183 protein-coding genes and 4 pseudogenes (1 of these 187 cut by a window edge) are annotated in these 230,686 nt (G+C 72.8%); 119 read left to right on the top strand and 68 right to left on the bottom strand.

The window, feature by feature from the left end; all coding sequences use genetic code 11:
* On the top strand, positions 1-527 hold the 3' portion of the coding sequence (locus BL253_RS07765; RefSeq protein WP_076814874.1) for an MBL fold metallo-hydrolase. It extends 139 nt beyond the left edge of the window; only the last 527 of its 666 coding nucleotides appear in the window; its start codon lies beyond the left edge, outside the window; it ends in the stop codon at positions 525-527.
* Positions 528-688: 161 nt separating this feature from the next.
* Positions 689-1,264 carry a helix-turn-helix transcriptional regulator gene (locus tag BL253_RS07760; RefSeq protein ID WP_241834604.1) on the top strand — a complete coding sequence of 192 codons (576 nt, stop codon included), beginning with the start codon at positions 689-691 and terminating at the stop codon, positions 1,262-1,264.
* Here the strand turns inward: BL253_RS07760 and BL253_RS07755 are convergent.
* Positions 1,261-2,616, bottom strand: a complete 1,356-nt coding sequence (locus BL253_RS07755) for a zinc metalloprotease (RefSeq protein ID WP_076814870.1) — start codon at positions 2,614-2,616, stop codon at positions 1,261-1,263. The genes BL253_RS07760 and BL253_RS07755 overlap by 4 nt on opposite strands.
* Positions 2,617-2,815: 199 nt before the next feature.
* Between BL253_RS07755 and uvrB the strand changes: the two genes are divergently transcribed.
* Positions 2,816-4,945: an excinuclease ABC subunit UvrB gene (uvrB, locus tag BL253_RS07750; protein WP_076814867.1), complete on the top strand. Its 2,130-nt coding sequence runs from the start codon at positions 2,816-2,818 to the stop codon at positions 4,943-4,945.
* Here uvrB and BL253_RS07745 read toward each other — a convergent pair.
* Positions 4,942-5,496 carry an NUDIX hydrolase gene (locus BL253_RS07745; RefSeq protein WP_076814865.1) on the bottom strand — a complete coding sequence of 185 codons (555 nt, stop codon included), beginning with the start codon at positions 5,494-5,496 and terminating at the stop codon, positions 4,942-4,944. The genes uvrB and BL253_RS07745 overlap by 4 nt on opposite strands.
* Positions 5,497-5,509: 13 nt before the next feature.
* Positions 5,510-5,923, bottom strand: a complete 414-nt coding sequence (locus BL253_RS07740; protein WP_076814863.1) for an SsgA family sporulation/cell division regulator — start codon at positions 5,921-5,923, stop codon at positions 5,510-5,512.
* An 874-nt stretch (positions 5,924-6,797) separates the two neighbouring features.
* Between BL253_RS07740 and uvrC the strand changes: the two genes are divergently transcribed.
* The 16 genes from uvrC to BL253_RS07660 all read left to right on the top strand — a co-directional run bounded on the left by uvrC (position 6,798) and on the right by BL253_RS07660 (position 27,925).
* Positions 6,798-9,128 (top strand): excinuclease ABC subunit UvrC, encoded by a 2,331-nt coding sequence (gene uvrC, locus BL253_RS07735; protein ID WP_241834603.1) that lies wholly within the window; start codon positions 6,798-6,800, stop codon positions 9,126-9,128.
* A complete protein-coding gene (gene rapZ, locus BL253_RS07730) occupies positions 9,125-10,006 on the top strand; it encodes an RNase adapter RapZ (protein ID WP_076814861.1) in 882 nt (293 codons plus the stop codon). The genes uvrC and rapZ overlap by 4 nt, the downstream gene beginning before the upstream one ends.
* Positions 10,007-10,046: 40 nt before the next feature.
* Positions 10,047-11,303 (top strand): gluconeogenesis factor YvcK family protein, encoded by a 1,257-nt coding sequence (locus BL253_RS07725; RefSeq protein ID WP_076814859.1) that lies wholly within the window; start codon positions 10,047-10,049, stop codon positions 11,301-11,303.
* A gap of 5 nt (positions 11,304-11,308) precedes the next feature.
* A complete protein-coding gene (gene whiA, locus BL253_RS07720) occupies positions 11,309-12,295 on the top strand; it encodes a DNA-binding protein WhiA (RefSeq protein WP_076814858.1) in 987 nt (328 codons plus the stop codon).
* A gap of 294 nt (positions 12,296-12,589) precedes the next feature.
* Positions 12,590-13,600 (top strand): type I glyceraldehyde-3-phosphate dehydrogenase, encoded by a 1,011-nt coding sequence (gap, locus tag BL253_RS07715; protein WP_076814856.1) that lies wholly within the window; start codon positions 12,590-12,592, stop codon positions 13,598-13,600.
* Between the two features lie 114 nt (positions 13,601-13,714).
* Entirely contained in the window at positions 13,715-14,920 is a 1,206-nt protein-coding gene (locus tag BL253_RS07710) for a phosphoglycerate kinase (protein WP_076814854.1), read from the top strand.
* Between the two features lie 5 nt (positions 14,921-14,925).
* Positions 14,926-15,777 carry a triose-phosphate isomerase gene (tpiA, locus tag BL253_RS07705; protein WP_076814851.1) on the top strand — a complete coding sequence of 284 codons (852 nt, stop codon included), beginning with the start codon at positions 14,926-14,928 and terminating at the stop codon, positions 15,775-15,777.
* A gap of 383 nt (positions 15,778-16,160) precedes the next feature.
* Positions 16,161-17,147, top strand: a complete 987-nt coding sequence (locus tag BL253_RS07700; RefSeq protein WP_076814849.1) for an ABC transporter permease — start codon at positions 16,161-16,163, stop codon at positions 17,145-17,147.
* Positions 17,148-17,325: 178 nt separating this feature from the next.
* Positions 17,326-19,095, top strand: coding sequence for an ABC transporter substrate-binding protein (locus BL253_RS07695; protein WP_076814846.1), 1,770 nt, complete (start codon positions 17,326-17,328; stop codon positions 19,093-19,095).
* 199 nt (positions 19,096-19,294) lie between these two features.
* Positions 19,295-20,296: an ABC transporter permease gene (locus tag BL253_RS07690; RefSeq protein ID WP_076814843.1), complete on the top strand. Its 1,002-nt coding sequence runs from the start codon at positions 19,295-19,297 to the stop codon at positions 20,294-20,296.
* Positions 20,297-20,837: 541 nt separating this feature from the next.
* Complete coding sequence (locus BL253_RS07685; protein ID WP_076814841.1) at positions 20,838-21,902, top strand: ABC transporter ATP-binding protein; 1,065 nt, start codon at positions 20,838-20,840, stop codon at positions 21,900-21,902.
* Entirely contained in the window at positions 21,899-23,026 is a 1,128-nt protein-coding gene (locus BL253_RS07680) for an ABC transporter ATP-binding protein (protein WP_081438083.1), read from the top strand. Before BL253_RS07685 ends, BL253_RS07680 begins: the two co-directional genes overlap by 4 nt.
* Positions 23,027-23,257 carry a preprotein translocase subunit SecG gene (secG, locus tag BL253_RS07675; RefSeq protein ID WP_076814839.1) on the top strand — a complete coding sequence of 77 codons (231 nt, stop codon included), beginning with the start codon at positions 23,027-23,029 and terminating at the stop codon, positions 23,255-23,257.
* Positions 23,254-25,059: an ABC transporter substrate-binding protein gene (locus tag BL253_RS07670; protein WP_338013693.1), complete on the top strand. Its 1,806-nt coding sequence runs from the start codon at positions 23,254-23,256 to the stop codon at positions 25,057-25,059. Before secG ends, BL253_RS07670 begins: the two co-directional genes overlap by 4 nt.
* A 222-nt stretch (positions 25,060-25,281) precedes the next feature.
* Entirely contained in the window at positions 25,282-25,626 is a 345-nt protein-coding gene (locus BL253_RS07665; protein ID WP_076814837.1) for an RNA polymerase-binding protein RbpA, read from the top strand.
* Positions 25,627-25,948: 322 nt separating this feature from the next.
* Positions 25,949-27,925, top strand: a complete 1,977-nt coding sequence (locus BL253_RS07660) for a serine/threonine-protein kinase (protein WP_338013692.1) — start codon at positions 25,949-25,951, stop codon at positions 27,923-27,925.
* A 25-nt stretch (positions 27,926-27,950) separates the two neighbouring features.
* Here BL253_RS07660 and BL253_RS07655 read toward each other — a convergent pair whose 3' ends face one another.
* The 9 genes and pseudogenes from BL253_RS07655 to BL253_RS39200 form a co-directional block, all read right to left on the bottom strand.
* Positions 27,951-29,234 carry an amidohydrolase family protein gene (locus BL253_RS07655; protein WP_081438082.1) on the bottom strand — a complete coding sequence of 428 codons (1,284 nt, stop codon included), beginning with the start codon at positions 29,232-29,234 and terminating at the stop codon, positions 27,951-27,953.
* Positions 29,235-29,438: 204 nt separating this feature from the next.
* Entirely contained in the window at positions 29,439-30,209 is a 771-nt protein-coding gene (gene pgl, locus BL253_RS07650) for a 6-phosphogluconolactonase (RefSeq protein ID WP_076814833.1), read from the bottom strand.
* A complete protein-coding gene (locus BL253_RS07645) occupies positions 30,209-31,246 on the bottom strand; it encodes a glucose-6-phosphate dehydrogenase assembly protein OpcA (RefSeq protein ID WP_076814831.1) in 1,038 nt (345 codons plus the stop codon). Before BL253_RS07645 ends, pgl begins: the two co-directional genes overlap by 1 nt.
* Before the next feature lie 52 nt (positions 31,247-31,298).
* Positions 31,299-32,834 (bottom strand): glucose-6-phosphate dehydrogenase, encoded by a 1,536-nt coding sequence (gene zwf, locus BL253_RS07640; protein ID WP_076814829.1) that lies wholly within the window; start codon positions 32,832-32,834, stop codon positions 31,299-31,301.
* Positions 32,835-33,032: 198 nt separating this feature from the next.
* Positions 33,033-34,136: a transaldolase gene (gene tal / locus BL253_RS07635; RefSeq protein WP_076814826.1), complete on the bottom strand. Its 1,104-nt coding sequence runs from the start codon at positions 34,134-34,136 to the stop codon at positions 33,033-33,035.
* 397 nt (positions 34,137-34,533) lie between these two features.
* A complete protein-coding gene (locus tag BL253_RS42220) occupies positions 34,534-34,698 on the bottom strand; it encodes a hypothetical protein (RefSeq protein WP_158230337.1) in 165 nt (54 codons plus the stop codon).
* Positions 34,699-35,720: 1,022 nt separating this feature from the next.
* Complete coding sequence (locus BL253_RS07625; RefSeq protein ID WP_076814821.1) at positions 35,721-35,966, bottom strand: hypothetical protein; 246 nt, start codon at positions 35,964-35,966, stop codon at positions 35,721-35,723.
* An 81-nt stretch (positions 35,967-36,047) separates the two neighbouring features.
* Positions 36,048-36,269 carry a hypothetical protein gene (locus BL253_RS41775; RefSeq protein ID WP_131831456.1) on the bottom strand — a complete coding sequence of 74 codons (222 nt, stop codon included), beginning with the start codon at positions 36,267-36,269 and terminating at the stop codon, positions 36,048-36,050.
* Between the two features lie 1,085 nt (positions 36,270-37,354).
* Positions 37,355-38,738 (bottom strand): annotated as a pseudogene (locus tag BL253_RS39200) (IS1380 family transposase); the annotation flags it as partial.
* A gap of 559 nt (positions 38,739-39,297) precedes the next feature.
* Here BL253_RS39200 and BL253_RS07610 point away from each other — a divergent pair.
* The 3 genes and pseudogenes from BL253_RS07610 to BL253_RS45105 form a co-directional block, all read left to right on the top strand.
* The gene (locus BL253_RS07610) at positions 39,298-40,290 is read left to right on the top strand and encodes a heme o synthase (RefSeq protein ID WP_076815005.1); all 993 of its coding nucleotides are present in this window, start codon (positions 39,298-39,300) and stop codon (positions 40,288-40,290) included.
* 54 nt (positions 40,291-40,344) lie between these two features.
* Positions 40,345-40,626, top strand: coding sequence for a type II toxin-antitoxin system Phd/YefM family antitoxin (locus BL253_RS07605; RefSeq protein WP_198946201.1), 282 nt, complete (start codon positions 40,345-40,347; stop codon positions 40,624-40,626).
* Positions 40,623-40,841, top strand: a pseudogene (locus BL253_RS45105) (type II toxin-antitoxin system RelE family toxin); the annotation flags it as partial. The gene BL253_RS07605 and the pseudogene BL253_RS45105, both read left to right, overlap by 4 nt.
* Here the strand turns inward: BL253_RS45105 and BL253_RS07595 are convergent.
* The 6 genes from BL253_RS07595 to BL253_RS07570 all read right to left on the bottom strand — a co-directional run bounded on the left by BL253_RS07595 (position 40,779) and on the right by BL253_RS07570 (position 46,905).
* A complete protein-coding gene (locus BL253_RS07595; protein ID WP_338013691.1) occupies positions 40,779-41,867 on the bottom strand; it encodes a COX15/CtaA family protein in 1,089 nt (362 codons plus the stop codon). The pseudogene BL253_RS45105 and the gene BL253_RS07595 sit on opposite strands and share 63 nt — an antisense overlap.
* Positions 41,868-41,915: 48 nt before the next feature.
* Positions 41,916-42,758 carry an ABC transporter permease gene (locus BL253_RS07590; protein ID WP_420801629.1) on the bottom strand — a complete coding sequence of 281 codons (843 nt, stop codon included), beginning with the start codon at positions 42,756-42,758 and terminating at the stop codon, positions 41,916-41,918.
* Positions 42,755-43,678 carry an ABC transporter ATP-binding protein gene (locus BL253_RS07585; protein WP_076814815.1) on the bottom strand — a complete coding sequence of 308 codons (924 nt, stop codon included), beginning with the start codon at positions 43,676-43,678 and terminating at the stop codon, positions 42,755-42,757. The genes BL253_RS07590 and BL253_RS07585 overlap by 4 nt, the downstream gene beginning before the upstream one ends.
* Positions 43,679-43,755: 77 nt before the next feature.
* The gene (locus BL253_RS07580) at positions 43,756-44,334 is read right to left on the bottom strand and encodes a helix-turn-helix domain-containing protein (protein ID WP_076814813.1); all 579 of its coding nucleotides are present in this window, start codon (positions 44,332-44,334) and stop codon (positions 43,756-43,758) included.
* Positions 44,335-44,620: 286 nt separating this feature from the next.
* Positions 44,621-46,126, bottom strand: a complete 1,506-nt coding sequence (gene glpK / locus BL253_RS07575) for a glycerol kinase GlpK (protein ID WP_076814811.1) — start codon at positions 46,124-46,126, stop codon at positions 44,621-44,623.
* Positions 46,127-46,191: 65 nt separating this feature from the next.
* The gene (locus tag BL253_RS07570) at positions 46,192-46,905 is read right to left on the bottom strand and encodes a hypothetical protein (protein WP_076814999.1); all 714 of its coding nucleotides are present in this window, start codon (positions 46,903-46,905) and stop codon (positions 46,192-46,194) included.
* Between the two features lie 160 nt (positions 46,906-47,065).
* Between BL253_RS07570 and BL253_RS07565 the strand changes: the two genes are divergently transcribed.
* Genes BL253_RS07565 through BL253_RS07530 form a run of 8 tightly spaced genes read left to right on the top strand, consistent with a single transcriptional unit; the run spans position 47,066 to position 53,763 of the window.
* On the top strand, positions 47,066-47,830 hold the full coding sequence (locus BL253_RS07565) for a helix-turn-helix transcriptional regulator (protein ID WP_076814809.1): 765 nt from the start codon (positions 47,066-47,068) through the stop codon (positions 47,828-47,830).
* The gene (gene sufB / locus BL253_RS07560) at positions 47,827-49,239 is read left to right on the top strand and encodes a Fe-S cluster assembly protein SufB (protein WP_076814807.1); all 1,413 of its coding nucleotides are present in this window, start codon (positions 47,827-47,829) and stop codon (positions 49,237-49,239) included. Before BL253_RS07565 ends, sufB begins: the two co-directional genes overlap by 4 nt.
* Positions 49,239-50,381, top strand: coding sequence for a Fe-S cluster assembly protein SufD (gene sufD / locus BL253_RS07555; protein WP_076814805.1), 1,143 nt, complete (start codon positions 49,239-49,241; stop codon positions 50,379-50,381). The genes sufB and sufD overlap by 1 nt, the downstream gene beginning before the upstream one ends.
* Positions 50,378-50,716 (top strand): non-heme iron oxygenase ferredoxin subunit, encoded by a 339-nt coding sequence (locus BL253_RS07550; RefSeq protein WP_076814802.1) that lies wholly within the window; start codon positions 50,378-50,380, stop codon positions 50,714-50,716. The genes sufD and BL253_RS07550 overlap by 4 nt, the downstream gene beginning before the upstream one ends.
* A gap of 11 nt (positions 50,717-50,727) precedes the next feature.
* The gene (gene sufC / locus BL253_RS07545) at positions 50,728-51,495 is read left to right on the top strand and encodes a Fe-S cluster assembly ATPase SufC (RefSeq protein WP_076814800.1); all 768 of its coding nucleotides are present in this window, start codon (positions 50,728-50,730) and stop codon (positions 51,493-51,495) included.
* A 5-nt stretch (positions 51,496-51,500) separates the two neighbouring features.
* On the top strand, positions 51,501-52,802 hold the full coding sequence (locus tag BL253_RS07540; RefSeq protein ID WP_076814997.1) for a cysteine desulfurase: 1,302 nt from the start codon (positions 51,501-51,503) through the stop codon (positions 52,800-52,802).
* On the top strand, positions 52,799-53,311 hold the full coding sequence (gene sufU, locus BL253_RS07535; RefSeq protein ID WP_076814799.1) for a Fe-S cluster assembly sulfur transfer protein SufU: 513 nt from the start codon (positions 52,799-52,801) through the stop codon (positions 53,309-53,311). Before BL253_RS07540 ends, sufU begins: the two co-directional genes overlap by 4 nt.
* Complete coding sequence (locus BL253_RS07530; RefSeq protein WP_076814797.1) at positions 53,308-53,763, top strand: metal-sulfur cluster assembly factor; 456 nt, start codon at positions 53,308-53,310, stop codon at positions 53,761-53,763. Before sufU ends, BL253_RS07530 begins: the two co-directional genes overlap by 4 nt.
* A 184-nt stretch (positions 53,764-53,947) precedes the next feature.
* On the opposite strand, the gene BL253_RS07525 is transcribed toward BL253_RS07530, so the two are convergent.
* From BL253_RS07525 to rfbB, 4 genes are all read right to left on the bottom strand, one after another.
* Positions 53,948-55,318, bottom strand: coding sequence for an NYN domain-containing protein (locus tag BL253_RS07525; protein WP_131831455.1), 1,371 nt, complete (start codon positions 55,316-55,318; stop codon positions 53,948-53,950).
* A 527-nt stretch (positions 55,319-55,845) separates the two neighbouring features.
* The gene (glgA, locus tag BL253_RS07520) at positions 55,846-57,045 is read right to left on the bottom strand and encodes a glycogen synthase (RefSeq protein ID WP_076814793.1); all 1,200 of its coding nucleotides are present in this window, start codon (positions 57,043-57,045) and stop codon (positions 55,846-55,848) included.
* 58 nt (positions 57,046-57,103) lie between these two features.
* Positions 57,104-58,345 carry a glucose-1-phosphate adenylyltransferase gene (gene glgC / locus BL253_RS07515; protein ID WP_076814790.1) on the bottom strand — a complete coding sequence of 414 codons (1,242 nt, stop codon included), beginning with the start codon at positions 58,343-58,345 and terminating at the stop codon, positions 57,104-57,106.
* 157 nt (positions 58,346-58,502) lie between these two features.
* Positions 58,503-59,534 carry a dTDP-glucose 4,6-dehydratase gene (rfbB, locus tag BL253_RS07510; protein WP_076814788.1) on the bottom strand — a complete coding sequence of 344 codons (1,032 nt, stop codon included), beginning with the start codon at positions 59,532-59,534 and terminating at the stop codon, positions 58,503-58,505.
* Between the two features lie 426 nt (positions 59,535-59,960).
* Here rfbB and BL253_RS07505 point away from each other — a divergent pair, with 426 nt between their 5' ends.
* The 6 genes from BL253_RS07505 to BL253_RS07480 all read left to right on the top strand — a co-directional run bounded on the left by BL253_RS07505 (position 59,961) and on the right by BL253_RS07480 (position 73,351).
* Positions 59,961-61,550 (top strand): circularly permuted type 2 ATP-grasp protein, encoded by a 1,590-nt coding sequence (locus tag BL253_RS07505; RefSeq protein ID WP_076814786.1) that lies wholly within the window; start codon positions 59,961-59,963, stop codon positions 61,548-61,550.
* Positions 61,544-62,488: an alpha-E domain-containing protein gene (locus tag BL253_RS07500; protein WP_076814784.1), complete on the top strand. Its 945-nt coding sequence runs from the start codon at positions 61,544-61,546 to the stop codon at positions 62,486-62,488. The genes BL253_RS07505 and BL253_RS07500 overlap by 7 nt, the downstream gene beginning before the upstream one ends.
* Before the next feature lie 22 nt (positions 62,489-62,510).
* Positions 62,511-63,356 carry a transglutaminase family protein gene (locus tag BL253_RS07495; protein ID WP_076814782.1) on the top strand — a complete coding sequence of 282 codons (846 nt, stop codon included), beginning with the start codon at positions 62,511-62,513 and terminating at the stop codon, positions 63,354-63,356.
* A 376-nt stretch (positions 63,357-63,732) separates the two neighbouring features.
* The gene (locus BL253_RS07490) at positions 63,733-65,346 is read left to right on the top strand and encodes an ABC-F family ATP-binding cassette domain-containing protein (protein WP_076814780.1); all 1,614 of its coding nucleotides are present in this window, start codon (positions 63,733-63,735) and stop codon (positions 65,344-65,346) included.
* Positions 65,347-65,522: 176 nt separating this feature from the next.
* Positions 65,523-66,455, top strand: a complete 933-nt coding sequence (locus BL253_RS07485) for a cation diffusion facilitator family transporter (protein ID WP_076814778.1) — start codon at positions 65,523-65,525, stop codon at positions 66,453-66,455.
* 728 nt (positions 66,456-67,183) lie between these two features.
* Positions 67,184-73,351 (top strand): DNRLRE domain-containing protein, encoded by a 6,168-nt coding sequence (locus tag BL253_RS07480; protein ID WP_081438080.1) that lies wholly within the window; start codon positions 67,184-67,186, stop codon positions 73,349-73,351.
* Between the two features lie 1,316 nt (positions 73,352-74,667).
* Here BL253_RS07480 and BL253_RS07475 read toward each other — a convergent pair.
* Positions 74,668-76,134 (bottom strand): hypothetical protein, encoded by a 1,467-nt coding sequence (locus tag BL253_RS07475; RefSeq protein WP_076814776.1) that lies wholly within the window; start codon positions 76,132-76,134, stop codon positions 74,668-74,670.
* Positions 76,135-76,669: 535 nt separating this feature from the next.
* On the opposite strand from BL253_RS07475, the gene BL253_RS07470 reads away from it, so the two are divergent.
* The 6 genes from BL253_RS07470 to BL253_RS07445 all read left to right on the top strand — a co-directional run bounded on the left by BL253_RS07470 (position 76,670) and on the right by BL253_RS07445 (position 86,508).
* Positions 76,670-76,888, top strand: coding sequence for a helix-turn-helix domain-containing protein (locus BL253_RS07470; RefSeq protein ID WP_076814995.1), 219 nt, complete (start codon positions 76,670-76,672; stop codon positions 76,886-76,888).
* A gap of 8 nt (positions 76,889-76,896) precedes the next feature.
* Positions 76,897-77,757: an enoyl-CoA hydratase/isomerase family protein gene (locus tag BL253_RS07465; RefSeq protein WP_081438079.1), complete on the top strand. Its 861-nt coding sequence runs from the start codon at positions 76,897-76,899 to the stop codon at positions 77,755-77,757.
* 386 nt (positions 77,758-78,143) lie between these two features.
* Positions 78,144-80,093, top strand: coding sequence for an ABC transporter ATP-binding protein (locus tag BL253_RS07460; protein WP_241834601.1), 1,950 nt, complete (start codon positions 78,144-78,146; stop codon positions 80,091-80,093).
* A gap of 828 nt (positions 80,094-80,921) precedes the next feature.
* Positions 80,922-82,337 (top strand): pyruvate kinase, encoded by a 1,416-nt coding sequence (pyk, locus tag BL253_RS07455; RefSeq protein WP_076814772.1) that lies wholly within the window; start codon positions 80,922-80,924, stop codon positions 82,335-82,337.
* A gap of 2,059 nt (positions 82,338-84,396) precedes the next feature.
* A complete protein-coding gene (locus BL253_RS07450) occupies positions 84,397-85,167 on the top strand; it encodes a hypothetical protein (protein WP_076814771.1) in 771 nt (256 codons plus the stop codon).
* 249 nt (positions 85,168-85,416) lie between these two features.
* Positions 85,417-86,508: a hypothetical protein gene (locus BL253_RS07445; RefSeq protein WP_076814769.1), complete on the top strand. Its 1,092-nt coding sequence runs from the start codon at positions 85,417-85,419 to the stop codon at positions 86,506-86,508.
* A 307-nt stretch (positions 86,509-86,815) separates the two neighbouring features.
* Here BL253_RS07445 and BL253_RS07440 read toward each other — a convergent pair whose 3' ends face one another.
* A complete protein-coding gene (locus tag BL253_RS07440) occupies positions 86,816-87,484 on the bottom strand; it encodes a response regulator transcription factor (RefSeq protein WP_076814767.1) in 669 nt (222 codons plus the stop codon).
* Between the two features lie 206 nt (positions 87,485-87,690).
* On the bottom strand, positions 87,691-89,079 hold the full coding sequence (locus tag BL253_RS44710) for a DUF5685 family protein (RefSeq protein ID WP_076814765.1): 1,389 nt from the start codon (positions 89,077-89,079) through the stop codon (positions 87,691-87,693).
* 126 nt (positions 89,080-89,205) lie between these two features.
* Here BL253_RS44710 and BL253_RS07430 point away from each other — a divergent pair, with 126 nt between their 5' ends.
* A complete protein-coding gene (locus BL253_RS07430) occupies positions 89,206-89,919 on the top strand; it encodes an MBL fold metallo-hydrolase (RefSeq protein WP_076814763.1) in 714 nt (237 codons plus the stop codon).
* A 39-nt stretch (positions 89,920-89,958) separates the two neighbouring features.
* Here BL253_RS07430 and BL253_RS07425 read toward each other — a convergent pair whose 3' ends face one another.
* Together BL253_RS07425 and BL253_RS07420 are read right to left on the bottom strand one after the other, a co-directional pair.
* Positions 89,959-91,536, bottom strand: a complete 1,578-nt coding sequence (locus tag BL253_RS07425; protein ID WP_076814761.1) for a M28 family peptidase — start codon at positions 91,534-91,536, stop codon at positions 89,959-89,961.
* Positions 91,537-91,621: 85 nt separating this feature from the next.
* Positions 91,622-92,947, bottom strand: coding sequence for an aminotransferase class V-fold PLP-dependent enzyme (locus tag BL253_RS07420; protein WP_241834600.1), 1,326 nt, complete (start codon positions 92,945-92,947; stop codon positions 91,622-91,624).
* Positions 92,948-93,178: 231 nt separating this feature from the next.
* On the opposite strand from BL253_RS07420, the gene BL253_RS07415 reads away from it, so the two are divergent.
* Positions 93,179-94,171, top strand: a complete 993-nt coding sequence (locus tag BL253_RS07415) for a quinone oxidoreductase family protein (protein WP_076814759.1) — start codon at positions 93,179-93,181, stop codon at positions 94,169-94,171.
* Between the two features lie 169 nt (positions 94,172-94,340).
* The gene (locus BL253_RS07410) at positions 94,341-95,411 is read left to right on the top strand and encodes a 2-dehydropantoate 2-reductase (RefSeq protein ID WP_241834599.1); all 1,071 of its coding nucleotides are present in this window, start codon (positions 94,341-94,343) and stop codon (positions 95,409-95,411) included.
* Between the two features lie 97 nt (positions 95,412-95,508).
* On the opposite strand, the gene BL253_RS07405 is transcribed toward BL253_RS07410, so the two are convergent.
* The gene (locus BL253_RS07405; protein ID WP_076814757.1) at positions 95,509-96,816 is read right to left on the bottom strand and encodes an L-2-hydroxyglutarate oxidase; all 1,308 of its coding nucleotides are present in this window, start codon (positions 96,814-96,816) and stop codon (positions 95,509-95,511) included.
* Between the two features lie 198 nt (positions 96,817-97,014).
* On the opposite strand from BL253_RS07405, the gene BL253_RS07400 reads away from it, so the two are divergent.
* Positions 97,015-97,821 carry a sterol carrier protein domain-containing protein gene (locus BL253_RS07400; protein ID WP_241834598.1) on the top strand — a complete coding sequence of 269 codons (807 nt, stop codon included), beginning with the start codon at positions 97,015-97,017 and terminating at the stop codon, positions 97,819-97,821.
* A 52-nt stretch (positions 97,822-97,873) separates the two neighbouring features.
* Here the strand turns inward: BL253_RS07400 and fabI are convergent, their stop codons facing one another.
* From fabI to BL253_RS07385, 3 genes are all read right to left on the bottom strand, one after another.
* The gene (gene fabI, locus BL253_RS07395) at positions 97,874-98,647 is read right to left on the bottom strand and encodes an enoyl-ACP reductase FabI (protein ID WP_076814754.1); all 774 of its coding nucleotides are present in this window, start codon (positions 98,645-98,647) and stop codon (positions 97,874-97,876) included.
* A gap of 87 nt (positions 98,648-98,734) precedes the next feature.
* On the bottom strand, positions 98,735-99,955 hold the full coding sequence (locus BL253_RS07390; RefSeq protein ID WP_076814752.1) for a cation:proton antiporter: 1,221 nt from the start codon (positions 99,953-99,955) through the stop codon (positions 98,735-98,737).
* A gap of 15 nt (positions 99,956-99,970) precedes the next feature.
* Positions 99,971-100,453 carry a cation:proton antiporter regulatory subunit gene (locus BL253_RS07385; protein ID WP_076814750.1) on the bottom strand — a complete coding sequence of 161 codons (483 nt, stop codon included), beginning with the start codon at positions 100,451-100,453 and terminating at the stop codon, positions 99,971-99,973.
* Positions 100,454-100,953: 500 nt separating this feature from the next.
* Here BL253_RS07385 and BL253_RS07380 point away from each other — a divergent pair, with 500 nt between their 5' ends.
* Complete coding sequence (locus tag BL253_RS07380; protein ID WP_076814748.1) at positions 100,954-101,475, top strand: PGPGW domain-containing protein; 522 nt, start codon at positions 100,954-100,956, stop codon at positions 101,473-101,475.
* 16 nt (positions 101,476-101,491) lie between these two features.
* Here BL253_RS07380 and BL253_RS07375 read toward each other — a convergent pair whose 3' ends face one another.
* Positions 101,492-101,863 (bottom strand): hypothetical protein, encoded by a 372-nt coding sequence (locus BL253_RS07375; protein WP_081438076.1) that lies wholly within the window; start codon positions 101,861-101,863, stop codon positions 101,492-101,494.
* 516 nt (positions 101,864-102,379) lie between these two features.
* Here BL253_RS07375 and BL253_RS07370 point away from each other — a divergent pair.
* Together BL253_RS07370 and BL253_RS07365 are read left to right on the top strand one after the other, a co-directional pair.
* Positions 102,380-104,212, top strand: a complete 1,833-nt coding sequence (locus BL253_RS07370) for a glycoside hydrolase family 15 protein (RefSeq protein WP_076814746.1) — start codon at positions 102,380-102,382, stop codon at positions 104,210-104,212.
* A gap of 185 nt (positions 104,213-104,397) precedes the next feature.
* Entirely contained in the window at positions 104,398-105,564 is a 1,167-nt protein-coding gene (locus BL253_RS07365) for a tetratricopeptide repeat protein (RefSeq protein WP_076814744.1), read from the top strand.
* Between the two features lie 26 nt (positions 105,565-105,590).
* On the opposite strand, the gene BL253_RS40175 is transcribed toward BL253_RS07365, so the two are convergent.
* Complete coding sequence (locus tag BL253_RS40175; protein ID WP_131831454.1) at positions 105,591-108,512, bottom strand: pyruvate dehydrogenase; 2,922 nt, start codon at positions 108,510-108,512, stop codon at positions 105,591-105,593.
* 819 nt (positions 108,513-109,331) lie between these two features.
* Positions 109,332-109,631 carry a DUF167 domain-containing protein gene (locus tag BL253_RS07355; protein ID WP_076814739.1) on the bottom strand — a complete coding sequence of 100 codons (300 nt, stop codon included), beginning with the start codon at positions 109,629-109,631 and terminating at the stop codon, positions 109,332-109,334.
* 116 nt (positions 109,632-109,747) lie between these two features.
* Here BL253_RS07355 and fabG point away from each other — a divergent pair, with 116 nt between their 5' ends.
* The 3 genes from fabG (at position 109,748) to BL253_RS07340 (ending at position 112,795) form a co-directional block, all read left to right on the top strand.
* Positions 109,748-110,470 (top strand): 3-oxoacyl-ACP reductase FabG, encoded by a 723-nt coding sequence (gene fabG, locus BL253_RS07350; protein WP_076814738.1) that lies wholly within the window; start codon positions 109,748-109,750, stop codon positions 110,468-110,470.
* 165 nt (positions 110,471-110,635) lie between these two features.
* Positions 110,636-112,168 carry a ferrochelatase gene (locus BL253_RS07345; RefSeq protein ID WP_241834597.1) on the top strand — a complete coding sequence of 511 codons (1,533 nt, stop codon included), beginning with the start codon at positions 110,636-110,638 and terminating at the stop codon, positions 112,166-112,168.
* Positions 112,169-112,279: 111 nt separating this feature from the next.
* Entirely contained in the window at positions 112,280-112,795 is a 516-nt protein-coding gene (locus BL253_RS07340) for a DUF3090 family protein (RefSeq protein WP_076814735.1), read from the top strand.
* 683 nt (positions 112,796-113,478) lie between these two features.
* Here the strand turns inward: BL253_RS07340 and BL253_RS07335 are convergent.
* On the bottom strand, positions 113,479-113,904 hold the full coding sequence (locus BL253_RS07335) for a hypothetical protein (protein WP_076814733.1): 426 nt from the start codon (positions 113,902-113,904) through the stop codon (positions 113,479-113,481).
* On the opposite strand from BL253_RS07335, the gene BL253_RS07330 reads away from it, so the two are divergent.
* A complete protein-coding gene (locus BL253_RS07330) occupies positions 113,894-114,727 on the top strand; it encodes a hypothetical protein (protein WP_076814731.1) in 834 nt (277 codons plus the stop codon). The genes BL253_RS07335 and BL253_RS07330 overlap by 11 nt on opposite strands.
* A 153-nt stretch (positions 114,728-114,880) precedes the next feature.
* Here the strand turns inward: BL253_RS07330 and BL253_RS07325 are convergent, their stop codons facing one another.
* The 4 genes from BL253_RS07325 to BL253_RS07310 all read right to left on the bottom strand — a co-directional run bounded on the left by BL253_RS07325 (position 114,881) and on the right by BL253_RS07310 (position 119,072).
* Positions 114,881-115,660, bottom strand: coding sequence for a hypothetical protein (locus BL253_RS07325; RefSeq protein ID WP_198946200.1), 780 nt, complete (start codon positions 115,658-115,660; stop codon positions 114,881-114,883).
* 137 nt (positions 115,661-115,797) lie between these two features.
* A complete protein-coding gene (locus tag BL253_RS07320) occupies positions 115,798-117,015 on the bottom strand; it encodes a glycosyltransferase (protein ID WP_076814979.1) in 1,218 nt (405 codons plus the stop codon).
* Positions 117,016-117,206: 191 nt separating this feature from the next.
* On the bottom strand, positions 117,207-118,361 hold the full coding sequence (locus BL253_RS07315) for a glycosyltransferase family 4 protein (RefSeq protein WP_198946199.1): 1,155 nt from the start codon (positions 118,359-118,361) through the stop codon (positions 117,207-117,209).
* A 156-nt stretch (positions 118,362-118,517) separates the two neighbouring features.
* Positions 118,518-119,072 (bottom strand): DUF3099 domain-containing protein, encoded by a 555-nt coding sequence (locus BL253_RS07310; protein ID WP_076814977.1) that lies wholly within the window; start codon positions 119,070-119,072, stop codon positions 118,518-118,520.
* A 448-nt stretch (positions 119,073-119,520) separates the two neighbouring features.
* Here BL253_RS07310 and BL253_RS07305 point away from each other — a divergent pair, with 448 nt between their 5' ends.
* A complete protein-coding gene (locus BL253_RS07305) occupies positions 119,521-120,684 on the top strand; it encodes a CaiB/BaiF CoA transferase family protein (protein WP_241834596.1) in 1,164 nt (387 codons plus the stop codon).
* A gap of 234 nt (positions 120,685-120,918) precedes the next feature.
* A complete protein-coding gene (locus BL253_RS07300) occupies positions 120,919-121,776 on the top strand; it encodes an SAM hydrolase/SAM-dependent halogenase family protein (RefSeq protein WP_076814975.1) in 858 nt (285 codons plus the stop codon).
* A 95-nt stretch (positions 121,777-121,871) separates the two neighbouring features.
* On the opposite strand, the gene pucL is transcribed toward BL253_RS07300, so the two are convergent.
* Positions 121,872-122,762 (bottom strand): factor-independent urate hydroxylase, encoded by an 891-nt coding sequence (pucL, locus tag BL253_RS07295; protein WP_076814725.1) that lies wholly within the window; start codon positions 122,760-122,762, stop codon positions 121,872-121,874.
* Positions 122,763-123,797: 1,035 nt separating this feature from the next.
* Here pucL and BL253_RS07290 point away from each other — a divergent pair.
* The 14 genes from BL253_RS07290 to BL253_RS07225 all read left to right on the top strand — a co-directional run bounded on the left by BL253_RS07290 (position 123,798) and on the right by BL253_RS07225 (position 141,373).
* Complete coding sequence (locus BL253_RS07290) at positions 123,798-125,126, top strand: L,D-transpeptidase (RefSeq protein WP_076814973.1); 1,329 nt, start codon at positions 123,798-123,800, stop codon at positions 125,124-125,126.
* A gap of 185 nt (positions 125,127-125,311) precedes the next feature.
* Entirely contained in the window at positions 125,312-126,481 is a 1,170-nt protein-coding gene (locus BL253_RS07285) for a phosphatase PAP2 family protein (protein ID WP_076814723.1), read from the top strand.
* Between the two features lie 266 nt (positions 126,482-126,747).
* The gene (locus BL253_RS07280; RefSeq protein WP_076814720.1) at positions 126,748-127,497 is read left to right on the top strand and encodes an OmpA family protein; all 750 of its coding nucleotides are present in this window, start codon (positions 126,748-126,750) and stop codon (positions 127,495-127,497) included.
* 132 nt (positions 127,498-127,629) lie between these two features.
* Positions 127,630-128,040, top strand: a complete 411-nt coding sequence (locus BL253_RS07275; RefSeq protein ID WP_076814718.1) for an encapsulin-associated ferritin-like protein — start codon at positions 127,630-127,632, stop codon at positions 128,038-128,040.
* Positions 128,037-128,843 carry a family 1 encapsulin nanocompartment shell protein gene (locus BL253_RS07270; RefSeq protein ID WP_076814716.1) on the top strand — a complete coding sequence of 269 codons (807 nt, stop codon included), beginning with the start codon at positions 128,037-128,039 and terminating at the stop codon, positions 128,841-128,843. Before BL253_RS07275 ends, BL253_RS07270 begins: the two co-directional genes overlap by 4 nt.
* A gap of 333 nt (positions 128,844-129,176) precedes the next feature.
* On the top strand, positions 129,177-129,374 hold the full coding sequence (locus tag BL253_RS07265; protein ID WP_071052071.1) for a (2Fe-2S)-binding protein: 198 nt from the start codon (positions 129,177-129,179) through the stop codon (positions 129,372-129,374).
* Between the two features lie 98 nt (positions 129,375-129,472).
* Entirely contained in the window at positions 129,473-129,958 is a 486-nt protein-coding gene (gene bfr / locus BL253_RS07260; RefSeq protein WP_076814713.1) for a bacterioferritin, read from the top strand.
* 336 nt (positions 129,959-130,294) lie between these two features.
* Positions 130,295-134,464, top strand: a complete 4,170-nt coding sequence (locus BL253_RS07255; RefSeq protein ID WP_241834595.1) for an EAL domain-containing protein — start codon at positions 130,295-130,297, stop codon at positions 134,462-134,464.
* A gap of 444 nt (positions 134,465-134,908) precedes the next feature.
* Positions 134,909-136,102, top strand: coding sequence for an urea ABC transporter substrate-binding protein (urtA, locus tag BL253_RS07250; RefSeq protein ID WP_274535194.1), 1,194 nt, complete (start codon positions 134,909-134,911; stop codon positions 136,100-136,102).
* Between the two features lie 32 nt (positions 136,103-136,134).
* The gene (gene urtB, locus BL253_RS07245; RefSeq protein WP_076814706.1) at positions 136,135-137,013 is read left to right on the top strand and encodes an urea ABC transporter permease subunit UrtB; all 879 of its coding nucleotides are present in this window, start codon (positions 136,135-136,137) and stop codon (positions 137,011-137,013) included.
* A gap of 56 nt (positions 137,014-137,069) precedes the next feature.
* Positions 137,070-138,311: an urea ABC transporter permease subunit UrtC gene (urtC, locus tag BL253_RS07240; RefSeq protein WP_076814971.1), complete on the top strand. Its 1,242-nt coding sequence runs from the start codon at positions 137,070-137,072 to the stop codon at positions 138,309-138,311.
* Positions 138,311-139,168 carry an urea ABC transporter ATP-binding protein UrtD gene (gene urtD / locus BL253_RS07235; RefSeq protein WP_096335939.1) on the top strand — a complete coding sequence of 286 codons (858 nt, stop codon included), beginning with the start codon at positions 138,311-138,313 and terminating at the stop codon, positions 139,166-139,168. Before urtC ends, urtD begins: the two co-directional genes overlap by 1 nt.
* Positions 139,165-139,872 (top strand): urea ABC transporter ATP-binding subunit UrtE, encoded by a 708-nt coding sequence (gene urtE / locus BL253_RS07230; RefSeq protein ID WP_081438072.1) that lies wholly within the window; start codon positions 139,165-139,167, stop codon positions 139,870-139,872. The genes urtD and urtE overlap by 4 nt, the downstream gene beginning before the upstream one ends.
* A 277-nt stretch (positions 139,873-140,149) precedes the next feature.
* The gene (locus tag BL253_RS07225; RefSeq protein WP_241834593.1) at positions 140,150-141,373 is read left to right on the top strand and encodes an alpha/beta hydrolase family protein; all 1,224 of its coding nucleotides are present in this window, start codon (positions 140,150-140,152) and stop codon (positions 141,371-141,373) included.
* Between the two features lie 43 nt (positions 141,374-141,416).
* Here BL253_RS07225 and BL253_RS07220 read toward each other — a convergent pair whose 3' ends face one another.
* The 5 genes and pseudogenes from BL253_RS07220 to BL253_RS40170 form a co-directional block, all read right to left on the bottom strand.
* A complete protein-coding gene (locus BL253_RS07220; protein WP_076814702.1) occupies positions 141,417-141,962 on the bottom strand; it encodes a hypothetical protein in 546 nt (181 codons plus the stop codon).
* A 297-nt stretch (positions 141,963-142,259) separates the two neighbouring features.
* Positions 142,260-142,844: a hypothetical protein gene (locus BL253_RS07215; protein WP_338013695.1), complete on the bottom strand. Its 585-nt coding sequence runs from the start codon at positions 142,842-142,844 to the stop codon at positions 142,260-142,262.
* A gap of 388 nt (positions 142,845-143,232) precedes the next feature.
* A complete protein-coding gene (locus tag BL253_RS07210) occupies positions 143,233-144,210 on the bottom strand; it encodes a FadR/GntR family transcriptional regulator (protein WP_076814698.1) in 978 nt (325 codons plus the stop codon).
* Positions 144,211-144,457: 247 nt separating this feature from the next.
* The gene (locus BL253_RS07205) at positions 144,458-146,071 is read right to left on the bottom strand and encodes a hotdog domain-containing protein (RefSeq protein ID WP_241834592.1); all 1,614 of its coding nucleotides are present in this window, start codon (positions 146,069-146,071) and stop codon (positions 144,458-144,460) included.
* Positions 146,072-146,347: 276 nt separating this feature from the next.
* Positions 146,348-146,563 (bottom strand): annotated as a pseudogene (locus tag BL253_RS40170) (carboxymuconolactone decarboxylase family protein); the annotation flags it as partial.
* Positions 146,564-146,693: 130 nt separating this feature from the next.
* Here BL253_RS40170 and BL253_RS07195 point away from each other — a divergent pair.
* Positions 146,694-147,641: a LysR substrate-binding domain-containing protein gene (locus tag BL253_RS07195; RefSeq protein WP_076814695.1), complete on the top strand. Its 948-nt coding sequence runs from the start codon at positions 146,694-146,696 to the stop codon at positions 147,639-147,641.
* Here the strand turns inward: BL253_RS07195 and BL253_RS07190 are convergent.
* Positions 147,615-148,847 (bottom strand): cation diffusion facilitator family transporter, encoded by a 1,233-nt coding sequence (locus BL253_RS07190; RefSeq protein WP_081438070.1) that lies wholly within the window; start codon positions 148,845-148,847, stop codon positions 147,615-147,617. The genes BL253_RS07195 and BL253_RS07190 overlap by 27 nt on opposite strands.
* A gap of 418 nt (positions 148,848-149,265) precedes the next feature.
* Here BL253_RS07190 and BL253_RS07185 point away from each other — a divergent pair, with 418 nt between their 5' ends.
* The 3 genes from BL253_RS07185 (at position 149,266) to BL253_RS07175 (ending at position 154,589) form a co-directional block, all read left to right on the top strand.
* Positions 149,266-152,046, top strand: coding sequence for a carboxylate--amine ligase/circularly permuted type 2 ATP-grasp protein (locus BL253_RS07185; protein WP_076814693.1), 2,781 nt, complete (start codon positions 149,266-149,268; stop codon positions 152,044-152,046).
* 178 nt (positions 152,047-152,224) lie between these two features.
* Positions 152,225-154,006 (top strand): N-acetylglutaminylglutamine amidotransferase, encoded by a 1,782-nt coding sequence (locus BL253_RS07180; RefSeq protein ID WP_076814963.1) that lies wholly within the window; start codon positions 152,225-152,227, stop codon positions 154,004-154,006.
* Between the two features lie 157 nt (positions 154,007-154,163).
* Positions 154,164-154,589, top strand: coding sequence for a GNAT family N-acetyltransferase (locus BL253_RS07175; RefSeq protein ID WP_076814690.1), 426 nt, complete (start codon positions 154,164-154,166; stop codon positions 154,587-154,589).
* A gap of 28 nt (positions 154,590-154,617) precedes the next feature.
* Here the strand turns inward: BL253_RS07175 and BL253_RS07170 are convergent, their stop codons facing one another.
* The 3 genes from BL253_RS07170 to BL253_RS07160 form a co-directional block, all read right to left on the bottom strand.
* Positions 154,618-155,802: an amidohydrolase family protein gene (locus BL253_RS07170; RefSeq protein ID WP_076814688.1), complete on the bottom strand. Its 1,185-nt coding sequence runs from the start codon at positions 155,800-155,802 to the stop codon at positions 154,618-154,620.
* A gap of 172 nt (positions 155,803-155,974) precedes the next feature.
* Positions 155,975-156,487, bottom strand: coding sequence for a hypothetical protein (locus tag BL253_RS07165; RefSeq protein WP_076814686.1), 513 nt, complete (start codon positions 156,485-156,487; stop codon positions 155,975-155,977).
* A 73-nt stretch (positions 156,488-156,560) separates the two neighbouring features.
* Complete coding sequence (locus BL253_RS07160; protein WP_076814684.1) at positions 156,561-157,400, bottom strand: crotonase/enoyl-CoA hydratase family protein; 840 nt, start codon at positions 157,398-157,400, stop codon at positions 156,561-156,563.
* Positions 157,401-157,657: 257 nt separating this feature from the next.
* Between BL253_RS07160 and BL253_RS07155 the strand changes: the two genes are divergently transcribed.
* Positions 157,658-158,668 (top strand): aldo/keto reductase, encoded by a 1,011-nt coding sequence (locus BL253_RS07155; protein ID WP_076814681.1) that lies wholly within the window; start codon positions 157,658-157,660, stop codon positions 158,666-158,668.
* A gap of 77 nt (positions 158,669-158,745) precedes the next feature.
* Here BL253_RS07155 and BL253_RS07150 read toward each other — a convergent pair whose 3' ends face one another.
* Positions 158,746-159,300 (bottom strand): Ntn hydrolase family protein, encoded by a 555-nt coding sequence (locus BL253_RS07150; RefSeq protein ID WP_076814679.1) that lies wholly within the window; start codon positions 159,298-159,300, stop codon positions 158,746-158,748.
* Between the two features lie 11 nt (positions 159,301-159,311).
* A complete protein-coding gene (fdhD, locus tag BL253_RS07145) occupies positions 159,312-160,295 on the bottom strand; it encodes a formate dehydrogenase accessory sulfurtransferase FdhD (RefSeq protein ID WP_081438069.1) in 984 nt (327 codons plus the stop codon).
* Positions 160,296-160,523: 228 nt separating this feature from the next.
* Here fdhD and BL253_RS07140 point away from each other — a divergent pair, with 228 nt between their 5' ends.
* Positions 160,524-162,131 carry a hypothetical protein gene (locus tag BL253_RS07140; RefSeq protein ID WP_076814961.1) on the top strand — a complete coding sequence of 536 codons (1,608 nt, stop codon included), beginning with the start codon at positions 160,524-160,526 and terminating at the stop codon, positions 162,129-162,131.
* Positions 162,132-162,251: 120 nt separating this feature from the next.
* Complete coding sequence (locus BL253_RS07135) at positions 162,252-163,031, top strand: sporulation protein (RefSeq protein WP_076814677.1); 780 nt, start codon at positions 162,252-162,254, stop codon at positions 163,029-163,031.
* A 16-nt stretch (positions 163,032-163,047) separates the two neighbouring features.
* Here the strand turns inward: BL253_RS07135 and BL253_RS07130 are convergent, their stop codons facing one another.
* The 3 genes from BL253_RS07130 to BL253_RS07120 all read right to left on the bottom strand — a co-directional run bounded on the left by BL253_RS07130 (position 163,048) and on the right by BL253_RS07120 (position 166,494).
* Positions 163,048-163,680: a hypothetical protein gene (locus BL253_RS07130; RefSeq protein WP_076814674.1), complete on the bottom strand. Its 633-nt coding sequence runs from the start codon at positions 163,678-163,680 to the stop codon at positions 163,048-163,050.
* 394 nt (positions 163,681-164,074) lie between these two features.
* Complete coding sequence (locus BL253_RS07125) at positions 164,075-165,166, bottom strand: DUF4097 family beta strand repeat-containing protein (protein ID WP_241834591.1); 1,092 nt, start codon at positions 165,164-165,166, stop codon at positions 164,075-164,077.
* The gene (locus BL253_RS07120) at positions 165,154-166,494 is read right to left on the bottom strand and encodes a sensor histidine kinase (RefSeq protein ID WP_076814958.1); all 1,341 of its coding nucleotides are present in this window, start codon (positions 166,492-166,494) and stop codon (positions 165,154-165,156) included. Before BL253_RS07120 ends, BL253_RS07125 begins: the two co-directional genes overlap by 13 nt.
* A gap of 675 nt (positions 166,495-167,169) precedes the next feature.
* Between BL253_RS07120 and BL253_RS43515 the strand changes: the two genes are divergently transcribed.
* Both BL253_RS43515 and BL253_RS07110 read left to right on the top strand, forming a co-directional pair.
* Complete coding sequence (locus BL253_RS43515) at positions 167,170-167,412, top strand: phosphatase domain-containing protein (RefSeq protein WP_241834590.1); 243 nt, start codon at positions 167,170-167,172, stop codon at positions 167,410-167,412.
* A 160-nt stretch (positions 167,413-167,572) separates the two neighbouring features.
* Complete coding sequence (locus BL253_RS07110; protein WP_076814669.1) at positions 167,573-170,176, top strand: CoA transferase; 2,604 nt, start codon at positions 167,573-167,575, stop codon at positions 170,174-170,176.
* Between the two features lie 9 nt (positions 170,177-170,185).
* Here the strand turns inward: BL253_RS07110 and BL253_RS07105 are convergent, their stop codons facing one another.
* Positions 170,186-170,602 (bottom strand): VOC family protein, encoded by a 417-nt coding sequence (locus BL253_RS07105; protein ID WP_076814668.1) that lies wholly within the window; start codon positions 170,600-170,602, stop codon positions 170,186-170,188.
* 212 nt (positions 170,603-170,814) lie between these two features.
* On the opposite strand from BL253_RS07105, the gene BL253_RS07100 reads away from it, so the two are divergent.
* Positions 170,815-171,861 (top strand): isopenicillin N synthase family dioxygenase, encoded by a 1,047-nt coding sequence (locus tag BL253_RS07100; protein WP_076814666.1) that lies wholly within the window; start codon positions 170,815-170,817, stop codon positions 171,859-171,861.
* 278 nt (positions 171,862-172,139) lie between these two features.
* Positions 172,140-172,442: a hypothetical protein gene (locus BL253_RS07095; RefSeq protein WP_198946197.1), complete on the top strand. Its 303-nt coding sequence runs from the start codon at positions 172,140-172,142 to the stop codon at positions 172,440-172,442.
* A gap of 18 nt (positions 172,443-172,460) precedes the next feature.
* Here BL253_RS07095 and BL253_RS07090 read toward each other — a convergent pair whose 3' ends face one another.
* From BL253_RS07090 to BL253_RS07065, 5 genes are all read right to left on the bottom strand, one after another.
* Complete coding sequence (locus tag BL253_RS07090) at positions 172,461-173,270, bottom strand: SDR family NAD(P)-dependent oxidoreductase (protein WP_076814664.1); 810 nt, start codon at positions 173,268-173,270, stop codon at positions 172,461-172,463.
* Positions 173,271-173,382: 112 nt separating this feature from the next.
* On the bottom strand, positions 173,383-174,363 hold the full coding sequence (locus BL253_RS42845; RefSeq protein ID WP_096335934.1) for a MarR family transcriptional regulator: 981 nt from the start codon (positions 174,361-174,363) through the stop codon (positions 173,383-173,385).
* Between the two features lie 83 nt (positions 174,364-174,446).
* A complete protein-coding gene (locus BL253_RS42840) occupies positions 174,447-176,384 on the bottom strand; it encodes a methyltransferase domain-containing protein (RefSeq protein WP_096335933.1) in 1,938 nt (645 codons plus the stop codon).
* 131 nt (positions 176,385-176,515) lie between these two features.
* Entirely contained in the window at positions 176,516-178,201 is a 1,686-nt protein-coding gene (locus tag BL253_RS07070) for a FadD3 family acyl-CoA ligase (protein WP_274535192.1), read from the bottom strand.
* Positions 178,202-178,610: 409 nt separating this feature from the next.
* Entirely contained in the window at positions 178,611-179,588 is a 978-nt protein-coding gene (locus BL253_RS07065) for a TetR/AcrR family transcriptional regulator (protein WP_076814656.1), read from the bottom strand.
* Positions 179,589-180,539: 951 nt separating this feature from the next.
* Between BL253_RS07065 and BL253_RS07060 the strand changes: the two genes are divergently transcribed.
* The 16 genes from BL253_RS07060 (at position 180,540) to BL253_RS06985 (ending at position 196,174) form a co-directional block, all read left to right on the top strand.
* Positions 180,540-183,515, top strand: coding sequence for a sensor histidine kinase (locus BL253_RS07060; RefSeq protein ID WP_076814654.1), 2,976 nt, complete (start codon positions 180,540-180,542; stop codon positions 183,513-183,515).
* Entirely contained in the window at positions 183,515-183,934 is a 420-nt protein-coding gene (locus BL253_RS07055; RefSeq protein ID WP_076814652.1) for a roadblock/LC7 domain-containing protein, read from the top strand. Before BL253_RS07060 ends, BL253_RS07055 begins: the two co-directional genes overlap by 1 nt.
* A gap of 131 nt (positions 183,935-184,065) precedes the next feature.
* A complete protein-coding gene (locus tag BL253_RS07050) occupies positions 184,066-184,437 on the top strand; it encodes a DUF742 domain-containing protein (protein ID WP_076814650.1) in 372 nt (123 codons plus the stop codon).
* Positions 184,418-185,044 (top strand): GTP-binding protein, encoded by a 627-nt coding sequence (locus BL253_RS07045; RefSeq protein WP_076814647.1) that lies wholly within the window; start codon positions 184,418-184,420, stop codon positions 185,042-185,044. The genes BL253_RS07050 and BL253_RS07045 overlap by 20 nt, the downstream gene beginning before the upstream one ends.
* A 171-nt stretch (positions 185,045-185,215) precedes the next feature.
* Entirely contained in the window at positions 185,216-186,475 is a 1,260-nt protein-coding gene (locus BL253_RS42835; protein ID WP_241834589.1) for a LuxR C-terminal-related transcriptional regulator, read from the top strand.
* 413 nt (positions 186,476-186,888) lie between these two features.
* Positions 186,889-187,224, top strand: coding sequence for a TcmI family type II polyketide cyclase (locus BL253_RS07035; RefSeq protein ID WP_096335937.1), 336 nt, complete (start codon positions 186,889-186,891; stop codon positions 187,222-187,224).
* A gap of 641 nt (positions 187,225-187,865) precedes the next feature.
* Entirely contained in the window at positions 187,866-188,114 is a 249-nt protein-coding gene (locus tag BL253_RS07030; protein WP_076814640.1) for an acyl carrier protein, read from the top strand.
* 132 nt (positions 188,115-188,246) lie between these two features.
* The gene (locus BL253_RS07025) at positions 188,247-188,744 is read left to right on the top strand and encodes an SRPBCC family protein (protein ID WP_076814638.1); all 498 of its coding nucleotides are present in this window, start codon (positions 188,247-188,249) and stop codon (positions 188,742-188,744) included.
* Entirely contained in the window at positions 188,741-189,184 is a 444-nt protein-coding gene (locus BL253_RS07020) for a cupin domain-containing protein (RefSeq protein ID WP_076814636.1), read from the top strand. Before BL253_RS07025 ends, BL253_RS07020 begins: the two co-directional genes overlap by 4 nt.
* Entirely contained in the window at positions 189,181-190,473 is a 1,293-nt protein-coding gene (locus BL253_RS07015; RefSeq protein ID WP_076814634.1) for a beta-ketoacyl-[acyl-carrier-protein] synthase family protein, read from the top strand. The genes BL253_RS07020 and BL253_RS07015 overlap by 4 nt, the downstream gene beginning before the upstream one ends.
* Positions 190,470-191,756, top strand: a complete 1,287-nt coding sequence (locus BL253_RS07010) for a beta-ketoacyl synthase N-terminal-like domain-containing protein (protein WP_076814632.1) — start codon at positions 190,470-190,472, stop codon at positions 191,754-191,756. The genes BL253_RS07015 and BL253_RS07010 overlap by 4 nt, the downstream gene beginning before the upstream one ends.
* Before the next feature lie 113 nt (positions 191,757-191,869).
* Complete coding sequence (locus tag BL253_RS07005) at positions 191,870-192,604, top strand: SDR family NAD(P)-dependent oxidoreductase (RefSeq protein ID WP_076814630.1); 735 nt, start codon at positions 191,870-191,872, stop codon at positions 192,602-192,604.
* Entirely contained in the window at positions 192,604-193,059 is a 456-nt protein-coding gene (locus BL253_RS07000; RefSeq protein ID WP_076814628.1) for an antibiotic biosynthesis monooxygenase family protein, read from the top strand. Before BL253_RS07005 ends, BL253_RS07000 begins: the two co-directional genes overlap by 1 nt.
* Before the next feature lie 11 nt (positions 193,060-193,070).
* Positions 193,071-193,406: an antibiotic biosynthesis monooxygenase family protein gene (locus tag BL253_RS06995; RefSeq protein ID WP_241834588.1), complete on the top strand. Its 336-nt coding sequence runs from the start codon at positions 193,071-193,073 to the stop codon at positions 193,404-193,406.
* A gap of 316 nt (positions 193,407-193,722) precedes the next feature.
* Positions 193,723-194,871, top strand: a complete 1,149-nt coding sequence (locus BL253_RS06990) for a nucleotide disphospho-sugar-binding domain-containing protein (RefSeq protein WP_076814623.1) — start codon at positions 193,723-193,725, stop codon at positions 194,869-194,871.
* A 280-nt stretch (positions 194,872-195,151) separates the two neighbouring features.
* Positions 195,152-196,174, top strand: coding sequence for an SDR family NAD(P)-dependent oxidoreductase (locus tag BL253_RS06985; protein WP_076814953.1), 1,023 nt, complete (start codon positions 195,152-195,154; stop codon positions 196,172-196,174).
* 62 nt (positions 196,175-196,236) lie between these two features.
* Here BL253_RS06985 and BL253_RS06980 read toward each other — a convergent pair whose 3' ends face one another.
* On the bottom strand, positions 196,237-196,842 hold the full coding sequence (locus tag BL253_RS06980) for a TetR family transcriptional regulator (protein WP_076814622.1): 606 nt from the start codon (positions 196,840-196,842) through the stop codon (positions 196,237-196,239).
* Positions 196,843-197,029: 187 nt separating this feature from the next.
* Positions 197,030-198,004, bottom strand: a complete 975-nt coding sequence (locus BL253_RS06975) for an aldo/keto reductase (RefSeq protein ID WP_076814620.1) — start codon at positions 198,002-198,004, stop codon at positions 197,030-197,032.
* 95 nt (positions 198,005-198,099) lie between these two features.
* Between BL253_RS06975 and BL253_RS06970 the strand changes: the two genes are divergently transcribed.
* The 4 genes from BL253_RS06970 (at position 198,100) to BL253_RS06955 (ending at position 201,839) form a co-directional block, all read left to right on the top strand.
* The gene (locus tag BL253_RS06970; RefSeq protein ID WP_241834587.1) at positions 198,100-198,993 is read left to right on the top strand and encodes a DedA family protein; all 894 of its coding nucleotides are present in this window, start codon (positions 198,100-198,102) and stop codon (positions 198,991-198,993) included.
* Positions 198,994-199,290: 297 nt separating this feature from the next.
* Positions 199,291-199,767 carry a nuclear transport factor 2 family protein gene (locus BL253_RS06965; protein WP_081438067.1) on the top strand — a complete coding sequence of 159 codons (477 nt, stop codon included), beginning with the start codon at positions 199,291-199,293 and terminating at the stop codon, positions 199,765-199,767.
* 67 nt (positions 199,768-199,834) lie between these two features.
* Positions 199,835-201,055: a cytochrome P450 gene (locus BL253_RS06960; RefSeq protein ID WP_076814618.1), complete on the top strand. Its 1,221-nt coding sequence runs from the start codon at positions 199,835-199,837 to the stop codon at positions 201,053-201,055.
* Between the two features lie 316 nt (positions 201,056-201,371).
* Entirely contained in the window at positions 201,372-201,839 is a 468-nt protein-coding gene (locus BL253_RS06955) for a nuclear transport factor 2 family protein (RefSeq protein ID WP_076814615.1), read from the top strand.
* Between the two features lie 169 nt (positions 201,840-202,008).
* On the opposite strand, the gene BL253_RS06950 is transcribed toward BL253_RS06955, so the two are convergent.
* Entirely contained in the window at positions 202,009-202,275 is a 267-nt protein-coding gene (locus BL253_RS06950) for a GlsB/YeaQ/YmgE family stress response membrane protein (RefSeq protein WP_076814613.1), read from the bottom strand.
* 624 nt (positions 202,276-202,899) lie between these two features.
* Here BL253_RS06950 and BL253_RS06945 point away from each other — a divergent pair.
* From BL253_RS06945 to pabB, 4 genes are all read left to right on the top strand, one after another.
* The gene (locus BL253_RS06945) at positions 202,900-203,280 is read left to right on the top strand and encodes a nuclear transport factor 2 family protein (RefSeq protein ID WP_076814611.1); all 381 of its coding nucleotides are present in this window, start codon (positions 202,900-202,902) and stop codon (positions 203,278-203,280) included.
* Between the two features lie 26 nt (positions 203,281-203,306).
* A complete protein-coding gene (locus BL253_RS44705; RefSeq protein ID WP_274535191.1) occupies positions 203,307-203,438 on the top strand; it encodes a hypothetical protein in 132 nt (43 codons plus the stop codon).
* A 261-nt stretch (positions 203,439-203,699) separates the two neighbouring features.
* Positions 203,700-205,850, top strand: coding sequence for a hypothetical protein (locus tag BL253_RS40160; protein ID WP_076814606.1), 2,151 nt, complete (start codon positions 203,700-203,702; stop codon positions 205,848-205,850).
* Positions 205,851-206,057: 207 nt separating this feature from the next.
* A complete protein-coding gene (gene pabB, locus BL253_RS06930) occupies positions 206,058-207,260 on the top strand; it encodes an aminodeoxychorismate synthase component I (RefSeq protein ID WP_076814604.1) in 1,203 nt (400 codons plus the stop codon).
* On the opposite strand, the gene BL253_RS06925 is transcribed toward pabB, so the two are convergent.
* On the bottom strand, positions 207,257-207,955 hold the full coding sequence (locus tag BL253_RS06925) for a GntR family transcriptional regulator (protein WP_081438063.1): 699 nt from the start codon (positions 207,953-207,955) through the stop codon (positions 207,257-207,259). The two genes, pabB and BL253_RS06925, sit on opposite strands and share 4 nt — an antisense overlap.
* Positions 207,956-208,202: 247 nt before the next feature.
* Here BL253_RS06925 and BL253_RS06920 point away from each other — a divergent pair, with 247 nt between their 5' ends.
* The 10 genes from BL253_RS06920 (at position 208,203) to BL253_RS06870 (ending at position 221,785) form a co-directional block, all read left to right on the top strand.
* On the top strand, positions 208,203-208,925 hold the full coding sequence (locus BL253_RS06920) for an aspartate/glutamate racemase family protein (RefSeq protein ID WP_241834586.1): 723 nt from the start codon (positions 208,203-208,205) through the stop codon (positions 208,923-208,925).
* Positions 208,922-210,511 carry an amidohydrolase family protein gene (locus tag BL253_RS06915; RefSeq protein ID WP_241834585.1) on the top strand — a complete coding sequence of 530 codons (1,590 nt, stop codon included), beginning with the start codon at positions 208,922-208,924 and terminating at the stop codon, positions 210,509-210,511. Before BL253_RS06920 ends, BL253_RS06915 begins: the two co-directional genes overlap by 4 nt.
* An 86-nt stretch (positions 210,512-210,597) precedes the next feature.
* Positions 210,598-211,512, top strand: a complete 915-nt coding sequence (locus BL253_RS06910) for a polysaccharide deacetylase family protein (RefSeq protein WP_076814940.1) — start codon at positions 210,598-210,600, stop codon at positions 211,510-211,512.
* Positions 211,505-213,388 (top strand): oligopeptide/dipeptide ABC transporter ATP-binding protein, encoded by a 1,884-nt coding sequence (locus BL253_RS06905; protein WP_076814935.1) that lies wholly within the window; start codon positions 211,505-211,507, stop codon positions 213,386-213,388. Before BL253_RS06910 ends, BL253_RS06905 begins: the two co-directional genes overlap by 8 nt.
* Positions 213,385-214,272 (top strand): ABC transporter permease, encoded by an 888-nt coding sequence (locus BL253_RS06900; protein WP_096335932.1) that lies wholly within the window; start codon positions 213,385-213,387, stop codon positions 214,270-214,272. The genes BL253_RS06905 and BL253_RS06900 overlap by 4 nt, the downstream gene beginning before the upstream one ends.
* Positions 214,269-215,255, top strand: coding sequence for an ABC transporter permease (locus BL253_RS06895; protein WP_076814602.1), 987 nt, complete (start codon positions 214,269-214,271; stop codon positions 215,253-215,255). Before BL253_RS06900 ends, BL253_RS06895 begins: the two co-directional genes overlap by 4 nt.
* A gap of 132 nt (positions 215,256-215,387) precedes the next feature.
* Positions 215,388-216,992 carry an ABC transporter substrate-binding protein gene (locus BL253_RS06890; RefSeq protein WP_076814600.1) on the top strand — a complete coding sequence of 535 codons (1,605 nt, stop codon included), beginning with the start codon at positions 215,388-215,390 and terminating at the stop codon, positions 216,990-216,992.
* Positions 216,993-217,149: 157 nt separating this feature from the next.
* Positions 217,150-218,214, top strand: a complete 1,065-nt coding sequence (locus BL253_RS06885; protein ID WP_076814598.1) for an isopenicillin N synthase family dioxygenase — start codon at positions 217,150-217,152, stop codon at positions 218,212-218,214.
* A 420-nt stretch (positions 218,215-218,634) separates the two neighbouring features.
* Complete coding sequence (locus tag BL253_RS06880) at positions 218,635-219,684, top strand: isopenicillin N synthase family dioxygenase (RefSeq protein WP_076814596.1); 1,050 nt, start codon at positions 218,635-218,637, stop codon at positions 219,682-219,684.
* Between the two features lie 742 nt (positions 219,685-220,426).
* Complete coding sequence (locus BL253_RS06870) at positions 220,427-221,785, top strand: acyltransferase family protein (protein ID WP_241834608.1); 1,359 nt, start codon at positions 220,427-220,429, stop codon at positions 221,783-221,785.
* A 237-nt stretch (positions 221,786-222,022) separates the two neighbouring features.
* On the opposite strand, the gene BL253_RS06865 is transcribed toward BL253_RS06870, so the two are convergent.
* Together BL253_RS06865 and BL253_RS06860 are read right to left on the bottom strand one after the other, a co-directional pair.
* Positions 222,023-223,225 (bottom strand): alpha-hydroxy-acid oxidizing protein, encoded by a 1,203-nt coding sequence (locus BL253_RS06865; RefSeq protein WP_198946196.1) that lies wholly within the window; start codon positions 223,223-223,225, stop codon positions 222,023-222,025.
* Between the two features lie 102 nt (positions 223,226-223,327).
* Positions 223,328-223,525, bottom strand: coding sequence for a hypothetical protein (locus tag BL253_RS06860; protein WP_076814592.1), 198 nt, complete (start codon positions 223,523-223,525; stop codon positions 223,328-223,330).
* 498 nt (positions 223,526-224,023) lie between these two features.
* Here BL253_RS06860 and BL253_RS44700 point away from each other — a divergent pair, with 498 nt between their 5' ends.
* Positions 224,024-224,152 carry a hypothetical protein gene (locus tag BL253_RS44700; protein ID WP_274535190.1) on the top strand — a complete coding sequence of 43 codons (129 nt, stop codon included), beginning with the start codon at positions 224,024-224,026 and terminating at the stop codon, positions 224,150-224,152.
* Positions 224,149-225,030, top strand: coding sequence for a bifunctional 5,10-methylenetetrahydrofolate dehydrogenase/5,10-methenyltetrahydrofolate cyclohydrolase (locus tag BL253_RS06850; protein ID WP_076814588.1), 882 nt, complete (start codon positions 224,149-224,151; stop codon positions 225,028-225,030). The genes BL253_RS44700 and BL253_RS06850 overlap by 4 nt, the downstream gene beginning before the upstream one ends.
* Before the next feature lie 101 nt (positions 225,031-225,131).
* On the opposite strand, the gene BL253_RS06845 is transcribed toward BL253_RS06850, so the two are convergent.
* Entirely contained in the window at positions 225,132-225,998 is an 867-nt protein-coding gene (locus BL253_RS06845; RefSeq protein ID WP_081438062.1) for an SDR family NAD(P)-dependent oxidoreductase, read from the bottom strand.
* A 264-nt stretch (positions 225,999-226,262) separates the two neighbouring features.
* Between BL253_RS06845 and BL253_RS06840 the strand changes: the two genes are divergently transcribed.
* Positions 226,263-227,018: an SDR family NAD(P)-dependent oxidoreductase gene (locus BL253_RS06840; protein ID WP_076814586.1), complete on the top strand. Its 756-nt coding sequence runs from the start codon at positions 226,263-226,265 to the stop codon at positions 227,016-227,018.
* 481 nt (positions 227,019-227,499) lie between these two features.
* On the opposite strand, the gene BL253_RS06835 is transcribed toward BL253_RS06840, so the two are convergent.
* Positions 227,500-229,368: a glycoside hydrolase family 3 protein gene (locus tag BL253_RS06835; protein WP_241834584.1), complete on the bottom strand. Its 1,869-nt coding sequence runs from the start codon at positions 229,366-229,368 to the stop codon at positions 227,500-227,502.
* 471 nt (positions 229,369-229,839) lie between these two features.
* Here BL253_RS06835 and BL253_RS06830 point away from each other — a divergent pair, with 471 nt between their 5' ends.
* A complete protein-coding gene (locus BL253_RS06830) occupies positions 229,840-230,385 on the top strand; it encodes an MFS transporter (protein ID WP_241834583.1) in 546 nt (181 codons plus the stop codon).
* A gap of 19 nt (positions 230,386-230,404) precedes the next feature.
* Positions 230,405-230,686 (top strand): annotated as a pseudogene (locus BL253_RS06825) (IS66-like element ISFsp11 family transposase); the annotation flags it as partial.

Raw genomic sequence — 230,686 nt, 5'->3', positions numbered from 1 at the left:
GCGAGCAGCTGCTCATCGACGCGGCCAACGAGCCGGACACCCTGCTGCGTGTGATCGGCGACCAGGGCCTGGCCACCGTGGTGACCACGCACCGCCACGCCGACCACGTCCAGGCGCTCTCCGACATCGTCGCGGCCACCGGCGCGACCACCGTCGCCCACCCGGACGACGCACCAGCGATCCCGGTGCCCACCGCGGCGCTGCTGCGCGACGGCGAGGAGGTCCGGGTCGGCGAGGTCACCCTGCGGGCGATCCACCTGGTCGGCCACACCCCCGGCTCGATCGCCCTGCTCCACGACGCCGACCCGGCCGCCCCGCACCTCTTCACAGGTGACTGCCTCTTCCCGGGGGGGCCGGGGAACACGCGCGCCGACGCGGCCGCCTTCACCTCCCTGATGGACGGCCTGGAGACGAAGGTCTTCGGCCCGCTGCCGGACACCACCTGGATCTACCCGGGCCATGGCAAGGACTCGACCCTGGGACGGGAGCGCCCCCACCTCGCGGAGTGGCGCGCCCGGGGTTGGTAGGGCGCGGCCCAGGCAGTCGAAACCGGGCCGGTTCTGCCCCTCGGACCCCGGTGGGCTGGCTCGCGGACGGTGTGACCCGCGGTCGGCGGGGCGGGTGGGCGGGTCAGGTGAAGTCGGGAGCCCTGGCCTTGCGACTCGCGCGAGCGTGGCAGGCTGACGGGGTGAGCAAGGAGAAGCCGAAGGAGCGACGGACGCCTGTGCCCGCGCCGTCGGCGGCTGGCACCGGGCCGCTCGCGGTGGCACTCACCGAGGACGAGGCCGCCGCCGTCGCCGTGGCGCTGGTCGCGCTGCCACAGGGCCCGGCGAGCGACGCCGCCCAGGAGGCCCTGCACAAGGTGCTCACCGCGCTCGGCCCCGCGGGCCACGACAAGGTCACGGAACTCGCCTCCCGGACGTGGAACCGGCCCGACGGACTGCCCCGCACGCCGGCCACCCCGGTCATCGAGGACGCCATGCGCGACGGGGTCGCCGTCAGCATCGACTACGTCGACGCGGCCGGGAGGCCGAGCCACCGGCGGATCGAGCCGCACGCCTTCGCCTATGCCCGCGGCAACTGGTACCTGATGACGTGGTGCCTGGACAAGAACGCGCCGCGCTGGTTCCGCTGGGACCGTATCGAGCGCGCCGAGCTCACCACCACGCCGATCCAGCCCCGCGTGGCCTTCTCCGTCTACCCCGCCCCCAGCCCCGGGCCTGACCGCTCACGCCGCCCCGAGGCCGATCGCTCACGGCCCTAACGGCCCGGGTGGTGGTTGGGACGGCTGAAGCTGGAGGGGATCACGGCGCGGCCGCGTAGCGGGGACGTCTCGATCGCGCGGCGGATCTCCGCCGGCCCGACCAGCCCGACCACCCGGGGACGACCCCGCTCATCGGGCCGCTCCTCGTCGAGGACCAGGACGTAGCCGGCGGCGGGCCGGCTGGCGAGCCGGGGGGCGACGATCGTCAGCGGTTCGTCGGGACGCGCAGTGGGGACCGCGGACAGGGGGATCGTCACCCGGCTCACCCTCGCGAGGCCGCGGTCGTCGAGCGGCACGGCGGCCAGGGCGCGTGCCAGCGCGACTCCGGCCAGCGACTCGTCGAAGTCATGCACGGTGAAAACACCGGATACCGTGCTCCCCGGCGCCGCGACGGAGCGCAGCGCCTCGTCCACTGTCTGCCAGGACGGCAGCCGGGGCGGCGGCGGGAGCATGACATCGCGGACGAACACGCCCTCGAGCGCGCTGCCGGCGCGCTGGCGTGCCTGCGCCAGCCGGGAGGTGCCCAGCGCCATCCAGCCCAGCAGCACCGCCCACAGCCCGATCAGCCCGACGAGGAAGCAGGCGGCGACGCCCGCGGCGATCATCGCCCACCCGATGACGACGCCGGTCCGCGCGACCACCGCCTCGGCCCGGCGGGGGTCGCCAGTGCGGCGCAGCACGGACGCGGCCAGGATCCGCCCGCCCGGGGTGCGGGGCGACGGCAGCAGATCGACCAGGGTGATGAGCAGGGTGAAGGTCCCCACCCACAGCGCGACCTGCGCGGCGAGGGCGAGCGTTCCCCCGGGCGCGAGCGCGCCGAGCGTCACGAGGACCGCGCCGAGCAGGCCCGTCGTCAGCAGGCCAGCGCGGGCGATGGCCGCGTCCGCCCTCGGGTCGAGCCCGCCCGACCAGGGCTGGCTCCCGCCGGCCGCCTCGCGAGGCTCGGTCGGTGTACCCGGCCACTGCGCGCCGTTCGTGGGCTCCGCTGGGTATGGCTCCGCGGGGACTCCCCAGACGATCTCGTCACCGGGCCGCTGCCAGCCGCCCGGCGCCGTCGGCCGGCCGAGCACGAGCCGGCTGCCGAAAGCGCCCAGCACGATCGCGTGGACGTCGAGCCCGGCCCGCCGGGCCGCGACGGACCGCAGCAGGTCAGCGGCGACCAGGATCGCCAGCAGCAGGAGGGCGCCCAGCAGGCCGGCGCTGAAGTACGAGGATCCCGTCCGGTTCGGGACGGTGACCGGCAGCGTCAGCCAGCCGAGCAGCGCGGTGACGACCGCGACCGAGACGGCCAGCCCCGGACGCACGGTGATCCGGGGCAGCCGCCCGCCCCGGCCCGTGTCATGGGTGGTCATTGCGCCTGCGGCTCCTCTCGAGGTTGYCCGCGCAGATTTGCCCTGCGCTGTTGCCCTACGCTCCCTCAACGTCTGTCGTGCCCCTCGCTCTCCCGCCCGAACCGGCGATCTCGCTTCCAGTGCCGGGATCATGTGGTCCTACAACGGTTCCGGCCGGTGGTTCGGAAACTTGTCGGAGCCTTGTGGTGTTCTGAAGGACATGAGCACGACGTTCGAACGCCCGACCCTGAGCGTGGAGCGCTCCAGCGCGCCCTTCACGGTCGTMTCCGACTACCAGCCGTCCGGCGACCAGCCGGCGGCGATCAAGGAGCTGGCGCGGCGCATCAGAGCCGACGAGAAGAACGTCGTCCTGCTCGGCGCGACCGGCACGGGCAAGTCCGCGACGACGGCGTGGCTCATCGAGGAGMTGCAGCGCCCGACATTGGTGATGGCGCCGAACAAGACGCTCGCGGCCCAGCTGGCCAACGAGTTCCGCGAGCTGCTGCCCAACAACGCGGTCGAGTACTTCGTCTCGTACTACGACTACTACCAGCCTGAGGCGTACATCGCCCAGACCGACACCTACATCGAGAAGGACTCCTCGATCAACGAGGAGGTCGAGCGGCTGCGCCACTCGGCGACGATGAGCCTGCTCACCCGCCGCGACACGATCGTCGTCGCCTCCGTGAGCTGCATCTACGGCCTTGGCACCCCGCAGGAGTACATCGATCGGATGGTCCGGCTCTCCGTCGGTGAGGAGATCGACCGCGACATCCTGCTGCGCCGGCTGGTCGACGTCCAGTACGCCCGCAACGACCTGGCGTTCACCCGGGGCACGTTCCGGGTCCGCGGTGACACGGTCGAGGTGTTCCCCGTGTACGAGGAACTGGCGGTCCGCATCGAACTGTTCGGCGACGAGATCGAACGGCTCTCCTACCTGCACCCGCTGACCGGCGAGATCGTCCGGGAGGTGCAGCAGCTGCACGTCTTCCCGGCGACCCACTACGTCGCGGGTCCCGAGCGGATGGAACGGGCGATCGCCGGCATCGAGGAGGAGCTGGCCGCCCGGCTGGAGACGCTGGAGGGGCAGGGCAAGCTGCTGGAGGCGCAGCGGCTGCGCATGCGGACCACCTACGACATCGAGATGATGCGCCAGGTCGGGTTCTGCTCCGGCATCGAGAACTACTCGCGCCACATCGACGGGCGCGCCGCCGGCACCGCGCCGCACACGCTGCTCGACTACTTCCCCGACGACTTCCTGCTGGTCATCGACGAGTCGCACAACACGGTGCCGCAGATCGGCGGCATGTACGAGGGCGACATGTCCCGGAAGCGCAACCTGGTCGACCACGGTTTCCGGCTGCCGTCGGCGATGGACAACCGGCCGCTGCGCTGGGAGGAGTTCCTGCAGCGCATCGGCCAGACCGTCTACCTGTCGGCGACACCCGGCCCGTACGAGCTGGGATGCGCGGACGGCGTCGTCGAGCAGATCATCCGGCCGACCGGGCTGATCGACCCGGAGATCGTCCTCAAGCCGACGAAGGGCCAGATCGACGACCTCGTCCACGAGATCCGGCAGCGGGCGGAGCGTGACGAGCGGATCCTCGTCACCACGCTCACCAAGAAGATGTCCGAGGACCTCACCGACTACCTGCTGGAGCTCGGCATCCGGGTGCGTTACCTGCACAGCGAGGTGGACACGCTGCGCCGGGTCGAGCTGCTGACCGAGCTGCGCCGCGGCGAGTACGACGTGCTGGTCGGCATCAACCTGCTGCGCGAGGGCCTCGACCTGCCCGAGGTGTCGCTGGTGTCGATCCTGGACGCCGACAAGGAGGGCTTCCTGYGCTCTGAGCGGTCACTGATCCAGACGATCGGCCGCGCGGCCCGCAACGTCGCCGGCCAGGTGCACATGTACGCCGACAAGATCACCCCCTCGATGCGGACCGCGATCGAGGAGACGAACCGCCGCCGCGCCCTGCAGACCGCCTACAACGAGAAGAACGGCATCGACCCGCAGCCGCTGCGGAAGAAGGTCATGGACATCCTCGACGACATGGTCCGGGAGAACGCCGACGGGGAGCTGTACGGCGGCGGCCGGGCGCAGTCTCGAGGCAAGGCGCCGGTGCCCGGGATGAAGTCCCGCGGCGGCAAGCAGGACGCCGTCGGCAAGTACGCCGCCGAGCTCGCCGGCATGCCGCGCCATGACCTTGCGAACCTCATCCGCCAGCTCGACGACCAGATGCACGAGGCCGCCAAGGAGCTCCAGTTCGAGCTCGCCGCCCGGCTGCGCGACGAGATCTCCGAGCTCAAGAAGGAGCTCCGCGGCATGACCGCCGCCGGCGTCGACTAGCCCGGCTCCGATGCCCCCTCAGGGGCCCGCTGACCGGCGGTCAGCGCGGTGAGGGCGGAGGAGACGAGGTGGCGCATCAGGCCGGGGCGCGTGCCGCGGTAGGCGGCCAGGAACTCGGTGGGCGACAGGATGACCCGGCCCGCTGACTCGTGGCCGTCCGCCCAGGGGAGCAGACGGCGGATCCGGGCGACGTAGATGATCATATAGGTCAGGTCGTCCGGGCCGAAGTGGTCCGACTCGATGACCTCGACCGGCGTCAGGCTGCCCAGTTCGGCCCTGATCTCCTCGAGGGTCTCGCGGCGGGCTGTCTCCTCAGGCGACGTGTCGCGCCACTGGACGTGGCCACCGGGCAGGTCGAGCCCGCGCGCGAGGTCCGCGAGCACCAGCCGTCCGTCATCGGCCACCGCGACCACCGAGGCGCTCGTCACCGCGTCGAACGCCGGCTGAGCCGTCGGCCCGAGGCAGGTCAGCCGTGACGGGCCGCGGCTCGACCGCGACCGTGAGGTGGGGCGCCGGTCCTCGTCCGCCGCCGGGCCGTCCGTGGTCGTCACTGACGATGGCCGGTCAGGCGCGGAGAAGCTCTTCGAGGACGGCGTCGAGCTCGCGCTCGGGGTGCTCCTGCCCGGCGGGGACGACCCGCTCGGTGCGCTCCAGGAAGTCGCGCAGCGGTTCGGCGCCGAGGACGACGGTCGAGTGCGAGGCGCCGTCGGTGAGCTCCAGCTGTACCTCGGCGCGGTGCGTGTCGGGGGTGAAGCGCACGTCGCCGTCACCGGTGGGCTTCTCCAGCCCGGTGCGCAGCGCGTCCCGTGGGGCTACCCAGTTGCCCTGTGGCAGCGCCGGGTGGTCAGGTCGGGAGACCAGAGCGATGCCGACGGCCAGCGGGTCGCAGGCACGCCAGGTGACCACGAGGACAGTGACCCGCCCGCTCGTCGACGCGTCGTCGACGACGAACTCGGTGCTGACGTCCAGACCCTGCACGGGTGGGTCCCTCCCTTGAGGCGCCTGCCAGGCCCACGGCGACGCTTTCTCCCAGCAGCCAGGTTTCCCGGTTGCTGATTTGAGGGTCGCAGCGTCGCGTCCCAGGTGCCAGCCGAGTGCGGACGGCTTGCCGACAGGCAGCCGCGCCCCGCGGCGTCATCGCCGCTGTGCTGTCTTCCTGGTGGCGCTCTCGCGGGAGGTCCCCGACAGCGGATGCGCCCCTACAGCCGTGCACCCTTGCGGTGATGCGGCCTTGCCGTCGTGCGCGGTATGGCGATACCGCCGCGTGCCTTCCGGCCCCACTGCCATAAACCTCGCGGCGACAGCGCCATCCGCCCGGCGACAACGCCGGTCATGCTTCGCGCCACCACCCCCCAGCGGCGGCGCGCACTCGTGCAAGCACGCTACGTCCACGATACGTGGTGGGCCTCGCTCGCGCCTGGACAGGTGGGGAAAGGGCGGTAAAGAAACAGGGCCGTGCGGGTGGCCCTGCCGGGCGGGACGACGGCGCCGACTAGTGCGATCGGCAGCCACATGCCTGTAGCTGTTTGCCGGCACTGGCGCGCCGTTCGCCGTGCTGACCTGGCTCTCGCGGGTCGTGGCCGCTCGTCCGGGCGCGCGCCGCGCCGTCCGCCGCGCCAGGAAACGGCGGCGCGGCGGACGGGCGTCGCGACGCACGTGAGCCTCAGGAACTCGGCGCGCGAGGGACTTCACAGGGCTGTGAGGGGTCGGACCGCCGTGCGCGAGACACGGTAAGGCCACGGAACGGTCGGGTTGGTGGGGCACCCCTAGGCGGGTATCAACGCTCTGCGTGATGAAATAGTTACGTGGAGGCGCTGTCTGACCGTGACCCGGGTCGCCGTAGGCTCGACCTATGGCTGATCCGGCGTCCTACCGACCCGCGCCGGGCTCGATCCCCGAGACCCCGGGCGTGTACCGCTTCCGGGATCCTCATGGCCGCGTCCTCTACGTCGGCAAGGCCAAGAACCTGCGCGCCCGGCTCGCCAACTACTTCACCGACGTCTATGCGCTGCATCCCCGCACCCGCACGATGGTCACCACCGCGAGCGCCGTCGAGTGGACCATCGTGTCCACCGAGGTCGAGGCGCTCGCGCTGGAGTACACCTGGATCAAGGAGTACGACCCGCGGTTCAACGTCCGCTACCGCGACGACAAGAGCTACCCGAGTCTCGCTGTGACGCTGCAGGAGGAGTTCCCGCGACTCCAGGTCATGCGCGGGCCGAAGCGCAAGGGTGTCCGCTACTTCGGCCCCTACGCGCACGCCTGGGCCATCAGGGAGACGCTGGACCTGCTGCTGCGGGTGTTCCCCGCGCGCACCTGCTCCGCCGGCGTCTTCAAGCGTGCCGGGCAGGTCGGCCGGCCATGCCTGCTCGGCTATATCGACCGCTGCAGCGCGCCCTGCGTCGGCCGGGTCACCGCGGACGAGCACCGCCAGATCGTCGAGGACTTCTGCGACTTCATGGGCGGCCAGACCGGCAGGTTCCTGCGCCGGCTGGAGAAGGAGATGCGGGACGCCGCCGACGCGCAGGACTACGAGCGGGCCGCGCGGCTGCGCGACGACGCCGGCGCGCTGCGCCGCGCGATGGAGAAGCAGGCCGTCGTGCTGCCCGACGGAACCGACGCCGACGTCGTCGCGTTCGCCGACGACGAGCTGGAGGCGGCGGTCCAGGTCTTCTACGTGCGCGACGGCAGGGTCCGCGGCCAGCGCGGCTGGGTCGTCGACAAGCTGGCGGACGTCGGCACCCCCGACCTCGTCGAGCAGTTCCTCACCCAGGAGTACCTGGGGGACAAGGACGTCGGCGACGCCGCCCCGGTGGGTGGCGGCGAGGGGCGGGCCGACATCCCGCGGGAGGTCCTCGTCCCGGAGCTGCCGACCGACGCCGAGGCGGTGGCCGAGCTGCTCGGCCGGTACCGCGGCGGACGGGTCGAGGTGCGCGTCCCGCGCCGCGGCGACAAGCGGACGCTGTTCGAGACCGTGGAGCGCAACGCCAGACAGGCGCTCATGCTGCACCGCACCCGGCGCGCGAGCGACCTGACGGCGCGTAGCCGCGCCCTCGCCGAGCTGCAGGAGGCGCTCGGCCTCGCCGACGCGCCGCTGCGGATCGAGTGCTTCGACATCTCGAACACCCAGGGCACCAACGTCGTGGCGAGCATGGTCGTCTTCGAGGACGGGCTGCCCCGTAAGTCCGAGTACCGGCGTTTCTCCATTCGGGGAGTCGCCGGTCAGGACGACGTCGCGAGCATGTACGAGACGGTCGGCCGACGGTTCAGCCGGTACCTGGCGGAAAGGTCGCGTACTGGCGAGCTGCCCGGCGCGGAGGAGGACGCCCGAGGCGAGGCCGAGCCGGCCGGGTCAGCCGAGCCTGGCGGCCTGGCGGTCGAGGACGGCGGGGGAGCGCTGACCTCCCGGATCGGCGGAGCCGATACGGCAGGAACCCTGGGCACGGGCGAGCCGCCCGCCGGGGAGTCGCTGGTGGTGGACGGACGGCCCCGCAGGTTCGCCTACCCGCCGAACCTGGTCGTCGTCGACGGTGGGCCGCCGCAGGTGGCGGCGGCGGCGCGGGCGCTGGCGGACCTGGGGATCGAGTCGGGGCCCGGCGGGGTCGCCCTGTGTGGGCTCGCCAAGCGCCTGGAGGAGGTCTGGCTGCCGGACGACCCGGACCCGGTCATCCTGCCGCGCACCAGCGAGGGGCTCTACCTGCTGCAGCGGGTGCGGGACGAGGCCCACCGGTTCGCGATCACCTACCACCGGCAGAAGCGGTCCACGTCGATGACGGCGTCGCTGCTGGACGGCGTGCCGGGACTCGGCGAGACCAGGCGCAAGGCGCTGCTGCGCACGTTCGGCTCGGTCGCGAAGCTGCGCGCGGCGAGCGTCGAGGAGATCGCCGGCGTGCCCGGGATCGGCCCGCGCACCGCCGCGGCCGTCGTCGCGGCGCTCGCGCGCAGCGCCCCCGGGGCGCCCGCCGCGCCCGCGCCGGCGGTCGACCCGCTCACGGGCGAGGTCCTGACGGAGAACCCGACGACGGAGAACCCGACGACGGAGAACTCGACGACGGAGAACTCGACGACGGAGAACTCGACGACGGAGAACTCGACGACGGAGAACGCAACGACAGAGGGCCTGACCACAGAGAGCTTGACGACAGAGGGAGAGCACGCCGTGACAAGGGGGACCACGCCGTGACCACCGCCGCACCCAGCGGGCCGCTGGATCTCGCGATCATCACCGGGCTGTCCGGCGCCGGCCGCAGCACCGCGGCCAAGTGCCTGGAGGACCTGGGCTGGTTCGTCGTCGACAACCTGCCACCGGCGCTGCTGTCGACGATGGCCGAGCTGGGCCGGCGCTCCGGCGGCGGCGTGAGCCGGATCGCGGTCGTCGTCGACGTGCGCGGGCGCGCGTTCTTCGCCGACCTGCGGGCGGCACTGGACGCGCTCGACGCCGCCGGCACCCGGCCGCGGGTGCTGTTCCTGGAGGCCAGCGACGACGCGCTGATCCGCCGGTTCGACCACGTCCGCCGCCCGCACCCGTTGCAGGGCGACGGCCGGGTCGTCGACGGCATCAGCCGGGAGCGGGCGCTGCTCGCCGAGCTGCGCGGCGAGGCCGACCTGGTGCTCGACACCACCGACCTCAACGTCCACGAGCTGCGCTCGAAGATCGACGCGGCGTTCGGGCAGCCGGGTGGCAACCGGCTCAACGCCACGGTCATCTCGTTCGGCTACCGCTATGGGCTGCCGCTGGACGCGGACCTGGTCGCCGACTGCCGCTTCCTGGCCAACCCGCACTGGGTGGAGGCGCTGCGGCCGTTCACCGGCCGCGACCCCCAGGTGCGCGACTATGTCCTCGACCAGCCGGGCGCCAAGGAGTTCGTCGACCGGTACGCCGAGCTGCTGCGCCTCGTCGGCGAGGGGTACCTGCGCGAGGGCAAGCGGTACCTGACCCTCGCCGTCGGCTGCACCGGCGGGCGGCACCGCAGCGTCGCCGTCGCCGAGGAGCTCGCCGCGCGGCTCGCCGCGACCGGCGTCGGCGTCCAGATCGTGCACCGCGACCTGGGCCGGGAGTGACGCCCGTGCTCCATCACTCCCACGACGTGCCGGAGATCCCATGACGCAGGTTCGGGCGGCCCAGCTCCCGGCGCCCGGCGCGCCGGCCGTCGTCGCGTTCGGTGGCGGCCACGGCCTCGCCGCGTCGCTGTCGGCGCTGCGCCGCATCACCGATCGGGTGACGGCCGTCGTCACGGTCGGTGACGATGGCGGGTCGTCCGGTCGGCTGCGCCATGAGCTCGGCGCGCTCCCGCCCGGCGACCTGCGGATGGCGCTGGCGGCGCTCGCCGGCTCGGACGAGTGGTCACGGACCTGGACCGGCGTGTTCCAGCGCCGGTTCGCCGGCGGTGGGCCGCTGGCCGGGCACGCGCTGGGCAACCTGGTGCTGGCCGCGCTCACCGAGCATGTCGGCTCGCCGGTGGCGGCGCTCGAGCTGGCCGCCGAACTGCTCGGGGCATGCGGCCGGGTGCTGCCGTTGTCCGAGGACGGGATCGACATCGTCGCAGAGGTCGCGGGCCTCGACCCGGACGACCCGGYGGCGACCCACCAGGTGCGCGGCCAGGTGGCCGTGGCGACCACCCGGGGCTCGGTCCGGGAGGTCTGGGTGGAGCCGGCGGAGCCGCGGGTCTGCGCACCGGCCTGTGCCGCCGTGGCGGAGGCGGACTGGCTGGTCCTGGGGCCCGGCTCGCTCTACACCAGCATGCTGCCGCACCTGCTGGTGCCCGAGATGCACAAGGTGATCACCGGTGCGGCGGCGCGCCGGCTGGTCGTGCTGAACCTGGTCGCGCAGGCGGGGGAGACCGAGGGCTTCACCCCCGAGGCGCATCTGCGCGTGCTCGCCCAGCACGCCCCGGGGCTCACCGTGGACGTGGTGCTCGCCGATCCGGCGGCCGTCGCCGACCCCTCGGCGCTGGCGGCGGCGGCGGCCGACCTCGGCGCCGGGCTGCACCTCGCGCCGGTCCGCTCGGCCGACGCCGCGGGGGTCCACGATCCCCTGCTGCTCGCGGCCGCCTTCAACGCCGTCTTCGCGGCGTCCGGCCCCGTGGCCGGCGACATCCCCGGCCCGCCGGCCGGGGCGGAAGCACGGACGGCACGCGCGACCCTGACAGCGGAGTCACCAGTGGCCCACCGCGGGCCGGGCCTGGCCGGTGAGCAGACCTCCTGGGGCGACGACCTCCCGGATCGACGACGGGCCGGATCGGCGAGGCCGATCCAGCAAGGGCCCCGTCGCCGATCCGGCGGGAGTCCCGTCGCCGACCCGGTGGTAACCCCTGGCCCTCCCGACCCGCGGGCAACGGCCCGCGACCTCAAGGAGTGATCGGTGTGGCGGCGATGACGGCCACCGTGAAGGACGAGCTCAGCCGGCTGCGAGTAGCGAAGCCCTGCTGCCGGCGCGCCGAGATGGCGGCGTTGCTGCGTTTCGGCGGCGGCCTGCACATCGTCGGGGGCCGCATCGTCGTCGAGGCGGAGCTCGACACCGGGGCGACCGCGCGCCGGCTGCGCCGGGAGATCGCCGAGGTGTTCAGCTTCCCGTCGACGATCGCGGTGCTCGCGGCCGGCGGCCTGCGCCGCTCGGTCCGCTACATCGTGCGGGTCGAGCGCGACGGCGAGCAGCTCGCCCGGTCGACCGGCCTGCTCGACCAGCGCGGCCGCCCCGTCCGCGGGCTGCCTCCACAGGTCGTCACCGGCTCGGCCTGTGACGCGGCGGCGGCCTGGCGGGGCGCGTTCCTCGCGCACGGCTCGCTCACCGAGCCGGGACGGTCCTGCTCGCTGGAGGTGACCTCGCCCGGCCCGGAGGCGGCGCTGGCGCTTGTCGGCGCGGCCCGCCGGCTCGGGGTGCAGGCCAAGAGCCGGGACGTGCGCGGCGTCGACCGCGTGGTGATCCGCGACGGCGACGCGATCAGCGCGCTGCTGACCAGGATCGGCGCGCACGACAGCCTGCTGGCCTGGGAGGAGCGGCGGATGCGCCGCGAGGTCCGCGCGACCGCCAACCGGCTGGCGAACTTCGACGACGCGAACCTGCGCCGTTCGGCCCGGGCGGCCGTGGCCGCTGGCGCGCGGGTGCAGGCCGCGATGCRCATCCTCGGCGACGACGCTCCTGAGCACCTGCTGGCGGCCGGCCGGCTGCGGCTGCAGCACGCCCAGGCGTCACTGGAGGAGCTCGGCGCGCTCGCCGACCCGCCGCTGACGAAGGACGCCGTCGCTGGCAGGATCCGCCGCCTCCTCGCCCTCGCCGACAAGCGCGCGAGCGTCCTCGGCATCCCCAACACGGAGGCCAGCGTCTCGCCGGAGCTTCTCGAGAACGCCTAGCCCCATCGGGCGTCGAGCCCGGCCCGGCCTCCGGTGGGCAGCGGCCTGGCAGGGGCCCGCCGATTCGCTCCCTGGCCCGAGGCACGGCCGAACGTGCTGACTCGCGGTGATTGGGCGAATCGGCGGGGGAGCCCGTGTCGCCGGAGTTGCTCGAGAATGCGTGATGTGGGTGGTTGCCTGGGGGTGATCCGCCCCCCGATGGGCCTCGGATACCGAACCCGGCGGCGCAAAGTCGTTAGGCTCTGGAGCGGTAACGGAACATGACGTCGGTACGACGGTTGGGAGTCCGCGGACGTGGCTACGCGAGTAGGGGTCAATGGTTTCGGTCGGATCGGCCGGAACTTCTGGCGGGCGCTGGCGGCGAGCAAGCAGGCGGGGCTTGAGGTTGTCGCCGTCAACGACCTCACCGACAGCAAGACCCTTGCGCACCTGCTGAAGTACGACACCACCCTGGGCACGCTGGCCGAGACGGTCAGCGTCGTCGACGGCGGTATCCAGGTCGGTGACCACACGATCAAGGTGCTCGCGGAGCGGGACCCGGCGGCGCTGCCCTGGGGCGAGCTGGGTGTCGACATCGTCATCGAGTCGACCGGCCGGTTCACCGACCGCGAGCCGGCCGCCAAGCACCTCCAGGCGGGCGCGAAGAAGGTCATCATCTCCGCCCCGGCCAAGGGCGAGGACCTGACCGTCGTCATGGGCGTGAACGACGACGCCTACGACCCGGCCAGTCACCACGTGCTGTCGAACGCGAGCTGCACGACGAACTGCGTGGCGCCGCTGGCGAAGGTCCTCGACGAGGCGTTCGGCATCGAGAACGGCCTGATGACCACGATCCACGCCTACACGAACGACCAGGTGATCCTGGACTTCCCGCACAAGGACCTGCGCCGGGCCCGCGCCGCCGCGCAGAACATCATCCCGACCACCACCGGCGCGGCCAAGGCGACGGCGCTGGCGCTGCCGAAGCTCAAGGGCAAGCTGGACGGCATCTCGATGCGGGTGCCGGTGCTCGACGGCTCGGTCACCGACCTGGTGGTCAACCTGGCGAGGCCCGCGAGCAAGGACGAGATCAACGCGGCCTACCAGGCGGCGGCCGACGGCCCGCTGAAGGGCTACCTCGTCTACACCGAGGACCCGATCGTGTCGTCGGACATCGTCGGCACGCCGGCGTCGTGCACCTTCGACTCGCTGCTGACCATGTCGACCGGCACCTTCGTGAAGGTCGTCGGCTGGTACGACAACGAGTGGGGCTACTCGAACCGCCTCGTCGACCTGACGGCCCTGGTCGCGGCCCGCCTCGGCTAGTCGACGTAGAAGATCCGCTGTGACGTGCCGCCCGGTGCCCCTGGCACCGGGCGGTGTCGTCTGTGCCGCCAACTCTTCCCCTTTCTTCCTTCCTCATCCCTGGAGACCTGAAGCGTGAGGACGATCGACGACCTGCAGGTCGCCGGGCACCGGGTGCTGGTCCGCAGCGACCTGAACGTGCCGCTTGACCGGTCCGGCGACACCCCGCGGATCACCGACGACGGCCGGGTGCTCGCCAGCGTGCCCACCATCAGGACGCTCGCCGAGCGCGGCGCCCGTGTGGTGGTCTGCTCCCACCTGGGCCGGCCCAAGGGTGAGTACGACGAGAAGTACTCGCTCGCCCCGGTCGCGGCCCGGCTCGCCGAGGCGCTCGGCCGGCCGGTCGCCTTCACCGGAGACGGCACCGCCGACATCGCGGGCTCGGCGGCCGCGGAGGTCGTCGCCGGGCTCGGGGACGGCGAGGTGGCCCTGCTGGACAACCTGCGCTTCAACCCGGGGGAGACCAGCAAGGACGCCGCCACGCGCGCCGCGTTCGCCGACGAGCTGGCCGCGCTCGCCGAGTTCTACGTCGGCGACGCCTTCGGCGCCGTGCACCGGGCCCACGCGAGTGTCGCCGACGTGCCGAAGCGGCTGCCGCACGCGGCCGGCGGGCTGGTGCTCGCCGAGTTGTCCGTACTGCGGGGGCTGACGGGCGGCGACGCCGGGCGGCCGTACCTGGTGGTGCTGGGCGGGTCGAAGGTGTCCGACAAGCTGGACGTGATCCGGGCGCTGCTGCCGAAGGTCGACGCCCTGCTCATCGGCGGCGGCATGTGCTTCACGTTCCTGGCGGCCCAGGGCCACGGCGTCGGTGCGTCGCTGCTCGAGACCGAGATGATCGACACCTGCAAGAACCTGCTCGCCGAGGGCGGCGAGCGGATCGTGCTGCCGCGGGACGTCGTCATCGCCGACCGGTTCGCCGCGGACGCCGCCACCGAGGTGGTGCCGGTGACCGGCATCCGCGACGGCTGGCTGGGGCTCGACATCGGCCCCGAGTCGACGGAGCTGTTCGCCGGCAGGCTCTCGGGCGCACAGACGATCTTCTGGAACGGGCCGATGGGCGTCTTCGAGCTGGCGCCGTTCGCCGCCGGCACGAAGGGCGTCGCCGAGGCCATCGCCGCGCGGGACGGCTTCACGGTCGTCGGCGGCGGCGACTCCGCCGCCGCCGTGCGCACGCTGGGCATCCCCGAGGCGTCGTTCAGCCACATCTCGACCGGTGGCGGCGCGAGCCTGGAGTTCCTGGAGGGCAAGTCCTTGCCCGGCCTCGCGGCGCTGGAGGTCTGAGCCCCATGACTCCTCCTCCGCTGGGACGCTCGGCCGGCAAGCCGGGTGGCCGGCCGGCCGGTGGCCCGAAACCGAAGGGCACCGGCCGGCGCACGCTCGTCGCGGGCAACTGGAAGATGAACCTGAACCACCTCGAGGCGATCGCGCTCGTCCAGAAGGTCGCCTACGACCTCAAGCCCGACGAGCTGGAACGGGTCGAGACGGTCCTCTTCCCGCCGTTCATCGACATGCGCAGCGTGCAGACCACGATCGACGGGGACAAGCTGGCGCTCGGCTACGGCGCCCAGGACCTCTCGCCGTTCGATTCCGGCGCGCACACCGGCGACGTCGGCGGGCCGATGCTTGCCAGGCTCGGCTGCACGTACGTGATCGTCGGGCATTCGGAGCGGCGCACCGACCACCACGAGACGGACGCGGTGGTCGCCGCGAAGGCCGCCGCCGCCTACCGGAACGGACTGACACCGATCGTGTGCATCGGTGAGCACGAGGATGTCCGGGTGGCCGGCACCCACGTCGAGCACTGCCTGGCGCAGCTGGACGGGTCGCTCGCTGGCGTGACCCCGAAGCAGGCGGAGACGATCGTCATCGCCTACGAGCCGGTCTGGGCGATCGGCACCGGCCGCACGGCCTCGGCGCAGGACGCGCAGGACATGTGCGCGGCCGTGCGCGGGCGGCTGGCCACGTTGTTCACCCCGGAGATCGCCGCCGGGATCCGGGTGCTCTACGGCGGCTCGGTCAAGGCGGCGAACGCCGCCGAGCTGTTCACCATGCCGGACGTGGACGGCGGTCTGGTCGGCGGCGCGAGCCTGGTCGCCGAGGAGTTCACCGCCATCGTGCGCAGCGGCCCACCGGCCTAGACCAGGGCCGCCGACCAGGCGGACCACCAGCACCGACGCCACCGGGCCCGGGCCGCGACCAGCGGCCGGGCCCGGTGTCTTTGTAAGGCCGTTTGCTCGCCGTGGCGGGCTGGTGGCCGCGGAGGGGTGCCGTGCGTGCGCTCCGTCGCGTAGGCCCGTGTTACGGCCGAGGTGACCGGTGGGTTGCGCCGGTTCGTCCGCCGCCTCGGGTGTTCTCTCCCACGTAACGTCCCTGTTACATAACGGTCATCGTGTGGCAAACAGGCAACGTTTCCTCAGCACTTCATAACATCCGCTATCCAGTGCTCTCGGACAACGCTACCGTGCGTTGACTTTCGCGCTTTGGGCAGAACGTTTGTTTTCGTGTGCTTTGGAGGTGGTCCGTGGCGGTGCCGGTGCAGGTGGAACCCACCGACTTGACACCCGGCCCGCCGGTCGTCAAGCCGGTCGCCGGTCGCTCGCTCTGGCGGATCGCCTGGTCGCGGCTGCGCAGGGACAAGGTCGCGCTGGCCAGCGCGGCCTTCGTCGTCCTCGTCGTGCTCATCGCGATCTTCGCGCCTGTGCTGACGTCGATCGTCGGAGTGAACCCGGACGAGCCGAACTACGGCCTGCTCGACCCGAACACGGCTCTTCCCGCTGGTTCGTTCGGCGGCATGAGCTCCCATCACCCCTTCGGCGTCGAGCCGCTCAGCGGACGCGACGTCTTCGCCCGCGTCATCTACGGCGCTCGCATCTCGCTGCTGGTCGCGTCGCTGGCGACGCTGCTGTCCGTCGTCCTCGGCACCGTAATGGGGCTGATCTCCGGCTACGTGGGCGGCTGGGTCGGCGGCCTGATCGCCCGGCTGATGGACCTGCTGCTCGCATTCCCCCTGCTCCTGTTCGCGATCGCGATCGTCGCGGTGATCCCGGACAGCGCCTTCGGCCTGAACGGCAACACGCTGCGCCTGTTCATCCTGGTGTTCATCATCGGGTTCTTCAGCTGGCCGTACATCGGCCGGATCGTCCGGGGCCAGGTGCTTTCGCTCAAGGAGAAGGACTTCGTCGCGGCAGCGCGCGGCACCGGTGCCGGGTCGGTCCGGATCATGGCGCAGGAGCTGTTGCCGAACCTGGTCGCGCCGATCCTCGTCTACACCACCCTGCTGATCCCCACGAACATCCTCTTCGAGGCCGCGCTGTCCTACCTGGGCGTGGGCGTGAAGCCACCGACCTCGTCCTGGGGCGACATGCTCTCGACCGCCGCGGGCGGGCTGTTCAGGGTCGATCCGACGTTCATGGTCGTGCCGGGCGTGGCGATCTTCCTGACCGTGCTGGCCTTCAACCTGCTCGGCGACGCGCTGCGGGACGCCTTCGACCCCAGAGGCGGCGGCTGACCGCCGGCACGCGGCCACCATCGCTCCATCTCGGACCTAACACCCTGGCGCGGCGGCGAGACCCGCCGTACCGCGTCGCTCGGCCGGATCCTCCCGCAACGGCGCGGGTCGGGGTCCGCACGTACGGACAATCCTCGGCCCATCCCGGGGCAGCACCGCACAAGAAGAGGGGAACCGGATGAGGAAACACTCGGTCTGGATCAGGACCGGCGTGCTCGTCGCGGCCGGTGGCCTGATCCTCGCCGCCTGTGGCGGCGGCGACGACGGCGGCGGCGGCACGGGAGCGGCCACCACCGGCACGGCCGCCGGCCTCCCGACGACGACGGACCAGCTGTTCTATCCGTCGGACAAGAAGGGCGGCACCCTCAAGGCGCTGGCCAGCAGCGACTGCGACTCGTGGGACCCGGCGCGGACCTACTACGCCTTCTGCTGGGATGTGCAGCGCTGGATCACCCGCTCGCTGCTGACCTACGAGCCCAAGCCGAACTCGRCCGAGCTTGTACCGGACCTCGCGACGGAGGTCCCGAAGTCCCCCGACGGCGGGAAGACCTGGACGTACAAGCTCAAGAGCGGCGTCAAGTTCGAGGACGGGTCCGTCATCACGTCCAAGGACATCAAGTACGRCATCGAGCGGTTCTTCGCCCAGGACGTCATCAACGGTGGTCCGACGTTCGTCATCGACAGCCTCCAGACCGACCCCGAGTACCCGGGCCCCTACAAGGACCCCAGCCCCGACAAGCTCGGCCTCACGTCCGTGGAGACGCCGGACGACAGCACGCTGGTCTTCCACCTCAACAAGGCGTTCCCGGACTGGAACTACATCATGGCCCAGCCCGGTGCCTCGCCCGTGCCGCAGGCGAAGGACACCGGCGACAAGTACACGTCGCACCCGGTGGCGTCCGGCCCGTACAAGTTCGACAAGTACGTGCCGAACCAGTCAGTCACCCTGGTCCGCAACGACCAGTGGGACCAGTCGACCGACGACGTCAACAAGGCGTTGCCGGACAAGATCGAGATCACCATGGGCCTCGAGGCCCCGGAGATCGACAACCGGCTGATGTCCGGTGATGCCGACGTGTTCCTCGACCAGACCGGCACGGATACCGCGGCGCGTACCCAGCTGATCGCCGACCCGGCGCTGCGCAAGGCCCGTACCACGGTCGACCTGACCGGCTTCCTGCGCTACCTGAGCATCGCCACCACGGTGAAGCCGTTCGACAACGTGCACTGCCGGCTCGCGGTCGCCTACGCGGTCAACAAGCAGGGCCAGGTGTCGGCGCGCGGTGGTCCCACGGCCGGCCAGCCCGCGACGACCATGCTCCCGCCGACCGTCGCCTACTACAAGGCGTTCGACCTCTTCCCGACGCCGAACAACGCGGGCGACCTCACCAAGGCCAAGGACGAGCTGAAGGCCTGTGGCCAGCCGAACGGGTTCTCCACCAAGATCACCGTTCGTAGCAACCGGCCCCTCGAGGTCAACCAGGCGACCGCGCTCCAGGCGGACCTGAAGAAGATCGGCATCACCGCCTCGGTGGAGAAGTTCGACTCCTCGCAGTACTTCTCCGCCGTGATCGGCATCCCGAAGAACGTCCAGACGAAGGGTTATGGCCTGCACATCACCGGGTGGGGCCCGGACTGGCCCTCGGCGTACGGCTTCTTCAGCTCCATCGTCGACGGTCGGAAGATCCTCCCCCAGGGCAACAGCAACTACGCCGAGCTCAACGACCCGACCGTGAACTCGGGCATCGACGAGGGCCTCGCCGCCACCGACGACGGCGCCGCGCAGGCCGCCTGGACCAAGGTCGACAAGGGCGTGGTCCAGTCCGGTGCGTACGTCCCGCTGATCGACGACAAGGCGATGAACCTGTACAGCGACCGGATCACGAACGTCCAGTTCTCGCCCGGTTACAACATGGCCAACTTCGCCGCGATGGGCGTCGTGCGGTGACCAGGTCCGGCGGACGCCGGTCCGACTGACACACCTACCAGGGCCCGGGGCGCGCGACGCGACGTGATCGCGCGCCCCTCGGCCCGGCTACCGCCGTGAGTCCGGCCGCCGGGTGGACGCCTCCGCGCGCACCCGGCGGCCGGACCACGCGGCGGCGCAAGAACCCCCGAGACGCTGACAGAAGCGGAGACCACCAGACATGGCTGGATTCGTAATCCGCCGGGTGCTCGGCGGGATCGTGATCCTCTGGCTCATCAGCGTCATCACGTTCCTGCTTTTCTTCCTGGTACCGAGGGTGCTGGGCTCGAACCCCGCGGTCCTGTTCGCCGGCCGGGCCCCGAGCGAGGCGGCCATCGCCGGCGTGACGAAGAAACTGGGCCTCGACCAGCCGATCCTCGTGCAGTACTGGCACTTCCTCGTGGGAATCTTCGCCGGCCGGCACTTCGACTCCGGGCCGGACAAGACCTGGTGCCCACCGCCCTGCTTCGGGTACTCGTTCAAGAACAGCGAGCCGGTCTGGACCGAGATCACCAGAGCTCTGCCGATCACCATCTCGCTGGCACTCGGCGCCGCGGTGCTGTTCCTGGTCATCGGCGTCGGCATCGGCATCCTCTCGGCGCTGCGCCGCGGCTCGGTCCTCGACCGCGCGGCGATGACCGTGGCGCTCGGCGCCGTCTCCCTGCCGGTCTACTTCACCGGCCTCGTCCTGCTGCTTCTCGTCAGCTACCAGTGGCGGCTGTTCCCGAACATCCACTACGTGCCGCTGCTGGACAACCCGCTGCTATGGGCCCGAAATCTCCTGCCCGCCTGGATCGTGCTCGCCTTCCTGTACTCGGCGRTGTACGCCCGGCTGACCAGGGCGAGCATGCTGGACGTGCTCGGCGAGGACTACATCCGCACCGCCCGCGCCAAGGGCCTGCCAGAACGCACGGTCGTCGGCAAGCACGCGCTGCGCGCCGCGCTGACCCCCGTGGTCACCATCTTCGGCCTCGACCTCGGCTCGCTGCTCGGCGGCGCGGTGCTGACGGAGACCACGTTCGGCTTCCGAGGCCTCGGAAAGACGTCCATCGAGRCCATCTCGACCGGAGACCTGCCGACCATTCTCGGGGTCACCATCTTCGCGGCGGGCTTCGTGGTCCTGGCCAACATCCTCGTCGACGTGTTCTACGCGGTCGTCGACCCCCGAGTACGCCCGACATGAGGGTGTTCATTGGTTCGCTCCGTCCGGGCTGTGTTTCTGGTTCGCTCCGTCCGGGCGCGGCGCTGCGCGGCCGTCCTCGCCTGGCGGCTCGGACGACCACTCCGCGCCGCGTCCTCCTCCGCTCACGTGCCCTCCGGCGACCTCGCTGCGGCCCGGTCCACGTCGCTGCGCTCGTGGGCCGGGCCTCCGCGAGGCGCGCCTCCGGGCCAGCCCGGTTGCGTGGCGCTGGAACGTCACCAGTCGGGGTCAGGCCGCCGTCCGCACGTGAACCCGCCCGCACGAGCGCAGCGAAGTGCCCCCGCGGCATCAGCTCGAAGCCGGGTTTCGTGACGCTCCAGCGCAAGGTGACCGCGCTGGGCGCGGAGGCGCGCCTCGCGGAGGCCCGGCCCCGGAGCGAAGCGATCGGGGTTGGGCCGCAGCGAGGTCGCCGGAGCGCCCGTGAGCGCAGGAGGACGGCGCGCGGAGGTCCCTTGGGAGCGAAGCGAGTAAGGGGCCGGAGCGCGCCGCCCGGACGGAGCGAACCAGAGACAAGGAGAGTGAGATGACCGCGCAGCCGGAGCCGTCGGACTCCGCCGTCGTCCAGGCGGACCGGCCCTACCTCGACGTACGGGACCTGAAGGTGACGTTCGGCACGGACGACGGCGACGTGCGCGCCGTCAACGGGCTGTCGTTCAGCCTGCAGCGGGGCAGGACCCTCGGCATCGTCGGCGAGTCCGGCTCGGGCAAGAGCGCGGCGAGCCTGGCCATCATGGGCCTGCAGCGCGGCCGGCGTACCACCGTGTCCGGCGAGATCTGGCTCGACGGGGAGAACCTCGTGTCCGACTCGGCCGAGCGGGTCCGCTCGCTGCGCGGCCGAGAGATGGCGATGATCTTCCAGGATCCGCTGTCGGCGATGCATCCGTACTTCAGGATCGGTGACCAGATCATCGAGGCCTATCGGGTGCACCACGACGTCTCCAAGAAGGCGGCGAAGACGCGGGCCGTCGAGCTGCTGGACCGGGTCGGCATCCCGGACGCGCGCCGCCGGGTCGACAGCTACCCGCACGAGTTCTCCGGCGGCATGCGCCAGCGCGCCATGATCGCGATGGCGCTGTCCTGCGACCCGTCGCTGCTCATCGCGGACGAGCCGACGACCGCGCTCGACGTCACCGTCCAGGCTCAGATCCTCGACCTGCTGAACGACCTGCAGAAGGAGTTCAACTCGGCGATCGTCATGATCACCCACGACCTGGGGGTGGTCGCTGAGATCAGCGACGAGGTCCTCGTCATGTACGCCGGCAACGCCGTCGAGCACGGGACCGTGCAGGAGATCTTCAGCGCACCGCAGCACCCCTACACCTGGGGACTGCTCTCGTCGATCACCCGTCTCGACCGGACCCGTGCCGACCGGCTGAGGGCCGTGCCGGGCAACCCGCCGAGCCTCATCGCCGTGCCAGCCGGCTGCCCGTTCCACCCTCGCTGCCAGTACGCAAACCTCGCCGGCCCGGCGACGCGTACCGAGCGGCCTACGCTGGAGACGGTGGCGCCCGGCCACCGGGTGGCCTGTCACCTGCCGGTCGAAGCCCGTGTCCGGATCTTCCGTGAGGAGGTGGCACCGAGCCTGTGAGCAACCATGAGGTGACGAAGTCCGGCGCCGCGGGAGCGGCCGAGACCGCGGCGGCCGAGCCGCCCACGTCGAAGCCGGAGCCCGGCCAGCCCGCCGTGCTGACCAAGCCCGAGCGGCCGGCCGAGGCGCCCGGGGCGGAAGCGCTGCTGCGGGTGACCGATCTCCAGGTCCACTTCCCGGTGACGAGGGGCGCGCTGGTCGCGCGCAAGATCGGCGCGGTGCGCGCCGTCGACGGGCTGAACTTCACGATCCGCCGCGGCGAGACACTGGGGCTGGTGGGGGAGAGCGGCAGCGGCAAGAGCACCACCGGCCGGGCGATCGCCCGGCTGCTGGAGCCGACCGGCGGCACGGTCGAGTTCGACGGGCGGGACATCACCCACCTGTCCGCCCGGGCGATGCGGCCGCYCCGCCGCGACATCCAGATGATCTTCCAGGACCCGTACACGTCGCTGAACCCGCGGCACACGGTCGGGTCGATCGTCTCGGCGCCGCTGAAGATCGTCGGTGACCTGTCCGGGGACGCGCTGAAGGCCCGGGTCCGGGAGCTGCTGGAGCTCGTCGGGCTGTCACCCGAGCACCTCAACCGCTACCCACACGAGTTCTCCGGCGGACAACGGCAGCGCATCGGCATCGCGCGGGCGCTCGCCACCCATCCCAAGCTCGTGATCGCCGACGAGCCGGTCTCCGCGCTCGACGTCTCGGTGCGTGCCCAGGTCGTCAACCTGCTGGGCGACCTGCAGTCCGAGCTCGGCCTGACCTACATGTTCATCGCCCACGACCTCTCGGTGGTGCGCCACATCAGTGACCGGGTCGCCGTGATGTACCTTGGCACGATCGTCGAGATGGCCGATCGGGCCGGTATGTACGAGCATCCACTGCACCCGTACACCCATGCCCTCCTGTCGGCCGTCCCGGTGCCGGACCCGGCGAAGCAACACCGGCGGGAGCGGATCCTGCTGCGGGGTGACCCACCGACCCCGCTCAACCCGCCCGCCGCGTGCCGGTTCAACCCACGTTGCTGGAAGGCCGAGGAGGTGTGCAGGACCGTGGAGCCACCTCTGGTGGAGATCCAGCCGGGCCACCAGGTCGCCTGCCACTTCCCGGAGGAGCGGGAGCTGGTCTAGATGGAGATCGGGCTGTCCATCGTCGTGATCATCACGAGCGTGATACTCGTGATGCTGGTGCTGCTGCACCGGGCGAAGGGCGGCGGCCTTTCGACGCTGTTCGGCGGTGGTGTCTCGTCGTCGCTCGGCGGCTCGTCCGTGGTCGAGAAGAACCTCGACCGGCTGACGATCGCCGTCGGGTCGGTGTGGATCATCGCGATCATCGGGCTCGGCCTGCTGCTGAAGAGTTGAGCCCCCGCCGCGCACCCGGCCACGCGCCGCGTCGGCCGGGTTTTCGTCCTGTCCCCGGGCTGGCCGCCGCGCTCGCCGTCGTCACCGTGCTCGCGGGGTGCGCCGGCTCGTCCGGCGGGCCGGTCCCCGCGGCCTCGACAAGCCCGTCCACCGTCGCCCAGGCGACCGGCAAACCCGGCGGCACCCTGGACCTGGTGACGTCCGTCATACCCAGCGGGGACCCGGGCTGGGCCACGACGACCGCCGACCAGGTGCTCGCCCGGCTGGTGAGCCGCACGCTGTACGCCTATCCCTCCGACGCGGACGTCGACAACGCCGTCATCCCGCGCCCGGACCTCGCCGCGGGCAAACCACAGGTCAGCGACAACGGCAAGGTGATCCGGGTCCGGCTGAGCTCGGGCGCTCGCTGGGACACCCCGGTGCCGCGCCGGGTCATCGCGTCCGACGTGGCCCGCGGGATCAAGCGGCTGTGCGCCCCGCCGAACCCGTCACCGCTGCGCGGCTACTTCGCGGCGACCATCGTCGGGTTCACCGACTACTRCACGGCGCTGTTCACCAGGCCGATCGACCAGGTGAAGGACTTCATCGAGAGCGGTTCCCCGGCCGGCATCCAGGTGATCAACGACACGGACATCGCGTTCCACCTGATCGAGCCCGTCAACGACTTCGTCGAGGTGCTCGCRCTGCCGGCGGCGGCGCCCGTGCCCTACGAGGCGCTCAACTACCTGCCGAACTCGCCCGACTACCTGGCCAACCTGGTGTCCGACGGCCCGTACCGGATCACCGACAACACCGGCGGGACGTACGTACTCTCGCGCAACGAGGAGTGGAACTCCCACACCGACTTCATCCGCCGGGCGGCGGACGGGCCGGACTACATAAAGATCCACACCGGAGTGGACGCGGCCACCGCGCAGGCGCGGATCGAGGCCGGCGACGCGGACATGACGCTGGATTCCGCCGTCCCGCTGGACCGGGCCGCGGCCCTGCTCCAGGCGGGCGACCCTCGGTTGTCGGTCCCGACGACCGGGTCGACGATGCTCCTGGCCGTCGCCCGGCACGGGCCGGCGGCCGCCGCCCTCGACGACCTGACCGTCCGGGAGACACTCGCGACGTGCGTCGACCGGATCTCGGTCGTCAAGGCGCTCGGCGGCCCGCCGTTCGCCACGGCCGCGACGCAGCTGCTGCAGCCGACGATGACCGGCTACAGCCCGCTGGACCCGTTCCCGACCCCGTCCGGCGCCGGCGACGCCGCCCGGTGCGGGCAGGGGCTCGCCAACGCGGCGGGTGCGCCGGTGAGCACGCTGACACTGCTCACCTCCGACAGCCCGCGTGACGCGGCCGTCGCCTCCGCCCTGGCCGAGACGTTCGCCAAGGTGGGCGTGAAGCTGGACGTCCAGGCGCGCGCCGCGGCGGACTTCGCGACGGCCGCCGTCAGCCCGCTGGCCCAGAGCTGGGACCTGGCGCTGACGACCATCACCCCGTTGTGGTTCGGCAACGCCGGGCGGACCGTTCTCCAGCCGTTGCTCGACCCGAACTGGGTCGGCCAGCGCCCCGTCGACGGCGGCTACGACACCAGGAACATCCTCGCGACCATGGGTGTGGCCCTGCGGGCCGTCCCCGAGACCCTGCGCGCCGGGGCGTGGGCCGACCTGGAGGCGACGGTGCTGCGTGACGTCGCCTTCATCCCACTGGCCACGGTGGCCGAGCCGCGGCTCCACAGCTCCTCTGTGCTGTCGTTCACCCTTGTCCCGTCGATCGGCACTGGCGACCCCACAGGCGTCTCCCTGGGGCCCGCATAAGTCGGTCTCTTGGTCGTCCGTGGGGCGTGGAATCCCCCGGTGCGTCATGTGGTGGCCCCCGCGTCCTACACTCGCCCCAGAGCGAACCGGGTTATACCTGGTCCGACGTCTAACGTGGCTGGTGCCGGTTCGCCGGACCGGCGCCGGGACCGGCCCGGCTGGTACTGACCACCTTGGCTGGCGCTGACGTGACTGGCACTGAACAGAAGGAGTACGCGGGCCGTGGCAGGTGGCAACGCCATCCGGGGGAGCCGGGTCGGGGCGGGACCGATGGGAGAGGCCGAGCGGGGCGAGACGGCTGCGCGGCAGCGGGTGTCGTTCTGGTGCGCGAACCAGCACGAGACGCGCCCGTCGTTCGCCGTGGACGCCGCGGTCCCTGAAACGTGGGACTGCCCAAGCTGTGGCTATCCGGCGGGCCAGGACCGGGAGAACACCCCCGCACCACCCAAGATCGAACCGTACAAGACCCACCTCGCCTACGTCCGGGAACGGCGTAACGAGAAGGACGGCGAGGCGATCCTCGCGGAGGCCCTCGCCAAGCTCCGGGGGTCCTCGACCGCGTCCTGACCGCTCCCGCGGGCGGTGCCGGCGCCGGCTGCGGGCGCCGGCCGTGGGCGCCGGCCGTGGGCGGCGCCAGGATTCGGCATTGTCCAAGAACCGGCCGGTCTGAGCCGCTACGCTTCGCTCAACCTGGGCCACGGCCCGTGCGTTGCGTGCGAGCGGATCGACGGGCGGAGGGATGGCGAGCGAGGCCAGTGCCGGGCACATCCAGCCTGCCGGCCCGCCGGAGGGCGCCGGACCGGTGGGAGCTGGTTCGGCGGGAGCCAGTCCGCAAGGCGCTGGTCCGGCGGGAGCCGCCGGACGGCTGATCGCCGGTCGGTACCGGCTGGTGGAGCTCATCGGCGTCGGCGCGATGGGGGCCGTGTGGCTCGCCCGCGACGCGCTGCTCGACGTGGACGTCGCGGTCAAGGAGATCCGGCCGCCGTTCGCGTTCGCCGATCCCGACAGTGCCGGCGACGGCGGGGGCGCCGGCGCTGACGGCGCTGGTGGCGAGAGCGGCGACGGCGCGAGCGCGGACGGCTGGGAGGCCTCGACCGGTGCCTGGGTGGCGCAGGCGTTGCGCGAGGCCCGCAGTGCCGCGCAGCTGCGGGCGAACCCGCACGTGGTCACCGTCCACGACGCCGTCGTCGACGGCGGCGCGCCGTGGATCGTCATGGAGGCCGTCGCGGCCAGCTCCCTTCAGGAGGCGGTCGCGCGCGATGGGCCGCGCCCACTCGCCCAGGTCGCCCGGATCGGGCTCGCCGTGCTGGACGCGCTGGTCGCCGGGCAGCGGCTCGGCGTGGTCCACCGCGACGTCAAGCCGTCCAACATCCTGCTCGCGCGTGACGGCCGGGTGCTGCTCACCGACTTCGGGATCGCGGCCTCGGCCGCCGACTCGACCCTGACCCACCAGCCGGGCGAGGGCGGCCTGCCCAGCGGCACGCCCGCCTACATGGCCCCCGAGCGGCTGCGCGGCGGCCCGGCGACGCTCACCGCCGACCTGTTCGCCCTCGGCGCGACCCTGTTCTACGCGGCGGACGGCGCCGCGCCGTTCTACCGGGACTCCCTGCTCGCCTCGTTGCACGCCGTCCTGTACGACCTGCCGGAGCCGACCCGCGACGTCGGCCCGCTCGCCCCGGTGATCGCGGGCCTGCTCACCAAGGACCCCGCCGCCCGCCTGCGCGCCGACGGCGCCGCGGCCCTGCTCACCCGCGCCCTGCGCCTCCTCGCGGGCGACGCCGCCCCGCTGGCGTCGGTCCCACCGCCGGCTGGCGAATCCGGGTCCGTCTCGCTCCCGGCCGGCGCGCTGGATCCCCCGGCGCCGTCGTCCGCCACGACCGGACGGGCCGCCGCCGGCGAGCGGTCGCCGGGCGCGTCGGGCCGGCTCTCACCGCCCGAGCGGCCACGGCCCCCCGACCGGCCGCCCGCGGCGCCTGCCTCCCACGGGCCGGCGCCCGGGCATGCCGGGCCCGCGTCGCCGATGTCATCGCCGGTACGGACGCCGCCGCCCGGGCCGGGAAGCGCCGCGCCGCCCGCCCCGCCGGGTCCGGCTGCGCGCTCCGCGCCCGCCCCGGGCACCCGGCTGGCTGAGGGGCCGGGCGTCGCGCCGGTCCTCCTGGGCGCGCTGGACATGGCGCCCGCCGGCCTCACCGGCACCGGTAAGGACGGGGATGACGGGGAGAGCAGCCGCGCCGCGCTTCGCCGGCCGTCTCCGCTGCCCGTGCCGCTCGGGCTGACGGCGGTCGTCGCGGTCCTGCTGCTCGTGGGCCTGGCCGCCTGGGGGATCGGGGCGCTGCGCGGTGGGGCGGACGACGCGCGGCCCCGGTCCACGCCGACCGGGACGGCGGCGACCGGCGGCACGGCGGCCAGTGCCGTCCCGAGCACGGAAGGCACCGCCGCGACTGGCGGTGCGGCCGCTACGGGCGGTGCCGGCGCGACCGGCGGTGCCGGCGCCGTGCCGGTGGGCATGCTCGGCCACTGGCACGGCACCGTCACTCAGGGCGTGGAAATCCACGGCGTGGATCTGAACGGTGCGCCGTTCACCCTGCCCCCGATCCAGTTCGAGGTCACGGTGGAGATCCGCGGTGGCGAGCTCGACGGCACCGTCGGCGTCTCCAGCTCATCGGAGGGCTGTGAGGCCGACCTTCTCCTGCGAGAGATCGGCATCCGGCAGATCCAGGTCCAGGAGTTGATAACCAAGAGCAACGAGATGTGTAACGGGTCCTACCGGATCCGGCTCACCCTCAACGACGACGGCACCCTCGGCTACTTCTACGACGCCACCTACATCACCGACGCGGGCCTCGCCACCCTGACCAGGTCCTAGGCGGACGCGCCCCACCGGCCGCGGATCAGGCCTGCCCGACCAGCCCCGGAAGGCCGCCGTGCGGGTGCCGCTGTCGGTAGAGCTCGGCCCATGCGCTGCGCGGGCGGATCGTGGTGTCGACGTCCGCGGCGAGGGCGCGCAACGCCCCGACGGCCGCCCGCTCCTTCGGCAGCTCGGTGAACGGGTCCCAGCGGTAGAAGCGGCAGGCGTTCTGCCAGGTGATCTTGTCGATCTCCTCGTCGGTGCAGCCGGCGGCGGTGAACTCCTTCTCCAGCCATTCGGGCGCGTCCGGCCAGATGGAGTCGGAGTGCGGGTAGTCGCACTCCCAGGCGATGATGTCCATGCCGACCTCGTGGCGGGCGTTGACCGCGTGCGGGTCGGTGACGAAGCACGCGAGCGACTGCTCCAGGAAGACCTGGCTGGGCAGCCTGCCGCCGAAGTCGCGGCGCAGCCACTTCTGGTTCGTGTAGTGGCGGTCGCACCGGTCGAGGTAGAACGGCACCCAGCCGATGCCGCCCTCGGCGTAGGAGAACCTGAGGTCGGGGTAGTTGCGGTAGGCCGGACCCCAGAGCAGGTCCTGGGCGGCGAGCGCGGTGATCTGGCAGGCCAGGATCATCGTGTGGTCGCGCGGGGCGCCGGGGGCCATCGTGAGCGAGCGCAGGCCCATGCCGATGTGCAGGACCATGACCAGGCCGGTCTCGGCCATGGCCGTCCAGATCGGCTTCCAGTAGTCCTCGTCGTGGTAGCTCGGGAGACTGTCAAGGTGCGGCATCTCGGGCATCGCGATGCCGCGGGCGCCCTTCGCGGCGACCCGCCGGATCTCCGCCGCGGCCGCCGGTGGGTCGTAGATCGGGGCGATCGCGAGCGGGATGAACCGGCCGGGGTAGGTGGCGCACCACTCGTCGATGTGCCAGTCGTTGTAGGCCTGGATCACCGCGGTGGTCGTCTCGTCCCGGAACTGGATGAGGTGGCCCCCGCTGAACCCGGCGAACGTCGGGAAGCACATCGAGGCCAGCACACCGTTGCGGTCCATGTCGCGCACGCGGGAGTGGATGTCGTAGGCGCCCGGCCGCATCTCGGCGAACCCAGACGGCTCGCTGTTCCACTCCAGCGGCGGCCACCCGACCACGGCGTTCAGGCCGACGAGCCCGGCCGGCTTGCCCCGGTAGATCCACTGGTTGGCCGTGCCCTGGGTGACGACGCGCGGCGCCGCGTCCGCCCACTTCTTCGGCAGGTGGCGCTCGAACATGTCGGGTGGCTCGATCACGTGGTCGTCGACGCTGACCAGGATCATCCTGTCCTTGTCCACAAGGCACCCCTCCGGCCAAATTTGTACGGAGGGCAAATTTTACGCCTGTGTCCGCAGCTCGGGAGCCAGATGCCCCTCAGGCACGGCTTCGCCGGGCTGGCGCCGGCCGCCGCCGCGCCGCGATCTCCGCAGCGCGATTTCGCCGCCGCGCCGGCACGGCACCGCCGCCGCGGCGCCGTCGCCGCGGCGACGAAAAAACCGGCCTTAGCCTCCCTGGCCGGCGCGGGAGGCGGCGGCGCGGTCGACGAGCCAGAGGGTGCGCTCCAGGCCATGCGCGCCGGCCGCGGGCAGGCCCCACGCGTCGGCACCGGCGACGGCGGTCGCCACGGCGTCCGCCTTCTCCTCGCCCGCGGCGATCACCCATACCTGCCTCGCGGCCTGGATCGTCGGGAAGGTGAACGAGATCCGGTTGGGCGGCGGCTTGGGGGACTCACGGATGGCGACGACCGGCTCCGCCGCGGCCGCCGCGGGAGAGTGCGGGAAGATCGACGCGACGTGGCCCTCGGGGCCGATGCCGAGCAGCAGCACGTCGAACGCCGGCACGGCCGCGCCCGCCGGCGCGCGCGCGGCGAGCGCGGCCGCGTAGTCGGCCGCGGCCTGCTCCGGCTCGGCGTAGCCGCCCGCGTCGTGCTGGGACCCGCCAGCCGCGGCGAGGGCACCCGCCTCGAACACCCGCTTCTCGTCTACTGGCACGTGGTCGAGCAGCGCCTCGCGGGCCTGGTGGGAGTTGCGGTCCGGGGAGTCGGCGGGGACGAACCGCTCGTCACCCCACCAGACGTCCACCTTCGACCAGTTGACCGCGTCCAGGGCCGGGCTCGTGCGCAGGGCTCGCAGCAGTGCGATGCCGATGCCGCCGCCGGTCAGGACCAGAGACGCCTCACCGCGCTGAGCCTGCGCGTCGACCAACGCGGTGATGAGCCGGGCGGCGGCGGCCTTCGCGAGCAGGCCGGCGTCCGCGTGCACGATCAGCTCCATCAGCTGCCGCCTTCCGCCACCGGCCCGCTCGTGGCTGTGGCTGACGCCGCCGCCGGCACCGCGGCCGCAGCGGGCGCCTGCGCCATGGGGTCCTGCCAGATGTGTTCGCGGTGCCCCGAGCGACCCGCCAGGTCCGGGATGCCGCTCCAGGCGGACAGCGCCTCCGCGTAGATGACGTCATGGTCGAGGCGGCGTAGTTCCTCGGCCAACAGGTCGCCCACGTCGAGCTGGCGCAGCGGCAGCCGGCGGTCCGGCACTCCCGGCCTGGTGATGGTGCCCGAGCGGGCGTCGGCGCGGGACACCGCGACCTCACCGTCGTCCACGGCCACGCGGACGGCCTGGATCCCGCGCTTCCCGGTGCCGGCCACGTCGACCGGCACGCCGAGCTTCGCCCGCAGCCACCCGGCGAACAGCTGGGCGCTCGGGTCGGACGGGTCGGCGTCGATGTGGGCCGAGCGCGGCCGGTCGGAACGGCCGTCGAAGGCGGCGGCGAGCAGCGTGCGCCAGCCGGAGATCCTGGTCCAGGAGAGATCGGTGTCGCCCGGCTCGAAGTCGGCGGCGCGCAGCCGCAGGGCCGCCAGCGGGTCGGGCGCCCGGTCGCAGTCCGTCACCCGCCGGTCGGCGAACACCCCCAGCGGGTCGAACGCGATCCGGGTCGGCGGCTCGTCCTGCCACCAGGTGACCACCGGCGCGTCCGAGGCCAGCAGCGGCAGCACCACCGACTCGGCGTGCAGCGCCAGCCGGCCGTACATCCGCATCACGATCGCCTCGCCGGGGCCGAGCCGCCCGCCGATCGAGACCTCGGCGTCCAGCCGCGGGTGCGGCGCGTCGATCTGGCGGCGCACCACGATCAGCAGCCGGCACGGATGCGCGGCCGCGGCGGCGGTGGCCGCGCTCTCGGCGGCGGCGACGTTCTTCTCGTCGACGACCACGACAAGCGTCAGCGCGAGCCCGAACGCGAGCGCGCCCGCCGCCCGCCGCTCCGCCGACAGCGCCTTCACGACCGCCGAGCCAGTCGTGTCCCAGAGCGTGGTCACAGCAGGCTCCTCGTCAGGTCGGTTGGCTGGGGGATCGCGAACTGTGAGTGGCTCACGGGCGTCGCCAGCGCCGGCCGTCGCGGGCGAGCATCTCGTCGGCCGCCGCGGGGCCCCAGCTGCCGGAGCGGTACGGGAACGGCTTGGTCCCGGCCCAGAACTCCTCGAGCGGGTCGATGATCCGCCACGACTCCTCGACCTCGGCGTTGTCCGGGAACAGCATCGCGTCGCCGAGCAGGACGTCGAGGATCAGCCGCTCGTAGGCCTCCGGGAGCGCCTCGGTGAACGCCTCGCCGAACAGGAACTCCATCGCGACGTCGCGGACCTCCATCGCGGTCCCGGGCACCTTGGAGCCGTACTTCAGCGTCACGCCCTCGTCCGGCTGCACCCGCACGACCAGCTGGTTGTGGCCGAGCTCGGTGGTGTCGGTCGCGTCGAAGGGCAGGTGCGGCGCCTGCTTGAAGCTGATCGCGATCTCGGTGACCCGGCGCGGCAGCCGCTTGCCGGTGCGCAGGTAGAACGGGACGCCGGCCCAGCGGCGGGTCTCGATGCCCAGCTTCACCGCGGCGTAGGTCTCGGTCGTCGAGGTGGGCGGGATGTTCTCCTCTTCGAGGTAGCCGCGCCCCCGCTCGCCGGCGAGCCAGCCCTGCTCGTACTGGCCACGGATCGCGTAGTGGGCCAGGTCGGTCGGCAGCGACACCGCGCGCAGGGTCTTGATCTTCTCGGTGCGGATCGTCTCCGCGCCGAAGCTGACCGGCTCCTCCATCGCGGTGAGCGCGAGCAGCTGGAGCAGGTGGTTCTGCAGCACGTCCCGGGCGGCGCCGGTCTCGTCGTAGAAGCCGGCKCGGGTGCCGATGCCGACGTCCTCGGCCATCGTGATCTGCACCGAGTCGACGAACTGGGAGTTCCAGATCGGCTCGAACAGCGTGTTCGCGAACCGCAGCGCGAACAGGTTCTGGACGGTCTCCTTGCCCAGGTAGTGGTCGATCCGGAACACGTCCGCCGGGCCGAACACCTCGTCGACGAGCGAGTTCAGCTCGCGGGCGGACCTCAGGTCGTGCCCGAACGGCTTCTCCACGACGACGCGCCGCCAGCCACCGGCCTTCGCCTCGTCGGCCAGGCCGGTGCGCTCCATCTGCTTGAGCACCACCGGGAACGCCGACGGCGGGATCGACAGGTAGAACGCGGCGTTGCCGTAGATGCCGTGGCTGCTCTCGAGGCTCGCCAGCTCCTCGGCGAGCCGGTCGAAGCCGGCGTCGTCGTCGAACGAGCCGCGCACGAACCTGATCGACGACGCCAGCCGGTCCCAGGTCTCCTCCCGGAACGGCGTACGGGCRCCCTTCTCCGCGCACTCCCTGGCGAACTCGATGAAGGGCTCGTGGCCCTCCCAGTCGCGGCGGGCGAAGCCGAGCAGTACGAACCCGGGCGGCAGGAGGCCGCGGTTGGCCAGGTCGTACACCGCCGGGATGAGTTTCTTGCGCGATAGGTCCCCGGTGACGCCGAACACCACCAGGGCGCTGGCGTCGGGGAGCCGGGGCAGCCGGCGGTCTCGCGGATCGCGCAGCGGGTTGCCACCTGCCGTGGGCGCCACCTGCGATTCCCCCTGTCTCCTAGCTTGCCTTGCGCTCGAATCTATTCGTTCCAGCGCACTTGATTTTCCTGCGTTCCACATTGCGTATTCTCTACGTTCCGCCATATTTCGCTTTTGCCTGGCGGCCGGCGGTCCGTGGCTCAACCGGCCGGTCTGGCCGGGCCGGCTTGTCGCGCTCGCCAGCCCGGCGGCGGCCGGTCAGTGCGCCTCGAGCTGTCCGCGGACCGCGTCGAGCAGCTGGTTCCAGGAGTCCTCGAACTTGGAGACGCCCTCCCGCTCGAGGACCTCGACGACGCCGTCCACGTCGACCCCGGCGGCGGCGAGGGCCGCCATGGTCGCGTGCGCGTCGGCGTAGAACGGCCGGATCGTCTCGCCGGGCACGTCGCCGTGGTCGCCGAACGCCAGCAGCGTCGCCTCCGGCATCGTGTTCACGGTTCCCGGCGCGATCAGCTCGCGCACGTAGAGGGTGTCCGGCAGCGCCGGGTCCTTCGTCGACGTCGACGCCCACAGCGGCCGCTGCGGGCTCGCGCCGGCGGCGGCCAGGGCCGCCCAGCGCTCGGTGCCGAACGCCTTCTCGTAGCGCTCGTAGGCCAGCCGGGCGTTGGCGATGGCCGCCTTCGCGCGCAGCGCCTTCGCCTCCGGGGTGCCGATCTTCTCCAGCCGCTTGTCGACCTCCGAGTCGACGCGGCTGACGAAGAACGAGGCGACCGACTGCAGCCTCGAGACGTCAACGCCGTTCTCGATCGCCTGCTCGAGGCCGGTCATGAAGGCCTCCATGACCGCGTCGTAACGGTCCAGTCCGAAGATCAACGTGACGTTGACGCTGATACCGGCCGCGAGGGTCGCCGTGATCGCCGGCAGGCCCTCCATCGAGGCCGGGATCTTGATGAACAGGTTCGGCCGATCGACCATCCACCACAGCGAACGGGCCTCGGCCACGGTCCGTTCGGTCTCGTGCGCCAGGCGCGGGTCGACCTCGATGGAGACCCGCCCGTCGACGCCGTCGCTGGCGTCGTAGGCCGGGCGCAGGACGTCGCAGGCGGTCCGCACGTCGGCTGTGGTGATCAGCCGGATGGCCTCGCCCACGTCGACACCGCGGACGGCGAGGTCACGCAGCTGCTCGGCGTACGCCTCGCTGGACGTGATCGCCTTCTGGAAGATGCTCGGGTTCGTGGTGACGCCGACGACACTGTGGGTCCTGGTCAGGTCGGCGAGGTTGCCGCTGCGGAGCCGGTCGCGGCTGATGTCGTCCAGCCAGACCGCCACTCCGGCGGCGGAGAGGTCGGAGAGCGGGTTGGTCATGGTCGGTAGATCCTCTCCGCGGGGAAGACGCCAGGCACAGCGGCTCCCTACCCGGTGATGCATAGCTCATCCACGCAACCGCCGCMGGGTTGGACGGCCACCGCCACGGCCGGCCCGTGGCGCCTGCCACGCTCTCCAGCCGTTCCGGCCCGGATGCGCGGACCTCCTGTGGCCTAGTGTGCCCGCCCAGCTCACGCTCGTGAACAGGGTGCCCACATGAACAGTTGGACACCTCACCATCCGGGCAACGGTTGCTCTCCCGTAGCAACACCGCCCGGCGGCCAGCCATGCCTGCGGATCGTGGGCGACGCAGCGTGCCGCTGATGGCGCGCGGCCTCTGACAGATCTCCGAGCCGCCGGAGGCAGGCAGCTGGGGCGAACGTCCACCGAGACGGCGCTACCTCGGCGCGGCCCGATGTCCCCAGGGCCGACGGGCGGCCCAGCAGCCGACGAGCAGGACCGTCCCGGCGACGATCAGCGCGACCCGTGCCGTGTCATGCGCGGCGACGCCGTTGATCACGGCCAGGAGCCCGAGGAGCTGCAGCGCGTACGTGACGTACATGAACAAGGCCACCCACGAACGCCCACGGAGATCCGCCGGCGCTGTCGGCGGCCCGCCTGACCCACCCTCGGCCCGGTCGGCGGTCAGGCGCGGCCCGCGACAGCCGGAGAGGAACTGCGAGGTCGCGGTGTCTCCCCGACCCGCCACCGCCATGGTCGCGGTCTCCCCATCGGCGACGCCCACGATCACCGGGTGACTCGGTATCCACGAGGTCCAGGCTCGTACCCTGTGCGAGCCCGGYGGCACCGCGATCCGGGTCTCCTCACCTCTGGAGATCAGCGCCACCAGCCGCCCGTCGACCTCCACGAAATATTTCCCGTACGTATGGGGAAAAGTTTGGCTGGATCTTCGGACCAGCAACGTCGATGACATTCCCGCCGCCTCGCGATCGAATGTGGGTGGTCACCTGCCGCTGCGTTCCGCCCGCATGCCGTCCACGACCATGTACACCGTGTAAGCCAGTCCGAAAGGACACCAGATGAGGAACGCTATAAGGGTCGTGTCGTCCTGCCTGCCGAATGGCAGCCCCACCAGCAGGCCAATAAACATTGTCGCGAAGAGAGATGCCAGAATCATTACATAGCGACGCCACAACACCGGGTCGTGGCCTTCCGACGGCCAGCGTACCAAGGCACCCTCCGGGTGGGGATACATGAAAGGGGTGATCGGCGGCTGGTCCTGTCCGTGCGGAGGCGCACCCGGCACGAGTCGGGCCGCGACGGCGCTGAGATCGTTGTTCAGCCCTTCAGAGGCGCTGGAAGATCGCCCCTATCACCGCGACACCGAACCCTCCGAAGATCATGGATCCCGCATCGACGAACGCGCCCTTTAAAGGTTTTCACTGGTTTTCCGGCATGCTGTTCCCTTCGGTGCCGCCAGCCTGTTCTGATGCCGGCTCCGAACAGCCACACCGCGATGACATACAGGATGACGGTGATCACTTCGTGGATCTTGCCCTCCGCTCATCGCTCGCCGGTGGACCGCTGCCCGCGTCTGGTTCACCGTGCCGGCCGCCCTGCTCGTCAGTCGCCCTGCCCGCGCCGCGTGTACCTCCTGAGGCCGGCGCCGTCATCAGTGAGGAACTGATACGTCACATAGCGGACTGCGCAGGCGGCCCAGGTGATCCCCCCGAGCCCGGCGGCCAGCACGGCGTGGTCGATGACGAGGCCGACGAGCAGGCCGATCACGAAAAACGCTGGAAGGGTCGCCCACAGGCGCAGGAGCTTCCGGTCGTAGGCCGCCTTGTCGTAGTCGGGAAACCCGCGCATCGTCTCTCTCCGATTCAGCTCCTCCAGCCGACGGCGCACCGCATGGCGGTGCCGGTAGGCCGACGCCGTGGCGCCTCGGGACTACCCGCGACCTTTGCCCGAGGTCGCGGGCTCGCCGGCGGTCGGGGAGCTCGCGTCGTCGGCGGGCCGGGCCACGTCATGTACTTCCAGGACCGACTGTGGCGCGACGTTCGGGAAGTTGGGGCTGTAGAAAGCGCCGCGGAGTTTCGACAGGGCATTGGTGTCCACTGGCCCCAGAATTCGGTCGAGCCAGTCGAAGAAAGCGTTCAATATTCTGCGCACGTCGTTCTCTTTCCCACTCGTCGTTCGCCCGGGAGACCGTCATGCCCTGTGCAAACAATCCCGTCCGTTCCGCCGCAGGTGAAACGGGGAGGCGACCATCGTGCCGAGCAGCACCGCGCCGGTGCGACGTCCGCCGCCGCCCGGCTGGTGGCCGTGAGTTCGATGCTCGTGCTCATCGCTCCGGCGACGTCCGTGCGCCCGTCCACGAACGTCGCGCCGTCGGGCTGACTGCGCGTCACCGGTCACGCGGGACATCTACTCACTTGTCGGAGATGCATGCGCCAGGGACGCTGCCGCGGAGTCGTGCCCCGCTGGCGAGCCGGCGCCACGGTCATACCCCAGGACCACATGCGACTCCGGCGGGCGTCGGGGCTCGCGTCGATGGACGGGGGAGGTCGGGCCGTCGGCGGCCCGGACCGCGTCTTCCAGCAGGGACCGCGGCGTCTCGTCCGGGAGATTAAGGGAGCGGGAGGACTCTCCACAACCCAAACACGGCGTTCCCGACCGTTCGGAGACGCCCGGAGAATTCCTCCGGTTCAGTGATTATCGAGGGTCTGAGTGGCAGAAATCCGCGACGCCTTGTTGTCGCGACGGATGATCCAGAACCCCAATGCGAATCCAACTGGAACTAGAAAGAGAAGAGGGTAGAGGAAGGCTGTGTTGTGACGTGCGAGTATTCCTAGGGTAAATGCGGTCGCCAGATACGAAAGCCATAGAATCTAGTCGGTTCGACTTCCTTTTGCGTGTCCGCCCGTCACCTTCTGCCTGCGCGTTCTCACGATGTCTCCCTCTTCCGCTGCTGCTGGAGGTGGCGCAGCTTTTATGACGTTGATGCCGACCTGTGGCGGGGGCGGGTGACGACGCGCCTCCTCCCGGACGCGGCGTCACCAGCCCGGGAATCGTGGTGCCTAGCCTCGATCTTTCGCCGGGTGGCTGGGTCGGGTTGTCGGTCGTCTCGCCCCGTTTTTGATGTTGATTTGTCGGGTCGGGGTGTGACGGGTTGACGCGCTGTCGCGTGGGCTGGTGCGCCGGTCCACGGCCGGGGGTGGTGCGGGTTGTCGGGGCAGGGCGGGCCTGGGTGGCTGTCCGGGGTCGGGTAGCGCGCGCAGGATGGTCAGGGCCTGGACGGCCAGCGCTGCCCAGGGGTGGTGGGCGGCCAGGTGCAGCACGGTCTGTCGTGCGTGGTGGGCGACGCGTCCGGCGATGGTGAACAGCCTGTGCCGTAGGCGTTTCGGTTCCCAGCGGCGGGCGGGGTGGCGGGTCAGGGCGAGGGTCTGGGTCCAGGCGAGCAGGTCCAGGGCCAGCGCCACGACGGCGCATCAGAGCTGGTTCTGGGCGAAGTCGTGCAGGGGCAGGTTGGTCAGGCCGGTGTCCTTGGCGGCGCGGATGCGGTCCTCGCAGCGGGCCCGGCGGTGGTGACGCAGTTCCAGGTCGGCGAGCTGTCCGCGGCGGGTGTTGGTCGCGAACGCGGTGCAGCGGTTGCCGTCGGGGTCGGTGATCCGTAGCTGGGCGCCGGGGTGCGGGCGTTCCTTGCGGACGAGAACCCGCATGCCCTCCGGCCAGCCGGACAGGTCCATCAGCCCGGTCAGTTCGGCGACCCACGCGCCGTCGCGGGGCTGCCCGTCACTGTTGTGGGCGGGTGTCCAGGCCCCCGCGGGGATCTTGGCGATCGCCTCGGTGGCGCTCTCGGGCAGGGTGAACCCGACCGAGTAGGCCAGCCGCCGCTGGTGCGCCCATGCCACGAACGCGTGCGTGCCGCCGCCGCTGTCGGTCCGGATCAGTACCGACCGGCCCCGGCGCAGCCGCCGGGGTAGCTGCGCCAGCGCGGCGGTGGCCACGGTGACGTGGTCGGCGGCGGTGTTGGCCCCGGCGTTACCGGGCCGCAGCAGCACCGCCAGCGGCTCACCCGACCCGTCGCTGCCGTGGTTCGGCGAACGCCCACAGTGGGTGGAACCCGGACCCCTTCTTCCAGGTCCGGTCGGCTTTCTCCTTCTCCGAGTGGGCGGTGACCAGGGTGGCGTCCAGATCGACGACCAGCGGGTTCTCGGCGCACACCTCGGCATGCGGAGCGTGCCTGCCAGCCAGCTCCCACACCCGCGCCCGGGCGAGGGCCCGGGCGGCGTCGACCGCTTTCAGCGCCTTCTCGACGTCAACGGCGAGGCGGTCGACCGTGCGGGACACGGTCGGGTCTGACGCGACCCGTCCGAACACGGCCGGTTCCGCGCGCAGGAGCGACACGTTCGCGAGGCAGTCCCCACCCAACGCCAGCGACAGCGCCAGATCGCACAGCACCTTGCCCGGGTCGTGCACCGCCCGGCCCGGTCGCCATGGCGCCAACGCCGCCGACAGCGCCTGCCCGAGCCCGCTGGCCCGGACCGTCTCGGTCATCATGAGCCCGCCCGCGTGCGACACGATTCCACGCCCGGCGGCGTCCACGCGGACAGACGGATACAGAGCGGTAATCTTCACCGCGAAGGTGCTCCTTGGTTCGGATCGATCAGGCCCTCAGCAAGCCCGATCCTCCCAGCTCGGGAGCACTTTCCTATTCCCGGAACCCCAACAGACGATCACCCCGGTGAAAGCCCGAGGCTAAGGGACGAAGCGGCGGCCTGGTTGGCGGGCCGGCCGCCGGAAGCCGGGTGCGCGGGGCTTCAGGGTGTGGTCCTCGGCCCTGGCCGCCAGGCGGTACGCCTCCCGCGCGCCGAGTCCGCGCGGCGATCTCCGCGCGCCCGGAGCGGCCGGGCCGCCCGGGCGGCGCGCCCGCGCGGCCCGCGGGCAGTTAGACTCCGACACGACGTAGAACCCAACCCGCCCAGGCGGGCGCGAACGGTGCCGCCCCGCCTCGCGGGGAGAACGTGAGGTCGCTCTGTCCACCCTGGCAGTCCTGCGCCGCAGGCAGGCCGCGCCGCGCCCGCACGCGGCCGGATCCGGCGCTGGTCGGGCGACTGTCACGGGTGGCCGGGCGGGCACCGTGACCACCGCTTCCACCCAGACGCCGGCGACCGCGGGCGCCGTCGAGGTAGCCGATATGTCGACCGTTTCGGAGCCCGTTGCCGTCACGCCGCCGCCACCGGCCGTGACGACCCCGGCCACCCTCGCCACCCCCGCCACCCTCGCTCCCGCAGGCACGGACGGCGGCCGCCTTGGGTTCGCGCTCGCCAAGGCGCGGGCGTACATCGCGCTCACCAAGCCGCGCATCATCGAGCTGCTGCTCATCACCACGATCCCGGTGATGATCCTCGCCGACCGCGGCCTGCCGTCGCTCTGGCTGATCGTGGTGACGCTCGTCGCCGGCACGCTCTCCGCCGGCAGCGCGAACACCATCAACTGCTACGTCGACCGTGACATCGACGAGATCATGGCGCGCACCAAGCGCCGCCCGCTGGTCAAGGCGACTGTCTCCCCGGTCGAGGCGCTGTGGTTCGGCATCGCGCTCGGCATCGTGTCCACGCTGCTGTTCGGGCTGCTGGTCAACTGGCCGTCGGCGCTGCTCGCCGACGGCGCGATCCTCTTCTACGTGTTCGTCTACACGCTGGGGCTGAAGCGGCGGACCCCGTCGAACATCGTCATCGGCGGTGCCGCCGGCTGCTTCCCGGTGCTCATCGGCTGGTCGGCGGTGACCGGCACGGTCGGGTGGGGCGCGGTCGTGCTGTTCGGCGTCGTGTTCTTCTGGACCCCGCCGCACTTCTGGGCACTCGCCATCAAGTTCAAGGACGACTACGCGGCGGCCGGCGTGCCGATGCTGCCGGTCGTGGCGCCGCTGCGCGAGGTCGCCCGCAAGATCCTGATCTACTCGTACGTGATGGTCGCGACGTCGGTCGTGCTCTACCCGGTCGCCGACGCGGGGCTGGTCTATCTGGCAGTCGCGGTCGTCGTCGGCGCCTGGTTCCTGCTGGAGGCCCACCGGCTCAGCCGCCGCGTCGCCCGCGGCGAGCCCGCCCGCCCGATGCGCCTCTTCCACTACAGCATCACGTACCTGACCATCCTGTTCCTCGCGGTGGCGGTCAGCCCACTGCTCTGAGGCACGATCACGGGATCATCGCCGCGACCCGTGACTATAATTCTGGTCATGACTGTGATACCGCTGGCGGATGCCAAAGCGCGGCTGTCCGCCGTCGTGGACGAGGTCCGCGACACACATGACAGGGTCGTGATCACACGCAACGGACGGCCAGAGGTGGTCATGCTCGCGGTGTCCGACCTCGAGGCCCTCGAGGAGACGCTGGATCTGCTGTCCACACCTGGTGCGTTGGAACAGATCCGTCAAGCTGAGGCTGACATCGACGCCGGGAAAGGAATTGACGCGGACCAGCTGCGTCGAGAGTTCGCTGCTCGCCTGGAGCGCGAGCAACAGTGACAGACGATGCCTACCGGTTGACCCTTGCTCCCGCTGCCCGTAGGGCTCTCACGGAACCGCCACCGGCCGGCCTGCCRGCGGCGGCCGCGGCCGCGGTCGTCGAGTTCATTACCGGGCCGTTGCTGGACAGGCCGCGCGTCGTGGGCAAGCCGCTAGTCCGTGAGCTGAGCGGTCACCACTCGGCTCGGCGCGGCGCTTACCGGGTGGTCTACCGCATCGACGACCGTGCTCGCACTGTCCGCGTCGTGCGTATCGATCACCGCTCCGACGTCTACCACAGCTGAGGCCAAGGCCGGGGTGATCAACGACGGGCGGTCGGGGAGGGCTAGCCAGAGGCGCAGGGCGGCTATCCACATCAGGGTGGCGCCGGTGACGTGGAGGGCGACCAGGCCGGCGGGGATGCCGAGGAAGTACTGGGTGAAGCCGACCGCGGCCTGGGCGACGATCGTCACCACGAGGACGTCGGCCCAGCGGCGGGCCTCCTGGGAGGCCTTCGCGATCCGGACGGCGAAGGCCATCGCGACGGCGAGGCCGGTGACCAGCATCGCGCTGTCGGCGTGCAGCTGCGCGACGTTGACGATGTCGAAGCCGAACCGCTTGGCCTTCTCGTCGTCGCCGCTGTGCGGCCCGGTGCCGGTGACGACGGTCCCGAGGACGAGGACCCCGGCGGCGACGACGACCAGGACCCGGGCGAGCCAGAGCAGCTCGCGGCGGACGGAGACGGTGACGGGCCCCGCGCCCTGCCGCGCCCGGCGGTAGAGCACCACGCCGTCGACGAGCAGCAGCATCGAGAGCAGGAAGTGCGCGGCGACGGTGGCCGGGTGCAGGTCGGTGAGCACGGTGATCCCGCCGAGCACGGCCTGGCTGACGAAGCCGGCCCACAGCCCGAACGACAGCCACACCAGGTCGCGCCGCGCGCGCCGGTCGGCCAACCGCAGCGCCGCCAGCGGCGTGACCAGCATGAACACGCCCATCAGGATGCTGACCATGCGGTTGCCGAACTCGACCGCCCCGTGCAGCGCGTACTCGCTGTGCGGCGTGAAGGAGCCGTCGCCGCACTGCGGCCAGGTCGGGCAGCCGAGCCCGGAGCCGGTCAGCCGGACCGCGCCGCCGGTGACCACGATCAGCCCGAGGAACACCAGGCTGATGAGCGTGAGGACCCGGAACACCCGCGGGCTCACCGTCGGCAGCCGGTCCCAGAGCGCCGCCACCGGATTGCTTCGACGAGCTGTAGAAGACATCGCGGCCATCGTACGTCTCGGTCTCCTGACGCCCGGACCCCGCCGGGCCTACTCCCAGCGAAAGGTACGCGCGGCCAGGACGATGGAGGCCACCGCCCAGCACGCCAGGACGATCAGCGGCCCGGCGCCCGGGGACGCGGCGTCGGCGAGCACGGCCCGCACGCCCTCGGACAGGGCCGCCGTCGGCAGGCCCTCGGCCAGGACGCGCAGCCAGCCGGGCAGCTCGGAGAGCGGGAACACCACCCCGCCCACGAGCAGCAGCAGCAGGTAGACGCCGTTGGCCGCGGCCAGGGTCGCCTCGGCGCGCAGCGTGCCCGCCATGAGCAGGCCGAGCCCGCTGAACGCGGTCGTGCCGAGGACCAGGAGGACCGCGAGCCAGCCGATGCCGGCGGCGGTCCCGGGGAGCCGCGGCTCCCAGCCGAGTGCCAGGCCGACGGCGACCAGCAGCACCACCTGCAGGACCTCGATGGCGAGCACCGCCAGCGTCTTGCCGGCGAGCAGCACCCAGCGGGGCAGCGGGGTCGCGCCGAGCCGCTTGAGCACCCCGTAGCGGCGTTCGAACCCGGTGGAGATCGCCTGCCCGGTGAACGCGGCCGACATCACCGCGAGCGCGAGCACCCCGGGCACCAGGAAGTCGACCGAGTCGCGGCCGTCGGACGGCAGGACGTCGACGGCCGAGAAGAACAGCAGCAGCCCGATCGGGATGATCAAAGTCAGCAGCACGGACTCGCCGTGGCGCAGGTTGAGGGTCAGCTCCATCCGGGTCTGCGCGCCGAGCATCCGCGGCCATCGGGCGGYGCCGGGCGCGGGCCGCAGGTCCAGCGGAGCGCGGGTGGGCGCCTCGGCCGGAGCCAGGGCTCCAGCGGTTCCCGCCGGGTCGGTGACGCTCACGGGGTCAGCTCCGAGCCGGTCAGGTCCACGAAGACGTCCTCCAGGCTGCGCTGCTCGACCCGTACGTCGGTCGCCGGGACGCCGTTGTTGGCGCACCAGGCCATCACCGCGGCGACGAACGCCGCGTCGACGGTGCCGCTCACGATGTAGTGCCCGCCGGCGCGCTCGACGGCCCGCGAGCCGACCGGCAACGCGGTGAGGAGCTGGCCGAGGTCGAGCCGGCCCGGCGCGCGGAACCGGAGCTCGCCGTCCGCGCCGCCGCCCTTCAGCTCGATCGGGGCGCCGGCGGCGACCACCCGGCCCCGATTGATGATCACGACCTGGTCGGCGAGCTTCTCCGCCTCGTCCATCGCGTGCGTGGTGAGGACCACCGTCACGCCGGCGGAGCGCAGCTGTTCGACCAGGTCCCAGGTGTCATGGCGCGCGCGCACGTCGAGGCCGGCCGTCGGCTCGTCGAGGAACACCAGCTCCGGGCGCCCGACCACGGCCATCGCCAGCGAGAGCAGCTGCTTCTGGCCGCCGGACAGCCGCCGGAACGGCGTGCGGGCCGGGGCGCCGACGAGGCCCACCCTGGCGAGCAGCGCGTCGGGGTCGAGCGGGTGGGCGTGGTGCGCGGCGACGAGCCGTAGCATCTCGTCGGCCTTGGCGCCCGGGTACATCCCGCCGGACTGGAGCATCACCCCGACCCGGGGGCGCAGCCGCGGGTCCCTGGGGTCGGCGCCGAGGACCCGGGCGGTGCCGGCGTCGGCCCGCCGGAACCCCTCGCAGATCTCGACGGTCGTCGTCTTGCCCGCGCCGTTCGGCCCGAGCAGGGCGGTGACCTTCCCGGCCGGCACCTCGAACGACAGCCCGTCCACCGCGCGGGCCCGTCCATATGTCTTGACGAGGTCGACGACCTCGACCGCCAGGATCTCGCCCACGCGCCGATCCTACGGCGCCCCGGCGCCGGCCCCTTCCGCGCGATCCCTGGGCGGGAAGGCGAAGCGAGGCGCGGCGTTCAGCGGCGTGGCCCCTGACGCGGCAGCGTGGACGGCACGGCGGCGCGCGGCCGGTCCGCGGCCGCGCCCGGCCGGCGGCGGGTGCCCGTGCCCGGGGATGGCTCGGCGGGGTCGACGAGGGCGCCCCAGGCGATGAGCCGCTCGTAGAGCAGCTCGGGGGTCGTCGAGTAGAGGCGCGACAGCGACGTCAGGTCGGAGCGGCGCAGCCGGAGCACGTCGCGGGCGTTCTCCGAGCGCAGCACCTGCACGATCGCGATCCAGCGCCGCAGCGGGCCGGTGCGGGTCGGCGGGAGCTTGCGTAGCCGGCGCAGGTCGATCACCAGCGGCGGCAGGCCGTCGGTGTCCCGGTGATCGTGGGTCGGGGGGACGAGCAGGGTCGCGGGCACGTCGTACAGCTCGGCGAGCTCGACGAGCCGGTGCACGCGCATGACCCGGCTGCCGCGCTCATAGGCACCGAGGGTGCCGGCGGTCCATCGGCCGGCGGTGATCTCCTGCACGTCGAGCAGCGACATGCCACGCCGGTTGCGGACCGCGCGCAGGCGCCGGCCGAGCTCGACGGCGTACTCCGAGTCGGTCACGGTCTCCGTCCGGGGGGCAGGGGCGAAACGGGAGCGCCAACCGCCCCCCGTGACAGACTGTCATGGTTCGGTTCCGCAGACAGTAGATTCGCTGAGATTTGCCAGCTCGATCGTGTGGTCCGTTCGTTGCCTCGCGCACCGAAAATTCTTTTTGTCGTAAAAGTCGCCTCGATCGACGTGAAACGGTGATGGCCCGTCCGGGCGGCCGCCGGGCAGGCGGCGCCTCGGCGGGCGTCGTGGGCGGCGCACGCGGGCCCGTCTCAGTCGCTGGGCCCAGTCGCGGGACTCAGTCGCGGGACCAACCCCGAGAGCGGTCGAGGGCCCGCAGCCAGTCGGCGTACAGGCGGTCGCGTTCGGCGGTGGGCATCCGTGGCTCGTAGCGGGTGGCGGTGCGGCGCAGCGCGGCGAGGGCGGCGCGGTCGGGGAAGAAGCCGGTCGCGAGCCCGGCGAGGTAGCCGGAGCCGAGCGCGGTGGTCTCCAGGTTGTCCGGCACGTCGACCGGGACGCCGAGGATGTCGGCCTGGAACTGCATGAGCCATGGGTTGGCGGCCGCGCCGCCGTCGGCGCGCAGCTCCGTGACGGGCGTGCCCGTGGCGCTCATCGCCACGGCGATGTCCCGGGTGCGGTAGGCGATCGACTCCAGCACCGCGCGGGCGAGGTGCGCCCGGCCGGTGCCACGGGTGAGCCCGACGAGGGTGCCGCGCGCCCGCGCGTCCCAGTGCGGCGCGCCGAGGCCGGCCAGCGCCGGGACGAAGTAGACGCCGTCGTTACCGTCCAGGGAGGCGGCGAGCCCGGCCGTCTCGGCCGCCGAGCCGATCACGCCCAGCCCGTCGCGCAGCCACTGCACGGCGGCGCCGGTCGCGAGGACCGCCCCCTCAAGCGCGTAGTGCGCCGGCTCGCCGGCCAGCTGGAACGCGACGGTGCGCAGCAGCGCGCCCTCCCGGCTCGGGGGCGGCGGCGTCGGACCGGTGTTGAGCAGGACGAACGAGCCGGTCCCGTAGGTGTTCTTGGCCTGCCCCGCCTCGACGCAGGCCTGCGCGAACAGCGCCGCCTGCTGGTCGCCGACGGCCGCCGCGACCGGCACCGCGACCCCGAGGAACGCGGCCGGGTCGGTCTCGGCGTACACCTCGGAGCTGGGGCGCACCTCGGCGAGCAGCTCCGCCGGGACGTCGAGCAGCTCGGCCATCGGGGCCGACCAGGTGGCCGTCGCGAGGTCGAGCAACATCGTGCGGGAGGCGTTGGTGACGTCGGTGACGTGCCTGCGCCCGCCGGTGAGCCGCCAGACGAGCCAGCTGTCGACGGTGCCGAACGCCAGCTCGCCGCGCCCGGCGCGGCGGCGCAGCTCGGGGTCCGCGTCCAGGATCCAGGCGATCTTGGTGCCGGAGAAGTAGGGGTCGAGCACCAGGCCGGTGCGCTCGGCGACGGCCGGGCCGTGCCCGGCCGCGGCGAGCTTCTCGCAGGCGGCGGCGGTCCGCCGGTCCTGCCAGACGATCGCCGGGTGGACGGGCTCGCCGGTGCGCCGGTCCCACAGGACCGTGGTCTCGCGCTGGTTGGTGATGCCGACCGCGCCGATGTCGGTGGCGCGGCGCCCGCCCGCCGCGAGCGCCGCCGCGACGGTGTCGACGACGCCGCGCCAGAGCCGCTCCGGGTCCTGCTCGACCCAGCCGGGGCGCGGGTAGGACGCGGCGACGTCGGCATGCGCCCGGCCGACGACCCGGGCATCCCGGTCGAGGACGCAGACCGTCGTCCCGGTCGTCCCCTGGTCGACGGCCACCACTACGGGCTCGGGCACCGCCGCATGCTACCGCCGATCACCCGGCGGGAAGGGGCCCAGGTTGGCCGGGACCGGCTTGCGCCCTAGCCGAAGCTGGCCAGGTCGACGGCGTCGTTGGGGACCGCGGCGGTGGTGGCCGAGCCGTATTCGCTGAACTCGATGCGGCTGTTGGTGCCGCCGACGACGTCGATCCGCAGCGGGACCGGGTCGCCGGTCGTGGCGGCGTAGAGGGTGACGCCGGAGGTGCCCTTCACCAGGACGGCGTCGCGGCTGGCGAACGTCGTGGTGGTGACAGGGCCGGAGAGGCTGCTGAGGTACTCGGTGAGGGAGAGGGCGAGGCCCTCGACGGTGAGGAAGCGGTACTTGTCCGCCTGGGCCGGCGTGAGCCGCACCCACCGGCCGGCGAGCAGGGAGGCGGCGTCGACCTCGCCGATCTCCTTGTAGTAGCCCTCGTCGCCGCGGATGAAGGTGTCCGCGCCGGACTTGACGACGTCGATCTTGTGGCTTCCGCTGGTGAACGTGCCGCTGGTGGTCGTCCCCGCCATCCGCAGGTCCCAGGTGGAGCCGCCGGTCTCGGTGCTGCCACTGGCGAGCCGGCCGACCACCCGGACGTTGTCGGCGTGGCGGAACGCGTCGAGTGTCCGGTCGCCGACCTGGTCCGCCGAGGCCTTCTCCAGCCCGTTGCTCTTCGGCCCGTCACCGCCGCAGCCGGCCATGACGCCGGCCAGCAGCAGCGCTCCCACCAGCGCGGCTACCCGTCGCGCCGCTTTGCTCGGAAGGCCCGAACGTGTCGGCATGACCCGTTGCATCCGCATCGTGCCAGTGTGCACTTCGCGTCCGAGCCGGCCGCAGGGTGGTCTGGCCGACGGGGGCGTGCCTGGCCGGGGGAGAGACTGACGGATCACAGTGTGGGGCCGCCGGTTCGACGGGTGCCGGTAAATAGGGCACACTGGTGTTGTGAAATCCCAGCAGGACCTCGGCCCGGACCCGGGTGCCGCGGCCTCGCCGGMCTCGCCGGCGGGTGCCGATGGGCGCACCCGGGATCGTGTCGTGCGCATCCTGCTGGAGGCGGGGCCTTCGACCGCCGCGGACCTCGCCCGCCGGCTCGACCTCTCGCCGGCGGCGGTGCGCCGTCACCTCGACGTGATGGTCGCCGACGGCATCCTCACGCCCACCACGGTGCACGCCCGCGGCCCGCGGGGCCGGGGGCGCCCGGCCCGACATTACGCACTGACCGACGCGGGGCACGAGGAAGCCGGACCGACGGCGTACTCCGACCTCGCGGCCGGTGCGCTGCGGTTTCTCGACGAGATGGCGGGCAGCGGCGCGGTCGCCGCGTTCGCCGAGCGGCGCGGCCGGGAGCTGGAGACCCTGCTCGCCGCGGCGGTCGAGGGCGTGTCGGAGGAGGACCGCCCCGCGGCGCTCGCGGCGGCGATGACGGACGCCGGTTACACGGCCAGCGTCTCCGAGGTGCCCAGCGGTACCCAGATCTGCCAGCACCACTGCCCGGTCCAGCACGTCGCCGAGCGTTTCCCCGCGCTGTGTGACGCGGAGACGGCGGCGCTGTCCCGGTTACTGGACAGCCATGTCCAACGACTTGCCACCATCGCCCACGGCGACGGTGTCTGCACGACGCACGTCCCCGGCAAGACCGCTACCGGCACCGGGTCCTCGGTGCCGACGAGGAACTCTCCCGTGCCCGTGAGGATCATAACGACATGACTACCTCTGCCGAGACCGCCCTTGAGGGGATTGGCTCGTACAAGTTCGGCTGGGCCGACGCCGACGCCTATGCCGACGACGTCGAGCGCGGCCTGTCCGAGACGGTGGTCCGCGGTATCTCGGCGAAGAAGTCCGAGCCGTCGTGGATGACCGACCTTCGGCTCAAGGGCCTGAAGCTCTTCGAGCGCAAGCCGATGCCGACGTGGGGCGCGGACCTTTCCGGCATCGACTTCGACAACATCAAGTACTTCGTCCGCTCCACCGAGAAGCAGGCGGAGAGCTGGGACGACCTGCCCGCGGACATCAAGGACACCTACGACAAGCTCGGCATCCCGGAGGCGGAGAAGCAGCGCCTGATCTCCGGCGTCGCCGCCCAGTACGAGTCCGAGGTCGTCTACCACAAGATCCGTGAGGACCTCGAGGAGCAGGGCGTCATCTTCCTCGACACCGACAGCGGCCTGCGGGAGCACCCGGAGCTCTTCAAGGAGTACTTCGGGTCGGTGATCCCGGTCGGGGACAACAAGTTCGCCGCRCTGAACACCTCCGTCTGGTCCGGTGGCTCGTTCATCTACGTCCCGCCGGGTGTGBACGTCGACATCCCGCTGCAGGCCTACTTCCGGATCAACACCGAGAACATRGGCCAGTTCGAGCGGACGCTGATCATCGTCGACGAGGGTGCCTACGTGCACTACGTCGAGGGCTGCACCGCGCCGGTCTACTCGTCGGACTCGCTGCACTCCGCGGTCGTCGAGATCGTCGTCAAGAAGAACGCGCGCTGCCGGTACACGACCATCCAGAACTGGTCGAACAACGTCTACAACCTGGTGACCAAGCGGGCCGCCTGCCAGGAGGGCGGCACGATGGAGTGGATCGACGGCAACATCGGCTCCAAGGTGACGATGAAGTACCCGGCGGTGTGGCTGCTCGGCGAGCGGGCCCGCGGCGAGGTGCTCTCGATCGCGTTCGCCGGCGCGGGCCAGCACCAGGACGCGGGCGCCAAGATGGTGCACGCCGCGCCGCGCACGTCGTCGCAGATCATCTCCAAGTCGGTGGCCCGCGGCGGCGGCCGGACCTCGTACCGCGGTCTCGTGCAGATCCACGAGGGCGCGACGCAGTCGCGCTCGACCGTGAAGTGCGACGCGCTGCTCGTCGACACCGTCAGCCGGTCCGACACCTACCCGTACGTCGACGTCCGCGAGGACGACGCGTCGATCGGCCACGAGGCCAGCGTCTCCAAGGTCGGYGAGGACCAGCTCTTCTACCTGATGAGCCGGGGCCTGGCCGAGGACGAGGCGATGGCGATGATCGTGCGTGGCTTCGTCGAGCCGATCGCCCGTGAGCTGCCGATGGAGTACGCCCTCGAGCTCAACCGGCTGATCGAGCTGCAGATGGAAGGCTCGGTCGGCTGATGGCGGTCATCGACGCGACCGGGCGCCCACCGGCCGCGGCGGCTCCCGCTGCCCCGGTCCAGTCCCGTGATCCCGAGGCCCACCCCGTCCCAGCCGGGCGGGAGGAGGCCTGGCGGTTCACCCCGCTGCGCCCGCTGAAGGCCCTGATCGCCGGCCAGGAGCCGGACGGGAAGATCGACATCTCGGTCGGGGCGCCCGAGGGCGTCGAGGTCGAGCACGTCGACGCGGCCGACCCGCGGGTCGGCCGCGTGCTCACCCCGGTCGACCGGGTGGCCGCGTTCGCGACCGTGCGGGCCGGTGGCGCGGTGGCCGTCACCGTCCCGGCCGAGGCGGAGCCGACCGAGCCGATCATTGTCAGGCTCCGGGGCGAGGGCGGGGTCTGCTACAGCCACCTCGCCGTCGAGGTCGGGCCGTTCGCCACGGCGACGGTCGTGCTCGACCACACCGGCACGGCGAKGTACGCCGGCAACGTCGAGGTGTACGTCGGCCACGGCGCGTCCGTCACGTTCGTCTCGCTGCAGGACTGGGACGACGACGCGGTGCACGCCGGGGCGCACGCGTTCTCGCTCGGCCGGGACGCGAAGCTGCGCGCCACCCACATCACGCTGGGCGGCCAGCTGGTACGGCTGTGCCCGACGGTCGACTACCGCGGTCCCGGCGGGGACGCGGAGCTCGCCGGGCTGTTCTTCACCGACGCCGGCCAGCACCAGGAGCACCGCCTGCTGATCACCCACCAGGAACGCAACTGCCGCAGCAGGGTGACCTACAAGGGCGCGCTGCAGGGCGCCGACGCGCACTCGGTGTGGATCGGCGACGTGCTCATCGGCGCGGACGCGGTCGGCACCGACACCTACGAGATCAACCGCAACCTGGTGCTGACCGACGGGGCCCGCGCCGACTCGGTGCCGAACCTGGAGATCCTCACCGGTGAGGTCACCGGCGCGGGCCACGCCAGCGCCACCGGCCGGTTCGACGACGAGGCCCTGTTCTACCTGATGGCCCGGGGCATCCCGGCCGACGAGGCACGCAGGCTGGTCGTGCGCGGCTTCTTCGGCGAGGTGCTCGACCGGATCGGCGTCGAGGCGCTGCGCGAGCGGGTCAGCCAGGTCGTGGAGGCGGAGCTGTCGGCGGTGGGCGGGTGAAGCTACGGGTATGTGCCCTCGACGACATCGCCGAAGAGGCGGCTTTGGGTGTCGAGCTGGACGTCGAGGGCGAGGACGAGCCGACGCCGGTGTGCGTGGTGCGCTCCGGCGGACGGGTGTTCGCGATCCGGGACGAGTGCTCGCACCAGGACGTCCGCCTGTCGGACGGCGACGTCGAGGACGGGAGGATCGAGTGYTGGCTGCACGGCTCCCAGTTCGACCTGGAGAGCGGCAAGCCGACCTGCCTCCCGGCCACCGACCCGGTGCCGACCTACCCCGTGACCATTGAGAGCGGCGACGTCTACGTCGATGTAGCCGCCGCTGAGCTGAAGTGAGGGCGTAACCGGTGTCGACCTTGGAGATCAAGAACCTGCACGTCACGGTGGAGACGGACGGCGAGGGCCCGCGCGAGATCCTGAAGGGCGTCAACCTGACGGTCCGCAAGGGGGAGACTCACGCGATCATGGGGCCGAACGGCTCCGGCAAGTCGACGCTGTCCTACTCGATCGCCGGCCACCCGAAGTACACGGTGACCGAGGGCTCGATCACGCTGGACGGCGAGGACGTGCTCGCGATGGGCGTCGACGCCCGCGCCCGCGCCGGCATCTTCCTGGCCATGCAGTACCCGGTCGAGGTGCCCGGCGTCTCCGTCTCGAACTTCCTGCGCACCTCCGCCACGGCCGTCCGGGGCGAGGCCCCGAAGCTGCGGCTGTGGATCAAGGAGGTCAAGGAGGCGATGAAGGACCTGGAGGTGGACCCGGCGTTCGCCGAGCGCGGCGTGAACGAGGGTTTCTCCGGCGGTGAGAAGAAGCGCCACGAGATCCTGCAGATGGCGCTGCTCAAGCCGAAGATCGCGATCCTCGACGAGACGGACTCCGGCCTCGACGTCGACGCGCTGCGGGTCGTCTCGACCGGCATCAACAAGGTCCGCGAGGCCGGCGAGACCGGCACGCTGCTGATCACGCACTACACCCGGATCCTGCGCTACGTGCGGCCCGACTTCGTGCACGTGATGACCGGCGGGAGGATCGTCGACGAGGGCGGCCCGGAGCTCGCGGCGACGCTGGAGGAGTCGGGCTACGACAAGTACGTCAAGGTCGGCGCGGGAGCGTGAGCGCGATGGCTGGTCTTCCTGAGCTTGACGTCGAGCTCGTCCGCAAGGACTTCCCGATCCTGGACCGGATCGTGCACGGCGACAGGCCGCTGGTCTACCTCGACAGCGCGGCGACGTCGCAGAAGCCGCGCGCGGTGCTCGACGCCGAGCGTGAGTACTACGAGCTGCACAACGCCAACGTGCACCGCGGCATCCACGTGCTCGCCGAGGAGGCGACCGCCCTCTACGAGGCCGCCCGCGACAAGGTCGCCGCGTTCATCGGCGCGCCCGACCGGCACGAGGTCGTCTTCACCAAGAACTCGACCGAGGCACTCAACCTCGTCGCCTACGCGTTCAGCAACGCCGCCGCCTTCGGCGCGGAGGCCGGGCGCTTCCGGCTCGCCCCGGGCGACGAGGTCGTCATCACCGAGATGGAGCACCACTCCAACCTGGTGCCCTGGCAGATGCTCTGCCAGCGCACCGGCGCGACGCTGCGCTGGCTCGGCCTGACCGACGACGGCCGGCTCGACCTGTCCAACCTCGACGAGGTGGTCAACCCCCGGACGAAGGTCGTCTCGTTCGTCCACCAGTCGAACATCCTCGGCACGCTCAACCCGGTGGAGACGATCGCCGCCCGCGCCCGCGAGGTCGGTGCGCTGACCGTGGTCGACGGCTCGCAGTCGGCCCCGCACCTGCCGGTCGACGTGGCGGGGCTCGGTGTCGACTTCTTCGCCTTCACCGGGCACAAGATGTGCGGCCCGACCGGCATCGGCGTGCTGTGGGGGCGCCGGGAGCTGCTCGAGGTCATGCCGCCGTTCCTCGGCGGTGGCGAGATGATCGAGCTGGTGACGCTGGAGGGGAGCACCTACGCCCCGCCGCCGCACCGGTTCGAGGCCGGCACCCCGATGATCGCCCAGGCGGTCGGGCTCGGTGCCGCCGTCGACTACCTGACGGGACTCGCGGGCGGGGCCGGGATGGCCGCCGTAGCCGCGCACGAGCACGCGCTCACCGCCTACGCGCTGGAGCGGCTCGTCGAGGTCCCGGGGCTGCGGATCATCGGCCCGGCCGAGCCCGTCGACCGGGGCGGCGCGATCTCGTTCCTGCTCGCGGGCAAGGACGGGCGGGCGATCCACCCGCACGACGTCGGCCAGGTCCTCGACGAGCAGGGGATCGCCGTTCGCGTCGGCCACCACTGTGCCCGGCCGGTGTGCCTGCGCTACGGCGTTCCCGCGACGACCCGGGCTTCATTTCACCTGTACACCACCACCGGCGAGATTGACGCGTTGGTGGAAGGTCTGGCCGGGGTGCGGAGGTTCTTCGGAGCGTGAAGCTGGACTCGATGTACCAGGAGATCATCCTGGACCACTATCGCAACCCGCACCACCGCGGGCTGCGTGAGCCGTTCGACGCCGAGGTGCACCACGTCAACCCGACCTGCGGCGACGAGGTCACGGTACGGGTGAAGATCGTCGACGACACCGTCGCGGACGTCTCCTACGAGGGCGAGGGCTGCTCGATCAGCCAGGCGTCCGCGAGCGTGATGACCGACCTGGTCATCGGCCGCAGTGTCGAGGACGCGATGACGCTGGAACGCGAGTTCCTGGCGCTCATGCAGTCCCGCGGCACCGTCGAGCCGGACGAGGACGTCCTCGAGGACGCGGTCGCGTTCGCCGGCGTGTCGAAGTACCCGGCCCGCGTCAAGTGCGCACTGCTGGGCTGGATGGCCTGGAAGGACGCCACTGCCCAGGCCGCCAGCGGGTCGTCGCCCACTGACGCCGGCGCGGCGTCCGTACCTCTAGAGGCCGGGTCCGTTCCCGAGCAGGAGAAGCAGGCATGACTGACAGCACCGCTCCTTCCGATACCGCTCTCGCCGAGGACGCCCCGCTGCCGGAGGCCGTGACCGCGGGCGTCACGACGCCCGACGCGGCCGCGGCCAGCCAGCCCCGGCTCAGCGCCACGTCCGTCGACAAGTCGACGATCGAGGACATCGAGGAGGCGATGCGCGACGTCGTCGACCCCGAGCTCGGCATCAACGTCGTCGACCTCGGCCTCGTCTACGGGATCACCGTGTCCGACGACAACGCCGTCACCCTGGACATGACGCTGACGTCGGCGGCCTGCCCGCTCACCGACGTGATCGAGGACCAGGCCCGCTCCGCGCTCGTGGATGGCCCGGACTCCCTGGCCACCGACATCACGATCAACTGGGTCTGGATGCCCCCGTGGGGCCCCGACAAGATCACCGAAGACGGCCGCGAACAGCTCCGCGCCCTCGGGTTCAACGTCTGACGTGTCGCCGCCGTCCACGGGACCGGGGCCGTCGCGCTGGCCGTCCGGCCATTCGCCGGCGTGTTGGACTTCTGGGACCTGTGGGGTAGGGTGAAGATGCGTGCGACTAGCTCGTGCGCTCGTACCGTGTCGGACATATGGGCCGACGGTCGCCGGAAGTCCTAGGACTTCCGGCGATGTTTTTTTAGAGGATCGCTCGGGGCAGCCGTGACCCCAGTTGCATGACCAGCGGCCGAACGTCAGGGCTGTCGTCTCGGTTCTCAACGATCACGGTGGGCAGCCGATCTCCAGACAGCAGCCCTGGCTCCTCGTGCGCGACGAGTGCTGGTTGACCGCTCTGTTCCAGCAGGCCGGTCGCGTAGACCATCTGGCGTCCGATCGCCGCACGGACTCTCCGGTAGTCGTGTGCGCTGAGCCGCCGCCGCGCATCGGTGATCCTGGCGATGAGTACCCGCGACTGGTGCTGGGACGTGCGTTCGGGTCCGTCCTCGGCTGGGCCGATGTAGCGCATACGCCCGTCGGTCGTGGCCAGAATCAGGACCCGGTCGCCGGGCGGTGCCGAGCCYGCGGGGACATGCAACAGGTACGTCGCGCCGCACGACCTGACCTGGCGCCTGGTCTGGTCGAGCCAGCACTCCACCGTGCCCACGGCGATCTCGGGAGCCCTGCGCGGGTGTCGGTCCATCGACAGCACTGGGAAGGCGCCCTGGTCCTTGACGAACGCACCGACCGGAAAAAGATCGACTAGCTTGCCCGGTCGGGCCGGGTGGGGCACCGCGGTCGTAGGCGCGGCGGCTGGCAGACCTCCCACCTGGCTGAACAGGCCTAGCTGCCGGTTGGCCGGGTCCGCATTGGAGATCACCATGCGACGGGCCGTGACGTCTTTCAGAGCAAGGTCTGGCCGCGGCAGCCAGCTCGCGACCTGCGCCCGCCGGTCGAGGACCGAGCGGTCGCGGAAGCCGGCGATGGTCGCGAGAGCGACGTCATCGAGTAGGAGCCATCCGTGGTCGTCGCGGCGGCGGTGGACCGTCTCCCGAGCCGCGGCCCAGATGGGCACGCCGAGTTCATGGGCGAACTGGTATGCCGGGATCAGGTCCATGTCTCGGCTGAGGACGACGATCCCACCTGCGTTCGCGTCGCCTCGCCGGATCTGGGTGGCCAGGCGACAGATCTGGACGGCGCAGAGAACATCGACCAGCTTCTCCTCCAGGTCCGTGCCCGAGTCCGACATCCTTAGCCGGCCGGGTAGCACAGTGGCTCCGGGAGTTCGCTCCCACCGCCGCGCGAACTCGCTGTTGTCGGCGAGCGCCTTCTCGAGCCTGCTGCCGGGTTTGACCGATGGTGGGCCGTCCGCGGGGTCGATTCCGAGCGCGAGGTCGGCGGAGACCACCTGAAGCCCGTAGACCCGTAGACCGCCGACAAGTCCCGGGTACGTGACGTGCCTGGCCTGGCCGAAGGCGCGGCTGATCTGGCTCCGCACGTTCCAGCCGTCGACCACGACAGCGACCGGGAAGCGACCGGAGCCGACGGCGGGAGGTTGAGGTCGTTCGCGCATGGCCATGGTCGTTTCCTCCGCAAAGCCCACAACAGGTGCCGGCACGCCGCGTCGACCAGTCGATCCAGGTGCGACGCCGAGAGTCCGTGGGCGACACGGTGGTGGTCATATGGTAGCTCGTGCATATGTCGCGTGCATATGCACGTGCATTAGACCGAGAGTGCCGTCCCCGGCTAGTTTGCGAAGCCTTGTCGACAGGCGGGTGAGCTGCCGTGGCGCGCCCTCGCGCAGGTCCCGCGATGTGCCCCGTGTCGGGTCTGAGCGGCGCGCGTCGGTAGAGGTGCTGTGGCGCGGGTCAAAGAATCTTGTAACTGTGTGTTTGTGGGTCGGCACTGGAGGTATCTAGATGGTGCCGCCGAGGACGAGTCCGAAGCCAAGTGGGTAAGAACTATGAGGCGACGGGTAATCGCCCCCGGCGGTCAAGAGAGCCCAGGTCCAAGAGGACCTGGGCTCTCTTGACCGCTGCTCCTGCTACCGCCGCGGCGGCCGCTGTCCCGCCGCCAGCCAGCGGTGCTGGCCGGTGGGTGCTAGCCGGCGGCGAGGGACTCGTAGAGGCGGGCGGTCTCGCGGGCCACGGCGGGCCAGCCGAACTCGGTGACGGCGCGGTCCCGGCCCGCCTGGCCCATGGCCCGGGCGCGAGCGGTATCCGCCAGCAGCTCGTTCATGGCGGCGGCCAGCGCCGGCGGGTCGTTCGGGGGGACGAGGAGGCCGGTGACCCCGTCGTCGACGACCTCGGGGATGCCGCCGACTCGGGAGGCGACGACCGCCGCCCCGCAGGCCATGGCCTCCAGGTTGACGATGCCCAGCGGCTCGTAGACCGACGGGCAGGCGAACAGCGAGGCGTGCGAGAGCAGCTGGATGACCTCGGGCTTCTGGAGCATTCCGGAGATCCAGATGACGCCGTCGCGGCGGGCATGGAGGGCGTCGACCAGCTCGGTCACCTCCGCGAGCAGCTCGGGGGTGTCGGGGGCGCCGGCGCACAGGACCAGCTGGGCGCGCGGGTCCAGCTCCGCCGCGGCGCGCAGCAGCACGGGCACGCCCTTCTGCCGGGTGATCCGCCCGACGAAGACCACCGACGGGCGGTCCGGGTCGACGCCGTGGCGCTCCAGCACGTCGGTGCCCAGGTCGGGGGAGTACTCGTCGGTGTCGATCCCGTTGCGGATGATGTGGACCTTCGCTGGGTCGACTCCTGGGTAGGCGCCGAGGATGTCCGTCTTCATACCGGCGCTTACGGCGACGACGGCGGACGCGGCCTCGATGGCGGTCTTCTCGGCCCATGACGACAGCCGGTAGCCGCCGCCGAGCTGCTCGGCCTTCCACGGCCGGCGCGGCTCCAGCGAGTGTGACGTCATCACATGCGGCACCCCGGCGAGCATCGCCGCCAGATGGCCGCCCAGGTTCGCGTACCAGGTGTGCGAGTGGACGAGGTCCACACTGCCGCCGCCGATGGCGGCCTCTCCGGTCAGGGTGGTCGCGGCGGCCATGGCGAGGTCCATGGAGAAGACACGCAGGGCGTCGTTCGCGTCGCTCAGGTCGGCCCAGGGCCGGTGCCGTACCACCGGCGGGGCCACGCCCCCGATGTCGGTGTCCTCGTCCTTGGGATCGCCCTCGCAATGGACGGTCAGGTCGACCAGGCGGGCGAGCTCGCGCGCCAGGTACTCGACGTGCACGCCGGCGCCGCCGTAGACGTTCGGCGGGTACTCCCTGGTCAGCAGCGCGACGCGCATCCCACGTGGTCCTTTTGCTGAGAGTTGGTGGCGGGCGAGGCGAGGCGAGACGGCCGGCCTACTCGACGGTGACGCCCTTGCCGACGACGGTGATGCCGCCCTCGCTGACCGTGTAACCGCGCGCCCGGTCGTGTTCCTTGTCGACGCCCACCTGGGCTCCGGGCGGGACGACGACGTTCTTGTCGAGGATCGCGTCCCGCACGACCGCCCGCCGGCCGACCACGGTGTTGTTCATGACCACCGCGTTCTCGACCTGGGCCCAGGAGTTCACCCGCACGCCGGGGGACAGGACCGAGCGGCGCAGCAGGCCGCCGGAGACGATCACCCCGTTGCTCACGATGCTGTCCACCGCCATGCCGGTGCGGCCGGGGGCGTCCCGGACGAACTTCGCCGGCGGCAGCGACGGCACGCTGGTCAGGATCGGCCAGTGCGGGTTGTACAGGTTGAACACCGGTTCGAGGGTGCACAGGTCCATGTGGGCGTCGAAGTAGGCGTCGATCGTGCCCACGTCCCGCCAGTAGCCCCGGTCGCGCTCCTTGGCGCCCGGCACCTCGTTCTCGCTGAAGTCATAGACACCGGCGAGGCCCTGGTCGACGAGCATCGGGATGATGTCGCCGCCCATGTCGTGCACGCTGTCCGGGTCGGTCGAGTCGGCGTGCAGGGCGTCCAGGAGCACCTTCGTCGAGAAGACGTAGTTGCCCATCGACGCGAACGTCTCGTCGGGGGAGTCGGCGAGTCCCGGCGGGTCCGTCGGCTTCTCGAGGAACTCGTCGATCGTGCGGCCGTCGGGCGCCGCCCGGATGACGCCGAATCCCTGCGCCTCCGCCCGCGGCACCCGCAGCGCCGCGACCGTCACCCCGGCGCCGGTCTCGATGTGCTGGGCGACCATCTGGCGCGGGTCCATCCGGTAGACGTGGTCCGCGCCGAACACGACCACGATGTCCGGGGAATCGTCATGGACCAGGTTGAGCGACTGGTGAATGGCGTCCGCGCTGCCGKCGAACCACTGCGGGCCGAGGCGCTGCTGCGCCRGCACCGGGGTGATGTAGTTGCCCAGCAGGGTGCTCATACGCCAGGTGGTGGTGATGTGCCGGTCCAGGCTGTGGCTTTTGTACTGGGTGAGGACCGCGATCCGCAGGTAGCCGGCGTTGACCAGGTTGGACAGCGCGAAGTCGATCAGCCGGTACAGCCCGCCGAACGGTACCGCGGGCTTCGCCCGGTCGGCGGTGAGCGGCGCGAGCCGCGACCCCTTGCCACCAGCGAGCACCAGACCGAGCACCCGCGGCCCCGGCCCTCTCATATCGACCGCCCAGGCGAATCCGGCACATCTCGCAGCCTAGTGCTCGGGCCGCTCCCGCACACGCCCTTGCCGACGTCCGTGAGCTGGCATTTCGGTGACCGCGCCGGGACCGACCGGCGAATGGACCCGCGGGTCGGCCCCGCGCGCGAGACGTCGATCAGTTGCCCGTCCAGGCGGTCTCCTGGACGGGGGAGCGGCCGATGAGGGGGCTCCACCAGGACTCGTTGTCGCGGTACCAGGCGATCGTCGAGCGCATGCCGTCGGCGAAGTCGATCTGCGGAGCCCAGCCCAACTCCGCGCGCAGCCTGCCGGAGTCGAGCAGGTAGCGGCGGTCGTGCGACGGGCGGTCCGGGACGATCGTCTTGAGCGTGTCGGGCAGGCCGAGCCCGGCGAGGATCGTGTCGGCGATGGTCTCGATGTCGGCCTCGACGCCGCTGCCGACGTGGTAGGTCTCGCCGACCCGGCCGCGCTCGAGCACCGCGTCGATCGCCCGGCAGTGGTCGGCGACGTGCAGCCACTCGCGCCGGTTCCTCGTGGACGCGTACAGCGGCAGCGGCTCGCCCCGCAGCGCCCGGGTGATGAACAGCGGGATGACCTTCTCCGGGAACTGGTACGGCCCGTAGTTGTTCGAGCAGTTCGTGATGGTGATCGGCAGGTTGTAGGTGTAGCCGTAGGAGCGCACGGCGTGGTCGCTGCCGGCCTTGGCCGCGTTGTAGGGGGTGCGCGGCAGGTAGGGCGAGTCCTCGGTGAAGGCCCCCGGGTCGTCGAGGTCCAGGTCGCCGTAGACCTCGCAGGTGGAGATCTGGTGGAACCGGCCGACACCCACCGTGCGGGCCGCCTCCAGCAGGGTCTGGGTGCCCATCACGTTGGTGGAGAAGAAGTCGCCGGGCCGCAGGATCGCCAGGCTGTTGTGCGACTCGGCGGCGAAGTTGACCACCGTGTCGACCTTGTGCTCACGCAGCAGCCCCTCGATGAGCTCCCGGTCCCGGATGTCRCCGTGGACGAACGTCGCCGCGCCCTCGCCGGCCCCAGCCGGGGCGTCGAGCACGTCGGCGAGGTTCTCGCGCAGGCCGGCGTAGGTGAGCGCGTCGAGCGCGATGATCTGGTCGGTCGGGTGYCAGGTGCGCCAGTAGCGCACGAAGTTCGAACCGATGAACCCAGCGGCACCGGTCACCAACAGCGTCGTCATGGTGTAAGCGGGCCTTTCCGATCGAGATCAGGGCCAGGGCGGCTGGGAACGGTGGTCGGCGGAGGGCCGAGCCCGGTGAGTCGGGCGACATCGGCCACGCGAGGCCGCGGCGYCCAGCCCGGGCACAGCACCCAACGGCGACGCCGGGCCGTCCCCCGCCGACACCTGGACGTCGCGGCGCCCAGCCTCTCACGCGCCGGCCCCACCTGGGAGCCCGGGTAGGGCCGGCGCGCCCGACAGGTGGTTCCGGGCCGGTCCGCCGGGCCGGGGCCGATCTTCCTTCGGGCTGGGGGCGGATGCGCGGACGTAAMCAGTTCGCGGTGTTCCCGGGGTGGATATCCCGTGTGCTGATGGAGTGGGAGTGGTCACCGGCGGGATCGATCGGTTGGTTATGTCGTGGAAACATCCGCGCCCTACGCTGCGGCCGTGGCGGACCTGTTCGAGGGATATCCGGCGGAGGTGCAGGCCACCGCCGCTTGGGACGAGGTGTTCGAGGCCGCTGACACGCCTCGAGAGGTGTATGCGGCGCTGTACGACGCGTTGCGGCCACTGAGCAGTGGTGACCTGGCGGCCCGCAAGGCTGCGCTCGACCGGGCGTTCCGGGACGCGGGCATCACGTTCATCCTGTTCGGGGAGGAGCGCCCCTTCCCGCTGGACCTTGTTCCCCGGCTGCTGTCAGGCTCGGAGTGGGACACCATCGAGCGGGGCGTGGTCCAGCGGGTGCGCGCGCTGGAGGCGTTCCTGGCCGACGTCTACGGCCGCGCCGAGGTCCTCGAGGAGGGCATCCTGCCGCGCCGGCTGGTGATGTCCAGCTCGCACTTCCACCGGGCCGCGCACGGCATCGACCCGCCCAACGGGGTGYGCTGCCACGTCTCCGGCATCGACCTGATCCGCGACGAGCAGGGCCAGTTCCGGGTGCTCGAGGACAACGTCCGGGTCCCGAGCGGGGTCAGCTACGTCATCGAGAACCGCCGGGCGATGACCAGGGTGTTCCCGGAGCTGTTCGCCACCCACCGGGTCCGCCCGGTCGCCGACTACGCCTCCCATCTGCTGCACGCGCTGCGGGCCGCGGCACCACCCGAGGTGGCCGACCCGACGGTCGTCGTGCTCACCCCCGGCATCTACAACGCCGCCTACTTCGAGCACGCGCTGCTCGCCCGGCAGATGGGCGTCGAGCTGGTCGAGGGGCGCGACCTGCTGGTCCGCAACAACCGGGTGACGATGCGCACCACCGAGGGCGAGCAGCCGGTGCACGTCATCTACCGCCGGGTCGACGACGACTGGCTCGACCCGCTGCAGTTCCGGCCCGAGTCGGTCGTCGGCTGCGCGGGGCTCGTCAACGCCGCGCGCGCGGGACGGGTCACGATCGCCAACGGCGTCGGCAACGGCGTCGCCGACGACAAGCTCATGTACACCTACGTCCCCGAGCTGATCCGGTACTACCTCGGCGAGGAGCCGGTGCTGCCCAACGTCGACACGTTCCGGGTCGAGGACCCGGACCAGCGCGCCCACGTGCTCGACCACCTCGACGAGCTCGTCATCAAGCCGGTCGACGGTTCGGGCGGCAAGGGCATCGTCATCGGGCCGCAGGCCACCGACGAGGAGCTCGCGACGCTGCGCGCGCAGGTGATCGCCGACCCGCGCGGCTGGATCGCGCAGCGCGTGGTGCGGCTGTCGACCTCGCCGACGCTGTCCAGTGACCGCCTCGGCCCACGCCACATCGATCTGCGGCCGTTCGCCGTCAACGACGGCAACCGGATCTGGGTGCTGCCGGGCGGGCTCACCCGGGTCGCGCTGCCCAGGGGCAGCCTGGTGGTCAACTCCAGCCAGGGCGGCGGCTCGAAGGACACCTGGGTGCTCGCGCCGGAGCTCGCCGAGGGCGAACGCCCCGGCGCCTACGGCCGCCCGATCGTCGGCGACGTCGAGACCGCCCAGGGCCCGGACCTGGGCCCCGACACGAACGGCGACCAACAGCAACAACAACAACAGAACCAGCAGCGGGAGACCCAATGCTGAGCCGGATCGCGGAGTCGCTGTTCTGGATCGGCCGCTACGCCGAGCGGGCGGAGAGCACGTCGCGGATCCTCGACGTGCATGTCCACCGTGTCCTGGAGGACCCGTGGCTGGACGAGTCGTCCGCCGGCCGCGAGCTGCTCGCCGTGATGGGAACCCCGCCCGTCGCCGGATCCGTCGACTCGCACCTGGTCGTCGAGCTGCTCGGCTATGACCGGAACAACTCGTCGAGCATCGTCGGCGCGATCTCGGCGGCGCGGGAGAACGCGCGCAGCGCCCGGGTGGTCGTGTCCAGCGAGGCCTGGGAATGCCTGAACGTGACCTGGAACGAGCTCGACCACACCGAGCAGCTCGCCCGGCGTCTCGGCCCGCACATCTTCTTCCGCTATATCCGTGAGCGCACCGCGATGCTGGCCGGTCTGGTGGACGCCACCCTCGCCCGTGACGACGGCTGGCGGTTCCTGGCGCTCGGGCGCAGCCTGGAACGGGTCGACATGACCGCCCGGCTGCTGTCGTCGAGCATCGGCGACGACCCGAACTCGCAGAGCTGGGTGAGCCTGCTGCGTTCCTGCGGCGCGCACGAGTCCTACCTGCGTACGTACCGGCGCGCGGTCGACGCCTCCCGGGTCGCCGAGTTCCTGCTGCTCGACCGGCTGTTCCCGCGCTCGGTCTACTGGTCGCTCGCGCTCGCCGAGCAGATTCTCGCCGAGCTCGACAGCGGCCGCCGGGGCGGGCGGACGACGGTGCACGACGCGGCCCGGCGCGGGGTCGGCCTCGCCCGTACCGAGCTGGAGTTCCGCGGCGTCGACGACCTCGTCGAGGACATGCCGGATCTGCTGCGCGGCATGCAGCGGACCTGCTCGGAGGTCAGCGCCGCCATCACGGACCGCTACTTCGCCCGGGAGTCGCCGCGCGCCTGGGCCACCAAGGTCCCGGTCTGACCGCGCCCCCGAAAGGACCGACATGAGCTGGCAGATCCGTGTAGAGCATTCGACGGGTTATCGGTACTCGAGCTCCGTCCTGTCCTCGTACAACGAGGCGCGGATCGTTCCGCAGACCGGCAGCGGGCAGCTGACGCTCGAGGCGACGGTGCGTACCGAGCCGGCGGTCACCACCTACCGCTACTGGGACTACTGGGGAACCCAGGTCACCGCGTTCGACATCCACACCCCGCACACGGAGCTGGTGGTCACCGGGCGCTCGCTGGTGCGCACCGCGCCCGAGCAGGGGCTGCCCGCCGACGCCGCGAGCTGGTCGGCGCTGCGCGCCGACGAGACCGCCGACCAGTACGTCGAGTTCCTCCGCCCGGCCCGCTACACCCCCGACCACCCCGAGCTCGTCGAGGCGGGCCGGGAGCTGGCCGCCGCGCACGACCCGGCGGACTTCGTCCTCGCCGTCGGCGACTGGGTGCGCGACCGGCTGACGTACCGCCCGGGCACGACCGGTGTCCACAGCTCCGCCGTCGATGCCTGGCAGCAGTGCGAGGGTGTCTGCCAGGACTTCGCGCACCTCGCGCTGGTGCTGATGCGTGCCGCCGGCATGCCGGGCCGTTATGTGTCCGGCTACCTGCACCCGCTCGTGGACGCCGAGCCGGGCGAGACAGTCGAGGGCCAGAGCCACGCCTGGGTGGAGGGCTGGTTCGGGGACTGGTGGGGCTTCGACCCGACGAACGCGGTGCGCGCGGGCGAGCGGCACGTCGTCGTCGCCCGCGGCCGCGACTACGACGACGTCCCGCCCATGCGCGGCGTCTACTCGGGTGGCACCTCCTCGTCGCTCGGCGTCACGGTGAACGTCACCCGCCTGGGCTAGCCCCGCCGTGTGACGCCGGTTTAACACCCTCGGCGCGGATCTCGCCGCCTCGGCGCACGTACGCTGGATGCGATGCCTCCGCCGTGACGCTGGACCGCGCGCCCAGCGGCCGCGCGGAGGCGGCATGGTCCGTTCGCCGTTCCCGGCGGGCAGGCCTCGCCGACGTACGTGCCCGTTGCCCCGGGGCCGAGCCCCGGACCGATCGGAAGCGGTCTCAGGAGCCGATGGAGCGCCTCGTCCAGCTGGAGTGAGTGAGCGAGCCGGCTCAGCCCGCGGGCTGAGCACCGGCCTCCTTTTCCTACCTGCCCTGACGAGCGGTCGCCGCGCGCGGCCGTGGCTGTACTCCCACGTTCACGTCCGAGAGGCCACACACTTCATGATCATCGCGACCGACCTGGAGCTGCGGGCCGGAGCCAGGATCCTCGTCGAGCCGGTGTCGTTCCGGGTGCAGCCGGGGGACCGGATCGGTCTCGTCGGGCGCAACGGCGCCGGCAAGACGACCCTGCTCAAAACGCTGGCGCGGGAGACCCTCCCGTTCGCCGGCAAGATCGACGTGCGTGGCGACGTCGGCTACCTGCCGCAGGACCCGCGCAGCGGCGACCTGACCGAGTCCGCCCGTGACCGGGTGCTGTCCGCGCGCGGGCTCGACGAGATCCTGCGCGAGATGGACAAGCTCCAGGTCGAGATGGGCGAGCTCGCCGACGACGCCGCCCGCGACCGGGCCGTGCGCCGCTACGGCCGGCTCGAGGAGCGCTTCAGCGTGCTCGGCGGCTACGCGGCCGAGTCCGAGGCCGCGCGCATCTGCTCGTCGCTCGGCCTGCCCGACCGGGTGCTCGCCCAGGCGATCGGCACGCTCTCCGGCGGCCAGCGGCGCCGGGTCGAGCTCGCCCGCATCCTGTTCGCCGGCGCCGGCAACGCCGACGCGACGCTGCTGCTCGACGAGCCGACCAACCACCTCGACGCCGACTCGATCGTCTGGCTGCGGGACTTCCTGCGCGCCCACACCGGCGGCCTGATCGTCATCAGCCACGACGTCGACCTGCTCGAACGGTCCGTCAACAAGGTCTTCCACCTGGACGCCAACCGGACCGCGCTCGACGCCTACAACGTCGGCTGGAAGACCTACCTGGCCCAGCGCGACCAGGACGAGAAACGGCGCAAGCGCGAGCGGGCGAACGCCGAGAAGAAGATCGACACGTTGAAGGCCCAGGCCGACAAGATGCGCGCCAAGGCGACCAAGGCGCGGGCCGCCCACCAGATGGACCGCCGCGCCGACCGGCTCGCCGCCGGCCTCGCCGAGACCCGGGTCGCGGACAAGGTCGCGAAGCTGCGCTTCCCGACCCCGGCGCCGTGTGGCCGCACTCCGCTGACCGCCGCCGGGCTGTCGAAGTCATACGGGTCGCTGGAGGTCTTCACCGACGTAGACCTGGCGATCGACCGAGGAACCCGGGTCGTCATCCTCGGCCTCAACGGCGCGGGCAAGACGACGCTGCTGCGGATCCTCGCCGGGGTCGAGACGGCCGACACCGGCCAGGTCAACCCGGGCCACGGGCTGCGGATGGGCTACTACGCGCAGGAGCACGAGACGCTCGATCACGACCGCTCGCTGCTGGACAACATGCGCTCCGCCGCCCCGGACACCTCTGAGGTGGAGCTGCGCCGCATCCTCGGCGCGTTCCTGTTCAGCGGCGAGACGGTCGACCAGCTCGCCGGGACGCTGTCCGGCGGCGAGAAGACGCGGCTCGCGCTGGCGGGGCTGGTCTGCTCGGCGGCGAACGTGCTGCTGCTCGACGAGCCGACGAACAACCTCGACCCGGCGTCGCGCGCGGAGATCCTCTCGGCACTGGCGACCTTCCAGGGCTCCGTCGTCCTCGTCACCCACGACCCGGGTGCCGTCGAGGCGCTCAACCCCGACAAGGTGCTCATGCTGCCCGACGGCGTCGAGGACAACTGGTCTCCGGACCTCCTGGAACTCATCGCTCTGGCCTAGCGGGATCCCCCGGCTGGGCGGCGGGAGAGGAGCGCCTCGCCCTCGGGTGTTCGCATCACCAGCTGCCACTTGCCTGTAAATGCACCCAGCGGCGTGCCTCTCTGGGGGAGTTGGCAGACTTGCCGGCAGGTCGCGGGCCGGAAGGTCCGGGTTTCTGGTGAGGGAGAGGGTTTCGGGTGAGCGCGGGCGGCGGTACGAAGGCGGTTCTGGCGGCACTGGCCGCCAACCTGGGGATCGCGGTGGCGAAGTTCGTCGCGTTCCTGTTCACCGGATCGTCGTCGATGCTGGCCGAGTCGATCCACTCGGTCGCCGACTCCGGCAACCAGGGGCTGCTGCTGCTCGGCCAGCGCCAGTCGGTCCGGCCGGCCGATGAGGACCACCCGTTCGGGTTCGGCCGCGCCCGCTACATCGCCGGCTTCCTGGTMGGGATCGTGCTGTTCAGCGTCGGTGGGCTGTTCTCCGTCTACGAGGGCGTCGAGAAGCTGCGCCACCCGCACCACCTGGAGTCCGGCCTCGTCGCCGTCATCGTCCTGCTGGTCGCGATCGTGCTGGAAGGGTTCTCCTTCCGAACCGCGATCCGGGAGTCACGCCACCACAAAGGCGAGGAGTCCTGGTGGCGGTTCATCCGGGACGCGCGGGCGCCGGAGCTGCCGGTGGTGCTGCTGGAGGACTTCGCGGCGCTCATCGGCCTCATGTTCGCGCTCGCCGGCGTCGGGCTCACGCTGCTGACCGACGACCCGATCTGGGACGGGGCCGGCACGTTGGCCATCGGCGTGCTGCTGCTGATCGTGGCCGTCGTGGTGGCCATCGAGAGCTACGGCATGCTCGTCGGCGAGGCCGCGACGCCCGCGGTGGTCGCCGCGATCCGGGCGGCCCTGGTGTCCGCGCCGTCGGTCACGGCCGTGATCCACATGCGGACCCTGCACCTCGGCCCGGACGAACTGCTCGTCGCCGCGAAGATCGGCGTTGACGACGGGCTGACCGTCGCCGAGGTCGCCGCGGCGATCGACGAGGCCGAGCGCCGCCTGCGCGCGGCCACTCCCACGACCTGCCGCGTCTACCTCGAACCTGACATCCCGCGCGCCCCCGTCGAGCTGAACGCGAGCTGACTCGGGCTCGGGCCCGGCCCTCTGCTCGGATCGCGATCCCATCCATGCCCGGCGCGCATAGGTACATGCGCGAGGTGTCCCGGCCGTCGTAGGCGGCCCGCGAGGCTCGTGACCTCTACAGGCGAGTGGATTTATTTCGGGTGCTGTGACGGTGCTCCAGCCGCGCGCGGCTGACGCGCTCGGCTGGCATCGATGACTACCGTCTGAAATGTCGGCGGGGTTATATCGAACTTCGAGTCACGGTTTCTCGGCGCGCTAATGAACCGCCGGTGGGCAGAAAGTCATCATGGCAGTTCGGCGCGGTTCTGTACACGGATTACTCGGAGCTACGTTCACGTAGGTGGAAGGTTCCCGGCCGCGACCCCGGCGGGGATCGCTCTCGCGGTGGACGCGGGGGCTCGGCATTCGTGAGCGTCCCTGCGCGTGCCATTGAAGGCCACTACTTGACAGCGGTGCCAACGGTGCGTCACGCGCGCGGGTCTTCCGTTGAGGTGGCCGACGGTTCTGTCCGGGCGCTGATGTTCTTTCGGCCGGATCTATCTTTTTGCTTGACGGTCTGTTGATCCATGCGCCACGATGGCGCTCCCGATTAACCTCGTCTGCGCCAGTGTGGTGTGCCGTCGTCCAGTGGCGGTGACCTGCTGGTTTTCGTGCGCGCGCACGGTGCGGTGCCCGCGGCTTTCTCTGCCTTTTCTCCGTGGTTTTCGCCTGCTAGAGGAGTCGGTGTGATGGTGGCCRCGTTCGTGCGTCGATTCCGTGTGCCGCGTCTTCTGTGCGTGCTGCTCGTGACGGTGCTGGTGATGACGGTGATGGAGTCCGTGCCAGCGCTGCGGGCGCCAGCGCGGGCCGCCTCGCCCGCCGTGCCGGCCGCGGACCCGGCCGACGCCTCGGGGCCGGCGGAGCGGCCGGATCTGGTGTCGGCGCAGTTGGCGGCGCGGGCGGAGAAGCGGCGGATCGAGATTACGGGGCTGCGGTCGGAGTCGACGTCGACGTTCGTGAATCCGGACGGGTCGTTGACGCTCGATGCCTACTCGGGGATTCGCCGAGTCCGCCAGGGCGATGACTGGGTTGACGTCGACACGACGCTCGTGCTCGATGGCGATCGGGTGGTGCCGAAGGTGGCCAAGGCGGGGATCGTGTTGTCGGCGGGTGGGAAGACCACGGGCGATGTGGCCACGTTGATCGACGGTGACCGGCAGGTGGCGTTCGGCTGGCCGTCGGCGTTGCCGGTGCCGGTGTTGAAGGACAACACGGCGACGTACAAGGACGTGGCGGCCGGTACGAATCTGGTCGTGAAGGTGACCCCGACCGGCTATGACGTGCGGATCGTGGCTTACACGCCGGCGGCGGCGCAGGTGGCGTTGCGGTTGCCGATGCGGCTGCGTGGGGTGACCGCGTCGCGTACGGCGGGTGGTGAGCTGCGGCTGTCGGCGGGTGGAAAGGTGACGGCACGGTCGCCGGCGCCGTTGATGTGGGATGCGCATGTGGATCCGGCGAACAAACTGCCGGACCGGACGCGGCCGGTGGACGCGGCGTTGGACACGGCGAAGGCGGATGCGCCCACGCTGACGTTGCGGCCGGACAAGGGCTGGCTGTCGGACGGCGCGCGGCAGTATCCGGTGACGATCGACCCGGCCGCGACGCTGGCGGACAACCTTGACACGGATGTGAACAACGCGAACCCGACGACGAACTACGACACCTACGAGTTCCTGCGGGTGGGGAACTATCTGGGTGCGGCGGTGAACCGGTCGTTCCTGCGGTTCGACGACTCGCAGATCAAGGGGACACATGTCACGTCGGCGGTGCTGAACCTGTGGCAGGCCGGGTCGGCGACCTGCACAGCCCAGCCGATGGTCGTGCAGGGTGCCGGGGGGATGAGCGCGGGGACGACGTGGAACACGCAGCCGGCCGCGGACGGGATCACCTGGGGCTCCGGCAGCTTCAACAACGGCGGGTCGTGCACCGGCTCGGGTGGGACGAACATCGACATCACCGGACTGGTGGACGCATGGGCGCACAACGGGTTCGYCTCGCCGGAGGCGTTGACGTTGCGGGCGCCGAACGAGTCGGACGGGAACCAGTTCAAGTACTTCTATTCGGGTGACACCTTCCTTGGGCCGCATATCTCGGTGACGTTCAACTCGTATCCGGGGACGGTGGCTGGTCGGTTCACGTCGCCGTGTTCGGCGCAGTGCGGCGGCAGCCCGGCGACGGTGTTGACGAACACGCCGACGCCGACGCTGCGCGGCGGTTCCTACGACCCCGAGGGCTCGGCGGTGCGGCTGGACTTCGAGGTGTGGAACGCGTCGGGTTCGACGATGATCACCTCGGGGTCAGTGTCGAACGTGTCAGCGAACGCGACGGGATCATGGACGGTGCCGTCGGGGCTGCTGGCGAATGGTGGGTCGTACCAGTGGCGGGCGCGTGGGTTTGACGGGCTGGACTATTCGCAGAACTGGTCGGGGTGGATCCCGTTCACGGTCGACACGACCGCGCCCGCCACGCCGTCGGCGGTGACGTCGGTCGCGTGGCCGTCGGGTGGCTGGGGTCCGACGACGGGGACGTTCTCGTGGACGTCCCCGGGTGGGGACACACAGTCGTTCCTGTATGGGCTGGATCAGCCGTCGCCGTCGACCGAGGTGGTGGGCACCGCGACGGCGCCGTTCACGCCCGCGGCCGGGTTGCACACGTTCTATGTGCGGACGAAAGACAAGGCGGGCAACCTGTCGGCGGTGGTGTCGTACGCCTTCGGCGTCGGCGCGGGAGCGTTGGCACAGCCGGCGGAGGGGGAGCGGATCCAGCGGTATACGACGTTGGAAGGGCAGGCCCCGTCGTCGCAGGTGGGTGTGACGTTCCAGTATCGGCTCGGCACGAACCCGGCGACCTCGTTCGCGAACATCCCGACGGCCAACGTCGTGGTCGCGGGCACCTCGACCCATCCGACCTGGCCGATGGCCCGTAACGGTTCCGGGCTGTTCGACAAGCTGACATGGGACTTCTCGGCGACGATGGCGGCCTGGTCGGCCGGAGACGGCGCGGCGCAGGTGYAGGCGTGTTTCCGGGACGCAGGCGGGACGACGTCGTGTGTGTCGATACACACGGTGCAGTACGCCCGGCGCGCCTTTGCGGACGCGGATGCCACCCAGCAGGTAGGACCGGGGACGGCGGCGTTGTTGACCGGGGACTACTCGGTGTCGGCGACGGACGTGTCCATGCCGACATACACCGGCAGCCTGACGGTAGGGCGGACGTTGACGACGCTGGCGGTGGGTACCGGGACGGTGGGGGTGTTCGGCCCGGGCTGGACCGCGTCGATGCCGGGGCCGGACGCCGGCCGGGCAGACGAGACTCTGACGGACTTCACCGACGCTCAGGGCTATGTCACCCTGACCGACGAAGCCGGAGTCCAGGACATCTACACCCGCACCGGTTCGGGCAGCTACCCCTACAGCTATTCCGGGGTCGGGGACAGCGGGGTAGATGGGTCGAAGCTGGTAAAGAACTCGGTGACCCAGTTCGTGGTCACCGACGACGACGGCACCCAGACCTTCTACGCCGCGAAAACCGTCGGCAGCGCCACCGTGTGGGTGGTCGACAGGGTCGTCGAGCCGGGGTCGAACACCAGGTCGACGTTCACCACCGAYGCCTCCGGGCGGGTCACCCGGATCCTGGCGCCAATGCCGACCGGGGACGCGTGCACGACGATGGTGGCCGGCTGCCGAGCGTTGACGTTCACCTACGCGTCCTCGACGACCGCCACCGGTAGCGGGACGGACCCGGCGACGTGGGGGGACTACACCGGCCGGCTGACCTCGATCGCGATGGCGCTGGGCAGCGCCGCTCCGATCACCGTCGCCCGCTACGCCTACGACACGAACGGCCGGCTTCGCTCGGCGAAGGACCCCCGTACCAACCTGGCCACCGTCTACAGCTACGACGGCTCCGGCCGGATCGCCACCGTCACCCCGCCCGGCCAGGCCACCTGGACGCTGGCCTACGACGGCACAGGCCGTATCGGCACCGTCTCCCGTGTCACGCCGGGCGGGCAGACCGCGACCCAGACGATCGCCTACGACATCCCGGTCACCGGCACCGGCGCCCCGATCGACCTGTCAGCCGGCCAGGTCGCCGCCTGGGCGCAGACCGACCTGCCGCTCTACGGCGCGGGGGTGTTCCCCGCCAGCCACGTCCCGTCCTCGCCGCCGGCGGCCGCGGACTGGCCGTACGCCGACCTGACGTATCTCGACACCGGCGGCCGGGCGGTGAACGCGGYGAGCTATGGCAACGGCGCCTGGCAGATCACGACCGCTGAGCATGACGCCAAGGGCAACGTGGTTCGCACCCTGTCCGCGGAGAACCGAAACCAGGCCCTCAGCCCGACCGCCGACACCGACCAGACCGTGGCCGCGCTGACGTCGCCGGCGGCCCGATCCCAGCTCCTCGACGAGCAGACCGTCTACACCGCCGACGGGGTGTCCGTGGTGGACACCTACGGCCCGACCCATCAGATCGTCGACAGCGCCGGGGCCCGCTACGCGGCCCGCGAGCACGTCCACACCGACTACGACCAGGGCGCACCCTCAGCGCCCGACCCGTACCGGCTCGCCACCGCGGTCACCACCACGATCCGGCTGCCCAACGGCTCCGACATCGAACCCCGCAAGACGATCAACGGCTACGAGGCCAAGACCGGCGCCGACCCCGCCACTTCCGGGTGGAACCTGCGCAAACCCACGGTCGTGACCACCTGGATGGGCGGCGGCAGCACTCCAGACCTCGTCCGCACCACCTACTACAACGCCGCCGGCAACGTGGTCGAAAGTCGCCAGCCCAAGGCCAACAGCGCCGGTACCGACGCCTACACCACCCTCACGACCTACTACACCGCCACCGGAACCGGTGGCTGCGTCAACGCCGCCTGGTCCGGCCTCGCCTGCACCACGGGCCCGGCCGCCCAGCCCTCCACCGGCAACCCGCTACCGGTCACCAGCTACACCTACAACGATCTCGCCCAGGTCCTCACGTCCACCGACACCGTCAGCTCAACCACCCGGACCACGACCTACACCTACGACGCCGCCAACCGCAGGACCTCGGAGGCCGTCGCGGCCAGCCCCGCCGCGAACGGCGGAACGGCCCTGCCGGCCGCCACCTATGGCTACGACAGCGCCACCGGCCTGGCTACGACCACCACCGCGAACGGCGTCACGCTGACGACCGGCTACGACTCCTGGGGCCGAGTCACGTCCCAGACCGACGCCGACGGCAATACCGGCTCGACTGGCTACGACCTCGACGGGCACACCTCGACGGTCGGTGACGGCAAGGGCACCTACACCTACACCTACGACGGAATCGTCGGTGAACACCGCGGCCTGCTCACCAGCCTCGCCGTCGGCGCCGGCGCCGCTCCCTCCACCTTCGCCGCCACCTACAACGGCGACGGGAAACCCATCTCCCAGACCTACCCCAACGGGCTGGTCGCGACCACTCGCTACGACAACACCGGCGACGCCACCACCCTGACCTACGCCAAGGGCGGCACTCCCTGGCTGACCTTCGCCCAGGCCAACTCGATCTACGGCCAGGTCCGCCTCGACACCACCGCGCAGGGCGGCAGGACTCTCGGCTACGACAACGCCAGCCGGCTCACGTCCGTCGCCGACACGGTCAGCTTCGGCGGAGCGGCGCTTTGCACCACCCGGACCTACGCCTATGACGCCGAGTCCAACCGCACGTTGCTGTCCAGCTACCCCGACGCCGGCGGCAGCCCCACCGGAAACTGCTCGACCACCACCACACCCAGCGGCTTCGGCTTCGGCTATGACCAGRCCGACCGGCTCACCAATACCGGCTACGCCTACGACCTGTTCGGCCGCACCACCACCGACCCCTACCCACCCGCCGGCACCTCGGCCACCATCGGCTACTACGTCAACGACATGGTCGCCTCCGAAACCGTTGGCTCCGCTACCCGCGGCTACGCCCTCGACCCGGCGATGCGGCTCCGGTCGTGGACGGACGGCGGGACGACCTCCACCAACCACTACACGTCGGCCTCCGACGACAGCCCCGCCTGGATCGGCAGTGGCACCACCTGGACCCGCAACATCGTCGGCATCGACGGCGGCCTCGCCGCCATCCAGGACAACGCCGGGAACGTCACCCTCCAGCTCGCCAACCTGCACGGCGACATCGTCGCCACCGTCGCCGACACCACCAGCGCCACCTCACCGGCCAGCTACGCCGACAACACCGAGTTCGGCCTCCCCTACTTCAGCTCCGCCGCCTATCCCACCTACGGCTGGCTCGGCGCCAAACAACGCTCCCGCAACACTGCCAGCGGCCTTACTCTCATGGGTGTCCGCCTCTACGACCCCAACCTCGGCCGGTTCCTGCAGACCGACCCCGTCCCCGGCGGCTCCGCCAACCCCTACGACTACGCGGACCAGGACCCCTACAATGCCTTCGACCTTAATGGCCAGTTCTCGTGTCATTGGTGCAAGAAGGCCGCCAGGAGGGTTCAGTCGGCAGGCAGGTGGGTTGCGAACAACAAATGGATATCGCGGTGCACGAACTTTGCGCCCGGCTATTTGGGAATGGTGTGTGGAGGTGCGCAGACTCTCGGCTATGCCGTCAATGGCCAGTGGCGGGCGGCCGTTGGCACGGCGGCTGGCATGGCCGTCTCCTACGCCGGCGGAAAATTCGTCGGAAAACGGATTGGTAAATACATCGAGAAGTATGACGCGACCAGGAAGCCCAATCTGCGTGGCATATCGCGCGCGGACAGGAGGATCGCGGGAGCCTGGTCGTATGCGCATACCACGGCCGCGGCGGACGTCACCTCGTATTACGTCGGCGGCGGATACAAATCGCACGCCTCTTGGTGGTAGGTCGTGATGGAGATTCTTTCCGCGCTCGGGTCGGTGGTGGTGGCCTCGRCATTCCTCCCTTCGCTCCTGCGACTCCGGCGACGTTTGATCATTGTCCTAGTGGGGCTGGTCGCCGTGACCTGTGCGTGTTTCGCGTCGCACAATCCGGTGGCACCGCTCRGAACCGCTGCTGGTGTGGCGCTGCTCGCATTTGGATGGGTGACCTGGAGCTGGCATATTCGGGTGGTGTTCGATATTGGGCACAGAAGGGGCCGCGGCGTGCCGCTGCTGGTAGGGACGAAGCGAGAGGACTCCATTCCGTATAATCCCTTCTTTGACGCCAGATATGTGCGGCGTATGTTGAAAGATGATCAGTCGGTAGGCTGGCTGCGTACCGAGTCGACGGACGGGGACGAAGTTTGGAACCGCGTGATAAGCACTGCAAGAAAGGGCTTTCGAATAGGTCGGAGAAGTTCCTGAGAAACGACAACCGGGTCGAGCTCGACGGACGCTGGTGCGCTTTTGGAAAGAACCGTAACGGAAGCTGCCGGGGGTCGAGGCAGGTGCGCGCGGTGACCAGGCACTGGAGGGGGCGGCTCAGTTCGGCATCTACGCCGCGGCGGCCGTGGTGGGCGCGGTATGCATCGCGGGCAGCGGTGGGCTCTGCGCCGGCGCGGCCGGATATCTGGTCGCCGGGGCGATTGGCGCGGCCGCGGGAGTCGGCGCATACGGGGTGGGCGGAGGCCGCCATACGCGAGGTGGATATATCTCGGCCGGGGCCGTCGGGGCGGTAAGCAACGTCGGGCCGTTCTACGTCGGCAAGGTGGCTTTCAGAGCCAGCGCTGGTCTCAAGTTCAGGGGCTCTGCCTGGCAGGTGGCGAGGCGTATGTTTACGCGCAAGAGATACTCGAGGCTGTAGCGGAGATGACACCGGCCCGCGTTCTCGTCCGTCTCCTGCGATCTCCGGCATTCATGATCTATATCGTGCTCTCGGCTCTCGCGGTTGTCCTCGTCGTCAACATAACTCCCTGGCTGCTGCTCATCCTGTTTCCAGCCTATGGCTTCGGGCTGGCTCTGGTGCTGCAGAGAATATTCAGGATCTAGTATTCCAGGCGCAGCGGTCGTCGTGTGGCCGCTGTCTTGAGGAGCGGAGCGGCGTGGCGTGGGGTGTGGGCGGCCACCGTATGGTTCTCCGCATTTGTGAGAATCACCGAGGAAGCGGCGGTGGCCGCGGTGGGCGGCGTAACACTCCCTGCTGGCCGGGAGCGTCCTGCCGCACGCCCTGGCCGTGGCCGCGTATCCGCTCATCCCTCGCCGGCGAGGGACCAGACAATGGACTACCCGGGCATGAGCAGCGCGGCCAGCGCGGTGGCTACTAGGGCGCCCGCGCCGACCAGGCCGTAGGGGAGCCTGCCGGCGCTGCTGGTGTCCCCGGGGAGCGCAGGGCGTGGGCGGGGGGCGAGTGCGGGCACCACCAGCCAGGGGAACAGCGGCAGCCAGCTCGCCTGCACACCGCCGGCCGCCAGGCCCATCAGCAGGGCGAACAGCGCCGCCGCGGCGGAGCCGACGAGGAACGGCCAGCCCGGCGTCATCGAGATCCGCCGCGCGGCCCGCACCAGCGCCGGGCCACAGCACACGGATACAGCCAGCAGGTCGGGCACCAGCCAGGTCGGCGCGGCGTGGTCGAACAGGTCGGCGCCGGCCCGCGCCAGGCCCTCCGGCCAGGAGTACCCGGCCAGCCGCAGGGCGAACAACGGGGCGAGCGCCCCGGCGCCGGTGATCACGTTGAGCATGGGGCGGCGGCGCACGAAGTAGGCCGCGGCCACCGCCACCCCCAGCCAGATCGCCGGATAGGCGAAGAGCCCGGACACGCCGAGCAGCAGCCCGGCGCCGAGCGCCCACCAGGCGCGCCGCCCCGGCTCGGAGCCGACGACGCCGGCGGCGACCGCCGCCGCCGCCACCGCCGCGGTGACGGCATCCGGCCCGGCGACGGCGAACGGCGCCCAGGGCGCGAACACGAGCACCGGCAGCAGCCGGCGGGCCGCCGGCGTGTGGCACAGCGAGCGCACGGCCAGCCCCACCAGCGGCACGACCAGTGCCCCGATCAGGGTGAACGCCACCCCGACCGCCGTCGCGCCGCGAATCCCCAGCTGGCCGAGCCCCCAGACCAGCAGTTCCGGCCCCGGCGGCCGGCCACTCGCCGCGTCCAGCAGGTCGGATGGGTGCTGGTCGGCCACGGCCAGGAGGCCCGCCGGAGCTCCCAGCCCCCGCCGGGAGGCCATTCCCAGCGCGAGCCACCAGCCGGCGCTCGCCACATACGACAGGCCGAGCAACGGGCCGAACGGGGGCGCGGGCCGGCCTCCGCGGCGCCGGGCGACCAGCGCCACCGCGCCGAGCGCCACGGCGGCCGCCATGGGCGGGAGCAGCGTCGAGCCCTCCAGCCGCGGCGGCCAGGCGAGCGGCAGCGTGCCCCAGGCGATCCCCCTGCCCGCGGCCAGCCCGCTGGCCGAGTACGTCACGCCGGACGCGGCCAGCAGAGCGGTCACGCCGGCCAGCACCGCCGTGACCAGGACCCACCACGCGGTCTCTCCGGCCTGACCGCCCAGCCAGGCGCGCGGGTTGGCCCCGGTCCGGCGGGGGGGCTCCTCGGCCGGACCGGCCCGGGCGGCCGCCGACGAGGGTGAGCCCGCGTCCGCGTCGCCGGCCTCGCCGGCGGAGGTGTCGGCGACCGAGGTGTCGGTGTCGGGGGCGTGTGGTGGGTCGGCGCCCGACTCGGGCCTGGACGCGGTATCGGCGGCGTTCATGCCCTGAGGTCCGGCACCGCGATCACACCATGACGGTAACCATCGCGGGCGCGATCCGCCCGGCCGGCTCCCCGGCATCACCCGTTCCCGGCGATCGTCCGTGGCACCGGGCGTGTTCGCTGGACAGCGCGGGGGAGGCGCCCGCCAGCCTCGCGCCCCGCGGGCGGTGTGCCGGCGGTGGCGGCTGGCGGCGCCAGGCGGCGTGTGGGGGCCTGTGATGGCCCGTGTGGGCTCGTGTGGGCTCGTGTCACCCGCGACGCGCCGCGTTCCCTGTTAGGAACGGCGGCGGTGATTGGGGAGACTGACGCCGTGACGTTGATCCGATCCCGGCGCGCAGGTCACCGGCCCGTCGCCGGAACCGTTCGGGCGTCGGGACTTGCGCCCGCGTGCGGGCGGAGCAGGAGCAACGTCGGGTTCCGCGGGCGCGGCAGGGGGCCACTGATCGCGTGTGATGGATCACATGTGCTTCGAGTGGCGCGTTTCCCGAAGCTGAGTGAAGATCGGTTCGCAGATCATCTACACGGAGGGGGCCACATTGGCCGAGCTTAGGAAAGGGACCCGGATCACCGGCGCCGAGCGTGACAAGCTGGCCGCCGAACTTCGCAAGAAGTACGAGTCCGGGCAGAGCATCCGACTCCTCGMCGAGTCGTCGGGCCGGTCGTACGGCTTCGTGCACCGGATCCTGTCCGAATCCGGAACGACCCTGCGGGGCCGTGGTGGGGCGACCCGGGGCAGCAAGAAGAAGAGCGCCTGATCGTTCCCATGCCGGCCGCCGCCACGATGGCGGCGGCCGGTCTTGGACTGGCCGTCGCGGGTTCGTGCGCGACGGTCACGTTCAGCTCACCGGCCGGGAGGCGACCGGCCGGTGACCGGGCGGCCGCCGGCCTGCCGGTGACGCCCGACCTGATCACGCCCGACCTGATCGCGGACAGTCCGATCACGGACGACCCGGACGCGGCGGTCCAGCTGCCCTCGGTGGCGGCGGCGCTCGCGGCCGTGGGCCGGACCCTGCCCGGCGACATCCGGGTGGTCGTCCTGCGCGGCGACATCTGGTCCGCGCTGCACATCCCCGACCGCGCCACCCTGAAGGACGCGGACCTGACGCCGGACGCCATGGAGCGTCGCGTCGCCGAGTGGCAGGCCGGGTTCACCTGGCTGTCCGCCAGGGCCGACCTGGTCAGCGTCGCGGTGGCCGATGGCCCGGTGAGCGGCGCCGGCCTGCAGCTGGCCCTCTCCTGCGACCTGCGCGTCCTGTCCGAGGACGCGGTCCTCTCGCTGCCCGAGGCCTCGCTGGGGCTGGTGCCCGGCCTCGGCGTCATCGCCACGCTCGTCACACTCGTCGGCTACCCGACCGCGCTCGACCTGTGCCTGACCGGGCGCCGGCTCACCGCGCTCGAGGCGCGGGACGTTGGTCTCGCGCAGCGGGTCGTGCCCAGGGCCGGGCTCGACGCCGCCGCCGACGACCTCGTCGCGGCTCTCCTCGCGGCCCCGCGTGAGGCCGCCGCCGAGGCGAAGGCGCTGCTGCGCGCCGCGGCCACCGGCCGCGGCCGTGGTCGCGATGACACGCTGGCCGCTGAGCGCGCCGCCCTCGCCCGCTGCCTCGCGGGCGATCCCGCCGGCTGACCATCGGCCCCGTCCACCGGCTCGGCATCACGCGGTTCCCCGGCTGGTCTGGCGGTCTCCGCCTGTCCCTGTCGGTCCGCGTGCCAACGGGCGCTGGGACGGCGGCCCGAACGCGGGCCCGTGGCGGGCCGCCCCTTGACCTCAACCTCGGTTGAGGTCTTAGCGTCATCACTCGGAGCCGGAACATCACCCGCAGGGGGGCCGCGCCCTCGCCAGGGCACGGTGGGAATGGCGGCTGTAGTGCCGGTTCTTGCATCTGGGTAACGGTGCCGGTTCGCGCGGTCGCGCGGTGAAACCAGCCAGCTCGGCGACGGGTCGGGCGGTATGGCCAGAACATGGCCGGAGAGGTGACGAGACGGCAGATGGCGGGACCGGCAGGGGGACAGATGGGCGCGTGGACGACCATGCGCGGCTTTCAGCAGGACAGGTCGATCACCCGGCAGAAGCTGAGGCCGGGGACGACGCGGCGGATCGCCGCCTTCGCCCGGCCCTACCGGCGGCTGCTGATCGGGTTCCTGGTGGTCGTGGTCCTCGACGCGGGCCTGGGCACCGCCCTCCCGCTGATCTTCAAGGCGATCATCGATGACGGGATCACCCCGGGCCGGGTCGGCCTCGTCGAGGCGCTCGCCGGCGTCGTGGCCGCGCTCGCCCTCGTCGACGCGGGGCTGTCGCTGCTGCAGCGCTGGCTGTCGGTGCGCGTCGGCGAGGGCCTGATCTTCGACATGCGCGCCCAGGTGTTCGACCACGTGCAGCGCCAGCCGTTGGCGTTCTTCAGCCGTACCCAGACCGGCGCGCTGATCACCCGGCTCAACAACGACGTGCTCGGCGCCCAGTCGGCGTTCACCAACACCCTGTCCGCGGTGTTCTCCAACATGCTGACCGTCAGCTTCACGCTGGCCGCGATGTTCACGCTGTCCTGGCAGGTCACGCTGATCGCGCTGGTCCTGTTGCCGGTGTTCGTCCTCCCGGCGCGGGCGCTCGCGCCCCGGCTGGCGGCGCTCACCCGGGAGAGCTACGGCCTGAACGCCGAGATGAACACGACGATGACGGAGCGGTTCAACGTCGCCGGCGCGCTGCTGGCCAAGCTCTACGGCGACCCGGCGCGCGAGGTCGGCGTGTTTCGCCGCCAGGCCGGGCGGGTCCGCGACATCGGCGTCACCCAGGCGATGTACGGGCGCGTCTTCTTCGCGTCGCTGACGTTGGTCGCCTCGCTCGCGACGGCCGTCGTCTACGGCCTCGGCGGGCGCTACGCCGCGCAGGGCCACATCGCGGTCGGCACGATCGTCGCGCTGACCGCCTACCTCGGCCGGCTGTACATGCCGATCACCCAGCTGTCGAACGTGCAGGTCGACGTGATGACCGCCCTGGTGTCCTTCGAGCGGGTCTTCGAGGTTCTCGACCTCGAACCGGCCATCGCCGACAGGCCGGGAGCGGTGCCGTTGGCGGCGCGCGCCGGCGGCGCCAGCGTCGAGTTCGATGACGTGTCGTTCCGCTACCCGGCGGCGAGCGAGGTGTCCCTGGCCTCGCTGGAGTCGGTCGCCGTGCTCGACCCGCGCGTCCCGGCCCAGGTGCTGCACGGCGTGACGTTCCGGGCCGAGCCGGGAGAGCTGGTCGCGCTGGTGGGCCCGTCGGGCGCCGGCAAGACGACGATCAGCCAGCTGGTGCCGAGGATCTACGACGCGGTCGAGGGCAGCGTCCGGGTCGGCGGCGTCGACGTCCGGGACGTCACGCTCGCCTCGCTGCGCGCCGCCGTCGGCGTCGTCACCCAGGACGCCCACATGTTCCACGACTCGATCCGGGCCAACCTGGCCTACGCGCGCCCCGAGGTCACCGACGACCAGATGTGGGCGGCGCTGGACGCGGCGCAGATCGGCACCCTGGTGCGGTCGCTGCCCGACGGGCTGGACACCGTCGTGGGGGACCGCGGCTACCGGCTCTCCGGCGGCGAGAAGCAGCGGCTGGCGATCGCCCGGCTGTTGGTGAAGGAGCCGAGCGTCGTCGTGCTGGACGAGGCCACCGCGCACCTGGACAGCGAGTCCGAGGCGGCGGTGCAGCGGGCGCTGGGGGCGGCGTTGACCGGGCGGACGGCGCTGGTGATCGCGCACCGGCTGTCGACGATCCGGGACGCCGACCGCATCCTGGTGATCTCCGAGGGCCGGGTGGCGGAGGAGGGCCGGCATGCCGACCTGCTGGCACGCGACGGCCTGTACGCCGAGCTCTACCGCACCCAGTTCGCCACCGACATTCCGGACCCGGGTCGCGCGGAGGGAACCTCGGGCCGCTCCCAGGCCGGCGACCTGGGCGGCCCCCCGGTCGGGCGGCTCACACCGGCCTGAGGCGGACCTCGGGGTGCCCGCGGACGGGGTGCTGGCCGTTGATATGTTCCGCGCGGCGGCTACCCGGTTGGGGTCTCAGGGCCTTACACCGAGATACCCGCCGTATACGGCCATACCCGACCGCGGCGACATTTCAGGACGGGGGCGTCTCGTTATTCCCCTGTCGTTGGTGACACGGTAAATCCACCGTCACCCGAGGTGTTGTTGGAACCGCGAGCCGGCGCGTCGCGGGACGGCTCCGGCTCGTCGACCGGAAGGGCGATGTCCACATCGCCCGACGGCCTGCGGTGAATGGCCGGATTGACACTCATGCCCACGCTCCGGAAGTCCTTGAGCCGCTGTATCATCGCTACCTCCGCACACGTCCGTGAGCACATCAGGAGGGTCGTCGGCCTCCCCGGCATTTCGGGGCGTCCGGAGGTCATCCCGGGCGGGCCGGCGATCGTCGGGCCCGCCGTGCCAGCGGCCACACCAGCGTCACTACCTCTTTGCCCTCTTTCCCATGGCCATGCCTCTGATGGCTACGGGACATCCAGGCGCGGGCACGCGGACGCTGTCGCCGAACCGGCGGCGGTGCGGGTGTACCCCGGCYGGAGGTCGCGCGACGATGCGTTACCTTGAACGGCCGTGGGCGCCGAGATGCACAGTGAAGCGCCGGCGGATGCCGGTGACTTGACGGTACGCCGTCGCGCGCCACGCTGCACTGGTTACGGCATGTACGGTTACTGCGGGACTGTCCGCCGAAGGTGGCGGGTGAAGCACGACGCGCCGGCACAACATGGTGGGCCGGCGTCCACATCAATGACGATCATTTCTAGGCTGGAACTCGTGCCACGAAGAGCCAAGATTGTCTGTACGTTGGGACCGGCCACCAACTCCCCAGAGCGGGTGCGCGCCCTCGTCGATGCCGGAATGGACATCGCGAGGCTTAACTTCTCCCACGGCAGCCACGCGCAACACGCGGCTGTCTACGCGCGGGTCCGTGAGGCCAGCGACGCGGCCGGGCGCGCCGTCGGCATCCTCGCCGACCTGCAGGGCCCGAAGATCCGGCTGGGGAAGTTCGCCGCCGGCGGCGTCACCCTGGTCCCCGGCGAGCAGTTCACGATCACCGTCCGCGACGTCGAGGGTGACCAGCACCAGGTCGGCACGACGTACTCGGGCCTGCCCGGCGACGTCAAGGCGGGCGACCGCATCCTGGTCGACGACGGCCGACTGGCACTGGCGATCGACGGCGTCACCGACACCGACGTCCACACCACCGTCGTCATCGGCGGTCCGGTCAGCAACAACAAGGGGATGAACATCCCGAGCGCGGCGCTCACCGTCCCCGCGCTGACCGAGAAGGACGAGGAGGACCTGCGCTTCGCCCTCGAGCTGGGCGCCGACATGATCGCGCTGTCGTTCGTCCGCTCGGCGGCGGACGCCAGCAAGGTCCGCGCGATCATGGACGAGGTCGGGATTCGGGTCCCGGTCATCGCCAAGATCGAGAAGCCGCAGGCCGTCGCCGAGCTGGACGGCATCGTCGAGGCGTTCGACGCCCTGATGGTCGCCCGCGGCGACCTGGGCGTCGAGCTTCCGCTCGAGGACGTGCCGCTGGTCCAGAAGCGGGTGGTCAGCGCCGCCCGCGAGCGGGCCAAGCCGGTGATCGTGGCGACCCAGGTGCTCGAGTCGATGATCAGCGCGCCCAGGCCGACCAGGGCCGAGGCCAGCGACTGCGCGAACGCCGTGCTGGACGGCGCCGACGCGATCATGCTGTCGGCCGAGACCAGCGTGGGCACATACCCGATCGAGTCGGTCGCGACGATGGCCCGCATCATCGAGACCGCCGAGAGCGACCTGTCCCGGATCCCGGCGCTGCGGACCGCGCCGCGCACCATCGGCGGCTCGATCGCCCAGGCGGCAGCCGAGGTCGGGGCCGCGGTCGGGGCGCGTTACCTGGTCGCGCACACGCTGTCCGGGGACACCGCCCGTCGCCTCGCCCGCTACCGGTCGCACGTCCCGGTGCTCGGCTTCACGCCGATCCCGGCGGTGCGTAGCCAGATGGCGCTGCTGTGGGGAGTGGAGACGTTCGTCGTCCCGTTCGCCAACAGCACGGACGAGATGGTCCGCCAGGTCGACGAGGCGCTGCTCAAGATCGGCCGGTGCAGCCCGGGGGAGCTTGTCGTCGTCGTCGCGGGCACTCCGCCGGGCGTCGCCGGCATGACCAACACGATGCGCGTCCACCGGATCGGCGAGGCGATCTGAGCCACCCGGACTTTCCAGGTCTCCCGAACCGCGGCCGTGGAGGAAGGGCTGGTCGCGGGGCCGCGGCGACGGCACACATAGGCGTCGCGGCGATCGCTCGGTAAGGTCCCCGCCTGTCAGCGTTTTCGTGGCCCTGGGGTGGGCCACCGCGGGCGCGAGCTGTGAGGTCGACGCGGTCGCGGCGGTCGAGCGAGGGCTCCGGACCGCGGACGGCGTGGAACCAGGCGGCGGGAGCGGGTGGATGGTCGAGAAGGGCAACGAGGAGGGGCCGGACGGAGCCGGGCCGCCAGGCTCCGGATCCGCCGCGCCGCCGGGTAACCGGCCCGGCGCGGTGCCCGGCCAGAGCGGTGCCCCCGGCACGCCCGCCAAATCCGGCACACCCGGCGTAGCGAGTACGCCCGGCGCGGCGGGCACGCCGGGCAAGCCCGGCCGGCCCGAGTCCGGAGGAGCTCCTCGGGCCTCGGCCGGTGCCGCCGGGAGCCGGCCGGCCGCGTCACCCGGCGCGTCCCGGCCGGGCGCCGCGCCCGGGTCCTCCCGCCCGGCGGGTTTCCCGCCCGCCGGCCCGTCCTCCGGGAACGCGCCCAAGCCGTCCACCGGTGCCTCGTCCACTGGTTCCTCGCCGGCGGCCGGTGCCGGGGGCGCCGGGCGCTCCCAGTCCGCGGCTCCGGGCCAGCAGCGGTCCCCGGCCGCGCCGCCCGCACCCGGGCGAGGCCCCACGTCGCTCACCCGCGCGGGCGGGCCGGCACCGTCGGCGTCGCCGACCTCGGCGTCGCCGACCCGGTCGGGAGCGGCCGGGCCGTCCGCGCCGGGGCCAGGAGGAGCGCCCTCCGCCAGCCAGCCGGCCTCCGCCTCTCGGCCGCCGCAGGCAGGGTCCTCAGGGTCCTCCCCGTCCCCGGCGGCCTCGTCCCCGCCGGCCACCGGCCGGCCGCCAGCCAACAACGCCGCGGCCGGGCGCTCCGCGCAGGCGCCGGTGCCGGCCACGCGCCCGGCCTCCTCGTCCTCCGGGGCGCCCGCCCGCCCCGGGGCGTCGACGCCCAGCGCGGCTCCGTCCGGCTCCTCGGCCCGCCAGGGACCGTCGTCGGCGCCATCGGGGTCGGCGGCACCGCCGAGAGCGCCGGGCGGGGGTGCCGGCATCGGCGGTACCGCCGCGGCCGGGTCGGCGACGGCCGGTTCCGCGACGGGCGGTTCCGCGGCCGCGCGGCGGCCGCCGGTGGCCAGGCAGGAGCCGTCCGCGCGCTCGTCGGCCTCCTCGAAGCCGGGGCCGGGGTCAGCCGGGGCGCCGAACACGCCGAGTGCCCCAGCGCCGCCGGCGGGTCGTGGGCCCGCGAGCGCCGGGCCGGCGACGTCTCCGGCCGATGCCAACCGGAGCTGGTTCGGGCGAACCGGCAAGGACGACGACGCGGCTGCCGGCGGGCATGGGCGGCCGGCCACGCCGGCCACGCCGGCCGCACGGGCCGTGTCGGGAACCGCGCCCGCGGCGGCGCCGCCGGCCACGACGGCGAAACCCCCGCCCGCGTCACGCGACTCCTCGGCACCGCCGCCGGCTCGCGCCGACGGTCGGGAGGCGGCCGCCAAGCCCAGGGCCGCCGCCGGGCCGAGGACGCCGCCGGCCGAGGCGTCGACGGTATGGGTGTCGCTGCGGCGAGCCTCACCCCGGCCAGCGCGGCGGTCCGGCGCCACCGAGGTGGCACGGGCCCAGACTCCGAGGACCGAGCCCGAGGCGCCCAGGACGGTACCGAGACGGGCGCAGGCCGCGCCGTCCGAGCCCGCCCGGCCGGAGCCGGCCGGGCGGGGCGGCGAGGCCCGGCCGCCCGACGCCCGCCGCTCCGGGAGCCAGCACCAGGCAGACACCGAGGGTCCGAACCCGGAGAGCACCGCGGCCCTGCCGCGCGCCGGGTCCCGAGCCGGGGGGCGGCCGGCGGACACCAGGACCGCTGAGGCGGGACCGGCATTCCAGGCGTCCCCGCCGGCCTCCAGGCAGGCGCCCCATCCCGGCCACTCCGATCGGGGAGGTTCGTCGGGGGGAACCCCGGAGTGCCGCCCCGAGTCCCGGCGGGAGGTGGCGCCGGCCGGGCGCGCAACCGCGTCAGGCGACGACGCGGACGAGGTCCCGGCCGAGGGTTCCCGCGGTTTCGACGAAGACGGATACGAGGACGGAACCGACGACCGAGTCGCGGCCGAGGGCGACGGCGACTGGGGCGCGCTGGGCGCGGGTCATGCCGCCGGGGGTCTGGAGCGCGGTTGGGCGTCGGATCCGACCAGCACGTCGCCATCCCGGCCGCCTCGCGGGCGGACTGCCTCCCTGCTGCTGGTCGTCGCCGGGCTGGCGGCGGCGGGCGCGGCGCTCGCGCCCTGGAGCACGCTCGCGACCAGCGACGAGGAGCGCACGTTCACCGGGCTGACCGTGGGGGACGGGCGGTTCACGGTGGTGCTGGGGCTCGCGCTGACCGTGCTCGGCGGGGCGGGGCTCGCCCGGCGACGGTTGTCAGGCGACGGGGCTCTCGGCCCGCTGCTCGCTGCCCTGCTCGTCGTCATAGCCGGCAGCGACCTGCTGATCGGCCCGCCCACGCTGGCGACCTTCCGCGGGATCTCCGCCGACCAGATCGTCGTGGACCCGGAAGCCGGGCTCTACGTGTCGCTCGCGGCCGGCGTGCTCGCCCTCATGGCGGCGCTGGTGCCCCGCCGCGGCGCCCGGGGGGACGGTGCTCGGGCGGACGGATCCGCGGACGTTCCGGCGCCACCGCTGGCCCGCCGGGCCGACGCCCGCCACCGCCCCGAGGCACCGGCGTTCCGGCAGTCCGGCGACCATCGCGCGAACCGCGCACGTTAGCCAGACCCGGGCATGAGGCCGTCGGACGGCGGCGTGACAGCATCTGTGACGGACCGGGACCGCTGGGCGCCCGGCCCCGCTGGCGTTGGCCTCGCCACCCGGTGACCCGGACGGGGCGGGGCGGCGCCCGGCCGATCGTCGGGCCCGGTTCGGGCGCGGTGGTCGGCACCAGGGGCGGTTTGGGTGTCGGTGTTCGTTGCTCACGGTGGTCGACGAGCGTCGGATGGTTACGCGTGATACCACCGACGCGTGGCCGAGCAACTGGTTCCGTCGCGCGCGGACGTGCCCGACTTCCAGGCCGATCCCGACACGCACGCTGTTCCTGGCGCGCCTGACGTCGCCGGGTCGCGGGGCGTCGCCGGTCCGCGGCGGACGGAGCCCCGGCGGACGGGGCCCGCGCGCGGCGGGACAGGTCCGGGAACGCCGCGCGGCGGCGACGCCGAGGGCGGCCGGCAGGGAGAGGAACGGGACCCCGACCGTCGCGTTCAGGCGGCCAGGGCGGCCTGGCGTGCGTCGGTGGCCGCCACCGCCGACCCCCGGTGGGCCCGACCGGGCACCGCGGCGGCCTGGCCCGGCTGGGACGCCGTCTACCCGGAGCCGGGGGCATACGGCGAGGCCGCGGCGAGCGGCTCGGCGGGCGCGGACACCGGGCCGCGTCAGCGGAGCACGCCGCCCGGCGAGCCAGCCGGCGCGCCTGGCGGCCGAGGGACCACCGCGGTACCCAGGGCCGCCGGGGCCGCGACGGGCTGGTTGGCCGCCACCGCGCCGACGCGGTCGGGCTGGTGGTCATGGGGCCGGGTGGCGCTGGTCCTGCCGGCCGCGCTCGCGGCCGCCGGGGCGCTGCTCACGGTGGTCTCGTCGACGATGACCTGGGCGACGGTGCGCGCGTTCGGGCTGGTGGAGTACTCGGTCGCCGGGCTCGACGCGGACCAGCATGGCCGGCTCACCCTGGCCCTGGGGATCATCACGGGCCTCGCGGCGGCGGGCCTCGCCGTCCGGCCGCGCGGGCACGCCGGCCGGCTGATCGCGGGCCTCTCAGGCGTCATGGGCCTTACGACGACGCTCGTCGCGCTGATCGACATCGGCTACCTGCGCGGCGGCGGGCTGCTGGCCGGGTCGGGCGTCCAGGCCACCACCGTGATCGGGCCCGGCCTGTGGCTGGTGCTTGTAGGCGGCCTGCTGGCCATCGCAGCCGCGCTGCTCGCGCGGCCAGGCACCGGATGGGATGGCGTCGAGCGGGGGGACGGGGGCAACGGCGGCCGCGCCAGCCGTGGCAGCGGCCGTCGCCACGGCTGGCGCGGCCGCTCCTGGCGGTGGTGGCCCCCAGGCCGATCCGGGTGACCCCCTGTTAGGGGACGGAAGAGCAGGACTATTGGGGTCGTGACCGAACTGTCCGGTTCCGGCAGACTCGGTATCGCACCAGCCGGTTCGGGGGATCGGGACTGCCTTGGGGGAGGACGTCCACGATCGCCGGCTGGCGGGCGCCGGGCCGTACGCGGGGTACGGTCAGGCGCCGCCATGGCGGGTGCCGGCAGCCCGCGAGCCTGCCGGCACCCGCTCGGGCGACACCTCATGGTGCGGCCGGCGCGGCTTCGCCGCGGTTCGCGGCGGGTGACGTCGCGGCGGGGGCGATCGGGGCCCGGGGGCGTCAGGCTGGCGGGCCCAGGCCGGTGGTACCGGGTGGGTCGAGGTAGCCATCCTCCACGGCGCGGTGCAGCAGGTCGATCTTGGTGGTGGCCTCGCGACCGGTCTCGCGGTACTTCCTGCGGACCCGGTCGATGTACTGCTTGGCCGTCTCCACCGCGATGCCCATCCGGCTCGCGACCTTCTTCATCGACATGCCGGCCGCATAGAGCTGCAGCGCCTGTCTCTCCTGCGCGGACAGCCGGGGCCGGTCGGGGGCGTCGTCGGTGAGCAGCAGGAACGCCAGCGACGGCGAGATCCAGCCGGAACCGTCCGCGGTGGCGTGGACCGCCTTGGCYAGGTCCTCCAGCTGGTCCGTCTTCGCCACGAACGCGGCGGCGCCCGCGYGGATCGCCAGGCGCACCGTCGCCGGGTCGGCGGTGGCGCTGTAGACGGCGACACCCATACCGCGCTCAATCAGCTGGCGGATGGTGTCCGGCGGGTTCGACCCGTCGCCGAGGCTGAGGTCCAGCAGCACCACGTCGGCGTGACGACCGTCGCCGGACATCAGCTCCTCGGCCGACCTGGCCGTGGCGATCAGCTCGATCCCGGGTAGCTGGCGTAACGCCATGCTCAGGCCCTGCAGCACTATTGGGTGATCGTCCACCGCCGCGACGGTTATGGGCGACCACATGCCATCGTCGGGCCGGCGCGGACCGGCATCGCCGACGCCGTCGTCATCATCGTCGTCACGGGCGGGGGGCGGGATTTCCGAAGGATCGTCCGGGGGGCGGGCGTCGGGGGGGAGCGGGGGGGCAGGGGGAGGCACGGCACCATTTCAGCAGACGGTGACGGGACCTAACGTCTCGGCATAGGTGCGCAGGAAACGATCCGGCCGCGTCAACAGCCGCAGTCGCAGCCGTCACAGCCGTCGCAGCAGTTACAGCAGTCGCTACAGCCGTCACAGCAGTCGGCGCAGTCGCCACAGTCGCAGCAGTTGCCCGAACAGATGCCCTGCTTCTGCTGGCCGTCGAAGGGCGACGTGTACTGGCCGCAGCACATCTGGCAGGTGCAGAACATCCCGGCCGCGGCGAGGCAGGTCGGGAAGGTCAGGCCGCTGCCAGGGCGCCCGGGGCCAGGTCCACCGGGCCCTCCTGGCCCCCCTGGCCCGCCGGGGCCTGGACGGGGTGGCATGCCCGGCCCGGGCCGGCCGGGCCCCGGCTGGGCGCCACGGAACGCGTTGTCGACCGCGAGCTCCAGCTCGTGGACGAGCAGCAGGTGCGCGAGGCGGCCATGCCGGTTACGCGGCCGCGGCCCGCCGCTGGACGACCGGGCGGACACCCCGCGCCTGGTCGAGCAGACGGCGCCGTGCCCGGCCGCCTGGCCGTGGCGCGGGCAGTTCTCGAGCCCGCCCTCCTCGGCGGGGTGCCGGGAACGGCCGGAACGACGAGAGCGGCGGGTGGCGAGGCGCGCCGAGCCGTTCGGGGTGAGCGCGTCCGGGGCGGGGGCGAACTCGGCGTCGCGCAGGGCGAGCTCGATCCCGAGCAGCGCGTCGTCGCACAGCGCCCGTGCCTCGGCCTGGGTCGTCCCGGTGGCGGTCAGCGGGTTCCAGGCGCCACGGGCGTCGTCGGCGGCCTGGTCGGCGACGGCGTCCAGCAGGTGCGCGAGCCGGCCGAACAGCCGGCCGACCTCGGCGAGCGGCTCGACGTTGCCCGGCCGGCCCGCGAGCACCGCCGTGTGCGCGAACGCCGCCGCGGCGGCCTCCTCGGCCGGCGCGGTCACCACGGTGAGCGCCGTGCCCGGTCCGGCCGCGGACTCCACCGCCTGCTGCCTGCTGGCCGCGCGCTCCAGCACGTTCACGTCGAAACCCAGCTCGGTGCCGAGGCTCGCTCCGCCGCGGGCAGCCGCGCCGGCGAACCGGCCGGCGAGCGCGGCGACCGGCCGGCGGGCGAACGGCCCGTCCCCGTCGGCGACGTGGTCGTCGACGTTCGTCGCGGCGGCGGTCAGCGAGACCGCGGCCGCGAGCATCGCGCCCGGGTCGTCCCGCGTCGCCACCTCGGCGGTGCGCAGCCCGCGCAGGGCGCATGGCCCGGCTGTCCTCGTCGCCGCCTCGCCGGTCTGCGCGGCGACCAGCACCGAGAGCACCAGCCCGTCGACGTTCGTCGCGGCCCGCGCCCAGTGACCCTGGCGGTCGCGCAGCGTCAGGCACATCCCGCAGAGGTGGGACATCCAGGTGGCGGTGAGGTCCTCGCCCAGGCGGTGCCGGCAGGGCCGAAGTATGCCGAACATGGCGGTACCTTCTCAGACCGGCGCCGCATTGTCCGTATTGTGTCGGTCTCCTGCCACGTGGCGTCTGGAACCGCTCGTCGGTCCTTCGGCCTCAGCCCTCCCCGGGTGAGGATTAGCCTGGGGGTCATGGTCGACCGTCTGTACTTCCGCCAGTTGCTGTCGGGCCGGGACTTCGCCGTGGGCGACCCCATCGCGCAGCAGATGGTCAACTTCTGCTACGTCATCGGGGACCGGGAGACCGGCGAGGCCGTCATCGTCGATCCGGCCTACGCGGCGGACGACCTGCTCGGGATCCTCGAGGCCGACGGGATGCGGCTGGTCGGCATGCTGGCCACGCACCACCATCCGGACCATGTCGGTGGCTCGATGATGGGCTTCTCGCTCGCCGGGATCCAGGACGTGCTGGCCAAGGTGCAGGCGCCGGTGCATGTCCACAAGAACGAGGCCGAGTTCGTCCGCCGGGTCACCGGCGTCTCCGAGACCGACCTCGTCTCCCACGACCACGACGACACGGTCGACGTCGGCGCGATCCCGATCCGGCTGCTGCACACCCCCGGCCACACCCCGGGCAGCCAGTGCTTCCTCGTCGCGGACCGGCTGGTCGCCGGCGACACGCTGTTCCTCGACGGCTGCGGCCGCACCGACTTCCCCGGCGGCAGCCCGGCCGAGATGTACGAGAGCCTGCAGCGGCTCGCCGCCCTCCCGGACAACCCGGTGGTCTATCCCGGCCACTTCTACTCGCCGCCGCTCAGCAACGCCCCGATGGCCGACGTCACCGCCACCAACATCGTCTATCGCCTCCGCGACCGGGCGCAGTGGCTGCGCGCCTTCGGCGGCTGACCTGGGCGCACGCGGCGCGGAGACCCGCGCGGTGCCGCCCTAGCGGGTGGCGAGCCCGGCGCGCAGTTCCGCCGCCGTGGTGCCCCGCGTCGACTGGATGACGCGGATCACGGCACGCGCGATCGGCAGCAGGCTGTCGCGGTCGACCTTGTCGAGGGTGTCGGCCTCGTCGAACAGGTACCAGGGCGCGGCGAGGAACTGGACGATCGGGACACCGGCGGTGTGATAGCTGGCGCCGTCGGACAGCGGCGCGGGCCCGAAGGCGTCGGGGGCCAGCAGCATCGAGCGGCCCAGCCGCTCGGCGACGAGCGCGTCGTAGACCGACTTCTCGAGCGTGGGGATCCCGCTGGTGAAGAACCAGCGGGGCACGCACCGGCCGGTGGCCGCGAGACGGCCGTCGCGCTCGGCGAACTCGCGGGCGGCGTGCTCCAGATGCACCTCGAGCACGACCTTCTCCAGCTCGGCGCGGTGCTTCGCCACGTAGTCGACCAGCCCGGCACCGCCGTAGAAGTGCCCGCCGTGCAGCAGGAAGCGCATCCGATGGGGGCGGTCCGCCGCCGGGACCCGCGCCCAGTAGGCGGCCTGGGCGAGCACCATCGCGATCCCGGTGCCGTCCTCGACCGCCGACGCCCACGGCCCGTCGTGGTGCGAGCCGACCAGCACCAGTTCGTCGTCGCCCGCGGGTCCCGGCAGGTCGCCGACGATGTTGTCGCTGCTGGCCGGCGCGGTGCTGGCCGCGACGTCGAGCCGGATCCGCACCTGCCCACGGCCGAGCTGGTCATGCAGCCACCGCCCATCGGTCCCGTTGATCCACACTCCGGGGATCGCGGTCGTCCGGCCGTTGTACGGGAAGTAGTAGCGACAGTCGTCGCCGGGGTAGTCGAGCAGCGTCCCGACGAACGCGGCGGCCCCCGCCGTGACCACCTGCTGGGCGATGCCGTCGGAACCGGCGGGGAGCGGCAGGATCTGCGTCTCCCCGGCGAACGTGCCGTCCGGGTCGTACACCCGCTGGGCGGAGTCCTTCGGAACGCTCCCGAACGTGGCGGGCAGCGCCGGCGGCAGCGCGGCGACCTTGGCGTCGACCAGCGCGGCCCGCCCCGCCACGGCGCCCGGTGCCGCCTCGTCGAAACGCGCGAGCTCGACGTCGAGCCCCTCGGCCGGCGCGGCGAGCGGTACCGGGAAGCACCTCAGCTCGCGCGGCGCGGCGCCCGCCGGGGTCGCCACCAACGAGTACCGGGTCGGCTCCCACCTGGTCACCGACACCGGTTCCGTGTGCACGTCGACCAGGCCGAGCTCGCGGAACCTCGCCGAGACAAACCCCTCGACCCAGGCGTCGGCCGGGTAGCCGGGCCGGCGCACCCCCCGCGCCACGATCTGCTCGATCCAGCCCACCATCTCGTCCACGCCGGGCACCGTCGGCGGTCCTGCCGTGGTCGCGGCCGGCGCCGGGGTGCTCCCATCCGACGCGCACCCGGCCAGGCCCGGGACGCACGCCGCCGCGGCGGCGAGCGTCCCGCCGAGGAACGCACGCCGTCCGAGCGGCTGGCCCGCCCACCCGCCGGCGCGCGGCCGCGCCGCGTCCCAGGTCCCGTCAGGGGCCTCCCGGTGACTGGCCATCGCTGCGCCTCCAGTGTTCCTCGACCACTTTTAGTGGATCTTCGGGGATGGCGCCGCCGAAAGCCAGCCGGCGTACTTTCCTCGGCTAGGGCGCGGGCCGCGTCGTGACACGCTCCAGGGCCTCGGCGAGGCGGTCGAGGTCGGCGAGGGTGCTGTGGACGTGGGGGCTGACGCGCAGCGCCGGCACCGCGTCGCGGGCCCGGGTCTCGTCGATCGCGGTCGTGAGGATGCGCTCCTCGAGCTGGAGGCGGGCGCGTGCCGCCGCCGGGTCGACACCGTTGGGCGGGCGGAGGGTGACGATCCCGGACGGGGAGGTGGTGTCCTCGCCGAGCCGCCAGCCCGCGACCCCGTCGAGCCGCCGCCGGGCCGCCGCGCCCAGCGCCTGGACGCGGGCACGGATCCGCGCAGGCCCCGCCTCGATGTGCTCGGCCAGCGCCGTCGCGAGCCCCACCCGTGCCGCGACCGGAGCCTCGCCGATGTCGAACCTGCCGACGCCCCCGAACGGGACGAGCCGCCCGCCGCCGGTCGCCGCCGGGTCGGGCTCCCAGCGAGCCGTGTACCCCGTCGGGGCGGGCACACCGAGCCGCTCGGCGAAGTCGGCCCGCACGGCGAGGAAGCCGACGCCGCGCGGGCCACACAGCCATTTGCGCGACGTTCCGACGTAGGCCGCGACGCCGCCGGTCGCGCCAGCCGCCGTCACGTCGACCTGGCCGAGCGACTGGGCGACGTCGAGCAGCACAGGCACCGCGGCGTCCCGGCACAGCGCGGCGACCGCCGCGGTCGGCTGGACGATGCCTCGCTGGCTCGGCACCTCGGGGAACGTCACCAGGTCCAGGCGGTCCAGCGCCGCCAGGCCGTCACCCCGGCGGAGACGGTCGGCGTCGATCCGGCCGTCGGGGAGCACCGGCAGGTCGACGAGCTCCAGGCCGTCGCGCAGCGCGCGGGCCCGCAGAGCCAGCAGGTTCGAGGAGAAGTCGCTCGGCACGATCCCCACCCGCCCGCCGCGCGGCAGCGGCCAGGTGTCCAGCAGCGCGGTGAACGCCGAGGTCGCGCAGTGATGGAAGGCGACGTCCGCCTCGGCCAGCGCCGGGTCGAGCAGCCCGGCCAGCGCCGCGCGCGCCGCGGTGAGGTGCTCGGCCGCCCCCTCCTGGGCACCGTACGAGCCGAGCGTCGCCTCGGCGGCCAGGTGCGCGGTCTGTGCTCCGACGACGGCCTGGCTGGCCGGGCCCGCCGCGGCCGCGTCCAGGTGGAGCACCGCCAGCCCCGCACGCGCCGCCAGCCATCGCCGGCCCAGGTCCGGGAAGGGCACCGCCTCCTCGCCAGCCGCGCTGGCCTCGTCGCTGGTGCCCTCGCCGCTCGTCTCGCCGCTGGTTCCCGCCTCGCCGGCGGCCGCCGCTCTGTCGCCACGCACTCCCGTCACGGTGCCAGGCCGACGGGAGCGCGACAATGGCGAAGCGTCGGACACCGAGAGCCCTTCGCGCCGGAACGCCGGTGCAGCTGCCAGAGTGGCATCCGACGGCCAGTCCCAGCATCAACGATCAGGGTTCGCCTCGCGCGGAGCCGCGGCGTGCCCTCGTCCCACGGACKCGGCCGGGTGGGGACGCGATGGCGGCCCGTCCGACCCGGAGAGAGGCGCGCGGCGATGAGCGACGGGGTGACGACGAGAGCGGTCCGGCTGGTGGCGGCCGGGGAGCCGCCGCCGCGGGCCGTGGAGGACGTCCGGCTGCCGGCACCGGCGGACGGCGAGGTGCTCGTCCGGGTCGACTACGCGGGCGTCAACCCGATCGACACCTATGCCGCCGCCGGGATCGTCGGCGACACCGCCCGGCTGCCGCGGACCATCGGCGTCGAGGGCACCGGGATCGTCGAGGGGGCCGCCGAGGGCGCCGGGCTGGTCGACGGCGCCCGCGTCGTCGTCACCGGCTCCGGCCTCGGGCTCCTCCGCGACGGCACCTGGGCCGGCGGGCTCGTCGCGCCGCGCGAGGCCGCCGTCGAGGTGCCGAGAGAGCTGGACCCGACCCAGGCGGGCGCGATCGGCACGGCGGCCGTGACCGCGCACGAGGCGCTGCACGTGCTCGGCCGGATCACCGCGGACGACCGGGTGCTGGTGCTCGGCGCGGGCGGTGGGGTCGGTGTCGTCGCCGTCCAGCTCGCGAGGATCGCCGGGGCGAGCGTCGTCGGGCAGGTCGGGTCGGCGGCGAAGGCGGACGCGGTCGCGGCGCTCGGCGCGGACCGGGTGGTGGTGACGGGCGCGGGCGACCTGGTCGCCGAGGTCGGTGACTTCCGCCCGACGCTGGTCATCGACCCGCTCGGCGGCGGCTTCACCCCGGCCGCGGTGGAGCTGGCGGCGATCAGTGGGCGGATCGTGATTCTCGGCGTCTCCGCCGGCCAGGACATCCCGTTCCCCGGCCGCACCTTCTACCGCAAGGGGCTGAGCCTGCTCGGCTACGCGGGCCTGGTCTCGACCCCCGAGCGGCGCGCCGCCGCCGTGCGCGCCGTCGCCGCCGACATCATCGCCGGCCGGCTGCGGATCCCCGTCGACGAGGTGGTCCCGCTCGGCCGCTTCGATGACGCCATCGCCCGTCTGCGCGACCGCTCCGTGTTCGGCAAGGTCGTCCTCGCCACCCAGCAGTAGTCCTCCACCAGGTGTGAGCCGGCGAACGGGACGGCCTGAATGGGCCGGAGCGGACAGGGCCGGGCGGAACGGGCTGAACTGGGCGCATGCCCGCACGGTGGGGCAGAACACCGCGAGCGGTGAGCCGGTCCGGTGGCCGGTGCGGGCCGGGTTCGGGCAGTCTCGAGGCATGGCCGATTCCGGGGCGGCCTCGGCGCTGCCCGCCCATCACGGGGTTCCGGGCATGGCCGAGCCGGGCGAGCGGCCCTCGCGCGCCCGCACGGGGACGGCGGCGCCGCCGGGGCCGGAGATGGACTTCGTCGCCGGCCGGCTCGCGCGGCCGACGCCGCCGCGCGCGGGCATGCCGTCCGCGAGGATCGCCGTCATCGGGGCCGGCGCTGTCGGCGGCTACTTCGCGGCCCGCGCCGCCGCGGCCGGCGCCGAGGTGTGGCTGTGCGTCCGCCGCGCGTTCGACCGGCTGGTCATCGTCTCGACCGGGGCGGACGGCGGCGACGTCGAGGCCGAGGTGCCCGCCGAGGTGGTCACCGACCCGGCGAAACTGCCCCCGTACGGGTTCGACTGGGTGCTGCTCGCCACCAAGGCCCACCAGATCCCGGCCGTGGCGCCGTGGCTCACCGCGGCCGTCGGGCCGGGAACCAGCGTCGCCGTGCTGCAGAACGGCGTGCGCCATGCCGAGCGGGTCGCCGCGTTCGCCCACCCCGACCAGGTGCTGCCCGCCGTCGTCTACATCAACGCCGAGGCCGAGCGGCCCGGCGTGGTCCGCCACCGCGCCGGCGGCGTGCTGCAGGTGCCCGACGTCCTGCTGGCCGAGCGGCTGGCCGAGCGGGTCCTCACGGCCGGCGAGGTCCGCCTCACCGAGGACTTCGCCACCGCCGCCTGGACGAAGCTGTGCGTCAACAGCGCCGCGAACACCGTCACGACGCTGACCGGTCGCCGCCTGGAGGTGCTCCGCCGTGACGACGTCGCGCAGCTGGCGCTCGCGATCATGAAGGAGGCGGTCGCGGTCGCCCGCGCGGACGGCGCCGAGGTACCCGACGGGCTACCGGAGTTCACCGTGCGCCGGCTGCGCGGCCAGCCGCCCGGCGCGGGCACGTCGATGCTCTACGACCGGCTCGCCGGCCGCCGCCTGGAGCACGAGGCGCTGATCGGCGCCGTGGTCCGCATCGGCGCCGAGTACGGCGTCCCGACCCCGACCTGCGTCACCGTGCTCCCCCTGCTCGCCGCCATCAGCGACGGCTAGCTGTCCCGTCGAGCTTCTCGCCAGCAGGCACGAGGGGGACCCCTCGTGCCGGGTCACGGTGGAAGAACGCGGTCCGCGCGTCCGACCGGTGCCTCGGTCAGGCCGTGGAGTCGCTCTGGGGCTCRGTCTCGGGGACGAGCTTGGCGACGATGTACTCGGCGATCGCCAGGGACGCCGTCGCACCGGGCGACGGGGCGTTGCGGACGTGCAGGACGCGACCGTGCTGGGCGAGGACGAAGTCGTCGACGAGGCCGCCGTCACGGTCCACGGCCTGGGCCCGCACACCCGCGGGGCCGCGCACGACGTCCGCGACGGACAGTTCCGGCACGTAGCGGCGGGCCTCGGCGACGAACGCCCGCTTGCTGGCGGTGCGCAGTATCTCCTTGGCGCCGGTCTTCCAGTGCGTCCTCGCCAGCTTGCGCATGCCGGGCCAGGCGAGCGTCTCCCGCAGGTCGGCGCCCTTGACGGTGCCGACCGTGTAGCCCTCGCGGGCGGTCGCGAGCACCGCGTTCGGGCCGACGAGCACCTCACCGTCGACCCGCTTGGTCAGGTGGATCCCGAGGAACGGGTACCGCGGGTCCGGCACCGGGTAGATCAGGCCGCGGACGAGGTCGCGCCGCTCGGGCCGCAGCAGCCAGTAGTCGCCGCGGAACGGGATGATCCGGGGCGACGGGTCCTCGCCGGTGAGCCGCGCGACCTGGTCGGACTGCAGCCCGGCGCAGGAGACCAGCATGTCGAACGGGCCGACCTGCTCCGTCACCTCGCGCAGCCTGGCCTTCGCGGCGGCGCTGTCGCCGTCCGGGTGGTGCCCGTTCGGCGCCACCGGCGCGGTCCCGCGCACCCGCACCCGCAGCCACACGCCGTCGGGCTTCTCGTCGATCCCGACGATCTCGGCGCCGGTGCGCACCGTGCCGCCGGCGTCGAGAACGTCCGCGCGCAGCGCCCGGCAGACCGCCGGGTAGTCGACGATCGCCGTCGTGGGGGAGTGCAGCGCGGCGACGCCGCGCGCGTGCGGCTCGATCGCGCGCAGCCCGTCGCCGTCGAGCCATGCGCAGCGCGGCACGCCGTTCGCCTCGGCCCGGCGGGCGATCTCCTTGAGCCGGTCGATCTCGGTGTCGTCGATCGCCACGACGACCTTGCCGCACTCGTCGTAGCGGATGTTGTGCTTGGCGACGTACTCACGCAGCAGGCCGACGCCGCGCCGGCACAGCGTCGCCTTCAGTGAGCCGGGCGTGTAGTACAGGCCGGCGTGCACCACCCCGCTGTTGCGACCGGTCTGGTGGCGGGCGATGTCCTGTTCCTTCTCGAAGACGGTCACCGCGGCCGACGGGTCGACCTGCCCGAGACGCCGGGCCACCGCCAGCCCGAGGATCCCGCCGCCGACCACCGCGATACGTCCCGCCACCTTGCCGCCGCCTCCCGTTTCGCGAGCCTCACCCAGCCCTGCCGTCGTCCAGTATCCAAGCCCGGCCGTCCGGCCCGTCCGCAGGTCCCGCGCTTGCCCGGCTGTTCCCGGAATCTCCCGTGACGGGCGGTGCCGGACAGGCGAGGATGCCTGGGACGGCCGGTGGCGGCGCGCGGCCGGGCGGCGGTGGCGTGCGGCGTGCGGCGGTCGACGGCACCGCGCGGCGGCCCGGTGCGCCTCGTCGACCCGGTCGGGTCCGGGGACCTGTTCTCCCGAATCCACGAGAACCTGCCGGCGCACCAGCCCGGCGCCATCGGGCGCCCCGACCTCTGGTGGAACCTGCGGCTGCGGCGGACGCGGGACCGTGGCGGCCCGTCCTACGCGGTGGTCCACGGCGAGCCCGGTGCGGAGGACGGCTTCGCGCGCTACCACCCCGACCTGTCCACCGACTGGCACCAGGAGGGCGAACGGACGATCGTCGTCAACGACCTGGTCGCCGGCACCCCCACGGCCAGGGCCGGCCTGCTGCGCCACCTGCTGGGCCTCGACCTGGTCGACAGGATCGTGATCGACGACCAGCCGCTCGACGACCCGCTGCCGGCGGCGCTGACCGACCACCGCGCCGTCCGGTTCCGCCACATCGAGGACGAGACGTGGCTGCGGCTGCTGGACGTGCCGGCGGCGCTGGCGGCCAGGACCTACCGGGGCGCCGGGAGCGTCGTCATCGACGTCGTCGACGACCTGCTGCCGGCGAACGCCGGCCTCTACGACATCAGCCAGGCCGGCGCCACCCGGCTGGCGCCGTCGGCGCGGGCACAGGCCGGTCTGCGGGTCGGCGTGGCCGCCCTCGGCGCGGCCGCCCTCGGCGCGGCCTACCTGGGCGGTACCCGCTGGTGGCAGCTCGCCGCCGCCGGCCGAGCCGACGTACTCGACCCGGCCGCGCTCACGACGGCTGACACCCTGTTCGCCACCAGCCCACAGCCCTACAGCGGCACCCGCTTCTGACCGGCCGAGCCCTGGCCGCGCGGTCGCGCGGCCAGGCGCTCAGCGCCTCGGCCTAGGCGCCGATGGCGTGGAAGCCGCCGTCGACGTGGATGATCTCGCCGGTGGTGGCGGGGAACCACTCGGACATGAGGGCGACGCAGGCGCGGGCGGCGGGCTCGGTGTCCTGCACCTGCCAGCCGAGCGGCGCCTTGTCGTCCCAGACCGCCTCGAACCTCTCGAAGCCGGGGATGCTCTTGGCGGCCATGGTGCGCAGCGGGCCGGCGGAGACCAGGTTCACCCGCACGCCGCGGGGGCCGAGGTCGCGGGCGAGGTAGCGCGCGGCGGAGGCGAGGCCGGCCTTGGCGACACCCATCCAGTCGTAGCTCGGCCAGGTGACGGACGCGTCGAAGTCCAGGCCGACGACGCTCGCGTGCTCGCCGAACAGCGGCAGCGTCGCCCGGGTGAGCGCGGCCAGCGACCAGGTCGACACCTGCAGCGCGACGCCCACCTCCGGCCAGGCGGCGTCGACGAACGGCTTGCCGCCGAGCACCGACTCGGGCGCGAAGCCGATCGCGTGCAGCACCCCGTCCAGGCCGTCGACGTGCTCGAGGACCTTGTCCGCGAGGCTGCCGAGGTGCTCCTCGTCGGTGACGTCGAGCTCGATGACCGGGGCCTCCGTCGGCAGGCGGCGCGAGATCCGGCGAGTGAGCGACAGCCCGCGGCCGAAGCCGGTGAGCACGACGGTGGCACCCTGCTCCTGGGCGATCCGGGCGACCGCGAACGCGATCGACGCGTCGGTCAGCACGCCGGTGACAAGAACCCGCTTGCCTTCGAGAAGTCCGCTCATGAATGGCATCCTGCCAAAGCGACCACCTAGGCCGACACATCCGGTCGCCAGAATCCGGCGCGTCGCCCCACCGGACCGTGAGCCCCCTCAGATCCCCGGCAGAGGGCCACCTGACGCGGCCGTGGCGGGCTTGCGGTTCATGCGGCGCAGCCCGGCCCGGGTGACCGGTTCGACGAACCGGGCGGCGAGCGGGCCCAGCACCGCCATCAGCAGCACGTAGCTGGCGGCGAGTGGCCCGAGCCGTGGGCTGACCCCGGCCGAGACCGCGAGCCCGGCGATGACGATCGAGAACTCGCCGCGGGCCACCAGCGCCGCGCCCGCGCGGAACCGGCCCAGCGTCGCGACCCCGGCCCTTCTCGCCGCCCACCAGCCCGTCGCCACCTTCGTCGCCACCCCGGTGACGGCGAGCGCGGACGCCACGGCCAGCACCGGTGGGATCTCCGCCGGGTCGGTGTGCAGGCCGAAGAACACGAAGAAGACGGCGGCGAAGAGGTCCCGCAGCGGGGTCAGCACCTCGCGCGCGCCCTCGGCCACCGGTCCCGACAGCGCGATGCCGACAAGGAAGGCGCCCACGGCCGCCGACACCTGCAGTCGCTGGGCGACGCCCGCGACCAGCAGCGCGAGCCCGAGCGCGCGCAGCAGGATGATCTCGTCGTTGCGCTCGGCGTTGGGGTTGAACACGAGCCGGGTGACCTTGGGGCTGTGGCGCAACGCGACGAACAGCACCACGGCCAGCGCGCCGAGCGCGATGGCGAGTGTGATCGAGCCGCGCGCGATCGTCTGGTGGGCGAGCAGCGCGGTGACGATCGGCAGGTAGACGGCCATCGCCAGGTCCTCGATCACCAGGACCGACAGCACCACCGGGGTCTCCCGGTTGCCGAGCCGGCCGAGGTCGCCGAGGACCTTCGCGATGATCCCGGACGACGAGATCGCGGTGATGCCGCCCATCACCACCGCGGCGGTGCCGCCCCAGCCGAGCAGGAAGGCCGCGGCGACGCCGGGCGCGGCGTTGAGGAGCAGGTCGATGGCGCCGGCCGGCGCCTGTTTACGCAGGCCGTGGACCAGCTCGTCGGCGGTGTACTCCAGGCCGAGGGTGAGCAGGAGCAGGACCACGCCGATCTCGGCGCCGGTCTTGATGAACTCCTCGCTGGCGACCAGCGGCAGGAGCCCACCCTTGCCGAAGGCGAGTCCGGCGACGAGGTAGAAGGGGATCGGGGAGATACCGACTCGGCTGGCGACGTGCCCGATGACGCCAAGGCAGAACAGGACTCCGCCGAGTTCGATGAAGATCGAAGCCGTATGATCCATTCCGCTGTCCCGCCGTCAACCGGTTCGGAACAGCTCGGCGACGGCGGCGGTGTTGTCCGGCGTCCCGACGACCACGACGACGTCGTCCGGCTCGAACCGGAAGTCCGGCCGGGGCGAGGCGAGCACCTCGTGGTCGCGCACGACGGCCACGATCGAGGCGCCGGTGCGGGTGCGGGCCTGGGTGTCGCCGAGCAGCCCGCCGGCGTACGGCGAGTCCGGCGAGATCCTGATCTGTTCGCCGACCAAACCGGCGAAGACCTTGCTCAGGTCGGCGAGCTTCTCCACGATGTGCGGCGCGCCGAGCAGCTCCGAGAGCGCGTCGCTCTCCTCGGCGTTGAGCGTCAGCGACTCGGCGACCGAGTCCGGGTCGCCCGCGTCGTAGATCACGAGGTCGCGCCGTCCCTTGTGCCGCGACACGACGCCGACCCGCCGCCCGCCGCGGGTGTTGAACTCGTGCCGCAACCCGATCCCGGGAAGAGCGGTCTCCTCGATGTCCACGGTGGGGCCTTTCGTCGCCTGTCGTCGGTCGGGGTCGCGGGATCGACGGCCTCCGGCTCGGCATCCGCCGACCGCGTCCGGCGGCACGTGGCTTCACCGGCGCCGCCGACGGGGCTCCGAGCGGCCCTGTCCGGCTCTCCGAAGCCCGAAAGCTTCCGCCGGAAGGTCCGGACCTCGTGCGGGCGGGATCGCCGGGAGCGCCTCGCCCGGGCGAGCGCACGGCGCCCGGCGGCCGGTCTCCGCTCCCCGCGCCGGCCGAGGCCGGTAGCCGGGCGGCCAAAGTATTGGATCGCCCATGGCCACACTAACGGGTCGTGGCGGTGCTTATTCGGCTCGCGCCCGGAGGGGTTCCTCGCCCGGCCGAACGCTGCCCGGACTGGGTGAGTCGGGAAGCCGACGGCGACCGTGGTCACGAATGCTCCGCGGGCCAACTTCTACCAGGCAGTATGAGGTCGGGCGTCGGGAAGGACGCGCCGAAGAGCAGGAGGGAGCCACCAGTCGTGCTCAGGTCTCCAGCCCGCCTGCTACGGCGGATCGCGCTGACGGTGCTCGGCGTCGCCGTCCTCGGCCTTGGCGCGGCCATGCTCGTGCTGCCGGGGCCGGGTTTCCTCGTCGTCGCGCTCGGCTTCTTCATCCTCGGCCTGGAGTACGACTGGGCGAGGACCCGCTTCGAGGMCGCCCGGCAGAAGGCCGCCGACCTGGCCGACCTCGCGGCGTCGCGCGTCTGGTCGACGGCCGGCTCGATCCTGTTCGGGATCGGGATGGTGGCCGCCGGAATCCTCTGGATCATCTACGACGACCTGCCCGGCTCCTCGGCCTGGAGCGGCGGCAGCGTGATCTTCGGTGGTCTGGCCGTGCTGGCCACGATCATCGTCAGCCTCTGGCAGGCCCGCCAGGCCCGCGAGTCGGGCCAGCCCACCCCCGCCGAGATCCTGGAAGCCCGCCGCGACGCCGCCGAGGACACCCCCGTCGAGGCCGGCGGCGAGCCCACCCCGGCTGCCTCCCACCCGACCGACCGCTGACGCGGCGCCCGGTCCCTTACTGGCCCGCTGTCTCCATGGTGATGCCGGTGACACCGGCCTGGGCATTGACGCACTCGAAGATCTTGGCCCGGTCGGAGCTGGACGCCGCGGTGAGGTTGTAGCGCAGCGGATAGGCGCGGGTGGACGCGAGGTCGTTGTCGTCCCGCGGCTCCTGGACGGCCCCACCGACGGTGGGGCAGGCGGCGCGGACCGCCTCCTTCTGCGCGTCGGTCGTCTCCGCCTTGAAGACGACGACCGCCTCGACGGTCGGCGGGGGCCCGTCGACGACGGCGTACACCCCGAACGCCACGATCCCGACCAGCGCGAGCAGCCCGAGCACGACCGCGGGCCGCCGGCGGCGGTCGAGCAGGTAACGGCGCGTGCTCACCCACGTCGATGGTTTCGGCGGCCGTGGCAGCGGCGCCTGCGCGGCGCCGGTGCCGGCGTGCGCGGACGCGGCGTTCGCCAGACCGGGCGCGGCGGCCGCCGCGGGCCCGGCGCTGTCGGGTTGCGGACCAGGCCTGGCCAGTGGGCCCCCCGATGGTGCATTCTGTATCGCCGATGGGGCTTCGGAAGCCGGCGAGGGGGCCGTTCCGGGAACCGGCTCCGGTGCCGGGGGGCTTGCGGTCACGTCGAGGAATTCCTGTCGGGTTGGGACATCAAATCTGGTCCGGCCCACACGAGGACCACGCGCCTGGGTCGCACCCCCAACCTAGCCCGCCGGCCGGGTCGTAATCTGTACCGCCTTGTGGGGCCCGTTGGGCCTCCTGACGCCGCCCATCGCCGCGCGGCACCGAACTTCCCGCACACCCCGGCGGAGYCCGCCCGCCCGGCGGAAGCGCGCGCTCGTCCTCCGCGCTTCGCCAGGACCCGGGCGACGCCGCACATCGCGCTAGGAGCATTAGTGGCATCCCTCATCGAGGACTACGCGCTGATCGGCGACACCCACTCGGCGGCCCTCGTCTCCCGGGACGGCTCGATCGACTGGTTGTCCCTGCCCCGCTTCGACTCGCCGGCGCTCTTCGCGGCGCTGCTCGGGGACGAGAACGCGGGGCACTGGAAGATCGCGCCAGTCGAGCCGGTCGTCGGCGTCAGCCGTCGCTACCGCGGCGACACCCTCGTCCTCGAGACGGATCTCACGACGGCCTCCGGAACCGTGCGGATCACGGACGCGATGCTGCCGCGGGCCGGCGCACACGCCGTGCTGCGGCTGGTCGAGGGGCTGACCGGCAGGGTGCGGATGCGCAGCGAGACCCGGATCCGGTTCGACTACGGCTCGATCGTGCCGTGGGTGCGCCGGCGTGACGAGCACACGATGACCGCGACCGCCGGGCCGGACGCGGTCACGCTGCGCACCACCGCGCCGATGGAGGGCCACGACCTCGCGACCTTCGCCGAGTTCGAGGTGTCGGCGGGCCAGTCCGTCCCGTTCTCGCTGAGCTGGTACCCGTCGCATCAGCCGACGCCGCCGGCGCTCGCCGTCCGCCAGATGATCGCCCAGACCGAGGCCTGGTGGACCGACTGGATGGCCGGCTGCACCTACGACGGCCTCTACCAGTCCGCCGTGCGCCGCTCGCTGATCACCCTGAAGGCGCTCACGTTCGCCCCGACCGGCGGCATCGTCGCCGCCGTCACCACCTCGCTGCCCGAGCACATCGGCGGCGTCCGCAACTGGGACTACCGGTACTGCTGGCTGCGTGACGCGACGATCACGCTGCTGGCCCTGCTCGACGCCGGGTTCACCAGCGAGGCGCTGGCGTGGCGGGAGTGGCTGCTGCGCGCCGTCGCCGGCGACCCGTCCCGCGTCCAGATCATGTACGGCGTGGCGGGGGAGCGCCGGCTGCCCGAGTACGAGGTCTCCTGGCTCTCCGGCTACGAGAACTCCGCACCGGTGCGGGTCGGGAACGCCGCCGTCGACCAGTTCCAGCTCGACGTCTACGGCGAGGTGCTCGACGCCCTGCACGTCGCCAGGATGGCCACCCAGGTCGACGGCCGGGACGACTCCTGGCCGCTGCAGGCCAAGCTGATGGACTTCCTCGAGACCGGCTGGCGCAAGCCGGACGAGGGCATCTGGGAGGTCCGCGGCCCGMGCCGGCACTTCACCCATTCCAAGGTCATGGCCTGGGTCGCGGCCGACCGCGCCGTGAAGGGCATCGTCGAGTCGGGACTGCCCGGGCCGGTGGAGCGCTGGACGGCGCTGCGCGACGAGATCCACCGCGAGGTCTGCGGCCGCGGCTTCGACACCGAGCGCGGCACCTTCACCCAGTTCTACGGTTCCAAGGAGCTCGACGCCGCGCTGCTCTACATGCCGCTGGTCGGCTTCCTGCCGGCCACGGACCCGCGCGTCGTCGGTACGGTCGCCGCGATCGAGCGCGAGCTGCTGGAGGACGGCTTCGTCAACCGCTACCCGACCGCCGAGGACGGTGCCGTCGACGGCCTGCCGGCCGGCGAGGGCGCGTTCCTGGCCTGCACGTTCTGGCTGGCGGACAACTACGCGTTGTCAGGGCGGGTCCGCGAGGCGCGGGAGGTGTTCGAGCGGCTGCTGGCGCTGCGCAACGACGTGGGGCTGCTCGCGGAGGAGTACGACCCGCGCCTGGGCAGGATGACGGGCAACTTCCCGCAGGCGTTCAGCCATGTCCCACTGGTCAACACGGCCCGAACGCTGACCGACGCGCTGCGCGGCACGCCCCGCTCCCGTACCGACCGCGCCTACCCGCCGGGCCACTTCTTCGGCTAGGGCGGGCGCCCGGCGGTCTCCAGCGACGCGGCCGATGAATGGTGGCCGGGCTGATACGGGTGCGAACGTAGGGAGTGACGTCCTGCGACAAAGCTGTCGCGGGACGTCATTGCGTCCGCAACTCGTCAGAACCGGACCCACCAGCGCCAGTGTGATCGATCCCGGCTACCACTACTCTTCCGGATATGGACGACCACGCAGGTCAGGTCGCGGCCACCGGACAGCAGCTGACCCCGCAGAACCTCGAGCGGCTGGCGAAGCTGGCCCGAGAGCGCGGTGACCTGGACACTCTGCTCACTGCCCTCGACGCGTTGGTGTCGGTCAGCAGGGAGCGGGTCGCCTCGGCTACCAGCGGAGTCGCCGACCTCGCACACCTGGCGGCCGTGCTGATCGAGCACGGCGACGCGCTGCTCGACCATGACCGGGCGGCACCTGCCCAGGAGAACTACGAGGAAGCGCTGCGGATCAACCGGCACCTGGCCACGGCCGACCGCAGTCCCGAGTCCGAGCATCGCCTCGGCGTGAGCCTCGAACGGGCCGGTGCCGCGAGGGCCGCCCTCGGTGACCTGGTCGGCGCCCTGGACATCCAGACCGAGTGCCTGGCGCTGGCGCACCGGCTGCTCGCCGACGGCGGGGCCCCGGCGCCGCAGGCCCGTCAACGGCTCGCGAACACCCTCGAGAAGATCGGTGACCTGCGCCAGCAGCAGGGTGACATGAAGTCCGCCCTGGACGCCTACACCGAGGCCCTCGAGGTGCGCCGCGGGCTGATCACCGTCTACGGCGACGTCGCCCCGCTGCTGYGCGACATCTCCCGTGGCCTGCTCGACGTCGGCGACATGCTGCGGCTGCGCGGCGACGCCGCCGGCGCGCTCGCCCGCTATGTGGAGGGCGTGACGACGGCCCGCCGGGCGCTCGCGGTGGCCGGCGGCTCGGACATCGACCCGACCGTGCCGCGGGCGCTGTTCCACTCGTTGAGCCTGGTCGGCAACATGCGCTACGACCAGGGCGACGTCGCCGGCGCGCTGGAGTCCTACACCGAGTCGCTGGCGCTGGTGCGCTGGCTGCGCACGGAGTACGGCGAGCACCCGACCGTGCTGCGCGACCTGTCGGTCGGGCTCGACAAGGTCGCCGGCGCCAAGGAGGCCCTCGGCGACCTGGACGCGGCGATCGAGTGCTTCGAGGAGGCGCTGGGCGTCGAGCGCCGCCGTCACCAGATCGTCGGTGACCGCCCAGAGATCCTGCGCGACCTGGTGTGGGCGCTCGAGCAGGTCGCCCGCGTCCGCGCCGCCGGCGGCGACACGGCCGGCGCCCAGGCCGCCGGCCGTGAGGCCCTCTCCCTGCGCGACCGTTAAGCCTTTAGGCCCGGGTCCCGGACCGGTCAACCGGCCGCGTCACCGGCGGCCGCGAGCAGCCGACGGGCCGCGCCGACGACGGCGGCCACCTCGACGGGCGCCCTGGGCGGGTCCTCACCGCTGGCACCGGACGGCGTGTCCGCGGCCGCGGCCGGCCCGACCGCGGCGAGGCGGTCGCCGCGGACGCCGGCCAGGAAGCCGAGCTGGCTGGGGTCCCCGTTGACGACGGTGACCAGCGGGGCTCGTGCCGACGCCGGGAACATCTCCTCCAGTACCCAGGAACGGCCGGTTACCGTCTCCGCCGGACCCGGTTCCTCCGCGTCGCGGGCACGCAGGGCCGCGAACAGCAGGTCCGCCGAGGTCGCGACGACCACGCCGACGCCCGCGCCGAGCTCGGCCTCCAGCTCGTCCGCCGCGGCCAGCACCTCGGGCAGGACAGGCCCCATCCCGACCAGGGTGAGCGCCGGCGCCGGACCGCCGTCGCGCAGCCGGTAGCCGCCGGCGAGGACGGCGGCCTGCCTGCGGGCTCGGGCGGGGCCGGCCGCGGGGCAGGCCGCGAGCCGCTGGTCGACGGTTCGCGCCGACAGGCGCACCAGGCTTGACGAGCCGTCCGCCCGGCCAAGCCGGCCGAGCGCGGCCAGCAGGCACCAGGCCAGGTCCTGGGCGAACGCCGGCTCGTACCGGGTCACCCCGGGCAGGCCGGTCACGCCGGTCGCGGCCAGCGCGAGCGCGAGGGCGGGGCCGGCGAAGCGCCCGCCCGCCCCGGTGTCGGCGACCGCCAGCACCGAACGCCCGTCGACGGCGCAGCCCGCGGCCCAGGCCGGGATGACCCGGCCGGCGGCGAGCTCGTCGGTCACCCCGATCGGCAGCAACGGCAGACCCTGCCGGTTCCACGCCACCGCGAGGTTGCCCAGCACCCCGGTGAACGCGCCCGCCGGGAATGCCCCGGCCACATGGCGCCGCTCGCCCGGCGGGACCAGCCGTCCACCGGCCGGGCTGGCCGCCGCCCCGTCGGCATCGCTCGGCTGACCCCGAAGCTCCGGGGCCCCGGGGCCGTCCTGGTCGGTCGTCCTTGCCGGCTCACCCGGCCGGCCCAGCTCGGCCGGCCGGCCCGGCTCGGTCGTCCTTGCCGGCTCACCCGGCCGGCCCGGCTCGGCCGGCCCGTGGTTGGCGGTGTCCCCGGATGGCGCCGGGTCGAGCCAGCCGGCGACAACGGTGTCCGCGTCCCTCGTCGAGATGGTGACGACGGCGCTGGCCGCGCGCGGCGCCGGCCCGGCGAGCCCACGCAGCAGCGCACCGAAGGCCGCCTGGGTGGACGAGGGCGCTGCCCCCGGTTCGCCCGCCCGCGCCTCCGTCCCGTCCGGGGGCGATTCTCTCCCGTCGGCCCTCCCGTCGGCCCAGGTACCGCCGCCGTGGGCCGGGCCCAGGTCGGCGGGCAGGGCCGGCGGTTCCGGCGCGGCCGGCGGAGCCTGGTCCAGGTACGAGGCGACATGGGTGGCCAGCCGGGCGCCGCGCGAGCCAGCCGGCGGCGCGAGCTGGCCGGGGCCCGGCGCGGCCGCGTCCCTGGCCACCGGCACGACCACCGTGCCCGCGCTCATCGGGTGGATGGACCTGAGGCCAGCCGCGGGAGCCTCGGCGCGCGAGGCGCGGGCGGGCACCTCGTGGGCGTCGGGGTCACGGGTCCAGGCGTCGTGGGTGTGCGCGAACAGGACCGTGGGCCGGTCGGTGGCCACGTCGTCGACGGCGTCGATCAGCAGCGCGAGGTCGTGGCCGCCGAGGTCGCGCAGGGCGGCGTGGATCTCGTCGTCCGTGAGCGCGTCGACCAGCCTGGCGATGCCGGCCCCCGCCGCGCCCGGCCCCGCCAGCCGCCGGCGCAGCTCCGGCCCGCGCGTGACGAGCAGCTCGTGGTACTCGTCCTGGCTCATCCTGGCGAGCCGGCCGCGGAACGCCTGCCCGCCCGGGCGGCGCAACAGCTCCGCCAGCCGCCGTCCATATCGCAGGGTGAGCACCTGCCAGCCGGCGGCCTCGAACATGCGCGCCGCGCGGTCCGGCCCGGCCGGGCCCGAAAGGCCCGCGCGCTCGACACCCTCGGCCTCGGCGCCGACGGCGGCGCCGGTGACGAGCACGACCCAGAGCAGCTCCCCGAGGTAGGGCGTGCGCTCGTCGGTGACGGCCTCCCAGACGGCGGCGTCGCGCAGCTCCGGATACCGCAGGACGCAGACCGCCCGGCCGCCCGGAGCGTGGTCGAAGCGGGCGCCGGCGAGCCGGCGCGCGAGCGCGCCCCAGACCGTTCCGCTCGGCCCGACCGTGCCGGCGCCGGTCGCCCGCAGCGCCCGCGCCGACGGTCCCGTGGGCAGCGGCGGCCGCGTTCCCCGGGGCTCCCACCGGCCCGGCGACGCCGGCGCGCGAGATCCGCCGGCGTCCTGGACGAGCGGGGCGGTGTCGAGCCCCGCGTCGGCGGCGTCATCGGCCTCCGCGTCGGCCGGGCGGGAGGCATCGAGGACCTGGTGGACGGCCGCCAGCAGCGGGGCGGCGTGCGGGGTGACGCTGACCCGGTCCTCGGTGCGCAGCGAGTCGAACCAGAGCACGGTGGCGACGGACGACGCGGCGGACGTCAGCGAGCGACGCTGGTCGGCGACCTGCCGGCTCACCTCGCCGCGGCGCGCCGCCGACTCGATGCTCTCGGTGGCGATCACGCGCAGCCGGTCCTCGACCTCGGCGAGCGCGGCGAGGTCGAGGACTCCTCCGGGTGGCCCAGGCACGATCGCGCCCGGCACCAGCGGACGCGCCGCGGGTTGTGGCGGCGGGGCCGGCACCCGCGGCCCCAGGGCGGCGCCGGCGTCCGCCGGGCCGCCCCACTGCCGTGGTCGTCCTCCGGCGGGCGTGGGCCGGCCGGAGCCGACCGGCGACCCGGCGTGGCCGTGCGTCGGCTCGCCGGGCACGGGCACCAGCGAATCGGCCTCCCGCGGCGGCTCCGGTGTTCGTCGCGGTTCGGGCGCCTGTGACGCTTCGGGCGCCTGTGACGGTTCGGGCGCTGGCGACGGCCGCGGACCGGAGGATGGCCACTCCGGTCGGATCGGCCAGCGCTCGGCGGTCGCCGAGCCGTCCTGGGCGCTGGCGGCACGCGTCTCGTGCGGCCGGGGTGGCCGGGGCGGCGGGCGCCGCGGGCGGGCCGGCATCGGCTCCTGGGCGGGCGGATACGCCTCTGGAATCCCGCCGTCCGCCGAGGACGCGCGTCCGGAGACCGACTCGTCGCCCGGCCGGCCCGCGACAGCGGCCTCGTCCGCCGGCAGGCTGATGGCCGCGGGCCCCCGCGCCGGGCCGGGTGCGCCGCCCGGCCGCCCGGGTGGCTCATAGGAGCGCTCTCGTGGCCGGTACTCCACGTGACGTATCCCAGGCCTGTGCACCACCGGCCCCCAACCGATTCGCGATCTACAACTGGTCGTCGGAGTGCTGTCGGAACAGCGGCCGGTCGGCGGGTGAACCATGGACCTTCCGCCGCGGGCCCCCGGGATTCGCCGATCCGGCGGAGACTCYGGGACTCCGGAACCCCGCCCACCCCGTCTGGACGCGCGGCGCCGGCGCGGCGTTGTCCACGGTGGGCCGTTACCGCCGGATGCGGCTCGCGCCCACATCCATCTCACCACCGTGTGCCGGTTCGGCGCGCGCCGCCCGCTCTGGCACCAGGATGACGGTATCCGCTGGTCGGCGGGTCGCCCGCGCCACCTCTCGGCCGGCCCGGACCGCCGTCACGGGCTGAACCGCCGTCACGGGCTAACGGGCTCGCGCAGGGCGGTCAGGCGGGCGCGCAGGGCCGGCTCGTCGGCCGGCGGGGCATCGATCTCGACGACCTTGGTCCGGCTGGTCGCGCCCTGGACGAGGGCGAGGTCGCGGCGGCGCAGCCCGAGCGCGTCCGCGAGCGCCCGCAGCGCGGCCTCCGTGGCCTTGCCGTCGACGGCCCTGGCAGCGACCCGCACCACCAGGTTCGCCTCACCGTCCGGCGCGGCGAACCGCCCGCCCACCGCCGTCCGCCCTGCCCCCGGCCGCACCCTGATCGTCACCCGCACGCCCCCATCGTCCCCGTCGCCGACTCGCCGGCCGACCCGCGCATATCAGGCGCGTGGCCTCGGACAGGCGGGCGCGGCGGAGCCGGCCTGTCCGGTGGGCGGTTACGATCCGCCTCATGGTCGAGAACGAGGGTCAGGGTCGGGTCGCGCTGGTCACCGGCGGTAACCGCGGGATCGGTGCCGCCTGCGCGGCGGCCCTGGTGGCGGACGGGCAGCGGGTCGCGGTCGCCAGCCGTGGCGGGGAGGCGCCGGAGGGGATGTTCGGTGTCCGGCTCGACGTCACCAGCGTGGAGTCGGTCGAGAAGGCGTTCGCCGAGGTCGAGGCGGAGCTCGGGCCCGTCGACATCGTCGTGTCCAACGCCGGCATCGTGAAGGACACGCTGCTGCTGACGATGTCCGAGGACGCGTTCCGCGACGTCGTCGACACGAACCTGCTCGGCGCGTACCGGGTGGCCAAGCGCGCCGCCCGTGGCATGCTGCGGCGCCGCTACGGCCGGCTGGTGTTCATCTCCTCGGTCGTGGGCCTGTCCGGCCAGCCGGGCCAGGCGAACTACGCCGCCTCGAAGGCGGGCCTCGTCGGCTTCGCTCGCTCGCTCGCCCGCGAGCTCGCGCCCCGCAACATCACCGCCAACATCGTCGCCCCCGGCCCGATCCGCACGGACATGACCGACTCGCTCACCGACGCCCAGCGCGAGCTGCTCGTCGCCAGCGTCCCCGGCAAGCGGATGGGTGAGCCGGAGGAGGTCGCGGCCGCGGTGGCGTTCCTCGCGTCGGAGCGCGCCGGCTACATCACCGGCGCCGTACTGCCTGTCGACGGCGGCGTCGGCATGGGCCACTGACCGGCTGACCCGGGCGAACTCGCTCGTCGCGTGTCGAGTGGCTTCGCTCGTGGCCGGCCGGGTGGCCTTCGAGCGACGCTTTCCAGGGGCGCCTTCTACGCCGTCCCGGTTGACGAGGGCCCACGGCCTCCGTTTCTCCCGTGCCGGGAGGGGGAGAATGGGCTGATGCGCCAGACTTCAGCCGGCAGCCGGGTCATGGCCGGACGGCCGGGGCGCTCGCCGTCCACCTTCCCGGTGAGTACCGGCGGCCGGGCGTCGGCCCTGGTCGGAGCGCCGGAAGAGCGGTCGGCGCCAGGGCGGTCGGCCGTCGGCGCGGACGTGGACGCGTTGCTGCTGGTCACCTTCGGCGGGCCGGAGGGTCCGGAGGACGTCGTGCCGTTCCTGCGCAACGTGACCCGCGGGCGGGGGGTGCCCGAGGAGCGGATCGCCGAGGTCGCCGAGCACTACCAGCGTCTGGGTGGGCGCAGCCCGATCAACGACCAGAGCCGCGAGCTGCTGGCGGCGCTGCGCGCCGAGCTCGCGCCGCTGCCCGTGTACTGGGGCAACCGCAACTGGCACCCGTACCTGCGTGACGCGCTCGCCGAGATGCGCGCGGACGGGGTCCGGCGGGCCGCGTGCTTCGTCCCGTCGGTCTTCGCGACCTACTCCGGCTGCCGGCAGTATCGGGAGAACCTCGCCGACGCGCTCGCCGAGCCGCCCGCTGGTGGCCACCGCGGTGGCGTCAGCGACGGTGACATCGATGGTGCCAGCGAGGGCGGCCGTCCGGGCTTGGGGCGCCCAGAGCTGGATGGCGGTCCCGAGCTGGTCAAGCTGCGGGTGTTCTTCGACCACCCCGGCTTTGTCGGCCCGATGGTCGACCGGGTCGCGGCCGCCGTCGACGCGCTGCCCTCCGGCCGTCGCGGCGGCGCTCACCTCGTGTTCGTCGCGCACTCCGTGCCGCACTGGCAGGCGGTCGAGAGCGGGCCTGCCGGCGGTGCCTACGAGCGCCAGCTGACGGCGGCGAGTGAGCTCGTCGCTCGTGGCCTCGCCGAGCGGCGCGGCCAGGACCATCCCTGGAGCATCGCCTACTGCAGCCGCAGCGGCTCCCCTCGGATGCCCTGGCTGGAGCCAGACGTCGGTGCCCGGTTGGCGGCGCTCGCGGCCGACGGTGTCGAAACCGTCGTGATCGTGCCGATCGGCTTCGTCAGCGACCACATGGAGGTCATCCAGGACCTCGACCGCGAGGCGTTGGCCCGAGCCGAGAAGCTCGGGCTCACCGCCGTGCGGGCCGGTACTGTCGGGTCGGACCCGCGGTTCGTCCGGATGATCGCCGAGCTGGTCGAGGAACGCCGTGACCCGGACGCACCACGGCGGGCGCTGAGCGCCCTTGGGCCGTTCCCCGACGTCTGCCCGACGGACTGCTGCTCCTCCCCGGCCACCGAGGACCGTCGGCCGGCGGTGGCCGGGACGTCCGAGGACGCCCTCGGCAGGGGCCGGTTCCGGCGCGGCGCCGACGAGACCGCCGCCCCTGGCGGACCGGCCGTGCCGGCCGGGCCCGGCGCGACGGGCGGTGCTGGCGGGCCCGGCCGGGCTCGCGGGCCCGGCCCGGACGGCGGCGGCCGGCGCCTCGACGATGGCCGGGGTGCCCGGCGCGCGGGGATACTGGATGAAGACCCGCCGGCCATCCGCCCCGCGCGGCCGGACCGGCACCCCACCTGACCGGATCCACTGCCCCGGATCGTTGGCCAGCTTCGCCCGGCCCCGGGTGGTATCCCAGGCCGGTGTTCCAGATCGTCTGACCCAGATCTTCTGACGGAGAGTGCGCAAGGCATGCAGCGATACGTGTTCGACCCGCCGGAGCGGTTCGTGGTCGGAACCGTAGGACAGCCTGGCGAACGCGCGTTCTATCTCCAGGCCGCGTCCGCCGGGCAGCTGATCACCATCGGGCTGGAGAAGGCCGAGGTCACCGCGCTGGCCGAGGGCCTGTCCGCCCTRCTCGGGCAGGTCGGCCAGCAGCAGGGCGTCGCCGTGCCGGCCGCCGCCGACATCGAGGTGGACCTCGCGCCGCTGGAGGCGCCGTTCGAGGAGGACTTCCACCTCGGTCAGCTGACGGTCTCCTGGGACGGCCGCCGGGTGTTCGTCGAGGCCGCGGGGCTCTCGTCCGGTCAGCTCGGGACGCCCATCAGCGAGGAGGACCTCGACTCGCTCCGGGTCGGCCTGTCGATCCCGCAGACCAAGGCCTTCATCGAGCGTGCCCGCAGCATCATCTCCGCGGGCCGTCCGTCCTGCGTCCTGTGCGGCCGACCGGACGGCCCCGGCGGCCACTTCTGTCCCCGTCTCAACTGATCCGCGGCCGGTTGCCGCCAACAGCAGGGAGTGGGTCGTGGGTCGCCTCTGTGACCCAATACCGCGGGCCATCGGTTCCTATCAAGGCTTTCGTGGTATTGCCTCGAACGGCCGGCGTCTGGTCCGGCCGGCCCTGGAGAGTGTTTATAGGTATTCGGCCGCGTCCCGCGCCCGAGGGGCCATTTCCCCGGCTGGTCCGGCACCTTTGGGTGGAGATAGAAAGAGGAACGGCGACTTCTGCGTCCGATAAACGGCCCGGGCTCGACCGCGTACGCATTAAGGACTAAGGTCCTTAAGTGCGGGGGAAGTGTCGGGGGATGCGGTTAACCGCGATCTACCGGCGACGCACCTGAAGGTGCGTCGCCGGTAGACCCGGCGTCGGGCCTCCAACGGGAGAACGCCGCTGCCAGACCGCCTCGGTACGACCTGGATCTCATCGCCCCGCGGTCGTCCTCTCGCGTGCCGCCCCGCCAGGCTCGCGTGTCGCGTTCCGCGGAACGCGAAGATCCCGAGACGGGGTCATCGACGGGCCGCCTCCGCCTCCGTCAGCGTTCGCCCGGCCAGCCCGCGGCTGGTACATCACCGCTGTCGTTGTCGTTGACCGGACCAGTCGTGGCCACGACGCCACGCTCGTGGCCATCACGAATCGTCGTGGCCGGCGAGGGACCCTCAAAGCCGGGGCCCTAGCTGGCAGGTGGCGTCGGGGTGGGTGACGGGGTGGGCGGGGCGGCGGGAACGGTGATGCCGACGACGACGATGGTGACCAGGGTGACCGGCGAGCATCCGGTGGGGGTGGTCGTCAGGGTCAGCGCGAGGGTGCTCGGCGTCGGGGCGGGGAGCCGGCCGAGGTCGATGCTGGCCAGTGTCGCCGGGTCCGTGGCCGGCCGGGTCGGGACGGTGGCGTCCGACTGGGTGAGCACGGTGCCGTCGGTCGCCGAGGTGCTGGCGACGGTGTGGATCGTGGTCTGGCCGGTCGCGGAGGCGTTGGGCGCGGTGTAGGTGCCGGTGATGTCGAGGCTCGCCCCGCTCGTGGTCCTGGTGACCGTCGCGGTGAAGCTGGACGTCACCAGCGCGATGGCCGGGCAGTTCGGGTTGGCCGTGAGGGTCACGATCGGGAACGGCGTGCTGGTCCCGCTCGGACTGGCGCTGGGGGTGGGGCTGGCGCTGGTGGGGCTGGCGCTCGCGGTCGGGCTCGCGCTCGCGGTCGGGCTCGCGGTCGCGCTGGGTGAGGCGCTGGCGGTCACGGTCGGCTGGACGCCGGGGCTGGCGCTGATCGTCACGGTCGACGTGGCGCTCGCGCTCACCGTCGGCGTCGGCGCGCCGGCCGTGAGCCTCGGGGCACCGCCGGCCGTCGGGCTCGCGGCCGGAGGGCGGCTGGTGGCGGCTGTTGTCCTGGGAGGCGTGCCGCCGGCTCGGGAGGTGCCCACCGGGCCTCTGGTGGTCTCGACCGGTGGGGCGAAGGACCGCGGGGCGAAGGACGGAGTGGTGCCCGCGACTGTGAAGGGGATGGGGTCGGAGCTTCCGTCCCACGGATTCGCCGTCAGCGTGACGATGCCATTCGTGCCGTTCCGCGAGCCGCTGGGTGTTCCCGAGGCGGTGTCGTCGTCGTCCCCGGTGCCGTCATGCCCGCCACCCAGAAGAAGCAGCAGGCCGATGGCGGGGACGGCGAGCAGCTGCGTCAGGCCGAACGTCCTGCCGCGTTTCCCGACTCGTCGATGCCGTGCCTTGCGGCGCGGACCGGTCGACGTGGCCGCCGCCGAGGATGAGGACAGGGAATCGGCGGGCGGCGAGGCCGCCGAGCCCGGGCCGGCCTCGGCATCGTTCTGCCGGGTCGCCGCGCTCCCGGGATCCGTGGGATCTGGGTTGCTCTGCCGGCTCACCTGTGAGCGGGTTCCTTCCCAGGACGAACGACGCGCAGCGCACATCGGCTAGCCGATCACATCAACCAGCCGTACACACCGACTACTCGTTCTGTCACAGTACCGGCAATCCCGAAGCACCACGCTCCATTACCCGAACGGTGTCAGAACGTTGCTCCGACCGCCGCTGGCGACCACCCACAGGTGGGCATTCCCCGGTCGGCATTCACGGGGACGTGGCGTGGGCGGGATCGAAGGCGTCGTAGGCGGCTTCGTAGGCGCGGCGGACGGCGGCGGACAGGCCGCGCAGCACGTCGGAGCGGCGGGTGATCTCGCTGGCGGTGACGGCGGCGCCGTCGTCGAGGGCGGCGAGGTCGAGCAGGGCGCGCAGCCGCTCGGCGCGGGCGAGCAGGGCGTGCGCGACGGACGGGTAACCGGGGCCGAGGCCGGGCCCGGGGTCCTCCTCCGCGCGGTCGCGCAGCAGGGCGAGCACCTCCGGGCGGGCGCTGGCCACGTCCAGGTCCAGCAGCGCCGACGTGGTCGCCGCGATCGCCTGAGCCAGCTCACGTTCGGCGGCGCGGACCGGGGTCGGCGGCGGTGGGACCCGGGCGGCGGGCAGCGCCTTCCAGTGGACCGACTCCAGCGCCCCCTCCACCGCCGGGCCGTGCACCTCCACCGTGGGGACCAGCAGCAGGGGCGGAGCCGGCCCGATGACCAGCACCGCCTCGCTGGCGGCCAGCGCGTCGGCGTTCACCGCCGGCGGCCCCGGCAGGCCCGAGATGTCACCGGGGACCGGCAGGATCAGCCGGAACCGCTCGGCGCGTGCCGCGCGCAGGGCGCCCAGGCCGAGCAGCAGCGGCTCGCCGCCGAGCGTGTGCCGGCAGGGGCCGAGCACCCGTTGGACGTGTGTCAGGACGTCGTCGGCGCCGACGAGCCCGGCGAGCCAGGCGTTCGCCCAGCCGGCGAGCACGCCGGACCGCGGCGCGGGCAGAAGAGCAGGGCACACGGGCCTACGGTAGGCACTTCCTCGCCGACATGTGGCCCCGACGGGAGCAGAACTGCCCCGACAGGCCGTGGTCCGCGCGGCTGAGAGGGCGCCCCGGGCCTCGGCGACCGGGCGGCGGAGTATCCACGATGGGCCGGTCAGGCGGCGCGAGGCAGATCGGTTCCGCCACCGGACCTGGTGCCAGCGGCGTTGACGGCGTCGGTGGGCAGGGACAGCCGGGTGGCCGGGCGTGGCATGGCGGGCAGGCCGTGGACGGACAGGAAGCCGTCGACGGTGGCCGACCAGGGGAACATCTCCGCGCGGGCGCGGGCGGCCAGCCGCCGGTCCGCCGGGTCCAGCGAGAGGACCTCCTCGACGGCGTCGGCGAAGCCATATCCGCAGCCGGCGGCGATCCGACCGCAGCGCGGGTCGACCAGCTCGGCGAGCGCGCTGCCGTGGTGGACGACCACCGGTGTCGCGCTGGCCATCGCCTCCAACGCCGCGAGGCCGAACGTCTCGACCGGCCCGGGCGCGAGCGCCACGTCGGCGCTGGCGAGCAGGCTCGACAGGCGTGCCCGGTCGGCGACGAAGCCGAGGAAGACCACCGGCAGGCCGGCCGCCCGGCGCTCCAGCTCCTTGCGGCCGTTGCCGTCGCCGGCCAGCACCAGCCGCGCCGGGATCTTGCGGCGGACCAGCTCGGCGAGCGCGTCGATGGCGATGTCGACCCGCTTCTCCGGGTCCATCCGGCCGATCGAGACGAGCAGCACGTCCGAGTCGCGGGCGAACGCCCGGCGCAGCGACCGGTCGGCCGTCTGGGCGCCGAACCGGTCCAGGTCGACGCCCAGCGGCACCTGCCGCAGGTTCTCGGCACCGATCCGCCGGAACTCGGCGGCCGCCCAGGCGGTGGTCGTGACCACCGTGTCGTAGCCGGAGGCCAGCCCACGGTTGGAGACGTCGGCGGCGGCGCGCACCGGGAGCACGCCGCGCAGCGAGCACGGCGTCTTCGCGCCGAGCAGCCGGTCGACGCGCTCGTGGGAGACGACCAGGGAGTGCACGTCGCGCCTGCGGGCCCACCGGCCGAGCCGGCGCAGCGTGGTGCGGTCGTGCACCTCGAGGTGGGTCGGCTCCGCCTCGTCGAGCATGGCGGCCACCCGCCACGGCTCGGTGATCATGCGGTAGCTGGTGCCCAGGACCAGCGGTGAGCGCACCATCAGGGTGGTGACGCCGTCGGCGTGGCGTACGCCGTCGCGGCGCGCGGGCAGCACCCTGACCACCTCGTGGCCGGCGGCGACATAGCCCGCGGCCAGGTGGCGCAGCGTCGTGCGGATACCCCCGGACGTCGGCGCCACGAAGTTGGCGACCTGCGCGATCCTCATGCTGCCCACTCTCGATCGGCCCGCGGCGGAGGCTCTCGCGGCCGCGCGGGCTGGTGCTCAGGGTTGGTACGGCGTTCTGGGTGTCAGGTCGGATGGCTCGCGAGGTCAGGACGGCCAGGGCGGTCGGGAGCGGTCAGGCGTGGGGCATGCCCGGCCGGCGGCGGTGCCTGGCCGGGACGGCGGCGGGGTGCTCAGCGCCAGGCGTCCCCGTCCCGGTTCGCGCTGATGTTGGCGCCGAGCACATCGCGGTAGTGGCCGAGCAGCTCGTCCCCGATCGCCCGCCAGCCGCAGTCGGCCACCGAGGCGCGGGCCTCGTGTCCCATCACCGCCCGGCCGGGGCCGTCGGTCACCAGCGTGGCGACCTGGGCGCGCAGCGCCGCGGGGTCCCCCGGCCGGTAGTGCAGCCCCGTCCTGCCGTGCTCGACGACGTCGAGCAGCCCGCCGGCCGCGGGCCCGACCACCGGCACGCCGCTGGCCTTCGCCTCCTGCGCCGCCTGGCAGAACGTCTCGTACTGGCCGGTGTGGACGAACACGTCGAGGCTCGCGAGCGCCGACGACAGCCCCTGGCCGGACTGGAAGCCCAGGAACGCGGCGCCGGGCAGCAGCCGCTCCAGGCGGGTCCGCTCCGGCCCGTCGCCGACGACCACCAGCCGGGTGCCGGGCAGGCCGCTCACCGCGCCGAGCAGCTCGACGCCCTTCTCCTTGGCGAGCCGGCCGACGTAGCCGACGAGGACCTCACCGTCGGGCGCGAGCCTGGTGCGCAGATCGTCGTCGCGATGGTCCGGGTTGAACCGGTCCAGGTCGACGCCCCGGCGCCAGCGGGCGACCCGCTGCACGCCGGCGCCGACCAGTGCGTCGACGGCGTCCCACGAGGGCGCGAGGGTGCGGGTGGCGAGCCGGTGCACGGTCGCGAGCCACCGCCAGATCGTGCGGTCCAGAGACGCGAGACCGTAGCGGCGAGCGAAGCCGGCTAGGTCGGTCTGGTAGATGGCGACGCTGGGCACTCCGAGCCGATGGGCCGCGTACGCCGCCTGCGCGCCGAGGCCGGTCGGTGCCGCCAGATGGACGACGTCGGGGGCGAACCGGCGCAGCGCCGGGGTGAGGCTCGGCCACGGTGTCGCGATCCGGAACTGCGGGTAGCCAGGCAGCGGCGCGGACGGTGCCCACAGCACCGGGGCGCCCGCGTAGACCCGGGGCGCTTTGCCGGCCGCGCGCGCACCGGGGGACGGTGCCACGACCAGTGCCTGGTGCCCCTCGGCCTCCAGATGCTCCAACACGCGACAGACCGTGTTCGTGACCCCGTCCACATGGGGCAGGAAGGACTCGGTGACCACCGCAACGCGCACAGGGTCACGGTGACAGGGCTGGGAACGCGGACGTATACCACCAGTCGGCTACAACATGAACGTTGCCCCACAGATCAGGAGTGATCGTCCTGTGAGTCGGACTTGTCCCGCCGGCTGGCTGCCGCGTGCCGTGGTGGGTTCATCGCCGGAGCGGGCTCAGCGCCGCGGTGGGCGGCGCGGACCGAAGAAACCGACGTCGGCCCGTTCGGCCGGCCGCGGCGGCGGTGCCGCCGCCGGGGCGCCATAGCGCGGATCGTGACGGGCGTCGACGGTGGGCTGGTCCGGCGGGGAGGGTGTTGATCCAGTGGGCATGGCCCCGCGCGCCGGATACGGTTCCGGACCGGGCTCGGGCTCGGGCCCGTAGCGGATGTCGCCGTCCTGGTCGTCGCCTTCGACAACGGGGTGCTCGGCGGACTCCAGGCTCGCCGGCCCTCCGTCGACGGAGTGGCTGGCTGGCCGGAAGCCGACCGGGCGGCCGCGGGCCGGCGCCGGCCCGCCATTGGCGACCACGACCGCCACCCAGGGGATGATCAGGGCGGCCACGACGGCCAGGAATCGGATCCACCCGTGGAAGAGGACCACCGCGAGCACGAAGCAGAGCACGCGGCAGGCCATCCAGAACAGGTACTGGCTCTGCCTGCGATGGATGTCGACGTGACGTGGGTCGGCGGCCGAGGTGATGAGCACCGGCTGCTGACGACGCAGCCTCATCCGCACGTCCACTCCCTGGGTTGTCCGGTTCGGTTCGTCCCGCCGCACAGCGGAACCCGGTCGGCGCCCCCATCCTGCCCATCTGGGACGTCCCGGGACAAACAGTCGGCCAGGGGCACTGGCCGCGACCGCCCGCCCGGCGACGCGGCCGGCCCCACCTACATCCCGGCAACTTCCCAGTCTCCGCCTGTTCACCCAGATTCACCAATCTCCACCGCCCTCCGTCTGCACCGCCATCCGGGCCGGAGATCGTGAGCCAGGCGGCGCGCGTGGCGCCGCGGGCGTGGAACGGAGGGTGGGCGGTCGGCAGGTCAGCCCAGCTCGGCGGGTCAGCTCAGCGGGTCAGTTCGGCAGGTCAGCGGGGTCGGCCGGGTCGGATTCGGACGTGAACGGCCGACGCGGGGCATGGCGGCGCCATAGTGTGGCCGGCGTGCTGCCGCTGCAGGGAATGACCGTCGTTAGCCTCGAACACGCGGTCGCGCTGCCGTTCGCGACCCGTCACCTCGCCGAGTACGGCGCCCGGGTTATCAAGATCGAACGGCTGGGCTCGGGTGACTTCGCCCGTGCCTACGACGACGCGGTCCGAGGGGAGATGTCCGCGCATTTCTCCTGGCTGAACCGGTCGAAGGAGTCGTTCGCCGTCGACGTCAAGGTCCCGTCCGGCCTGGCGGCCCTGGAGCGGCTGGTCGCGGGCGCCGACGTCGTCGCGCAGAACCTCTCGCCCGGCGCGGCCGCCCGGCTTGGCCTCGACGCCGCCACCCTGACCGCCCGCTATCCGCGGATGGTCGCCGTCGACCTCTCCGGCTACGGTCCCACCGGCCCCTACGCCGGCCGGCGAGCCTACGACATGCTGGTCCAGGCCGAGTCGGGCCTGGTCTCGGTGACCGGCACGCCGGAGCACATGGCGAAGGCGGGGTTCGCCGCCGCCGACGTCGCCGCCGGGACCTATGCCGCCCAGGCGATCCTGGTGGCGTTGCTGCGCCGGGAGCGGACCGGCGAGGGCGCGGCGCTCGCGCTCACCATGCTGGACGCGATCACGGAGTGGAACGGCTACGCCGTCCAGCTCGCCGAGCACACCGGCCGGGGGCCGGTCAGGGCTGGCGTCGGTCACGCGTCGATCGCCCCTTACGAGGCGTTCACCACCGCCGACGGCGACAGTGTGCTGATCGGGGTGCAGAACGACCGGGAATGGGCCCGACTGGCCGCCGGCGTGCTCGGCCGTCCCGACCTGGCGGAGGACCCCGAGTTCGCCACCAACCGCGAGCGGGTGCGCAACCGGACGCGAACCGACGCGATCGTCGCCGAGGTCGTCGGCGCGCTGCCCACCGCGGCGGTGACGGCGGGCCTCGACGAGGCCGGGATCGCCTACGGGCGGGTCAACGAGATGGCCGACGTGCTCGCCCACCCGCAACTGGCCGCCCGCGACCGGTGGATCGAGATCGACTCACCCGTCGGCCCGGTGCGCCAGCTGCGCCCGGTCGTCGAGTTCCCGGACACCCCGCCCCGGCTGGAGCCGGTCCCCGCGCTCGGCGAGCACACCGAGAAGATCCTCACCGAGCTCGGCTACAGCCCTGACCAGCTGGCCGGCCTGCGCGCCGACGGCGCCATCTAGCGAGCTCCCGGCTCTGCCAGGCCCCGTGCGGGGGGTGCCGGCGGCGGTCGTGGTGCTCGTTCGTCACGGACGCGTAACCCGTTTTGTCGGCTTTGTGCATACACTTGTGATCAAGGTTCCACGCCTGTGGAGACCTGGCCAGGGCGGGCGCGCCGGCCGATGTCGCACCGTGATGATGAAAGCCGTCGCCGGAAGTGGGCGGTCGCGGCGGGTGGCGGCGGGCGGGGAGGGAGCATAGGTCCTGTGCCGCATGTGAGCTTCCTGACCGACTACGGGCTCGCCGACGGGTTCGTCGCCGCCTGCCACGGCGTGCTGCTGCGCCGCGGCGTGAGCGCGCTCGACATCACCCACCTGATCGACCCCGGCGACGTTCGGCGGGGGGCGGCCGTGCTCGCGCAGACGGTGCGCTACCTGCCCGTCAGCGTCCACCTGGCCGTCGTCGACCCGGGCGTCGGCACCAGCAGGAGAGGCGTCGTGCTGGTCACGCCCGGGGGAATGCTCGTCGGCCCCGACAACGGGCTGCTGACGCCGGCCGCCGCGGTGCTCGGCGGGGTGACCGAGTCGGTGGCGCTGGCGGCGCGGCCGGGTGTGCCGGCGACGTTCCACGGGCGGGACGTGTTCGCGCCGGCGGCGGCCGAGCTCGCCATCGGCACGCCCCCGGCGGCGCTGGGACAGCCGGTCGACCCGGCGGCGATCGTCCGGCTGCCGCCCGTGCTGGCGCGGGTGAGCCAGCCCGAGGCGCGGGCGGACCGGGCCGCGACGGAACTGGAGGCCGAGGTCGTCCTCGTTGACAGGTTCGGCAACGTGCAGCTCGCCGCGACCGGCGACCTGCTGGCCGACGTCGGCCTGGTGCCCGGCCAGCGGGCCGAGGTCCGCGGCGTTACGGCGAGAGAGGGGACGCCGCTCGTGCTGCCGGTCGGGGTCACGTTCGGCTCGGTCGAGCCGGGCGAGCTGGTGCTCTACGTCGACTCGGCGGGGATGGCCGCGTTCGCCGTCCGCGACGGTGACGCGGCCTCGCGCCTGGGCCTCGCCCCCGGCGATGTGGTCACCCTGTGCCCGCGCCGTGCCCGGCCCGACCGTGCGCCCGTATAGACGCGGACATCAACCACGGTGCTGATCCTCGCGGGAGGATGACCGTGCCGCGGTAGTCGCGCGAGGCGCCCGCCGGCGGGCGGAGTGCCTCCCGGTCAGCAGAAACCCGGGATGGTCTGCCAGGCGGGGCCGGCGTCGGGGGCGTCGTCGCGCAGGACGGTGCCCTCGATCTTCCCGTACGGACGGTCGGCGGCGTAGAAGACCATGTTCGGGTTGTCGAGGCCGTAGGGCGCCAGGTCGACGAGGAAATGGTGCTTGTTCGGCATCGACATCCGGATCTCGGCGACCTCCGGACAGGCGGTCAGCACGTCCTCGCCCATCTTGTACAGCGTCTGCTGCAGCGCCAGGCTGTGCACGGACGCGAACGTCTCGAGCAGGATCGTCCGGATGCTGGTGAACAGCTTCCCGTAGTCGTGCTCGACACCGACGAGGCGCCAGCGGGCGGTGACCTCGGTGGCCAGGATCCGGTCGTCGGTCTCGGCGAGCGTCGTGTAGCGGTCCTGGGCGAAGCCCCAGAACTCCGAGCCGGTCGACTTCAGCACCACCAGCCCGGCGAGGCCCGACACGACGTGGGCGTCGTCGCCGTCGACGGTGACGACCGTCGTGCGCCGTTCGGAGCCGGCTCGGCTGAACGCGTGGTCGTGGCCGGCGCCGTCCACCTGGATGCGGTCCCAGCCGTACTGCTCGATCTCGACCTGGGCGCCCGTCACCCAGTCGAACGAGCCGGTGAAGTGCCGGCCGAGGCGCAGCGCGAACTCCTCGATCTCGCCGACCCCCTCCCGGGCGAACGCGTAGGCCGTGTTCTTCTGCGCGTCCGTGGTCAGGATGTGCGCGTTGTCGCCGGTCAGGTGCGCGTCGGCGAAGTCCCCGCGCAGAGCCGACGAGATGTTGAGGTCGGTGATCCGGTGGACCGGCGTGGACCGGTCCACGTGCACCAGCCGGACCTCGGCCTTCCCGAACTGGTTCGGTCCGAGCACGATCGCCATGGCTCCTCCTGGGTCGGTCTGGTCCGGGTGGCCGGCTCGGCCTGGCGGGGCCGGTGGCCCGGTGGCCCGGTGGCCCGGTGGCCCGGTGGCCGGGCCGGGCCGGGCCGGGCCGCGCGGTCGCTGGTCGCCATCCTCGCGCCGTCATGTGCGGGCTCTGGTGACGGCGAGGTTCGGCGGATGTTTCCCCGATCTTCCCGGTCCGCTGGAGGCTGGAGGCCGGCGGGCGGATCCCGGCGGCTGGAGGCCGGCGGGCGGCCGCCCGGGGGACGTCGGGAGCCCGTCTCGATCCGCTGGCGGGTGGCGTGTATGCGCAGAGAGCAGGCGAGACTACGCCGCGCATTTATTTAGGCCAATTGCGTGACAATGGCGGCCCGTTACCGGCCGGGCCGTGGTGGGCGCCGCCGAGGGCATTCGGATGTTGTTCTCTCGCCCGGTGGGTGGTGGGAATTCGGCTATGCCCCCGGTGGTTCTCGTGGGGCAGTCTGGTGGCGGTTCGGGCATCCGTCCGAGTAGCCGGGCGACGCCGTGGGGGAGTCGTTCGGGCGCGCATCGTGGCTGGTATTGAACCGGGTCGGGAAACGTTCATGGACGTGACATTCCTCCGGCCGAGGTTCCGCCGCCGCGAGCGGGGACGCCCCGGTGGGCGTGTCCCGTGGTCGGCCGTGGGGACGGCGATCACGGTGCGGTGACGGGTGTTTGGTCCCGCCCGGTGGCGTGGGGACGCCGGCGGGTGGGCTCGCGGACTTCTGGGGGTGCAGCGGGAGGCCGGCCGAAGGGCGCGCTCACGGCGGAATCCACGCGCGCCCGGAGACGGCCGACAGAGATGGCCACGCGGCGTGGGAGGGCTTCGTGAGCATTGCCGGGAGAGGGCGACTCTCTGTATTTGCTTCATCGACGAATAGTGATGGTCGCCCGGGTGACAACGGTATTTCGGTTGCTCGGGGCGACGGATGGCACGCCACTGGGTACCGTCCGACGGAGAGTTTTCGCGCGGACGCGCTAATGGCCGTCCTGAAGATCGGAAGAAGGCGGGTAATGGTCTTCTCCGCGGGCGAACGCGGTGGCCACGCGGCCCAATCCACCCGGCCGCGTGGCCGGCGGATCCGTCCGGTTCTGTTCGGGCTGGTGGCCGCCCTGCTCGCCGTCGTGCTGACGGCCTGCTCCGGGTCCGGGGGCGGGGGCGAGCCCCCCGCGGCGGCGGCGTCGCGGACGCCACCGGCCGCGAGCATCAAGATCACACCGACCGACGGCGCGTCCGGCATCGCGGTCACGGACAAGGTCGTCGTGACCGCGAACGCGCCGCTCGGCGACGTCACCATCGCGCGCGCCGCGAGCGAGTCGCAGAAGACGGACGCGGGCACCCTGCCCGGCGAGTACTCGGCGGACCGGCGTACCTGGACCTCCGCCTCGGGCCTCTTCGCCGACAGTCAGTACCAGGTGACCGCCTCGACCACGGCCACCAGCGGTGTCACCGGTACCGTGACCAGCCACGCCGCCTTCACCACCGGCGTGCCGGCCAAGCCGTTCAAGGTGTCCTGGGAGCCGGTCGACGGCCAGACCGTCGGCGTCGGGACGCCGGTCGTGCTGACGTTCAGCGGCCCGACCGCCGACCGGGCCGCGGTGCAACGGCACCTGTCCATCGTCACCAACCCTCCGCTGGAGGGCTCGTGGAGCTGGGCGTCCGACCGGGTGGTCCGCTGGCGGCCGAAGGAGTACTACCCGTCCGGGACCAAGGTGCACGTCGAGGCGAACCTCGCCGGGTTCGAGGCCGGCAACGGGCTGGTCGGTGTGAAGGACCGGGCGATGGACTTCACCATCGGTGCCGAGCAGATCAGCCACGTCGACATCGCCGCGCACACCATGAAGGTCTACAAGGACGGCCAGCTGGTGCGCACGATGCCGATCAGCGGCGGCAAGGGCGGCAAGCGGACGCTGCTGACGATGGACGGCCCGCACAACGTCCTCGGCAAGACCCAGAACCTGATCATGGACTCGGCCACGGTCGGGATCCCCGTGGGCGACCCCGACTACTACCGCGAGGAGGTCCAGTGGAACGTCCAGATCACCAGCGGCGGACAGTACGTCCACTCGGCTCCCTGGTCGGTCGGTGATCAGGGGCGGGTCAACGTCTCGCACGGCTGCGTGAACGCCGCCCCCGAGGACGCGCAGTGGTTCTACGGCTTCAGCCAGGTCGGTGACATCGTCGACGTCGCCAACAGCGGCCGGGCACCGGAGGTCGACCAGCTGGGCAACGACTGGTCGATCCCGTGGGCGACATGGACGGCCGGCAGCGCGCTGCCGGCTGGCGACGCGGGCGCCGTCGCCGCGCCGGCGGGCACCAGCACGGGCCACCCCGGAGCCTGACCCGGAGCGTCCAGTAAGTCACACTCGGGCACGGCCACACGGGGCCAGGCCCGCCGTCCCTTCCCAGGGCGGCGGGCCTGGCCCCTGCCGCGTCCCGGCCACGCCGGGTGTGTGAGGTTCGGCCCGTCGGGCCGGAGTGCGGGCCCGGTGGCACATCTGTCGGAGGCGTCGGGTTGAGTAGAGGGATGTCAACGGGCCAAGACGGGGCAGGCGCCTCGGCAGGACGGGCGGAGGAGGCGCTGCCCAGCGCCGCGCGGGCGGAGAGCGAGCGGGCGCCCACCGCGCCGGTCACCGCGCAGGTCTCCGTGCTTCCCGAGGCGGCGCGCGCGGCGCGGGTCGAGCCGACCGGCGGGACCGCGGAGGGCCGCGCCGAGGCCCGCTCCGACAGGTGGCGGCGACGGCTGCGCGACCCCGAGACCGGTCGGCCGGTGTGGTGGGTCGAGATCCTGATCCTGGTCGCGCTGTACTACTGCTACACCGGTACCCGTGGCTTCGCCGAGGGCTCCGTCGACCAGGCCACGAGGACAGGCGAGATGCTGGTCCGCTGGCAGGCCGCCCTCGGGCTGGACGTCGAGCTCGGGCTGAACCACTGGTTGCAGACCGTGCCGGCGCTCGCGATCGCGTGTTGTTACTACTACGCGACGCTGCACTTCATCGTCACACCGGTCGTCATTCTCTGGATGCACCGGCGTCACCCGAGCCGCTACTCACGCGCCCGGTGGACTCTCGCCTTCACCACGATCCTCTGCCTGATCGGGTTCTTCCTGTTCCCGACGGCGCCGCCCCGGCTGCTGCCGGACGCCGGCTACATCGACACGATGGCCCACTACAGCAACTGGGGCTGGTGGGGCGCCAGCGCGAGTGCCGCCCCGCATGGCCTTGACAAGGTCGCCAACCTGTACGCGGCGATGCCGTCGTTGCACTGCGCCTGGGCGCTGTGGTGTGGAGTCCTGATCGCCCGCAACGCCCGCTGGCGATGGCTGCGGGTGCTCGGCGTCCTTTACCCGGCGGCCACCGCCTTCGTCGTCATGGCGACCGCGAACCACTACATCCTCGACGCCGTCGCCGGCTGGGCCGTGCTGGGCGTCTCCGCGCTTGCCGCCACGGCGCTCGCCCGCCGTTCGGCCCGCCGGCAGGACGCCCGCCGTCCCTCGGCTCCGCCCGCCGGGGGCAGCCCGGACCCGGCGGGTGAGGTGCCGTCGCCCGTTGGTGAGGCCGAGGTCCCCGCCATCCCGGCGGCCGACACGTCAGCCGCCGCGGCCGCGCCCAGTCAGCGCCCGACCGAGGAGGGCGCCGCCGGTGTTCCCGCCGGTCAGGCGCGCTCGGCGGGCGGCGGCCTCGCGACCATGACCTGACCGGCGGTCCGTCCTCAGGACGAGACCCGCTCGGCAGGACGAGACCCGCTCGGCGGTCTCCGGACGCATGCCTGAAGGCCGGCTTCGTGCCCACTGGTGCCGCCTGTACCGTGCGCCGGAGTGGCGCGTGCCTGGTCGCGGGGCCGATGTGCGACAGTTGCGGCTGTCGTGGTCGATGTCCGGCATCCCGGTGATGCCGGAAAGAGGTCGCGCCGGCGCCTCCCCGGCAGCCGCGCTCGCCCGCGTCCCCAGCTCGGAGCCCGTTCATGTTCCTGCCCGCCGTGACGCGCCCGCGCCGTCCTCGGCCGGTCGTGTTCGCCGTGTCGTTGCTGCTCGTCTGGCTGCTGCTCGCGCTGCTGGCGATCGCGGCGCGCCGCGGCCCGATCGAGAAGGACCTGGCGCGGCGCGCGAACGAGGCGGTTCGCCGCGTCGGCGTGACACAGGTCGCGGTGACGGTGGCCGGGACGTCGGTCACCCTGCACGGCGACTTCCCGAGCCTCGCCGCCGCCCAGGCGGCGCTGCGGGCCGCGCGCGTCGACGGCGTCAGCTCGGCCCAGCTGGGCCCGGACGCCCGCGTCGCCACCGCGCCCGTCAGCGGGCTGAGCGGGGACGCGGGCGCCGATGTCCCCGGCGACGCCCGTGACGGCGACGAGGCGACCAGGGCCGCGCTGACGGGCGCGACCAGCGGGCATCCGGTCACGTTCGCGCGGGACAGCGCCGTGCTGTCGGCCGCGGGACTGGCGGCGCTCGACGGGGTCGCCGCGGCCCTGCGCGTCGGCACGCTGCCGGTGGTGGTCGCCGGGCATGCCGACAGCACCGGCGCGGAGCCGTACAACCAGGCACTCTCGGCCCGCCGGGCCGAGGCCGCCGTCACCTACCTGGTCGGCGCCGGAGTGCCCGCGGCCCGGCTGCGCGCCGTCGGCCTCGGCGAGATCCGCCCGGTCGCGGACAACGCCACCCCGGCCGGTCKCGCCGCCAACCGCCGCGTCGAGATCACGCCCGCCCCGGGTTCCTGACAGCCTTGATCGCGCCACTTCCGCCCTGAGCTGGAAGATTGTTCCATGATGGTTCTGTCGTAGTTCCCACATTGGGAGAAAATCGTCGCCCGTGGTCATTGGACCGGGCGTGCGCATGGTAGGTAGAGGTCCATGGCGGACTCGAGCATGGGGCTGCACGAACAGCCCGACAAGCTCACACCAGAACTTGTTGACCGGCACCGGGCGATCGTGTCGTTGATGGAGGAACTGGAGGCGGTCGACTGGTACGACCAGCGGGTCTCGGCGGCGACCGATCCCGAGCTCGCCGACATCCTCGCCCACAACAGGGACGAGGAGAAGGAGCACGCGGCGATGACGCTCGAGTGGCTGCGCCGCCAGGACGCGTCCCTCGACCAGCAGTTGCGCACCTACCTCTTCTCGGAGGGCCCGGTGCTGGAGGCCGAGGCGCGCGCCATGAACCGGGACGGCGCCGCCGAGGCGCCGGCGGAGCCGGGCGTGACGTCGCCGGCGGGGGTCGACTACTCACTTGGCATCGGCGGCCTGAAGGGAAAGTCCGAATGAACCACCTGCTCCGCGGGCATGCGCCGCTGACCGACTCGGCCTGGAAGGTCGTCGACGACGAGGCCAGGACCCGGCTCACCGTCAACCTCGCCGGCCGCAAGCTGGTCGACTTCTCGGGTCCGCACGGCTGGGACTACTCGGCGACGTCGCTCGGGCGCGCCACGCCGGTCGGCGCACCCCCGTCGGAGGGGGTGCGGGCCAGGCTGCGCCGGGTACAGCCGCTGGTCGAGCTGCGTGTCCCGTTCACCCTGGACCGCCGCGAGCTGGAGGACGTCGACCGGGGCGCCGACGACGTGGACCTGTCGGCACTCGAGGACGCCGCCAGGGCGATGGCGACGACCGAGAACTCGATCATCTTCCATGGCTACCAGGAGACCGGCATCGTCGGCATCGTCGAGGCGAGCTCGCACCCGCCGCTGTCCCTGCCGGATGACACCAACGGCTACCCGCGCACCGTCGCCAAGGCCGTCGCGATGCTGCGCCACGCCGGGATCGGCGGCTCCTACGGTCTCGCGATCGAGCCGGACGGCTTCACGGCGATCGTCGAGACGGCCGAGCACGGTGGATACCTGCTGCTCGACCACCTGCGCCACATCCTGGACGGGCCGGTGGTGCGCGCGCCGGGCATCCGCGGGGCGGTGGTGCTCAGCCAGCGGGGCGGGGACTTCGTCGTCGAGTCCGGCATGGACCTCTCGGTCGGCTACGCCGGGCACACCGGCGACAACGTCGAGCTCTACCTGGAGCAGAGCCTGAGCTTCCGGGTGAACGAGCCCGACGCCGCCGTGGCGCTGAGCCCGGCCTGACGTAGCTGGGCCCACGACGGGCGGGCGGTCCTTCGGGATCGGCCGCCCGTCTGCGTTGACAGGGCGGTCACTTTGTGTCGTCGCTTTGGCGCCGGATCGTGGCCGGGGCATGGGGAGGGCGTCGCTGAGCGCAAAGGGGGCGGGATGTGACGAGGTACGCAGCGGGAGACTGATGGTTGGGTTGCCTTGCGTTAGGTGAGCCTAACTGGCACTCTGTATTCGTTAGGGAAGCCTTAGCTAAGCGTTGATGCTGATGCGAGGAACCCGGACAACGAACCCGAAGTGCCTGGTCGGCGGTGGAACACGCCGGCCCGTCCCGCGTGGTGAGGTGCGGTGCTGGTCTGCTCGTGCTTTGCTGTGTCCGACCGGACGCTACGCAGCGTAATCGCCGCTGGTGCCCGCGATGCCGACGAGATCGGCGAGCGCTGTGACGCCGGCACCGGATGCGGCGGCTGCCTCGAAGAGATCTCGGAACTCTTGCTGTGTCATCGCGGCGGTGAGCCGGTCGCTGGTACGGCGCGGGCCGCCTGACGCCCGCGCCCGCCGGCTGGGCCGTTCGACGACAACGCCTACGGGGTGTTGTCGCGACGGCCGCGGTCCAATGACGCGGTGATGAGTGGAGGCCTTGCGTGGTCAGTGGCGACGACGAGGTGATCGAGATCCTGAACGCGGTGCTCACCAACGAGCTCACCGCGATCAACCAGTACTGGCTGCACTACCGGATCCAGGAGCACTGGGGCTATCACGGGCTCGCGCACCACTACCGTGACGAGTCCATCGACGAGATGAAGCACGCCGACAAGGTCATCCATCGCGTGCTCTACCTCGACGGTCACCCCAACCTCCAGCGGCTGCACACCTTGCGCACCRGTGAGACGGTGCCCGAGATGTTCGAGCTCGACCACGCCCGTGAGCTGGAGAACGTCGAGACGCTGCGTAAGGGCGTGGTGCTCTCGCGAGGCAAGTCCGACTTCGGCACCGCCGTCCTCTTCGAGCACCTGATCCACGAGGAGGAGGAGCACATCGACTGGCTGGAGGCTCAGCTCGAGCTGATCCGCCAGATCGGCGCTGCTCAGTACCTCTCCGAGCAGATTCACAAGCACGGCTCGGACTGACGCTCCGCCTGACGCTCCGCGATCGGCGAGAGATGCAGTGGGCTGGACGCACCGAGGTGCGTCCAGCCTTCGTCTGTCGCGCGGCGAGGAGGGAGCCCCAGCGGCGCAGGGCGAGGCGCCGGCGCGCGCCGAGTTCCTGGCTGGTGGGGAACGGATACCGGGCGGTGCGCGCGGGGGCGTGAAACGGCTACGCGGCGTGGCGGTTTCGCGCCGCGAAGCGGACCTAACGGAATGTACTCGGACGACTGCCGCTAGACTGCCCAGCGGAGGGCCTGGCCAGCGCGGATGGTCGCGCGGCCAGGTAGACGCTGCGCGGGAGGTGCGTTGGTCGCCGCGGTGACTGGGCTGGTGGCCGACGCGGTCTCGGCCGGGCTGCTGGTGGTGAACACCGAGGGCCGGGTCGTCTGGGTCAACGCCGCGCTGGCGGCGGTCGTCGGTGTCGGGCCAGGGGGCCGCGAGGACGGCGGCGCCGCCGTCGAGACCGCGGACGTGGCCGGCGAGGTCGGCGAGGTCGCCGGCGACGACATCGACAGCCACTCCGACGAGCGGCTCCTCACGGATCCGCCGACAGACCTCCCAGCGGATCCCGCGGACCTGGTGGACCGGTCTCGCCGGCCCGCCGGGGAGACCGGGCCTGGGGACCGGCCGTTCGGGCGTGCTCAGGCGCGTCACGCGGTCGCGGAGGCGCGGCTGCCCCTGTCGGGTCTCGTGCCCGGCGCCGCTCCGGTCGACGTCCGCTGGACCGCGCCCGACGGGTCGGCCCGCTGGCTGCGGCTGCGCTGCCAGCTGCTCACGCTGCCCGGCGCCGGCTGGGCGGACGGCCTCACGCTCTATGAGCTCTTCGATGTCACCGCCGGCTACCAGTCGGGCACCCTCGCGGGTGGCGACGACACCTGGCGGGGCACGTCCGAATGGGACAGCGCGGCCTGGGGCCCGAGTGTTGACGCGGCGACCGTCGCGATGGTCCGCCCCGCGGGCAGCCTGTCCATATCCACACCATCCCCATCCCCGCCATCCCCGCCGACGTCCATCCCCGCCGATGCCGGGGCCGTCTGGCCGGTCCTCCCGGACCAGCGGTCCTCGCCGGCCCCGCCGGCGGTCGCGACGTCGGAACGGCTCGACCGCATCGAGGTACTCACCCGGACCGGAACGTGGGAGTGGGACCTGAAGACGGGCCAGGTGGCGCTGTCGCGCAACCTGCTCGCCCTGCTTGGTTTCGGCATGGCCGAGAAGGTCGACTTCCAGCAGATCCAGTCCCAGCTGCCAGCCGCCGACAGGCGCGCGATCCGCCGCCAGATCGGCGACGCGATCGAGACTCCCGGCACGTTCACCYTCGTCCACCGGCTCCTCGGCCACGGCGGCCAGGGCGAACGGGTCTTCGAATGCCACGGCGAGTCCGTCCCCGACGAGTCCGGGCGCGCGGCGCGCATCCTCGGTACCGCGCGCGACATCACCGACCTGCACCGCGTCCAGCAGGAGCTGGCGCACCTGGCGGAGCGAGACGCGCTGACCGGCCTGTTCAACCGGCGGGCCATCACCAGGGAGCTGCGCGAGCATCTCGCCGCGTCCCCGCCCGGCCGCACCGGCACGCTGCTGATCATCGACGTCGATCACTTCAAGGACATCAACGACCTGCGCGGTCATGCCGTGGGCGACACGGTCATGCGCGGCCTGACGCAGATCCTGCGCGACGAACTGCCAGAGGCGGTGCTTGGCCGGCTTGGCGGTGACGAGTTCGCCGTGGTGCTGCCGGACGGCGACGGCGCCGACGGCCTGGCCATCGCCGACCGGCTGTGCCAGGCCGTCGCGCGCTCGCCGATCCCGGTCGACGACCTGGCGCTGCGGGTGACGGTCAGCATCGGCGTGGTTCCGCTGGCCACCGTCGAGGACGATACGGCCGCGCTCGCCCAGGCCGACCTCGCGCTCTACGACTCCAAGGGCGGCGGGCGCGACCGTGCCCGGCTGTTCAGCGACGAGCAGTACGAGCAGGCGGCGCGACGGGTGTCCGTCACCCAGCGGGTGCGTGCCGCGCTGGAGGCCGGCACGCTGGCCGTCGACGCGCTGCCGCTGGTCGACCTCGCCGCCCGCCGGGTCATCGGCTACGAGCTGCTGGTGCGGCTGCGCGACGGGCTCACCCCCGAGCTGTCCCCACGGGAGTTCCTCGAGCCGGTCGAACGGACCGAGCTGGTGCTCCGGCTGGACCGGTGGGTGGTCAGCCAGGCCGTCGCCGCGCTGATCGCCGACGGGCCGGACGGGTCGCTCTACCTGCACGTCAACATCTCGGCCCGGTCCGTCGAGGACCCGGGCTTCGGCGACTTCGTCCTGGACGCGCTGCGCATCGGCGGGGTGAACCCCGCCAGGCTCGGGCTGGAGATCGCGGAACGGTCCACGCTGGTGAGCATCGAGCCGGCCCGCCGGCTGGCGGCGAAACTCACGGCGGCCGGCTGCCGGTTCATCCTCGACGACTTCGGCGTCGGCATGGGCTCCGTCGTGCACCTGCGCACGCTGCCGTTCAGCGGCATCAAGATCGACGGGGAGTTCGTCCAGCAGGCGGACGTCAACGCGCAGGACATCGCCCTCGTCGACGCGGTCGTGCGGATCGCCCGCACGCTCGGGATGTACACGATCGCGGAGAACGTCGACCGGGAATCGCTGGCCAGTGCCCTGGGAGACATCGGCGTCGACTACGCGCAGGGCTTCCACATCGGGCCGCCACGCCCGCTCGCCGAGCTCCTCGCGGAGCGGTCCACCGCGGGCGATCTGATGGAGCACGACCGCGCCGACGCCGAACGGGCCGAGCTCGTGCACGTGGATGCGGGTCGTGTGGAGTCCGAGCACGCGGCGCGCGAGCGGGCCGAGCTGGAGCGGGCCGAGTTCGAGCGGGCCGAGCTGGAACGGGCCGAGTTCGAGCGGGCCGAGCTGGAACGTATGGAGCGGGAACGCGCGGAGCGTGAGCGGGCCGACCAGGAGCGCATCCGGCGTGAGCGGGCCGAGTTCGAGCGGGCCGAGCGCGAGCGGGCCCTGCGGCTGGAGCGGGAGCGCGCGGAGCGGGACCGAGCCGAGCGTGAGCGGGAGCGAATCCGCCGGGAACGGCTCGAGGCGGAGCGCCGGCGCGCGGAGAACCGTGGCTCGGTGTCATGGGAGCGGCCCGGGCTCGACGACCTCCCGGCCGGTTCGCCACCTCCGACGGGACCGACGTCCCTGACGTACCCGGCCTTCCCGGACGCGGCGCCGCCGCCCGACCGTGGCGCAGGAGCCCCCACCTGGTCCTATGGGCCGGCGACGCCGGCGTACCCGCCGCCATATCCGTCCGTGCCGCCGCCGTCCGGCGACCAGGTGCCCGACTACCCGCCGACGGACGGCTTCCCACTCGGTGGGCCCCCGAGCGCGCCATTGCCCATCGGCGGCCACGCCGCACCCGGCTTCCCCGACCCGGGGCGCACGGGCGGCGGGTTCTCCCGGGGTGCCTTCCATCCCGGCGACATGCCGGGCGACGGCTATCAGGGCGGCGGCTACGGCGGCTACGACGCGTCCCGGCGCGACCCGCTCGGGCTCGATCGTGTCGGCTACCTCGGGCGTGACCCGCTGTTCGGCGCCCGGGTCTCCCCGCCCGACCCGACCGGCGACCGGTCAGGCGGCGGCTCGCCGTCCGGCCGGCAGGACGGCCCGCCTGGTGGCTGGGACGCGGCTGGCGCCTGGGGCACGCCTGGCGGCGTCGGACCGGCGCCGTGGGACATCGTGTCCGTGAGCGGAGTCGTCGCGGCCGGCCCTGGTCCCGACGCGGGCAAGGACACCGGCGGCTCCCGAACCGGGCTGGACATCGGCGGAGGGGCCGACGGCCCGCTCGGCGCCGGCGGCCGGGACATGCACGGCACCGCCGCCGAGGCCGGGCCGGGCGCGGCGGCAGGTGACGGGGGCCTTGGCGCCGTGGGCGACGGCGCCGGCGGGACGGCGCGGCCCGCCGGTCGTGCCGGCCATATGGGTCGTGCCGGTCATACGGGCCAGGCCGGCCATACGGGCCAGGCCGGTCAGGCCGGCCCGGTGCCCAGAGAACGTCCCGAGCACGGTCTGGTGGACTTCCAGAGCGACGAGGACGCCGGGAAGGCCGGTCCGGGTGCCGTCGCCGACGAGCCGTCCGAAGATGACCCGGGCCGCCCGCCGAGTGGCCGGGCCGCCCGCCGCCGGCCGGCCGGCGAGGACGGGCCCGCCGGACGGCGGCGGGCCGGCGGACTGCAGTGGGTCCGGAGGCATACCCCTGACCCGCGCTCGGTGGCCGATGGCACCGCCGATGCCGACAGCCCACCCCAGCGGGGTGACGCCTCGACGGGCGAGGGCGTGACCGGCCCGGGCGCGTCGGGGCCGCAGGGGGCCGGGGGACCCGAGCTGGACGACGGCGATGTGCCGCCGCCACCAGCCCGTGACGCCGCCGACACCCAGATCATGACGATCAACAAGCTCGGCCAGCACCCCGGTGGCACCGTCGATGGCCTGTACCGCTGGCCGTAGCCCATGTGGGCGGCCGGCTCCCCATCGCGCCGGTCAGACTGCAACCGGTTCACGACGTCGTGACAGGCGTGACACGGGCGTGCGTCGACGGGTCGGTGAACAGTAAGCGCGCACGTCGGTGAACGGTTGTCCGGAGCTCGCCCGATGGTGTGGCCACAATTAGCGAAACGGCCCGGAAACACCCGCGTCCCGGCGTAACGATCTGGTGACTCCGGGCCCGAGTGGTGGCGGCCGGGCGATAATTGCCCTAGCGTCGGGAGTTTTTCGGTCACGGATTTTTGGGGGATCCGCCGGCCGCAAAAATGACACGTCGCGCGGATTAACATCCGAGTAACTCCGGGGTGCCTTCCCGGTAACCGCTCTCCCTACACTGATCGATACCAGCGTCCTAGGGAGGGCAAGGAATTGTTCGGAAAGTCCTGGCGTAGGCTCGCACCGCTCGCGGTGCTGCCCGCTCTCCTGCTCGCGGCCTGTGGGGGGTCGGGGGATTCATCGTCTGACGGCGGTTCGTCGTCGGACACGATCAAGGTTGGTCTGCTGCATTCGCTCAGCGGGACCATGGCCATCTCGGAAGTGACGGTCCGGGACTCCGAGCTGCTCGCTATCGAGCAGATCAACGCCAAGGGTGGCGTGCTCGGAAAGAAGCTCGTGCCGGTGGTCGAAGACGGTGCCTCCGACTGGCCGACCTTCGCCGAGAAGGCCCAGAAGCTCATCTCGCAGGACAAGGTGGCCACCGTCTTCGGTGGCTGGACCTCCGCGAGTCGCAAGGCGATGCTGCCGGTGTTCGAGCGCAACAAGTCGCTGTTGTGGTACCCCGTGCAGTACGAGGGCCTGGAGCAGAGCCCGTACATCTTCTACACGGGCGCCACCACCAACCAGCAGATCGTCCCCGCCCTGGACTACCTGAAGGAGCAGGGCAAGAAGAAGATCTTCCTGGTCGGTAGCGACTACGTCTTCCCGCGCACCGCCAACAAGATCATCAAGGCGTATGCCGGGGCGAACGGGATGGACGTCCTTGGCGAGGAGTACCTCCCGCTGGGCTCCACCGAGGTCTCGACGATCGTCAACAAGATCCAGCAGGCCAAGCCCGACTTCGTGTTCAACACCCTCAACGGCGACTCGAACGTGGCGTTCTTCAAGCAGCTGAAGTCCGCCGGCATCGGTCCGGACCAGATCCCGACCATGTCCGTGTCCATCGCCGAGGAGGAGGTCAAGGCGATCGGCGCCGAGTACCTGTCCGGCCAGTACGTCGCCTGGAACTACTACCAGACGACCGACACCCCGGCGAACACCGAGTTCGTCAAGGCATTCAAGGCCAAGTACGGCTCCGACAAGGTGACGTCCGACCCGATGGAGGCCGGCTACAACGCGGTCAACCTGTGGGCGGCGGCGGTCGCGAAGGCCGGCACCACCGAGGTCGAGGCGGTCAAGAAGGCGGCCGGCGGAATCTCGCTCGACCTGCCCGAGGGCAAGGTGACGATCGACGGCCCGACCCAGCATGTCTACAAGACCGCCCGAATCGGGCTTATCGGCGCCGACGGCCAGATCAAGTCGATCTGGGACTCGGGGAGCCCGATCAAGCCCGATCCATACCTGAAGGGCGCGGAGTACCCATGGGCCAAGGGGCTGTCCTCGTAGGCGCGCCGGGAAGATAAAAGAGGGCGGTTGACATGAACGGGTTCCTGAACCAGTTGCCAATCGGGCTGAGTATCGGGGCGGTGCTGCTGCTGGCGGCGCTGGGCCTGACATTCACGTTCGGTCAGATGGGCGTCATCAACATGGCGCACGGCGAGTTCATCATGGTGGGCGCCTACACGACGTACATGCTGCAGAGCTGGGCGGGGCACAATGCGGTCATCGCGGCCCTGCCGGTGGCGTTCGTCGTGGCGGGCCTGTTCGGGGTGATCCTCGAACGGACGCTGATCCGCAGGTTCTACGGGCGGCCACTGGACACGTTGCTGCTCACCTGGGGCGTCAGCCTCATCCTGCAGCAGCTGGTTCGGGACCTGATCGACAACCGCGGCGTCCAGGTCGTCGCCCCCGACTGGCTCATCGGGGGCGCCGACCTGGGCGGTATCCGGATTCCCTACAACCGGGTGTACATCTTCTGCCTCGCGGCGGTGTGCCTGGTGGGGATCTGGTTCTACATGAGCAGGACCCCGGCCGGCCGGCGGATGCGGGCCGTGATGCAGAACCGCGAGCTGGCGGCGTGCAGCGCGGTCCGCACCGACCGGGTCGACCAGATCACGTTCTTCATCGGCTCGGGGCTCGCCGGCGTCGCCGGGGTCGCGCTGACCCTGGTCGGCACGGTCAGCCCCACCCTCGGCACCAAGTACATCGTCGACGCGTTCCTCGTGGTCGTCGTCGGCGGTCTCGGCCAGCTGCGCGGCGCGCTGATCGCCGCGTTCGCGCTCGGCCTGCTCAACAGCTATGTCGAGTTCTGGTCGAACGCCAGCCTGGCGAAGGTGATCGTGTTCGTCGCGATCGTCGCCTTCCTGCAGGCCCGGCCCCAGGGCATGTTCGTCCTCCGCAGCCGGGCGCTCACATGAGCCGGACCTCCTGGATCGGCTCCGCGGGCTCCACCGATCCAGCAGGGACCCCGGCGGTGACGGCCTCGGAGTCCGAACCGACGGTGGTCCCGACGGGAACGACGGCCGCGGCGAAGGGCGGGTGGCGTGCCCGGCTGGTGACGCCCCAGCTGCCGTGGCGGATCGTCTTCGTCGTGGTCATCGCGGTCGGCGTGATCGCGCCGTACGTGCTGGACCCGGCGTTCCGCCTCCCGCTGTTCACGAAGTACCTGTGCTACGCCATCGTCGGGATCGGGATCGGTCTCGCCTGGGGCCACGGCGGCATGCTCACCCTCGGCCAGGGCCTGTTCGTCGGCCTCGGCGGCTACTCGATGGGCATGTACCTCAAGCTGCACGACGCCGGGCCCGGCAAGGTCCCCGACTTCATGGACTGGAGCGGCGTCGAGAAGCTGCCCGCCTTCTGGGAACCCTTCCGAAGCCCGGTCGTCGCGATCGCCGCGGTGATCATCCTGCCGATCGTGGTCGCGACGCTGCTCGGTCTGCTGGTGTTCCGCCAGCGGGTGCGCGGCGCCTACTTCGCGATCCTCACGCAGGCGCTCGCCGCCGCCTTCGTGATCCTGCTGATCGGCCAGCAGGGCTACACCGGCGGCACGAACGGCCTGACGAACTTCAGCGGGTTCTTCGGCATCGACACCTATGCCGACGCGGGCCACCGGACGCTGTACTTCATCACCGCCGGCGTGCTGCTGGTCATCTTCCTGCTGCTGCGCCTGGTGGTCGCGAGCCGGTTCGGCCGGCTGCTGCTGGCGATCCGGGACGGGGAGGACCGGGTCCGTTTCCTCGGCTACGACCCGACCGTCATCAAGACGATCGCGTTCGCGATCTCGGCGGTGACCGCGTCGGTCGGCGGCGCGCTGATCGTGCCGGTGGTCGGCATCGTCAACCCCGGCATGCTCGACATCGTCCCGTCGATCGAGCTGGTGATCGCCGTGGCCGTCGGCGGCCGTTACTCGCTCGCCGGCGCCATCATCGGCGCGGTCGTCGTGAACTGGGCACGGTCGACGTTCTCCGAGGACTACCCGTCGGCCTGGACCTACTTCCAGGGCGCCCTGTTCATCGGCGTCATCGCCTTCCTGCCCAGGGGCCTCGCCGGGCTCCTCAAGCAGCTGCGTGACGGCGGGCCGGCACTGATGAGGAAACTGGGGATCAAGCCCCCGTCCCGGCCCACCCCACCCACCGCGCCACCGGCCGTCGCGCCGGCCGGCGACCAGGCGGTGGTCGTGCCCGAGCAGGGCGCGCCCAGGCAGGAGGCGGTGTGATGCCGACGTCCGAGGAGGCCAGCACGGAGACCACCACCATCCCGGCCCAGCGCACCGCCGAGACCGGCGAGGCGCTGCTCGAGGTGCGCGGGCTGCGGGTCGTGTTCGACGGTTTCGTCGCCATCGGCGGCATTGACTTCACCGTGAGCCGCGGCGAGCTGCGCTTCCTCATCGGACCCAACGGCGCCGGCAAGACCACCCTCGTCGACGTCATCACCGGGCTGACGAAGCCCGCCGCCGGCTCGGTGCGGTTCGCGGGGACGGAGCTCGTCGGCCGGCGTGAGTACCGGATCGTGAAGCTTGGGATCGGCCGGACGTTCCAGACCGCGACGGTGTTCGAGGACCTCACGGTCCTGGAGAACCTCGACCTGGCGGCGAGCTTCCGCATGCCCGTCCCGAAGCTGTTCCTGCGGCGCAGGGGCGTCAGCGACCCGGTCGCGCGGGTCCTGGAGACGACGCAGCTCGCCGAGCTGGYCGGCCGGAAGGCGGGGATCCTCTCGCACGGCCAGCGGCAGTGGCTGGAGATCGGCATGCTGCTCGCTCAGGACCCCCAGCTGCTGCTCCTCGACGAGCCCGTCGCCGGCATGACGAAGGACGAGCGGGAGCGCACAGGCGTCCTGCTCCAGCAGATCGCCGAGGAGCGCACGGTCGTCGTCATCGAGCACGACATGGAGTTCCTGCGCCGGTTCGCCAGCGTCGTCACCGTCCTGCACGAGGGCAGGGTCCTCACGGAGGGCACGGTGGCCGAGGTCCAGGCGGACCCACGCGTCCAGGAGGTCTACCTGGGCCGCAAGAAGGAAGACGACGAGTCCGGCGGGGCGGCCGCGGCCGCCCTCGGGCTGGAGGCCGCACCGTGAGCGACGAGCTGATGCTGAAGGTCACCTCGCTGGATGTCGGCTACGGCCGCGCGCAGGTCCTGTTCGGGGTGAGCCTGGAGGTTCCGACCGGCTCCCTGGTCTGCGTCATGGGCCGAAACGGGGTCGGGAAGACCACCCTCCTGAACGCGATCATGGGTGTCCTGCACCCGACGGGGGGCTCCATCGAGTTCGAGGGCCAGGCCATCACCAAGGTCCCCACCTACGACCGGGTAAGACGGGGGATGGGCTACTGCCCGCAGGGCCATGAGACCTTCCCGCAGCTGACCGTCTTCGAGAACCTCCAGGTCACCTGGGAGGCGGCCAAGGGCAAAAAGGGCGCGATCGACGAGGCGCTGGACGTCTTCCCGCGCCTGCGGCCGTTCCTGAAGCGCCGCGCCGGCTTCCTCTCCGGCGGCCAGYAGCAGATGCTCGCCATGGCCAGGGCCATGGTGACCGGCCCGAAGATGCTGATCCTCGACGAGCCGACGGAGGGCATCCAGCCGTCCATCGTCGCCGAGATCGAGGAGGTCATCGAGCGCCTGCACACCGAGGTCGGGCTCGCGGTCCTGCTCGTCGAGCAGTACCTCGACACCGCGATCAAACTCGCCGACAGCTTCATCGTCCTCGACGCCGGCCTCGTCGCCCATGCCGGCACCGCCGCCGACCTCCACGACGCCGACCTGGTCCGCCTCCTCGCGGTCTGAAGCCGAGCGCCTCCGCTCGCGGGCGGAGGCGCTCGGCTCGCGCTGACCGCACCGCCGGGCACCCGCGCGCTGGGCCTCGCGTGGGCCTCGGACCACGGCGGCGCGGATACGGGAATCGGCCAGTTCGGTTACCGTCCGTAGCATGGGTGCGTCGTCGGGCCGCCGAGGCCCGGGTGCTCGGGGGATTCGTGCCGCACCGGTTCACCCGCGTCTCGCCCGATTGGCCGGCCTGCTGATCGCCGCGCTGATGGTGGCGGCCGGAGGCCAGCCGACGGCCGTGCCGACGCTTCGTGCGACGGGCGCCGCGGCGGCCCCGGTGACGCCGCCGCCTGCCCGGGCGGCCCCCCTGACCGCTCCGGACAAGCCCGGCGGCCACGGCGTCGGCTTCCACACGGTGACCATCGTCGACGCCGGCCGCCACCGCACCCTGGTCACCTCCATCTGGTATCCGACGGGGTCGCGGCTGCCCGCTCCGGGGGCCGCGGCCACCGCCGATCCCGCGAACACCGCCGCCGCCGGTGCCGCCGCCGGTGCCGCCGGTGCCGCCGGTCTTACGGGCGCCGCCGCCGGCCGCTCCGGCACCGCCGCCGGCCCACCCGTGGGTGACGGCGCTGTTCCGGCGCGGTACGAGATAGCGCCGGAGGTGAGCTATCAGTCGCGGGTGGCGGTCGCGGACGCGCCACCCGAGCGGGGTCCCTTCCCCCTTGTGGTGTTCTCGCATGGCAGCGCGGGCAGCCGGGTGCAGTTCGCCTCGCTGGCCGAGGCCCTGGCCAGCCGCGGGTACGTCGTCGCCGCGCCCGACCACCCGGGCGACACGATGGCCGACGTCGCCGCGGGGCCCAACGAGTCGCTGATCGACCTGGCCGGCGACCGGCCCATGGACGTCAGCGCGGTCCTCGACTGGATGCTCTGCCCCGGGCGCCCCTTCGCGTCGATCCTGTCGGCGGACAAGGTCGCCGTCGTCGGCTTCTCCTTCGGCGGCCTGACGGCGATCGCGTCGTCCGTGGGTCTGCTGCGCGCCCCCGCCGACCCCCGGGTCCGGGTGTCGGTGGGGATCTCGCCGGCGAGCGCGGCACTACCCGCGAGCCTGCTGGCGCGGGTGCGGATCCCGACCCTGCTGATCGCCGGCACCGCCGACGGCGTCACGCCTCCCGGGCCGGGCGCAGACCGGACGTTCCGTGAGCTCACCGGGTCACCCGGCCGAGCGGAGGTGGTCGTCACCGGTGCCACGCACAACTCGTTCAGCGACCTGTGTGACCAGGTGTACCTGACGGCGGACGGGCGGGTGCCCGCCGCGATCCGGCTGCGCATGCAGCTGGGGGCGCTGCTCACCTGCCTGCCACCGCTGGCCGACGCGGCGTTCGCCCAGCAGGTCGCCCGCTGGTACACCGTCGCCTACCTGGAGCGCCACCTACGCGGCGACACCCGCTACGACCGCTACCTCACCCCGACCGCCGCCGCCACCCAGCCACTCCCGGTGACGGTCCGTTCGGCGCCCTGAGAGAGACCACGGCGAACGAGCCGTCAGGGTGAAACGAGAGCCATCAGGGTGAACGGGTCGGTGGGCGCAGGACGTGACTCACGGAGCGGACGGCGGGCTGGTGGGCGGCGGCGCGCGGGGCGCCGCGGGCGGTGGCCCGGGTCGTCGAACGGGCCGGCTCCTCGTCCGGATCCGCGGCTGCCTCGCCGGCGTCCTCGGCCTCGAGCGCCTCGCCGCCGGTCAGATGACCGCGGGAGCCGTTGGCGCGGCCGCTGTTGGGATGACTGCCGTTGGGATGGTCGCCGTGCGCGCCGAGGGCGTCCAGCCGGTGGCTGGCCTCGCCGCCGCCCCCGTCGCCGTTCGACCCGGTGGCGCTGTCCCAGATCTCCGGGTCTATGTAGATGGCCCGCGTCATCCCGCCATGACCGTGAATGGCGAGCAGGGTCTCCATGTTCGGGTAGATGGTGGTCGACTCCAGCCCGGAGGCCCACCAGAGCACACAGGTACCGTCCGGCGCCTGCGCGCCAAACGCGACGGCGCCGGTCCCGGACACCCCGGACACGTCCACGTCCCGCTCGAGCTGGAACCTGCGCACCTGTCGCGCGGACATCGCCTGGGATGACCTCCTCGTGGAGCACGAGCGTCCCCGCGCCGCCCGACCGGTCGCAATGACCGTAGAACTGGCACGGTACCGGCCACGAGGCCGGACCGACGACCGGGCACTGGCCAGTCCCAGACCGGTCGGCACACGGTAGCGGTTCGAGCCGGCCCAGGTCATCCCTTTCCGTCTTACGGCCACCACTATTCCTCGCCGCCCACGAGCACCCGCAGGTCAGCCCCACCCGCTGGCCAGCCCAGGACCACGACCGGCTGACCTCTGGATCCTGGCCGGCGACTCCGGCTGGCGCTAGGTGAGCGGTCGGAAGGAGCCGGTGGGGCGGTCGAAGGCGTCGTGGGTGTAGACGGCGAGCGTCGCGGCGAGATCGAGGGGTTCCACGCCGTGGGCGGCGAGGGTGAGCCAGAGGCCGGACATCAGCACAAGGCCGTGGTGCAGCAGGCATTCGGGATAGCCGGCGACGCGGGTGGCAGCGGCGGAGTGAAACGCGTGCGCGACCGAGGGGTCGTCGGTCAGGGCCGCGAGCGCACCGGCACGTACCTGAGCGGTGAGGAACTCCCAGACCTGTTCCGTCTCGGGGGCCTGAGGACCCCGCCAGACACCGCCGAACGTGAGCTGGCGCAGCACTTCCGTCGGGGCGTAGCCGGTGCGCAGGTGCAGCACCACCGCCCAGGAGGCCGTCAGCCAGCAGACCGCGCGCAGCGTGGGCATCGGGTCGCCGGTGAGCCTGTCGATGAGAGCGCCCTCGGCGTCGGCCCGGGTCGCCGGGTCGAGCCAGCGCAGGACCTCGTGCTCGACGGCGACGATCTCCGCGATGGGCAGGTCGGCGGGATGCGGGCGGGCAAGAGCCGCGGCCCGTCGGGAGACGGTGTCCACGAGTGCCAACGCGCCTGGCTCAGGAAGTGTCTGCCAGGCAAGACCCGCTGGCGCCATGCCGACACGCTAGCCCCCGTCGCCCCCGCTCCACCATATGGCCACATGATTCGGTGCGCCGATGCCAATTTTCCCACTGCGCGTGACGAACCATCACCCACCTGACGCCGGGCGTCCTGGCCGGGTGGCCGCCCGGGGTGGATCCGGTGAGCGCCGAGCCACAAGGGCCTTCGGTGACCCGCGTCAGCGAGTCACCGAAGGCCCTGTCCGTGGCGGCGCGGCGAGCCCGCGGGTCGGAGCCCTCCCGCCGAGGCGGGCCCGGCGGCTCGGACACCACCGACACCGCCGACGCCGCCAGGACCGGCGTCGGGCCGGGTGGCCTGGGCGCCGGTCAGCCGCCCAGGAGGTCGAGGACGGCCGTCGAGGAGAGCTCGTCGGCCGCCTCTGCCAGGTGACGGCGCCAGAGCGCCTCGGCGGCGTCCGTCTCGCCTCGCTCGATCAGTTCGACGAGGCGGTTGTGTACCTCCTGGTGCTCGGCCAGCGAGCCATGCGTGTCCGCGGTGAAGGTGGACCCGGCGGCGTCCGAGTGGTCGCCCGGCTGATGGCTGGTCGTCGCGTGCAGGATGTGCCGGAGCATGTTGTCGATCACCGTGAGTGTCTGGTTCCCCGCCAGCTCGACGAGCAGGTGGTGGAACCCGTTCAGGGACACCCATGGGTCTGGAGTGGCGCTGTCCAGGCCCGCGCCGGCGGCGCCGAGCTGGCCCGCGCCGTGCCCGCCGTGGCCTCCCTGACCGTCCCGTCGGCCGCCGTCGATCGCCGCCGCGGACTCGGACAGCGCCGCGCGTAGCCGGCCCAGCGCCGGCTGTGCCGGTGCCTCGGCGAGCATCCGCACCGCCGGTGTCTCCAGCGACGCCCGCGCGTGCTGGACGTCGGAGACGGTGGTACGGCGGTGCTCGAGGACAAGGCCCGCGTAGCGCGCGGCCACGTGGCCGTCCGGCCGGTGGACCCGGGCGCCGCCGTGAGCGCCCCTGCGGACCGAGATGAGCGCCTCGGACTCCAGCACCCGGAACGCCTCGCGCAGCGTCGGCCGGGAGACGCCGAACTGCTCCATCAGCACGGCCTCGGGCGGCAGAGCGTCGCCTTCGACCAGCTCGCCGCGCACGATCTGGCGGCGCAGATGCGCCGCCACGAGTTCGGCGGTTTTAGGTACCCGCACGTGCCGCCCGACGCGCCCGTCGTCGAGCACGGTGGTCGGGGCCGGGCGTGCGACGCCGGCCGAGCCGAGGCCGCCGGCAACCCGGGTGACGCGGACCGGGTGCACGGTCCGCCGCGCAGCGTCCAGATTCGTGGCCGGTTGCAGTAACGCCATGACGTCGTCCCCCTGTAGTGGCGGCGGCCTGCCGCCAGGCCGCGTGGATCGCTGTCGCGATGTCGCCGCGAGTCTTACAGGGGGTGCTGTAGTCGTACGGTTACGGGTAAGGTAATACCACGGTGTGATACGAATGATGTAACACACTGTGAAGATTGTTGATTACTATCTGTATATGTTGATGGAACGCTGACCATCGGCGACGCCCGGGTCGGGTACACCCGGCAACGGCTGGCGACCTGCGATTTTACGGTTGCGGACGGCGATGYGCGCCCAGGGCCACCATGGTCCTGGCGAGCACGCTGGGTGGCGCATCCGCGGGGCCGAGTTCCACGTCGACCACGGCCAGTCGCCGTCCGACATGTCGGACCGTGGCCACGRCCGCCACGTCGTCCTCCATCGGCAGTGGGCGGATCACCGTCAGGTCCAACGACAGGACATGGGCGGCCGACCCGGTCGGCAGCCGGCGGGCGAGCACGGTGCTGGCCGCCGCGTCGGCGAGGGCGCAGCAGGCGGCGGCGTGGACCCGGCCGAGCCGGTTCGCGAGCCAGCCGGCCGGCGGCAGGCGCAGCAGCAGCCTGTCGCCCTCGCCGCGGACGTCCGCGCCGAGCGCGCCGAGCAGCGGGTGCGGCGGTGGCACGTGGCTGACGGGCCCGCTCGCCATCCCGCCCCTGGTGGCGACGCCCGCCTCGTCCGCCTCGTCCGCCGCGCGCGCCGGGCCGACCGGGCGGGGCCGGTCGCTGGCGGCGGGATCATCCGAGCGTGGGGCCGTGGCGGTGGTGGCCGTCGCCGGCACGACCGCCGCCGAGACGGCCGGGTGAACCACCGCGCAGATCGCGGACGCCTCGGCCAGCGGGCGGCCGTCGGGGGTGCTGACCGTCACGGTCGCGCGCCGGAGCCGGGCATCCGGCTCGTCGCCGTCCAGGGGGGTCACCGACGCCTCGGCGCGCAGCCGGACCGGTCGTTCACGCGGACGGTCGGTCGCCGGGTCGGGGATGAACATCGACGCGAGTGGGCGAGGCGCGCCGACGTCGTCCGGGTCGGGCCAGCCGGCGACCGGCCCCTGGGTGCGCAGCTGCAGCGTGGTGGTCACGGTCAGATCGCCAGGACTCAGGCAGGTCCCGGCGGCGGAGGCGACGGCCATCTCGGCGAGGGCCGCGACGGCGGTGGTGCTGAGCCGGGGGCCGGGCGCCGGGCCGGTCAGCCAGGTCGGCACCGTCATCGTGAGGCTGGCGAGCCCCCCGGCGGCCGTCAGCACCCGGGTCCCGGCCGCGTCCCCGAACGGGTCGCCCGGCGAGACACCCGCGTCGTCGGCCGGCTCGGCGCCAGGCGCGTCGAGGAGCGTCTCGCCCGCGACCGGAGCCTCGGCGCCCACGGGCTGTGCCTCGCGGAGGCCATGAGGGGCGTCGGCGCCGGAGGCCGCGGCGCGCGGCGGGTGCGGGGCGGGGCCGCCCGCTCCGGCGATGGCACGAGACCAAACGCTCAGCCGCCGCAGGCTCTCCAGCCGCGCGGCTCCGCCGACCGCCGCGAGATCGTCGTCGGTCGCGGTGAGGGGGTCGGCGGCGGTGAGGCCGGCGGCGGTGAGGTTGTCCTCGGCCTGAGCGAGGTCGTCGACCCGGATGGGTTTGTCGCCGGCCTGGGCGAGGTTGTCGCGGAGCGCCGGAGCGCCGGCCGACGGCCCGGCATCGGGGCGGGGAGCGGCGGCCGCCGGGGCGGTGTCCGCCAGGGTGGGGCGGGACGGATGGTCGCCCGGCCCGCCGCCACGCCTTGCCAGGCGCCGGGAGGGTGATGTGACGTCGGTGCTCGCCGACGGCGGGGGTGCGCCGCCGGCGGCCAGGATGCCCGCCTCGTCCCCGATCACGGGGTTCTGTCTAGCAGGATCGGGTCGCCCCCAGAACGACCGCCCTTGCTCGGGTGACAGGGATCACGTTTGAATTTCTACATAGGCCATAACCTGTTGCGAATGTCGTGGCCATTTCATGGCTATGCCTGAATAGCCGGAATTATCCGCCGCTCTTCCCGTCTCCGCGCGGACAGGTCGAGGAGCTTGTTGTGTGGATCGATGTGGGCGGTGTGAATCGGCGGGGCCGCCGATCCCGCCGGTTCCGCCTCTCAGGCGGAACCGGCGGGGAAGCGGTCACGCCGCGACCGGCGTGAACTCCTCAGCATCGAGGGTCACAGCGACGGCATGGACCACGGAGGCGATCCGGAGCGCGTCCTGGACGGCCTCGCGGGCCAGGCCCCGTCCGCGCAGCTCGTGCTCGTGCGCCCGCAGGCAGCGGCCGCAGCCGTTGACCGCGGAGGCCGCGAGCGACCACAGCTCGAAGTCGACCTTGTCGACGCCCGGGCTGGCTCTTGGGCGAACCTGCGAGGGGCGGTGCCTGGGCGCCTGGGCCCGGTCCGGCAGGTCCGTCCGTCCACTGTGGATCGGCCCGACCCAGAAGAGAAATCGAAAGATTCCGAAGAACTGATAGCGTTTCTCTATGGCCAAGCCCCGGCCCACGCTGGCTCAGCTGCGCGCGCTCGTCGCCGTGGCCGAGCACCGCCACTTCGGCCGGGCCGCCGTCGCCCTGCACGTCAGCCAGCCGACGCTGTCGAGCGCCGTCGCCGCGCTCGAGAGGACGATGGGCATCCAGCTCGTCGAGCGCACCACCCGCAGCGTGCTGCTGACCCCCGTCGGCGACGAGGTCGTCCGCCGCGCCGGCGACGTGCTCACCGCCGTCGACGACATCGTGACGGTGGCGCTGCGCGCCCAGGCCCCGCTCACCGGCGACATCACGCTGGGTGTCATCCCGACGGTCGCGCCGTATCTGCTGCCGCGACTCATGCCGATGCTGCGTGACATCCGGCCGGAGGCCCGGTTCGCGCTGCGGGAGGAGCAGACCACCCCGCTGCTGGCCAGCCTGCGCGCCGGCGCGACCGACGTCGCGCTGCTGGCCCTGCCGATCGAGGAGCGGGGGATCGCCGAGATCCCCGTCTACGACGAGGACTTCGTGCTCGTCACCCCCGACGGACATCCGCTGGCCGGCGGCGCCGCGGTGCCGGTCGCCGCGCTCGGCGGCCAGGACCTGCTGCTGCTCGAGGACGGCCACTGCTTCCGGGCGCAGGCACTCGAGGTCTGCCACGAGGCCGGCGCGCGCGAGCGCTCCTCGCTGCGGGCGGCGAGCCTGTCGACGGTCGTGCAGATGGTCGCCGGCAGTCTCGGCGTCACCCTGCTGCCCGCCTCCGCCGTCGCCGTCGAGGTCGGCGAGGGCCGGGGCAGGGGCAGGGGGCTCGCCGTGGCCACCTTCCGCACCCCGGCGCCGCGGCGGCGGATCGGCCTCGCCTACCGGGAGACCTCAGCCCGCGCCCGCGACTGGTCCCTGCTCGCCGCCGACATCCGGGGCGCGCTGCCCGGGACCGCCCTACCGCTCGTCCCCGTGGCCGCCTGACGGCGGTGCTGACGGCGGTGCCGGCGGCCGCGGCGTCGCCTGCCGCGCGGGCCGCGGCGTCGTGGTGACCGGGGTGACCGGGGTGACGGAGCACTGCCAGCGGGGGCCCAGCGTGATGGTGAGAACGGCCGGCTCGGCGTGGTCCACCTGCAGCGTCACGTGGTCGATGTGCCAGCGCTCCCGCAGCAGCAGCCGCGCCGTGTTCTGGACCCGGTGGCAGTCGCCGCCCTCGTCCACCAGCAGGTGCGCGGACAGCGCGGGCAGGCCCGAGGTGACCTCCCAGACGTGCAGGTCGTGGACGTCCGCCACCTCGTCGATCGAGGCGAGCGCCTGGCCGATCTCGGCCGGGTCGACGCCGACCGGTGCGGCCTCCATGAACACCCGGCCGGTGTCGCGGATCAGCCCGGCCCCGGCGCGGACCATCAGGCCGGCGACGACCAGCGCCGCCAGCGGGTCCGCCCGGGTGAAGCCGGTGATGATGATCACCAGCCCGGCGGCGGCCGTCGCGATGAACGCGAACAGGTCGGTGAGCACATGCTGGAAGGCGCCTTCGACGTTCAGGCTGCGCCGGTCCGCGCGGGCCAGCAGCGCCGTCGCGGCGAGGTTGACCACCACGCCCACCAGCGCCGTGACGAGCACCGGGACGCCGGCCACGTCGTTCGGGTGCACCAGGCGCTGGCCGGCCTGGACGGCGAGCACCGCGGCGAGCGCCAGCAGCGCGAAACCGTTCGCCTGCGCCGAGAGGATCTCCACCCGCCGCCACCCGTAGGTGAGTCGCCCGCCCGCCGGCCGGACCGCGAGCCGCATCGCGACCAGCGCCAGCACCAGCGCCCCGGCGTCGGTGAGCATGTGCGCCGCGTCGGACAGCAGCGCGACCGAGCCGGCGAGGATGCCGACGGCGACCTCCACCAGCAGGAAGCCGCCGATCAGCGCGAGCGCCGCCCACAGGAGCCTCGCGTCCGCCGTCGCCGACGGCCGATGCGCATGCCCGCCATGCCCGTGTCCGTGCCCGCCCCGGTGGCCGCGGCCCTCGCCGTGCCCATGCCCGTGGCCGTCGCCCGCGTGGCCGTCGCCCAGGTGACCTTCGTCGTGGTGGTCGTCGCCCGCGTGCCCGCGGCCGTCCTGGTGCCCGTCCCGGCCGCGGTCCGGGTGCCCGTCGCGCGGTGGATGACCGGCATGCGCGCCCGCCCCGTCCTGGATGCTCACGGGTGCGCGGAGCCCATGGGAACGCGTCGGCCGGCCGTGCGCGTGGCGATTCCCCGGACTCCCGTCGAAATGCGCGCCGATTCGGTTTCCGAAACCATTTTCACTGCATTCGGACCGGTATTCGCGGGCATGCTCGCAACCCTACGCCGCGAGCACTGGGAGCCGGCGCCGTTCGTGCTGGCTATCGCTCGGCGTGATCGGGGCGCGGGGCGCCCGCGGTCCTGACCGGGCCCGCGGGCCGGCCCGCTCGTCACCTCCGCGGGCCGGTCCGCGCCGCCGAGTTACCGGACAAAACAGTAAACTGTTAGCATTATCACCGATTGTGACGCCTGGAAAGTACGTTTCATGGCCGGAACATCGGGAAGGTCCCGATCAGTGGACATGCCGTTGTAACGGCCCCGACGTAGCGTGGGAGAACATGAGCGGCGCGCCCATTCCAGCCGTCGGCGTCGAGGAGGAGTTCCACATCCTCGACCTGGCCACCCGGCAGCTCGTGCCCCGCGCCGGCGAGATCCTGGAACAGCTACCCGCTGGTCCTTTCGCCCCGGAGTTGCTGAACTCCGTCGTCGAGACGAACAGCGCTCCGACGAGGGATCTGGCCGCGCTTCGCGCCGACCTCGTCGACCTGCGCCAGCGCCTCGTCGCCGCCGCCGAGCCGCTCGGTCTCGGGCCTGCCGCGGCCGGCACCGTGCCGATCGTGGACCCGACGATCCTGGAGATCAACAGCGACCCGCGCTACCTGCAGATGACCGAGGAGTACCAGATCCTCGCCCGCGAGCAGGTGATCTGCGGCGCTCATGTGCACGTCGACGTCCCCGACCGGGAGACGGCGATGGCGGTGATCGCCCGCGTCGCCCCATGGCTGCCGCTGCTGCTCGCCGTCTCGGCCAGCTCCCCGTTCTGGCAGGGCGCCGACAGCGGCTACGCGAGCATGCGCACCATGGTCTGGGGACGCTGGCCCACCGCCGGCGTCGCCGGGACGTTCCAGACGGCCGCCGAGTACGAGCACCTGGTCGCGGACCTGGTGAAGTCGGGCGTGATCAGCGACCCGGGCATGGTCTACTTCGACGTCCGCCCGTCGGCCCACCTGCCCACGCTCGAGATGCGCGTCTGTGACGCCTGCCCGGACGTCGACACCGTGGTGCTCGTCGCCGGCCTGTTCCGCGGCCTGGTCAGCCATGCCACCGAGGCGATCGAGACCGGCGCCCCGTTCAGCGCCCCCCGCCCCGAGCTGCTGCGCGCCGCCATGTGGCGCGCGGCCCGCTCCGGGCTGGAGGGCGACCTGATCGAGCTGTCGGGCGTCAGCGCCGGCCCGGTACCGGCCGAGGACCTGCTGGCGCGGCTGCTGCAGCAGATTCGCCCGCAGCTCACGGCCGCGGGGGACTGGGAGCTGGTCGGCGGTCTCGCGGAGCAGGCCGTCGACCGGGGCAGCGCGGCGGCCGCGGCCCGGCGCGCGTTCCACCGGCGCGGCCTGCTCACCGACGTCGCGGACCTCGTGCTGGCGCGGACCCGCCAGACCGAACCGGTCACCACCGCGCACGGCGTTCGGGCCGGTGTCCCCGCCGCCGCCCGCGTTCCCGCCGGCGGCGGCGCGGCCGCCGACCAGGCCGCGGCGGCGGCCGAGGGCTCCACGGCGCTCTCGCGCGCCGAGCGGGTGGCGCCGACGCTGCTCGCCGGTTACCTGGCCCATCCCGGCTTCCACGCGGGCGGCGTCGACGAGGCGGTCGACGCCCGGGGCCCGGTCCGCTCGCCGTACCGCGGGGTGCTGCGGGCCCTGGAGCGGCTCGGCCCGGATGTCCTCACCGCGCGCTGCGCCGCCCTGGTCGCCGAGCAGGAGTCCCGGGGGATGGTGTTCCGGGTCGCCGGCGAGGCCGAGGGCCGCCCGCTGCCGTTCGACCTGGTCCCGCGCATCGTCGACGCCGCGGACTGGGCGACGATCAGCGCCGGCCTCGTGCAGCGCGTGCGGGCGCTGGAGGCGTTCCTCCGCGACGTCTACTCGGACCGGTTCGCCATCGCCGACGGGATCGTCCCCGACTGGATCGTGACCGACTCGCCCGGCCTGCGCCACTGGGGTCACGCCGTCCCCGCGGGGACGATCCGCGCGACCGTCAGCGGCATCGACCTGGTCCATGACCAGGACGGCCGGTGGCTGGTGCTCGAGGACAACCTGCGGGTCCCCTCCGGTGCCGGCTACGCGGTCGCGGTGCGCCGGCTGACCCGCGCGACGCTGCCGGAGCTGTCCTCGCCGTCGGGCATCCTCGGCCTCGAAGGGGTACCGGCGCTGCTGCGCACCGCGCTCCAGGCCGCGGCCCCGGCCGCCGCCGGCGGCAGGGACGGGCTGGGAGAACCGGCGCTCGCGGTGCTCACCTCCGGCCCGCACGACTCGGCCTACTTCGAGCACGCCTTCCTCGCGGACCGCATGGGCGTCCCGCTGGTGCAGCCGGCGGACCTCCTCGTCGAGGACGACGTCGTCAGCCATCGGGTGCCGGGGGGCAGGCGCCGGCGGGTCGACGTGCTGTACCGCCGGATCGACGAGGACGAGCTGTTCACCGCCGTCGGCGCGGATGGCGCGCCGCTGGGTCCCGCGCTCATCAGCGCGATCGCCGCCAGCACGCTTTCCCTCGCCAATGCCCCCGGCAACGGCGTAGCCGACGACAAGGTCGTCTATGCGTACGTCCCGCGGATGATCAATTATTACCTCGGCGAGCGTCCCCTGCTCGACGACGTCCAGACCTACCTCTGCGGCGACCCCGACCAGCTCGACCACGTGCTGCGCCACCTCGACGAGCTGGTCGTCAAACCGACCGATGGCTACGGCGGCGCCGGCGTGCTGATCGGCCCGGCGGCCGAGCCGCACGAGCTGACGGCGGCCCGCGAGCGCCTGCTGGCCGAGCCGCGCCACTGGATCGCGCAGGAGGTCGTCTCCCTGTCCACCCATCCGACCTGGCCCGGCATCGATCCGCCGGACGGCGATGACCCGGCACCCGGCACCGCCGCGGCCGCGACCGTGGATGGCCGGACCAACGGGAGCCTGAGCCGGCTGGAGCCGCGCGCGGTCGACCTGCGGGCCTTCGTCTACGAGGGCGAGCAGACCGTGGTGGCACCGGCGGCGCTCAGCCGGGTCGCCCCCGCCGGCAGCCTCGTCGTCAACTCCTCACGCGGCGGCGGCTGCAAGGACACCTGGCTCCTGCGCGCCTGACGGCGGCGTGGGTGCGGGCGCCCGTGGGTGCGGGCGCCCGCGCCGCCCGGTGACCAGTCATGAACGACGGGAGGCGGTCGGCGGGCCGAAGGGCGGTCCCTCCGGGCGTGAGCACGGGTACGCAAGACGGCGCGGCATGCGCCTTGAAGGCCGGTTCGGGGAGATCCAGGGAGCGGACATGTGCGGGCTGAGCGGGGAACTACGACTCGACGGCCGGCCGGCCGACGTCGCGGCGGTCGCGCGGATGACCGCCGCGATGCAGCGGCGCGGCCCGGACGGCGTCGGGGTCCATGCGGCGGGGCCGGTCGCTCTCGGCCACCGCCGGTTGAAGATCATCGACCTCTCCGAACGCGGCGCCCAGCCGATGAACGACGCCGAACTGGGCCTCACCGTCGTCTTCAACGGCTGCATCTACAACTACCGCGAGCTGCGCGACGAGCTGACGGCCGCCGGCTACCGGTTCTTCTCGACGTCGGACACCGAGGTCGTGCTCAAGGCATACCACCGCTGGGGAACCCGCTGCGTCGACCACTTCGCGGGCATGTTCGCCTTCGCCGTGCACGAGCGTGACTCCGGCCGGGTGGTGCTCGCCCGCGACCGGCTCGGCATCAAGCCGCTCTACGTCACCGCGGACCCGCACCGGATCCGGTTCGCCTCGACGCTGCCGGCGCTGCTCGCCGGTGGCGGGGTGGACACCGACATCGACCTCGTCGCCCTGCACCACTACCTGTCGTTCCACGCCGTCGTGCCGCCGCCGCGCACGATCCTCACCGGCGTGCGCAAGCTCCCGCAGGCGACCATCCGGGTCATCGAGCCCGACGGGACCAGCACCGACGAGGTCTACTGGCGGCCCGACTTCACCCGCCAGGCCGAGCAGGCCAGCTGGACGCCGGCCGAATGGCGCGACGCCATCGGCGAGCGGCTGCGCACCGCCGTGCGCCGCCGGATGGTCGCCGACGTCCCGGTCGGCGTGCTGCTGTCCGGCGGGCTCGACTCCAGCATGATCGTCGCGCTGCTCGCCGAGGCCGGGCAGGCGGACCTGGCGACCTTCAGCGTCGGCTTCGAGGCGGCCGGCGGCGAGTCGGGCGACGAGTTCCACTACTCGGACATCGTGGCCAAGCACTTCGGCACCGACCACCACCAGATCATGGTCCCCGGCGAGGCGCTGCTGCCGGCCGTCGACGCGGCCGTCGACGCGATGAGCGAGCCGATGGTCAGCCACGACTGCGTCGCGTTCTACCTGCTCTCCCAGGAGGTCAGCCGGCACGTCACCGTGGTGCAGTCCGGCCAGGGTGCCGACGAGGTGTTCGCCGGCTACTCCTGGTACCCGCCGCTGGCGGGCGTCGCGCGCGACGAGGCCGTCGACGCCTACCTGGGGGTGTTCTCCGACCGCTCGCACGCCGACATCGCCGCGATCCTCGCGCCGGGCCACGCGCTGGACACGGACGCCAGCCGCGCCTTCGTGCGGGGACACTTCGCCGCCCCAGGTGCCGAGACCGTCGTCGACGCCGCGCTGCGGATCGACTCCACGATCATGCTGGTCGACGACCCGGTGAAGCGGGTCGACAACATGACGATGGCCGCGGGTCTGGAGGCGCGGACGCCGTTCCTCGACCACGAGCTGGTCGAGCTCGCCGCGGCCTGCCCGCCGGAGCTCAAGCTCGCCGCCGGGGGCAAGGGTGTGCTCAAGGACATCAGCCGCTCGATCCTGCCCGCCGAGGTCATCGACCGCCCGAAGGGCTACTTCCCGGTGCCGGCGATCCGCCATCTGTCCGGCCCGTTCCTCGAACGGGTCACGTCCGCCCTGTCCGACCCGGCCGCCCAGCGCCGCGGCCTGTTCCGCCCCGACTGGGTGAAGACCATGCTCGCGGCCCCCAACGACAACCGCACCCGGCTCGGCGCCAACGCCCTCTGGCAGGCCGCCCTCCTGGAGATGTGGCTCCAGACCCACGGCATCTAAGGCGGCCGCCACGTCGGCGCCGGCACTGCCCGCCGCCGCGCCTGGGTCAGGTCATCACCCTTTGGGCGCCTCTGGGTGACTGTCTGGCAACAGTCGTTGACAGTCCAGTGGGACCGGATGCCCGTTATCACGTCCCGCAACTGACAAAATACCAACTGTGAAGATCGAGGAACTGGGTGCGGACGCGACCGAGCAGGCATACGACGCCATGCGCCAGCTGCGCCCGCACCTGACCTCGGCCGGCTTCGTCCGGCTCGTCAACGAGGTGCAGCGCCCGCAGGGCTACCGGCTGGTCGGCTCCTGGGAGCCGACGGCCGGCAAGGTCGTCGCCGCCGCGGGCTTCCGCGTCCTGCACATGCTGGCGCACGGCCGCGTCCTGGTCGTCGACGACCTGTCGACCGTCCCGGCCTCCCGCGGCCAGGGCCACGCCTCCCGCCTGCTCGCCTGGCTCGAGCGCGAGGCCCGCTCCCAGTACTGCGCCCAGGTCCACCTCGACGCCGGCACCCACCGCTACGACGCCCACCGCCTCTACCTGCGCCACGGCTTCGCCATCAAGTCCTTCCGCCTGATGCGCCTGCTGTGAGCAATGAATGGCGGAACGTCTGGCCGCGCTAGGCGGGGCGGGGCGTCGCCAGGTCGAGGGCGTTGCCGTGCAGGACCAGGCGGCGGTCGGCGGGGGAGAGGGGCTTGGTCTCGGGGAGGTAGTCGAGGGGGTGCGGGAGAGCCTCGATGTGCGGCCAGTCGGAGCCGAAGACGACGCGGTCGGCACCCATCCACCGCACGACGGACTCCAGGTCGTCCTCCCAGAACGGGTTGACCCAGACGTGCCGCCGGAAGATCTCGACCGGGTCCTCCTGGAACCAGCCCGGCAGCTTCCTCGCCTGCGAGCGCGCCCTGCGGAACAGGTCGGGGAGGAACTCGGCGCCGTTCTCGACCGAGGCGACCCGCAGGTTCGGGTACCTCGCGAAATGGTTCGCGAGCAGCATCGAGAGCAGGTAGTCGTGCACCGCCTTCTCGATGGCGAAGCTCGCGATCGTCGGCCCGTGGCTGGCACCCGAGAAGCTGAAGCTGTGCCCGCCGCCGGTGTAGCCGTCGGTCGAGACGCCGCTGTCGCCGGCGTGCACCACCAGCGTCAGCCCGCTCTCGTTGAGCCGTGCCCAGAAGGGCGCGAACATCTCGTCGAACGGGCTGTGCTGGCCGGTCACGGTCGTCGGGGCGGCGGCGCGCATCACGACCATCCGGGCGCCCTGGCCGATCGCCCATTCCAGCTCCGCCACGGCCCAGTCGACGTCGGCGAGCGAGAGGTAGGGCGCGGCGATGATCCGGCCCTGGTAGGCGAAGGTCCAGTCCTCGGCGAGCCACCGGTTGAACGCGCCGAAGGTCTTCGTGACCGCGACCGGGTCGTGCCTCAGCGGCTGCTCGTAGATCATCCCGAGGGTCGGGAAGAGGAAACAGCCCGCCAGGCCCTGCTCGTCGAGAACCCGCAGCCGCKCGGCCGGGTCGCGGTACTCCGCGCGGACCGGCTCGCTGTCGCGGATCAGGTCCAGCGGGTTCGCCTTGTTCGGGTTGCCCCGGAAGTACTCGTTGAGGCAGCCGGGCTTGGAGACGGGGTCGAACGTCGCGTTGGACACCGCCCGGTTGACCCGGCCGCCCAGCACGTGGTACTGCCGGCCGTTGATGGTCGCCCACTGCACGCACCGCGGCCCGTCTCGCGGGTCGAGATGGCGGGTGAAGGCGTCGACGGCCTCGTAGTAGTGGTTGTCCGCGTCCCACACCGGGTGCCCGAGCTGGTCCACACCACAATCTTAGAACGCGTTCTATTTGATGAGTCTCCTCTTCGCGGGTGAAAATCCGCCTTTCGCCCGCGCGGGCCGCGCGGGCCGCGCGGCCTGCCGCGGCCTGCCCCGGGGCACCCGCCACCCAGGAGATACCCGGCTRGCCCGGCACGCCTGGCCGTCGGAGAGCGGTTCAGGTGCCGCGCGTCGGGCTGAGGGCCAGCTCGCCGGCGCGAACCTTCGCGAGTTTCGCCGCGACGGCGTCGACGACGTCGGGCAGGGAGGCGGCGAGCTCGTCGGCGGACTCCGCGTACTCGGCCGGGTTCTCGACGCCGGCCGCGGCGAGCAACGCCATCGGGTCGGCGAGGCGCTCGCGCAGCCAGGCGGCCGGGTCGGCGGTGAGGCCGCGGTCGAAGACCCGCCCCCCGGGCTCGTTGTCGGTCATCGTCGGGTGGTGGTGCACCCGGTCGCGGCTGCCCGGCCCGCGCTCGACGGACTCGAGCAGGTCGACGCGCAGCAGCGACGTGTCGACGACGATCCGCTGCGACGCGTAGATCGACCCGCGCCACGGCTGCGCCTCGACGAGCCGCAGCTCGACGCGCACGCCCCGCTCCGGGCCTTCCTGCCCGGGAGCCGGGTCCGGGTCGACGAAGTACATGTCCCGGACGGTCACCGCCAGCCGGTCGAAACAGAACACACTGAGCATCTCCGACCCCCTTTTCGCCCTGCCAGGGTCGCTCGCCGCCGCTCGAATGTCGACCCCGCGCGGGGTCCTGGCGTCAGGAGCCGGTGAAGACGGGTTCGCGCTTCTCCAGGAAGGCCGTCGGGCCCTCGACGGCGTCCCTGGAACGCATCACGGCGTTGCCGTGGCGCTCTTCGATGGGAAAGGCCTCGGCCTCGGGCAGRCATTCGGTCTCGCGCAGGGTGGCGAGGATCGCCTTCACCGCGAGCGGGCCGTTGCGGGCGATCCGGTCGGCGATCTCGCGCGCCTTCGCCAGCGCCTGTCCGTCCGGCACGACATGGTTGACGAGCCCAAGCTCGTACGCGCGCCTGGCGGGCAGGTCCTCGCCGGTGAGCAGCATCTCCGCCGCCACCGCGTAGCCCGTCTGCCGGCGCAGCCGGACGGCCGACCCGGCCATCGGGAAAAGCCCGCGCCGCACCTCCGTGACCCCGAAAACGGCGCTCTCGCCGGCGACGCGGATGTCGGTTCCCTGCAGGATCTCGGTGCCGCCGGCGCGGGCGTACCCCTCGGCGGCCAGGATGATCGGCTTGGTGGGCCGGTACCTCTTCAGGTAGGCCGCAAGCGAGATGCCCGGGTCGTCCTGCAGCCGGATGATCCACTCATTGTCCCGCACCCCGGCGCGCAGCCGGCCGATCTCGGCCAGGTCCATGCCCGCGCAGAACGTGCCGCCCCGGCCGGTCAGGATCGCCACTCGTAGCGTGTCGTCCTCGTCGAGCCGCCGCCAGGCGTCGTACAGGCGGCAGAGCACCTCCGCGTTCGTCGCGTTGCGCTTCTCGGGCCGGTTCAGCGTCACCGTCAGCACCGGCCCGTCGGCCTCGGCCAGCACCAGCGGTCTCGCTCCGGACTCGGGCACACCGACCTCCCAGACTGTCGTCACGAGGGCCCTGGCTCGTCGCCGAGGGCCCTCCGGCCAGGCGGCCGCGACGGGACCGCGAGCCCGGACTAGAACACGTTCCACCGAACCGCCCGGACGATATGCGACCCCCGTCCCGGCCACAAGCGGACCGCGGCCGGCCGAGGCGCGTGCGCATATCCGGCCAGAGCGATTCGCGCCTGGGCTGGCGTGGGCGATTGGGCCGGGAATGGTTTGGGGGTCGGGGGACGGCCGGCCGGTTCTTGGCGTTGACTTGGGGCATGCGCTATGTCACGGGGCTCGGGGACGCGGTCAGGAGCGGCAAGAAGCTCTCGAAGATCGGGCTGGGGACCTGGCAGTTCGGGTCGCGGGAATGGGGCTACGGCACCGACTACGCGGCTCGGGAGGCCCACCTGATCCTGCGCCGGGCGCTCGAGCTCGGGATCACCGTGATCGACACGGCCGAGATCTACGCGTTCGGCCGCAGCGAGCGCATCGTCGGCGAGGCGCTGCGGGAGGCCGGCGAGGAGGCCACCGAGGGCGTCTTCGTCGCGACGAAGCTCCTCCCGCTCGTCCCGGCGCCCGCGATCGTCGAGCAGCGCGGCGTCGCGAGCGCGCGGCGCCTGGGCGTCCGGACGATCGACCTGTACCAGGTGCACCAGCCGAACCCGATCGTCGCCGACACCGTGACGATGAGAGGCATGCGCCGGCTGCTCGACGTCGGGCTGGTCGGTGAGGTCGGCGTCTCGAACTACTCGCTCGCCCGCTGGCAGGCCGCCGAGGCGGCGCTCGGCTCGCCGGTGCTGTCCAACCAGGTCGAGTACAGCCTCGTCCGTCGCGCGGCCGACGACGCGCTGATCCCGTACGCCCAGCGCGCCGGCCGGCTGGTCATCGCCTACAGCCCGCTCGCGCAGGGCCTGCTGTCCGGCCGTTACGACGTCACCAACCGCCCGTCTGGCGGCATCCGGGCGACCAACTCGCTGTTCCTCACCGAGAATCTGGCCCGGCTCACCCCGCTGCTCGACGTGGTGCGCGAGGTGGCGGCGGCGCACGACGCGACCTGCGCCCAGGTCGCGCTCGCCTGGGCGATCCACCAGCCGTGCGTGATCGCCATCCCCGGCGCCTCCAGCGTCGCCCAGGTCGAGGCGAACGCGGCCGCCGCCGATCTCGAGCTCACCGACGACCAGTACGCCGCCCTCACCGACGCCGCCGCCAGGTTCACCCCGATCGCCGGCCCGTCCGCGTGGGCCGCCCTGGCCGCCGAGCGCCTCGGCCGCGGCGGGCGCCAGTAGCCAGCCGGACCAGCCGGGCGCGGGCGGACCAGCCGGACCAGCCGGACCAGCCGTGCCAGCCGGGCGCGGGCGCGCCGTCAGCTCGGGTTCGGGGGCTCCTCTGGGTCCCAGACCAGGTGGAACGGCCCGCGGACGTCGGTGGAGTGGTGGACGGCCGCCTCCAGCGCCTTGCGGACCCGCTCGTCGGGCGGCAGGTCGGCGCTGCCGTGCAGCGAGCCGTGGGCGAAGTCCTCGCCGGCGCCCACCGCGAAGTAGTCGTCGACGCTGCGGCCGATCTGGAAGTCCGAGTCGATCCGGTAGAGCCGGCCCTGGATGCCGACCAGGAAGCAGCCGCCGCTCTCGTTGCCCGAGTCGTTGCGCGCGTAGCCGCCGTCGCGCAGGCAGTCACGCACCGCGGCGACGAAGTCGGTCGCCATGAAACGGTCAAGGTCCCAGGTGTGCGGCACCGGCGGGACCAGGCTGTAGCGCAACAACTGGCCCATCCGGAACGAGCCGGTGAATCCCATGACGTAGGACCCGTTGCGGAACACCTTGGTGTCGGCGCGGACGGTCAAGGACCATCCTTCGATGCCGGCGCTGTCACCGCCGATCACGACCCGCCCGTTCTGCTCCACCCCGACGATGCAGGTCACGAAGGCGGACTCTATCGGGTTACGTCCAGGAATGTTCGCGGATTTTGTGCCGCTACGGACGGCCCTTCCTCAGCCAGCCGACCGGTCGGCGCCTCGGCGCTGAGTACCCGGTGGGCGCCGGCGTAGACGTTCATCGAATCCCCGCGCAGGAACCCGACAAGGGTCATCCCGCTCTCCGCGGCGAGGTCGACGGCCAGCGCCGAGGGTGCCGAGACGGCGGCGAGCATCGGGATCCCGGCGAGCAGCGCCTTCTGCGTGAGCTCGAACGACGCCCGCCCGCTGACCAGCAGCACCCGGCCGCGCAGGGGCAGCGGGCCCGACCTCGCCGCCGCGCCGACGACCTTGTCGACGGCGTTGTGCCGGCCGACGTCCTCGCGCACGATCTCGATCCGCCCGGCCGCGTCGGCGAGCGCCGCCGCGTGCAGCCCCCCGGTGGTCGCGAACAGCCGCTGCGCCCGCCGCAGCGCCCCCGGCAGGCTCGCGAGCGTCGCGGCCTCGACGCGCAGCGGGTCGTCAGCGACGCGGTGGCGGGCGCGCATCCGGATCGCGTCGATGCTCGCCTTGCCGCACAGCCCGCACGAGCTCGTCATGTAGAACGACCGGGCCGCGGCCGTGAGATCGGGCGGCGGGACCGATGGGTCGAGCGTGAGGTCGAGGACGTTGTAGGTCTGCCGCCCGCGAGGCCCGCTCCATGCCTCCGTCGGCGCCCGCTCCGACGCGAGGAGGGAAGGCGGCGCGTCTTCTCCGGCCGGCTCGGTGCCGGCGCAGTAGCGCATCGACAGGATGTCGCCGCCGCCGCCGATCAGCCCTTCCCCGACGAGGAACCCCACCGCGAGATCCATGTCGTCGCCCGGCGTGCGCATGGTCACCGCGAGCGGCTGGCCGTGGACCCGGATCTCCAGCGGCTCCTCGCCGACGACTGTGTCGGCGCGGGCCGTCGCCGGCCCGCCCACCGTCACCCGCACCACCCGACGCCGCGTGCTCGCTCGTCCCATGCCTCCACTGTCCCCGTCTGTCCCCGTCACGTCAGCCCATGGGTACGCCGGCCCTCGCCCGGCGGTGGCCGGGCGGCAGGACGATGGCGACCGCGGCGGTTCCACGCCGCGGTGGGTTGGGAAAGCGTGCTGACGGCGTGGGGAAGTGGCCCCGCGTTGCTCTGGTCGGGCGGATCGCGATCGTTTGGCGATCCAGGCACTGTTGCATGGGACACTGCGCCGGTGGCGATGACCGGTTCCCGACGCCCCGAGCTCCCGGTCGACCCGCCGGCGGAACTCGGCGTGGAACCGGCCACGGCCCATGCCTCGCCCCGCCACCGGCTGGTCGTCGGCGACCCGACCGCGCTCGCCGACGCCTACACCCGTCACGGCGACCGGCTGCTCGCGGTCGCCGCCGCGGCCGGACAGCCGCCGGCGGAGGCCGCCGCGGTCGCGCGCGCCGTGCTCGTCGAGGTCTGGGAGCATCCTTTGCGTTTCCCCGCCGGCGACACCGCGCTCGCCGAGGCGCTGGCCGCGGCCGCGGCCCGGCTCGCCGCCGAGCGGTCACCGGACTCCGACGAGCCGTCGCGCCGGGGCAGGTCCGAGCCGTCGCGACGTCCCCGCTCCCGCCCGGCCCGGCCATCAACCGGCCCGGCGGGCGCCGACCAGGCGGACCCGCGGGCGGCGCTGCTGGCCGCGGCGCTCGCCCGCCGGCCCGCCGTCGCGGCCGCGCCCCCGTTCGCCGCCCCGTTCGCCGCCTGGACCGCGGCTGTCGACCGGGTGCTCGCCGAGCTCTCCCCCCAGGACTGGGACCGTCCGACGGGCAGCGACGGCCGCACGCCCCGCGAGGTCGTCGCCCGCCTCGCGGGCCTGGACGCCGCGCTGGCCGGCGCGATCGGCATTCCGGTCGCCGGCACCCTCGCGCCCCCGGCCGTTGACGCCCGGGCGCAGGGCATCCTGAGCGCGGGCCTCGCCGGCACCACCGGGCCGGGCGCCGCGACGGTCCCGGGCGCCGCGACGGTTCCCGACGGCCGAACGGTCCCCGGTGGGGAAACGGTCCCCGACGGCGAAGCCGGGACGGGTGACGCGGACGGCGCGGCCCCCGCGCCGCGTGCGGACGGCTCGCCGGCCCGGCCGGGGCCGGGCCGGTCGACCTCCTACTGGCCGGCGGTGTTCTGGCCCCCGGTGTTCTGGCCGCCGGTGCTCCTCTGGCGGACCTGGCACGAGGGCGCGCGCGGCCTGTGCGCCTGGCTGGCCGGGCGGGAGCCGGAGTCGGCGCGCATCATGGTCGACGCGCTTGGCTGGACGGCGCCGGTCGAGGACCACCTGACCTCCCGCATGCTCGGCACCTGGCTGGACGGGGCCGCGCTCGCGGCGGCCGCCGGCGTCCGGCTCCCGGCGCTGGACGTGAACGAGCTGAGCGCCGTGACCGCGCTCGCGCTGCGCCGGGTGCGCTGGCGGACGAGCCTCGATGCCGGCCTCGGTGACGGCCCGCTGGCGCTGGCACTGATCACCGGCGACCTGGGCGAACGCGGCCCCGGCGTCGGACCTGCCGGCGGCGACGATGGCGCGGGCGGCGCGGGCGGCATGAGCGGCATGAGCGATGTGGCCGGCGACCGGGTGGTCGCCGGCCGCTGGCTCGTCGGCCCGGGCCGTCCGCCGCTGCCGGCGCCGGACCCGGCCGCCGACCACCCGCCGCCCGTCGCCGAGATTCGGCTCGGTGTCGTCGAGTTCTGCCTGCTCGCGGCCGGCCGGCGCACCCCGGCGGAGACCGCCACGGCCGCGACCGCCGTCAGCGGCGACCCCGCCGCCGGCCACGCGCTGCTCGCCGGCGCCGCCGGCGTCCTGCCGGCCTGACCCGTCCCCACCCGCTGTCACCTGACCGACCCCGCTGGCGGCGGGCCGGCGCCGGCCGGTATGAATCCAGTACCGAATAGAAGTTCCGGTTGTCTGTCACCCGGTCGGAAGGTCTGCGCGATGGGAATGAAGCGGTTCATGTCTCGGCTGGGCGTCGGGGCCGCCGAGGTGGAGACCGTGCTGGATCATGACCAGACACGGCCAGGGGCGGTCGTCACCGGCACGACCACCGTCACGGGCGGCAAGGTCGACCAGCGGATCGAGAAGATCCTCGTCGCGCTCGAGGCGACCGTCGAGATCGATCGCGACGACAGCACGTACCACGAGCAGGTCGCGTTCGGCACCCAGCAGATCGGCGGCAACCTGGTGATCGCGCCGGGCCAGCACGTCAGCGGCCGCTTCGAGCTGCCGGTGCCGTGGCAGACCCCGATCACCGACGTGGGCGGCTGGCACCTGAAGGGCATGAAGATCGGCGTACGCACCACCCTGTCCATCCCGGGCGCGCTCGACCCGGGTGACCTGGACCCGGTCTCCGTTCACCCGTTGCCGGTCCAGGAGGCGGTGCTCGCCGCGCTCGGCGACCTCGGCTTCCACTTCCACTCGGCGGATGTGGAGAAGGGGCACGTCGGCGGCTCGTCGCTGCCGTTCTACCAGGAGATCGAGCTCAAGCCGTCCGGCGAGTACGGCCGCCGGATCCGGGAGCTGGAGGTGACCTTCCTGGTCGACGACCACGGCATGGACATCGTCCTGGAGGCCGACCGCCGAGGCGGCCTGCTGCGCTCCGGCGGCGACGCGCTCGGCCGTTTCCGGGTCGGCCACGGCGACCTCGACCGCGGCCGCCTCGCCCACCAGATCCACGAGCAGCTCCAGCACCTCGGCGCCCGCCGCGGCTGGTTCTAGACGATTCGCGGCGGCGTCAGGTCTCCTCGGCGCAGGCGGTCAGGGCCGCCGGGTTGAGGGCGGGCCGGTCCAGTTCGCCGCCGTCCCCGGGGACCGCGACCGCCTGGACGACGTGGTCGGGCGGGCGCAGCCGGCGCTCCCGCTGGGAGCGGTAGATCTCCGCGGGCACCATCGGCCGGGCGGCCGCCGCGTCGGCGAGTTCACGCCATTCCGGTTCGGACGCCGAGTAGACGAGCTCGGCCAGCCGGCACACCCGCAGCACGTTGCTCAGCGGCTCGACCTGGGCGACGGCCTCGGCGACGCCATGGTGCGCGGCGTAGAGGCCGTCCCACGCCCGCTGGGCGTGCGCGAGCCGCTCGTCGTTGTCGCGTAGCCAGCCGAGGCGGCGCGCCTCCAGCTCGGCCCGTACCCGCCGGCCGGCCCCGTCCGCGTCCTCGGCTGGCGGGACGCCCGCCAGCAGCCGCGCGATCCGGTCGTGCGGCGCCGCGACCTCGACGAGCGAGCCGAGGTTCAGCCTGCGGTGCCAGCGGGCGGCCGCGGCCGGGTCGGCCAGCTCGTTCGCGATCTCGGTCAGCCGGGCGCGCCCGGGCGCGGTCTGGGACCGTGGGTCGGCGAGAAAGAACCGCCGGCCCACGACGGACCGGGTCATGAGGCGCGCCCTGTCGTCCCGGCGGGGCGCGCCGCGCCTATGGTCTGGGTCTTCCTGGTGATGCGGACCGCGGTCGTCAGGCATGCGACCACCCACGCAATCCTTAGGCCGTCGGGGGTGCGAGGAGAATATTTTCACGCTTTCACAGATCTGTGGCAGCGGTTCTGCATTTTTGGCTCCGCGTCGGCGACTGCCGTGCGACACAGTGGATCGTAGTGCCGCTCCTCCCCGGGCCGGTTCACCGCCGCTGTGTCCGCTGTACGACACCTCGGGCCGTTAGACCCCGATCCGCGCATCAGTGACCTCCGAAGTGCCCCGCCGCCCCGCGGGTGTGGTGGATCGGCACGTCTTCAGGCTTGCCCATCCACCACACTCCGGGTTGACGCGCCGGCGGCTATGACGCCTGGCCGGCGTCCGCGTAACGGATGGAGACATCGCCCGAGCTTGATCTCGCCTCGATCCGGCGGGCGGACCGCGGGTCGGTGGCGACCCGGACCGAGTCGTCGCCGGACGAGGTGTTCGCGGTCGCGTCGTAGGTCTCCGAACCGGCCGGCACGGTGACCCGGACGTTGCCGGACGACGTCGTCGCCTCCACGTCCGTCGGTGCGACCGTGAGGTCGACCTTGACGTCGCCGGACGACGAGTGCGCGTACACCGTGGCCGCGCCGAGGTGGGTGGCGCGTACGTCGCCCGACGACGTGGAAAGCCTGGCGGTGCCCGAGCATCCGTCGGCGGACACGTCGCCGGACGATGTGTGCAGGTCGATCGGACCGGCCAGGCCGGCCGCCCGGATGTCGCCCGACGAGGAACGCGCCACGACGGTCACGCCCGCCGGGACCGCGAGACGCAGCGTGGCATCGCAGCTGAGCAGCATCTGCCAGGAGCAGTCGGTGTGCACCCGCGCCGTGTGCCCGTCGATGTCTACCTTCAGCGTGGGCGGGTGGACGGTGCCGGTGAGCTTGGCGTCGACGACGGCCGCGTCGTCGGGCGTGCCGGTCAGCGTGAGGGTGCCGGACGACGCGCGCACCTCCAGCCGGTCGACCGACGCCGGCAGGGTGATGCGCTCGTCGCGCCGTTCCTCGCCGGTGGTCAGCTTGATGGCCTGCGTGCCGGCTCCCAACGCGAGCGCGGCGGCGAGCAGCACCCCGATCGCGAGCAGCACACCGCGGGCTCCCCGCCGCCCACCCACTGGCGGCTGGCCGTCCAGGGACCGGTCGCCGGCCCCGCCTCCACCGGGCGGCGTGGTCGCCGCGGCGGTGGTGTGAGCCGGCTCCGGTGTCGCGGTGCTGGCCTTTGGTGTCGGTGTCGGTGTCGGTGTCGACGTCGGCTCGGAGGCGGACTGGGAGGCGGATGCGGGCGTCGTGACCGTGGCCGTCGACGCGGCCGTGGATGTCGGGTCGGCCGTCGCGGCCATCGTGCGGTCTCCCTCGGACGCGGGGCGGGCGGGCGGCGCTGGGGCCGGCTCGGGCTGGGTCAGTTCTGGCATGGCAGATCCACCCGTACGGTGGTGCCCTCGCCGGGGGAGCTGCGCACCGTGAAGGTGCCGTCGACGGCGACCGCCCGGTCGCGCAGCCCCGAGAGGCCGGTGCCGCCGCGCTCGCTCGCGCCGCCGTGCCCGTCGTCGCTGACCTCGACCGCCAGCCGGTCACCGGCGCGACGTGCGATGATCCGCGCGGACGCGGCGTCCGCGTGGCGGGCGACGTTCGTGAGCGCCTCGGCGACGAAGAAGTAGGCGACCGCCTCCACCTCGGCCGACGGCCGCGGCGCCACGTCGACGTCGAGTGTCACCGGAATCGGGCAGCGGGCGGCGAGGCCGGCGAGCGCGGCGTCCAGGCCCCGGTCGGTGAGCACCGCCGGGTGCAGGCCGCGGGCGAGGTCGCGCAGCTCGACGAGGGCCCGCTTGGTCTCGGCGTGCGCCTCGGCGACGAGCTCGTGGGCCCCTCCGGGGTCCTCGGTGAACCTTTCCTGCGCTCGGCCGAGCGTCATCGCGACGCTCACCAGCCGCTGCTGCGCGCCGTCGTGCAGGTCGCGCTCGATCCGGCGGCGCTCGGCGGCCGTGGCCGAGACGATGCCGGCGCGGCTCGACTCCAGGTCCGCGACCCGCTGGGTCAGCGCGGCGGTCTCGCTGGGCGAGAGCATCCTGCGCCCGATCGCCAGCTGCAGCGCGGTCAGCCCGCGGGCGAGCCAGGGCGCCGCGAGGAGCGCGGCGACGCCGACCACGACGTGCGTGGCGACCGAGCCGCCGTAGCCGAGGTCGAGCCCCACCAGCCGGCCGCCGTTGCCGAGGGCGTGACCGTAGGCCGGAAACAGCAGGAACGCGAGCCCGCCGCCCCACGCGGTGGCGACGATCCAGCCGCCGGCCCAGCCGAGCACCGGGAGCACGAGCAGCGCCCACAGCAGCTCCAGCCAGCTGCCGCCGGCCGACATCCGGGCCCACATCCTTGACCAGGCCCGCCCGATCCGTCCGGAGGCCGTCCTGGCGGGCACCGGCGTCGGCCGCAGGCGCAGCCGCTCGCCCAGGTAGGCCTCGTAGCGCCACGACTCGAACCGCGCGAACCGGTGGGCCTGCGCCAGCGCGACCCACAGCAGCGGCAGCCCGACGACGATGAAGAACGACGACGACACGCCGGCGATGGTGAACCCGAGCGTCACGGCGAACGTGATCGTCCCGAAGACCAGCGTCTGGGCGGCGAATACCGTCGCCAGCCAGTTGCGTCGAGAGTAGGTGGCCCGCAGCGCCGCGCCGAGGGCGTGCGCCGGCGTCCCCAGCGGGCCTCGGCTGGCCGCGAGGGCGCCGCTGGCCGGCCCGGTCATCGGGCCCACCAGCCGGGCCTCGCCCTGAGCGCCGCCGAGGGCGGTGTGTCTGTGCCCCCGCGGGCGAGTGCCCGCTGGGAGTCTGGTCGCGTCGTCATGTCTGTTCGCGTCCCGCTGTCTGTCATCACCGGCGCGCTGTCCGCCCGCCGCTCGCCCCGCGATGCCGGGGCGTCGCCTTGACCGTAAATTGCCGCGACCTGCCGCACGACCGCGCAGACCCACCAATCCGTACTGGGGAAAACCTCACCCAGCGGCCTGCGGGTCACCGCCGTCTCGCCGGGCAGGGGCCTGGAACAGGCGTCACGCCGGCGCGGACAGGACGGCGGTCCGGGCGGGAGGCCGCGAGGGCGGGGCACAGGGGCATGAGCGGCCCGGTTAGCCCGCACACTGACAACCCTGCGAGAGCGGTGCGTGACGGGCATGCACACTACGGGTGTGACCTCGCGACTCAATGGAGCCATCCAGCTCCCGGATGGCACCCATATCCGAGGCCGTGGGCGCCGAGAGGGGCTACCGGACGGGCCACTCCCGGAGTTCGGGCTGTATCTGGGGCGGTCGCGAGGACACCCACGGCGGGCGTCGGCGCGCCGGGGCGCGCAGAACGAGCCGGCGTGGCCGGCGGTGTGGCTCGACTGGCCGGACTTCCGGACGCCGCGTGAGCCCAGGGCCGCGGCCGTGGCGATCACTCGGGCGTACGGGCTGGCGCGCGCGGGGCAGCGGGTGGAGGTCGCCTGCGGCGGCGGCACCGGGCGGACCGGCACCGTGCTGGCCTGCATGGCGATCCTCGCCGGCCATCCGGCGGTCGACGCGGTCGCCTGGACCCGGCGTCACTACCRCGCCCGCGCCGTCGAGACCCCGGGCCAGCGTCGCTGGGTCGGCTGGTTCGCCGCCCTGGAGACCCTCGACGGCCCGTCCTGACCGCGGCCGGCATCGGTGTTTGATACCGGTTCTGATGCCGCCCAGAGGGTTCGCTGATACGACAGGGGAGGGCGCCGGGACTCTCGGCGGTGCCTGGCGAGGCCTCGTCCTGGGCGGGTGTCGCGCCGGCCGGGGACGAGGCGTGAGGGTGGGTGGGCACATGGCGGCGGGAGCTGGCGCGGCCAGCGAGGCAGGGACGAGCGGGCGGCCTCCCGCGTTGGCCGGGGTTCGGGTCCTCGAGGCCTCGGTGACCCGAGCGGGCCGGGTCGCGGGAATGCTGCTTGCCGACCTGGGCGCTGACGTGGTGCGCGCGCGGTTCCCGGCTCGCACTGGCGGCGTCACGGCTGGTTCGACGCTGGCCGACGAGCTGGCGCGGTTCGACGCGCCTGCCGGGCCTGACGGGCGGCCGGTGGTTGAGGGGGCGGCGGGGCCGGCGTCGCCCGCGGGGCTGCTGTGGGACCGAGGCAAGCGCGTCGCGCGGATGACGGCGCGGGACGTCGGCCGGCTGGCCGGCGGGGCGGACGTGCTGATCGTCGATCACACTCCCGGCCAGCTGGCYGAACTCGGACTGGACACGGCGACGCTCGCCAGGCGTCACCCAGGGCTCAACCAGGTGTGGCTGCCGCCCTATGGCGAGCACGGCGAGTGGCGCGAGGCCGCCGAGGACCCGCTGCTGCTCGCCGGTCTCGGCGGGACCGCGGCACGCAACCCGGCGACGCTCGACTGCCCCGTCGCGCCCGTCGCCACGACGATCGTCCAGCTCCACGGGGCGCTCGCCGCCGCGGCGGCCGTCGCCGCGCTGCACGGCCGCCGCCGGGACGCGGGCCGCGGGCATGCCGTCACCGTGAGCGGGCTGCACGCCGCGATCGCCCAGCTCGGCATGATGACGCAGGTCGGCGTCGACCAGCCGGTCGTGAAGGGGAACCGCTCCGGCCGCGGCGTCCCGTTCTGGCGCATCTACCAGGCCGGCGACGGCCGCTGGCTCTACCTCGCCGCGCTCGTCCCGGAGATCTTCTTCCGTGCCCTGGACGCGATGGACCGGATGGACGTCCTCGTCCTACCGGGCGTCGACGGCGACTGGAACAAGGTCCTCGTCTATGACGAGGGCGGCCGGCTGGTCGCCGACGAGCTGGAGAAGGAGTTCCGCAAACGGCCGCTGCGGGCGTGGCTGGACCTGTTCGCGGCCGCCGACGTGCCCTGCGCGCCGATCGCGACCCGCGCAGAGTGGGCCACCCGCGACATCACCGAGGCCAACCGGAGCTTCGTCCAACGCGCGCACCCCACCCTGGGCACCGTCAGGATGCCCGGCTTCCCGGTCGACCTGGCCGGCACCCCCGCGACCCCCGGCGCCTTCGCGACCACGGACCTGGAGCTCGGCCCGGACGGCGAGCTCTGGCCGGCCACCGAGGCGCCCGCCGTGGAGCCGCCGGCCGTCATCCGTGCCCGTGCCCGTGCCCGTGTCGGTGACGGTGACGGCGTTGGCGATGGCGATGGCGATGGGGTCGGCGGGGGCCTGCCACTGCGCGGTGTCTCGATCGTCGACCTGTCCTCCTACCTCGCTGGGCCGCTGATCGGCGAGATCCTGGCCGACTGGGGCGCGGACGTCGTGAAGGTCGAGCCACCGGACGGCGACCCGTTCCGCGCGTTCCCGATGTCGGTGCTGGTCGCGAGCCAGCACAAGCGCGACCTGGCGCTCGACATCGCCCGCCCCGGCGGCGCGGACCTGCTGCTGCGGCTGCTCGCCGGCGCGGACGTCCTCGTCGAGAACATGCGGCCCGGACGGCTGGAGAAGCTCGGCCTCCCACCCGAGCGGATCGCCGCGGCCCGGCCCGACCTGGTGCGCTGCGGCGTCTCCGCGTACGGCCAGGCCAGCGCCTACGCGGGCGCGCCCGGCTTCGACCCGGTGTTCCAGGGCCTGTCCGGCCTCGCCGACGCGCAGGGCGGCGCTGGCGACCCGGTGCTCACCCCGATCCCGCTCAACGACACGGGCACCGGGGTGCTCGGCGCCCTCGGGGTGCTCGCCGCGCTCTACGCCCGCGACCGTGACGGCGCCGGCCAGCGGCTCAGCCTGAGCCTGGCGAACACGGCGACCTACCTGCAGGCGCCCGAGCTCACCGAGTTCGCCGGCCGCCCCGAACCAGCCCGCGGCGCCACCAACTTCCCCGGCCCCACCGGCGGACATCGCTACTACCGGTGCGCCGACGGTTGGATCGCCGTCGCCGCCGTGACCGCGGCGCGAACCCGCGACCTGCTCGGCGCCCTCGGCGTCGAGGCGCCTGGAGACACCGACCCCGCCGAGGTTCTCGGCGGCGGGATTCTCGGCGGCGACGAGGTCCTCAAAGGCGACTGGCTCGTCGACGCCGTCACCGCGGCGTTCGCGGCGCGGACGGTACGGGCGGCGGCGGCCGAGCTCGCGGCGCGGGGCGTTCCCGCCGTCCGCGCCGTCATGGGGGATGACCACGTCACCGACGAGCACCTCGTCGCGAACGGCTTCACCCATCTCATCGACGACCCCCGGTTCGGCCGGTTCCACGTCGTCCGCGGTTACGGCGCCTGGAGCCGCGACGCGGGCCGCCCGCCGTCGCGTTCCGTGCTCGTCGGCCACGACACCCACGAGATCGTCGCCGAGCTCGGCTACCCGCCCGCCGAGCTCGAGGCCCTGCTCGCGGCGAGGACGGTCGCGGGCGTCGACCTGCGCGACGTTCCCGAGGGCTCGCCCTACGGCCCACCCGCCCCGCCGTCGTCCCGCCCGGATGGCGGCTGACCGACCCGGCTAGGACGCGGGGTCGGGGGAGATGAACTCGATCCGGTTGCCGACCGGGTCGAGGCTGTAGAACTGGCGGTGCCCGGGGAAGTCGTGCGACCAGGTCACCGCGACGCCCGCGGCGGCCAGCCGTTCGGCGAGTGCGTCGAGGTCGGCGACGAGAATCGCCGGGTGGCCCTTGGTCGCCGGGGTGAAGGCCGGGTCGACGCCGACGTGCAGCTCGAAGCTCGCGCCGCGGAACCAGGCGCCACCGCGGGCGGCAAGCGGCGGTGGCTTCGGCACCTCGGTGAGGCCGAGAAGCCCGACCCAGAACGCCCGGCAGGCGTCCTCCGCGCCGGCGGGGATCGCCAGCTGCAGGTGATGTAGGCCGACGAGGCCGGTGAACGGCCCGTCGACGGCGGTGGCCGTGCTGGCGCTGCTGGTCACGCGGCTGCCTCCCTGAACGCCGAGTTCTCGTGGGCCCAGCCTAGATCCGTCGCTCGGTCCGCGTCCTGCCCTGCCCTGCCCTGCCTTTGGACGGTCGTGACCCACCGCGACGGCGGCCACTTCTCCGGGCCCGCTCGTGTCCCGCCTGCCTATATTCGCCCTCGTCGGCAGGCGGTGGCAGGCGATGGTGACCGGACGACGGAGGTGCGCGGATGGCTGGTCTGGTCCCGCTGGTCGACCTGTCCGGATGGCGTGCCGGCGGCGCCGCCCGCCGCCGGGAGATCGCCGCCGAGGTCGACGACGGCTGCCGGCGGGTCGGCTTCCTCGAGATCGTCGGGCACGGCATCGAGCCGGCGACGATCGAGACGGCGCTGGCCGCGCTCGACACCTTCTGGGCCCTGCCCGCGAGCGTGAAACTGCGCTACGTCCCCGCCGACGTCATGACCAACCGGGGTTACAGCCCGCCGCGCGCCGAGTCGCTGGCCTACAGCCTCGGCGTCGACGCCGGGCCGGACACGTTCGAGGCGTTCAACAGCGGCCCGGAGGGCTGGCCCGCCGGCGACCCGGTCCACGAGCGCGAGCGCGACGGCGTCTTTGCCGCGAACCTGTGGCCGGACGAGGTTCCGGCGCTGCGCCCGGCGCTGACCGCCTACTTCGGCGCCGTCGCCGGGCTCGCCCGCCGGCTCGCCGAGATCTTCGCCGTCGCGCTCGGGCTTCCCGAGGGCTACTTCGCCCCGTTCACCGACCACTCGACCGAGACGCTGCGCGCGCTGAGCTACGTGACCGCCGCCCGTCCGGACACCGGTGAGCCGGGGGAGCCGGCCCGGATGGGCGCGCACACCGACTACGGAATCCTCACCGTCCTGCACGGCGACCGAGTGCCCGGCCTGGAGATCGTCGGCCCCGACGGCGCCTGGCACTCGGTGATCCCGGGGCCGGGCGGGCTGCTGGTGAACCTGGGCGACCTGCTCGCCCAGTGGACCAACGACCGCTGGCGCTCGACCGTGCACCGGGTGGTGCTGCCCGCGCCGGTGGCCGGCCGCGCGACCCGGCGCCGCTCGATCGCGTTCTTCCATGACGGCAATTACGACGCAGTCGTCGAGTGCCTGCCCACGTGTACCGGGCCGGACGACCCGCCGCGCTAMCCGCCGGTCGTCGCGGGCGACCATCTGACCGCGAAGCTCGTCGCGCCGCGGCTGCACCGCCCGACCACGGCCACCTCGACGCTGGGCGACCGAACCGACGCGATAACCCCGTGACCCGGTGTCCGGTCGCAAGCAGCGGCTTTCTGCTTCCTTGACGCCCCGACGTCGCAGAGAACCACCAAACTGAATCCTCCACGGGGAAATCTCCTTGGAGGCTCTTCGCGCTGCTTTTTCGCCGTGGAAAGAATGGGTGAGCGTAAGTCGCCATCGAGGCGGCCTTTCCCGCCCTCGCGGAGGCGCTGCGGGCGCTCGGCCCGAAAAAGAGGCCCTTGTATCATGAGATCGTTCTGGCTGGGCTGCCAGCGACGCTCTGGGATCGGTGGGAGATGTACGTGAACAGTGCCCTTGGTCGCCCTTACCGCAGCAAGCTGCTCGGCGAGACGGCCGCCCGCGCCCACGCCGAGGGCAGGTCAGAAGGCAGGGTCGAGGGTGAGGCTCTCAGGGCGGGGCGAATGCTCCTGACCGTGCTCGAGGAGCGCGGGATAAATGTCCCCGACGACGTCCGCGGGCGGATCCACTCCTGTGCGGATCTGGACCAGCTTGATACCCGGTTCCGCKGCGCGATCACCGCCCCCACCGTCGACGATGTCATCCGCGAACAGCCCAAACGCGCTCGACGACAGGAAAGCGCCTGACGCACGGATCTGCGCCCGTCAGGCCAGGAGGGCGCCGCCCTCGACGGCGAGGATCTGGCCGGTGACGAAAGCGGCCGCGTCGGAGGCCAGGTAGACGACCGCGGCGGCGATCTCCCGGGGTGTCGCGGTCTGCCGTTCGAGGACCGTACGGCGCCCGATGCTGGGCGAGTCGCCGCTGTTCTCCCGTTTCGCGATGACCCCGTCGGCATGCCAGCGGCTGCCCGCGCTCACGTCGTTCGCCCAGTCGTCGGGGAGTGTGCCGTAGGGGGCGACGGCGTTGACGGTGATCCCGTGCGGCCCGACCTCCTTGGCGAGGATCTTGGTGAACGTGTGGACCGCGCCCTTCATCGCCGAGTACACGGCCAGCGTCGGGTCACCGATCAGCCCGGCCGTCGACCCGATGTTGACGATGCGCCCGGAAGCTCGGTTGATCATGCCGGGCAGCACGGCGTGCGCGCAGTTGAGGGTGCCGGTGAAGTTCAGGTCGATGTCGCGGCGCCAGGTGTCCGGGTCGGACTCGACGAAGTAGGCGAAGGCGACATTRCCGCCGACGTTGTTCACCAGCAGGTCGACCGCGCCGAACCGTTCCTCGACCGCGACCACCATCTGGCCGACCTGCGCGCGGTCGACGACGTCGACGGAGTGGAACACGGCGTTCTTCGCGCCCGCGGCGAGGGCCTGCTCGCGCACCCGCTCGCCCGCGGCCTGGTCCCTCGCGGCGATCACGACGTTCGCTCCTTCGGCGGCCAGTGCCAGCACGATGCCCCGGCCGATGTTGGAGTTCCCGCCCGTGACGACAGCCGTCCGCCCCAAAAGACCCATGTCCATGCCGAACCTCGTCTCTGTGACGCTCCTTGCCCCCGCCGCGAGCGTCCTCATACCAGCACGGACCGCGGCCACCCGCACTCGTTGCGGCCGCGGTCCGGCCTGGCCCGGGACGTCAGGCCGCCGCGAGCTCTGTCCGCAGTCGCAGCGCCCGCTGGGTGACCTCGGCGAGGACGCGCTTGGCGGCCGCCAGCTCGGCCGGGTCGAGACCGCCGAAGACCTGTCCGCTGATCCGCCGCACCGAGGCGAACACGGCCGCGTGCAGGTCCTCCCCTCGCGCGGTCACGCGCACCGGGCCGGCGCCGTCGAGCCCGGTCAGGAGGCCCGCGCTGTCCAGGCGGCGCAGCATCGCGTCCACCTGCTCCTCGTCACGGCGCAACTGACGCTGGCTCGTCAGGAAGGCCAGCAACTCCGGGAGGGTCATCGGCGGGCGCAGCGTGAGAACGCGGAGTACGACGTACTCGTCAGCGTTGACCTCCGTGCCCGCGACGAGCGTCTCGAGCAGGCCGTGCACCGCGCCCTCCGCCTCACCGAGGTCCTGGCCGGTCAGGGGTGGTAGCTCCGCTGGTGTGGTCATGTCCCTGCTCCCTACCTGTCGTGGTGATTCCTGTTCGGCGATGGTGCCGGCGGTCGCCGGTGGTGCGCCAAGGAGCGTCCGCAGGGTGTCCGCGAGGTGGCGGTCGTTCGCGCCTCCGGGGCCGCCGATCGGCGCGAGCAGCTCCTGGTGCAGCCCCTGCACCCGTTCGACCGCGATGCCGACGGTCTCGACGCCCTGTGGGGTCAGCGCGAGTTCCACCGCCCGGGAGTCGCGGCCGCTGGTCGCGCGGGTGAGCAGACCGGCCTGTTCCAGTGCCCGGGCGAGCTTGGACACGAAGATCGGCTCGAGACCGGTGTGGTCCGCCAGCTCTCGCTGACTGGGCCGCGCGTCCGACCCGCCGGTCATGCCACGGAGTGACGCGAGCAGCGAGTACTGCGCGTGGGTCAGGCCGAGGTCGGCGAGCACCCGGTCCACCCCGGCGCGGAACTTCATCGTCACCCGCCACAGCAGGAACCCGGTCGTCGCCCGCTCGATCATGCTCACAGCAACAACGTACATGGCAACAATGTCCATGGCAACTATGTGGAGCGCCGGTGGGGGAGTTCGTTGGGAGTTGGGGGGGGCCGCCGTGAGGACGGGTGTCAGGCGGCCCGGGCCGAGATGCGGGGCGGGCGGCGGCCGGCGACCTGGTAGAGACGGACGGCCCCGGCCATGGCGGTGAGGGCTGGCTGGGGAACCGCGAGCAGCGCGGCGCGCAGGTCGTCCAGATGGGCGGCGGAGGCGAGGCCCGCGTCAAGGGTCGCGTCCCGGGTCGCGTCCAGGGCCTCGGCCAGCAGGAGTGGCGAGTCGAACGGCAACGGAGCGGCGCTGAGGCCGGCCGAGATGTCGGTCAGGCCGACGGCCGTGAAGAGGGCGGGCAGGCGCGGGCCGATCTGTGGGTCTCCGCCCTGGGCGCGGATCGTCATGGTCATGAGCTCGATGAGTTCGGTCAGGACCCCCGGCGGCGCGTCCTGCGGCGGCGTCGTCGGGACGGTGAGGTAGACGTCCTCGACGGCGACCACGCCGCCGGGACGGACCGCCGTCGCCATGGCGCGCAGCGTCTCCATCGGGTCCGCGAGGTGCCCCAGCAACAGCCGGCAGTAGGCCAGGTCGAACCCACCGCGCGAGGCCGGCAGCCCGCCGGCGTCCGCGTTCAGGAACGCGACCCGCGCGCCCACCTGGGCCGCGTTGTGGCGGGCGACCCGCAGCGACGCCGGGTCGCCGTCGACGCCCACGATCCGCCCGCCAGGCCGGACCCGGCCCGCCAACAGCACGCTGACCTGGCCATGCCCGCACCCCACGTCCAGGCAGCGCCAGCCGGGCCCCAGGCCCAGCCCGGTCAGGAACGCCTCCGTGCCCGGCTCCAGCGCCCGGGACTGCGTGGCCAGCCGATGCGCGTCCGCCTCGCCACCGCGCAGCGCGTAGCCGACCGTCGGTCGCACGGTCCGGGCACCGGCGGGCGCCTCGCCGGGCGGGACGTCGCCTGGCGGGACCTCGCCGGGCGGGACGTCGCCTGGCGGGAGCACCGGCGGGGTGGACGGCGCGAAACGGTCGACGGTGATCTCGCCGGGCTCGTCCGGACCGACGTGTTGGCCCGCGGGGCCGCCAGTGGGTGCGCCGGATGGGGTCGCATCGGGCAGCGGGTTGGCGCCGGGCCGCGAGGCGGCCGGGGAGTCCTGCGGGGTGGCCGCGGGTATCCCGGGTGCCGGCGGCGGCATCGCCCGCGGGCCGGTCGTCTCCGGCGGGTGGGTCGGCAGCCTGGCCGCGGCCTGGTCGGCGAGCCTGCCGAACCAGGACCAGGCGCGTTCGGCCGCCCGGTCGGCCCGTTCCGCCCATTCGGCCAGGTGCGGATGCTCCGCGTGCGCGCCGGCCGCGGCCGCGGCGTCGGGGCCGGGGTCGGCGATGTCGTCTTCGTCGTGGTGATCGGCGCTCTGGTCGGCGATGGGGCTGTCCGGGGGGGAAGGCTCATCCCAGTGCCGGGCGCCGAACTGGGCGTAGGGGTCGGAACCGTAGGGGCTGGACAGGCCAGAGCCGTACGGCCCTGGACCGGCCGCGGGCCAGGCGAGTCGGGTGGCCGCGGTGCCGGTACCGGCGAGCCGCCGGCTCGCCCCCGCCCGCCCTGCCCCCGCCCGCCCTGCCCCCGCCCGCCCTGCCCCCGCCCGCCCCGCGCCGCCGGCGTGGTGCGCGGCCCGGTCACTGCCGCTCCGGCCGTGGCCGGGCGGGGCCTCGTCCGGATACGGCCAGGCTCCGGGGTCGCCCTGGTCGCCCTGGTCGTTCTGGTCGCTCTGGTCGTCAGGCGTGGCGAGTTCGGGGAGCGGGTCGGTCAGGGGGTCCGGCCGGCGCTCGGCGGCCCGCGGACGGGCCGGGGATTCCGGGGCGTGGGCAGGCGCGGTCTGACCAGAGCGGCGCGCGTCGTCGGCCCTGCGCTCTTCGGTCATCCGGTCGTCGGACAGCCAGTCGTCGGACCGCCTGTCGCCGGGCCGGGTGTCGCCGGGTCGCGTGCCGTCGACGTTGCCGTCGTGGCGAGCCTGGTCGCCCATGTGTCACCCCCGGACCCTCGCGTCCCATCGTGCGCGCGGTGGCCGGCGACCCGCCACCCGGAGGGCGGCGGTCGCGACGGGCGTTCGGACAGGTGTTCGGGACGGGCGGGCCGGGTGCCCGGAAGGAGCGCTCAGGAGCGGCGGACGGCGGCGGCGGCGCGGGCGCGCAGCTCGTAGCGGACGACCTTCCCGGTGGCGTTGAGCGGCAGCGCGTCGACGATCTCGACGTAGCGGGGCGCCTTGTAGTTCGCCATTCTCTGCCGGGCCCAGGCGATGATCTCTGTCGGTTCGGGCACCGGCTGGCCGGTCCTCGGGACGACGTACGCCATGCCGACCTCGCCGAGCCRCTCGTCGGGGACGCCGACGACGGCGACCTGGGCGATCACCGGATGCTCGGCCAGCATGCCCTCGATCTCCGCAGGGTAGGCGTTGAAGCCACCGACGATGAACATGTCCTTCTTCCGGTCGGTGATGGCGATGTTGCCACCGCCGTCCATCACCCCGATGTCACCGGTCCTGAGCCAGCCGCCGGCGTCGATGGTCTCGGCGGTCGCCGCGGGGTTGTCGAGGTAGCCCTTCATGATGTTGAACCCGCGGGCCAGGATCTCGCCGGGCTCGCCGCGCGGCACCTCCTCGCCCGCGTCGTCGACGACGCGGATCTCGACGCCCTCGAGGGCGCGGCCGGAAGTGCGCGCGACCAGCTCCGGGTCGTCGGTGTGCCGGCACATGGCGACCGTTCCCGTGGTCTCGGTCAGGCCGTAGCCGGTGACGACCGTGCGCAGGCCCAGATCGGCGCGCAACCGGCGGACGAGCTCCACCGACACCGGGGCGGCGCCGGTGACACCGAGCCGCCAGCTCGACAGGTCGTATCCGGTCAGGTCGCTGTTGAGGATCGTCTCGTACACGGCCGGCGGGCCGGGCAACATCGTGATCTTCTCTTCGCCGACGAGCCGCATCACGGCGGGCACGTCGAAGACCGGGTACGGGACGAGCGTCGTGCCCACCAGAATGGTCGCGAGCAGGCCCGCCTTGAGGCCGGCGGTATGGAAGAACGGGTAGACGAGCAGGTAACGGTCGCCGTGGCCGAGCCCGATGACGTCGGCCCAGGCCGTGTAGAGCCGGGTCGACGGGCCGTGGGCGAGCATCGCGCCCTTCGGCTTCCCGGTGGTGCCCGAGGTGAAGATGATGTCGCTGAGGCTGTCGCCGGTCAGCGCGGCCGCGCGGGCGGCGGTGGTCTCGGCGGGAACCAGGGCGGCGCGGGCGGTGAGATCGTTCCAGGGGATGGTGCCCGGGCTGGCTGGTCCGTCGAGCGCGACGACCTCGTCGAGGTCCGGCAGGTCCGGTTCGGCGAGGATCGCTGCCGCGTAGTCCGTCTCGAGGAAGTCGGTGACGGTGAACAGGATCCTCGCCCGGGTCGCGCGCAGGAGATCCGCGGCCTCGCCCGCCTTGAACCGGCTGTTCACCGGGACGAGGACCGCGCCAGCCCGGTAGATCCCGAGTGCGGCGACCATCCAGCGGTAGCCGTTCGGTGCCCAGACCGAGACCCTGTCGCCGGCCTCGACACCGCTGCCGACCAGGGCCCGCGCCACCTCGTCGGCGGCGGCCGCGAGCCCGGCGAACGTCAGCCGGACGTCGCCGTCGACGACGGCCTCGTCGTCCGGCCACAGCCGGGCGGCCCGCTCCAGCGCGGCCGGGATCGTGGGCGGCGGCATGTCCTCGGCGGCTGGCGCCCCCGCGCCCGGGCCGCCGTCCGCGCGGGCGCCGCCATGATCGCTTGGCTTCGAGCCTAAGTGGTCGTCGCTGTCCTTGGTGGTCATCTGGCGCTCCGCTCCCTGTGGCTCAACGGCTCAACGGCTCAACGGCTCGATCGCAGGGTGGCCGGCGTGGGGGCCGCCCTGTCCGGGTGCCCTCCCGCGGGCCGCCCGTGACTGTCGCGGTGGTGACGAGAAGAAGCTGACGTGGGCCGCGGCCGGACTCCCGCACGCGGCACATGACGATATGCGTTGGTCGAACGTGGGCCAATCGGATCGAGGATCATCGGGAAGCTCGACCGCTGGCCGCCGCACGGGAATGATGCGGATGTTTCGCGCCCAGACTCATCCGCTTTGCGTCGTGCCCAGTCCGAAGTCATCCGGGAACCGGCCTTGGCGTCGGGTGAAGATCCTTGCTCGGGTATGCGGCCGGACCGCCTGTCCCAGTGGAGAGAACCGAAAAACGCCCGTCCGATTAACCGGCCGGCGTGCCGTCCGGAGGCGGCGCGAAGGCGGCCGCGACAGTGGACAGGAAGATGTCATCAGGAAGTGCCGCGCTGTCCGCGGAGACCTCTGGATCCATTGCGTGATACGCCGTGACCATCGCCGAGAACAGCCGGGCAAGGCAGCCCGGGTCGCCGGGTCGCAGCGTGCCGTCGTGCTGGCCTCTGACGAACAGCTCGGCCTCCAGCTCGATTGCCGCGTCGTAGCCACGGGCGAAGCCCTCGCGAAAGCCGGGTGTACCGGGTACGCCGGGCGTGGACATGAGCTGGATCGAGAGCCGGCCGAACTCCGGGTAGCGCCGGTGGAAATCGACCTGTGTGCGGGCCAGCCGCGCCAGCAGCTCCGCGCCGGTGCCCTCGGCCGCCAGGCAGGCGGCCATCAGTTCCATCAGGTCGACGGTGCGCCGGTTGAGCACCGCCTGCAGCAGTTCTTCCTTGCTGTCGATGAACAGGTACAGGGCGCCGATCGAGAACTCGCACCGTTTCGCGACCTGCTGCAGGCTGGTGCCGCGGTAGCCCTGCCGGCCGAACAGCTCCTCGGCCGCGTCCAGGATCTGCTCCCTGCCGACGCGCAGTCGCTCCTGGCGGCGCAGCTCGCGCGGGCTGAGGACGGCGGGCCCGCCAGCGTCGTCCTTCGCCGCGGCCGCCCCGTTCTTCGCCGTGCTCATGCCGTGCCTGGCCGAGCCCGCGGCGCTCTTCCCCGCGTCGGCGTCGTTCCCGCCCGCGCCCGTGTCGTCATCGGCCGCGACGGCTTCGTCCCGCGCCGTGCCCGTGCTGGCACCCGTCGGCCCGTCGCTCGCCCTGGCCGTAGCCGTGGCGTCCGCCGGTCGCGCGGTGCGCGCGTCCGCGCCGCGGGCGCCGGCGGCGGCCGCGTGGGTGGCGGCCGGGCGGGCCTCGGCGGGGGCGGCCGGGGCGGGACGGAAGGTCCTCCCCGGCGACGTGGTGGCCATGTCCCCAGTGTCGCACCGGACGCGACCAGCGGCGCCGGTCAGGCGGCGGGCCGTCGCGCGTGGCCGGCCCGCGGGCCGCTGCCCGGGGCCCTTCCGGCGCCGGGCAGGACTCCTCGCGCCGAGCGTCGCTCTGCCAGGCATTACAGGGATGATTCCGTTCCCCCGCTGGTTCCACAACGAACCGATGGATGGTCCGCAACATCGGGTGAGGCGGTGCCCTGGCCGCCCCGCGACGGTGATCCACTCAGGGTCATCGGCCGGACGCCGCGGCCCGGGGCGAGGGGTCCGCCGGCCTCGCCGCGGAGGATCCCTGCGGTGGCGCATGTTGCCCGGGTCGGCGGCCGCGCGTACGGCGCGGAGCGGGAAGCCGCGGGCCGGTGAAAGGTGACCACTGTCACGGCGATAGCCGCCAGGGCGCCTCCGGAGGACCACGCCCATTACTCCGTGTACGGATCGGAGAGGGCGGGGAACATGGCGGCCGAACCGGGCGTGAACCCGCGGCGCGCGTCATTCCACTCTGTTGTTCGACCTGCGGGTTTGTTTCGTTCTCGCCGTCGGCGGGATGGTCCGGACGGACTCGACGACGAGATGGTCGACCACGCRCAAGAACTACTGTGTGTGACGGGAGGTCGCCACTCGCAAAACGGTGGCCGTGCTCTGTTGTTCTGGCGATGCGATTCCGCTCGTTCCGGTGCTCGCGGTGGCCGTTCGCCGATGCCCCGTCATCCTGCAGATGCAGGGGGTCAGTACAGTTGCCGATACCTTCCAGGCAATGGGACGCGGCCGGGTGGACCACCGCGAACCGGTGGTCCACCAGTGCGCTCGCATCGTCTGGCGGGGTCAGTTGGCAGTTACGCGGACGGCGCGGCTCGCCGTTCCCCCACATAGTCGCCCCACACGTGGCCCGCACCCAAGGCGCCCTGCTGGCCGGGCGTCGGACGAGAGGACCGGATGCTCCAGAACTGGCCCATCCGCTCGAAGCTGGTGGTAATTCTCATCGTCCCCTTGGTGGCCCTCGCCGTGCTCAGCGCTATACAGGTGCGCGGCAACGTCGAGAGCGTGTCGTCCGCGAACCGGACCAAGGCGCTCGCGGGCTTCGCCATCAGGGCGAACGCCCTGATCGCCGCCCTGCAGACCGAGCGCAACGGCTCGCACACGGTGATCGGCACGGGCTATGGGGCGCCGCCGGTCATCGTCAAGCAGATCCTCACCGACGTCCGGCCGCTCGTGGACCGGGCGGCCGATGACTACAACACCGCCGCGCGGGACCTGCCGGGGAGCGCCCGCAACAGCCTGGGCGGCACCCTGGCCGGCATCGACGACCGGCTGTCCAAGCTGCCGGCCTACCGCCAGACGGTCGACCGCAGGCAGGCAACCCTTCCGCAGGACATCGTCTACTACGACGGGCTGATCAACGACCTCCTGGAGCTGGACGCCCGGGTGGCGTCCGGCAGCCGCAACGCCGACCTGATCTCCGGTGCCGCCACCCTGACGGCGATCTCGCGGGAGAAGGAGGCCGCCGCCCAGGTGCGCGGCAACATCGCCCGGATCTTCTTCCTCCAGCAGTCCGACCCGGACCTGATCCTGCAGATCCAGGGCCAGGCCGGCACCGAGGATGGTTGGCAGTCACAGCTGAGGATCACCGCGACTCCGGCGGAGCGCGAGCTCTACGAAGCGACAGTGACCCCGCTGGCCAGGAACGTCGCGACCATGCGCGACACGGTGCTTCGGTCGCTGATGATGAGCGACAGGCAGACGATCGAGCGCGAGACCTGGCTGACCGTCTCGGCACAGAAGATCTCGAAGATGGAGGACGTCGAGCGCCGGATCGCCACGGACCTCGCCGCCACCGCCGACCGGATCGCGACCGACGCGACCCGCCAGGCCGCGATCAACTCCCTGGCCGTCGCGCTCGTCCTCGCGCTGTCGGTGCTCATCGCGCTGCTCGTCGCGAGCCCCATGATCCGCCAGCTGCGCCGCCTGCGGGAGGGTGCGCTCGAGGTCGCCGACCACAGCCTGCCCGACGTCGTCGAGCGACTGCACCGCGGCGAGCCCGTCGACCTCGCGGCCGAGGCGTTTCCCGTCCCGGCGACCACCCGCGACGAGATCGGTCAGATGGCCGACGCGTTCAGCACGGTGCACGAGGTCGCCGTGCGCACCGCGGTCGAACAGGCCGCGATGCGCAAGAGCATCGGGGACACGTTCCTCAACCTCGCGCGCCGCAGCCAGGCACTGATCCACCGCCAGCTGAAGATCATCGACGCGCTGGAGCGCAAGGAGACGGACCCGGACGAGCTCGAGGAGCTGTTCCGCCTCGACCACCTCGCGACCCGTATGCGCCGCCACGCGGAGGACCTCATCGTCCTCTCCGGTTCCAAGCCGGCCCGTGGCTGGCGCCGGCCGGTCCCGATCAAGGACGTCATCCGCGGTGCCGTCGCCGAGGTCGAGGACTACACCCGGGTCAAGGTGCTGCCGGTCGGCGGCGGCGCGATCAGCGGCCACGCCGTCGGTGACGTGATCCACATGCTCGCCGAGTTCATCGAGAACGCCACCTCGTTCTCGCCGCCGCACACCCCGGTGCATGTCACCGGCCACGAGGTCTCCAACGGCTTCGCCATCGAGATCGAAGACCGCGGCCTGGGCATGAACCCGGCCGAGTTCAAGTCCCTGAACGACCGGCTGGAGAACCCGCCGCCGTTCGACCTGACGACCTCCGAGCGCCTGGGCCTGTTCGTCGTCGGCCGGCTGGCCGAGCGGCACGGCATCAAGGTCCGTCTGCGTACCTCGCCGTACGGCGGCACGATGGCGATCGTCCTGATCCCCGGCACGCTGCTGCGGCCGAACGAGGGCGTCGTGGACGAGCTCACTCCCGCCGGCACCGGGGGCGGCCGGGAGCTCGCGGCCGTCGGCGCGGGCGGCGCCGACCCGGAGCCGCTGGAGCTCGGCGCGCCGGGCGGGCGCGCCGCCGGGGTCCCCGGGGGGATGCTCGCCCTGCCGCCGGTCGACGCCGGTCCCGCCGGCGCCAACGGCCGCGCGGGCGACCGGGGTCTGGCGGCCGACGAACCGGGATCGATGACGAGGGACCTGGCGCTTCCGCCCGGACCGACGTCCGGGGCGCTGGCGCTGGCCGGGCCGGCCGGCACGCTCGACCCGGGGGAGCTTCCCGCCCCGCCGCCGCTGTCCAGCCCGATGCCACCGGTGCCGCCGGAACTGCCGGGCGACGAGTCCGGCCCGCGCGCGATGTTCGGCGGTCAGCCGCCCCGCGGCGACGACGAGCCGCTGCTCGACGACCTCCCCGTGTTCGCCACCGTGCGGTCAAGCTGGTTCATCGCCGACCGGCCCCGCCGCGACGCCGCGGCGCCGCCGGCCGACGACCCGCTGCTCGGCGCGCCGGCCGTGCCGGCCGGGCCGTTGACGGCGCCGGCCCGGCCGGCCCGGCCGGCGTACCCCACTGCTTACTCGGCGCCCGTGCCCCCGCCGCCGCACCCCGCCGATGACGCGCCTGACCCGCGCTTCGGGGCTCTGCCGAACCGGACCTCGCCGCGGCACTTCCAGCCCGGTGGCCCGCAGCCCGGTGGCTCGCAGCCCGGCGGCCCGTCGTATCTGGCTCCCGAGGATCCCCCCGGCCCGGCCACGCCCGGTGGCGGGATCGCCGGGGGCGGCCGGACCCGTGGGCAGCGAGGAAGCCAGGCGACGCCGCAGCCGACCACCGAGGTCGGGCTGCCCCGCCGGATGCGACGGGCGAACCTGGCTCCCGAGCTGCGCCGGGACAACCCGGCTCAGAACCGCCCGCCGCAGGTGGTGGCCGGGCCGCGCTCGCCGGAGGAGATCCGGTCGATGATGTCGTCCTTCCAGTCCAACTTCGGACGAGGGCTGGCGGACGCGCAGGGTTCCAGTGACGGTGACGATCAGAGGAAGGTGACCTGATGAGCCCGGTTGGGCCGTCCGAGAACATGAGCTGGCTGCTCAACAACCTCGTGAAGAAGGTGCCTGAGGTCACCTACGCGATCGCGCTTTCCTCGGACGGCCTGTTGCTCGCCACGTCGGCGGGAATGGACCGGGCGACGGCGGACCAGCTTGCCGCCGTCGCGTCGGGCTTCAACAGCCTGGCCCGGGGCGCGGGGCGGTTCTTCGGTSGGGGGAGCGTCCGGCAGACCATCGTGGAGATGGAGCAGGGCTTCCTGTTCGTCACCGCTGTCGGCGACGGCGCCTGCCTGGCGATCCTTTCCAGCCCGGGCGCGGATATCGGCCTGATCGCCTACGAGATGGCTCTCCTGGTCGCCCGGGTGGGAGAGTTCCTTACCCCAGAGCTACGCGCCGAGATGCAGGCGGCACTGCCGATCTGAATCGCAAGTGAACCTTTTCCCGCTCAGCTGGGCTTGAGATGGCCACCACGGCACCCCAGATGACGACGGAAAATGTTTCAAGTCAGCACGGACATCCTGTGGACGGCACGGACATCCCGAGGAGAGTCGGAGTGTCGCGAGAAGAGGAGTGGTTCGACGACGAGGCCGGTCCGGTCGTGCGTCCCTATGCGGTCACAGGGGGACGCACCAGGCCGAACAAGGGCTCGCTCGAACTGGTCGCGCTGGTCACCACCACGTCGCAAGGACGGGCGGCGGCCACGTCGCTCGACCAGGAGCAGCGCGCCATCGCGGCGCTCTGCCTRCGGCTGCAGTCCATCGTGGAGATCTCTGCCCGGTTGAACATTCCGGTCGGAGTGGTCCGGGTCCTCGTGGGCGACATGCTCGACGCGGGCCTGGTCACGGTGCACCGGCCCACAYGTCCCACGAACCGACCTGACCAGGCCCTGATCGAGAAGGTGCTCAGTGGACTACAGGCCCTCTAGTGCGAGGCCGCCAAGAACCGACGCCGCACCAGCCCCGAGTCCAGTCAAGATCATTATCGCGGGCGGGTTCGGCGTCGGCAAGACGACCTTTGTGGGCTCCGTCAGCGAGATCACCCCGCTGACGACCGAGGCGGCGATGACCTCCGCCAGCATCGGCATCGACGACACGTCGGCCGTCAATGGCAAGACGACGACCACCGTGGCGATGGACTTCGGCCGGATCAGCCTGCTGGACAGCGTGATCCTGTACCTGTTCGGCACGCCGGGCCAGGACCGGTTCTGGTTCATGTGGGACGAGCTGGTGCTCGGCGCGATCGGCGCGGTGGTGCTGGTCGACACCCGCCGGCTGGCCGACTCGTTCCCCGCGATCGACTATTTCGAGGAGCGGGACATTCCRTTCCTGATCGCGCTGAACCATTTCGACGGCGCCAAGCGTTACGAGGTCGCGGACGTCCGCAAGGCGCTGGACCTCGAGTCGAACCGGCCGGTCGTGATGTGTGACGCCCGGCGGCGGGAGTCGGTTCGCCAGACCCTGGTGGCCCTTGTCCGGCACGCGCTGGACGTGGTCTCCACGGAGAACCGCGAGCGCGACCTCGCTGGAACCTGACCGGGCGTGGACGGCCCGGTGTCCCGGCCGGGTGGTGGGGCTGCCGACCCGCCCGCCGGCCCGCGGAACCTGGCCGTCCACCCAGTCGCTCCCGGCCGGCACCGGGAGCCCAGGGCGCGCGGCGCGCGGGGACACGTCGAAGGAGCGGCGTACTGGCGGGCGGAGGGGGCATTGTTGGATCTTCTCGGGCTCGATGACGTCACGGCGGCGCTCTACCGGCTGTGGCTGCGCGACGAGAACCTCAGCATCGAGGGTGCCGCGACCGCGCTGCGCCAGCCGATGGCGGTGGTGACCCGGTCGCGCGACCGGCTGGTGGCGCTGTCGCTCCTGGTCGCGTTGCCGGGCCGGCCGGGCAGGCTCGTCGCGGCCCATCCAGAGGGGCCGCTGGAGCAGCTCATCCAGGCCCAGCACGAGCAGTTGATCCGCCGGCACGAGCACCTCGTCCGGGCACAGTCGCAGGTGGCGGCGCTCGTCTCGGAGTTCCGCGCGAGCCGCCAGGAGGCGCCGGGCGGGGGAGGGCTGGACCGGGTCGCGAACTCCGCCGCCGTGCGCACCGAGCTCATCGGGATGGTGGGTGCCGCGCAGCGCGAGGTGGTCTCGGTGCGGACCAGGGCGACGCTCGCCGAGCTCGCCGCGGACCTGCTGCCGCTGGAGCTCGACGCCCTGCGCCGCGGCGTGCGGATACGCGCCGTCATCGCCCGGCCGCGTGCCGGGCTGGCATGGTCGACCGCCGTCGAGCACCTCGCCGAGGTGGTGGCCGCCGGCGCCGAGATCCGGCTGGCCGACGACCCGGCGGTCGACCTGACGATCGTCGACCGCCGGCTCGGTCTCGTGCGGCTCATCGGCGGCTCGGGTGGCGTCGGTCCGGCCGGTGGCGGCGGGCCCGGCACGGCGGGGGCGGCCCATGGCGCCGACGTCGGCGCGATGGTCGTGCGTGGCACGGATCTCGCGAGCCTGGTGACCGTGCTGTTCGAGCAGCTGTGGGAGAACGCCGACCGGTTCGGCGTCCCGGCCGGCTCGACCGGTCCCGGCGGCACTGGTGGCCTCGGCGCCACCCAGGAGAGCGGCGAGCTGGCGCTGGCCGGCGCGCGGCGGGCCGCGGGCGCGGTGTCCGGCCGGCTCGGCGAGCCGAGGGGCGGCGCGGGGCAGGCCGGGCACGGCGGCCAGGACGACGCCGACTGGTCGGACGAGCCGGGCGACGCGGAACCGGACGGGCGGGCGGGCGACGGTGACGACAACGCGCCGCCGTCGCCGGCGGAGCTGCTCCTGCTGCAGCTGCTCGCCGACGGCGCGAAGGACGAGTCCGCGGCCCGTTCGCTCGGTGTCTCGGTGCGCACGGTCCGCCGGATGGTCGCCGACCTGATGCGCCGCCTGGAGGCCCGCARCCGCTTCCAGGCCGGCATCCTGGCGAAGCGCCGGGGCTGGCTGTAACACCTGGCTGGATAGGGCGCCACCGCTGGCGCGGGTGGCGTGGACAGGGCCCGGAGGGTGCCGGGCTGGAGAAAGGATGATCGCAACACCGTTGGGCCAAGTGCACGAGTTGTGGCAACAGTGTGCCAACGCAACTAGTTGCCATGGGGAGGCGTCCGGGAACGCCGGACGAAGCGGGGTCACTGGGCACAGACTTCCCGCGAGACACCGCATCCGGGACCGGGCGCGGCGCCAGGCCCAAACAGCACATTGGCCTCGTCAGCGCCGCAACGGCCGCCTCGGCCCCTGCGCCGCCGGCCACCGGAGCGGTTCTCGCGGCTCGGCCTGCTCGACCGATAGATAGTGCTGTGAGGAGAGAAAGTGTCGACAACCCAACCGCGTACACCCGCGCAGTGCCCAGCGGGAGGTACGCGGTGAGCCACCGGACGCTGATCGTCGCTCGGATGAATCCATCGGATGAACAATCCGTGGCGGAGGTCTTTACCGAGTCCGACGGCGGGGAGCTGCCGCACCTTGTCGGGGTGTCGCGCCGGGAGCTTTTCGCCTTCCACGGGCTGTACTTCCACCTCATCGAGGCGGAGGAGAGCATCCAGGCGCCGCTCGCCGACGTGCGGGACCACCCGCTGTTCGTCGACGTCAACACCAAGCTCGAGAAGTACATCACCGCGTACGACCCCGCGACGTGGCGTGGCCCGCGCGACGCGATGGCTAGGAGCTTCTACACCTGGAGGGCGGACTCCGCCCGCTGACGGTGCCCGACGGCGGCCGGCCACCGCCGGCCGACCRCCGCCCCGCGGCGCCGGACCCGCGCCGGACCGGCCGGACGCCAGTCCCGCTGGCGCCGTGCGCGGCGCCAGCGCCGTTCTCCCGCCGCGTCTCGCGGCGACGGCGCCCACGTCCCACGCCGAGGCCTCGTGACCCCAGGTGCCGCGTGGCCCCGCGTCCGTGACAGCCGTCCTCGCCACCCCGCCGCCCGCCCGTCCGAACCCACCCGCGTCACCACCCCTGGCCCTGGCCTGACCGGCCGGGGCCCGAGCGCGGGCGGGCCGGTACGCGCGTGCCCGCCCGGCCAGTGCCGACCGCCGCGGGTGCCTTCTCGCCAAACATGAGAAGTGGGCGCGCGAAACGGTCGCGACGGCTTCTCGCGGGCTGGGTCCGTGAATTCGGCATTAGCTCGGTGCCTGGCATCAACCTGCCCATTTTTGGGCCAGTGGCCGTGCGGATCTCCTTTGCGCGGGCGTCATTGCCTGACACCCGCGGCGGGCTCCCGCCGAGCGGCCGGCCGGTTGGCAGGAAAGTGACGGCGGCGACATTGGCCGCTAGTTCGGGTACTCATGGTCCATCGTCGGTGGTAATCCTTGATTAGCTAAGCCCTAGAGGAGGGATAACCGTGCCCCAGCCATGGGACTCCGCCGCTCTGCTCGATTTCCTGGTCACCCAGGCGGGCCTTCCCGAGTCCGACCTGCCGGCGACGCTCGACGTCACCTTCGAGGACATCGGCCTGGACTCGCTGGCCTACCTGCAGCTGCAGTCGGAGGTGCTCGGCTCGCACGGCGTGGAACTGCCCGCCGACCCCCCGCCCGGCTACACCCTGGYCGACATCCTGGACGCCGTGAACCTCGCGCTCACGGTCCGCTAGCCCGAGAACCGCACGCTACCAGGCCTTTTCCCGCCCACGGCCGGGCAAGGCGCGTCGCCAGCCAACGCTCCACTCTCTCCGCGAAACCAGCCCACCGTCCTTGAGACAGTACCTACTCCCGAGGAGACCCCCGTGAACGGGCACACTGACAACTCGATCTGGATCGACGCGGACATCGAAACCGTCTGGGCACTCACCAACGACCTGGAGAACTGGCCCCGCCTGTTCACCGAGTACGCGTCCGTTGAGATTCTCGAGTCCAGGGACAACACCTTCAAGTTCCGCCTGACGATGCATCCCGACGAGAACGGCCAGGTGTGGAGCTGGGTGTCGGAGCGCACCCTCGACCCGGTCAACCACCGGGTGCGCGCCTATCGCGTCGAGACCGGCCCGTTCGAGTTCATGCACATCGAGTGGACGTACTTCTCGGAGGGAACCGGGACTCGGATGCGCTGGGTCCAGGACTTCCGCATGAAGCCGGCCGCGCCCGTCGACACCGCCGGAATGGTGGTACGCATCAACACCAACACGCCGCGCGAGCAGGCCGCCATCAAGGAGAAGGTGGAGAACGCCGCGCGCCAGGCGTCGGCCGCCGCCACCGTCGCGGCCACCGCCGGGAGCGCCCGGTGACCCCCGCCACCGCGGTCGCGGCTCCGAAGATCAAATCGATCCACGACGTCCCGGCCAACCGCCGCCGAGGCGGTGACATCCGCACGATTCTCTCGCCGGCCACCGTCGGCTCGAAGGCCGGCTTCATGGGCACTCTGACGCTCGCGCCCGGCGAGATCGTCACCGAGCACTGGCACCCGTACTCGGAGGAGTTCCTCTTCTGCGTGCGGGGCGAGGTGACGATCCAGCTGGACGGCGAGGAGTACCTGCTGCCCGCCGAGAGCGGCGTCCATCTCCCTGTCGGGACCCGGCACCGGCTGGTCAACCACGGCGCCGAGGAGGCGTTCTTCGTCTTCTGCTCGGGGCCGCTGGCGCCCCGGCCGGACCTCGGGCACGTCGACACCGAGCAGCCGTCCGCCGCGCAGGCGGCGGCGCCCCACCCTCATGTGGGCAACGCATGACACGCAGACGCACGGCCATCACCGGCGTCGGGGTGGTGGCGCCGGGCGGCCCCACCCGCAAGGAGTTCTGGGCGATGATCACCGACGGCCGCACGGCGACGCGGCGGCTGTCGCTCTTCGACCCGACGCCGTTTCGCTCCCAGGTCGCGGCCGAGTGCGACTTCGATCCGCTCGTCGCGGGCCTGAGCCCCCGTGAGGTGGCTCGTAACGACCGGTTCGTCCAGTTCGCGCTGGTCGCCGCGGCCGAGGCGGTCGCGGACTCCGGCCTGGAGTTCTCCGGCCAGGACGTGGACGGCGCCGAACCGGGCGCCGGCCCGGTCATCGGGGTGAGCCTCGGCAGCGCCGTCGGCGCGACCACCAGGCTGGAGAACGAGTACGTCGCGGTCAGCGACGGCGGCCGGTACTGGGAGGTCGACCCGCGCTACGGCAGCCAGTTCCTCTACCACGCGCTGGTTCCCAGCTGCCTGGCCACCGAGGTGGCGACGCGGTTCGGCGCGCACGGCCCGGCGTTCGTGGTGTCGACCGGCTGCACCTCCGGCATCGACGCGGTCGGCTACGCCCATCAGCTGATCGTCGACGGCGAGGCGGACATCATGATCGCCGGCGCCTCCGACGCCCCGCTGTCGCCGATCTCGATCGCCTGCTTCGACGCGATCCGGGCGACCTCGGCGCGCAACGACGACCCGGAGCACGCCTCCCGGCCGTTCGACGCGAGCCGGGACGGGTTCGTCATGGGTGAGGGCAGCGCCGTCCTGGTGCTGGAGGAGTACGAGCGGGCTGTGGCTCGCGGCGCGCACATCTACGCCGAGGTCGGCGGATACGCGTCCCGCTCGAACGCCTTCCACATGACCGGCCTGCGCCCGGACGGCACGGAGATGGCCGAGGCGATCCGCCTCGCCCTCGACGAGGCCCGGGTGGACCGGAGCGACGTCGACTACGTCAACGCGCACGGGTCGGGCACCAAGCAGAACGACCGGCACGAGACTGCCGCCTTCAAGCGGTCGCTCGGGGCACACGCCTACCAGGTGCCGGTCAGCTCGCTGAAGTCGATGGTCGGGCACTCGCTCGGCGCCATCGGCTCGATCGAGCTCGCCGCGTGCGCCCTGGCGATCGAGAACGACGTCGTCCCGCCTACCGCGAACTGGGCCACCCGTGACCCGGAGTGCGACCTGGACTACGTGCCCAACATCGCCCGCGACCACCGGGTGGACGTGGCGCTCTCGGTCGGCAGCGGCTTCGGCGGGTTCCAGTCCGCGATCGTGCTCACCGCCCCGGGGCGGGCGGCATGACCGCGGGCACGGTTCTCACGCCGGGCACGAGCCGGGCCGCGGGGGAGGAGGCGGCGCCGCTGGCGCGGCCGGTCATCACCGGGCTCGGTGTGATCGCCCCGGGCGGCGTCGGCGTCGAGGAGTTCTGGGCGGCGACCCTGCGCGGCGAGCTGGCGATCACCCAGATCACCCGGTTCGACGCGTCCGCCTACCCTGCCCGGCTCGCCGGCCAGGTGCCGGACTTCGACCCCGTCGACCACCTGGACAACCGGTTCATCGTGCAGACCGACCGGTGGACGTGGTTCGGCATGGCGGCGAGCCGGCTCGCGCTCGCCGACGCCGGCTACGACCCGGCGACGCGGGACCCCTACGAGACGTCGGTGATCTTCGGGGCCGGCTCGGGGGGCAACGACTTCGGCCAGAAGGAGCTGTCCCGCCTGCACACCCGGGGCCGCACCGCGGTGTCGGTCTACCAGTCGATCGCCTGGTTCTACGCGGCGACCACCGGCCAGACCTCGATCCGCCACGGCCTGAAGGGCCCCAGCGGGGTCGTCGTCGCCGACGGCACCGGCGGCATCGACAGCCTGGCGCAGGCCAGGCGCACGATCCGCCGCGGCACGGCGAGCGTGCTCGCCGGCGCCGCCGAGTCGGGCCTGACGCCGTACGCGCTGACCTGCCACCTCTCCAGCGGCCGGGTCAGCGCCGCGATCGACCCGCGGGCCGCGTACAAGCCGTTCGACGTGCGCGCCAACGGCTACCTGCCCGGCGAGGGGGGAGCGACGCTGCTCGTCGAGCACCCGGCCGCCGCCGCCGAGCGGGGCGCGCCGAAGGTCTACGGCGAGATCGCCGGTTACGCCGCCACGCATGACGCCCACCACCACAGCCGCCCGGCCGCCAGCCCCGCGTGGCTCGCGACGGCGATGCGCCGGGCGCTCGCGGACGCGGGCGTCGAGCCGGGCGAGGTCGACGTCGTCTTCGCCGACGGCGCCGGCTCGCGCGACCTCGACGCGCTGGAGGCGGCGGCGCTGCGCGACGTGTTCGGCGCGGGCGCGGTCGCGGTGACCGCCCCGCAGGGGCTGGTCGGGCGGCTGTGCGCCGGCGGCTCGGCGCTCGCCGCGGCGACGGCGCTGCTCGCGCTGCGCGACGGGGTGCTGCCCGCCGTCGGCAACCTCGACGAGCCGGACCCGGCCTACGGGCTGGACCTGGTCCGCGAGCCGAGGCCGTGCGCCGCCCGGGTGGCGATGGTCGTCGCCCGTGGCTTCGGGGGCTTCAACAGCGTCCTCGTCCTGCGCCGTCCAGCCTGAGATCACGACTCCCGACACGGCTCCCAACCCGACCTCACCGTTCGACCTCACCGAGCACGACCCGCTGAGCACTCTCCACAGCCTCAGACGCAGACCCCGAGACAAGGAGCCCAATGTTCGCCGACCTGGCTGGCAAGCGCGCGCTGGTGACCGGTGGGACCCGCGGCATCGGCCGCGCGGTCGCCCTCGGCCTGGCACGCGCCGGCGCCCACGTCGTCGTCAGTCACCAACGGGAGAGTGAGTCCGCCGAGAGCCTGCGCCGCGAGCTGAAGGAGACCGGGGGCAACCACCTGGTCATGATCGCCGACGCGGCCGACCCGGCCGCGATCACCGCGCTGCTCGACGCGACCGGCACACACCTCGACGGCCTCGACATCGTCGTCAACAACGTCGGCACGATCAGCCACGTCCCCTACGACCGGCTACCGCTCGACGAGTGGAACGCCATCCTCACCACCAACCTGACCGCCACCCACCTGGTCACCCAGGGCGCGCTGCCGCTGCTGGGCGACTCCGGCGCGGTGGTCAACGTCGGCTCCGGCAGCGTCGTCGGGGTGCCGCTGCGCGCGCACTACACCGCCGCGAAGGCGGGACTGATCGGGCTCACCCGGTCGCTGTCCAAGGAACTCGGTGCCAAGGGCATCCGGGTCAACCTCGTCACCCCTGGGCTGACCGAGACCGATCACGCGAACGGCATGCCCGACGCGGTTCGCACGGCCTACACCAACCGGATCCCGCTCGGCCGCCTCGGCACCTCCGAGGAGGTCGCGGCGGTCGTGCTGTTCCTGGCCAGCGACGTCTCCAGCTACGTCAACGGCGCCAACTACGCAGTCGATGGAGGTATCTGATGGCGCGAAGCGAATACGACACCGAGATGACGGAGGGCCCCGGCACGGGGCCACCCGCCGCCGACCTGCCCTTCCGGGTCATGCTCACCATGCACGTGCACCCGGGCCGCGAGGAGGAGTTCGAGCAGACCTGGCTGCGCATCGGTGACGGGGTCACCGGCCACCCGGCGAACCTCGGGCAGTGGCTCGTCCGCTCGGCCGACGAGCCGAGCACCTACTACATCGTGAGCGACTGGGTGAACGAGCGGCTGTTCCGTGAGTTCGAGTCCACCCCTGGCCACCTGGAGCACCGGAAGATCCTGCACCCGCTGCGGGCTCGCGGCTCCATGGCCACCGGCGCCCTGCTGGCCTTCCTGCCCGGCGCCGCGAGCGCCGACCCGGCCGCCGCCCCGGCGGGGGTCCTCGTCGAGACCTCCGCCGCCCGGCCCGTGCGCACCTCGGTGGGTGCGGGATGAAGGTCCGTGTGATGATCTGGGCCGTCGCGCCGGAGGGCAGGCCGGGGGCCGTCGAGGAGACCTACCACCAGATCAGCGAGGCGCTGGTCGGCACCCCGGGTCTGCTCGGCAACCACCTGATGCGCTCGATCCACGACCCGAGCCGGTTCGTCGTCGTCAGCGAGTGGACCAACATGTCCGACTTCGTCGCCTGGGAGCAGGACGCGCGGCACAAGCCCACCACCTCGCCGCTGCGGTCCTTTCACGACCCGGAGCGCCGGCCGGTGATCTACGAGGAGGTCGCGGCCTACGGCGAGGCCGGCCCCCTCCACGAGCGGGCCGACTCCCTCAAGGAGACCGCCCCCTGACGCCCGCGCCGCCGCGCCCGTCCTCTCCACACCCCGCGGTCTCGCCGCTCTTCGCGGCCCGTCCGATCCGCCGCCCGTCCCGCCCGTCCTCCCGATCCGCCGCCGTCCCGCCCGTTCTGCGTGTCCCGTCCGTTCTSTCCGTCCTGTCCGTCCTGTCCTTCTATGCTGACCTGTCCACGGGGTCCTCGCCGACTGGTCGCCGCGTGCTTCAGGCGCCGAACGCGCCGACGGGCGCCGAGCCGTCCACTGGCCAGTTGGTTGGCCAACCGGTGGAGGGGTCAGCTGACCACCACCGAGATCCACTAGGGGGAACCCGATGCGGGTGCTGTTCACCACTGTTCCGATGCACGGCCACTTCTATCCGATGGTCCCGCTCGCGCACGCCTTCCGCTCCGCGGGGCACGAGGTCCTGGTCGCCACGCCGGCGAGCCTCGTCGACGCGGTCAACTCCGCCGGTCTCCCCGTCGCCGTCACCGGGCCACCACTCGGCCTTACCGAGATCATGATGGTGGACCGCGAGGGCCGGCCCGTGCCGCCGCCCGCGACCCCGGACGAGCTGATGGTCTCCGGTGGCAAGGCGTGGGGCCGGCTCGCGGCCCGCACCCTGCCGGCGACCGAGGCGCTCATCGACGGCTGGCGCCCCGACCTGGTCATCGCCGAGCCGAGCGAGATCGCCGGCCCGCTGATCGCCGCCCTGCGTGGCATCCCCTGGGTACGCCACAACTGGGGCATCACCTCGCTGCCGCGCAGCCTTCCGTTCACCGCGCAGGAGCTGGCCGGCGAGCTCGCCGAGCTCGGCCTCGACGGTCTGCCGGAGCCGGACGCGGTGGTGAAGGTCGCCCCGGCGAGCATCGCCGGCGACGAGGACCCCGACGGCCTCCCGTCCCGCTACGTGCCGTACAACGGCCCGGGCGTCCTGCCCGACTGGGCGCTGGCGAAGCGGAGCGGGCCGCGCATCCTGCTGACCTTCGGCAGCCTGGTGCCGCACATGCGGTTCCGTGACTTCGTGGCCGTACTGGGGGAGCTCGCCGCCGGGTTGCCAGCGCTCGGCGCGGAGGTCGTCGTCGGGGTGGAGCCGGCCTTCGCCGAGCGGCTCGGCACGCTGCCGGACGGGGTGCTCGACGTCGGCTGGCAGCCGTTGTCGCTCGTGCTGCCCGCCTGCGACCTGCTCGTCCACCACGGCGGGTCGGGCTCGCTGCTGACCGCGCTGGCTCACGGCGTGCCGCAGCTGGCGTTGCCGCAGAGCTCCGACCAGTTCGTCAACTCGTTCACCCTCGCCGGGATCGGCGCCGGCCGGCTGCTGATGCCCGACCGGCTGAACGTCGAGGCGGTGCTCGCCGAGGCCCGCGAGCTGCTCGATGACCCCGGCTATGGCGAGAAGGCGAAGGGCGTGGCCGCGCAGATCGCAGACATGCCCTCGCCGTCGCGGGTCGCGTCGACCCTGGCCGAGCTCACCACCGGCTGACCAGGCCGCCGTCGCGTCGGTTTCATTTGGCGTGATCTGGCCGATGCCAAGCTGGTTCTGGCCCTGGGCGGCGACGCGCCGGGCGACCGCTCCGCCGGCTGGCGGCCGCGAGAGCGATGCTCTCGTGAAGTGAACAACGCCTGCTGACCAGCGAGAACGAGTTGCGCTGGCGCGGTGGGCACGTCTAGGGTCGTCGCCCGGGCGGGGGATCTCGCCCCGGGCTTGTCCCACGACCGGCCGGGCCCGTCGGAGTGCGCGGACGAGACGGATGGGACCGGCGATGACGGCAACGAGGATTGTGACCCCCTTCGGCGCGGCGTCGACCGCGGCCGAGGTCGCGGCCGGCGTCGACCTGTCCGGCCGGCGCGCCGTCGTCACCGGTGCGTCCTCCGGCATCGGCACCGAGACCGGGCGCGTGCTCGCCGGTGCGGGCGCGGCCGTCACCCTCGCCGTGCGCGACGTCGCGGCGGGGGAACGCGCCGCCGCCGACATCGTCGCCGCCACCGGGAACAAGGACGTCACCGTCGCACCGCTCGACCTCACCGATCAGGCCTCCGTGCGCGCGTTCGTCGCCGCCTGGGACGGCCCGTTGCACCTCCTGGTCAACAACGCCGGGATCATGGCGTCGCCGCTGACCCGCACCGCGGAGGGCTGGGAACAGCAGTTCGCCACCAACCACCTGGGCCACTTCACGCTCAGCACCGGCCTGCGCGGCGCGCTCGCGGCGGCGGGCGGCGCCCGGGTCGTGTCTGTCAGCTCCGCCGCTCACCTGCGCTCGCCGGTGCTCTTCGACGACATCCACTTCACGGCCCACGAGTACAACCCATGGGTCGCCTACGGCCAGTCGAAGACGGCGAACGTGCTGTTCGCCGTCGAGGCGGCCCGCCGCTGGGCCGACGACGGCATCACCRCCAACGCCGTGCACCCCGGCACCATCGCGACCAACCTCGGCCGTTACCTCTCCCGCGAGGAGCTGAAGCGGATCAGCATCGGCTCGGCCGCGGCCGTGGCCGCCAAGGCGGCCCAGGAGACCACGGGCTCCGAAGGCGGACAGCCCGCGGGCGGCGCCGGGGACGCCGCGCGCAGGCCAGGCGCTCCCAAGAGCATCGCGCAGGGCGCGGCGACCTCCGTCCTGGTCGCGGTCTCCCCGCTGCTCGACGGCGTCGGCGGCCGGTACTTCGAGGACTGCGGCGAGGCTACGGTCGCCAGCCCGGGCGATCGCTTCGGCGTCGCCCCGCACGCCCTCGACCCGGACGCCGCCGCCCGCCTCTGGAAGGTCTCCACCGCGATGGTCGGCTCCTAGCCGATTCTCAGGCCCCGGGGAGTGTCTGACCCGCGGCCTGTGCCCCGGACGCGGGCGGGCTGTCAGTGCAGGTCTGGGAGGGTGGCCAGGGCGTCCAGGAGGGTCACCGAGAGGGAGTCGGTGCCGCCGTGGGCGACCCAGCGCTCGAAGCCGTAACTGACGACGCCGGACAGGGCGGCGGCGTACGCGCCGGCGCGCGGGTCGTCGGGGCCGACGCCGAGACGGGCCGTGACCGCGGACTGGAAGGCGGCGGAGGTGCTGACGGTGCCGCGGGCGAGCGCCAGCATGACGGTCTCCGGCGAGCGGTGCACCGCCAGGCCCCAGGTGAGCAGCAGCTCACGGTCGCCTTCGTGCTCCTGGTTCGTCTCCCGGACGGCGGCCGAGAACGCCTCCACCAGGGACTCGTGCGGCGGCCGGGCGCGGACCCGGGCGCACAGCAGCTCGATCAGGCTGCGCGGGAGCGAGGCGAGCACCTCGTCGCGGCTCGCGAAGTACCGGAAGAACGTGCGCATCGAGATCCCGGCGGCCGCGGCGATCCGCTCGACCGTCACGTCCTGCGGTGCCTCGTTCGCGAACAGCGTCAGCGCGGTGTGTTCCAGCTGCCGGGCGACACGCTCGCGACGAAGCTCCCATCCGTTCGGACGGTGCTCGATGGTCTCCGCGCTCATGGCAATGCATAATGCCGCACCGCGGCCCGGCGCTTCCGCCCAAAAAGGCCAGTACCTGGCGCTCGCGTGCCGCCGTCCCGCTCGCGGTCCTCGCGCTCGCGCAGGCAGGGCCGCGTGAGCGCGAGGACCGGTGCTCGTGCCGGTGCCGGTGCCGGCGACGCCGCGGGGAACTGGCGCGCGCCGGCGGCTACCAGCGGTGGTGGACGAGGGCGCGGATGCGGCGGTCGTAGAGGTCACGGATAGCCGCGGCCGTCGCGGTGCCGAGCGAAGGCGCGGCGGCGGCCGCGACGTTGTCCGTGACCTGCGCCCGGTTGCGGGCGCCGGGGATGACGGTGGTGACGCCCGGCTGGTCGATCACCCAGCGCAGCGCCAGCCGGGCCGGGTGGTCGGACAGCGCCGCGAACTCCCGCGCGGCCTCGACGCCGACCTTGTAGTCGACGCCGGCGAACGTCTCGCCGACGTCGAACGCCTCGCCGTGCCGGTTGAAGGCGCGGTGGTCGGACGGGTCGAAGACGGTGTTCTCGTCGTACCGCCCGGACAGCAGCCCGGAGGCGAGCGGGACGCGGGCGAGCACGCCGACGCCCGCGGCGAGCGCCGCGGGCAGGAACTCCTCCAGCGGCTTCTGCCGGAAGGCGTTGAGAATGATCTGGACGCTGGCGACACCCGGCCGGCGCACCGCGGCGAGCCCCTCCTCGACCGTCTCGACGCTCACGCCGTAGTTCGCGACGCGCCCCTCGTCGACCATCGTGTCGAGCGCGTCGTACACCTCGGCCCCGGTGATCACCGAGGTCGGCGGGCAGTGCAGCTGGACCAGGTCGAGACGGTCGACGCCGAGGTCGCGCCGGGACCGGTCGTTCCACTCGCGGAAGTTGGCGAGCACGTAGTTCTCCGGTACCTGCGCGGCCCGGCGGCCCATCTTCGTGGCCACCGTGACACCCGAGCCGGGATGCTCCCGCAGGAACCGGCCGATGAGCTGCTCGCTGCGCCCGTCGCCGTAGACGTCGGCGGTGTCGAACAGCGTGACGCCGGCCTCGGTCGCCGCCGCCAGCACGTCGATCGCCCCTACCTCGTCGACGTCGCCCCAGTCGGCTCCCAGCTGCCAGGTGCCCAGCCCGACGATCGACACCGATCGCCCCGTCCGTCCCAGAACCCGTCGCTCCATGCGGCGATCCTAGGATCCGTCGGCGGCGGCTTCGAGGCGCCGACCCGGCCGGCGCTCTGGCGCACTACGCCCGGTGCCGCCCTGCCCGGTATCCCATGCTCGGTGCCGACGACGCCCGGCCCGTCGCCGGCCCGCCTACCCGGTTTCTCGTTCGTTGTTTCGGGACCCGTACGCTGACCCCGTTCGCGGTCCGCCGCCTGCTCGTCGGCGCGCCCTGCCCCGGCCCCGCGCGGGCCGCGGCCTGTGGGGTCCCGGGCGGGCTCCGGACCGTGGGCGGCGACGCGAGTTCTCGACCACTGCTCTCCGGAGAGGCCAACACGCCGGTGCAACACTTCATCGCCAGCCACGGGGTCCTCGCGGTCTTCCTGCTGATGGCCCTCGAGTCCGCCTGTATCCCGATCCCCTCCGAGGTGATCATGCTGATCGGCGGCGCGCTGGCGGCCGGGGCGATCGAGGGCTCGCATCCCAGCCTGGTGCTGGTCATCGTCGCGGGCGTCGTCGGCAACGTCGTCGGCAGCTACGTCGCCTGGGGGGTCGGCCGCTACGGTGGCCCGGCCGTGATCCGCCGCTTCGGCCGGTACGTCTTCCTGCGTGAGCACGACCTGGACAAGGCCGAGCGATGGTTCGAGCGGCGCGGCGCGGTCTCGGTGCTGGTCGGCCGGCTGCTGCCGGTCATCCGCACCTTCATCTCCCTGCCGGCCGGCATCGCGGCGATGCCCCCGCTTCGCTTCGGCGTCTACACGACCCTGGGCTGCATCCCGTGGACCGCCGCCCTCGGCATCGCCGGCTACGCCGTCGGCGACCACTGGGAGAAGATCGCCAACGCCTTCCACGGCCCGTCCTACATCATCGCCGGGATAGTCGCGGTCGTTCTGGTCATCCTCGCCATCCGCCACATCAGGCGCCGCCGCGCGGCAGCCGTCGGCGGGCCCGTGGCCGCCGACACCCCTGACACCACCGACGAGCCCGTCTCGGACCGGATGGCATAAGCCAGACGGCTCAAGAAGTTCGGGCAGCCCTACGAGACTGCCTTCGCCGGCCTCGCGGAGACCCGACCGACATACCTGCCCGACCGGCGACCTTCGGTGCCTCCGGAGGCGCCGAGAGGTGTTCGTCGCGGGCTAACGATGTATAAAATAGACAAAGCCGATACGGGTGGTCGGTGCGCAGTTCGGCCCGGTGCGGCCGCGTGCTCCATGTCGGCATGGAGTCACAGGCTGAAGGCCGCGTGATGATGGCCTGGTCTCACGCGACCGGCGGCCGACATCGAGTCACAGGGAGATGTGATGGGCGACTCGGCGGCGTCGGGTGTCGTGGCGGTGGCTCCTCGGGAGGTCGCGGCGGCGTTCTGGGACGCGTTGTACGCGCGGGACTGGCCGCGCGTCCGGAGTTTCTTCGGGCCGGAGTCGATCTACTACGACGTGCCGACGACGCCCGCGGCGGCGGCGCGCGGCCCGGAGAGCATCGAGGCCCGGCTCAGGCTGGCGCTGGCCGGGCTGTCCGAGTACAGCCACGGCGACTCGCGGGTCGTGGCCGAGGGGGACCTGGTCGTCACCGAGCACGAGGAGCACTGGGGCTGGCCGACCGGCGAGAAGGTCACCCTGCCGTTCGTGTCCATCCAGCGGGTCGTCGACGGCGTGATCGTCCTCTGGCGTGACTACTGGGACCTGAACACGCTGATGGCGGCGGCTCCGCCCGGCTGGCAGGAGAGCATGGCCGCCGGCGACCTGTCCTGGGTCTTCGACGCCACCGGTCTGGTCTGAACCACTCCCACCCGCCTGGCTGTCGGGCGCTTGGCGCTCGACTCGGTCCGAACCCGAAGGGTGCCCGATGACAGCTCCGGCCACGCGGCCCGACCTCAACCTGCTCGACGGCCACTTCTACGCCGACGACCACGGCGACCCACACGCCGCGTACGCCTGGTTACGGGCCAACGAGCCGGTCTTCTTCGACGAGCACAGCGGCCTGTGGGGTGTGGCCAGCTACGCGGCCGTGCTGGAKGCCGAGAGGAACCCGCGCCGGTTCTCCAGCGCGAGCGGTTCCCGGCCGCGCACCGGCGCCATCCCGCACATGATCGACATGGACGACCCGGAGCACACCAAGCGCCGCAAGCTGGTGAACAAGGGCTTCACCCCGCGACGGGTCGGCTCGCGGCACGACTATCTGACCGGGGTCTGCGACCTGCTGATCGACCAGGTCTGCGAGGCGGGGGAGTGCGACTTCGTCCGCGACCTCGCCGCCCCGCTCCCGATGATCGTGATCGGCGACATGCTCGGCGTCGCTCCGGAGGACCGGGCCACGCTCCTGCGCTGGTCGGACGACATGCTGAGCGCGCTCGACGCCCACGTGTCCGCCGAGCAGCTCGCCCGCTCCGGGGAGGCGTTCGCCGGCTGGACCGAGCACATCACCCGCGTCGTCCACCAGCGCAGGACCGAGCCGACGGACGACCTGGTCAGCGTCCTGGTGCACGCCGAGATCGACGGCGACCGGCTCGACGACCAGGAGATCCACAGCGAGTCGCTGCTGATCCTCATCGGCGGCGACGAGACCACCCGCCACGTGCTCTCCGGCGGCATGGAGGCCCTGCTGCTGCATCCCGACCAGCGGGACCTGCTGGTCAGCGAACCGGAGCGCATCCCGACCGCGGTCGAGGAGATGCTGCGCTGGGTCTCRCCGGTGAAGAACATGTGCCGCACGGTCGTGGCCGACGAGACCTGGTACGGCGCCGACCTGGCGGCCGGCCAGCAGATGCTGCTGCTCTACGAGTCGGCGAACTTCGACGAGAGGATCTTCGAGGACCCGGAGCGCTTCGACGTCACCCGAGCGCTGAACGACCACCTGGCGTTCGGCTTCGGCACCCATTTCTGCCTCGGCAACCAGCTGGCCCGCCACGAGCTGACGACCATGTTCACCAGGCTGCTCGCCCGGCTGCCCGACCTGGAGCTCGCCGCGCCCGCGCCGCTGCCCCGCCGCGCCGCCAACTTCGTCTCCGGCATCGAGTCGATGCCCGTCGGCTTCACTCCCGTCGCCCCGCTCGGCGGCCGGTCCTAGGCCGGCCGCGCTCCCGCGACCCGTGCCTCGCGACCCGTGCCGCGCCACCTGAGACGTCGGCGCGGAAAGCCGGGGCGGCGGCGAGCCAGGCGGTCTACACTGGCGTGACGCAGCTCACAGGTGGGTGGAATGCCGGCGCGCCGGACTACCGGCGGTGGGGGCCCACTGACAAGGAACGGCCTGGCCAGGGCGGCATTCCTGGCAGGGCGGGCAGGGCGTGTGGGTGGGTTTCCGGCGTGGCGTAGACGCGCGTGGATATCCGTCGGCTGCGCCTCTCCCGTACCCGTGGGCCGGGACATCGTGAATGGGAGCGAATGTGGCCGACTCTCCTGAGGAGCCGTTAGCGGCTGACCAACTGGCCATCACCGGCCTGCTCGCGCGGTACTGCGTGCTGCTCGACATCGTCGACGTCGAGGGCTGGGTGGGTCTGTTCACGCCGAACGCCACCTACGACGTGGACGGGCGTGTCTACCGCGGTCACGACGACCTTCGTCGGTTGTTCAAGGGAACTCAGCGCGGGCTGCACATGGCCGGACCGCCGATCATCGAGGCCGACGGGCCGGACCGGGTGCGCACCACGCGCAACGCGCTGTTCGTCAACCGCCACAGCGGCGCGCTGCGCCACACCTTCTACCGCGACGGGTTGGTCCGGACCGCCGACGGATGGCGGATCGCGGACTGCGTCTGCCGGTTCGTCACCGGCGACGGGATCGTCGCCTGGCCCGACCGCGGCCTCGAGTCGCCCGTCCACGGCATCGACAGCCCTGACTGGATGGACGCCTAGGTCACGGACTGGTGAATGCGCGGGCCGAGGTCCGTCGCGGCATCCGAGGGCGCGAGTTCCGGCCGTCGGCGCGAGAACGGCGTCCTCCTTTGGGAGGACGCCGCCATGGTGACCAATGGTTCTCCGCACCCGATTGTGTGGCCTGTACCCGGGTGGTTCTCCGGGCCGGCTACCGGCGGGAGCGGGATGCCCAGATGGGCTGCAGGATGACAATCGCCACGGCGGCCACGGCGATCTGGAGAACGTGACGGACCCAGTCGACGCCGCCGGTGTGCCGGACGCCGATGGCGCTGGCGACGATGTTTCCGATCAGCGCGCCGATGATGCCGGCGACGATGGTCAGCCAGAGCGGCAGGTGCTGTCGTCCGCGCAGCACCGCCCGCGCCAGCGCGCCGATGATCAGACCAGCGATCACGATCCAGATAATTTGGAACACGGTGGCGCCCTCGTTTCCGTACGTAGCCCGAACGCCTTGGGAGGCATGGTGTGAAGCGGGAGAGTATCGCCTCCGCCGGGCCCTCCGGAAGACAGCGGCCTCAATCCGGCGGGCAGCCGAGGCCTATGCGCACCTGATGGCGTCGTCGGGACGCTCTCCCGTCGCCGTGGGTACTTGCGAGACTCGACAAAACCGCCCGGCGCCCGCCCCGCCGGTGCTCACCCGGCGGAATGCGACCGGTTGGCCACCGCCTATGTGTCGTCGCCGGTCGTGCCAGCCACGCCGTCACGCCGCCGCGTCGGTGCCAGCCACACTGGCCGCCGCAGCCGAGCGGCCGCCTCGGCGACGACCTGCGCCATCCGCGGCATCGGCCATTCGCCACAGGAGGGCCCAAGCGCCGGGCCGGGCCGGGCTGACCGCTGACCGCCGGTGCCCGCCTTCCCTCCAGCGCCCGCACCCCTGGGGTGGGGCGTCCCCCGCCTGACCGGCAGCTCACGTTCCATCCATTACCTCGGCGGTAATCGACCAGCTCCCGGAACCGCGGCATGGTTGCGGTACCGGAACGTCCGGCCAGGAAGTCGGAAGCTTTCCCGACACATTTCCTGGAGTCTGCGGGAGACCATCATGGGTATTCACGAAAAGGCCGTCGAGCGTTATCTCGCCGCCTGGAACGCGACCGAGCCCTCGGGGATCGCGACGGCCGTCGCCGCGGCATGGGCCGACGACGGCGGCTACACCGACCCCCTGGCGAGCGTCACCGGCCACAGCGAGATCTTCGGCCTCATCGGCGCCGTCCAGGCGCAGTTCCCCGGCCACCGGTTCCGCCTCTTCGGCGCCGTCGACGGCCACCACGACGTCGCCCGCTTCGGCTGGGAGCTGATCGCCCCGGACGGCACCGCCCCGGTCGCGGGGTTCGACGTTCTCACCCTCGATCCCGCCGGCCGGATCCGCTCGGTCTTCGGCTTCCTCGACCGCGTCCCCGCCCTGCCGGCCGCGGTCGCCTGAGGAAGAGCCCGAGGAAGCCCGACGCGGTGGCGTCCAGCGCCATCTGGAGGTTCCCGGGCCAGACGCCGACCAGCAGGGCGGCACTGGCCGGCCCCGCCCACGGCGCCTTCGCCAGCAGCCCCGCGGCGCAGGCCAGTTCGGCGGCGCCGCTGACGTAGACGATCTCGCGGGGCCGGGGGAGCGCCGGCGGTATCAGCGGCTCGAACACCGAGGGACGCACCAGATGTACCGCCCCGCTGGCCAGGAAGGCCCCGGTCACCAGCCACGGGCTTGGCCGCGTGAGCCGCATACGATTCATGGGGATATCGAACCATCACTCACCGCTACGCGGGACAATACCGAGTGCCTCGGCGTTCCACTGGTCGCCCTGAAATGTCCTGTTTGCTGTAGCCGCCGGGGCTGATCCGGAGGACGTCGCGATGAAGCGACCGATCGATGCCGACCCGACTGACCCCGCCGGCGACGTGCACAGCCCGGCACCGGGCGCGGGGTCTGTGGCACCCGCCGTGCTCGAGGCRCTGGCCGCGGCGGTGGAGCGAGCGATGCCGTCACTGGTCGCCCTCATCCCGCGGGAGCCGGCCGCGCAGCTCGGCCGGCTCGGGCTCGCCGGGCCGGCCGGGACGACGGAGGTGCGGGCTGTCGGGAGACTTCCCGCCGCCGCGCTGGGGCTGGAGGGCGCCGTATCGCGGGTGACGAGCGGGCCGGTCGCGTTGGACCGGGAAGGGGATGGCCGCACCATTGCCGGGCCGTTGCCGTGGGTGGCTGCGGGCCAGCCGCCGCCGCCAGTCACGCACGCTGGACCAGTGCCAATGCCAGTGCCAGGGCCGCGGCCGGTCACGCGGTCCGGACCGATGCGGGAGCCGGTTCCGGCCGGCGCGCCACCCACGCCACCCTTCGTACCGTCGTTCCCGGCCGGCCCGGCCGAGTCACCGGTTCTGCGAGAGCTGCGCCGGCTCGGTCCAATGCTTGCCACGCGGCTGCACGGGGCGCTGGAGGTCGCGGTCGAGCGGTTGGCGCTGCCTGACGTCCCGCCCGGGCTGACAGCGGATGTGTCGCGGCCACCGGACGGGCACCGGACGGTCGTCCTCTCGGCCGCGGGCGGCGGGGACCTGGAGAACGCCGTCATCATGCTCGACCAGTTCTGCTGGGGCGTCACGGTTCTGGTAGCGAACTTGGTCCGGGCGCTTCGGACGCATCCCGGCGTCGAACCGCTGCTGACACCGCCGGGGGCCGAGGGCGATCCGACGCCGGCCGAGGCGGAGACCGCCGTCGCGGCATGGCATGGCCGCGCGCATCTCGCGCTGGGGGTGGCGACGGCCGCGGCGGTGCTCGCCGAGGTGACCCCACCGGCGGTGATCGGCCGGGAGGCGGCGATCGTCGGCGCCGGGCTGGGGGCGGCGGCCCTGGTTCTCGCCGAGGCGCCGATGCCGGCCGCGTACGCGGCGGCGGCGACGGCGCGGCGCCGGGCCGAGTACCTGCTGCCGCGCGGATCCGTGGGTCACGTGGAACCGGCAGGCCACCGGATCGGACTGCTGGAGGAAGAGCTGGCCGAGACCGAGGACGCTGTCTTCGCCGGCAACGGCCTGGTCGCGGAGGTACCCGGCGGCGCCGTGATCCGTACCGGCACGGACGGCGGCTTCGTCTCGGTACGGCTCGATGTGCTCGCTGGGCCGCCCGAGGACGTCGAGGTTCTGGGCTGGGATGAGGTCGTCGAGATCAGCTGGACGTCCGTGGCCGGCGCGGCGAGCGTGCTGGGCCGGCCATTGGACGCCGGCTACGCTCGGCTGGGCGGGCACCTGCGCGAGCAGACCCCGCCGTGGCCGGGCGAGCTGCGGCTGCGGGTGCACGTAACGGGCCGGGACGAGTGGACCGGCGGCGTCACCGTGCCGGGCGTCATGGTCGACGAGCGGTACCAGCTGATCGTCTGGGAGGCGCCCCGCGGCCCGGAGATCGTGCACAAGCGCTCCGACCGGCTGGGGGCGCGGCTGCGCGGCGAGCCGGAGCCGCCGCCGGACGACCGGCCCGAGCGCGCCTACCGGTGGGTCAGGCGCGCGTCGATCTCCGAGGGCGCGACGATCACGGTCATCGCCGGGACGACGGACATCCGCGCCGTCGTGCGCGCGTTTGGCGCCAACCCGGCGGCGCCACGGTCGTTCTGGGACACCCGCGCCTCCGACGACCTGACGATGCGCGCGCTGGCGGTCGTCGCCGTGGACGGCGCGGTGGTCGCGATCGAGGACAACGCCTTCCGGGGCAGCCGCCCCGAGGTCCTGGCCGCGCTCTCCCGGCTGGGCCGAGCCGGGAGCGTGTTCTGGAACGTCAGCGCGGGCCCGCGGCTCGGGCTGGCCGAGGGCGGCGAGGCCCTCTTCGACGGGTTCGAGCCCGGCATGTGGCAGGCGACGCCCGCCGCGGCGGAGCCGTACCTGGTGGGGCTCGACTTCGAGGACTTCCGCGACAGGGCCGAGAAGTGCCTGGTCGCCGTCGAACGGTTCACCGGCTACGCGGTCCAGGCCCACGACCTGGAACGCATCGAGGAGGCCGACGTGGCGTACGAGATCCCGGATCGCTAGGCCAGMCGAACAGGGCCACGTCGTCCGACAGTTGCTCGACGTGGCGTCGATGGTGAGCGAGAACGCGTGATCGGGCCGCGCCAGGGGACGGGACGGGTCTTAGCCTGGACACCGTACCTTGTGAGCGCGCAGGACCAGAATCGAGGACCAGAGCCCAAGACCAGAACGCAGGGCCGAGAGCGCAGGACGCGGGACGCAGGAGAGGCGATGTCGCCCGGTTACGCCAGGTTCGACGATCTGCGCGCCGGGGCGGCCTGGGAGTTCTCCCGGACAGCCTTCACCCTGGAGGCGGCCAGCCCCGGCGACGTCGCCGCGCTGCTCGCCGACGTCGAGGCGGCCGCCGCCGCCGGCTGGTGGGCGCACGGCTACGTCGCCTACGAGGCGGCGGCCGGGCTGGACTCGGCGCTCGCCGTCGACGCGCCGCTGCCCGGGCTGCCACTGGCCTGGTTCGGCGTCGGCCCCCCGCCGCGGCAGGTGCCCACGGTGCGCGAGAGCGACTCCGTCTCCTACCGGGTCGGCGAGTGGACGGCCGCCTGGGACGAGGACGAGCACGCCGCGCGGGTCGCCGCCGTGCGCTCCGCCATCGCCGCCGGCGAGACCTACCAGTGCAACCTGACCACCCGGCTGACCGCGGAGACCGAGGGCGACGAGCGCGCCCTGTATACCGACCTCGCGCTCGGTCAACGAGGTTCCTACAACGCCTATCTCGATCTCGGTCGCTTCGCCGTCGTGAGCGCCAGCCCGGAGCTGTTCTTCGAGACGAGCGGGCGCGCCGTGCGGATGCGGCCGATGAAGGGCACCGCGCGCCGCGGGGACACCCCCGACCAGGACGCCGCGATGGTGGCCGCCTTACGCACCAGCGAGAAGGAACGCGCCGAGAACATCATGATTGTCGACCTGGTGCGCAACGACCTTGCCCGGGTCGCGACGACCGGCAGCGTCCGGGTCACCTCGCTGTGCCGACCGGAACGCTACGAGACCGTCCACCAGCTGACCTCGGGCGTCTCCGCGGTGCTGCGCCCTTCCGCCGGGCTCACTGACGTGTTCCGCGCGCTGTTCCCCTGCGGCTCGGTCACCGGCGCGCCCAAGGCCCGCACCATGGAACTGATCCGCGACCTGGAGGACGGCCCCCGGGGCGTCTACTGCGGCGCGATCGGCATGGTCGCGCCGCCGGGCGCCGCCCCCTTCGAGGCGCGCTTCAGCGTCCCCATCCGCACCGCCCTCGTCGACCGGGCCGCCGGCCTCGCGACCTACGGCGCCGGCGGCGGCATCACCTGGGGCTCCGACCCGGCCGCCGAGTACGGCGAGCTGCGCGCCAAGGCCGAGATCCTCACCCGCCTCGCCCGCCCCGGCGTTCCCGCCGTTCCCGCCGTTCCCGCCGTCCCCGCCGTCCCCGCGGTCCGCCGCTAGGCGAGGTCGGGAACGTCGCGCCGTTCGACGAGGACGCGCATCGACTCGTCCCGGTCCCGCTCGATGTGGGCGTAGGCGATGCTCTCGGCGACCCGCTCGTTGCCGGACTCGACCGCGCGCAGCAGCTCCTCGTGTCCGTCCAGCGCGTCATCCGGGTTGAGCTCGGAGGTCAGGTAGAACAGCCACATCATCCGGCCGGTGACCGAGCGCATCACGGAGCGCATCAGCGAGTTGCTGGTCAGGTCGACGACCACCTCGTGGAACTCGGTGCTGTCGCCCGAGATCCGGTAGGGGTCGCCGGTACGGACCCCTTCCCGGCAGCGGTCGAGCGCGGCCCGCAGCGGTTCGACGGACTGGCCGCGGGCGACCTGGCGGGCGGCGAACCGGGCGGCGCCGACCTCCATGCACAGCCGCAGGTCGAACAGCTCGTGCGCCATGTCGACGGTCCACGTCGTGACGACCGCGCCGCGGCGCGGGAGTGTCCGCACGAAGCCGTCGACGACGAGCAGCGGCACCGCCTCGCGCAGCGGCACGCGGGAGACGCGCAGCTCCTCGGCCAGCCGCTGCTCGGCGAGCCGGCTGCCCTGGGGGTAGCGGCCCCGGATGATGCCCTCGCGCAGCTCGTCGTAGATCCGCCGGGACAGCGACTCCCCGGGAACCTTCGGGTCCCGCGCTGACGCGATCGGCGTGGCCATCGACTCTCCAGTCCTTCCCGACCGTCCCGGCAGCCTGGTGGCTTCATCGTCCCATTTCCGGCGCGCCGGTCGTCGCCCCAGTTGTGAGCGGGCTCCCGTCGGGCGGCCGGCACGGCCGGGTCGGGCGATCGGCCCTGCGGCCAGATTGAATACTGTTTTTTGATCATTTCAGAGTCGTTGGCTGCTGTGCTGGAACTTAGCGCATATTTTTCCTGGCCGAAACGGCCCGCTGTATACCGTTTGTGACATGACGGCCTCCCGGACGATCATGATCGTCAACCCGAACACGACCGCGTCGATGACACGGACCGTGTTGGAAGGCGCCCGCTCGGCCGCCGGCCCGGCGACCCGGCTGGTGGGTTCGACGGCGGCCAGCGGCGTCGACTCGGTCGAGAGCAACACGGACGAGGTCTACGGCGCGCTCGCCGTTCTCGACCAGGTGCGCGCGGGGGAGGCCGCCGGCGTCGACGGCTACGTGGTCGCCTGCTTCGGCGACACCGGACTCGCCGCCGCGAGGGAGGCGGCGCGCGGCCCGGTCGTCGGCATGACCGAGGCGGCGCTGTTCACCGCCGCCCTGCTCGCCGCCCGCTTCAGCGTCGTCACGCTGCCGCCGCGCACCAGGGAGCAGTCGCGCCGGGTGCTGCGCGAGACCGGCCTCGCGCACCGGGCGACGGTGCGCGCCATCGAGGAGCCGGTCGCCGAGGTCCACGACGGCTCCCTGCACCTGCTGGGCGCGGTCGCAGCCGAGGCCAGGGCGGCGCTCGACGCCGACGCGGCCGAGGCGATCGTGCTCGGCTGCGCGGGGCTGGCCGACCTGGTCGGGCCGCTGACGGAGCTGCTGAACGTCCCGGTCGTCGAGGGCGTCGCCGCGGCCGTGACGATGACCGAGGGCCTGCTCGCCCAGAACCTGTCGACCTCGCGGGCCGCCACCTACGCCCCGCCGGAGCGGCTCGGGCCGGTGCCCGCGTGACCGCGGCGACGAGCGCGAGCGCGGCGAACCAGCCAGCCCGCGACGGCGGTACCACCGGCGGGACCACCCTGTTCCGCGACGTCCTCGTCTACCAGGCCGGCGCCCCGGGGCACGCCGTCGGCCCGACCGACGTCCTCGTCACCGGCAACCGGATCGCCGCCGTCGGCGCCGCTGGCACCGCTGGCGCCGCTGGCGCCGCTGGCGCCGACAGGATCATCGAGGGGCGTGGTCACCACCTGCTGGTCCCCGGCCTGGTCAACGCGCACTTCCACTCGCCGGCCAACCACCTCAAGGGCGACCTGCCGAGCATGCCGCTCGAGCTGTTCATGCTCTTCGAGACGCCCGCCGACGCGCCGCGCCCCAGCCCCCGCGCCGCCTACCTGCGCACGATGCTGGCCGCGCTGGAGATGCTCCGTACCGGCACCACGTCGGTCCAGGACGACGCGTTCTTCATGCCCTGGCCCGACCCGGAGATCATCGACGCGGTCGCCTCGGCGTACGCCGACTGCGGCATCCGCGCCGCCGTCGCCCTGGACCAGCCCGAGCTGCCCGAGGCCGACAAGCTCCCGTTCCTCGCCGACCTCGCGCCCACCCAGCTGCGCGGCGACGTTCTCGCCCCCGGTCCCCGCTCGCGCGACGAGCTGCTCGAGCTGTACGCCTACCTGTTCGGCACCTGGCACGGCGCCGCCGGTGGCCGGCTGACGGCGGCGGTGTCGATCTCCGCGCCGCAGCGGGTGAGCGTCGAGTACTTCCAGGCCCTCGACGAGCTGAGCGCCCGCCACCGTGTCCCGCTCTACGCCCACATGCTGGAGACCAGGACGCAGCGGGTGCTCGCCGGCACCCAGCCGCGCTTCGCCGGCCGCTCGCTCGTCCAGTACACCGCCGGCCTCGGCCTGCTGACCGAGCGGACCAACGTCATCCACGCCGTCTGGACCGACGACGCCGACCTCGACGCGATCGCCGCCGCCGGCGCCGTCGTCGTCCACAACCCGGTGAGCAACCTGCGCCTGGGCAGTGGGGTGATGCCACTGCGGGCGATGCTCGACCGCGCCATCCCGGTCGCCCTCGGCGTCGACGAGGCGATCTGCAACGACGCGGCCGACATGTGGAACGTCGTCAAGACCGCCGGCCTGATCCACAACATCACCGGTCTGGACAGCGAGCGCTGGCCACGGCCCGCCGAGGTGCTCGACGCCCTGTGGACAGGCGGCGCGGCGGCGATGCTGCGCCCCGGTGACCTCGGCCGCGTCGCGCCCGGCTGCCTCGCCGACCTCGTGCTGCTCGACCTGCACTCCCCGGCGTTCACGCCGCTGGRCGACCTCGCCGGCCAGCTCGTCTACTGCGAGTCCGGCGGCAGCGTCGCGCTGACCATGGTCGACGGCGTCGTCGTCGCCGAGCGCGGGGCGGTGACCAGCGTCGACGAGGCCGCGCTGCTCGCCGAGGCCAGGGAGCTGTTCGCCGCGCAGCGCCCCGCCCTGCTCGCCCACCGGGCGGGCGCGGACCGGCTCTATCCCACCTATCAGCGAATGGTCCGCCAGGCGGCCGGCGTCGACGTCGGCATGACGAGATGGGCGGGCGCTCTGTGACCGAGCACCGTGTGACGGAACACCGTGTGGCCGAACCACCCGTGCCGGATTCCGCTGTGACCGAACGCCATGTGACGGAGGCCGGCGTGACCGGGCCCCGCGCGGGCCAGGCGACGCGCCGCTACCCCTACGACCCGATCACGTCGCGGTCGCCCGGGCGCTGGCCCGGCGGCCACGGCCTCGCCGTGTACGTCGCGATCGGCGTCGAGGACTACCGGCCGGGCGAGGGCCACGTCGAGGACCTCCTTCCCGGCGTGCCCCGGCCCGACCTGGTCAACGAGGCCTGGCGCGACTACGGCAACCGGGTCGGCGTGTTCCGCCTGCTCGACCGCCTGCGCGCGCTCGGCATCCCGCCGACTTTGCTGCTCAACACCGACGTCTACGACGCCGCCCCGGCCGTGACCGACGCCGCCCGCGCGGCCGGCGCCGAGCTGGTCGGGCACGGGGCGTCGAACTCCGACTCGCTCGCCGACCTGCCGCCCGGCCAGGAGCGCGACTACCTCGACGCGGTCGCGGGCCGCATCGAGAAGGAGGAGGGCGTCCGCCCCGGCGGCTGGTCGAGCCCGTGGCTCACCCATACCCCGCACACCGTCGACCTGCTCGCCGCCACCGGGTACCGCTACCTGCTTGACCTGCGGGCCGACGACCGCCCCTTCTGGCTGCGCGGCGACGCCGGGCCGCTGCTGGCGATCCCGTACTCGCTCGAGCTCAACGACAGCACGACCATGATCGGCCGCCAGGTCGACGCGGCCACGTTCGCCGACATGATCGTCGACGAGTTCGACGAGCTGCTGGCCGCGCCCGACGGCCAGCCACTGGTGATGAGCGTCGTGCTGCACTCGTTCATCTCCGGCGCGCCGTTCCGGCTGCGCCAGATCACCCGGGCGCTGGAGCACATGGCCTCGCGGCGGGACCGTGCCTGGCTCGCGCGGCCCGGCGAGATCCACGACGCGTTCGCCGCGCTCGTGCCGCCCCTGGGCTCCGGCGGTGGCGATGGCTGAGGCGATGGCCGAGCAGGCGGCGGCGACGGTGGCGCGGGTGCGTGGGCTGACCGTCGCGCTCACCCGCGGCGGGGTGGCGTCCCCGGTGCTGCGCGGCGTCGACCTCGACATCGCCTCCGGGGAGATCGTCGGCCTGGTCGGCGAGTCCGGCTCGGGCAAGAGCGTGCTCGCGCTGACCCTGATGGGCCTGCTGCCGACGGCGGCCCGGCCGAGCGTCGGCGGCGAGGTCGAGGTCGCCGGCACCGACCCCGTGCGCGGCACATCCGCGCAGCTGCGCCGGCTGCGCCGCGAGCACCTGGGGGTGATCTTCCAGGACCCGATGACGTCGCTGAACCCGACGATGCGGGTCGGCCGGCAGATCACCGAGGTCACCGGCGACGCGGGCGAGGCCGTCCGGCTGCTGACGGCGGTCGGCGTCCCCGAGCCGGCGGGGCGGCTGCGGGCGTTCCCGCACGAGCTGTCGGGCGGGCTGCGCCAGCGGGTGATGGCCGCGATCGCGCTCACCGGCCGCCCGGCGCTCGTCATCGCCGACGAGCCGACCACCGCGCTCGACGTGACCGTCCAGGCGCAGCTGCTCGCGCTGCTCGCGCAGCTGCGCGACGAGTTCGGCTGCGCCGTCCTGTTCATCACGCACGACCTCGCGGTCGCCGCCCAGATCACCGACCGGGTCGTGGTGCTCTACCAGGGCCGGGTCGCCGAGGCCGGGCCGACCCGTGACGTGCTCGCCGACGCCGTCCACCCGTACACCGCGGGCCTGCTCGGCTCGCGCCTCGACCTGGACACGCCGCGCTCCGGCCCGCTCCGGACCCTGCCGCCGGAGCCGGGCGACGTCGCCGCGCGGCTCACCGGCTGCGCGTACCACACCCGCTGCCCGGTGGCCCTCGATCGATGCGCCACGGAGCAGCCGCCGGCGCGGGAGCACCGCCCCGGCCACTGGCGGGCCTGCTGGCGTCCCGCGTCCGACATCGTGTCCATCCTCGCCGCACCCCCTGTCCTCGCCGCACCCCCTGCCCTCCTCCCACCCACCGTCGCCGTCCCGTCCCCGCGGGCCGGGACCGCCCCGGCGCCGGTGCCCCCACCTGCTCCCGCGCAGGCAGGTCCACCGGTCGTCGAGATCCGCGGCCTGCACTGCCGGTTCACCGCGCGCGGCGGGCGCGGTCCGAGGCACGTGGTGCACGCGGTGCGCGGCGTCGACCTGGACGTCGCGGCGGGCGAGGCGCTCGCGATCGTGGGGGAGAGCGGGTCCGGCAAGTCGACCCTGCTGCGGGTCATCGCCGGGCTCACCCGCCCGAGCGCCGGCGGCGCCGTGCTGCGCGGCGACGCGCAGATGGTCTTCCAGGACGCCGGCTCGTCGCTGACGCCCTGGCTCACCGTCGGCAGCCTGCTGCGCGAGCGGCTGCGGCCGGCGCGGCTCGGCCGGAAGCGGACGGCGGCCCGCATCGCCGAGACGATGGACCTGCTCGGCCTGCCACCGGCGGTGCTCGGCGCCAGGCCGGCGGAGCTGTCCGGCGGGCAGCGCCAGCGGATCTGCCTGGCCCGCGCGGTGCTCATCCCGCCCGCCGTCCTGCTGTGCGACGAGCCGACGAGCGCGCTCGACGCGTCGCTGGCGGCGAGCGTGCTCGACCTGATCCGCGGCCTGCGCGGCCGGTTCGGGATGGCGGTCGTGTTCGTCACCCATGACCTGGCGGTCGCCCGGCTGATGGGGGAGCGGATCGCCGTCGTCGCGGACGGCGAGATCGTCGAGATCGGTGACATCGACACGGTCCTGACCGCCCCGGCGCATGAACGCACCCGGGCCCTGCTCGCCGCCGTCCCGCGCCTCGCGCCCGCCGGCGCGCCCACCCGGTCCCGTCTCGACGCCGTGGAGCCCGCATGAGCACGGTCGCCACCGTCCCCACCCGGTTCGGCKGCCGGTTCGGCGGCCGGTTCGGTCTCGACGCCGGCCGGCTGTGGCAGTCCCGGTCCCGCTGGGCCGACTGGGGGATGGTCGGGCTGCTCGGCCTGGTCACCCTGGTCGCGCTGCTCGCCCCCGTCCTCGCGCCCTACGACCCGGTCGCCCCCGTCGGCGACCTGGCGCTCGGGCCGCTGTCGCCGCACCACCTGCTCGGTACCGACTCGATCGGCCGCGACCTGGAGAGCCGGGTGCTGTTCGGGATCAGGGCGAGTTGGCTGTCCGCGCTCGCCGTCGTCCTCGTCGGCCTGCTCGTCGGCGGGACGGTGGGGCTGGTCGCCGGCGCGTTCGGCGGCTGGGTCGACAGCGTGCTGATGCGTGGCACCGACCTGTTCCTGGCCATGCCGGGCACGCTGGTCGCGATCGCGATCGTGTCCGCGCTCGGGCCGAGCCTGGTCCACACGCTGGTCGGGATCTCGATCGTCTGGTGGCCGTACTACGCCCGGATCGTGCGCGGCGAGACGCGGGCGCTGGCGGCGCGGCCGCACGTCGAGGCGGCGCGGCTCGCCGGGGTCGGACCGGTGCGGCTGTTGGTGCGCCACCTGCTGCCCGGCGTCGTGCCGAGCGCCGTGGTGAGCGCGAGCCTGGACATCGGCAACGTCATCCTGCTGCTCGCCGGCCTGTCGTTCGTCGGGCTCGGTCAGCAGCAGCCGGCGGCCGAGCTCGGCGCCGACACGGCCGGCAACCTCGACCAGCTGCTCGGCCAGAAATGGGTGCCGATCATCCCAGGGCTGGCGGTGCTGGCCCTGACGCTGATCGCCAATCTCAGCGGCGACGCGCTGCGCCGGCTGCTCGGAGGCCGGTCGTGACCAGGTTCGCCCTGCGCCGGGGCGGCGTCGCCGTCGGGCTGCTGCTGATCCTGCTGCTGGTGCTGTTCGTGCTGTCGCACCTGTCGGACTCCGACCCGGCGGCGGCGTATCTGGGTGCCAAGGCCTCGCCGGACCAGATCGCGCAGGTACGCCACCGGCTGGGCCTGGACCGGCCGCTGCTCGAGCAGTACTTCCGCTACGTCGGCGACGCCGTCCGGGGTGATCTGGGCACGTCGCTACGCACGCGGCGGGGCGTCGCGGGCGATCTCTGGCATTTCTTCCCGGCGACGCTGGAGTTGGTGTTCGCCGCGTTCGTGCTGGCGGCGCTGCTGGGCGCCGGCTACGCGTTCTCCGGCGCGCTGCGCGTCCGCGGCACGGGCCCGCTGCGCGGGGTGCTGCTGGTGTTCGCGTCCGCGCCGGCGTTCCTCGTCGGCCTGCTCGGGATCGTGCTGTTCTACTCCGAGCTCGGCTGGCTGCCGGCGGCCGGACGCGGCGCGGACACGTCGACGCCGACCGGGTTCCTGCTGCTCGACAGCCTGCTGCACGCCGACCCCGGCCAGTTCGGCGCGGCACTGCGCCACCTGCTGCTGCCGGCGCTGACCCTGGCGATCGCGCCGGCGATCGCCATCGGCCGGATCCTGCGCTCCAGCATCGAGACGACGCTGCGTGCCGACCACGTCCGCACCGCCCGCGCCAAGGGCATCACCGAGGCCGGGGTGCTTGGCCGGCACGTGGTCCGCAACGCGCTCGGCCCGGCGCTCTCGATGTCCGGCCTGCAGCTCGGCGCGATGTTCGCCGGCGTCGTGGTCGTCGAGAAGATCTTCAGCTGGCCCGGGATCGGCTCGTACCTGTCCGACAGCATCGCGAGCGCCGACTTCCCGGCGATCGCCGGCGTGACGTTGCTGCTCGGCGCCATCTACATCGTCGCGAACGCGCTGGTCGACGTCCTGCAGACCGTCGCCGACCCGCGCCTCGCCTTGTGACTCACCGCCTCATGACCACCCCTCATGGCCTCATCCCTCATGGCCCCATCCCTCATGAACCGCGCACCGTGACCCGCCGCCTCGCCCACACGTCGCTCTCGCTCTCGCCCGCTTGTTGATTGGACTGGACGCATGACTCGTACTTTCGGACGGCGCTCGGCCAGAGCCGCCGCCCTGGGGGCCGCCGCGGCCGTGCTCGCGGCCACCCTCGCCGCCTGCGGAGGCGGCGGCTCTGGCGGTGACGGTGGCTCGACCAGCGCGCCGCCGGCCGACGGCACGCTGACCGTCGGCCTGCTCGGCGACATCGGCATGCCGCCCGACCCGGCGATCTTCTACGCCGGCAACGGCATCGCCATCATGAAGAACGTCTACGACGGCCTGGTCACCTACGAGAACAACACCGACCAGGTCACGATCGCCCCGCAGCTGGCGACGTCGTGGGAGGTCAGCGACGACAAGCTGACCTACACGTTCCACCTGCGCGAGGGCGTGACGTTCCACGACGGCACCCCGTTCACCTCGGCCGCGGTCATGCCGTCGATCACCCGGCAGGCGTCGCTCGATGGCGGCCCCGCCTACCTCGCCGCGATCGTGTCGTCGGTCGACACCCCGGACGACCTCACCGCGGTCGTCCACCTCAAGCAGCCGAACGCGGCGTTCCTGAACTACCTGGCCTCGCCTTTCGGCCCGAAGATGCTCTCGCCGACGGGCCTGACCGAGCACGCGGGCAGCGACCAGGCGCAGACCTACCTGAAGACCCATGACCTGGGCGCCGGCCCCTACGAGCTGACCACCGCCAACGTGGGCCAGCTGTACGTGCTCACGCAGTACCCGAAGTACTGGGGCGGGACGTCCCCGTTCAAGACGATCCGGCTGCCCGTCTACACCGACGCCTCGGCGCTGGAGCTTGCGTTCGACAAGGGTGACGTCCACCTGGTCGTCAACGCGCTCCCGTCGTCCGCGATCCCGCGGTACGCGGACAAGAACGTCGACAACTACTTCCTGCCGCAGCTGGCGGCGGCGCAGATCACCACCAACCCGAACAAGGACTTCTTCGCCACCCAGGAAGCCCGCATGGCGTACCTGCAGGCGATCAACCGGGACCAGCTGGTCTCRCAGGTGCTCGGCGAGAAGTTCGCCTCGCCGGCGACCACCGTCTACGCCCGCGGCATGATCGCCGGCGGCGCCGACAAGCAGAACATCAGCTACGACCCGTCGGTCATGCAGGCGTACGCCAAGACGGCCGCCGACAAGAGCCTCGTCGTCGGCTTCCAGACCAACCAGCCGAACGGCCAGAAGATGGCCAACATCATCGCCGCGGCGCTGAAGGCGGACGGCCTGGACGCGAAGGTCCAGGGCTACACCACCGACCAGGTGTTCACCTGGTCCGAGGACCCGACCAAGGGCCCGGACACCTTCATCGACGCCTCCAACGGCCCCGACGGCGGTGACCCCTACATGTGGGGCCACGTCTTCTGGGACAAGTCCGGCGGCATCGACTTCCTGCAGTGCGAGCTGCCCGAGGTGAACGAACTGCTCGACAAGGCGGTCGCCACCGGGGACACCAACCTCTACGTCCAGGCGGCGCAGACCTACAGCCAGAACGGCTGCTACCTGCACCTGTCGAACAACAACGACTGGATCCTGGCCCAGAAGTGGATCACTGGGATCCCGCAGGCGCACAACATCGGCGCCTTCGAGGTCGACTTCAGCAAGATCGGCATCGCCAGGTCCTGACCGCCCGCCCGGGGCTCCGGCCCGCCGCTCGCCCTCCCGTGGGCGGCGGGCCGGACCCCGCCTGGCGTGTCCTCGCCGGGCGCGCCGCGCCCGCGTCCGGACTGCTCGTCCCGGCCGCCTGCCCCGACTGGCGGCCACAACGCGAAGGAGCGTGCACATGAACGACGTCGAGGCCGCCGACCTGCCCGCGCCGTCGGCCGTCTTCATCGAGGACCGCTCGACCGACGGCGACGCGAGTGCTGGCGTCGCGACGGTGACGGTCGTCGACGTCAGCGCCGCGATCGGCGCGACACCCGGCTCGGCCGGGGAGACCGGGGTCGCGCAGGGCCTCGTCGACTCCTTCCGGCGCACCGGCTTCGCGGTAATCACGGGCCATGACGTCGACCCCGGCCTGTTCGAGCGGTTCTGCGCCGAGTCGGCGGAGTTCTTCGCGCTGCCGCTGGACGAGAAGATGCGGGTCGGTTTTCCCGCCCCCGAGGTGATCCGGGGCTACGAGCCGGTGCCCGACCAGTCCGGGCAGGTGCGGGCGCCGAACCTGATGGAGTCGCTGCTGATCAACCAGCTGGAGCCGGTGGGCGACTATCCGGAAGGCAGCCCCCAGGCCAAGCTGTGGCGCTGGCCGAACCTGTGGCCCGAGCGCCCGGCGTCGCTGCGGCCGGTGTGGGAGGACTACTACCGGGCGATGACCGCGCTCGGCGACCGGCTCCTCGAGCTCGTCGCCGTCGGTGTCGGCCTGCCGCGCGACTGGTTCGCCGGCAAGTTCGACCGCCACTTCAACAACCTCGCAGCCAACCACTACCCGCCGCGCGTCGGTGGCCTCGCTGACAGCCCCATGCTGCGCAACCGCCCGCACACCGACCACGGCGCGCTCACTCTGCTCTACCGGCCGAGCGAGCCGGGCGGGCTCGAGGTCTTCGCGGACGGCCGGTGGTGGCAKGTCCCCTTCATCCCCGGATCGCTGGTCATCAACGTCGGCGACATGCTGGAGCGCTGGACGGGCGGCCTGCTGCCAGCCACCCCGCATCGCGTCGTCAAGGGCGAGGACCCCGGCGTCGGCCGCTACTCGGTCGCCTACTTCCAGCAGCCCAACCCCGACGCCGTCGTCGCGCCCGCCCTCCCCGTGGCCGCGGGCGGGCCCGACTACAGCGAGGTTGTCGCGGGCGAGCACATCTCCCGCAAGGAGCTCGGCTACCACACCGTCACGGCGGCGCTCGGTGCCTAGCCGCTCGGTGCCCGGCCGCTCGGTGCCCGGCCACCCAGTGTCCGAGCGGTCGGTGTCCTGTCCTGTGGTGCTTCGGAGTCCGGTGTCCACAAGCTCGGCCACCGGGGTCCCGCGGCCGTCGCGGTCCGGCCCGCCGGCCTTGATCTGGTGGGATCCTCGGCATCCTGACTCCGAAGATCCCACCAGATCATGGTCCGATGAAACTCCGGGGTTCTGGCGCCGACGGACCCACGGCCACACTCATCCGTCCCTGGGTTCTGGGGCCCAGGAGACCGGGATCCACCCCACAGACCATGGCCAGATCCGATGAGGGGGATGAGGGGGATGAGGGGGTTTGAGTAAATTCGGTTTCTCGCTCTGGCGCCGACGATCCCAACGGATCACGAGCTTCGCGGGCCTGGCCGTGGGGGAGGCCCGCCGGTGACCCGCGAACAGGGGCCGGGTGGCCGGCGGGCGGCCTCCGTGCATGACGCGCCGGTGGACCTGAGCGGCTGGTGGTCGGGCGACCCGGCGGCGCGGAAGGCCGTCGCCGCGGCGGTCGACCGGGCCTGCCACGAGACCGGATTCCTGCTCCTGGAGGGCCACGGGGTTCCGGACGACGTGATGAACGCCTTCGTGGCCCGCTGCGACGAGTTCTTCGCCCTTCCCGAGCCCGTCAAGCTCGCCTGTGTCGCGCCGAAGGTCCCCGACGGCAACAACATCGGCTACACCGCCTTCGGCGAGGAGGCGTCGGCCTACACCGGCGACAACCAGACCCCGCCGGACCTGTTCGAGGCGATGAGCTTCAGCCGGTCCGACGCCGAGGGCGCCCCGTTCGACCGGCATCGCGACTGGTACCCGGCGAACGCGTGGCCGGCCCGCCCGGCCGGCTGGGAACGGGCGTACCGCGCCTACGAGGCGGCGATGGCGCGGCTCGCGGACGCGGTGCTCGGCGCGATGGGCCTCGCGCTCGGCATGGGCGAACGCTGGCTCGTCGACCTGTGCGCCGACGCGCCGCTCTCGACCCGGGCCAACTTCTACACCCGCCCCGCCGGCGTCCGGAACCCGCTGCCCGGCCAGCTCCGCCGCGGTGAGCACACCGACTTCGGCGTGCTCACCCTGCTGTGGACCGACGGCGTCCCCGGCCTGCAGATCCGCCAGGGCGACGAGTGGCGCGACGTGAACCCGGGCCCCGGGCAGCTGGTGGCGAACATCGGTGACCTGCTCGCGATGTGGACCAACGGCCGCTGGACCTCCACCCTGCACCGGGTCCTGCCCCCGCCGGCGAACGCCACCGGCCCGGCGGCGCGCCGCAGCATCGCCTACTTCGTCGACGCCTACCCCGGCACCCTGATCGAACCCGTCCCCACCTGCGTCACCGCCGACACCCCGGCCCGCTTCACCCCGATCCTCGCGGGCGACTGGCTGAACACCCGGGCCCGCCGCCAACTCGCCAGCACCGCCGCCGCTGGCGGCATCACCGGCATCTGACGGCGGGGCCGGCCTGTTCCGCGGGCGGCGAGCCGCCCGCGATCTCCTGGTACGGGATATCGCCGGTCAGCGGTCCGAACAGCCGTCGATCACGGCCGGCGGCCGCCGATCCATCAGCGTTCTTGGCGGGCTCGCCGCCGCTCTCACAGCCACGGGCCGCTCTCACAGCCACGGGCCGCTCTCACAGCCACGGGCTGACGTCACCCTCACCGGGTCGTCCGGCGCACGTGACGTCCAGGTGCCGCGCGTCACCCGCGGCCGCGGGTTCATACGTCGAGTAGTCATCTACTCGGTTGTAGTAGCATTGCGACCGTCCGGGCGAACCTGACATTAACGTATGAGTAGGGTTAGTCCATGTCGGCCAGGAAAGTCCCGGTTCGGGCGGTCGTGAGCCGAGGGGAAGGGCTGGGGTGAGCCGGGGCGCGAGCTCCTGGCGGTCCTCTGCCTCAGCCGCCGCGGTCGGTTCTGACTGCCCGGGGGTCAGCGTCGTCCGACCGGCGTTCGGCCGCGTCGCGTGACCGTCGCGTGACCGTGGTGACGAGCGTGATCGCATCGGGTCGTGCTGCCGTGACCTGATCACGGTGCCGTGGCCGGTGGCCGCCTCGGTGCGCGCGGTGGCATCCGGCCGCGCGCCGCGCATGGCGTCAGTTCGCCCGTATGACCGGCACGGCACTCTCCGCATCGGCTCCTACCGCGCACGCAGGTCTCCCGACGATCGAGAAAGGGCACGGTGACCGAGAGGATGTCGCCACAGCCCGGCCGGCACCGAGTCGCCTCCAGGTCGAGAGCCAACCCGCCGTCTCAAGCTCGCCGCGACCCGCCGTCTCAAGCTCGTCGCGACCTGCCGTCGCTGACTGGTCTGCGAGGCGTCGCCGCAACCCTGGTGTTCATCCGCCACATCGACTCGGATGTCGAAGAGGCAATTCCAAACATGCCACTCGGCAACATCGGATATTGCGGCGTCATGTTCTTCTTCATGCTCTCGGGATTCGTGCTCACCTGGTCCGCCCGTCCGGGAACCCGTAAGCAGTTCTACTGGCGCCGGTTCGCCAGGATCTACCCGCTGTACCTCGTCGCGATCGCGTTGTGGTTCGTCGTCGCCTGGTCATTCGGGCTGATGGGAGAATTCGGTTCGAAGCCGGTCGCCGTCCTGCCAAGCCTGCTTCTCGTCCAGGCGTGGGTCCCCACCCAGGCGATCTACTTCGGCTGGGGTGGGGCGGTGCTGTGGTCGCTGTCCTGCGAGGCGTTCTTCTACCTGGTCTTCCCGATTGTCTATCAGCGGCTCCTGGCCCGGACCAACGCGGGCCGCATCCGCGCGGCTCTCCTCGTCGTCGTGCCGACGGCGGCCGTGGCCTGCCTGGCCGGCGCGATCGACCCCCGACTCGACCTCGCCCTCTACGCCAACCCGGTGGTGCGGGTCGGCGAGTTCGTCCTCGGCATCGTGCTGGGGCTCATGGCCTTGGACGGCGTGCGCGGCACGGCGAACCAGCGCCGCGCCCTCGCCGTCCTCGCGGTCGCCTGGCTGGCCGTCCCGATCACGCTCGGCTACCAGTACAGCGACCACCCGGGTCTCATCGACACCCTCACGCTGCCGTCGTTCGCGATAATCATCTTCCTGGTCGGCACCCGGGAGGCGGACGGCGGCAGAGTGCCCATCGCGAGTGCCCGCCCTCTCGTCTACTTCGGCGTCGTCTCCTACGCCTTCTATCTCATCCACCCCGGCGCACTCGCGATCGTCACMGAACTCGGCTTGTTCGACACGGCCAGCGCGACCGAGGCGGCTCTTGCCGTCGTCGCCGGTTTCCTCTTCTCCATAGCGCTTGGCGCCCTCCTGCACCACACCGTGGAAAAGCCAGCCCACCGATACCTGCTGCGCAAGTTCAAAAGGCCGCCCGACCAGCGAACCAGGCCCGCCGCGCGCCCGGCCGAGTCAATGGATGGCGATGGCCGGGCGTGGGTGCCAATCCCGGCACACGGCGCGGCCGACTTCGCCGGGGGCGCCGCATGGGGCGATGCCCAGGCGGCCGGGGCGGATTCAGCCGGGCGGATACCCGCCCCCTGGGACGGAGAGCACACGGTGATAATCGCACGAAGGCCATGAGCCGGCTGAGTATGCGAGTCAGCCGGCTTTCCTGTCGTCAATGTGTTGTCTGACGGCCGGCTCTCCTGCCGTCAATGTGTTGTCTGAGGTCGCGGTCCGAATCTGGTAGGGCGGCCAGTGTGGGTCTGACCTCCGGGGACCAGAACCCGTATACCGGCCGCCGAGACCAGGTCTGTTCACCCTCGAGCCCGGCCAATGCCTTCGCGTCCTCGGCCAAGACCGGTCAGCCTTCGCCGACTAGTGACTGGCCAGCGGCGGGGGTGAGACGACGCGGGGGAGGGCGGCCGGGGTCAGGTCGGCGAGGGTCGGGTAGCCGTCGACAGCCATGATGAGATCGGCCTCGGCGAGGATCGAGCGCAGGACGTGGATGATGCCGTCGACGCCGCCGAGGGCGAGGCCATAGGCGTACGGCCGGCCGATCCCGACCGCGGCCGCCCCCAGAGCCAGCGCCTTGACCACGTCGGCGCCAGAGCGGACGCCCGAGTCGAACAGGACCGGCAGGCCACCCGCCGCCTCGACCACGCCTGGCAGGCAGTCGAGCGCCGGTAGGCCACCGTTGGCCTGCCGGCCGCCGTGGTTCGAGCAGTAGATGCCGTCGGCGCCCTCGTCGACGGCCCGTCGGGCGTCCTCCGGGTGCTGGATGCCCTTGAGGATCAGTGGGAGCTTGGTAAGCGAGCGCAGCCAGCGCAGGTCGTCCCAGGTCACCGCGTGGCCGAACGTCGTCACCCACTGCAGGACGGCGGCCTGCGGGTTCGACGCGGGATCGGCGCCGAGCATCGCCCTGAACCGGGGATCGGTGAAGTAGTTCGCCAGGCAGTGCCCGCGCAGCTGCGGGAAGTTCGACATCGCCAGGTCGCGCGGGCGCCACCCGGTGACCCAGGTGTCCAGCGTGACCACGATGCCGGCGAAACCAGCCCGCTCGGCCCGGCTCACCAGGCTCTCGGCGAGCTCACGGTCCTTCGGGGTGTACAGCTGGAAGAAACCCGGCGTCTCGCCGAACGCGGGCGCGACGTCCTCCAGCGGGTCGACGGTCAGCGTCGAGGCGACCATCGGGACACCGGACCGGGCCGACGCCCGGGCGGTCTCCAGGTCGCCGTGGCCGCTCTGCGCGCACAGGCCGATGACGCCGATGGGCGCGAGGAACACCGGCGCTGGCCAGCGCCGGCCCCACAGCTCGACGGAAAGGTCGCGTTCGGTGGCGCCGACCAGCATGCGCGGCACCAGCCCCCACTGGCCGAACGCCGCGATGTTGCCCCGCTGGGTGGTCTCGTCGCCCGCGCCACCGGCAACGTACGACCAGACGGACGGCGGCAGCACGGCCTGCGCCCGCCGCTCCAGCTCGTCGAAGAGCATCGGCATTGTCGGCAGGACACCGCTCAGACCCTGAAGGTAGATCTCCACCTGGTAGTCACCGAACGGCTGCGGCAGCCCGTCACCCACCCTGATCGCCTCCCGTCCCAAACAGGCCCCGCCAGCGGAGCCGGCCCGGCGATCCTCGCAGACTCGACCCCCGTCACGAGGAACATCGATGCGGTTTTCTGATCATGGCTTCGGTCGCCGTGCTGGCTGGCTCCACTGGTCGGCCACGTGCTGAGGTACGGGGTCGACGATGACCCGCGCGCCCTCGCGGAAGAGCTCCTGGTCGTCGGCGAGAAGGACGCCGATGTCCGGCGGCATCGCGGCGCCATCCGGTGGCGTCGCCGTGCCGTCCCGCGGTGCCGCGGGACCGAGTTCGGTCACTCCGGGGCTCCGGGGCTCCGGGGCGACGGCGACCGCACGGGAACCGACGCGACCGCCGTGAATCTCGGCCTGTCGGGATCGTCGGTCTGGACGATGTCGAGCGCGCCGCCCACGGACTCCAGCCGCCGGCGCATACCCGCGATTCCCTGGCCACCGCCCAGATCGTCGCGCGCGGTGGAGATGGTCGAGACGTCCACACCGTTGCTGAGCTGGATACGCAGCAGGCCATCGGCGCTGTCGCGATCCGGCCACCGCCGCTCGATCAGCGCGGGCCGGTCGCGGTGGCCGTGACCCGTTCCGGGAGCTTCACCGCGCCGCCGGCGCGGTGCCGTCGAACCGTCGGCCCCGGGCGTCGGCCACCGTGCCGGTCACGGCACCGCCCAACGCGCCACCCACCGCGCCGGTGACCAGCATGTCCAACGTTCGGGGTAGGAGATCCCGGCCGCGGCGAATACCGGAGCGCTGTCCTCGGGTACCGGGTGCGCGGTACCAGGCGCCATGGTGGGCGCGACGGCGGGCGCGATGGCGGGCGCCGGTGCGGAGCGCCTGGTGCTCGCGCGCGCCGTAGCCTGGCATCGCGGCGCGCCCGGCGCCAGGACCGACTTCCAGGAGACCGAGACCGTATGACCGCGCAGATCCTTGACGGCAGGGCCCAGTCGGCGGCGATCCTTGATCGCGTCGAGCGAGAGGTGGCCGAGTTCGTCGCCGCCCACGGCCGCGTCCCGGTGCTGGCGACGGTGCTCGTCGGCGACGATCCGGCCTCCCGCACCTATGTCCGGATGAAGGCGAACCGCTGCGCCAAGGTCGGCATGCAGTCGCGCCGCCTTGAGCTGGACGCCTCGATCTCGACGGAGACTTTGATCGAGGCGATCCGGGAGCTGTCCGCCGACCCGGAGGTCGACGGCATCCTGCTGCAGCACCCGGTACCCGACCAGATCGACGAGCGGGCCGCCTTCGAGGCGATCGCCCCGTCGAAGGACGTCGACGGCGTCACGAGGACGTCGTTCGCGATGATGGCGTTCGACGAGGGCGGCTTCCGGTCGGCCACACCGGGCGGGATCATGGCGTTGATCGACGCCTATGACATTCCGCTGGCGGGTAAGCACGCCGTCGTCGTCGGGCGCAGCCCCATCCTCGGCAAGCCGGTCGGCATGCTGCTGCTCGCTCGCAACGCCACCGTCACCTACTGCCACTCCCGCACCGCGGACCTGGCCGGCCATGTCGCCCGCGCGGACGTCGTCGTCGCCGCCGTCGGCCGCCCGGCCCTGATCAAGGGCGACTGGATCAAGCCCGGCGCGGTGGTCGTCGACGCCGGCTACGCCGACAACCAGGGCGATGTCGACTACGAGCCGGCCGCCGAGCGCGCCTCCTACATCACCCCGGTCCCCGGCGGCGTCGGCCCCATGACCATCGCCGTCCTCATCGACCAGACCATGCAGGCCGCCCGCGCCCGCGAGTCCGCCCGCGCCGGGGACCTCACCCCCGCCGGCACCCCGAAGAGGTAGCCGGGCCTACCTCGCGGCGGCCGCGTCCGCCGCCGCCAGCCCGGATGCCGCGGCAAGGGCTGGCGGTGGCGCCGGCATCGTCGGCGGCGCGGCCGCCCCGGTCACAGGTGCTTGGGACGGTTGACGAAGCGGCCCTCCCTGGGCGAGTAGAACCAGCCGGCGCCGGCCTTCGTGCCGCCGTCCACCGGGACGTTGTGGCCGGTGACGAACGACGAGAGGTCACTGGCGAGGAAGAGCGCGACGCGGGCCTGGTCCTCGGGCCAGCCGACCCGGCCCACGGGTGCCCACGAGCCCCACAGGTCGTCGTGGTCCTCGTACCCGGTGAGGTAGTCGACCTGCGGCGTCTGCGTCAGGTCGGGGCCGATGCCGTTGACCCGGATGCCGTGGCGGCCCATGGTCACCGCGAGACCGGTCGTGAAGTGCGCGACGCCGGCCTTCATGGCGCCGTACACCGGGTCACCCGGGTAGCCGCGCATCCCCTCCACGGAGTGCACGTTGACGATGCTCCCGCGGCCCCGCTCCATCATCGACGGGATGAACGCCCGCGTGACGGCGAAGACGTGCAGCAGATTGATCTCGTACATCTGCCGCCACGACTCGGCCGACGACTGGGGGAACCGCGCCAGCGGCCGGTAGTCCCCGACATTGTTGACCAGCACGTCGACCCGCCCGTGCTCGGCGAGCACCGCGTCCGCCAGGCGGGCCACGTCCTGCTCCGCCCGGACGTCGACAACATGCGCGCGCACCGTCCCGCCCGCGGCCGTCACCTCGGCGCGCAGCCGCTCGGCCCGCTCCGGGTCGATCTCGGCGGCCTCGACGAGCGCGCCATGCTCGGCGAACAGCCGCGCGATGGCGCCCCCGATCCCGTCGCCACCGCCGGTGACCACGGCGACCCGCCCGCCAAGAAGCCGGTTCCAGTTCTCTATCGGCGGCACCTGCGCGGCCCGTCGTTCCTCATGCCCGGTCACGGGGGCACCGTACTCTTTCCAGAAGTCAATATCGAGAACAATATTCTAGTAAAGGCTGGTCGATCACGTTGGCCGCGCGGCGTCGCGTCATGCGCCGTGTCGGTTCGGTTCGGTTCGGTTCGGGTCGGCGGGGCGTGCCGTGGCGCGGCGGGATGCGTCGCGGAGCCGCTCGCCACCCGGCGGCGGGCGACGCCCTGATCGCTGGCGGACGGTGCGACAACCGGCGCGCTGGGGATCCCGGCCCGCCTGGCGGAGGAGGTACGAATGTTCGACCTGGCGGGGCATGTGGCCCTGGTGACCGGAGCGGGACAGAACATGGGCGCGGGCGCGGCGCGCGCGTTGGCGGCCCAGGGGGCGGTGGTCGCCGTGAACGATCTCTCTCTTGAGCGCGCGGAAGCCACGTGCGAGGAGATCGAGGCGGCTGGAGGGACGGCGATCGCCGTCGCGTTCGACGTCCTGGACGCGGACGCGGTGCGGGCGGCGGTGGCGCGGGTCCGGGCGGAGGCCGGCCGGCCCATCGACATCCTGATGAACAACGCCGGCATTCACCCGGACATGGGCGCTGTCCCGTTCCGCCAGCTCGACCCGGCCAGGTGGCGCGGGCCGATCGACCTGAACATCTACGGTTCGCTGTACTGCGTTCACGCCGTGCTCGAGGACATGTGCGCTGCCGGCTGGGGACGGATCGTGCAGATCTCCTCAGGCGCGGGCCGCACCGGGCTGAATATCGGAGTCGCGGTCTACGGCGCAGGCAAGAGCGGCATCGAAGGCTTCATCCGTCACCTTTCCCAGGAGGTCGCCCCCCACGGCGTGACGGCGAACAGCCTCGCGCTCGGCCTGATGAACAACTCGGCCCGGGGCGATGCCGCGGTCACCGCCCACCTGGCCGCGTCGGTCCCGGCGAAGCGGCTCGGCACACCCGAGGACGTGGGCGCCGCCGTCGTCTTCCTCGCCTCGCCGGAGGCATCCTGGCTGACCGGCCAGACCATCAACCTCAACGGCGGTGCGACGACGAACTGACAGATCCCCAGCCTGTGATGGATGCGCGGGCCGGGCAGGAACGGTCGCCCGCGCCACGGGCGAGGCCGGTAGCCCGTCGAGCCGCTGCCGCGAGACCCGTGACGGTCTCCACGAGTCCGTGTCTCGGCTCCGGAAAAGCCAGGCCGCCCAAACACCGCCCCCGCCGAGTGAGCGTGTTGGATCAGCAAGCCTATGGACTTGCTCTTCCAACACAGTCCGACCAGGCATCCCGCCACTGTGTTGGATCAGCGAGCCTGTAGGCAGGCCCAAATGACACAGGTCGAGCTCGCGTTCTGGGGGGCGGGGGCGGGGGTGGCGGAGGGGGCGTCCCAGGTGGCGTGCCGTGGCGTGGGGCGTTCGTTGGCGGCGGCCATTTCAGCCGTGTGTGTCCGGATACTCCGGGCGCGAAGGTGATGTGGGGCCGGCAGGGTGCTCGCGTGGCTGGGCCTGCCTGACCAGCGCCGCGTGGCGGGGACAGTGGTCAGCGGCGGGCGGTGGTCAGGCCGTAGTCGTAAGGGAAAAGCGGGTCGTAGTTCCGGTCGCCGATGTTGATGGGTTCCTGGGATTCGGCGCGGGGCCACGTGACCGGGAGGCGGCCGGTGTAGGGGCGGTCGCCGAACAGGGTGTCGGCGACGCCGGCGCCCTCGCTGCCGGGCAGCCACGACATGACGAACGCGTCCGTCTTCGCGAGCTCGTCGGTGACGATCTGGGGGCGGCCGGCGACGTCCAGGACGACGCAGATGCTGATGGCCCCGCACACCGTGTCGATGTTCGCGCGGTCGGCGTCGGACAGGTTCAGCGTGTGACCGTTGCCGACGTCGCCCAGGCCCTCCGCGTACGGGGTCTCGCCGATGACGACGACGCCGACGTCGTGGCCCCCGGTCGGCGCGGACGCGTCGGCGCTGTAGGTCACGTTCGCGGCGTGCTGTTGAATGCCCCGCAGGATCGTGGTCCCGGGAATGGTGTCCCCGGTGGTTCCCTGCCAGGTGGCGGTCCAGCCGCCCGCCTGGTTGCCGAGGTCGTTGGCGTTCACCCCGGCCACATACAGGCGCTGGGATGACCGCAGCGGCAGCGTGGCGCCGTCGTTCTTCAGGAGCACCTGCGACTCGGCGACGGCACGGCGGGCGAGGGCGCGGTGCTCGGGCGAGCCGACCGTGCCGATGTTCCCTCGGTTGGTGAAGGGGTGCTCGAAAAGGCCCAGCTCGAACTTGGCCTTCAGGATCCGGCTGACCGCGTCGTCGACGCGCGCCACCGGGACCCGTCCCGCCCGTACCTCGTCGAGCAGTGTCCGAGCGAACCGCGGCGCGTTGCCGGGTTCCATGAACATGTCGATTCCGGCGTTGACGCTGGCACGGACCTGCGCGGCGTAGTCGCCGGGGAGCTGCTGGATCGCCATCAGGTCGCTGATGAGGAACCCGTCGAATCCGAGCTTCTTCTTGAGGATGTCGGTGAGTAGTTCCTTGTTCGCGCTCATACGCACCGGGTTGCCGACGCCGTCCTCCGTCCAGTCGACGCTGGAGTACGACGGCATGATGCTGCCGACGTGGTATTTACCGACGGCCGTCACATAAGGCGCGAGATCGACCTGGTCGAAATGGGCGCGGTCGGTGACCGTGACGCCCTGGTCGACCTTGTAGGCGAGGGTGGTGGACGTTCCGTGGGTGGTGTCACCGTCGCCCGCGAAGTGCTTGGCGGTGGCGAGAACGCGCGTCGGGTCCGCGAGATCCTCGGCGCCGTCACCCTGGAGCCCTTCCAGGATCGTCTCCATCTGGATCACGAGTTTCGGGTCCTCGCCGAAGCTCTCGTAGGTGCGGCCCCAGCGCAGGTCACGGGAGACGCACAGGCAGGGCGCGAAGACCCACTGCGGGCCGGTCGCCCTCGTCTCGGTGGCGGTGACCCGCGCCGCCTCGCGGACGAGTTCCGGGTCGCGGGTCGCGCCCATCGCGATGTTGTGCGGGAAGACCGTGGCGCCGATGAGGTTGTTGTCGCCGTGCACCGAGTCGGTGCCGTACAGCAGCGGGATCCGCAGCCTGGTGGTGAGCGCGCGCGACTGGAGGCCGTCGACCAGATTGGCCCAGTCGGCCGGGGTGTCGTCGGTGGGCACCAGGGCCGGAGTGGACAGCACCGCGCCGAGCCCGACTGACGCGATCATGGACGGGTCCCTGGTGACGGCGGCGCGGTCGGCCTGCGTCATCTGGCCGACCTTCTCCGCCAGCGTCATCCGGCCGAGCAGGTCGGAGACCCGCTGGTCGACGGGCAGCGCCGGATCCAGATAGGGAATTGGCGCGGGCGCCTTGTCCTTCGAGTTCGAGCACCCCGCCGCCACGGCGGGCGCGACGAGCGCGACCACGGCGAGCGTGACCAGGCGGAGTGTGGCTGGTCTGGCCCGTCTGTTCCGTCTGGTCGATTTCCTTGCCGACCCGGCTGACAGCACGAGGGAATTCAACCAGGCGACGGGTATCCGCGCTCTGAATGGAGTGTGCATTCGCCGTGGGCAGATCGCGATGGAGTTCATGACGGCGAGGGTGTGGCCGACGGCGGAGAGGTCCGTAGGCGCGGCCGCGGCAGCCGCGGACGGACGCCGCCTCCCGACCCATTCCCGGCCGCGGCGGGCATCGCGTGGCCGCGTCACCAGCGCGACCGTCTCGTCCAGTTCGTTCTGTGCCTCGCCGCCCTCCGGTCCGTCGCCACTCGCCGGCCGTTCGCCATCCGCGGTGAACTCATCACTGGCCGGTTTCCGCGGCCGGCGACGCCAGCCGGATCAGGCCGCCGGACACGCGAGGGGGACGGCATTTCGGCGGCGGGGGCAGAGAGTGGGACCGTGCCGGCCGCCGCGAGTGCCGCCTTCGGCGAGGAATCCGCGCCGCCGCCGCTGCCGGCGGCGGCGGGGCGGTGGTCGGTCGCCGTCGCGTTCGCGCTGTTCGTGGTGATCGGCGTCGCCTCCGGCGTCGCCGGCGTGCTGCTGCCGGCCCAGATCGCGGACTACGGCGTCGACGAGGCGACGATCGGCATCACGTTCTTCACCAGCGCCGCCGGCTACGTCGTCGCCAGCGTCCTGTCCGGGGCGCTCGTCGGCCGGGCCGGCACCCGCCGCGCGCTGCTCGTCGCCGGCCTGCTGCTTCTCGGCGCGTGGCTCGCCACCGCGGCGCGGCCGCCCTTCGCCGCGTTCGTCCTGCTCTCACTGCTGAGCGGATTCGGGATGGGCGCGATCGACTGTGTTCTGAACATCTACCTCGCCACCCGGCCGGGAGCGACCTCGCTGCTCAATCGGCTACACGCGTTCTTCGGTGTCCATTCAGGGGTGTGCAGGGGTAGGCCGCTGACCTTGGGGTTTGTGTTGCGGGGACGCGCTGTGATCGTTGCTTGATCCTGGTGGCTGGGCGTGGATGATCAGGGTTGTGGCTGACCTGTCCGCGTCGTCGTGGGAGTCGCGTCTGGCGGCTGCGGAGGCGCGGATCGAGGAGCTCGCCGCCGGGCAGGCCGCGTCGCTGGCGGCGAATGATCGGCTGGTGTCGGTCAACGAGCGGCTGCGCCGCGTCGTGGACGACGCGGCCGCGCGGCACCAGGCGGAGCTCGGCGCGGTGCGCGCCGAACGGGACCGGGCTGCGCGGCGGGTCGAGGAACTCGAGCTCGAGATCGCCGACCTGCGCCGGCAGCTGTCCCGGGAC

It is taken from the genome of Pseudofrankia asymbiotica (genome assembly GCF_001983105.1).
Lineage (GTDB): Bacteria > Actinomycetota > Actinomycetes > Frankiales > Frankiaceae > Pseudofrankia > Pseudofrankia asymbiotica.
Note: the sequence above shows the minus strand (reverse complement) of the source record. Positions and strands in the feature narration are given on the sequence as shown.

Excerpts from the sequence above, each read along its gene's own strand:
- BL253_RS07010 (WP_076814632.1), top strand. The coding sequence starts at position 190,470 with ATGACCGCGGGCACGGTTCTCACGCCGGGCACGAGCCGGGCCGCGGGG.
- BL253_RS07685 (WP_076814841.1), top strand. The coding sequence starts at position 20,838 with ATGACCGCGCAGCCGGAGCCGTCGGACTCCGCCGTCGTCCAGGCGGAC.
- BL253_RS07495 (WP_076814782.1), top strand. The coding sequence starts at position 62,511 with ATGAGCTGGCAGATCCGTGTAGAGCATTCGACGGGTTATCGGTACTCG.
- BL253_RS06965 (WP_081438067.1), top strand. The coding sequence starts at position 199,291 with ATGGGCGACTCGGCGGCGTCGGGTGTCGTGGCGGTGGCTCCTCGGGAG.
- BL253_RS07625 (WP_076814821.1), bottom strand. The coding sequence starts at position 35,966 with ATGCGCGGGTTTCCCGACTACGACAAGGCGGCCTACGACCGGAAGCTC.
- BL253_RS07415 (WP_076814759.1), top strand. The coding sequence starts at position 93,179 with ATGAGCGACGGGGTGACGACGAGAGCGGTCCGGCTGGTGGCGGCCGGG.
- BL253_RS07475 (WP_076814776.1), bottom strand. The coding sequence starts at position 76,134 with ATGAACGCCGCCGATACCGCGTCCAGGCCCGAGTCGGGCGCCGACCCA.
- BL253_RS07610 (WP_076815005.1), top strand. The coding sequence starts at position 39,298 with ATGTCGACCGTTTCGGAGCCCGTTGCCGTCACGCCGCCGCCACCGGCC.
- BL253_RS07270 (WP_076814716.1), top strand. The coding sequence starts at position 128,037 with ATGAACCACCTGCTCCGCGGGCATGCGCCGCTGACCGACTCGGCCTGG.
- BL253_RS07220 (WP_076814702.1), bottom strand. The coding sequence starts at position 141,962 with ATGTCCGCGCGACAGGTGCGCAGGTTCCAGCTCGAGCGGGACGTGGAC.
- BL253_RS06925 (WP_081438063.1), bottom strand. The coding sequence starts at position 207,955 with ATGGCCACGCCGATCGCGTCAGCGCGGGACCCGAAGGTTCCCGGGGAG.
- BL253_RS07460 (WP_241834601.1), top strand. The coding sequence starts at position 78,144 with ATGGGCGCGTGGACGACCATGCGCGGCTTTCAGCAGGACAGGTCGATC.
- BL253_RS07530 (WP_076814797.1), top strand. The coding sequence starts at position 53,308 with ATGACTGACAGCACCGCTCCTTCCGATACCGCTCTCGCCGAGGACGCC.
- pgl (WP_076814833.1), bottom strand. The coding sequence starts at position 30,209 with ATGGAGCTGATCGTGCACGCGGACGCCGGCCTGCTCGCGAAGGCCGCC.
- fdhD (WP_081438069.1), bottom strand. The coding sequence starts at position 160,295 with ATGGGACGAGCGAGCACGCGGCGTCGGGTGGTGCGGGTGACGGTGGGC.
- BL253_RS07345 (WP_241834597.1), top strand. The coding sequence starts at position 110,636 with ATGCGCCAGACTTCAGCCGGCAGCCGGGTCATGGCCGGACGGCCGGGG.
- BL253_RS07065 (WP_076814656.1), bottom strand. The coding sequence starts at position 179,588 with ATGGCCACCACGTCGCCGGGGAGGACCTTCCGTCCCGCCCCGGCCGCC.
- pucL (WP_076814725.1), bottom strand. The coding sequence starts at position 122,762 with ATGGCGATCGTGCTCGGACCGAACCAGTTCGGGAAGGCCGAGGTCCGG.
- BL253_RS07180 (WP_076814963.1), top strand. The coding sequence starts at position 152,225 with ATGTGCGGGCTGAGCGGGGAACTACGACTCGACGGCCGGCCGGCCGAC.
- tal (WP_076814826.1), bottom strand. The coding sequence starts at position 34,136 with ATGACCAACCCGCTCTCCGACCTCTCCGCCGCCGGAGTGGCGGTCTGG.
- fabG (WP_076814738.1), top strand. The coding sequence starts at position 109,748 with ATGGTCGAGAACGAGGGTCAGGGTCGGGTCGCGCTGGTCACCGGCGGT.
- glgA (WP_076814793.1), bottom strand. The coding sequence starts at position 57,045 with ATGCGCGTCGCGCTGCTGACCAGGGAGTACCCGCCGAACGTCTACGGC.
- BL253_RS06905 (WP_076814935.1), top strand. The coding sequence starts at position 211,505 with ATGGCTGAGGCGATGGCCGAGCAGGCGGCGGCGACGGTGGCGCGGGTG.
- BL253_RS07130 (WP_076814674.1), bottom strand. The coding sequence starts at position 163,680 with ATGACCCGGTCCGTCGTGGGCCGGCGGTTCTTTCTCGCCGACCCACGG.
- BL253_RS07540 (WP_076814997.1), top strand. The coding sequence starts at position 51,501 with ATGGCTGGTCTTCCTGAGCTTGACGTCGAGCTCGTCCGCAAGGACTTC.
- BL253_RS42220 (WP_158230337.1), bottom strand. The coding sequence starts at position 34,698 with ATGTACGTCACGTACGCGCTGCAGCTCCTCGGGCTCCTGGCCGTGATC.
- BL253_RS07060 (WP_076814654.1), top strand. The coding sequence starts at position 180,540 with ATGCTCCAGAACTGGCCCATCCGCTCGAAGCTGGTGGTAATTCTCATC.
- BL253_RS44700 (WP_274535190.1), top strand. The coding sequence starts at position 224,024 with ATGGTGGGCGCGACGGCGGGCGCGATGGCGGGCGCCGGTGCGGAGCGC.
- BL253_RS07425 (WP_076814761.1), bottom strand. The coding sequence starts at position 91,536 with ATGGCCAGTCACCGGGAGGCCCCTGACGGGACCTGGGACGCGGCGCGG.
- BL253_RS07500 (WP_076814784.1), top strand. The coding sequence starts at position 61,544 with ATGCTGAGCCGGATCGCGGAGTCGCTGTTCTGGATCGGCCGCTACGCC.
- tpiA (WP_076814851.1), top strand. The coding sequence starts at position 14,926 with ATGACTCCTCCTCCGCTGGGACGCTCGGCCGGCAAGCCGGGTGGCCGG.
- BL253_RS07755 (WP_076814870.1), bottom strand. The coding sequence starts at position 2,616 with ATGACCACCCATGACACGGGCCGGGGCGGGCGGCTGCCCCGGATCACC.
- BL253_RS07000 (WP_076814628.1), top strand. The coding sequence starts at position 192,604 with ATGGCGCGAAGCGAATACGACACCGAGATGACGGAGGGCCCCGGCACG.
- BL253_RS07410 (WP_241834599.1), top strand. The coding sequence starts at position 94,341 with ATGGCCGATTCCGGGGCGGCCTCGGCGCTGCCCGCCCATCACGGGGTT.
- BL253_RS06990 (WP_076814623.1), top strand. The coding sequence starts at position 193,723 with ATGCGGGTGCTGTTCACCACTGTTCCGATGCACGGCCACTTCTATCCG.
- BL253_RS44710 (WP_076814765.1), bottom strand. The coding sequence starts at position 89,079 with ATGTTCGGCATACTTCGGCCCTGCCGGCACCGCCTGGGCGAGGACCTC.
- BL253_RS07490 (WP_076814780.1), top strand. The coding sequence starts at position 63,733 with ATGATCATCGCGACCGACCTGGAGCTGCGGGCCGGAGCCAGGATCCTC.
- uvrC (WP_241834603.1), top strand. The coding sequence starts at position 6,798 with ATGGCTGATCCGGCGTCCTACCGACCCGCGCCGGGCTCGATCCCCGAG.
- BL253_RS42840 (WP_096335933.1), bottom strand. The coding sequence starts at position 176,384 with ATGGGCGACCAGGCTCGCCACGACGGCAACGTCGACGGCACGCGACCC.
- BL253_RS07195 (WP_076814695.1), top strand. The coding sequence starts at position 146,694 with ATGGCCAAGCCCCGGCCCACGCTGGCTCAGCTGCGCGCGCTCGTCGCC.
- BL253_RS07275 (WP_076814718.1), top strand. The coding sequence starts at position 127,630 with ATGGCGGACTCGAGCATGGGGCTGCACGAACAGCCCGACAAGCTCACA.
- BL253_RS07210 (WP_076814698.1), bottom strand. The coding sequence starts at position 144,210 with ATGGCGTTACTGCAACCGGCCACGAATCTGGACGCTGCGCGGCGGACC.
- BL253_RS42845 (WP_096335934.1), bottom strand. The coding sequence starts at position 174,363 with ATGTACGTTGTTGCTGTGAGCATGATCGAGCGGGCGACGACCGGGTTC.
- BL253_RS07320 (WP_076814979.1), bottom strand. The coding sequence starts at position 117,015 with ATGAGGATCGCGCAGGTCGCCAACTTCGTGGCGCCGACGTCCGGGGGT.
- BL253_RS07185 (WP_076814693.1), top strand. The coding sequence starts at position 149,266 with ATGAGCGGCGCGCCCATTCCAGCCGTCGGCGTCGAGGAGGAGTTCCAC.
- BL253_RS06995 (WP_241834588.1), top strand. The coding sequence starts at position 193,071 with ATGATCTGGGCCGTCGCGCCGGAGGGCAGGCCGGGGGCCGTCGAGGAG.
- BL253_RS07285 (WP_076814723.1), top strand. The coding sequence starts at position 125,312 with ATGTCAACGGGCCAAGACGGGGCAGGCGCCTCGGCAGGACGGGCGGAG.
- BL253_RS07430 (WP_076814763.1), top strand. The coding sequence starts at position 89,206 with ATGGTCGACCGTCTGTACTTCCGCCAGTTGCTGTCGGGCCGGGACTTC.
- BL253_RS07005 (WP_076814630.1), top strand. The coding sequence starts at position 191,870 with ATGTTCGCCGACCTGGCTGGCAAGCGCGCGCTGGTGACCGGTGGGACC.
- BL253_RS07155 (WP_076814681.1), top strand. The coding sequence starts at position 157,658 with ATGCGCTATGTCACGGGGCTCGGGGACGCGGTCAGGAGCGGCAAGAAG.
- BL253_RS07125 (WP_241834591.1), bottom strand. The coding sequence starts at position 165,166 with ATGCCAGAACTGACCCAGCCCGAGCCGGCCCCAGCGCCGCCCGCCCGC.
- BL253_RS07570 (WP_076814999.1), bottom strand. The coding sequence starts at position 46,905 with ATGCCGACACGTTCGGGCCTTCCGAGCAAAGCGGCGCGACGGGTAGCC.
- urtB (WP_076814706.1), top strand. The coding sequence starts at position 136,135 with ATGAACGGGTTCCTGAACCAGTTGCCAATCGGGCTGAGTATCGGGGCG.
- BL253_RS07015 (WP_076814634.1), top strand. The coding sequence starts at position 189,181 with ATGACACGCAGACGCACGGCCATCACCGGCGTCGGGGTGGTGGCGCCG.
- BL253_RS07140 (WP_076814961.1), top strand. The coding sequence starts at position 160,524 with ATGACCGGTTCCCGACGCCCCGAGCTCCCGGTCGACCCGCCGGCGGAA.
- BL253_RS07595 (WP_338013691.1), bottom strand. The coding sequence starts at position 41,867 with ATGTCTTCTACAGCTCGTCGAAGCAATCCGGTGGCGGCGCTCTGGGAC.
- BL253_RS07465 (WP_081438079.1), top strand. The coding sequence starts at position 76,897 with ATGCCGGCCGCCGCCACGATGGCGGCGGCCGGTCTTGGACTGGCCGTC.
- BL253_RS07390 (WP_076814752.1), bottom strand. The coding sequence starts at position 99,955 with ATGGATCATACGGCTTCGATCTTCATCGAACTCGGCGGAGTCCTGTTC.
- BL253_RS07310 (WP_076814977.1), bottom strand. The coding sequence starts at position 119,072 with ATGAGGCTGCGTCGTCAGCAGCCGGTGCTCATCACCTCGGCCGCCGAC.
- BL253_RS07135 (WP_076814677.1), top strand. The coding sequence starts at position 162,252 with ATGGGAATGAAGCGGTTCATGTCTCGGCTGGGCGTCGGGGCCGCCGAG.
- BL253_RS06920 (WP_241834586.1), top strand. The coding sequence starts at position 208,203 with ATGACGGCCTCCCGGACGATCATGATCGTCAACCCGAACACGACCGCG.
- BL253_RS06975 (WP_076814620.1), bottom strand. The coding sequence starts at position 198,004 with ATGGAGCGACGGGTTCTGGGACGGACGGGGCGATCGGTGTCGATCGTC.
- BL253_RS07305 (WP_241834596.1), top strand. The coding sequence starts at position 119,521 with ATGACCGTCGTTAGCCTCGAACACGCGGTCGCGCTGCCGTTCGCGACC.
- BL253_RS06840 (WP_076814586.1), top strand. The coding sequence starts at position 226,263 with ATGTTCGACCTGGCGGGGCATGTGGCCCTGGTGACCGGAGCGGGACAG.
- BL253_RS07120 (WP_076814958.1), bottom strand. The coding sequence starts at position 166,494 with ATGACCGGGCCGGCCAGCGGCGCCCTCGCGGCCAGCCGAGGCCCGCTG.
- BL253_RS06980 (WP_076814622.1), bottom strand. The coding sequence starts at position 196,842 with ATGAGCGCGGAGACCATCGAGCACCGTCCGAACGGATGGGAGCTTCGT.
- BL253_RS06945 (WP_076814611.1), top strand. The coding sequence starts at position 202,900 with ATGGGTATTCACGAAAAGGCCGTCGAGCGTTATCTCGCCGCCTGGAAC.
- pabB (WP_076814604.1), top strand. The coding sequence starts at position 206,058 with ATGTCGCCCGGTTACGCCAGGTTCGACGATCTGCGCGCCGGGGCGGCC.
- fabI (WP_076814754.1), bottom strand. The coding sequence starts at position 98,647 with ATGAGCGGACTTCTCGAAGGCAAGCGGGTTCTTGTCACCGGCGTGCTG.
- BL253_RS06970 (WP_241834587.1), top strand. The coding sequence starts at position 198,100 with ATGCTCGGTGCCGACGACGCCCGGCCCGTCGCCGGCCCGCCTACCCGG.
- BL253_RS07290 (WP_076814973.1), top strand. The coding sequence starts at position 123,798 with ATGGTCTTCTCCGCGGGCGAACGCGGTGGCCACGCGGCCCAATCCACC.
- secG (WP_076814839.1), top strand. The coding sequence starts at position 23,027 with ATGGAGATCGGGCTGTCCATCGTCGTGATCATCACGAGCGTGATACTC.
- BL253_RS07165 (WP_076814686.1), bottom strand. The coding sequence starts at position 156,487 with ATGCTCAGTGTGTTCTGTTTCGACCGGCTGGCGGTGACCGTCCGGGAC.
- BL253_RS06850 (WP_076814588.1), top strand. The coding sequence starts at position 224,149 with ATGACCGCGCAGATCCTTGACGGCAGGGCCCAGTCGGCGGCGATCCTT.